Here is a 179,469-nt window from a genome sequence, read left to right as displayed (position 1 = left end):
CCTAATACTCATTTTTCTGATTTCGTAGAAATCGGAAATCTGACTATTAGTTGAATGCTGTAACAGAAATCAAAAAGCCCAGATAAATGTAATTATCTGGGCTAAGGATTGCGGGAAGAATTACACTTCTTCCCTGTATTTGTCACCAGTGACCTGTGTCTAGAGTCGAGATATTAGCTTTGGTGATAAGTGGCTAGCGTATTCATGGTTGCAAAAGTCGCAACCGCACATTTGACCGCCACATTGACAAAACTCATCTTCGTTATGGAGCTCTGCGGTAAACGGGACAATCATTCCGCAGTCACCACAGACACAAAATCGCTTCTCTTGCTCTTCCATATGTTCACCTTATTTCTGATATGTCGTAAATGTAATCCGGCAGACCTTCCAGTCTTGAATTGAAATTAATGTATGACCTAACCGTGTCTTGGGGTATTTCCATCTTGTCGGAAATCTCTGGAGGCGTGAGTCCAGCATCGGAAAGTTGGCGACAAAGTTCAACGTCATCATCACTGTATTTTATGGGGCGAATTTGGCGATAGCGGCCAACAAGACCAAGGCGACGAACCCTGCACTTAACAGACTCTAGAGAGCGACCCAAATGGTTAGCAATATCTGACAAAGTGATGTTCCCTACACTCTTACGAATAAAGTCGTCGTCTGATGTTGAATAGGCTTTGCGTGGGTTTTTCCGGAAGGAAAAACCCCTGACTAAAGCAGCTTGTTTTACTGACTTTAACGAGCGACCAAGAGCTTGGGCGCATTCAATAGAGGTATGTGTTTTGCTCAGTTGAGCTAAATGATTGACCTCTTCATCCGTCCAATATCGATACGAAGCTGATTCTCTACGATTGCTCATGGTCAATACTCATAAAAGAACGCGCAGCTCGATAAAGTGAATCAGCGGAAATGCGAAGAAATGGAACGTCAGAAAAATCATTCATAAAAACAAGCAAATGTATGGTGTCTCCCTGACGAACAAATTTGCACTTAGTGGTTGGCCTTGAAAGTTGCAACAAACGCATTGGGGAAAATGTGGATAAGGAAACTGTTTGGTTTGAATCGAAAATTTGAATAGCCATTGACGCGTCCTTGTGAAAAAAGGCGCGGTGAAATTTCAAGGAGAACACCGCCCCTTTGACTTATAAGGAGCTTGGCTCAAGCCCCAAAGGACAAACGAAAGAGGAGCAAGAGCCAAGCGATTTTTATAATTCTGGTGCTTCTAAGGGTTCGATTAGTAAGCCGTAGCGTTTTAATTCAAGACCACCGAAGTTATTAACAAGGTAGCTAGAGCTATGGACTGTATAAGTTCCGGTAGCATATGGGGGTTGACCTTCTTCAAGTGACAGTTTCATTTCGACAGGGAATTTACCGCCCAGGTAAGCGTAAGCAGTTTGTTCATAAATATTGCGTGGTGGCTTACCATCCTTGCCTTGAATTACACGTGTAGAAATGCGCTCATCTTCTGGAAATACTTCAATTTTTAACATGTTAGAACCTCAATTTAGCCAAATAACGGATTGAATTATTGCTAGGCGTAACTCCATATGTGGCCCCCGCGCTGCGCGCAGAGACCACACAAAGAGTCACGCTACCGCCCTAAAGGGCAAAACGTTGGACTGGGCAACTTGAGGAAGTTGATACCAGTCAGGAACTGACAGAGGTTTTATTTCAATAACCTCTGAACGCTTAAGTGTTGGACACATGCGAGATACGTCGAATGGTCGGGAAATATCGATACCAATTTGCTTTAATCGACCCTTGTGGACGTAAAAATTAGAGTCAGATAGAACGTCTCGCAAATCTGTGCCATGTTGCCAAAGAGAGAAATAACTCATCGTGACATTGGCTTTTCTCAAGGTGTCGACTGCACCTGCATCTAGTAGTTGATGTGCGATTGATTGATGTTCGTCATGCGTTGCGTGTAGTGTGTTCATGGCGTTCTCGATATCTTTTAAATGTGCGTGAAAGTCTTGTTCAGTAACCAAGCCATAAAATTGTAAGTTGTGACGTTTTAGTAATTTCTGTCTTAAGCTGTGCTCTTCTCGCACTACGCCCTGCTCTTCACAGTATGTAATTAACTTATTGATATAATTGAGTTGTTCTTCGGTTGCACCGTTCTTTTTGCGTTTGCTTTTCTTTAGGTGTTTATTGAGTTCAAATGCTTTGCAGTAAAGTTTTGTCATCATCCATTCTGAAGCTTCACCCCAGTTACAAGTCATACCGTTAGGGTAAAGTTTGGGCTCTCGACCGCGACCAATTTGCATCGAGGACATACCGCGAATGAAAGAAGCTTCATGTCCCTTCCCGACCATGTGATTACGAGTCCAATCGATGAGGGTAATCTCTGCGCCATTACCGATAAGAGATGATGATTTACCATCAGGCGTTTGGCGGTGTTTGAGTTTGGTGTTTTTAGTGAATGGCGGTAAATCGTACTTGGCAAGAACGTGATTATAAACATCGACGCATTCGTCAATCGTATTCAAGCCAAAAAGATTATCCATACGCTGCCAACGTGAAGGGTTGCCCTCGACTCTGACTCGATTTCCGTTACAACGTATGGTCAATTTGGTGCTGTATGATCCTTCAAGTATTTTCTGATTCACGTTAGGAGGTAGCTTTTCCCCTGTTTCCATATCGACGCGCTCAATAACATGCGTCCCAACGAATGGAAGCCCACCGTCGGGATAGTCTTGTTGCATGAAAAGTTGGTCAATAAAGAAAGTCACAAAAAACCTGTCAATAGTGCTATAGAATGTTTTTTACTAATCCTCTAGGATTAGTTTTAAGTTCAAGGACTAATATAGGGGGTTATAATTCATGTTGCAACATGATTTTGAGGAAAATATTGTGGCTCTAGGCGATAATTTGAAGCGCTTGAGAAGAGATAAAAACTTAACTCAAGGTGAATTGGCAGATTTGAGTAATATTCGAGTCGGTCAAATATCAAAAATAGAAAGGAATGAAGTAGATCCTAAATTGAGTACAATTTATGGATTGATAAACGCATTAGGTTGCACGCCAAACTCTTTACTTAATGACGTTTCAGAGACAAATTTAGATGGTCTTATGGAGATGGTTCTGGAAAGAACCCTATCGTTATCAGATAAAGAAAAGACAACGTTAATCGATGTGATCGACAAATATTGCATGGCTGTAAGCATGCAGAAATTGATCGATAGAGAAGATAATAAAATATTAGGGATGACACCAATAAAAGGAAAGAACGAGGAGATGGTGTAATACTCCTAAATTCAGGAGTTAGTTCGGGTGTAACAGGAACCCGAACCTCTTCGAGGTCAAAATCTAAACAGTGGTGTGACCGTGGCATGGTTTAGGATTGGGAGAAATTCCGCTTCCTCGGTCTCGAACGCTTCGCTTACTCGACACTGTGGCGAGCGGTTGGACTGTAGGAGAATGCGTATTAGGCACATTATGTTACGGGCTTTCACCTTAAAAATGATTCTCGCTCCTAGCATGTACGAAGCGAGCTTCGACAATGAGCAAGGCACTCGCCCACATTTTTCTACGGCTCAGTTCGTCAGTGCTAGCGCAATGATACTGACGAAAAACCACTCAACATAATGATACTTCCTAATACTCATTTTTCTGATTTCGTAGAAATCGGAAATCTGACTATTAGTTGAATGCTGTAACAGAAATCAAAAAGCCCAGATAAATGTAATTATCTGGGCTAAGGATTGCGGGAAGAATTACACTTCTTCCCTGTATTTGTCACCAGTGACCTGTGTCTAGAGTCGAGATATTAGCTTTGGTGATAAGTGGCTAGCGTATTCATGGTTGCAAAAGTCGCAACCGCACATTTGACCGCCACATTGACAAAACTCATCTTCGTTATGGAGCTCTGCGGTAAACGGGACAATCATTCCGCAGTCACCACAGACACAAAATCGCTTCTCTTGCTCTTCCATATGTTCACCTTATTTCTGATATGTCGTAAATGTAATCCGGCAGACCTTCCAGTCTTGAATTGAAATTAATGTATGACCTAACCGTGTCTTGGGGTATTTCCATCTTGTCGGAAATCTCTGGAGGCGTGAGTCCAGCATCGGAAAGTTGGCGACAAAGTTCAACGTCATCATCACTGTATTTTATGGGGCGAATTTGGCGATAGCGGCCAACAAGACCAAGGCGACGAACCCCCTAATACTCATTTTTCTGATTTCGTAGAAATCGGAAATCTGACTATTAGTTGAATGCTGTAACAGAAATCAAAAAGCCCAGATAAATGTAATTATCTGGGCTAAGGATTGCGGGAAGAATTACACTTCTTCCCTGTATTTGTCACCAGTGACCTGTGTCTAGAGTCGAGATATTAGCTTTGGTGATAAGTGGCTAGCGTATTCATGGTTGCAAAAGTCGCAACCGCACATTTGACCGCCACATTGACAAAACTCATCTTCGTTATGGAGCTCTGCGGTAAACGGGACAATCATTCCGCAGTCACCACAGACACAAAATCGCTTCTCTTGCTCTTCCATATGTTCACCTTATTTCTGATATGTCGTAAATGTAATCCGGCAGACCTTCCAGTCTTGAATTGAAATTAATGTATGACCTAACCGTGTCTTGGGGTATTTCCATCTTGTCGGAAATCTCTGGAGGCGTGAGTCCAGCATCGGAAAGTTGGCGACAAAGTTCAACGTCATCATCACTGTATTTTATGGGGCGAATTTGGCGATAGCGGCCAACAAGACCAAGGCGACGAACCCTGCACTTAACAGACTCTAGAGAGCGACCCAAATGGTTAGCAATATCTGACAAAGTGATGTTCCCTACACTCTTACGAATAAAGTCGTCGTCTGATGTTGAATAGGCTTTGCGTGGGTTTTTCCGGAAGGAAAAACCCCTGACTAAAGCAGCTTGTTTTACTGACTTTAACGAGCGACCAAGAGCTTGGGCGCATTCAATAGAGGTATGTGTTTTGCTCAGTTGAGCTAAATGATTGACCTCTTCATCCGTCCAATATCGATACGAAGCTGATTCTCTACGATTGCTCATGGTCAATACTCATAAAAGAACGCGCAGCTCGATAAAGTGAATCAGCGGAAATGCGAAGAAATGGAACGTCAGAAAAATCATTCATAAAAACAAGCAAATGTATGGTGTCTCCCTGACGAACAAATTTGCACTTAGTGGTTGGCCTTGAAAGTTGCAACAAACGCATTGGGGAAAATGTGGATAAGGAAACTGTTTGGTTTGAATCGAAAATTTGAATAGCCATTGACGCGTCCTTGTGAAAAAAGGCGCGGTGAAATTTCAAGGAGAACACCGCCCCTTTGACTTATAAGGAGCTTGGCTCAAGCCCCAAAGGACAAACGAAAGAGGAGCAAGAGCCAAGCGATTTTTATAATTCTGGTGCTTCTAAGGGTTCGATTAGTAAGCCGTAGCGTTTTAATTCAAGACCACCGAAGTTATTAACAAGGTAGCTAGAGCTATGGACTGTATAAGTTCCGGTAGCATATGGGGGTTGACCTTCTTCAAGTGACAGTTTCATTTCGACAGGGAATTTACCGCCCAGGTAAGCGTAAGCAGTTTGTTCATAAATATTGCGTGGTGGCTTACCATCCTTGCCTTGAATTACACGTGTAGAAATGCGCTCATCTTCTGGAAATACTTCAATTTTTAACATGTTAGAACCTCAATTTAGCCAAATAACGGATTGAATTATTGCTAGGCGTAACTCCATATGTGGCCCCCGCGCTGCGCGCAGAGACCACACAAAGAGTCACGCTACCGCCCTAAAGGGCAAAACGTTGGACTGGGCAACTTGAGGAAGTTGATACCAGTCAGGAACTGACAGAGGTTTTATTTCAATAACCTCTGAACGCTTAAGTGTTGGACACATGCGAGATACGTCGAATGGTCGGGAAATATCGATACCAATTTGCTTTAATCGACCCTTGTGGACGTAAAAATTAGAGTCAGATAGAACGTCTCGCAAATCTGTGCCATGTTGCCAAAGAGAGAAATAACTCATCGTGACATTGGCTTTTCTCAAGGTGTCGACTGCACCTGCATCTAGTAGTTGATGTGCGATTGATTGATGTTCGTCATGCGTTGCGTGTAGTGTGTTCATGGCGTTCTCGATATCTTTTAAATGTGCGTGAAAGTCTTGTTCAGTAACCAAGCCATAAAATTGTAAGTTGTGACGTTTTAGTAATTTCTGTCTTAAGCTGTGCTCTTCTCGCACTACGCCCTGCTCTTCACAGTATGTAATTAACTTATTGATATAATTGAGTTGTTCTTCGGTTGCACCGTTCTTTTTGCGTTTGCTTTTCTTTAGGTGTTTATTGAGTTCAAATGCTTTGCAGTAAAGTTTTGTCATCATCCATTCTGAAGCTTCACCCCAGTTACAAGTCATACCGTTAGGGTAAAGTTTGGGCTCTCGACCGCGACCAATTTGCATCGAGGACATACCGCGAATGAAAGAAGCTTCATGTCCCTTCCCGACCATGTGATTACGAGTCCAATCGATGAGGGTAATCTCTGCGCCATTACCGATAAGAGATGATGATTTACCATCAGGCGTTTGGCGGTGTTTGAGTTTGGTGTTTTTAGTGAATGGCGGTAAATCGTACTTGGCAAGAACGTGATTATAAACATCGACGCATTCGTCAATCGTATTCAAGCCAAAAAGATTATCCATACGCTGCCAACGTGAAGGGTTGCCCTCGACTCTGACTCGATTTCCGTTACAACGTATGGTCAATTTGGTGCTGTATGATCCTTCAAGTATTTTCTGATTCACGTTAGGAGGTAGCTTTTCCCCTGTTTCCATATCGACGCGCTCAATAACATGCGTCCCAACGAATGGAAGCCCACCGTCGGGATAGTCTTGTTGCATGAAAAGTTGGTCAATAAAGAAAGTCACAAAAAACCTGTCAATAGTGCTATAGAATGTTTTTTACTAATCCTCTAGGATTAGTTTTAAGTTCAAGGACTAATATAGGGGGTTATAATTCATGTTGCAACATGATTTTGAGGAAAATATTGTGGCTCTAGGCGATAATTTGAAGCGCTTGAGAAGAGATAAAAACTTAACTCAAGGTGAATTGGCAGATTTGAGTAATATTCGAGTCGGTCAAATATCAAAAATAGAAAGGAATGAAGTAGATCCTAAATTGAGTACAATTTATGGATTGATAAACGCATTAGGTTGCACGCCAAACTCTTTACTTAATGACGTTTCAGAGACAAATTTAGATGGTCTTATGGAGATGGTTCTGGAAAGAACCCTATCGTTATCAGATAAAGAAAAGACAACGTTAATCGATGTGATCGACAAATATTGCATGGCTGTAAGCATGCAGAAATTGATCGATAGAGAAGATAATAAAATATTAGGGATGACACCAATAAAAGGAAAGAACGAGGAGATGGTGTAATACTCCTAAATTCAGGAGTTAGTTCGGGTGTAACAGGAACCCGAACCTCTTCGAGGTCAAAATCTAAACAGTGGTGTGACCGTGGCATGGTTTAGGATTGGGAGAAATTCCGCTTCCTCGGTCTCGAACGCTTCGCTTACTCGACACTGTGGCGAGCGGTTGGACTGTAGGAGAATGCGTATTAGGCACATTATGTTACGGGCTTTCACCTTAAAAATGATTCTCGCTCCTAGCATGTACGAAGCGAGCTTCGACAATGAGCAAGGCACTCGCCCACATTTTTCTACGGCTCAGTTCGTCAGTGCTAGCGCAATGATACTGACGAAAAACCACTCAACATAATGATACTTCCTAATAATCAGTATTTATAATCTTACGATTCTAATACTGATTATTAGCGACTGAGTCCTACGTGAAATGTTCACGTTTCTCTAAGTTAAGTTAGTATTTCTTGTTTTAGAGGTAACATTTCACTTGAGTTGGAATATTACTGACATTACCTTCTTATTCTTGCATTTAATCAATCAATTAGCAGTTCGCCATTCCAGTTTTCGCTATGTTTCAAATGACGAGGCTATTAGAGGCGAAGATGACGATGGTGTTGTGCCATCGCCTGATTAAATTTAACTCTTTGGTTATAAATTGACTGACAGCGTCACTAGATCCATATGTTTGGTAATCTATTGATTAGATTTTAAATTTAACACCTGTTAGGTTTATTTGTTCTAAATCCGACAGTTCGATTTCGAACGTAGAGTCGCCATTTGGATAAATTTCCCATGAGTCGTCCTTTTCGAGAATAGTTGCGTTACTACTCTTGGGTTGTATCACCCAATTATTTGATGGTTTTACTAACACTATCTTATTTTTTACTTTTTGCGCATAGAATTGAGTACTTTTAACAGTAAAAGTACAATTTGGTTTCAACTGACACTCTACAGATTTGGACTCATCAAATGTGATCGTACGCCAAATAAACACGCCTATAAGTAGGGTTAACATGATGATTATTTGAACAAAACGCCCTCGTGTAAGTTTTTCGGCAGCCATTCTGCGGTGTTCTCCGTGTAACAAACTTCAAAGTTTTAAAATAAAAGGCCAAAACCAGACCGACTGTAAGGTTACTACTCTGTCATTGAATTGTTAAATGCAGTATAGTTGGCGGCTGAAAATGCCACTTTTTATTAAAATCGGCAAGAATAATTAACTGACTGTTTCAGTTTATCTTTCTTTATGGTTTGGGTGGCATTACGACATGTGTCGTGTTGGAAGTAAAGTGTAGTTAATTAGAAATTGGAAGCATGCAAATGAGCCAAGAAAAGCAGCTTGAACAAAACTACAACTATACCGTCGTTCGTCAGTTTACCTTAGTGACCATTCTCTGGGGTATTGTCGGTATGGCTGTTGGTGTTTTGATTGCCGCTCAATTAGTTTGGCCACAGCTAAACTTTGATACGCCGTGGTTGACGTATAGTCGCTTACGTCCTCTGCATACTAATGCGGTTATTTTCGCGTTCGGTACAAGTGCCCTATTCGCAACGTCTTATTACGTTGTTCAGCGTACCTGTCAGCAACGTTTATTTGGTGGCCCTCTTGTCGCCTTTACCTTCTGGGGTTGGCAAGCCATTATCCTAGCCGCCGCAATCACCCTACCACTTGGTTTTACCTCGGGTAAGGAATACGCGGAACTAGAGTGGCCAATCGACATTGCCATCGCAGTTGTCTGGGTTTCTTACGCGATTGTGTTCTTTGGAACATTGATCACTCGTAGAACCTCACACATCTATGTAGCAAACTGGTTCTTCGGTGCCTTTATTATCACTGTTGCGGTATTACACATCGTAAACAGCATGGCGATCCCTGTATCTATGGGTAAATCATACTCGATTTATTCTGGTGCAGTAGACGCAATGGTTCAGTGGTGGTACGGACACAATGCGGTAGGTTTCCTACTGACAGCTGGTTTCCTAGGTATGATGTACTACTTTGTCCCTAAGCAAGCTGAACGTCCCGTTTATTCATACCGTTTGTCTATCGTTCACTTCTGGGCACTTATCTCTCTATACATTTGGGCTGGCCCACACCACCTACACTACACTGCTCTTCCAGATTGGACGCAGTCACTAGGTATGGTTATGTCACTGGTACTATTTGCTCCTTCTTGGGGGGGGATGATTAACGGTATCATGACGTTATCAGGTGCTTGGCACAAACTACGTTATGACCCAATTCTTCGTTTCCTAATCGTGTCTTTATCGTTCTACGGTATGTCCACTTTCGAAGGTCCTATGATGTCTATTAAGACAGTTAACGCACTGTCTCACTACACTGACTGGACAATCGGTCACGTTCACTCTGGCGCTTTAGGTTGGGTTGCAATGGTATCAATCGGTTCGGTATACCACCTTGTTCCTAAGCTATTTGGCCAAGAGCGTATGTACTCTGTAAGCATGGTTAACACGCACTTCTGGCTAGCAACTATCGGTACAGTTCTGTACATCGTTGCTATGTGGATCTCTGGTGTTATGCAGGGCCTAATGTGGCGTGCAGTTAACTCTGACGGTACATTGACTTACAGTTTCGTTGAATCTGTACAAGCGTCTTACCCATTCTACTTCGTACGTTTCATAGGTGGTTTCATCTTCCTAGCAGGTATGTTCCTAATGGCATACAACACGTACAAGACAGTAAGTGCGCCAAAAGATAGCCTAAAAGCTATCCCACAACCGGCATAAGGAGATTTAAGAATGAGTTCAAATTCTAACAATCGCCACGAAATTGTTGAACGCAATGTCGGTTTACTAGCGATTCTTATCGTTTTTGCAATCAGTTTGGGGGCTCTTGTAGAGATCACTCCTCTGATTTTCCAAAAACAAACAACAGAGCCTGTTGAGAACTTACGTCCTTATACAGCCCTCGAAATGGAAGGTCGTGACGTATACATCCGTGAAGGTTGTAATGTATGTCACAGCCAGATGATTCGTCCATTCCGTTCTGAAACAGAGCGTTACGGTCACTACTCTGTTGCTGGTGAAAGTGTATATGAGCACCCATTCCTTTGGGGCTCTAAGCGTACAGGTCCTGACCTAGCACGCGTTGGTGGTCGTTACTCTGATGAGTGGCACCGCGTTCACCTAATTGACCCACGTGAGTTGGTTCCTGAGTCAAACATGCCAGGTTTCCCATGGCTTGAAGAGAACGTTCTTGATGGTAAGGATACTCAGAAGAAGCTAACTATCTTCCGTGATCAGTTTGGTGTTCCATACACTGATGAGCAAATTGCAAACGCGTCTAAAGATGTAGAAGGTAAAACTGAGATGGATGCCATCATCGCTTACCTTCAGTCTCTTGGTCACGCAATGAAATAATAAGGGGTGATTATGGATATCGGTACTATTCACAGTATTTGGACCATAGTGCTTTTCGTAAGCTTTATAGGCGTTGTTTGGTGGGCTTATGGTAAGAACCGTAAGTCTCGTTTCGACGAAGCCGCAAACCTTGTATTCGCTGATGAAGAGCAAGCACCTTCAAAAGAACAAGGAGTGACTAAGCAATGACTACATTTTGGAGTCTTTGGATAATCATCATTACAGTCGGTACGTTAGTTGGCTGTGCTGTGATCCTTTATTGGTGCCTTAAGGATAAGATGGGCGTCGAGGAAGGTGCAGACATGGGCCACGAATACGATGGTATTCGTGAGCTTAACAACCCGCTACCGAAATGGTGGACTTACCTATTTGTTGGTACGTTTATCTTCGCTGCGATTTACCTAACGCTTTACCCAGGCCTAGGTAACTTTAAGGGCGTTCTAGGTTGGCAGAGTTCTGACCAAACCGTTCGTTCGATTGAAGAATCAAAAGCGTCAATTGCGGCCTCTCAACAAAACAAGCAGCTGGTTCAATACGCTAAAGAGCTTGACGATGCAGACACCTACTTTGGTGAAGCATTCAAAAAGCTTGCATACGTAGATGGCTCAACTGAACTGCGCCCTATCCCTGAAATTGCTGCGGATAACGAAGCAGTAAAAGTTGGTCAACGTTTGTTCCTACAGAACTGTTCTCAGTGTCACGGTTCTGATGCTCGTGGTTTGAAAGGCTTCCCTAACCTGACTGATGACGCTTGGCTATACGGCGGTGAACCAGAAGCTATCGTTACAACGGTAATGCAGGGCCGAATCGGTCAAATGCCAGCCTGGAAAGATGCACTAGGTGAGCAAGGAGTGAAAGAAGTTGTGAGCTACACGCTAAGCCTATCTGGTCGTTCTGTTAACGCTAAAGAAGCTGAGGCTGGTAAAGCTCGTTTCGTTGTGTGTGCAGCGTGTCACGGTACAGATGGTAAAGGTAACCCAGCAGTGGGTGCACCTGACCTAACTGACCAAGACTGGCTATTTGGTGGTTCACGTGCTGATGTAACTGAAACAGTAATGAACGGTCGTTCAGGCGTAATGCCAGCTTGGAAAGATATTCTAGGTGAAGACAAAGTTCAGCTTGTTTCTGCTTATGTTTGGAGCCTAAGCAACTCGGAACAATAAGTTACATTTCAATAACAGCCCCTTACTCTCTATAGATGGTAATGGGGCTGTCTTTCCTTTACAGTTAAAGCCCTAATTTATTTCAAATTTTTATCGAGAACTATGATGGAAAAGCCTTGGTATAAGCAGTTTTGGCCGTGGTTTATACTCTCCCTAACGGTCGGGGTCTCTATATTAACTTTGGTTCGAGTCGCGATACTTACAAGCCACTCAGTTTATCTGGTGACTGAGGATTACTATAAAAAAGGTAAAGGGATCAACGTCGACATATCGAGAATCAACGTTGCTAAAGAACTAGGTCTTGATGCTAGTATTCGCGCTGAAGGCGACACTGTAGTGATTCAATTTAATAGAGGCCAGCTAGATCACTATCCTGCGATCACCGCTATGTTTGCTCACCGTACTCTCCCTGATCATGACTTCTCTAGACTCATTACATCTGATGCTCGCGGTACTTACCGATTCAAGCTTGATAACGAGCTTCAGGGTCCATGGTTTATTGAACTGACTCCACATGACGAAAAATGGTTAATCCAAGGTCGCGTTGAGTTCCCAACTTCTTCAGCAGTACAACTATCCAATTAAGAAACGTCTATGTGTAAATCCTGTTATCACTGTGGTGAAGATGTACCAGCCAACACGGATTTCAAAGTGGAAATTTTGGGCGACATTAGAGATATGTGTTGCCCAGGCTGTGAGACGGTAGCTCAGACTATCGTTGACAGCGGTTTGGTCTCTTACTATCAATATCGAACTGCCCCGGCTGAAAAAGCCGATCTTGTCCCCGAGCAACTACAAGCCCTAATTCATTATGACAATGATGATGTCCAAGCTGAGTTTGTACGGAATAGCGAAAACCGCTCCGAAGTGACACTGTCACTTGAGGGGGTCTCATGTGCCGCTTGTGCATGGTTGATTGAAAAACAAGTCGCAGCTAATAAGGGCGTGTTGTCTATACGCGTCAATACGACCACCAATCGTGCCCTTCTCGCATGGGACAAAACCGAGACTCGCTTAAGTGAGCTGCTCGCTTCGATTCATCGTCTCGGCTATAAGGCCGCGCCATTTGAAGCTGATAAACAAGAAGCCGCCTACCACGAGCAAATGAAGCAATATCTATATCGATTGGGTATTGCGGGTCTTGCAACCATGCAAGTTATGATGCTTGCGGTTGCGCTTTACCTTGAGGTGTTTGGCGACCTCGAGCCTGAATTTAAAAACTATTTCCGCTGGGTAAGCTTGATTTTCGCCACCCCGGTTATGCTTTACTCTGCTCTGCCTTTTTATATCAACGCATGGCGTAGTCTCCGCAGTCGAACATTGGGTATGGATGTGCCCGTGTCTATTGCAATGATCTTCGCTTATTTTGCAAGCCTAGTGGCGACAGTGACTGAGCAAGGTGAAGTATTCTTTGAATCGATCTCGATGTTCGCTTTCTTCTTGCTAGTTGGTCGTTTCTTAGAAATGCGTGCGCGTCGTAAAGCCGCTGCCGCGAGTGGCAATTTGTTGAAGCTTATTCCTGCTATAGCTAACAAGCTAAACGGTGATCAGGTACCGGTTAAGACGCTGAAAGTTGGTGACCAAATCCGCGTTCTACCGGGTGAGCATATTCCCGCTGACGGCAAGATTCTGTCAGGCCGCGTTCATGTTGACGAATCGATGCTTACGGGCGAATCTTTACCGGTAGTAAAACAAGTCGATGATTACGTTTTTGCTGGTACTCTTAATGGTGAAGATTCATTCGAACTAGAGGTAACCTCTTCAAAAGCAGACTCAATGATCTCAAACATTGTCCGCTTGCAAGATGAAGCGCAGCTTTCTAAACCAAAAATCGCAGAAATCGCTGATGTTGTCGCTCGATACTTCGTCGCCGTGATACTTATTGTTGCTGCTGCTACCTGGTTCTTCTGGCATTCAAGTCGCCCAGACGATGCGTTTTGGATTATGTTGTCTGTACTGGTCGCGACGTGTCCTTGTGCCCTTTCATTGGCGACACCAACGGCGCTGACATGTGCTACCTCTCGAATGGGGAACCTAGGTATTCTTCTGCGTAAGAGTCATGTTTTCGAAACCCTGTGTAAGGTTAATCACCTTATCGTTGATAAGACAGGGACTCTGACTCATGGCGATATTGAAATTGATCAAGTTCAACTGTTTGGTGATTTTTCTGAGCAACAGGTTTTGGCCATTGCTGCATCACTAGAATCTCACGCAAACCACCCTATTGCCCGTGCTTTTAAGCCTTACTTAGATCGCACAGTAAAAGTCGATGATGTAGAGAATGTTATCGGTTCCGGTATCGTCGGTTCACTAGATTCAAAGCAAGTTAAAATCGGTAGCGCAAGTTATGTATTAGGCGATAACCAATCTGCTCAAGCGAATACTGTTTACTTATCTGTAGACGGCGTTCACGTCGCTAACTTTGTTTACCGAGACCCTATCCGATCTGAAACGAAAGAGTTTATTGAAAAGTTCCAGCAATCAGGTGTCAAGGTGACGCTTCTTACAGGTGATACCAAAGAAAACGCCGAAATCGTCGCTTCACAAATTGGCATAGAACATGTTGTTGCTGGAGCTAAACCACAAGACAAATTGGCTTACCTTAAGGGTACTGATAAAGGCGATATTACCATGATGATTGGTGACGGAATCAATGATGCGCCGACGCTTGCGGGTGCACACCTTTCTGTCGCAATGGGTGGTGGTGCCGACGTCGCTAAAGCTTCAGCTGATATGGTTCTTTTAGGCGATCGACTTGATAGAATTCTTGAAGCGAGAGAGCTTGCTCAGCAAACGCGTCGAATCATTAAAGAGAACTTGGCGTGGTCACTTGGCTACAACTTGCTAATACTTCCTTTGGCCGTTGCGGGTTTTGTTGCACCATATTTTGCGGTAGTCGGTATGTCTGCCAGCTCAATTATTGTAATATCTAACTCTCTTCGTTTGCTTAAAGAAAAAGGTAGATAGATGGAAAGCCTTTATATACTGATCCCTATTGCTATAGTGTTGGTTTGTGTTGCTGTAGCAATCTTCTTGTGGGCCGTAAAAAGCGAACAATTTGAAGACCTTGAACGTCAAGGGCACAATATCTTATTCGATGAAGACGAGCGCAAAGAGAATCTCCCTAAATGAGCCCTGATTGGATTGGCGCTTTCTTAATCGGTTTAATTGGTGCTGGCCATTGTATGGGAATGTGTGGAGGTATTGCCTCCATGCTAACCATCGGCCAATCACAACCATCTAAAACGATTCCACTTTTTTACAATTCCGGCCGCCTACTCAGTTACGCTTTTATTGGTGCTATTGTTGGTGGCACCGTCGCTTCAATCAGCGAAGTTAGTTCCCTCAACAATGCACTAACGTGGTTAAGGCTTGCAGCAGCAGTGTTTATGGTGTTGTTGGCGTGCTATATAGGTCGATGGTGGCAAGGGTTACTAGTGGTTGAGAAACTGGGTCAGACACTATGGCGCTTTATCGCGCCTGCAGGGAAATCTCTTCTGCCATTAAAATCCTCTATTCACGCGATACCTTTCGGTTTCGTATGGGGTTGGCTGCCTTGTGGTTTGGTTTACTCTACATTAACGTGGTCGGCCGTGTCCGGTAGTGCATTGAACGGAGCGCTAATTATGCTCTCATTTGGCCTAGGCACACTACCTGCGATGTTACTGATGGGCTTCGGAGCTACATATTTACATAAACTGCAACAATCTCAAATTTTCCGTAACCTTGGCGCTCTAATTTTATTAACTTATGGCCTATACACAGGCTATGGCGCAATAATTTTATTATCAATAAGTTGATAGATTGCTGTTTTTCCCCACCTTTTTTCACTACCCTTTGTAGATAATGAATGCTAAAATATTGATGTATATCAAATAGTGAAAGGTTGTTATGATTTCTGAAAAGCCTGCAACAAAGCGCATTCAGTCTGGTGGTTGTGCGATTCATTGCCAAGATTGTAGTATTAGCCAACTTTGTATTCCATTTACGTTAAATGAATCAGAGCTCGATCAGCTTGACCAAATCATTGAACGCAAAAAGCCAATTCAAAAAGGTCAAGAGCTGTTCAAAGCGGGAGACGAACTAAAGTCTCTTTACGCAATTCGTTCAGGCACGATCAAAAGCTATACGATTACTGAGCAAGGTGATGAGCAAATCACAGCCTTCCACTTAGCAGGTGATCTTGTAGGTTTTGATGCAATCACTGGCGACCTTCACCCTAGTTTCGCTCAAGCGCTAGAGACATCAATGGTGTGTGAAATTCCATACGAAACCCTTGATGACTTGTCTGGTAAGATGCCTAAGCTGCGTCAGCAAATCATGCGCCTGATGAGTAACGAAATTAAAGGTGACCAAGAAATGATTCTATTGCTTTCTAAAAAGAATGCCGAAGAGCGTTTAGCGGCATTCCTTTACAACCTTTCAACGCGTTTCTCGCAACGCGGATTTAGCCCTCGTGAATTCCGTTTAACCATGACTCGTGGTGATATTGGTAACTACCTAGGACTAACCGTTGAAACGATTTCTCGCCTACTTGGCCGCTTCCAAAAGTCAGAAATCTTAAGCGTTAAAGGTAAATACATCACTATCTTAGATCACGACGCTCTGATGGAACTCGCTGGCGTTTCAACAGAATCATAATACCTTTCAATAATGTAGCTCACTATTCATTACGATAATGAGCTACATCATAATTCTTTCAAATTCCTCAATATTTTTCTAAAACTCTCCTTCGAACTAAGCTACATTAATCATATACCCCTCCTCGCCCTTAAGGAGTTTAATATGAGCATCTACAATAAAATTCTAGTTGTTGCAGATATCAACAAAGATGAGCAGCCTGCGTTGGCTCGTGCTATGCAACTTGCTTCTAAAAGCCGTTCTCCTAGTCGAGTGACATTCTTTCTCTCTATCTACGACTTCTCTTACGATATGACATCTATGCTATCGACTGACGAAAGAGATGCCATGCGTCGAGGTGTTATTCACCAACGTGAACAATGGATGCAAAAAATCGCCAAAGATTACGTTCTAGAGGGTGTTGAATTTGAAGTACGAGTTGTCTGGCACAACAGACCTTATGAAGCGATTATCGCTGAGGTTTTTTCTGGCAGTCACGATATTGTTATCAAAGGAACGCGTAAGCACGACGTTTTAGAGTCAGTTATTTTCACCCCTACCGATTGGCACTTGCTACGCAAATGTCCTTGCCCTGTATTACTGATCAAAAATGCAGAATGGCCAGAAAACTCAAGTATTCTCGCATCAGTGCATGTGGGTTCTGAAAACGATACCCACCTAGGTCTTAATGATTCTATGGTAGAGCAGCTAAACAGCTTGACTGAACGTCTTAATGCCAAGCCTTATTTAGTCAACGCCTACCCAGTTACTCCAGCAAATATCACGATTGAACTGCCTGAGTTTGATCCTACTACCTATACTGATGCGGTACGCGGCCATCACTTAACAGCGATGAAAGCACTACGCCAGAAACATGGTTACGATGAAGAGCAGACAATTGTAGAGCAAGGTTTACCTGAAGATGTCATTCCTGAAGCTGCCGAAAAACTAAATGCAGCGATGGTAATCGTCGGTACAACCGGCCGAACAGGACTATCTGCAGTCTTTATCGGTAATACTGCAGAGCATGTTATCGATAAGATTAATTGTGATGTCTTGGCGCTTAAACCGGATGGTTATATCAGCCCTCTCGACCCTAAGACCGCTATCTAACGCGCTTTAGATAAATAAAAAGGAAGATAGTCACTATTTTCCTTTTTTATATCTGTAGCCATTGCTTAGATGTTAGTTACATCGATAAACATGGACTCATCAATGTTGGTTGAAGAGACAATCGCTTCGCTAAACTCGTACTCTTCGCGGCTACCTTCACGATCAAGCGGAAGGTTTTCAAAATCGAATAGATTTTTATCTGCAAGCTGGCTTGGACTCACGTTTTGGATTGACTTGAAGATTGCTTCCACACGACCTGGTGTCTTCTTATCCCAATCAATAAGCATTGCTTTGATTGATTGGCGCTGAAGGTTTTCCTGCGAGCCACATAGGTTACATGGAATGATCGGGAACTCTTTATGTTCAGCGTACTTAATAAGATCTTTCTCACGACAGTATGTTAATGGACGAATAACCACGTTACGGCCATCATCTGAACGTAGCTTTGGTGGCATTGCCTTTAAGCGTGAACCGTGGAACATGTTTAGGAACATTGTTTCTACGATGTCATCTAGGTGGTGTCCAAGAGCCAGTTTTGTTGCACCAATTTTCTCAGCGAATGAGTAAAGCGTACCACGACGCAGACGAGAACATAGGCCACACGTTGTCTTACCTTCCGGCACTTTCTCTTTAACAACCGAGTATGTGTCTTTGTCGACAATGTAGTAAGGAATGTTCAGCGTTTCGAAGTAATCTGGCAGGATGTGCTCAGGAAAGCCAGGTTGCTTCTGATCTAAGTTAACAGCCACAACTTCAAACTTAATTGGTGCTGCTTTTTGTAGATTCAATAGGATATCCAGCATCGCAAATGAATCTTTACCACCACTAATACACGCCATAACCACATCACCTTCTTCGATCATGTTGTAGTCAGTAATGGCATTTCCAACGTTTCTTCTCAGACGCTTCTGAAGTTTGTTGAATTCTAGGGTTTCTTTTCTTGTGTCTTTTTCGTTCATTGCGAGCTCTCATATTGCCGAAAAATCGACAGTAGGACTTCCTAACGTGTTTTCTTGGGGCGTGGATTATACGAGCTTTTTACTGAGGATTAAATGCCTGTGTCGTTATAGGCAGACAAAAGTGGACGAATACTGATACAAGTTAACTTTGTCATGCGCTAATAACAATAAAGGCCGCTTGTGCGACCTTTATTTGGTTTCTAGTTTGCTTTTGGCAAGTAAGGTAAGACTCTTGCTGTCTCAGCGGGTAGCGTCATTGTGCCTCCCTTACCGATTTCTGAGAGTGCAACTTGCGCTTTTCCATTAACGATCTCTTTCGTTGAGCCATTAGAAAACTTGATTGTAGAGTTTAGGTTATTTGGAAACTCTAGAGTCACGCCCTCTACATCAGGAGTAAAGTAACTCGCGAACATTCCACCTAGTTGCTCAAGAATAACCTGCATCTGTGGTAACAAGGCTTCTACTTGGTCGTAGCTAATCTCACCAGACATCGGCTCTTTCGTCATGACTACCATAGAAAAGTCACAGCGTGTATCCATTGGTGTATGTACGAATACCAGTGGGTTTGCTGAACGCAGATTATTGTCTAATGGCACTAACACTTCGTTATAAGGAGAAATGGTTAGCTCTTCATAATGTTCTTCTTTTTCCATCCACGCTTTTTCAATGTTACACAGCTTTTTGGTGTCAGCATTAAGGAAGAAGAACCCAACCTTCACATCATCATGCCCCTCTTTCGCATTCTGCTTCATATGAGAGTAGAGTTTAGAGTAGGTAAACATGTATTCTTGAGCTTGAGTAGGTAAAGCAACAGCGCTGCTTAACGCGGCTGCTAAAATCGCTAACGATACTTTTTTCATTGTTTGTTTTCTTTTAGAGTTGGCGGTTTAGTTTGCTGGAGATTCCCAGAAATGCTCATTATGCCTAATCATAGCTTGTAGATCGCTGACATATGCTTCACCACGTTCAGAGTATTTTATTAAGCCATTACTCAAAGAAATCGCCGCTTTAGTGTCAGTCAAGTCCTGACCAGAAAGGTGGCGTTGATAGCGTATTTCTCTCAGTGCTTCGTAAGCTTTATTGCGATTTACATTCATGAAATAGCCATGAATAGATTGTTGTACTGAGCTAAACTTGGCGACTTCATGGGTCATCCCATCTGTTCGATGCTGAGGGACTAAACCACAACCTTTGCTATAACACCACTGACCAAAATAATTATTTGCATGGATAGCGAAACGTGACGTTCCCCAAGCTGATTCGTTAGCACCTTGGACCAAAACGAGTGCCTCTGGTATAACATCAACACGATGAAGCATCGTGTTTAACCATTCTTTAGTAACTCCACCCTCAGGTACTTCTACGTCATAACGCTTACCTAGGTCAATTGCATAACTTTGGTCTTCTTGCTCAAGTGATTGCTCATCAAAATGCTCTTTAAGTTGCTCTAAACGTGATCTTTCTTCAACAATACGTTGGTTTTCTAAAGCAATACCGGGTCTTAAATAATCGAAGAACGCTTGCTTTTTCTGCTTCACATCACTGAACTTTGAGAAATCTGGAGCATTGCCAACTGCTTGCGCAGTTACTGCGGTGTTACTTTGTGACTGTTGAGGTTGAGATTGCTTATAACCATAAAAACTACACCCAGCAATAATGCCGGCTACGGAGATTGCAATAAATTTTTTCTTATGCATTGAAAACTTCTGGGTTGTCATCGTTGTCATCTTTATTTTTTGGTCGGTCGGAGGCAATTATTTTCAATTTAATGCCAAACATGTTGCGGTAGATAATGCCTTTTATGTGGAAGAAAAAAGGTAAGACGAAAATTAGCCCTAGCCCGTAGAACATCATTCCTAGAACAAACATGATGGTAACTAGTGAGTAGATCCCTGCTAATACAATAATCTTTTTATTCACCGCTCGTAGAGACAGTAACAAAGATTGCATAGGCGGGATCTGCTTCTCACAGATTAACAGAATTGCATTGCTGAACGCTAGAGACAGGTATAGAGAAAGGAATGGGAAGATCATTCCAGCAATACCTTGAAGCAATAGGCTAAACAACGTCGCCAGAATGACCGGCATTGTATATTGCAAGCCCTTCCCAATATGGCGCGGTTTAGTCGCTAGTCCTGCAGCGTGACTCATCGCCATCAAGCTGATTCCGGCGTAAATGGGCGCGCTGATGACTTCATAGCTGAAGTTTGCAACCATAATGGCATTGAAGATACTCGGGTCAAACGCTTCAGGATTAGTGAAAGCCTCAAGAATGATCCCCGGGTTACCAAGCTGCAGTTTTAACGCGATATAAAAAATCGCTAACTGCAAAGCGATTAAGATAATAATAGACGGAGAGAAAGATAAAAAGTTCTTAACGGTGTGTTGCCACGCTTCCTTTATTACCTCACCAGCTTTAAGTTCGTAGTCACCTGACAGAGCACGTTCTACGCTACCGCCTAAGTTGAAGTCTTTTTCAATGTCGTTATTCATTCTTGAGCCTAGTGCTTAGTTTACGAAAACCAAGCTAACTTGTTGATAGAAAATTGCATTCATTATACTGCAAGCGAGCAAAGTCTAAAATCAGTTCTCAGCTTGTGACTTGCTTTCTTGACTATTTGGTTGATAATTAACCACCAAACGCATCACTTCAATGCCTTAATCGTGAGCGACACTACGGAAATTATCTTCTTCATACGCTGTTTAATAGGCGTATGGAGAGTATGGTAAGGAATGTTTACTTTTACCTGCAAAATTTTTTCTGTTTCAAGATAAGAAAATGCTTTGATTTCACACTTTTGGTGATTATGATGCGCGCCTCTAATTTGTGTAACGACAGGTCATTTTCTTAAATGATTTACAAATGACCAAGGTGGGAGAAAAACAGACGTTGAACGCTAAACAAAAAGCAGAGCAACCAGTTATTCGTTTGACTGGTATCAGTAAAAGTTTTGATGGTAAAGAAATCATCGGTAATCTTAGTCTAGATGTTAACCACGGTGAGTTTCTTACGATACTTGGTCCATCTGGATGCGGTAAAACAACCGTTTTAAGGATGATTGCCGGTTTCGAAACCGCTGATAATGGTGAGATCATTCTAGATAGTCAGAATGTTACATCAGTTCCTGCTGAACAAAGGCACGTCAACACTGTATTCCAAAGTTACGCACTTTTCCCTCATATGACGGTATTTGAGAACGTAGCCTTTGGCCTACGCATGCAGAAAGTACCATCAGCAGACATTGAACCACGCGTTATGGAAGCATTACGTATGGTACGCCTAGAGAAAATGGCTCAACGTAAACCACATCAGCTTTCTGGTGGTCAGCAGCAGCGCATCGCTATTGCTCGCGCAGTAGTAAATAAGCCAAAAGTACTGCTACTTGATGAGTCGCTATCCGCACTTGACTACAAACTGCGTAAACAGATGCAGATCGAGCTGAAACAGCTTCAGCGTCAACTAGGCATTACATTTATCTTCGTAACACACGATCAAGAAGAAGCATTGTCGATGTCTGACCGCATTATCGTTATGCGTGATGGTGTCATTGAACAAGATGGGTCTCCTCGTGAAATTTACGAAGAACCGAAGAACCTATTTGTTGCTCGCTTTATCGGCGAAATCAACGTGTTCAACGCAACCATGATTGAGCGTATCGATGATAAATGCATCCGCGCAGCGATCGAAGGCGTAGAATCAGTGGTTTACTATGATAAAGACGCAGCCGCTGGCGACAACCTACAAGTCCTGCTTCGCCCAGAAGACTTACGTATCGAAGAGATCAAAGAGTCAGAGCAAAAAGGCATCGTCGGCCACGTTACTGAGCGTACTTATAAAGGTATGACTTTAGACTCTGTAGTCGAACTTGAGTCTGGTATGCGTGTAATGGTAAGTGAGTTCTTCAACGAAGATGATCCTGACGTTGACCACTCTCTTGGTCAAAAGGTTGCTATCACTTGGGTAGAGAGCTGGGAGGTGGTGTTAAATGATAAGCAAGAAGCTTAATCTTCAAAACGCGATCATCACGCTTATCGTAGGTTGGCTAACGCTTTTCGTTTTGGTGCCAAACTTAATGATTATTGGTACCAGCTTCCTGACTCGTGATGAAGCAAACTTGATTGAGATGACCTTCACGCTAGATAACTATCTACGCTTGATGGATCCCCTATACGCCAAGGTACTACTCCACTCTTTCTACATGGCAATTGTTGCGACACTGCTGTGTTTGGTGATTGGTTACCCATTCGCGTATATCGTGGCTAAGATGCCAGAGAAATGGCGTCCAATTATGTTGTTCTTGGTGATTGTTCCATTTTGGACTAACTCACTAATTCGCACTTACGGTCTGAAAATCGTATTGGGTACGCAAGGTATCTTGAATAAATCTCTGATGGCGATGGAGATTATCGATAAGCCAATGAGACTGATGTACACAGAAACAGCAGTAATGATCGGTTTAGTGTATATCTTGTTACCGTTTATGATTCTTCCGCTCTATTCTGCTATCGAAAAACTTGACGATACTTATGTAGAAGCAGCCAAAGACTTAGGCGCGAACAAGTTCCAGATCTTCACCAAGGTGACTTTACCTCTGACGATGCCTGGCATTATCGGTGGCTGTTTACTTGTTCTACTGCCTGCTCTTGGAATGTTCTACATTTCAGATCTTCTAGGCGGCGCGAAGAATCTACTGATTGGTAATGTGATTAAGAGCCAAGTTCTTAATGCACGTGACTGGCCATTTGGTGCAGCAACCAGTATTGCTCTAACCATTGCGATGGCTGTGATGCTATATGCCTACTACAGAGCGGGTAAGCTATTGAATAAGAAAGTGGAGCTAGACTGATGGGACGTGCAGTTAGATTTAGCTTTATGACATTGGTGTATGCATTTCTGTATTTGCCAATCATTGTACTAATCGCCAACTCATTCAATGCCAACAAATTTGGTATGAAATGGGGAGGCTTCACCACTAAGTGGTACGAAACCTTAGTTAATAACGACAGCTTGATGCAAGCCGCATGGCACTCATTGAATATCGCCGTATTCTCTGCAACTGTAGCGACCATCATTGGTAGTTTAACGGCGGTTGCCCTATTCCGTTACTCTTTTAAAGGTAAAGGAATCGTCAATGGGATGCTTTTTGTCGTGATGATGTCGCCTGACATCGTAATGGCAATATCACTGCTGGCGCTGTTCTTAGTAATGGGTGCTCAACTTGGTTTCTTAACCTTATTGATCGCGCACATTACGTTCTGCCTACCGTTTGTTGTTGTAACGGTGTACAGCCGATTGAATGGTTTTGATGTCAAGATGCTGGAAGCAGCAAAAGATCTTGGCGCAAATGAATGGGTTATTTTGAAACAGATTATTTTGCCGCTTGCTAAACCAGCGGTTGCTGCGGGTTGGTTATTGAGCTTCACCCTGTCATTGGACGACGTGATCATCAGTTCATTTGTGACAGGCCCAACGTATGAAATATTACCATTGAAGATTTATTCGATGGTGAAAGTCGGCATTTCACCAGAAGTGAATGCCTTAGCAACAGTCATGCTGATTGTTTCTTTAATTCTTGTGGTAACTTCTCAGTTGCTAGCAAGGGAGAAAGTGAAGTAGAATCGCTTTCACTTTAACGAAACAGAATGGCATTTTGTCATTCTGTTTTTCTATCTACTGCCTTAAAAACATCAACTTACGATGTGGCAACGTTTGGTTTGGAGCTAACGTAAATGAAAAAATGGGCTACTCTATTAGCTGGTAGTGCATGTGCGCTTTCCCTGTTCTCAGGTTCAGTTGCAGCGGACGAAAATAAAGAACTCGTATTTATGAACTGGGGTCCTTACATCAACAGTAATATCCTAGAACAATTTACTGAAGAAACAGGTATCAAGGTTATCTATTCGACTTATGAGTCAAACGAAACCTTGTATGCAAAGCTAAAAACCCATAACCAAGGTTATGACCTAGTTGTACCTTCGACTTACTTCGTGGCTAAAATGCGCGATGAAGGCATGCTACAAAAGATTGATAAGTCAAAGCTAAGCAACTTCTCTAATCTAGATAAGAACTACTTAGATAAGCCTTACGATCCAAACAACGACTACTCTATTCCACACGTTGTTGCTATTACAGGTCTTGCTGTGAATGCAGACATGTACGATCCAAATGACTTCACTAGCTGGGCGGATCTATGGAACCCTGAACTTGAAGGTCAGCTAATGATGATGGATGACACTCGTGAGGTGTTCCACATTGCTCTGCGTAAGCTTGGCTACTCAGGTAACTCTAAAGATCCTAAACAAATTGATGAAGCGTATGCAGAACTGCAGAAGCTGATGCCAAACGTTCTTGTATTTAACTCTGACAACCCTGGTGCACCTTACATGTCAGGTGAAGTTGGCGTTGGTATGCTTTGGAATGGTAGTGCGGCAGCAGCGCAAAACGAAGGCATGAACCTTAAACTGATATTCCCGAAAGAAGGTGGTATTGGCTGGGTTGATAACTTTGCAATTTCTTCAGGTGCAAAAAACGTAGAAGCTGCACATAAGATGATCGACTTCCTTCTACGCCCTGAAATTGCGGAGCAAATTTCTCGTGATACTGGTTATTTAACAGCAGTTGAAGCATCTAACGCTAAGTTTAAAGATGTTGCGCCTCTGTTCCCATCACAGGAAGATCTCGACCGCGTTGAATGGCAAGACGCTGTTGGCGATATGACAGTGAAGTATGAAGAGTACTTCTTAAAACTAAAAGCTGGTCAGTAATAACTAGCGGTTTTGTAAAAATAGGCAGCCTCGGCTGCCTATTTTCGTTTTCACTGATATACTTACGCCCTGCTAAACTTGTCATGAAGATAAGTAAGTTTGATACGACGGTTTTATCAACGCAGATATCTGTGAAGATCGCCGCCTATAAGACAAAATAAAACGGAAAAAGAATGAAAAGTAAATTCTACGCAAGCGCACTTTGTGCAGCGACTCTAATCGCTTCGCCAGCAATGGCTGCTGACCAAGAACTTTATTTCTACAACTGGTCTGAATACATTCCAAGTGAAGTTCTTGAAGACTTTACAAAAGAGACAGGTATTAAGGTCATTTACTCGACTTACGAGTCAAACGAAAGCATGTATGCAAAGCTCAAGACGCAAGGTTCAGGATACGATTTAGTAGTACCGTCTACATATTTCGTTTCTAAGATGCGTAAAGAAGGCATGCTTCAGAAGCTCGATAAGAGCAAACTGTCTCACTTTGCTGACTTGGACACTAATTTCCTAAACAAACCCTTTGATCCAAGCAACAATTACTCAATCCCTTACATCTGGGGAGCTACGGGGATCGGTATTAACTCTGACATGCTAGATGCATCATCTGTTACTAAGTGGGATGACTTCTGGGATAGCAAGTGGGAAGGCCAACTCATGCTAATGGATGACTCTCGCGAAGTTTTCCATATCGCACTGACAAAACTTGGTTACTCTCCAAACACTACCAACCCAGATGAAATTAAAGCAGCCTACGAAGAGCTGAAGAAGCTAATGCCAAATGTATTGCTATTTAATTCTGATAATCCCGCTGTCCCTTACCTTGGAGGTGAAGTCTCTTTAGGTATGCTTTGGAATGGTTCTGCTTATGCGGCTCGCCAAGAAGGCGCATCAATCAACATTATTTGGCCGGAAAAAGGGACGATTTTCTGGATGGATAGTTTAGCGATTCCTTCCGGGGCTAAAAATGTCGATGCCGCGCATAAGATGATTGATTTCTTACTTCGACCAGAAAACGCCGCCAAAATTGCGCAAGAAATTGGCTACCCTACACCGGTAAAGACTGCATATAAACTATTGCCTGAGTCTTTTATTAACGATACTAATATTTTCCCTCCTCAAGAAGTAATGGATAGTGGAACATGGCAAGATGAAGTCGGTGAAGCGAGCGTGCTTTATGATGAGTACTTCCAAAAACTAAAAGTTGATAATTAACTACTTATGTACCAACTAAGATAAGTAGATGTTCAAATTACGCAGGAAAAAGCGCTCATAGCAAGACCTAGGTTTCAGCTAGCTAGTTGTTCTACCAAAAAATCTATAACGTAGCTATTAGCGATTGTAACCAGTAAGAATGAACAGATATTTTTCTGATTGGTATTTAAATCAGTTATATACTTAAAGAGCGGCATGATGCCGCTCTCTTTGTATACAAATACGAGCTAAGGATGAGCGATGAAAAGAAGGTATAAAATAATCCTGTTAATATTATGCCTACTGTTCGCTATTTCTACGCTGATCGCGTTTTTGACCCATAGTGATTACATCGACTCGCGGAACGATGTATGGTTTGAGAGTAATACTCTTTTTGTACTCATTTTTATATTCGTCATCTCCAAAAATACCATTCTAGACAATCGCTATATCAAGTACGGCTTCCTCCTACTAATCTTTAATCAATCGTATGATGTCATCACTGAAATTACCTATCTTGACGCTATTTCTGATAAGTACGATCTTATCGATACAATGATTGAAGATGGCACCTTGCAGATAGCCTACCTTCTAATCGCGTTCGGTTTCACTAAACTGATCAAGCAAATCAATGATGAAGCCTGTGTCGATGAACTAACAGGTTTATACAATCGAAAAAAACTTCCAGAAATCAGAATGCGATTTTTCGACTTAATTTATTTGGATCTAGATGGTCTTAAAAAAGTTAACGACACTAAGGGACACGCTGTTGGAGATTTAACGATTATCCGTTTTGCGCAAGCAATTAATCAGATTATTGATCGACACGAACAAGCATTCAGAATCGGTGGAGACGAGTTTGTGATCGTTGCTAAACCTTCGGAAGGACGAAAGTTTGTCGTCAAATTGAAGCAAGAACTAACCGGAGAAAACATCAGCTTCAGTTACGGTATAGAAGCTACAAACATCAAAGAGTTGGGAAAGGCACTCGAAAAAACCGATCAGGCTATGTACAAAATGAAAAACTCTCAGCGAGATGGCTGAGAGTTTCAAACTAACGGGTTAGGCGTGTTTAACGTCGAGCTCTTGTAAGCTGAGGATCTCTTTGACTAGCCTCGGAACTTCAATACTCGCTTTACCATAGCGCTTTTCTTCAAACTCACTTTCAACCGCACTTGGCTCTAGGTTAATTTCAATCGTATGAGCGCCGTGCATTTTCGCATCATGGACAAATCCAGCAGCTGGATATACCACGCCAGATGTCCCGATGGAAACGAAAAGGTCCGCTTGTTCTAACGAGGAATAAATATCGCCCATTCTCAATGGCATCTCACCAAACCAGACCACATGAGGACGCATTTGTGATGGTATTTGACAACAATGGCAAAGATCGCCAGTTTTAATCTTGCCTTTCTCTTCAATTACTTGGTTAGACTCGCTACAACGCGCTTTTAGTAGTTCGCCATGCATATGAATCACGTTTTTGCTCCCACCACGTTCGTGCAGGTTGTCGATGTTTTGCGTGATGATGGTCACGCTACCATCCAAATGCTTTTCAAGTTCACCTAACGCGATATGCGCTGCATTGGGTTCAATCGATGGGTTTTGCAGCCCAAGTCTACGTTGATTATAAAAGTCTTGAACAAGATCAGGGTTACGTTCAAATCCTTCAGGTGTTGCGACGTCTTCAATTCGGTGATTTTCCCAAAGACCATCCTGAGCTCGAAATGTTTGAATCCCCGACTCCGCTGAGATTCCTGCACCCGTCAATACAACGACATTACGATATGGGAAGTTCATACTGCATCCTTATTAGTGTTCGTGAGGTTAGCTTAGCATCGTATGTATATCTTCCCTAGTATTCGAAGTTAGACCATAGTCGAACTCATTATTTTTAACCTAGTTTTTGTGAGGTTAAACAAAAGACAGCCATCACAGCTGCCTAAATTATTTGATTTGGTAAATGTTTAATCTTCACTCGTCGAGGATATCTTATGAATTGCTAGGTCAGCACCATTGAACTCATCCTCTTCCGAAAGACGCAGACCTGATAGCTTGTTGATAATGCCGTAAACAATGAGCGCACCAATGACAGCTACCGCAATACCAGTACCAGTTCCTAGCACCTGAACAGTCAAACTCACCCCTCCTAGCCCGCCTAAAGCCGTTTGACCAAAGATACCTGCGGCCACACCGCCCCATGCACCACAGACACCGTGTAATGGCCACACACCTAGTACATCGTCAATCTTGGTTCTGTTTTGTAAATAGGTAAACAGATAAACAAACAAAGCTCCTGCAATAGACCCAGTAATTAGAGCGCCAATTGGGTGCATTAAGTCCGATCCCGCACAGATTGCGACTAAGCCCGCTAATGGACCATTGTGAATAAAACCAGGGTCATTTTTGCCGGCGATTAGCGCTGCTACAATACCACCAACCATAGCCATCAATGAGTTCATCGCAACTAAGCCGCTAATGCCATTGAGCGTTTGCGCTGACATCACGTTGAAACCAAACCAACCTACGCAAAGGATCCATGCACCTAATGCTAAAAATGGAATGTTAGAAGGCGCGAAGTTGGTATGTTTACCTGCGCGAATACGGCCTTTACGCATACCTAAAAAGATAACGGCAACTAAGGCAATCCAACCACCGACACCATGAACAACAACTGACCCTGCAAAATCATGAAAACCGTAACCGAACTGGGACTCAAACCAAGCCTGTAAACCAAAGTTACCGTTCCAGATCATACCCTCAAATACTGGATAAACTAAGCCTACGGTAAAGAAGGTTGCAATCAGTACAGGATAAAAACGGGCACGTTCAGCTATGCCTCCGGATACTATCGCTGGAATTGCTGCTGCAAAAGTAAGTAGGAAAAAGAACTTAACCAGTTCATAGCCATTTCCTTCCGATAACGTTTGAGCATCAGCAAAGAAGTTAGCGCCGTAGGCCACCCAATATCCGATAAAGAAATACGCGAGTGCTGAGATACCGAAGTCAGCAAGAATCTTTACCAACGCATTGACCTGGTTCTTATGTCGTACCGTCCCGACTTCAAGGAAAGCAAAGCCGGCATGCATTAAGAACACCATGATCGCTCCGAGTAAAAGAAATAGTGTATCTGAACTTTGAGTCAGAGTTTGAACCGCTCCGTGAACCTGACTGGCCGTGACGCTCATCCTTATATGTCTCCATTCTGTTGTTGCGCACTTTATCTGTGCATCAAATAATCGAGCTCACCATTGTGGTGAGCTCGCTAAAAGAACGGATGTCGCAAGTTGCATGCCATTAACTGATGATTGTATAAAGTAAAACTAACCGGTTGAATTCAAACATTTTTATAATATTTCAACTAACAACCACTATGACATAGGTGCAATTCAAAGATTGAAACGCACAGATTTGGTGAATGCGCACCAGAATAATGCGATTGCTTGTAGTGCAAAATGAAAAGCCCTGACAATGTCAGGGCTTGAGTCTAAAACTTTACGTATCATATCTTCTTAAAGGTTAGGTCCTTTAGAAAAACTGAATGGCTCATTGGCTTGTAGCTTTTTCATACCTCTGACCATTCGCAATAACCAGAACACGATCGCGACTATACCAAACACCATTCCAGTGTATGGGATATAATAAGCAACCTTATCGATGATGTGGCTCTTATACCAATAATCGTTAAGCCCTATCAACACACCATTTGATGTAGCGACGGTAATGATTAGTACGACAAAGTAAGTTAGGTTCAAGAAGAATGAACGAATTAGACCGTAATAGTGTGAGTCGATAATTTCGCCATCTTCACCTTTATCCAATCGATACCCAGCGTAGATAATTGCAACCACACCAGAGATCAAACAAGTGAATGGTGTAAAGAAGCTAAGAATATACGCGACCCAAATACCTTTATTAGGCTTACTCATTTGTTTGCGCTCCTTTCACTTCTTTGACAGCAACAATACCCTGCTCTTCACGCTCTTTGTCCATCACTTCTTGGTACCATAAATCATGGTGCTCTTTCGCCCAAGTCTCATCAACCTCACCGGTAACCATACCTTCAAGTGCGCCTTCCATACCAAACAAACCGATATAGATATGGAACACAAAGCCACAGATTAGGATCAGAGCTGCAAGCATGTGAACAAGGTTAGAAAACTCCATATGACGGCGAGTTTGACCGAAAATAGGGAAATCTAACACTAATCCGCTGAGTGCTACTACGGTACCAACGACGATGAGTAGCCAAAATAGCGCTTTTTCACCTGCGTTAGAGAACTCAGCCGACGGGTGTGACCCCTTGTGTTTACCCACCATGCCGCCAAGTTTCATGAACCAAGCGATATCAACCTTCTTAAAGGTCGACTTACGCCACCACTTTACAAGCACGCATAGGAGCAACACGTAGAAAATTGGACCAATGTAGTTATGGTACTGCTTCGCCAACATGATGATGAATCCCCATAACTCAGACGGGATGTAAGGCTTTAGGAAATGCTTACCATAAACCAACATCAAGCCACTAAACGCTAATGTTAAGAAGGTAAACGCCATGCTCCAGTGGAGTGCTCGATCAAGTCGAGACCAACGTTTGATCTTCTTACCCGTTCTAGGGGCACTAAGCATTAGTGGACCAATGACGATATACATTAACGTCACAAAGGCAATACTGCCAAAAATTGCCACAGCTCCCGCTGGAGACATCCATTTTTCTTTCAGAATGTACCAGGTTTGCCCCGGGGTACTAATCAGCATTCCATGCTCTGGGGACTGAGATGTTGTGTAGCCTACTTCACCACCACGAACTTGACGCCAAAAATCGGCACCAGCCAATTGAGTCATTTCACGTTGTGCAACTTCAGACTCTTTTTGCTCAGCATGCGCAGGCAACGACAAAGCAAACAGTAATGCTGCCATCATAGACAGCATCACAAGAGATGCACGTTTAAACATTGAAAACATGTACCTCTCCAGTCTTAGCTTTTCGTTGCGTCGTAAGACAGATCGTTACCGTCTGTCCAACCCGCGCCTTTCGCACCGCGCTCAACAACACGCTGACGGAAGATATCGGATACTTTCTCTGCATCACCCGCTAGAAGTGCTTTTGTCGAACATAATGAAGCACACATTGGTAGTTTGCCTTCAGCAATACGGTTCGCACCGTACTTCTGACGCTCTTCTACTGAACCTGGCACCGTTTCAGGGCCACCTGCACAGAAGGTACACTTATCCATCTTGCCACGCTCACCGAACGCTTCTTGTTTAGGGAACTGAGGAGCGCCAAACGGACAAGCAAACAGACAGTAACCACAACCAATACAAAGATCTTTATTGTGAAGTACGATGCCATCTTCTGTATGTTCAAAACAATCAGCAGGACAAACAGCCATACATGGCGCGTCCGTACAGTGCATACAAGCAACAGAAATCGAGTTTTCACCAGGCTCACCGTCGTTCAGGGTTACCACACGGCGACGTTGAATCCCCCACTCTAGGGCATCATCGTTTTCATTCTTACATGCAGTGACACAGCCGTTACATTCGATGCAGCGCTTAGTGTCACAAAGGAATTTCATTCTAGCCATCTGTTGACTCCTTAAGCTTTACGAATGTTACATAGGGTGACTTTGGTTTCCTGCATTTGTGTGACAGGGTCATAACCGTAAGTCGTGGCAATGTTGGCAGATTCACCAATCACGTATGGGTCTGTCCCTTCTGGGTACTTGCCGCGAAGGTCTTCGCCTTGGAACTTGCCGCCAAAGTGGAACGGAATAAACGCTAGCCCTGGTTTCACGCGGCGTGTCACCATCGCTTTAACGTGAATACGGCCTTTCTCTGCACCTTCAACCCAAACCATATCGCCGTCTTTGAAACCAAGATCGTTGGCATCTTTAGGGTTTACTTCAACGAACATCTCTTGTTGAAGCTCCGCTAGCCAAGGGTTAGAACGTGTCTCTTCACCACCACCTTCGTACTCAACTAAACGACCAGACGTTAAGATAATTGGGTATTCTGCCGACACATCTTTATCTTGGATTGACTTATACATGGTTGGTAGACGGTAGATAGACTCACTGTCATCCCACGTTGGGTAATCCGCTACAAGATCTCGACGAGGCGTGTAAAGCGGTTCACGGTGAAGTGGCACTCGGTCTGGGAATGTCCATACGACAGCACGTGCTTTCGCATTACCGAAAGGAATACAACCATGTTTGATTGCGACGCGTTGGATACCGCCAGACAGGTCAGTTTTCCAGTTCTTACCTTCAGCCGCGGCTTTCTCTTCCGCCGTGAGATCATCCCACCAACCTAGAGATTTCAGCAGTTTATCACTGAATTCTGGGTAGCCATCTTCAATCTCACAACCCTTCGAATAGCTGTCTTCAGCCAGTATGCTTTCGCCTTCAAATTCCACACCGAAACGTGCACGGAAGTTACCACCACCTAGCGCTACAGGCTTAGATGTATCGTAAAGGATATGCGTACCAGGGTGCTTCATCTCAGGCGTCCCCCAACATGGCCAAGGCAGACCGTAAGTCTCACCATGCGCAACACCGCCTTCTGCCTCTAGCGACGTTTTGTGGAACGTATGCCAGTTTTGTTGGTGAGCTTTTAGACGCTCTGGGCTTTGACCTGTGTAACCGATCGTCCACATACCTTTGTTGAATTCGCGAGTAATGTCTTCGATTAGTGGTTGGTTGTTCTCAACTTTAACGTTTTTGAATAGCTGATCTGCAAAGCCAAGTTTCTTGGTTAGAAGGTACATGATTTCATGGTCAGGCTTAGACTCAAACAGTGGCTCAACAACTTTGTCACGCCACTGAATTGAGCGGTTTGACGCAGTTACACTACCGTAAGTTTCAAATTGAGTTGTTGCTGGTAGAAGGTAAACGCCGTCAGTACGATCATTCATTACCGCTGCAACAGTTGGGTATGGGTCAACAATAACCATCATATCCAGCTTATGCATCGCCTTCTTCATCTCAACACCACGAGTCTGCGAGTTCACCGCGTGACCCCAGTAGAACATAGCGCGGATGTTGTCGTTCTGTTCGATGTTGTCTTTGTTTTCTAATACGCCATCAATCCAACGAGAAACAGGGATACCCATGTTGTTCATTGGTTTCTTACCGCGGTATTCGTTTTGATCAAAGCGATTCTGAACCCACGCGTGGTCAAGATCCCAAACTTTTGACCAGTGCTTCCACGCACCGTCTGAAAGACCGTAGTAACCAGGAAGTGTATGAGACAGTACGCCAAGGTCAGTTGCGCCTTGAACGTTATCGTGGCCACGGAAAATGTTAGCACCACCGCCTGATTTACCCATGTTACCTAGCGCTAGCTCAAGTACACAGTATGCACGGGTGTTGTTGTTACCTGTGGTGTGTTGAGTACCACCCATACACCAAACAACACAGCCTGGACGATTTTCAGAAAGAAGCTTCGCTGTTTGGTACACTTCTGCTTCAGTCACACCTGTTACGCGTTCAACTTCTGCTGGGTTCCACTTAGCGACTTCTTCACGAATTTCATCCATGCCGAATACGCGTTGGCGAATGAATTCTTTGTCTTCCCACTGGTTAGCAAAGACATGCCATAGAATACCCCAGATGAAAGCAACGTCTGAACCCGGGCGAAGTGATACATAGTGATCCGATTTCGCAGCAGTACGAGTACGGCGAGGATCGGCAACCACGATCTTACAGTTGTTCTTCTCTTTCGCGATTAGGATGTGCTGCATCGCCACTGGGTGCGCTTCAGCAGGGTTTGAACCAATGAACAGCATCGACTTACAGTTGTGCATGTCATTGAACGAGTTCGTCATCGCACCGTAGCCCCAAGTGTTTGCGACACCTGCAACCGTAGTTGAGTGACAGATACGCGCTTGGTGGTCAACGTTATTGGTACCCCATAGTGACGCCATTTTGCGGAACATGTACGCTTGTTCGTTATTGTGCTTTGCACTGCCCAACCAGTAGATTGAGTCTGGGCCAGACTCTTTACGAATCTCTAGCGTTTTGTCACCAATCTCTTCGATCGCTTGAGCCCAAGAGAGTTTCTTCCACTTACCGTTTTCAAGCTTCATTGGGTATTTTAGGCGGCGTTCTCCATGACCGTGCTCACGCAGTGCTGCGCCTTTCGCACAGTGGCCACCAGCATTGAATGGGTGGTCGAATGCAGGTTCCTGACCAGTCCAAACACCGTTTTGTACTTCTGCATAAATACCACAGCCCACTGAGCAGTGAGAACAGATTGTACGTTTAATCTCGGTTTTCGCGCTTGGATCAATAGATTTAGCTTCCGCTTTTTTGATCATCCCCGGTGCGAAAAGACTGGCCCCAACCACAGCGCCACCAGCAGCAAGCGAGCTGTTTTTCATGAATGCGCGGCGTGAAACACCTAATTGATTTTGTTCTTTGCTCACGTTATCGGAGCGTTTGACTAATTTCATCGGTTAGCTCCTATAGCGTTTCGTAGTAATCACGAATATGTTGTGTTTCGTGGTAACCCGTTTTCTTTTCGTCTTGTTTCGGTGCTACACACTCTGACGCGCTAGCCACTTTTGTTGTTCCAGCGACTACGGCTCCAGCCGCTGCAGCGGTCGCCAAGCCTTTGAGAAGATCCCTGCGGCTTTGATTTAACTCTTTATTATCTTTCATTATTGCTTCCTTACCCTTTTTAGTAGGTATTGCTATCGACGTGAGACGTTATTGCAGAGGCTGCTCATACTCAGTGACATTTTTCACATCAATTTTTAATTTGCTTTTACTGCTTGCATTATTAGCACTGAAACGTACTTGCTCTAGTGTCATAAATGCTTGCGCCAGTTCAGCGACTGAGCGGTAGAAGTTTGCATTTCCTGCATTTTTCACTTGCTTAGTAAAAGATTCGAACCAAGTGCCAAGGTGTTTATTGAAGAAGACCTGCTGTAGCTCCTCTTCTTCTCCTGTTAGAATCGACATCACTTCACATAGCGCCGAAAAATGATCTTCTGGTTCTTTAACTTGCTCTTCACGTTCTAAACCAAGTAGCGCAAGGTCATGACGGATAGATGCAAGAGGCTTCTCCATTAACGAACCAGTTAAGTGCCACGAGGCAAATGGCACTGCTTCTCCACGGCCAATGCCGATAAAGAGCTCTTGATATTCATCTGCAAGTGGTTCTGGCTGGCTGTCAATAGCTGCTTGCTTAAGCTGATTCCAAGCTTGCTGCATTACACTTTCACCCTGTTCAGTTTCTAGTTCAGATAGAAACGCGATCAACTCATTGGTTGGCTGCTGACGAAACAGTGTCGAAAGCAGCAAGTAAATGTCAGCGCGAATGGTTTGTTGTTGATTGTCCATTGATAGTTCGCCTTAGTAATTCAATTGTTTCGTTGGGTCTTCAGCCATTGACTCAAACATGTCAACAACGCGGCAGTCTTCACACATGGCGATACGATTTAACGCCGATTCATCAGTGAAATGAGAGTGACCGCGTAACTTATCTTGCAGCATATTGATCATAGACTGTGGAGCGAATGGCTTATGACAACGAACGCACTCTGCCGCTTTTTCTTGGTGTATAACCTGTGCTTGTTGGCGGCTGGCTTTGTCCCAGTTCATGCGTGGTGTCATGCTAAGAACTTGTTCCGGACAAGCCTTAGTACACAGGCCACATTGAATACAGTCTTGCTCGATAAACTGAAGTGAAGGAGAAGTCCCGTCGGTATGCAGAGCACGTGTCGGACAGACCGCCACACAACTCATACATAACGTACAATCTTTGCTTTCACAGTTAATCGTTCCGTATGGCGCATTGGTCGGAAGCTCTACAATGTTTTCGACTGGAATACGTGACTGAGCCAGAGCATCAAGCGACGTGAACAGACGTTGACGCTTATTACCTTCTAAATCGCCAAGCGCTAAATCAAACGACTCAGTACATAGCGTAGGCACACCTTCACGAAGCGATTCTAGGTATAAAATATCGATGGTTTCTTTTGCGATACCCAATTGAGTCAACAATTCCTGAGCAACTGCGACCTCACCATTGAGTACACGTAAGATGGTTTGAGGCATAAATCGGCTTGCTGCAAAGAGAACTTGCGTAGCACCATTCGCTAATGCAGCAAACCAAGAGTCAATCCCAACCGAAGGAAGTTCTTCTACTACAAGTGGAATGACGTTATCAGGCAAAGCTTTAAGTGCCATAACATTGTATTGCTCATGGCGTGAGCTACAGATCAGCACGATAGGATTCACGCCGCCTTCTGCTTCGTAATTCGCTAGCGTACGCTCGATAAACTTTTGCGTATCTTGTGGATTTGGGAGTGCGTAATGAATCGCTTCAGTAGGACAAGCCGTTGCACAGGTACCAACGCCTTGACATAGATAAGGATTGATCTCGATTCTATGTCCTGTTTTAGCGTTGCCTTCACTTGATAGTGCGCCGGCCGGACACGCATCAACACAACGATCACAACCTTTCACACCGCGTGAGCTATGCGCACATAAGTCGGCATCAAGGCGGAAGAATTTTGGTTTATCAAACGTGCCCATTAAGGTCGGAATTTCTTCAAGGGCTTCTGCTAGTTTTGGGTATCCACGGCCCACTGGGTAGTAACCAGGAACAGGCACTTCTTCGTTCATGCAGCTGTTAAGACATAAGTCTAAAACAATATCGAAGCAGTCATGATTCAGGGCAACCTTCGCTAGATTGCTCTCTACACCATTGTTCTCAGTCATCACGGTGAATGCACCTAGAAACCCAGATACCTGAACCGAGCTCGCGTAGTACAAATTGCTATGCTCGCCCTTCTCTCCATCCGTAGACAGCAGCGTGATGCTTTTCATTTGATCTAATTGATGCGCTGCACTTTCAATAATTGAAGTAGGCCCAACAATTAACGTATTACCACCACTTTCGTAGCTTACGGTTGGAGGGATGAGGTTGGTCAGCTCAACGGTATTCTCAAATGCGTAAAGACGAGCTTTACCATTTACAGAATCAGATTGTTGTAATAATTGTTTTAGCATTGCTCAGTTCCAGTTAGAAACGGAATATTCACTTAGGCGAATAATAGCAAATGCTGTACCAACTTTTTATGCTTATAAAATCAGTATGTTAGTAGGAATTTTGAAAGTTCTATGCGACAAAACAACGGAGTGAGACAAATTGTCCCACCCCGCTAGTTGATTGATTAGTCAAAATGTACCTATTCTTTGTGTGGTATATTTTGTCCCACTTGGTCATCTTGATCATTACTAGCATCATCGCTAGTAATCGGTGCCTGTTCGATTTCAGCTACAACGTCCCCCTCATTCTCAGCCAAGGACTCTTCAATTAGCTGCTCTTCTTGCTCTTCTTGCTCTTCTTCGTCAGCATTCATCCAGTCACGCAGCTTACTCGCCACTTCAGTAGATAAACTCTTAACGGCTTTGTAGTCATGATCATAGTCATTGAGGCCATCAACCGCGCTAAATTCACCAGAGAGAAACAATTTTCGTAACGCCGTCTTCTTAACCGCTGACTCTGCTTGTGACGCGAGTAATGCTGCAACACTGCCTTCAGGCTCCTGTGTCTCAAGGCTTTCAGTTGCAGCCTTATCTTCTGTTGGAGAGTCTTCAATGCTTTCTACAACTTCATTAGTAGACGCAGTGGGCTCGACGCTTTCACTTGTTTGTTCAGCTTCATCGCCTTCAAGCTTTCTTTTCGACCAACGACTTAAAAAACTAGTTGCCACTTGCGCGCCCCGCACCTTTTCTCTTTTTACGTCTCTGTTCTAGTAGCTCTCCGTGGCGACCAATAAAGGCTTCCATCCAAGCTTGAATAGCCAAAGGCATTTCGTTAGAAAGCACTAGGTAATCACCATCCATATACTGACCAGCAACACTTTGTGATGCAGTCAGCGTTACTATGTTTGGTTGTTCATCACTGTCAACATTGTCTAGAACTAAGAATAATTTAGGCTGAGCAGAGCTAAGGTTGAAACGATAGTCAGTTCGCTCATCTCGATGTAATTGCAGTAGCGCGACCGATTCATTTTGCTCTAAAGGCTGTAATTCAAAGCCCGTCAATTGCCATTGAGTTGTAGTCCATAACCCTGTCGCAATCTCATGAGAGACTAATTGACAATCAATGGACCAAAGTTCTTCAGATTTATGTAGTTTTAGGCTCACAGTTTCTTGTTTCGACATGGTTCACCAGCTTGAAATTTGATATTAAGTTGTTTTGGCTTATCGAGTTCTCGCAAATAGTTCACATCACAAAGCAATATTTGTACCCAAACACTAAGCCTTTCCTAATTTCAACTTAGTGCATGTTCGTCAACTTTGTGGCAAGAGATAGTTAAACTTAGAGCTTTCCCATATTAGGAACGTTCCTTGCAAGAAACGTGTAGCAAAAATAATACTGATAGATCGAATAGGATACGTCGTGGTTAAACCAAACATAATCAAAACCAGTGAAAACCCTCTACAGACACTCGAAGTGGTTGTCTTCGACGAATATGGAGAAAAGCTGACCAAACAGATCGCTTGTGAACGCCCTTTAACCGTGATGCTTAACTGGAAAGAAGTGGTGACCTTGATGACTTTAGGCTCTCGTCCTGAGTCACTGGTTTTAGGTTATTTGAAGAACCAAAGCTTTATCTCAGATCCTGATTGTTTAGAGTCGGTCATTATCGACTGGGAAACTCATTCAGCCGCCGTTATTACCAAAGAAGACACTCAACAAGTTGAATCTGCGCTTAAGAAGAAAACGGTCACTTCTGGCTGTGGACAAGGCACCATGTACGGCAACGTGATGAAACAGTTGGAAAACTACCAAGTGCCGCAAATCCAGATCAAACAATCTGAGATCTATTCCGCTCTTGAAGCGCTAACCCACTATAACGAAACCTATAAAAAAGCCGGTGCGGTTCATGGCTGCGCAGTATGCCGTGATAATGAAGTACTTTCGTTTGTCGAAGATGTCGGCCGCCACAACGCGGTTGATACTCTGGCCGGTGAAATGTGGCTAAACCAACAAAATGGAGACGACAAGATTTTCTATACCACGGGTCGCTTAACTTCTGAGATGGTGATCAAAGTGGCGCAAATGGGTATTCCTGTGCTTCTGTCTCGTTCTGGGGTGACTCAAATGGGCTTAGAGCTCGCTGAGAAATTCGGTATTACTACCATTGCACGCGCCAAAGGCCTACGCTTTCAAGTATTTACCGGCGCCGAAAAAATCGAATTCGATGTTAAGGGGAATCAATAGCCCCCTCCCAATGCCTCATTCCAAACGCACCACTCTCGGTGCGTTTTTTTATTCAACTGCTTGCAATGCTTAATTCACCTGCTATTAGTTTTATATGTGTCACCAAACATTCATACAAATGACACACTCATCAACTACGACGTTGACATTGGCTTCTAGGGAGGTGTTCATGGATGCAAATCCAAGCACTACAAAAACGCATGGCTTTACTTTATCGATAAGGACTAAGCTGGTTCTCATTAATCTTGCATTGCTACTTTTTGTTGGTGCTTACGGGTACTACGAACATCTCAGTCTGCAACGACTACAGTCATTGGAAAAAGCGTCGTCAGATAACCTATCCAGCGGTATCGACCTATTAATGCTTAGACGGCACGAAAAAGACTTTCTTGCTCGCAAAGATGACAAATACCCTCAGCGTTTTGATAAAACATTTGATGAGTTGGAAAACAGGCTCAACACCCTTTCGACTCAACTCGCCAAACATGAGCTAGAGTTCGCTCAATCGACTAACGATATTGCCGAGACATTGCTGCAATACAAGCAACAGTTCCATGCTCTTGTCGCGCAAACTAAGCGTATTGAAGGCAATAGCGACAGTTATGTATCTTTATTAGCCGCTGCTCGCGGTGAATTAAAGGCCAAAACAATCGAGTTACAAAACTTGCCACTGAAAGTCACTTTATTTGAGTTGATGGAAGCTGACTATCGCTACTTAAGTGAACCAACGACTGACAACCAAGAAACTTTTAAAAATGCTTTGGTGAACTTCTCCCTGCACTTGATAGAGCACCCTACGATTAGTCATTATTTCCAAGCCTACCGCCAACAAGCAGAGGCGCTAAAACAAGCCAACCTTGTACTTGGCCTATCCCCAAACGAAGGAATGCGCGGGAAGTTACGTAATAATGTCCATAAGACAGAGGAGTCAATCGCTACCCTACAAGGTGAGATAGTTCGTGAAGTGGCAAACGCTACTGACAGCGTTAAACAACAGCTACAAATCATTGGCCTTACTATGGTCACTCTGCTCTCGTTACTACTGTTTTTAATTGGTAGAAGCATTCTTAAGCGTATTAAGGCAATCAACATATTAATGCGTGATATCGCCTCTGGCGATGGTGACTTAACCGTGCGCATGAATGCCAAAGGCAGTGACGAACTAGCTCAGCTTGCGAACTCCTTCGACAGTTTCATTAGTCAATTACACGTGCACATCAAAGACCTCGCTCAAGTGATGAACGTACTAAGCGAAAGCTCTTGCAGTTCTGAGCAAGCAGCGACGAAGAGTATGAGTAATGCCGAACAACAGAAGGCAGAGTCGGAATCTGTTGCCACCGCGGTGAATGAGTTGGTTATGACTAGTAACGAGATTACCGCCAGCATTGAATCTGCGGCGCAAAACGCTGAGCGAATGAAAAATGAGGCAAATAACGCTTTAGATGTTACCCATTCTACGAGAGATGAAATTTCCGCTCTATCCATGTCGATAGAGAAGTCACAGAGTCAAATTGAGCGTCTTGAAGTTCAAAGCAGAGAGATCCACAACGTAGTAGCGACCATTCAAGGAATCGCCGAGCAAACCAACCTACTCGCTCTTAATGCCGCGATAGAGGCAGCGCGTGCAGGCGAGAGTGGGCGTGGATTTGCTGTGGTAGCCGATGAAGTTAGACAGCTCTCTCAAATGACCAATACTTCAACGCATCAAATTGAGTCAACCGTCACGGCGTTAACTAACGGTGTAAACGAAGCAGTAACAATGATGTCTACCAGTTTAGCGCAAGCGCAAGGGACGAATGCTCATACCAAGAATGTTGTTACAGCAATAGAAAGCATCAGTACTCAAATTAGTGAGATGTTTGATATGAATACTCAAATTGCAACTGCGTCTGAAGAGCAATCGATGGTGTCAGCCGAGATTGACCGAAACATCACCCAAATCGCTCACCTTGCTGGTGACACCTATAACGTTGTATCTGGCTCTGTAAGATGTAGCGAACAAGTCTCTGGCGTCAGCCATAAACTGGCCAATATTGTTTCCCAGTTTAAATACTAAACAAGCTTAAAATAAGAGCCTCATAACGAGGCTCTTTTAATATCAAATGATTGCAGTGTATTCAACTGCGATCCTGCGCGCTTTATATCCCACGCGCTTTTAGGAACTCTGCATAAGTGCCGCGGAAGTCGTGAATCTGGCCATCTTTGATTTCTAGAATACGTGTTGCTAGAGAGTCTACAAATACACGGTCATGAGAAACGAAGAACAGTGTACCTTTGTATTGCTCAAGTGCGTTATTGAGTGACTCAATCGATTCCATATCCATGTGGTTGGTTGGCTCATCCATTAGCAGCATGTTTGGCTTGTGCATTTGGATCTTACCAAGGAGCATACGGCCTTGCTCACCACCAGACAGTACTTTCACTGACTTCTTGATGTCATCTTGCGAGAACAGCATACGACCTAGGAAGCTGCGTAGTACTTGCTCGTCGTCACCCTCTTGGCGCCATTGACCCATCCAATCCATTAGGTTCATGTCTTCTTCAAAATCATGTGCATGGTCTTGAGCGTAGTAGCCAATATTTGAGTTTTCTGACCACTTGTATTCACCTGTGCGCGGCTCTAGGACGCCTGCAAGAGTGTTTAGTAATGTCGTCTTACCCACACCGTTCTCACCGATGATTGCAACACGCTCACCAACTTCGAAGATAGCATCGAAGTTGCTAAATAGATCGCCTTCAAAACCTTGGCTTAGGTTTTCGACCACAAGAGCATTACGGAACAGTTCTTTAGATTGTTCAAAACGGATGAATGGGTTTTGACGGCTTGACGCTTTAACTTCATCAAGCTGGATTTTATCAATCTGTTTGGCACGAGACGTTGCTTGTTTCGCTTTAGATGCGTTTGCAGAGAAACGCGCCACGAACGTTTGCAGTTCAGCGATTTGTGCTTTCTTCTTAGCGTTGTCAGATAGTAGACGTTCACGCGCTTGTGACGCTGCTGTCATGTACTCATCGTAGTTGCCGTGGTACACGCGTAGCTCACCGTAGTCTAAGTCAGCCATGTGTGTACATACTGAGTTAAGAAAGTGACGGTCGTGCGAGATGATGATCATCGTACAATTGCGTTGGTTCAACGTTTCTTCCAACCAGCGGATAGTATCCATATCCAAGTTGTTGGTTGGTTCGTCAAGCAGCATAATGTGTGGGTCAGCAAATAGTACTTGTGCAAGTAGAACACGCAGTTTCCAACCAGGTGCAACTTCGCTCATTAGACCGTAGTGCTGCTCTTCTGGGATACCAACAGCAAGAAGAAGTTCTCCTGCTTTAGCATCAGCCATGTAACCGTCCATTTCTGCAAACTGAACTTCGAGATCAGCAACTAACATTCCCTCTTCTTCACTCATTTCAGGCAGTGAGTAGATTCGGTCACGCTCTTGCTTAACTTTCCATAGCTCTTTGTAGCCCATGATAACCGTATCGATTACCGTGAACTCTTCGTAAGCGAACTGATCCTGATTTAGCTTAGCGACACGTTCATTAGGATCGTAACTTACGTTACCACCCGTTGGCTCTAGCTCACCGCTTAGAATTTTCATGAACGTAGATTTACCACAGCCGTTCGCACCGATCAGGCCGTAACGGTTACCTTCACCAAACTTAACTGAAATGTTTTCAAACAGTGGCTTAGCACCAAATTGTTGTGTGATGTTGTTAGTGGAAATCAATGTCGTTACCTATTTAATATGAAAAACCGCGCCACACTACTGTTTACCGAGCCTAACTTCAAGCATTGTTTTCCGATAGATTCATGACACTACACTGACGATTCTTATGTGTAAGACTATTAGGCTGTGCGCTTATATATTGCCAGCGATCGTTCGCTTTTCGTATGAAAGTCGCTAAACTAACTCTAACCTCATAAGATTTAAGAGATTTCTATGCGTTCCATAACACGCTTATGTGTAATTTTTTCTCTACTCATCTCTAGTTTTTCTTATGCCAGCTGGGATTATGACTTCCAGCCAGTGCCAGAAGCTAAATCTGTCGCCAGTGACATTGCAGATGAAGTAAGCCAGATTCCTGATCCTTTATTTATGACATCAAAGGATAACCGTAAGGTTTCACTGTTGTTAAACGCAGTTTTGCAAGAGCAAGACAAACAACGCGTTTCGTTTGGTGAATATTTAGCCTCTTACCGTAAATCCGGCGACGATAAAACTTGGTTTGAAATGGAGTCAAGTTATCTGACATTAAATAGCTTGGCCCAAAGTAAGCAGCGCCTACTTGAGCTAGCCGACAATGCGATACGCGAAAAACTAACGGGCTTTGGTCCGTATGGTGTGACTCAATTTAAGCGCGAACTACAGCTAACTAAGCTAAATGGCGAATACCTGTTCCATTTCCAGCTTCGTAGCTTTAAGTCTTTGATTAACGACCTTCTGATTTCGCCTGTGCCCGTTATCTGGGCGGCGTTGAAAGTCTTGTTCATCTATTTTGTCTTGGCTTGGTGGTTAGCTAACAATCGTCGCCTAATCGCGCTATTTAAATCGTCATTTGTTGAAAACACCAATAAGCCGCGCTTCTGGGTCCGTATCGTTTGGTACATTAGTAGTGCCAACCGTGCTATTGCTTGGCTAATCGGCATTACGCTTTCATTGCGCGTGCTGTCAGGTATCCCAAGTCTTCAACATTTGATATTCCTAGAGATCTTTACCTGGTGGATTCTCGGGGGGTCGATTGCAGTAAGTTTTATTCTTGAGCTGACCTATCGCCACAGCCGCACTACCAGCCCTGAAGTCGTTGCTTTGCGACTTTCAACCATCCGTCGTTACGTATGGAGCATTATTGTCGCAGGCGTTATCTTGCAAATCTCAATGCGTACCCTTGGCAAAGGCACCATCTATTACTGGATATACAGCGCTCTGTTCTTTTGGTTTATATTGGTTACTGTTTCAGTACTGCGTCTTTGGCGTACAAAAGTGTTTGAAACCGCTGCGCATATACCTGAGCGCCCTGTTTGGGTTCAATGGTCAATCAGCCGTAAAGATACATTCCTTTTAAATATCGTTGCTACGGCTATCACTATCGCCTGGCTGACGATACATGTTCTGAAGCATAAAATCGTCGCAGCGCTTTCTAGCTTTAGCTTCTTTAGCCAAGCGCTAGCGTACCTGTTTAGAATTGAAGTTGCCAAACAGACCAATAGCCACAACAATCAAGAAAAGCTGGTTCGAGTCCGCGGTGATGCGACATTTAAGTATATTCTTCCTGGCAATACAGACAGTGAACTGATTGATTACGCCACCGATGAGATCAAACAACTATCTCAATACCTGCTAACAGACAGCCCAGCAGTTTGTGTTCTTTCTGGTGAACGTGGCGCTGGCACAACAACGGCCCTACGTTCTTTGCTTAACCGAGTGAAGAATGCTGAGCCAATTTATTTGAACTGTCCTTATGCAGGTTATAAAGAGCTATTGGTTCACCTTGCGGTAAGTATCGGTCTAGAAGAAGATGCCACTGAAATCCAAATCTTGGCTCATTTGCGTAAAAGTGACACCACTTACCTCATCGCGATTGATAATGCTCAGCGACTGGTTAAGCCGATGGTCGGTGGATTGGCCGAGCTTATCCGTATTACCAACTTACTGCGCCGCTCACGGAAGAATCATCGCGTTGTGTTTGGTATTGAGAAAGCGAGCTGGCGTTTTGTCGATCGTGCTCGTGGTGAACGCCTATTGTTTGATTTAGTTAGCTTCTTACCTCGCTGGACTGAAAAACAAGTTGGCCAACTGCTCGACACACGCATCAATCAAACAGACGACTATCGCATCTCGTTTGAGGGCTTAATGGTACCGAAGCAATGGGACCAAGAAGAGTGCACCGAAGAAGAGCGTGCAAAACAAGGCTTCTGCCGTATTCTTTGGCATTACTCTGATGGTAACCCTACCGTTGCGTTACGCTTTTTCCGTTTCTCACTCAATAAAGATAAGGAAACTGAACAAGTTTACGTGCGTTTGTTTAAAGCACCTGAGTCACAAGAACTTGAAAAAATGCCCAAACCAATGCTAGCGGTTTTACGCTCGATTGTTCAGTTGGAGATTGCTTCACCGGAAGTACTATCAGAATGTACTCAGCTCACCATAGCGGAAATTACTGGAACGTTAAGATACTTCCAAAGCCGGGGTTATATCGAGTGGTCTGAAGATAAAGCTCGTATCTCTGACCATTGGTTCCGCCACATTACTAATGTACTCGACCGTCAACACTTACTGGTGAAATAATATGATTCGTTTGCTACTCGTAATTTTGTCATCATTTATTGCCCTTCCTGCCCTTGCCACGGAAGAGATAGCCAATGTCGATAACATTACTCAAATCGCTAGTTTGATTCGTTGGAGCGGCGTGTTTTTCTCCTTCTTGGTGATCGCGGCGACTTGGCTGCTGCTCAAGTTTATCAACTCTCTGGTTGAGAGCATTGGTAGTCAGTTCGCTCAGTATCGAATGCTACTGCAAAAGCTGCAATCGTTTATGCAGTTCTTCATCTACATGAGTGCCGGTATTCTGGTATTTATGATGAGTTTCCGCATCAACGATCAAATATTAGCTTTGATTGGCGGTACGCTTGCCGTATCAGTAGGTTTCGCTTTAAAAGACCTAGCGGCATCCTTCATCGCTGGTATGACTGTAATGGTTGATCGACCGTTCCAGGTTGGTGACCGCGTCACGTTTGAAGGTAACTACGGTGACATTATCACTATCGGCTTGCGCTCAGTTCGTATGCGTACGTTGAACGATGACATCATCACTATTCCGAACAACAAGTTCTTAAGTGAAGTTACAGTCAGTGGTAACTATGGTGCGCTTGATATGCAGGTCGTTATACCGTTTTACGTAGGAATGGATGAAGACATCACCCTTGCACGTGACTTAATCCAAGAGGCAGCGTCATCGAGTCGCTATATTCACTTACCTAAGCCTGTAACTGTGTTGGTTAAACAGACTATTACTGATAACTACCTGGCAATTCAGTTAATGTGTAAGGCTTATGTGGTTGACACAGCCTATGAGAAGTTGTTTGAAACGGACATTACACTAAGGGTTATGAAAGAGTTTAAGAAACATAATATTAGCCCGCCTAAGATCGCGCTACACACCCACTAAAATGTCAAAAACAAAAAGCGGCCATTTCTGTGGCCGCTTTTTTGTTTTCCTATTCTTAGCTTAAAGGTTCATTACCTTAAGAGCTTTCTCAGTGCGCTCCGGCAGATAAATGCTAAATACACTTCCTTTACCCCACTGTGAGGAGACCTTCAGTTCTCCTCCTGATTGACTCAAGATACTTTGCGAAACAGAGAGTCCAAGCCCGGTACCTTCTCGCTTAGTGGTATAAAACGGAGAGAAGATACGCTTAAGGTTTTCTTCTTTAATCCCGCACCCTTCATCTTGAACATGGATGATCGCACCTTGGGTCTTACCTTCTTCAATCCAATCTTCGCTTGAAATAAGCAATCGACCTTTACCTTGCATTGCATGGATACCATTCATTTGCAGATTAACGAGTATCTGCAACAATTGGTGGCGATTGACCTCAACACTAGTATGTGCGTTTAACTGGGTTTCAAAGCTTATGTCACGCTTCTTCATGCCGGTTTTCACTAACGTCACGCTTTCCTCAATAATTGGATTAACGTGTTGCCAAGTGATCTCATCTTGTACGCCGCCTTGACGACTGTATTGGAGTAAGCTTCGGGTGATGTTTCGAATACGGTCAATCTGAGCATGAATCGTTTCAATTTCTTCTGCCACTCTTTTTGAATCATCGCCCAGCTCAAATTGAATCAACTCTACGTTACCAAGGATCACCGCTGTAGGGTTGTTGATCTCATGTGCAATGCCCGCGGTTAATTCACCTAGCGCCGCGAGCTTTTCACTGATAACCAGTTTATCTCTGGTCTGATTTAATAATTGGATATGCAGCTCAAGTTCTTCGGTTTTCTCTTTTAAGCTCGCGGTTCGGTCTTGAACCTTGCATTCAAGACCCTCAGCTGCTTTCTGTAGCTCATTTTTACGCTGTTTAAGTAGGTCAAGCATGTTATCGAACTGCTTTGCCAACATCGCAAGTTCGTGATTCTCATCTAACCCTAGAGGACCAATTCGCGTCTCTTTACCTAGTTGAATCATCTTCACCACGCGGTGGATATGTTCGATAGGTGCGAATAGATCGCGAGAGCCACGATAAACCAACAAACTCGATATCAACAGTAAGAAAAGCGTGGTTATCGACACCTCAGCGATATTGGTCATATAGGAGGTAACAAAAGGCCATAAAAGGTAGCCGGTATAAAGCATACCAATGGCGTTATTATACTGATCGTAAAGCGGCTTATACGCGGTGATGTACCAAGCGTCATAGACGAATGCTAGGTTTACCCACTCTTGCCCTTCAACCAAAACCGTTTGCTTAACTTCTTGCGAAACACGTGTACCAATAGCGCGGCCCTGTCTGACTTCACTATTAAGTGGAACGTTAGTACTCACTCGAAGATCATCTAAGAACACTGTTAGTGTGCCCACTGGACGCAAGCGGTCTCCTTTTGATGGGTAGATCAAGTCACGAATGGTATCAACCAGTACTGTGCTGTTATTGAGTAATAAACCACCGTCTAAAAAGCCAATCAGATCATTGGTTTGATTGTAGATGGGGATTACGGTACGACTGACTAAACCTCGTCCTTCAACTTTATTACCATCTAGAATTGGGGTTTGGGCACGAATCGTTAAATCTTGGTTTAACTCCTGAAGCTCATCGTCGGTAAGTACATCAAAGAAAGACTCTTTGCGCGTCAAATCTAAGAAGCGGAACTTATTTTCTATCGTATCTACGCGGTGAAAGCGTAAGAAGTCTAGCTTATAACGATGTCTCTTCTCGGCAACCCATTGTTGCAACTCTGCTTCGTCTGCTTTCGTGTCCCTGATATGGGTGATGAATTCATAGGAATCAGCAAATGCTTTAACATGATTTGCCTGCTTTTCTTGAATTAACTCAATGCTGTTTTCTGCAACACCGAGACGCTCTGAAACATCCAATAATGCACTTTGCCATGTGTAATGAATCGACCAGTAAACAGTAATACCAATTAACGCAATAAGGGTGAGAAAAATCGGCGCAGACGTTAGGAACATAAGTCGGTAACGAACCATGGTCTTAAATCGATATCGCCATTTCCCCCACAACGTCGTACTAGTCGGCATAGCTTGTTCCTTCACTGTCCCACTCTTTGTATTTGCGCTCTAATGTTTTTCGCGCAACGCCTAAATCTCTGGCCGCGGCCGATTTATTGCCATCATGAAAATCGACTAATTGTTCGATGTGCGCCCTTTCGACCTCTTTCAATGCCCAAGTGTTTGGGTAGCCAGACCAGGTTACGCCATCCTTTATTTCAATAAGTTCAGCGCCACTCGATACTGTCATGGTGACCGAAGGCTTAAGGTGCTCGCCATTTACTTCACGCCAGTAATGAGCTGGTGGTTTGCCCAGTAAAATACAACGCTCAATGAGGTTTTTAAGTTCACGAATATTACCCGGCCAGTCATAGTCGTTCATTGCATGAATATCTTCATGAGCCCACTTAGGATCCGGCATGCCAAGCTCTGCAATCAGCATTTGGGTAAAGAATGGAACCAACTCAATAAGGTCGGCCTTACGCTCTTTAAGTGGGGCAACATCAATCTTCAACACGTTTAATCGGTAATAGAGATCCGACCTAAAGGTACCCTTATTTACTTCTTCTTGAAGATTGCGGTTGGTTGCCGCGACGACACGCACATCGACCGTGACTTCTTTCTCGCTGCCGACAGGTCTAATTGTACGCTGCTCCAATACTCGTAGTAGTGCGGACTGCATGGTTAAGGGCATTTCACCAACCTCATCGAGGAACAAGGTGCCGCCACTCGCAACTCTGAACAGCCCTTCGCGACTTTTCTTCGCGCCGGTAAATGCGCCTGCCGTGTGGCCAAACAACTCGCTTTCTAAAAGCTCTGGTGCAATGGCCCCACAGTTAATTGGAACAAATGGACCACTTCTTCCGCTTGCTTCATGCACACCGCGAGCAACCAACTCTTTACCTGTCCCCGACTCACCTTCAACTAACACAGACGCTCTAGAAGGTGCAAATTGAGTGATTAACTGCTTGAGCTGCTTTGTTTTTTCAGACCCACCGACAATTTCCGTTTTGATATGACGTTTAAATTCATGCTTAAGTGCAAGCTGATGTCTTTGCTCCAAGCGCTTATCCATACAGCGTTGTACCGCTTGTAACATCTGGTCTAGATTGAACGGTTTTAGAATGAAGTCAGAAGCACCCAACTTTAAGGCAGAAATGGCCGTTTCAAGATCGGCGTAGCCAGTCATGAAAATCACATCAGCTTTCTTATCCTGATCGTTGAACACTTCCTCCCACTCAATCCCAGAACGACCAGGAAGGTTAATATCTAAAACGATCAGGTCATAGTGGTTGGTAAGACGAAGCGCTTCAGCTGCTTCTATACTCCCTGCACAATCGACTTTCGCAAACCATTTGCTCAATGCTTTGTTCAAAATGGTCTGCATACCGATTTCATCGTCTACAACAAGAACAGAGAAAGCTTGGTATTGAGATGCTTTAAGTGGGTCAAGTGACACAGGCATAGTTTTATACTTATTCATGAGGTTATTGGGACAGAGTGTACCAAGTTTATTCGGCAACAACTGTTTGAATGTGAGACATTTTGTCCCGGATCAAATTTTAGCATGCTAAGTCATTGAAATTAAGCTTGAAAATGGTCACAAAGTTTTGGCATTAAGATTGCTTTATATGCGTTCCAGTTTATAACGAAAACTGCGGAATTGGTTTTACACATTTCAGATTAAAAACCGAAATCAATTAAAAACGGATAAAAACAACATGAAAGCAATCACTTTTACTCTCGCGACAGCGTCTTTGGCCTTAGTTAGTTATTCCGCATCAGCAGCAGGCGACAATACTCACGTCCGACTCGCGACTACAACCAGTACTTACCACTCAGGCCTTCTGGACTATCTTCTACCTAAATTTGAAAAAGACACGGGCTATAAGGTGGATGTTATCGCCGCTGGTACAGGCAAATCCCTTAAGATGGGACAAAATGGCGATGTGGATCTTGTGATGACACACGCGCCAAAAGCAGAAGCTAACTTTGTTGAAAAAGGCTACGGCGTTCTGCCAAGAAAACTGATGTATAACGACTTTGTGATCGTTGGGCCACATGATGATCCAGCGAAAGTCAGTGCTCAGAAAGACGTTACTCATGTATTTAAGAGTATCGCAAACAGTAATGTAACTTTTGTGTCTCGTGGCGATGATTCTGGAACACATAAGAAAGAAAAAGGCATTTGGGAACAAACCAAAATTGAACCTAACTTCGGTGGATACCGCAGCGTAGGTCAAGGTATGGGGCCTACGCTAAACATGGCGAACGAAATGCAAGGCTACACCCTGACTGACCGTGGTACATGGCTAGCATACAAGAACAAGCTTGATCTAGAGATCTTGTTCCAAGGTGACAAGCAGTTGTTTAACCCATACCAAGTTATCCTAGTGAACCCTGAGCGTTACCCAAGCATCAACTACCAAGGTGCAAAAGAGTTCAGCGATTGGTTGGTTAATCCTCGCGGTCAAGACCTGATCAATAAGTTCAAGTTGCAGGGCAAACAGTTGTTTGTCGCAAATGCTAACGAGAAATAACTCTCTATGAGCCTATGGCAAACCACCTTAGATGCGCTCACTCTACTAGTGAGTTTTGATACTGAGCTATGGGAGATCGTTGCGGTCTCCTTTAGCGTGTCACTATCTGCAATATCGATTGTTTTGTTTCCAGCGATTCTGTTGTCGTTTGTGCTCGCATACACCAACTTTACAGGTAAATGGTTACTTCTATCACTTGTGAACACTTTGCAAGCGATACCAACAGTCGTTATCGGCCTTCTCCTGTACATGATGCTGTCACGCTCTGGCCCACTTGGAGACTGGCAGATGCTGTTTACGCAAAAGGCAATGATCGTAGGTCAAATGCTCATAGGCTTCCCCGTTTTAGTTTCGATGATGCATGGCGCATTGCAATCGAGCGATCGCCGTGCTGTTGAGACATCAATAACACTTGGAGCATCTATTCCACGCATTGTAGCGACCATGATTTGGGAAACTCGCTTCCCTCTTCTCGCTGCTGCTATTGCCGCGTTTTCTCGTATTGTTACTGAAGTTGGTTGTTCAACTATGGTAGGCGGTAACATCATGGGGATTACTCGTAACATTCCAACTGCAATCGCAATGGAGAGCCATAAAGGGGCATTTGCACAAGGTGTTGCGCTCGGCATTGTGTTACTTGCTCTTGCGCTGGTTTTGAATTTCATTCTGACCAGTATGCGTGGTAAAGGTTACTTAAGGAGCTAGGCCCTGTATGACAATAAAAATAACGGCACAGCAACTCTCTATGCGTTTCAAAGAACGCGTGCTATTCCATATACCTTCACTTTCCATCGGGCCAAATGATGCTATCTATCTAAAAGGGGATAATGGTGTCGGTAAAACAACTCTGCTTAAGATTTTATCAGGGTTGATCAAACCCACAACGGGCAATGTCGTCGCACCAAACGACATTTGGCTACATCGTCTATTTCCGTGCAGTGGTCGAAAAGACGTTATTTATCTGCATCAATCACCTTATTTATTCGATGGTACGGTTTACGAGAACGTTGTTTACGGCATTCGCTATCAAAAGCAAGAGACAAAAGATAGACGATCTCGAGTGATCAAAGCATTACGCATGGTGGGTTTGGAAACGTTAGCGGATGAACATATTTCCGTTCTGTCCGGGGGAGAAAAGCAAAGGGTCGCTATGGCTCGAGCATGGATTCTTAAACCCTCAATTTTACTGATGGATGAACCCAGCGCTTCATTAGACCAGGAATCCATTGAACGCTTGATTGTGATGGCCAAAGATTTGTTAGCGCACGGTTCTAGCCTTGTGATCACAAGTCACCAGCAAAACGCACTGACTAAGCTATGCAATAAACAGTGGTTAATACACGAATGTACACTCAAAGAGTTATCAAATATGGAACCAATTGAAAACAACGTTGTTAGTCTTAAAGATTCTTCGTTGGATATAAAATTCCGTCACAATTAGGGAGTTATTGTCTAACCCCCTAACTAGGATGGCGCTCATCTAAAATTTATAGGATGCGCCAACTGATACGGAGCTGAATGCCAGAGTGCCATCGTCTTCGCTAACATTGTTTTGGTTAGGAGTATTGTCCAGGGCAACACCATCAGCCTGAGAAATGGCTCTTAGAGTCAAGTTTGGAACAGGCGAATATTCTACGCCGACACCAAAGTGGAAACCGCCGCCAGTATCGTCCGTTAGAAGCGCGTTCTCGTTCGCATTGAGGTCAACACGACTTAAACCAACCAATGCAAATGGGCGAATTGAGTTATCAAATGTGTAACCAAGATTGGCAGACACTGAAGTCGTCGTAGGATTCATGGCCTTTTTGCCTTTGGCTTTCATATTGCCATAATCGTTATAGTTTACTTCAACACCAACGATACGGTTAAAATAGTAACCACCATAAACGTTATACCCTAGGCCATCTGCATCGAGATCTTGGTAATTGTCCGTTGTTGCTGACTGTACGATCCCAACCCCTGCCCCCAAATAAGGGCCGCTAATAGAACTCGCAGCTGAAGCGTTAACAGCAAGTAATAACAAAGGCAGTGTTACAAGCACTTGTTTCTTCATGACAGAATTATCCTATTTTTACGATTTCATTTGATGTTATGCGATTCGATTAACTTTTTAAATGAATATATATGAAACCTAACTTACCAACTCATTGTTCATGCTGGTGCGATAATCACAGTTAACAGCTTGTTTGAAACACTAGATTTGTTAAAGTTCAGTATTAATATCACTCGGGTCACAGACTTCTAAAATGATTTATTCACATCAAACCTGCTGGGTTGTTCTCGCGGGTGGCCAGGCTAGCCGAATGGGGGGACAGGATAAAGGATTAATCCTTTTGAACGACAAACCCTTAATCCAGCATGTTATCGATCGCCTTAGCAAGCAAACGGATCAGATTCTGATTAATGCCAATAGAAATCAATCAATATACCAACAATATGGAAAGGTGTTTGCTGACCAATTTAAAAATTACCCAGGCCCTATGGGAGGCATTCACGCCGGCTTACAGTATGCTGAAAATGAGTGGGTTGGCTTTGTGCCATGCGATAGTCCACAAATAAATCACGATCTTGTCGCGCGCTTTTGTAATGCGGTAACAAGCGATACAGAAATTCTAGTTGCTCATGATGGTAATCATCAGCAACCAGTTTTCACCCTTTACCACAAATCTGTGCTAGATAGATTAACGGCATTCCTAGAGCGAGGCGATCGTAAGATCATCTTACTGTACAACGAATGTAATACTAAATATGTCGATTTTAGCGACTCTCCTCAATGCTTTGTCAACTTGAACACGCCAGAAGAGTTGGCACAATTTGGTACGATTAATTAATGAATTTTCAACTGCCTATCCCAATTTTAGGTTTTGCCGCGTATTCAGGTACCGGGAAAACAACCCTTTTAGAAGCATTACTACCAAAGCTTACCGAAGCTGGCCTGCGCATTGGTATGCTCAAGCATGCTCACCATAATTTTGATGTCGATAAAGAAGGCAAAGATAGCTACCGTCTAAGAAAAGCTGGCGCTTCACAAATGCTGATTTCATCTCGCAATCGCTTTGCTTTGATGACAGAAACGCCAGAGGCAGAATCGGAATTTGAATACCTGCTAACAAGATTTGATACAGACAAGCTCGATGTCATTCTGGTTGAAGGTTGTAAAAATATTGCCTTTCCCAAAATTGAATTGCATAGAGAAGTCGTTGGCAAGCCTTGGCTCTACCCTAGCGACGACAACATCATTGCTCTTGCAGCCGATAGCGAAGTGACAGATTCAGCGCTACCGCAAATGAACATCAATGATCTTGATGCAATCAGTGCCTTCGTTGTGGATTATGTCGCTCGCCAAACAAACCCAGTTGAGACTAAATCTGAAGGCGCTTGCTGCGATACCTTATCTCCGGCATTTCTGTCGGTAACGCAAGGTCAGGAAAAGATCCTTTCGATGGTAAACCGTGTCGAAGGTACAGAAACGTGTACGATGGTCGAAGCGTCAGGACGTGTGTTATCAGATGATATCACCTCTCCTGTTAACGTTCCTCAGTATACCAACTCCGCTATGGATGGGTACGCTATCCGCGGCGAAGATATCGGTCTTGCTGAGTATCAAGTCGTGGGTGAAGTGATGGCGGGTTACGCACACAATGCGCCGCTACTTCCAGGGCAAGCGGTGAAGATCATGACAGGTGCTCCTACTCCCCTAGGCGCTGATACCGTCATCATGCGTGAACAATCAACGAACAGAGGTGACACCGTCACATTTAGTGCCGATATCAAAGTGGGACAAAATGTCCGCCAAGCAGGTGAAGACTTAGCGATAGGAGCTGCTGTCTTTAACCAAGGTCAACGTCTTTCTGCTCCAGAAATGGGCATGTTAGCGTCACTGGGTTTTGGTGAGTGCACGGTTTTCCGTAAATTGAAAGTCGCGGTTTTTTCTACTGGCGATGAAGTTCAGGCGCCGGGCACCGAGCAAAAAGAAAATTCCATCTACGATTCAAACCGCTTTGCCATCATGGGTATGTTACAAGCACTTGGCTGTGAGATTCTCGACTACGGCATTATCGAAGATAACGAAGAACTGATGATTCAAGCGCTCGAAGAAGCCTCGCAAAATGCTGATGTAGTGATGACTTCAGGGGGTGTTTCAGTCGGTGATGCGGACTACATTAAACTTGCACTAGGTAAGCTAGGGCAGATCGATTTTTGGCGTATTAACATGCGTCCAGGCCGCCCACTCGCTTTTGGCCAAATCAGTAATAAACCGTTTTTCGGTCTGCCGGGTAACCCCGTCGCTGTAATGGTTTCCTTCATCAACTTCGTTGAGCCAGCATTACGTAAGATGCAAGGAGAAGTCGATTGGCAGCCACTTAAAGTTCATGCTGTTGCGACAGAGAACTTACGCTCTCGCCAGGGGCGTACTGAATTCAGTCGTGGTGTATACGAACTTGACTCTCGTGGTCAACTCACCGTTAGAACTACAGGTAAACAAGGCTCGGGAATTCTTCGCTCTGTGAGTGAAGCAAACTGCCTAATTGAAATTTCTCCTGCTGTCGATACAGTTAAGGTTGGAGAAAGCGTGACAATTATCCCACTTCAAGGCAGAATCTAACCTTCAAAGTATAAGGCCAGTCATCTGGCCTTTTGTTTTACTTACTCGGAATCATTTATGGCTCGTACAATTCTTTATACCTACAAGAACGAAGATAAAACGCTTACGTTTTCTTACCAACAACACCGCAATATCCATGAAGCGGTGGCTGAAGCGGAAGGTATTGATATTTCAGAATATCTAAAGATGGAGCAGCAAATTGAAGCGATATCGGATACCAAATCCATGCGTAATTATCGCGATAATCACTTCAGAAAATTAGGATTCGGTAAGATTACCCTCGCTCAGAAAGAAAACTTGGGCGTCGGAAAGAAAAACAAATAGAGTCATATGGGCCAGTATCATCAACTGGCCTATTTTATTTGTTCGTTAGTAATCCGTAACATTCCTTTGTGCCAATTATTTCATTATTGTTATCGAGATCGTCGCACGTTAAATATCAAACTGATATCCTATCAACAAAGATTCATAATCTTTACTTATAATGTTTAAACAATAGGAAATTAGCTTTCGATGGACTCCCTCATCAAGGGTGTTATCTTCTCCCACAATGAAGAAGAGCTTTACGCCAACTGTCTTAAAGAAGTTTATTCTCGTTACCAACCAACGCACTGTCTTATAGCCGAATACGATTTACACTCTAAGTTGGCCAACACACTTCATTATTTAGTCAAAGGTGAAATGGCTTCCAACATCTCGTACAGCTTAGTCGGAAGCCCCTGTGAACAAGTACTGAATGATAAACGTATCTGTACATATCCTTCTCAGATTCAACAGCGTTTTCCTGAAGACATTGCACTGCAGCACTTAAATGCTGAAAGTTACGTTGGAATCCCACTTCAATCCACGGATGGAACAATCGTGGGCGTACTGGCTCTGCTATTTGATGATACTCTCACAGTGGAATCTCTCGATGAAGATTGGCTGCTTACCATCGGTTTTTTGGTCGGAAAGGCGATTCTTCAGCACAGTTTGACTCGGCAAAAAAATACACTACTGCGCCAGTTACAACGTTCGGAACAGATCACTCAATCTTGCTCTTGGCGCTGGGATGTAGAGAAAGACAAATTCAAATACTCTTCCAACTTAAATACGATGTTTAGCTTATCCATCGATACAAAATTATCGTTTTACGAGTTTTTCAATCACTACATATTTAAATCATGTGAGCAATACAACAAGCTTTTGGCAAACGATTGTGAACATGAGCAAGTGACAACCACGATTATTCATAGTGAAGATTCCAAGTCTAACCTTGATTTGGAGATCACCTACAGCAAGCTTTATCACCCTAATGGTTCATTGAACCGTATTGAAGGGAACATTCGAAATATTTCGGATATATCTGAGCTTGTAAATGACCACCTCATCGCCAAGCGTGTTATCGAGTTGTCCAGCAGCGGCGTTATTCTGACCGACGCGAATAACCTCATCATAAACATGAACTCGAAAGCTGAAGAGATCACTGGCTACACTCTCCAAGAAATGTATAACCAGCCTCCTTCGACGTTCAGCTCTGATATACATGACCGCAAATTCTATAAGACGATGTGGCAGTCGATTGAATCGAGCGACCGTTGGTCTGGTGAAGTGTGGAACAAAACCAAATCAGGCGCTATTTACCCTGAGCAACTCTCTATTCATGTGGTTAGAGGACGCAAGGGAGATATTCAAAATTACATCGCCATTTTTGATGACCTAAGTTATAAAAAATCGATTGAGAACGAGCTACTCAAATACCGGAACAAGCAAGACTTCACCGGGTTGATGACTCGCACCAAGTTTATTCAGATGCTAGAGGACTACCCTGACCTTGTGGTGCTACTGGTCGACATTAGTCGTTTCTCTGAGATAAATAACCTCTATGGCGAAGAGTTTGGTAACAAGGTGCTTAGCTACGTCGGTCAGATTCTGTATACCAATTACAATGCAGAAAAGGTGAATATCTGTCGCTATGGCGCCGATCAGTTTGCACTCGCATGGAATTTAGCCAACGTGTCCGATATCGATCAGCTTATTTCAACCATCCGGTCAACGATCGAAGAAGAGTTTACTATTGATGGCAAGAGCATGAACTTAGCCGTTAATATTGGTTATTCCATTCCAGTTGAATCCACCAGCAATACGCATCCATTAACTAAAGCGTACTACGCGCTTGAAGAAGCAAAATCCCAACTGCCCCCTAGTACAGTGAGATACTCAGACTACTTAGAGCAATATGTTGAGCGCAAGCATCAGCTCGGCATATTGCTTAAACAGGCCTTGGATGAAGAGCGCTTGCATGTTGAATATCAACCTATCTATGACTTACAAACTCGAACTATTGTTAAGTTTGAGGCTCTTGCTCGCTGGGTCGAAGGTGATCAAAACATTTTCCCATTTGAGTTTATCCCAATTGCGGAAGAGCTTGGCTATATCTCCCAATTAGGTAACTTGATCCTCAAAAAAGTGTGTAACGATATTCTATCGATGAAAGCATTAGGGTTTGAGTCGATCGCAATATCAGTCAACCGCTCGATTGAAGAATTACTCAATGAGAATATCGATGCCTGCTCTATCATCAACCAATTGGATCAATCGGGGTTAACTACCCAAGATGTCATTATCGAAATCACAGAGTCGATCCCGCTTGAAGATAAACCTCAAGTACAAGAATTATTGGCGAGTTTAAGAAAGCGTGGGCTTAAATTGGCACTGGATGACTTCGGTACTGGCTTTGCGTCATTCTCTAATTTAATGAAAAATACCGTCGATCTATTAAAAATTGATCGTTCGTTTATTCGTGATATTGAAAGTGATAAAAACAATGCCGTGCTAGTGGAATCGGTCAATCTGCTCGCGAGTCAGTTAGGGCTTGATGTCATTGCGGAAGGCGTTGAAACTAAACAACAACTTGAGTTGCTTGAGTCAATGGGTTGTCGTTATATCCAAGGCTACTATATTAGTAAGCCGGTTCCTTTCGATAAGGCCATGACATTGCTTGAAAAATACAACGAGCACAGTTACTAATCTTTACTTTATCAACCACAAAAAAGAGCTTGCCGTAGCAAGCTCTTTTTTAGTTCTATTACTTGATATTCAAGAATGCCGCGCCACGAACACCGCCTGAATCACCGTGCTTCGCTTTGACGATCTTAGGGCATTTAGCAACTGACAGAAGATACTTAGGCACACGCTTTGGCATCTCTTCGTAAATAAGTTCGAAGTTTGATAAGCCACCGCCAAGTGCAACCACATGTGGGTCATTCGCAGTAAAGATATTAGCAAAGCAAATCGCCAACAGCTCCATGAAACGCTCAACATGTTCAAGTGCTTTCGATTCACCTTCTTGGTATGCGTTGATGATCTCAATTGCTTTCTTCTCTTCACCAAAGTAGTGAGAGTAAATCAGCTCAAAACCACGGCCAGAAAGGTAGCTATCTAGGCAGCCTTTCTTACCACAACCACAACCTAATAAAGGTGCGTTGTCACCTAAATGGAACCAAGCATCTAGCGGTAAACGCGTATGGCCAATCTCACCGGCAACGTGGTTACGTCCAGAGAAAACAGCGCCATCATAAATTAAACCGCCACCGAAACCAGTACCAAGGATAAGACCCATAACTGAAGGTTGATCTTTTAATTCGTCATCCCACGCTTCAGATAAGGCGAAACAGTTAGCGTCGTTTTCAATTTTAACACTACGACCAATTTTCGCTTCAAGGTCTGCGCGTAACGACTTACCTTTTGCAGCGGGAACATTAACCGTCAGAACAGTACCATCATCGGCATCTTCCATACCTGGTAGACCTAAGCCAATTTTACCTTCGCAACCAAACTCTTGGTCATACTTATTAACTAAACCAGCGATGGTTTCGACTAATTGCTCATAGTCTTCGGTTGGTGTTGGAGTGCGCTCTGTCGCCACTCTTTCCAACTTATCGTTAAACGCACCAAACTCAATCTTAGTGCCACCAACGTCAAAGCCGTAGTACATTTCATCTCTCCCAGACAATATTCATAAAATTTCTAATTTTTTCATTATCCATATTGCTACGCCTACAAACTGTGATTTAGAACCAGTTTAGCTGTGAGATAGAGTTAAGTGCGCACTCTCTATCCAACCAAAGCGCAAATATTAGAGTGATTTCTCGTTTCCGAATTGTGCTAAGAATTGTTTCAGGGCCGGTCGAGATTCATCAGGTTTGTGGCGTGTTTTACTGTTCATGTATGACTCTCTAAAAACATTAAACCAAGCAGATAATGTTTCAGAGACTTTCAACTGCCCTAACTCTTTAAATACTAAAATCGCAACTTCTGCTGTTGCGAGATGTTGCTCGTTCTCAGAACGCCTCATCATGTATTGAGACACTTCTGTAGGGCTGATTGACAGTACAGGTAAAGAATCTAAATAAGGTGACTTCTTGAAGATACGCCTTGCTTCACGCCAACTCCCATCCAAGAAAATAAGTAGCGGCTTTTTATCTGACTCTGGCGGTGTCTGATCGCTAAATAGTAACCGACTCTTGTCTTCAACATATTCGGCGGGGAAGACAACAATCGGTTGATAGTCTGGATTTTCTAGTAGATCCAACATCTCTTGCTCAGGTTCTGTGCGACTCCATTGAAATGCATACCCTTCTTTGACCGTATCGAGAATCAATCGACCCGTATTACTAGGCTTAAACACTTCATTTTCCGACATCAGCAACATCACAGCTAAGTCACTCTCAATATCAGGCTGATACTGACAAAGGCAGTCTTTTTGTGAGACTTGGCAGTATTGACAACGAGAGACTTTACTCCCACGTGCGTTAAACGGCTTAGTTGAACGCTCTAGGCGTTGCTGATACAAGTGATGAAAGGCGTGGATTCTCATGGCGTATCGTAGATAATAAACAGGGGGAGCAAGTGTACCCTCCCATTTTTCAGTTGCAAGGATTAGTAAGAATGCAGAACCCAGAATTGATTCGTTTAAGCTTTTTCGTCAGCGTACTGTTCTTATGCGCGTTCTGGGAGTGGGCAGTGCCAAGAAAAACACTTACGCAAAGTAAGATCTATCGATGGTTGAACAACCTAGGCTTAGTGGCATTCAATTCCGTCTGTTTAGCCTTATTTATGCCAATCTTAGCCTATGAGACTGCTGTTTATGCACAGCAACAACAACTTGGGCTATTTCACTCTATCGACTTTATTCCTTATCCTGCACTCATTGCTCTTTCTGTTTTGCTGATGGATTTCGCTATTTACCTTCAACATATGGTGTTTCATCGTGTTCCCCTGCTATGGCGCTTACATCGTATGCACCATGCCGATCAAGATATTGATGTTACGACCGGGAGCCGTTTCCATCCCATCGAAATTATCCTATCGATGTGGATTAAGGTCGGTTTGATCCTTGTACTAGGTGTTCCCCCGCTCGCGGTCATCATCTTCGAAATCGTGCTAAACGCCAGCGCAATGTTCAACCACAGCAATGCTTACCTGCCACTCAAGCTCGACCGTATATTAAGAAAAATCGTCGTTACACCAGACATGCACCGTGTTCATCACTCAGTGCTCGCCAAAGAAACCCATTCTAACTTTGGTTTCTTTTTGTCAGTGTGGGACAGATGGTTTGGGACCTATCGCGCCCAACCGATGGCGGGACACGATAAGGTATTGATTGGCATACCACAATTCCAACGTCCTAAGGAGCAGCGAATTGACAGGATGCTTACTCAACCATTTCGTAATGATTAGATCACGTACTTATGCAGCATCGCTTGTGGTTTTTGTCGCTAACGAAATTTAGTTAGTATCATTTGAACTTACGATATCATTACCGTGTAGCAGAAAGTTCTAATACGAATATTTTATTGAAGGAATACTATGACCCGTTTGCTAAACTTCAGTTGTACAGAACTAGGCATTAAGGAAAAACTGCGGTTTGTGATCACCAGTAAATTGCTGCTGGCCACTTCCCTCTTGCTTGGCTGTTCAAGCAGACCAGACTTTGAAAACGCGCTGGTAGAAGCTAAGCCTATCACTGTTGAACAAGCAAATATTAAGAACTCTTTCTTGGATGTTTATAAGATATGGCAAGGTGCCCCTTATCGCTTGGGAGGCACGTCGCTAAATGGTGTGGACTGCTCGGCGTTCGTACAAACAGCATATGAAAAAGCGCTGGGGCTTAAGATTCCGCGCACAACACTTGCGCAAGTTAAGGTCGGAGAGGAAATAGAATATGAAGATGCAGAGATTGGGGATCTCGTCTTTTTCAAAACGACCCCCAAAACCCGTCATGTGGGTGTTTATCTAGGCAATAAACAATTTATGCATGCCTCAACCTCAAAAGGTGTGATTATTTCAAGGTTAGACAACCCTTACTGGGCTTCGAAGTATTGGCACATTCGACGAGTTGCTTATTCACCACAAACAAACTAGGTCGAAAGCGAAATCAATCGTACTTAGCGACAGCAGAATCAAATAAGTTTTTTAACAGGGCGATGTACTCATCGAGAAACCCTATTTGCTCATTAGTTGCAGGCCTTGTCCAAACACCAGCCAATACTTCTCCTAAATCTTCTACAACTGAGTCTGCTTCTTTGAGTAACTGGAAACGGACACTCGAATGGAGTTCTGGATTTTGTTCGAATATGGCCATAATATTACTCGCGACCATGTCGGTTACAACATCTTCTACACTTTCTGAGCCCGTATCTCCGTCATCGGAAGCAAATACGTCTAGATTAAAAGCTAAGTGCTCAATAAGAGCCAAGTAACCATCGGTTTCTACAACCACTGTTTATCTCCAAAATTGCGAACTCGGCGAGTTCCACCCTAATAATAGTAAGACATATCAATAAGAATACACAACTCACACCGAATCAGTTGCTGATAATTTATTCATCCGATTCAATATAGCGGATGTCACTTCAAATAGTAAATTGAGGATGATAACAACACAAACCTGTCAGGCAACAATAAATAACGAGACAAGTTTATGTCCTGACATAAATCACACTTTCACCAATGCGCTGTACAAATTCAGTAAATGGTTGAATTTTTTGCACTATGAATCAGAATTCACCATCAGCATATTCTACACTGTAAATATATCGAACCGGACGCAGGATATGTTATGTGGCAAGCCATCTCTAAACAGTTATCTGAGGTTTTATTATTTTCTTATGAAATTAAAGAAAAAACGAAGGTCCATGGGGGAGATATTAATGATTGCTATATGATTTCGGATGGTGAGCAGCGCTATTTCGTTAAGGTAAATAGACGTGACTTCTTAACCAAGTTCGAAGTTGAAGCAGAAAATATCCGTCTATTGCACGATAGCCGGACGGTGTTTGTTCCTGAGCTTGTTCTCACCGGAACATCGAAAGATCACTCATTCATAGTACTAAACTACCTACCGACTAAACCACTCGATGATAGTAAGAATAGTTTTTCCTTTGGTCAGCAACTCGCTCGCCTTCATCAATGGGGTGAGCAAAAAGAGTACGGGCTTGATCAAGATAACTATATTGGCGCTACCTTACAGCCGAATAAATGGGACCGAAAGTGGGCACGATTTTTTGCTGAGCAGCGCATCGGATGGCAGCTTCAACTATTGCGAGAGAAAGGCATTGATCTTGTTGATATTGGTGAGTTTACCCAACTGGTGCAAAACCGCTTAGCCAATCACCATCCCAAACCCGCCCTACTCCACGGCGATTTATGGCACGGAAATGTCGCAAACTCCGTATTCGGTGCTATTTGTTATGATCCAGCCTGTTACTGGGGTGACCGTGAGTGTGATATTGCCATGACCGAGCTGTTCGAAGGATTCCAAGCTGAATTCTATCAAGGCTATGAAAGTGTCGCTCCACTCGATTTAGGTTACAGTGAGCGTAAAGACATCTACAACCTGTACCATCTGCTTAACCACTACAATCAGTTTGGTGGACACTACCTAGATCAATCACAGAAACTAATAAAACAGATTTTATTATATTAATTGTAAATATTTCTTACCTTACAATGAGTTAGATATTTAGAATCTTGTAATTGTCAAACTGGAGCCTGTTCTTTGGTGACCTTAATAAGGGCCAAATTAATATTTCTTTAGCTCTATCAACTTTTGCACTTAATTCAGGTCTAACACTAACTTCTGAGCATATTATTACTATGTCTACAGGGAGTTTCTCAAAAACTGGTTTCTCTAGAGATGGTATAAAGATGTAAGGAATAGAGTTATGCGTAATTACACTGAAAAAATGGTTTCCTGCCCTCATTGCGGACACACTATAGGTATCACGTTAGATGCATCCAATGGCAATCAAAATTTCTATGATGATTGTCCAGCATGTTGCCACGCCATTCACTTAACGATGACAGTCAATGAACAAATGGATCAGATCGACCTTCTCATTGATGCCGATGACGAACAAATTTTCTAGTTAGCCAACTTCACATCCGTCAATTACGCACAATTAACGTGTTCTTATCCACCGAAGTAATAGGTAGCTGCCATAAACAGCTACCTATTTTTATTTTGAGTACTAAGCTAGGTTTTTATTCGCTAACACGCGCTCGACAGTATCAACTATCGCTTGAGTTTGAGGATCAAACTCAACATTAATCTTATCGCCGACTTTACGCACACCGAAAAGAGTGCGTTCTAGCGTTTCAGGGATAAGATGAACAGAAAAACGATTTTGTTCGACCTCACCAATCGTGAGAGAACAACCATCTAAGCCGATATAGCCTTTCGCTAACACATACTTAATTTTATCTTCTGGAATCTCAAACCAGATCGTGCGGTTGTTTGGTGAATCAATCACTTCAACAACTTCACCGACTAAACTAATATGCCCAGACATAGAGTGACCGCCAATTTCGTCACCAAACTTCGCCGCTCTCTCTATATTGACAGAATCGCCTTCTGTTAGAGATCCAAGGTTGGTCAATGCCAGCGTTGCTTGCATTAAATCGAAGTCGATTAAATCATCTTCTATGCGGGTAACCGTTAAACAGCAACCATTATGAGCAACGGAAGCGCCAATGGCTAAGCCATGACTCAACTCATCCGTTAGCTTTACTGTATGGGTTTGAAATTTATCTTTCTTCTTGATGGCAACAACTTCTGCCATTCCTTGCACAATTCCAGTAAACATTGTCCGTTTCCGTTAGTTTTTATTAGCGCTTAGTGTGACATTTCTTTATCATCGCACACAAACATTTTCTCTTTGATGAGAGTAAGGCTTTCCATCTCTTTCCCCTAGCCTTATTCTCGATTACCTAGTTTGGAGTTCTCCTTTGCATCGTTATAAAACTGAAGCAAATACCTTGATTAAACTCGCGACTCCTGTGCTTATTGCATCTGTCGCGCAAACAGGCATGGGCTTTGTCGATACGGTTATGGCAGGTGGCGTAAGTGCAACCGATATGGCCGCAGTGTCGATTGCAGCAAGCATTTGGCTGCCTTCTATTTTGTTTGGCGTTGGTTTGTTAATGGCGCTAGTTCCAGTCGTCGCACAGCTTAATGGCTCTGGTCGTCAGAAGAAAATCTCTTTCGAGATCCAACAAGGCATTGTAATGGCACTGCTTATTTCTGTGCCAATCTGTTTAGTTTTGCTACAAACAAAATTCATTTTGGGATTGATGGATGTAGAACAACTGATGGCGGATAAAACCATCGGCTACATGCATGCGGTGATTTATGCAGTTCCTGCCTTCTTATTGTTCCAAGCTTTACGCAGTTTGACTGATGGGATGTCATTAACAAAACCTGCAATGGTGATTGGCTTTATCGGCTTACTGATCAATATCCCTCTTAACTGGATATTCGTTTACGGTAAATTCGGTGCACCAGCGTTAGGCGGCGTTGGTTGTGGTGTGGCGACTGCGATTGTTTACTGGATAATGTTTGCTTTGTTATTGCTGTATGTACTAACGTCTGATCGCTTAGCGAAAGTCGAAGTATTTAAGACCTTCCACAAACCTGATACTGGCGCTTTACTCCGTCTATTAAAGCTAGGCTTCCCTGTTGCAGCCGCTATGTTTTTTGAAGTAACGCTGTTTGCCGTAGTGGCATTGCTTGTTGCACCGTTAGGCTCGCTCGTTGTGGCTGCTCACCAAGTTGCTATTAACTTCTCTTCATTGGTATTCATGTTACCCATGAGTATCGGTGCCGCGACAAGTATTCGTGTTGGTCATCGCCTTGGTGAAGAAAACGTTGAAGGTGCACGAATTGCGTCACACGTTGGTCTAATCGTTTCCGTCGCTTTAGCCTCAATGACAGCATTACTAACCATTACTTTTAGAGAGCAAATTGCCTTGCTGTATACGGACAACCGCGCGGTTATTAAAATGGCATTGCATCTACTGTTGTTTGCCGCAATCTACCAAATCACAGATGCTATTCAGGTCGTTGCTGCGGGTGCACTGCGTGGCTATAAAGATATGGCTGCAATCTTCAATCGTACGTTTATCGCTTATTGGGTTCTGGGCCTTCCAATTGGCTATATTCTCGCAATGACCGACTGGATCGTCGAACCAATGGGTGCTCAAGGCTTCTGGCTTGGCTTTATTATCGGCCTATCCTCTGCCGCCATCATGTTAGGTTTACGCCTACATTGGATGCATAAGCTTAGCGACAACGAACAGTTACAGCTGGCTTCGAAGTAAATAAAAAGGGTCGATTTATTCGACCCTTTTTTATTTCATCATTGCTCGACACGTTCGCGAACATAGCGGGCGAACTTGGGCACCCCATTACTGGTATAGCCATTGTATCTATAGGTCACCTTAGTGCCTATCACGGGTGGGTTTCTGCGTAATTCATCAGAAAAGCCACTGCCAATATAAAACTGAAGGCCACTGTCTAGTTGCACTAACAAAGCCCCCATCATACCTTTGTACTTACCACTACCAACCTTATAGCCAACAACAATCGCTTCTGCATCTTGGTGCTTTTTCAATTTGAGTAAATCACTACTCCTTCCTGCTTGGTATCGACTGGTGATTTTACGCAGCATCAGACCTTCGCCTTTAGCACTATCGACACTATCTAGATAACTAAACAGCTCAACTTGAGAAGAAATTGGCGTATGTTCAACATATTTAAGGTGATCGATTTGCAGTGTGTAGACGAGGTGAACTAGCCCAAAATAGCGTTTTTGATAATCTCCAGCAGAGTGTGGGATATCAAATAGCATGTATTCGATCTGTTTCCATGCTTTCTCGTTTGGTGTTTTATCAAGTACGGTTTGCTGAACAAGTGGAAAGTTTCCTCTACCTGCCCACAGTTCTCCTTCTAAAGCGTATTTGGGTAGAGGATCTGTAAACCAACGCGGTGCATGAATCAGGTGACCATTGCGAGTTTTCAATTGTTTTCCATCCCAAACCGCTCGGATACCATCCAACTTTTCACTCTTCCAATACTCTTCAATCACGATATCACTGTGGTAGCTCGTAGCCAGCATCAAAGGAACCATTGCTTCCGTCGACTGCATCGTGCTGGCATCAGCTAAAGTAGAAACGAGTAGCCCTATCGCTACTGCTGAAAGGCGTAATTCCATTTACTGTCCCCGTACAAATTTGATGAGGCTATTTTCATTCCGAAGTTACGCACCGTTCAAGGCTCGATGCAGAATCATCCGATACATATCTTGAATAGTATTTAGTGATAGAACTATGAGTTACATAAGCCGTAGCGCGATCAATCTAGTTAGAAAGTTTGATTGTCAAATTGAGAAAACACCTTTCTCATTTTGACAACCCTAGCAATCAGCAAAATAAGTCACTGAATTTAATAACATTAAACCTTGGCATGCTATCTGCTCTAGTTACTACAACTCAACACGGAGATAGCATTATGGAACTACGTAAAATCGACGCAAACGACACGATCACGACATTAATCATCAATGGCAACCTAGACGCAGATGGCAGCCGTTTCGCACAACCTCACATTGATGAAATCATCGCAGACGATGCAAAGCGTGATATCGAAATCGACTTCAGCCAAGTTCAGTTTCTCGATTCGTCAGGTGTTGGCGCAATTGTTTATCTGTACAAACGTCTTGTAGAGCGTCAACGCAATATGCGTATTGAAAACGTGTCAGGTCAACCTCTTGAGATTATGAACCTTTTACGCATTGACCAAGCAATCCCTGTTAACTCACACACTCATTAAAACAATAAAGCTTTGGCACACGAAAGCACTAACAAAGGACGTTGGCATGAATACATTGACACACTGCATAGTCTTAGCTGCGACCACTCTAAGCCTAATTGGGTGCAGTAGCTATCCGGAAGAAGGACGAGGAGGCATCGCTGAAAACTATATTCAGTCCTCCTTCACTCCGGTGATGCCTGATGAGCCATTAGGGCCAGAACACGGTCTACGCTTTGACTGGCAACTCGCGAAACTACAACTTGATACATTAATTCGTGAAGGCGCACGTTGGTGTTTTCCTGCAGCCGTTGTTCAAGCACTAGAGAAGCAAACCCGTATCGCACGTGAACTTGAAGGCGGATTACTGCTAGATGCAGCCAATGACCTAGTTATTCAAAGAAACAGGCTGAATGAGTTAGAGCTACAACTGGATTACGTCACATCACAATCAAAATGTTTACCGCCAACGAACGAGCGCTCATTCCAACGACGCTTAGCGACCATCGACGAGTTATACAACTTGCTCAACGTCGACAATCAGTTCGCTTTCAACTCGACTGAAATAAACCCGAAATACATGGGTCACCTTGCGCAGGCATCGAACATTCTTAAAGAACATCCGAAGTTTCACATATCAGTAACAGGCCATGCTGACTCCGTTGGTGATGTCAGTTACAACCAAGAGCTTGCCATGGGCCGAGCACAACAAGTGAAACGCTACCTCAGCATATTTGGCCTTTCTCCGAGTCGAATCCAAACCAAATCTGTCGGTGACACACTTCCTTTGTATGAAGGTGACTCTGACGGAGTTCGCTTAACAAATCGAAGAGTCAGTATTGAGGTCATAGACACCCAAGAGAAAACAGCGACGCGTATGCAAGGAGGCTACCATGAAATGGACTAACTATATCGTCGCGGCATTACTATCCGTTACACTTACTTGTGCTTACGCGAATGAAGAACGCGTGCAAATCGGTGACTTAATCCAAGTTAACTTACCTGGTGAATCAACGTTAAACAAAGGCTTCCAGGTTGATAAACGTGGTCGAATTACTCTACCAGAAGTGGGGGCTCTTTATGTTGCGGGTTACAGCGAACAGCAACTGGATGTCGCTGTAAAAGAAGCACTAGAGAAAGTATACCGCGACCTTTCATCAGCGACTGTTTATATCGCAGAACAGCAGATTCTTGTCTCGGTACAAGGTTATGTAAACTCTCCCGGTGAATATACGCTAGCCAAAAGCGCCGATATTCAAATGGCACTTCATGCTGCAGGCGGACTTCGTGCTGGTGCGCAGCTTAATAATCTGTTCATTAAACGTGGCTCAGAAAAGGTGACGTTTAACTACAAATCGTTCCTAGATACTGGTAACGAAACTCTACTCCCTTCCCTTAAGTCGTTAGATACCATCTTCGTCCCTGCTTCACCATTAGTGGGGAATATTGAACAAGAGTTTGATGCGAATAAGCTCGCTAATGCCGGTGATAGTGCTGACGGACGAACCGCGATTAAAGTTTTTGGTGAGGTGAATGCACCCGGTTCGTTCAGCTACAAAGACAATACCGACCTCGTTGATGTGATTATGCGTGCGGGTGGCGTTACTCGCTATGCGTCAGTTGAACAGATTCGCGTTATCTCAAACAACGCACCTGTGCTGTTTAACCTAAAAGCTTATTTAGATAGCGGAGATGTTTCACTACTCCCGACACTAACACCGGGTACGACTATCTTTGTTCCAAAGCAAGAGGATGAAATCAAAGCTGGTGCTAACGTAGTTTACATCATGGGTGAAGTCGCACATCCAGGCGCTTATGAAGGTAAGAACAATGCATCATTCATGGACATACTCGCTAATGCGGGCGGTCCTACACGGTATGCAGAATCACGCCAAATTCGCGTCATTAAGGCTAATGGCCGTGTAGTTAAGTTCGATTTAACCGCATTCACTGAAGGCTTAACCCGCAGCAATCCGCCTTCGATTGGCCCTGGTGATGCTATTTTCGTCCCTGAAAAAACTGACATGAATGAAAAGTCTTGGCTAAAAATTGCATCTAACCGTGCGGTGAGTGTGATTGGCGAAGTGGTTCGTCCGGGCCGAATTGAGTGGTCAGACGAAATGGATCTTATGGACCTTCTCGCTCATGTCGGCGGTCCAACACTCAGAGCCGACACATCAAAAATCGAGGTGGTTACCCAAGGTAATCAGCTACATATCTTTGATTTAGATGCCTTCATTATTGACGGTGCTCCAAGTAGCGAACTGCCAAACATCAGCGCAGGCTCAATTATTCGTGTCCACGATCTTCCCCAAGATCCTTCGGATAATAAATCGCAATGGGTACGCCAAAGTTCAGATGCATCGATTTATGTCTTTGGCCAAGTGAATGCGCCAGGTCGCTACCGATTTACTAAAGACATGCACTTCTTAGATATCTTGTCGGCGGCTGACGGCCCAACCAAAGATGCCGACATCCACAACATTCGTATCACTCATCGTGACAAAAGCTATTCGAAAGTCAGCAAGCTCAATCTATCGCTCTACTTCGAAACCGGTGATGAAAGCTTACTGCCTAACGTGACCATGGGTGACACCATCTATATTCCTGAGAAAGATAAAATCTGGTTAGACCGTTCTAAAGAGTCCACTGTCCGCGTATTAGGCGCAGTTAATACCCCGGGTCGCTATGTATTCGATGACAATATGACCGTACTTGATTTACTTGCAGAAGCAGGCGGTCCTTCAGAGCGTGCGTATCTTGAGAAGATATCGATCGTCAACATGTCTTGCTGTCAAGGCCAAGCCCGAGTATTCGACCTGGTTGATTTCAGTAAAACAGCCAATATCTACAAACTGCCCGTGTTAAGAGCTGGTGACACCATTTATGTGCCAGACCGAAGTGAAAGTTTCTTAGAGAAAGCGCGTGTAGGTTTAGAAGACATTCTTCGCCTCACCACCACGATAGTCCTAATAGGAGCGCTGTAATGATTATTCCTGCAACCCACTCAGAAATCGAACAGATTTATCTCGCGGCTGAAATGCGCGGATGTCGTTCACTGTGTGTGACCGCTTGTCAATCAGGTGACGGCGTCACATCTATCGTAACCGCATTGGCGGAACGCTACTTGTTTGCTGGCCTCAAGACGCTGGTCGTTGACCTTAATACCTACCACCCAGCATTTGAAGGTGTCGAGTTTTCTCAGACACTTTCTCAGCAACAAATCGGCTCTCTCATTTCTCATTCAGATACGCATCAGTTGTTCACGGGCTTGACGATACCTACAACGCAAGCGGCATTACTTGAGTATAAGGACCCATCTTGCCTAACAAGAACGGTCGACAAATGGCTACAGCATTTCGATCGTGTGGTATTCGATACCTCACCACTACTCCATGTCAATCGCGGCAACATTCCTGCTCAAGTCGTCGCCAGTGCGTGCGACCAAACTGCCTTAGTGGTTTTGGGTGGAAAAACCTCCTCGACCCAACTGAGAAAAGCAACGTCATTACTCGATAGTGATTCAGTTGAACTATTAGGCACTGTGCTGAACCTGCGAGATCAACCAACACTAGGGCAAGAAATTGTTAGAGAAATCGACCGCTTTAAATTCCTTCCACAAAAGTGGCGGGCTTATTTAGCGCAAAAGGTGCTTAACAACGAGTTTTTGGCTCAATCTGCATAGGTAATCATTATGAAAAAGTTCACTCTACTCCTAATTACTTGTGCATCATGTACTTCTTTTGCCGCCGATACCTTAACCTTTGGTGTTGTTCCCCAGCAATCGGCAAGCCGCTTAGCTGCGCAATGGGACCCGGTGATGGACTACTTATCAGAGCAAACTGGTCAAAAAATCGAATTCCGTACCGCTGCAGATATTCCGACCTTCGAAGAACGCTTAGCCAATGGTGAGTACGATATCGCTTACATGAACCCTTATCACTACACGGTGTTTAGCGCTAAGCCCGGATATAAGGCCATGGCAAAAGCAAAAGATAAACGTATTAAAGGAATTATAGTGGTACGTAAGGATCAAAGTATCGAGTCACTACAGCAGCTTGATAGTCAAAGATTGGCATTTCCTTCACCTGCGGCTTTCGCTGCCACTATCTTAACGCAGAGCGATTTAAACCACGCTGGGGTTAAATTCGAACCCGACTACGTCTCATCACATGACTCGGTTTATCTGTCTGTTGCGAGGGGCTTCTATTCCGCAGGTGGTGGTGTGATGAGAACCTTTAACTCACTTCCTGATGACTTACGCGCTCAGTTAAAGCCTTTATGGGTAACTAAGCCTTATACGCCCCACGCTATCGCCTATCATCCGCGTTTATCGGCTTCTCAAGCCAGTGTAATTCGTCGGGCACTACAAAATTTCGAACACCATGCATCGGGAAAAATGCAACTTAAAAAACTCAATATCAAAGGCTTCGTCGAAGCTAATGACAGCGACTGGGATGACGTCAGAGCGCTCGATATTACCTTACTTGACTAAAGGATCTAGCCATGACCTTACGTTCAAAAACCGTATTAGGTATAGCACTCATCGAGATCACCGTGTTAATGATTCTAGTATTTAGTGCTATGAGTTTCTTGTCCGATTCGAATGAGAAACAATTAATTCAACGTGCTAACTCAAGTGCGACCATGTTCGCACATGCAGCAAAAGACGCTGTCCTTTCAACCGACCTTGCCACTTTAGATGACCTCGTCAACCAGTTTATGACACTCGAAGATGTCGCTTACGTTCGCGTATTACGTAACGAAAAAGACATGGCGTGCGCTGGCGATAAAGACCTCCTCGCTCGTGAAATGTCTAGTGACGATTCTCTGATTGGCGTAGACGATGGAATTTTCGATCTGCGAACACCGATCGAAAATGGTGGTATACCCTTTGCCTATGTCGATATTGGTTTCGAAACTGGCGCGATTAATGCCATGCTCGCTCAGGCGCAAAATGCGATTGTAGGTATTGCGACCGTAGAAGTCATACTTGTTGCTTTTGTCTCTTTCGTATTGGGTACCTACCTGACTCGTGGGCTTACTCGTTTAACTAGCGCAGTAAACACCGTTGGGCAACGTGGCCCTGGCTTTCAACTCCAAGAGCATTCTAAAGATGAGCTCGGTGAAGTAACCAAAGCTTTCGATGACATGTCTGCCAAACTCGAAAAAGATTACCAAACGTTGACGGCAGCTCGTGAAGGTGCCGAACAAGCGTGTGACTCAAAAAGCCGTTTTCTTGCCTCTATGTCCCATGAAATACGTACACCTATGAATGGGGTTCTGGGTATTCTAAATATTCTCGAAGAGACCAATCTGACCACTGAACAGAAAAAACTGGTTAACACCGCCACCGAATCCGGTCATTTCCTATTATCAGTGATCAATGACATTCTAGATTTCACTCGTATGGAATCGAATACTCTAATTTTGGAGCATAAGCCATTTGATTTCCGTCATTGTGTCGAAAGTGTGGTCGACTCGTTTTCACCAGCAGCGACGAACCAAAACCTCATCTTGCATTGTTACATTGAAAGTAGCGTGCCAAGCAAAGTCAACGGCGATGAAAATCGAGTAAAACAGGTCTTACTCAACCTGATTGGAAATGCGATTAAGTTCACTCATGAAGGCAGTGTCACCATTAAAGTCGGAGCAACCACACTCAAAGAAAACAAAGCCAAGATTACATTTGAAATACAAGATACTGGTATCGGCATCAGCCAAAGCGCCATCGACTATCTATTTGACGAATTTACCATGGTCGATCAAACCTATTCTCGAAGCAAAGAAGGCTCTGGTTTAGGCCTCGCGATTTGTCGACGTCTATGTAACTTAATGGATGGTGAAGTGAGTGTTTCCAGTGAGCCAGATATTGGCAGTACCTTCATCTTCGATATTAGTTTAGAAGTCGCCGATGAACTTATCGCTTCAGCAGTGACAAACACTCGACGAGAATTAATCAACAAAGACGCGCGTATTCTTGTTGCCGAAGACAATCGAGCCAATCAGCTTGTCATTCGTGAAATGTTTAAACGAGTCGGTAGCCAAATTGATATCGCCGAAAATGGTCTAGAAGCACTTGAAATGGTTAAGCAATATCAATACGACCTAGTGTTTATGGATATTTCGATGCCACAAATGGACGGTATGACCGCTTGTCGCGCAATTCGTGACCTTGATGATGATACAACTGCCAATATCCCAATCATTGCCCTTACCGCTCATTCCCTTGCCGGAGATAAAGAGAAGTTCTTGGCATCAGGAATGGATGATTATCTGTCGAAACCGCTAAGACTTTCACAACTAGTTGATAAAATTAATCTATTCTTAGATAAGGCCCCTGATGTAGAAGTCGATCAAGAACCACAAATTTCACCATTAAATAAGCAGGAAGTCACATATAAAACTAAAGTTATACCTGTAGATAGACAGTATGAGGATGCAACGCAATTGGAACTCGTAGATGAACAAGTGATAAAGCAAATGATCGAAGATACTTCTGCGGAGGTAATTCCAATACTCATCGATCATTACATTGAGGAGTCACAGGATAGACTGCGCAAAATCTATCAAGCGATTGATGAGTCTGATAAGGAAGTCTTGGAATTTGAAGCGCACACGTTGGGCAGTTCAGCACTCGCTCTGGGTAACCGAACCCTATCTAATTTAGCGAGAAAGATTGAGCATCTGTGCCTTGATAATAAGCAAAGTGATGCCTTTGAATTGAAAGATGAATTAAAACATGTCGCTAAAAGCTCACTTGAGGCACTAGAGGCGCGTAAACAACAAGGATTTAGTGAGTCAACAGAGTTATAAGGCTTAATAGATAGGACATCGCGAATGAAAGCAAAAGTATTATTAATAGAAGATTCCACTTCTTTGGCGATTTTGTATAAACAGTATGTAAAAGATGAACCCTACGATCTTTTCCATGTTGAAACGGGCAAGGAAGCCATTGCCTTCATCGAACGCAATATTCCACAGCTGGTGATTCTTGATCTCAAGCTACCAGATATGCACGGGGAAGAAATACTCGACTGGATCAATGAGCGCCAAATTCCGACCTCCGTTGTCGTTGCGACCGCCCATGGTTCTGTTGATTTGGCTGTCAATTTGGTTCAAAAAGGAGCGAAAGACTTCTTAGAGAAACCGATCAACGCTGATCGCCTCAAAACATCGATAGCCCTACACTTACAACAAGTGAAGCTTGCCAGCCTAGTCGAGGATATCGAGAACAAGTTTGACCGTAATCGCTTCCACGGATTTATCGGCTCAAGCTTACCTATGCAAGGGGTCTACAAGATAATTGATTCCGTTGCGCCCACCAGCGCAAGCGTATTCGTAATTGGCGAAAGTGGCACGGGTAAAGAAGTTTGCGCAGAAGCTATTCACCAAGAAAGCAAACGCAAAGATAACGCTTTCATCGCAATAAACTGCGGTGCGATACCCAAAGATTTGATGGAAAGCGAAGTTTTCGGTCATGTAAAAGGGGCATTCACTGGCGCGACAGCTGACCGAAAAGGTGCGGCGTCAATGGCCAACGGAGGTACACTTTTCTTAGATGAGCTGTGTGAAATGGAATTGGAAATGCAGAAAAAACTGCTGCGTTTCCTGCAAACCGGTACTTTCACGCCACTTGGTGCGACAAAAGAAATGAAGGTTGATGTACGGATCATCTGTGCAACTAACCGCGATCCGTTGCTAGAAGTTGAAGAAGGTCGCTTCAGAGAAGACCTTTATTATCGTGTTCATGTGGTTCCTGTCGATATGCCCCCGCTAAGAGAGCGTGGTAATGATATCCTCACACTGGCAACGCACTTTTTGAAAATGTACGCCAAAGAAGATGGCAAAAAGTTCGCTGCCATTCATCGTGATGCTGAGTCCACCTTAAGACGCTATAACTGGCCAGGGAATGTCCGACAGCTACAAAATATTATTCGTAATATTGTGGTCCTCAATGATGACACTCACCTACGTTTGTCTCATTTACCAGAACAAATTACCCGAAACCAAAAAGCAAAAACGGCTGTGGCTCAACCTGTTGTCTCCGCTCCTATGCCTCCAGAACCGACTTATTCCAATGTGGTCCCGGCTGCTGAGCCTTCCTCTACAGACGTCCCTGAACGTCCAGTCACCATTCGCCCTATGTGGCAAATAGAGCGTGAAACCATCCAACAGGCTATCGATTATTGTGATGGTAACGTCTTGAATGCAGCAGTATTGTTGGAACTGAGCCCTTCAACAGTTTACCGTAAGAAACAGGCTTGGGAAGCTGAGGATGAACACCAAACCGTCTAACCAAGTATGGCTCATTATCGATAGCTTCACTTTTGGTGGTATCGAAACACATTTGCTTGAGCTCGCTAATGGGCTCAAGCAACATCAAGTACGAGTCAAAGTCTGGCTGATTCGACGCTATGAGTCAGAATCTCTGCTAGCGATTAAACTGCGTAATGTGGGCATTGAGGTGGAGTATCTTGACCAAACGAATCGTCATTACCTTCCCTATTTGCTCAAACAGATTAAATCTGAGCGCCCTGCACTGCTCCACGCTCATGGATACAAAGCCAGTATTGTCAGTAAGCTTGCGCGCGTAGTCACCGGCGTTCGCCAAATATCGACCTATCACGCAGGTGAAACTCCGCATGGAATGATTTGGCTTTATGATTTAATCGATCGGTTTAGCGCCTTTGTCTCATGTCACTCTATCGCGGTTAGCGAGAAAATTTCTGCCAAATTGCCAGTTAAAACACTCGCTTTTAATAACTTTATCGATGACCGCTATCTCATACCAAGTAGAGGTAAATCTATTGCGTTTGTTGGCCGTTTAAGTGAAGAGAAAGGCCCAGACCGAATCGTTGACCTAGCGCGGCTTAATAGGACATTAAATTTTGAAATTTATGGTTGCGGGCCAATGGAAGAGTCGCTTAAAGAAATCGCTCCAGATAATGTCACTTTTCATGGGCATCAATCTGATATGAGTTCAGTATGGTGCAATATTGGATTACTCATCATATGTTCTCGCTATGAAGGTTTGCCAATGACCGCATTAGAAGCGATGGGTCGTGGCATCCCAGTACTGGCTCTTAATGTGGGGAATCTCGCTCACCTAATCGTTCATAACGACAACGGCTTTCTCGCCGACTCAATGACTGAGCTTAATGATGCTTTAGCTGAGTTTCTTACTTTTGACGATACGAAGTTACCAGCAATGCAGACCTCTGCAATTAACACTATAAAACAGGCTTATTCTGCCCAAGCCGTCATCCCACAACTGCTCCGCCTTTATTTTCCATCTAGCTATCAATCTGACTTTCAAATTGAGAAATAGTACTTTCACATTACAGTCATTAATTTTAGCTATTTAAAATCAGCAACTTAGACCCTTGAATTTATTGGCACTCCCTTTGCCTTATCAATAGTAGTCGACACCAGTATCGATACAATTTTGAATTAAAGGAACGGGTTATGGCTAAGAAAATCTTGTTTGTACATTACGGTGATAATTGGATTCGTGGTAGCGAGAAGTGCTTACTCGATCTGATTCATTATTTAGATAATCGTCAGTACCGCCCTTATGTTTGGACTAACAATGAAGCGCTGTTAGCCGAATTAGATAACGACTTCGTCTCGGGTGAAGCTTGTGATTTCCCGCTTTTATTAGGATGGAAATCGCCTAGATATGACGTAAGTGAGTGGTATCGCCTGTTCAAAAAAGCGTGCGATATCATCGAACAACGAGAAATCGATCTGATCCATGTTAACAGTGCTGCACCTTGTCAATGGATGCTCGCTGCCGCCCGCGCTAAGAAAACCCCACTCGTTACCCAATTGCATAGTGCTTACCCTGCACGTGAGCGCCTAACAACTGGATTACATTTATCTCCACACGTCATTGCCGTTAGTCGTTATGTCGCGAAATCTTTACTACAAGACGGTTACCCTGAAGATAAGCTCTCAATTATTCATAATGGCATTGATATAAAAAGCCTTGAATCTCAGCCAATAGTAGACGTTAAAACCAAACTATTGCTTCCTGAAGATAGCTTTGTTTTTGCAACGGTCGGCTCGCTAATCAAGCGTAAAGGGGTTGATCGTATTCTGACAGCTCTGCGACACGTTACCTTGGAGTATCCGCATGTACACCTTATTGTGATTGGTGATGGCCCATTACGTAATGAACTGGAGTCACAAGCGGACTATCTTCACCTTGCTGCCAATATTCACTTTGTCGGTGAGCAAAGCAATGTTTTCGGCTGGCTTAAACGCTGTGATGCATTTGTCAGTGGCGCAAGAAGTGAAGCGTTTGGTCTGGTTGTCGCAGAAGCGGCCCTTGCCAAGCTGCCAATTGTTGCCCCATTCGAAGGTGGTATCCCTGAATTTATCCATCATGGTAAGACCGGTATTCTTTACCCTAACTACAGGATTGCCCCACTCGCCAAAGCGATGCGAATTGCCGTCGCCAATCCAAACTTATGTAAAAAACTCGGTAAGCAAGCGCACCAATACATTTCTCTCCATCACTCTCTTGATAACTCATGTCGCCGAGTTGAAGCACTATATCGTCAACTGTTGTCTCAACCTCAAGAGCAAACTCGTTCAATCTTGCATACGTTCTCGCCACTTAAAACATTTGTCGCTAACCGCTTAGCATTAGGGGGTGAACATGGATAGTCGAAATCAAACCTTAGTCTTCGATCCTATCCCTTTTAAAGGAGGGTCGAAGATAGCAACCAGTGACGCCTTGAACTTATGCGACCGTAAAAACTGCGAATTTATCATTCTTACTGTCGACCCTGCATATTGGCAATCAACGGAGCTATGTTCTCATAACGATGTTAGAGTCACTAAGCTGTGGCATGTTGCTTGGCTGATGAAACATCACTACGGTTATCTCTATTGGCTGAATCAAGGTTTACTGCTGATACAACTCCTGTTCACACTATTACGATTTAGCAATATCCATCAAGTCGTTGGTGCCTCTGGGCCCGGTATTGATATGCCGATCTATTTGGCACGACGCCTATTCACTTACCGTGTCACCCAACTTATTCACGGAAATGTCGGGCGCTCGCGCTCAATTGGATATTGCCTTGCGCAAGCGGAAGCGGTGTTTTATTTACCGTCGACAGAGCCAAGCTTACTGGCAGCGCTTGAGTGCTATTTAGCTCACGCAACGGGAGTGTCTGACAGCCGCGTTCTTGCTAAATTTTATCTCAACTCTTCCAGTTACCAATCTTTTATCAACGGACTGCCACACGCTCGCTGGCCTACCCAAGCACAGCAAGACCTGCCAATCTGCTTTTGGGCGGCGTCGTTACTTAAGTGGAAAGGACTGGATCTTTTCGTTAAAGCACTCAAGGAATGCTCCCGCTTTAAGCCTGTATCGGCAAACATTTGTTTTATCCGCCCCAAAGATACTTGCTTACCCCTTTCTGAAGCGCCAATTAATATTCGCCATATCAAATGGTATGACGACCCTGTCGATTTAGATGCGATCAGAGCTCAATCCAATATATTCATTTCAACTAGCCAAAAAGAACCGTTTGGGCTATCGATCCTTGAAGCGCTTGCCGCCGGTATGTGTGTGATCATTCCTCAAGATGGTGCGTTCTGGGATAACGAACTCACGCATGACCACAACTGCATCAAATATCAACCCGATGACGTTCACTCTCTGGTCAACGCCGTGCTCTATGCAACCAATGATGCAAATGTGTTGAATCGATGCCAGACCAACGCATTGCTAACGGCTGAACAGTACAAAGCAGAATACCGTTACTTAAGACTTGCACAGCATATAAATAGTGACACCGTCACACCAGTTATTCATATTTGTGAATAGCGGAGTATAGGAGAAGCCAGATGAGTCAAAAACAACTTAAAAGCATCAGCCTATACGCATGTAGCGTGATATTAATGAAAGGTATATCTCTGATCACGCTGCCCTTAATGGCTTACTATTTATCACCGGCTCAGCTTGGTCAACTGGAGCTCATTGGCGTCACCACTATGTTTTTTAGCCTCGTCATTGGCCTTGCGATGCATGAAAACCTCTATCGATTTGTTGGTGTTGTGCAAGATGATGACGAACAAAAACAGAAAGCTGGCCAACTTTACAGTGCGACACTATGTCTCTCTTTCTGCTTATGCGTCATCGTACTCTTGGCTTATTGGATGTTTGCTGTTGACATAGACTCGATGCCGAACAACATCATCGGCCTTATTGCATTGGTGTTATGTTATGAAGCACCCTTAGCGATTTGTTTAGCGTGGTTAAGATTGAAGAGTCAAGCCTCGCTGTTTTTCAAAGTGTGCATCGCTACCGTGACAATTCAAGTCAGCTTACTTATCATTGCACTCAACGCTATTCCGAGCGTAACCGTAATCTTTGCGCTTAATGTGCTATGTACATTTGGTCAATTCCTCTTCCTGCACAATAAGCTTGGATTCAAATTTTCTCTTCCTCGTTACTCGGAGTTCAAAGGGTATGTTGGTTATTCTGCCCCGTTAATGCTTTCTGGTGTTGTCGCTTTTGGATTAAGTGGTGCCGAACGTTGGATTATTGCCGGCACGACCGATCTAGAAACACTTGGTATGTATGCCATTGCAGCTAAATTCGCGCTTGGTGTGGGAATTTTAGTTCAGCCATTTCATATGTGGTGGATGCCTAAACGATTCTCAGCGATGGAACATTTTGGCGCTCAATACACTGCACAAACGACTCAACAAGGCATCATGTTGCTATGTGTGGTCGCTGTGGTTGTTTCGTGGCTAAGCCAGGTGTTTATTTCCGTTGCGTTACCTGATACATACACACTGGCCGCTTCATATGTGAGCCTAACCATTTGTATGATGCTGTTTAAAGAGTTGGTTGAGTTTACTAATTTTGGCGTTCTATATCGCAAGAAAACAACTCAGCTTCTGATGATCAATATCGGCGCAACCGTGACCGCTTTTCTTATATGCTTAGCCACAATTGGTGCTGGCATTGATGCGATTCTATTGGCGTTAATCATTGGGCAACTGTGTCGTTTTTTAGCGACCTATTGGCGCAGTCAGATACTGGCTCCAATTCAATACCAAACTGCAGCACTTTGCGGCTTAATCATTCTCACGACTCTGTTTTTAGTTACCAGTCGTTATCAACAACACGTCGAGCTTTCTTTGTTGATGCTGTTCTTGCAACCTCTTGCCTTGCTTGCTTATGCGCTTAGAACAAAACTTATCGATATTGCCTCCTTTAAGTCTGCGTACAGTGCGCTGCAAACCTACCTTGGTAAAGCGCAATGACCGATCTAGAAAAAACCAAAGCCACAATTGTAATGACTGCCGTATGCATGCTGCTCGCGGCAGTATGGTCAATTGCACCTAACCCATTGTTAATCATTGCATTATGCTTTGCGCCATTGGGGGCTCTTTTTGTACTCAATCAAACCTTTTGGTTCGTCAGTCTATTTGTACTCTTTTCTTTCTTCCGTATTCATGAATCTATTCCCGCCCTCTACTCACTTAAAATCCCCCTTTTACTTTCTATGGGGGCGCTGTCAGCTCTGTTATGGCACAGCTTGATCAGCCGTAAACTTGAGACCTATTGGCACCCGAGCTTTACCTGGCTAGCGATATTCTGGTTGCTGGTCGTTATTGGGGCTGTTTTGTCGTCCAATCCCGGTCTGGCGATTACCTATTTCAAAAACATTTATTGGAAAATCATCATCATGACATTGGCAATCGCTTGGTTGGTCAACAGCGAAGAGTCCGTTAAGAAAATTTCAACCTTAATCATTCTCGCCGGTCTACTCACCGCTTGCGTAGCGCTATATAACTCAATCAATGGAATCGGTATTGTTGAAGGATCGCGCGTGACGATTGGGCGAAATTTAGGTTCTATGCTAGGCGATCCCAATGACTTATCACTAGTGCTTATGTTCCCGCTCGCTTTTGCTATCAGCTTCGCGGTAACCAAAGGGATTGGTTTCTCGCGTTTTCTCGGCGTTATGTGCCTTGTACTCGCCATGGCGGCGGTCGTTGCAACCCAAAGTCGCGGTGGCCTGCTAGGTTCTATCGCTGTTTTTGGTATCTTCGGTCTGCGCCTAATCAAATCCAAAGCACTTCTGATTATGATTGCAACCATTGGCCTGTTTGCACTTTTCGCGATGGCTGGTATTTCTGATAGGCAATCAGGAGGGGCCGCGGAAGAAGGAATTGATGCCTCCGCAATGGGGCGTCTATACGCATGGGAAGCCGCCTTTAAAATGGCGTTGGATAACCCACTCACAGGGGTTGGACTGAATAACTTTTATGCCAACTATTTTTTCTACAGCTCCCATTGGGATGGCTTGAACCATGCTGTTCACAGCACTTGGTTTGGTGTATTGGCTGAGACAGGCTTCCTTGGCTTAATCATATTTATCGCGATTATTGTCTCGCTCATCAAAACCAGTAAAGAGACACTGGCTGTATTAGATAAACAAGGATCATCAGTCTCTCCATACCTACCTGCTACAGCACTAGCTGTATACGCCGGCGTTATTGGCACCATTGTTTCCGGCACCTTCCTAACTCAAGGCTTTACTTGGCCAATCTACATCCTTGCAGCACTTTGCATCTCCCTGTCACGTATTACTCAAAAGTATTCTCAAATTGAGAAAACTCAATAGCACAGAAATATCGGCATCATAAACCATTGTTTCTTAAGTGTTATTATTTTGGCATGCAACATGATACAGCTCCTATTCAAATAGATAAAAAGGAGTACGTTATGTTGGTACAACAAGCCCACGGTCTTAAAGACTGGCTCAAAAATCACGACAATCCCTCTTTTCGTCGCGTCTTTCATGCTTTAAAAGCAATTCGTGCCTGCGATTTACCTACGCCTAAACTGTTCAACCGCCTTATCGCCTTATTGTATGGATGCGTAAAAAACGTCCTTAATGGTGCGGCGCGTATCTTTATCAATACTCCCGCGTTTAAAGGCAAACTTCATCGCTATGGGCGTGGGCTCTATTTATTCGGCGGCGTTCCACTCGTCTCTGGCCCTCTTCGCATCTCCCTAGGTAATGATTGCCGTATCTCCGGGCAAACGACTTTTAGTGCACGCCCGCTAAGTAAGCAGCCACAACTGATTGTTGGTAGTAACGTTGACATTGGTTGGCAGAGCACGATTGCTGTCGGGAACAAAGTCACCATCGGAGACAACGTTCGAATCGCTGGGAGAGCATTCATATTCGGCTACTCTGGCCACTCAATGAACCCAGAACTTCGTGCACAAGGACAAGGTGACCTTGATCGTGATGTCGGTAATATCACATTAGAGAAAGATGTCTGGTTAGGGACCAATGTGACAATTTGTCCCAATGTTACGGTCGGTGAAGGAACCGTCATCGGAACCGGTAGCGTCGTTACCAAAAGTCTGCCGCCTTTTGTTGTCGCAGCAGGAAACCCTGCCAAAATCGTCAAACGCCTTAAAGAGGAAGGAGGCCATCATGCGTGATTTAATTGTATTCGGTGAAGACTTTGGTGGCCTCCCTTCTAGCACACAGCACCTAGTGACTCGGTTAGCAGCGCAGCGAAAAGTGCTCTGGGTTAACTCAATCGGTTTACGTCAGCCAAAGCTCACCACCCACGACATTAAGCGGGTTATTTTCAAGCTCATGGGTAAAGGGAAAAGCGGTTATAGAAGTAACCTAGAAACACCTAACAACATCACCGTTGTAAATCTGCGTACTATCCCCGCCCCTCATTCAGTCTTTGCTCGCTATGTGGCGAAAGCCCTTATCTGTGCGCAGTTACGTCCAATCGTAAAGCGTTTAGGTTTGAACAATCCTATACTATGGAGCTCTTTGCCTACGGCTGCTGACCTTTGTGGAAGCTTAGGTGAGTCTTCCGTGGTCTATTATTGTGGTGATGACTTTTCATCACTGGCTGGCGTTGATCATAACGTTGTTGCTAAACATGAACTTAAACTGGTCGATCACGCTGACCTCATTTTCGCCGCCAGTGCCAAATTGCTTGCTAAGTTTCCTCAGAATAAAACACGTTATGTACCCCACGGGGTTGATACCGAGTTGTTTCGTCATCCCGCACCACGAGCGAAAGACCTACCTTGTGCAACGAAAAAGATCGCTGGTTTTTATGGCAGTCTGTCAAACTGGTTAGACTATCAATTAATTCATCAAGTCTGCTTTGATAACCCGAACTGGGCGTTCGTTTTTATTGGCCCGATCGAGCTCAACTACAATCCACTTCCGAAATTGAGTAACGTTCATTACCTAGGCCCAAAAGCTCATCATGAGTTACCTAGCTATAGCCAACACTGGGACGTTAGCCTGCTACCATTTGTTGCTAATGATCAAATTGCCTCATGTAGCCCACTTAAACTTCTTGAGTACTTGGCAGCGAGAAGTCGCGTTATCAGCACTCCTTTTCCAGCACTGACGCCCTATGTTGATTACGTTGATGTCGCTGTCGACGCCAACGCATTTTCTAGCGCTCTGCAGTCGCTTGAGCAAACGCGCCCAACTGCCACCTTAACTGATATCGACGAAAACAGTTGGAATGCGCGAAGTCAGTTAGTTCATCAGATGTTGGAGTCACTATGAACGAGCTTATAACACGATTAATCATCATCCTTAACGGTGCATGGCGTCAACGCTATATCATCGTCACACCGATACTTATCTTGCCATTTGTTGGTTATTTTGTCGGTAAAATGGCACCAACTAATTATGTTTCTCATACTTCAATGTTGATTCAAGAGACAGCTAAAATGAATCCGTTTCTCGAAGACATTGCCGTTTCTACCATGCTCAAAGAACGTCTTAATGCATTGAGTACCTTATTGAAAAGCCGACATGTACTCACTGCTGTCGCCATCGAGCATGGGTTGATCAATGACCAGATGAAACCGGCCGAAAAAGATTATGTCATCAGTGTTCTATCAAATAGCTTGTCAGTCACCCAACCGGGCAAAGACTTCTTGAAGATCTCATTAACAGCACCTTCTCCTGCCCAGATGAAAGAGATGTTAGAGTCGGTCAGTGAGCATTTCATCGAACAGCTTCTTGCTCCAGAGCGATCGTCTATCAAGGATTCTTCAGAATTCTTAGCCATTCATATCGAAAAACGACGCGTTGCCTTAGAGCAAGCAGAAAACGAACTTGCTGACTTTAATAACCGCTACGCTTCGGTCACACCTGAGATGCAAAGCCAAGCCCTAGGACGACTCGCATCGCTTAAACAAAGTTACGCTGAGAAAAAAGCTGAGCTAGCTGGTGTTGAGAGAAGCTTAGGTTCGCTTGATCAGCAACTTTCCAAAACCAACCCGGTTGTCGGCAAAATTGAAGATCAAATCATCGATATAAGAAGCCAATTGACGCTTCTCAAAGCCAAATACACCGACAGCCATAGTGCCGTTCAGGGCAAAGAACGAGAATTACGCCGTCTTGAAAACGAACGCAAACTCTTAATCACCACAGAGCAGCCTTCTATTAGTAGTGAGCAACTATGGGACATCGCCAGCAGCGCAAAAGTACGCGAACTGGGTGAGGTACAACCTCTTCTTGTGACTCAATTGCACAATTTGCAGCTAGTAAGAGGCCGATACGAGTCTCTCACTGAAGAGACTAAAAGTTTAGAAACCATGATCACAGAGCTAGAGCAAGAAGCTAATCGATTCGGTGATAATGCAAAAGCAATGAATCGATTAGCGCGTAACGTAGAGGTTAAACGCCAACTGTACGAGGAACTAATTCAACGATATGAGATGGCCCAGCTCACAGGCTCACTGGGTATCTTCGAGCAAAACAAACGGGTTAAGATTATCGATTTACCCTATACGCCTAGCCGCCCAGCCAATCTACCTATCATCGTCTTCGTCATCGCAGGCATTGTCGCAGGTATCGGTTTAGGCTGTGGGATTGCCGTTTTGCTCGAGTTATTTGATTCATCAGTGCGCCGTAAAGAAGAAATCGAGCAAATTACAAATGCACCGTTGTTAACACAGATTCCAAAAATCAAACCTTATCATTCATAACGCAATTCAAATTGAAACGCTCAATATCAAAACAGGAGAAGCAGACCTAAATCATTGATAAATGACACCAATACAATTGGTACGGATAATGCAAACCCTCTTAGTAACACTTGCTTTTGATGATGATTGATTTACTTCCACCATCACTAGCCGCTCTCTACAGGACAGTTACGAGGAGTCATTATGAACAGAGGTTCGACAACCATCCACGTCGTTCAGCACCTCGCCCCGGGAGGACTTGAGGCACTGGCGCTAAACATGCTCTGCTACTCTCCTAATCGAGATAACGTTTTAATTATTAGCTTAGAGGGAACAAGAGAAGAATCGATCGCCACTTGGCCACGCTTAGCCCAATTCCAAGAGCAATTGCTTTTCTTGAACAAGCCCAAAGGCTATAGCGTTAGAACACTCTATCAGCTGTATAAGCTATTTCGAACCTTCGAGCCAAGTGTTGTGCATACCCATCATATTGGTCCTATCTTGTATGGTTCGATAGCAGCTCGATTAGCCAATGTTAAAATTAGAATTCACACTGAACACGATGCATGGCACCTTTCTAGCCGCAAACATCGCTCTCTACAAAGTCTCGCAATTCGAATCGCCAAGCCAAAACTGGTCGCAGATGCTGCGCTGGTTCGTGATCAAGTACAAAAGCAGCTTAACCTTGATAGCGTCACTGTGATTAAAAACGGTATTGACTGTGCGACGTTCAAGCCCGGCTCTAAACTCTTAGCGAGACAAGCGCTTTCTCTTCCTGTTGATACCCTATTAGTCGGGAGTGCTGGGCGTTTAGAGCAAGTTAAGGGCCATGACGTACTCATACATGCAATATGCTCTCTGCCTAAGAATGTCCATTTAGCGATTGCAGGCGATGGTAGTGAGCGCGGTAACCTCGAAGCTTTAGTCAGTGAACTTGGGCTATGCGATAGAGTGACGTTTATGGGGCTAGTTAATGACATGCCACGCTTCTACCAAAGCTTGGACCTATTTTGTCTTCCTTCTAGAAGTGAAGGTTTCCCACTTTCAACACTTGAAGCACAATCATGTGGCATTCCCAGCGTAGCGACTAAGGTTGGCGCGACAGAAGAAACACTATGTCCCGTTACTAGCTCATCTGTCCCTAGTGAAAACCCCTTAGCACTTGCTACTAGCATTCTACGTAACATCAATGGTAAATCCGATGTATCTCCACGAACATTCGTCCTAAAGCATAACGATATCAAAATGATGATAAAGGCATATCATTCACTCGCAGAGGAGAAGACCGCATGATGGACTTGGTGCTTTCAATCTTATTTGCAGTATGCAGCCTTTTAGTGGTCTATCACCATGTTGGCTACCCTATTTTCTTAAACTGGTACTCCCGCCATCACCCGTTAAAGTCAATAAATCATAAGGTTCGCGGCTATCGCGAAATGAAAAGCGACCGCCGTTGTCTTGCCGTTACGATATTGATTCCGGCTTTCAATGAAGAACAGTGGATCGCAGACAAGATCCGTAATGTTGCTTCGCTTGATTACCCAAGAAATAAACTCAAAGTCATCATTGCTTGTGATGGTTGCAGTGACAATACCGTTACGATTGCCGAACAAACCATTCAAGAAGCGATCTGCGCAGACACGCACTTTGAAATACGTGCATTTACCCAAAATCAAGGCAAAGTGACATTGGTCAATCAGCAGCTCAAAACCATCTCAAGTGACATTATCGCTTTGAGTGACGTTTCAGCATTGATTTCTATCGACGCACTTTGGATTGCAAACAAACACTTTCAAAACTCGCATGTTGGCGTCGTCAACGGCCATTACCAACTGTTTAACAGTCATAACGAAGGTGAAAACCGTTACTGGCAATATCAAAGTAAAGTAAAAATGAACGAAGCGACGTTGGGCTCAACGCTGGGCGCTCACGGGGCTTTCTACTTATTTAGAACCCACCTGTTTGAAGAAATGGAAGCGAATACCATCAATGATGATTTTATGATCCCTATGATGATTGTCAGAAAAGGTTATTCGGCGATTTATGAACCGAACATGGTCGCGCTCGAACTAGAGCCAACTAACCAAGAAAATGACTTTCGCCGAAGACTTCGAATCTCAGCAGGCAATATGCAACAAGCGATTCGATTAGCCGATATGTTTTTACCAAAGTATCGGGGTATTGCCTTCGCCTTTATGTCTGGTAAAGGCTTACGATTGTTGACTCCATACTTGTTGATTATCTGTTTTATCTCATCAGTTTGGTTGATCGACAATCCGCTATTTTCAGCAGCAGTTGTTGCCCAAGTAGCACTCTATTCTATCGCCTTGCTGAGTTACTACTTGCCGTACATTTTCTGCCACAAGACTTGCAAAGTGATCCTTTATGTCGTCGCGGGGCACTATGCCAACTTCATTGGTGGCTTACGTTATTTATTCGGACTTGAATCAGGAAAGTGGTCTCGTGTAGACCAATAAGGAGTTTATTATGAGTAATGTTTCAAATCATATGTCTATCTGGCTAGCGAAACGACTTTTTGACCTATTCGGTGCCCTATTTGGACTACTGTTGTTGTCACCTTTTATTCCTTTCATCGCTTTAGCCATAAAAGTCAGCTCACCAGGTCCTGTGTTTTACAAGCAGTTAAGAGTAGGCAAATCGACCCCAGAAAAAATGGTGTTCTTTGAAATCATTAAGTTTCGTACCATGTATCAAGATGCAGAGCAGAGAACGGGCGCGGTCTGGGCAACAGAGAACGATCCTCGCATCACTCCTGTAGGCCGATTCTTGCGTAAAACCCGCCTTGATGAAATCCCTCAGCTTTTCAATGTCGTACTTGGCGATATGTCACTAATTGGCCCTCGCCCAGAACGCCCAAGCTTTTATCAAAAACTGGAAGATGCAATTCCTTACTTTGCCGATCGTACCTACGGTGTGATGCCTGGCATTACCGGACTTGCTCAAGTCAACCAAGGTTACGACACTTGTATCGATGATGTGCGCCGTAAAGTGGGTTATGACCATAGTTACGCTCTATCTCTATGTTCGATGAAATCGTGGCTTAGCATGGACTTGTCGATTATTACTCGTACTATCGTGGTAATGTTTGACGGACGTGGACAATAAACAGCCCCTACTATGTGCGTGATTTAACGCACATTTTCTCAATCGAGACGGATAAAACAGCAACAATTCGATTAGTTATAAAGCAAACGGCTTCAAATCATTAAAAATGCCCTTGCAGGATTGAATAACTCTCGGTAACATCCATCTCGTTCTTAAGGAATGGGTCCGTAGCTCAGTTGGTTAGAGTACTACCTTGACATGGTAGGGGTCGGCGATTCGAGTTCGCCCGGACCCACCACTCCTTAAAGCCATACTAAAACCAAAGTATGCCGAACATTAAATTTGGGTCCGTAGCTCAGTTGGTTAGAGTACTACCTTGACATGGTAGGGGTCGGCGATTCGAGTTCGCCCGGACCCACCAAATTTAGTTCCTTGTGAACAAACAACAAAGCCCGCTTTTTAGCGGGCTTTGTTGTTTCTGGCGCATACGTTTTAGAACCACTCCCTACCGTAACCATAGGCTTAGAAAACTTCTATTGATTCCACCCTACTATGCGTTTAAAGTTGCTCTGTTTACAATCGATATAAGAAGTTCGCTATGTTCAAGTACCCCCTCTTTTTACTCCCTCTTCTCTCATTAGCGTCAGTACAAGCCATCGCCGATAGCAATATCGTCTATGAAATGTCCCATATTGGTTTTGGCTACAAACACGCCAGCCTTGATGCAGGTGCCGCAGAACCATACTTAAACGGCAAATACAGTAACGATGTCGAAAAAACTTATGGCGGTTTGTACGTAGACCTTGGACTGAGCATGACTGAAGCGCTGTTTTTAGAAGGCAATGCAAGCTTTGTTACGCGCTTTAGCTCTGAGATCGATACTTGGCAAGCTGGCGGTGGATTCAATGTTCCTGTCTCGCCGTTAGTCGCTCTGCCTTTGTCATGCGGCATCATCAACTATCGTGCAGACAGTGACTACTCTCCCTCATACTCGGAAAACAACATGTACTGCAAAGGTGGCGCAAGAGCACAGATTGCTAAACATTGGCTCATCGACGCTTCTTATCAACACGCTTTTCTCGATGTCGCTAAAGATACCTATCGCTTGAACAACGTGTTCCAATTTGGGTCTGTGTTTGGCTTTACCGCTGGACTGGAATACGCGAAAAGAAAGAAAGCAGAAACGGCATTTACTGTCGGGTTGCAATTTACGCTTTAACAGAGCATATCGCTGTTTCAAAGAATAAAACCTAAGCGAAGAAACTCCGGTAAATACCGGAGTTTCTTTGTTTCAGGGTTTCGTTACTCTCATCGGATATTCGTGCTTTGTGAACATTTTTTTGATAGGATCGGCGGCCAAATTTAGCACCGAGCAATACCATGAACCGCAAAAAGAAGATCAATAGTATCTTAAAAGCTAAGAAGAAAAAGATGAACGCTAAGCTTCATAAAAGTAATAAGCCTCGCTATATCTCTAAAGCAGAGCGAGCAAAACTTGAAGCAGAAGAGGCAAACGCTAATAATGAGGAATCTCAAGCTATTCAAGAGCCAGAGACTATCGAGCAAGAAAGCCTAAGCTAACTGCCAGTTTCGAAAAAGCCAGTCAAGTTACCCTGACTGGCTTTTTTAATTCTTGTACTTTGAATTAGAGTTGTCGTTGGTCGTACTGACCTTCAAAATTGACCAATTTAATCTCTAACTGAGCACCAAAATAGCGTAACGCTAACTTTGGATCTTGGTTGTCAGATATCATCTTACCCAGCGTTTCCAACAAGTCCGCCATAAAATCTTTTACGGGTTGATCAGCTTCTGCCAAGTGTTGTTCAAGTGTGTGATTATTCATGATTTCATAGCCATAACGTTATCAATCAATCGTTTATAGTTTACTCCTTATTCAACCAGAGGCATTACTATGGAAACTATAAAAACGATCTTAAATGGCAATCACTACCGCTATTCTTTTCATCACTGTGAAGGTTCTGATCAGTTCGCTATTTTTTTATTGGGTGCGTTACAGGACATTGAAAGTGTCCATAGCTTCTCTACCCATTTTGCGAATAAATTGAACTGTATAACTATTGAAGTTCCTGGAACCGGTCATACAGAAAACCTTGAATCGACAGTAAGTATTCGTTCTCAAGCGATTATGTTGCGCGATTTTATTGAATATTTAGGTGTAAGAAATGCCCATATTATTGGCTTCTCTTATGCTACTGCTGTCGCCGTCGAGTTATGTGACATTTGGCCGCATATTCTGTCAATGTCCATCTGTGGTGGAGTACCTGGTATCCCCGCTTCTGGACGTCTTGCAACCAAGAAAATGATTGCAGCAGCTATGGACAATCCGAGTAGCTTCGCCAAATCATTTACCGAGTCGCTGACAGTCAACAACAGCGATATTCCAAGAAACAAAGCCATCATCAAAGCAACGGTACGTAACATCACTAACATGTCACAAGAACGCATCGACGTGTTTTTTGAAAACTCGGTCAGATTGTTGGTTCATACACCATCTAACATCGCCAATATCTCAGTGCCTTGTACTGTCTGTGTTGGCGAGTTTGATCCTTATGTCACTACGGAAACGGCTCAAGCTTTTGCAAGTCAACTTAAAAATGGACGTCTAGTAGTGATAAAAAATGCCGACCATTTAGTGCATTTACAGTATCCCGATAAGGTAGCCGCCATCATGCTAGCTCAAGCCAATGCAGCGATGACGCTTAACGAAACCCTGTTAGCGCTAACCTAAATAAACGATTAATATTGTTATTTTTTAGTGAGATATAATCAACTCAAGGCTATGTGTATATTGAGTTGATTATTTCCACTCAACGAATTCAGATCACATTTTTTATGTAGATCTTTGATAGTGTGGTCAGTATTTCTACTGCTCGCTTCTTACATTCGCCATTGAGGTTACGTAACGCTTCAACAATCAGTCCATCTCTAAGATGCTGGATTTGACGTAGTTGGTGGAATTGAGGAAACAAGCGCATTTCACTGGTGAAGTTTACATGGGAGTTAAGCTCAAAACCCAGCTTAACCCTGAAACCAATGGCCACTGAAAAGTCTCTTACTTTGTTAACGTCTTCAAGCTGAAGATATTGATATTCTGAAAGTCCCAATACACGCGCAATTACATCAATGGGAATCTGATGCTCTAAACGGAAACGCTTAACTGTAATCGCAACTGAGCGGTAGTAGTCAATCGCAAATGCATTGATATCAAGTACGGGAGGCGGAAGCAATTCATTGTAAACAATCTCAGGATCGATCTGTGATTCGATTTCAGTGCGAAAAGCACGGAAGTGAGCTTTGCCCTCTTCACTCATCATATTGCTTACAAGATCGAGGTAAAGTTCAAATTGCTCACTAGGTAGCCGGCCAATACAATATAACGCCTCTATCGCCTTATCATCCATTCCACGATAGTGCTCTTTCATTTTGAGCGCGAAGTAGAAGCTGGTCATAGGCACCATCATTACCCATGACATTGCAGCCACCATATGGATTGGCCTAATCGAGTGATAGCTTTGCTGCATATAACGTTTTAAAGTTGAGCCATTGATCCCTGTCGTACGTTGTTCCAAATCATGAAACGACATACCTTGAGCTCGTCGCACAAATGACATTGATACCGCCATATCTGTATCAATGGTTTTTAGTAATGTATCCAACGTTTCGATTGTTTGTTCTGAAACACGGATTTGTACCTGATCAGCACGATTTAACATACAGCAAAACCTAACTAAAACAACGAATAAGCTATCTTCCCTAACGTGAGGACTCTACCATAGCCAGTACAGTTTTCGAACAGTTAATAGAGCTAAGTATCTAACGGTTTGGGACAAGTAAGCATTTTGAGCGAAATTACTTACGATAATGTCAGTTTCGTGTGATGAGTAGGTTATCGTCGATTGGGATAAAATTGTTCGCAGCATCAATAAGGGACTGAGCTGTCAGGCCAGGAACACCGTACACATCCACTTTGGTATTAAATCGTTGCTGTATACGATCGACTAAGACTTCAAAGTCGCCATCTCCTGATAATAAGATAACGCGATCAACATTCGCTGCCGCTTCGTAAACGTCTAACGCAATGCCGACGTCCCAATCCCCTTTCGCACTGCCATCCATACGTTGGATAAACGGCTTTAGCTTCACATTAAATCCGATGCCACGAAGAATATGATGGAACTGACGCTGCTTTGGATCGTGTGAAGCAATAGCATAAGCGTTAGCTTCTACGACGTTTTTTCCCTCAGTTGCGACATACCAGAATTGGTTGTAATCAAAATTGCTTCGGTATTTTTCTCGCGTGGTGTAGTAGATGTTTTGTACGTCAACAAATATCGCAACAGTTTCCATGATCAACTCGGCTTATAAACAAAGTGCAACACTCTATCAGAACTGCCCCGCAAACACATTACTATTGCTCCACAATAGTGCAGCGGATAAAGATAAAGTCGCAATAGCAGGAACGGCCGCCGCTAAAGTATCAAATCTTAAATGGAAGAAAATCGCTCCTATTGAGGTCAGTGCAATCAGCGCTGAACCAAATACCATTGCGACAGGTATCGAAAGCGTCAAGGCAACCACCAGTAAAACCGCAGCAGACAACTCAACAACACCAATCAAGAACATGACTTGACGATTTAAGCCGTAGCTTTTGAAAAATGCCAATTGAGTGTTGAACACAGCTTTGTGCCAGCCGACCAGTTTAATTGAGCTCGCAAGTGTAAAAAACACAATCAATAGCAATGTAATTATCAACATGAATCACCTCATTTCTTGTCTGTTATTTCGTTAAGGTGATTATATTCATTCCAAGTCAGTTACATAAATGCTAACTTTTGACTTATTACTATTCCAAACAGGAATGCCAAGTTGGATAAATTGAACTGTATTCGCTTGTTTAGCCAAGCAGCAAGGTTGGGAAGTTTCACACTCGTGGCCAATGAAATGAACATCACTCAAAGTGCCGTAAGTAAGAAGATATCTTGGTTAGAAAATGATTTAGGCTTTAGTTTGTTTCACCGTAACCCTCGTCAAATAGTACTCACGCATCAAGGTAAGGAATATCTCGCCAATACCACCAAGCTTCTCGAAGAACTCGAACTTGTAGAATCTCGGATCAAAGGTGAACTTACCACGGTTTCAGGGCACATTGCTGTTTCTTCCCCATCCGCTTTTGCCACTCAACGGCTAGCAGCACCAATCCATCAGTTTATGAATCAGCACCCCGATGTAACCTTTGATGTGTCTGTTAACGACAAGATGATCAATCTGATTGAAGACAACACCGACATTGCGATCAGAGCCAGCGTGCTCAAAGACTCTGGATTGCGAGCAAAAAAACTGCTTGATCACGAGGTGTGTTACTTTGCGGCAAACACCTATTTGGAAAAGCACCCAGCCCCAAACAACGCTCATGATTTGGCTCAACATCAATGCGTGACTTACTCTTTGGCATCACCTTCTAACGTTTGGAAAATTGATGGAGAGAAGGTAAAAGTTCAGGAAGTGTTTTCCAGTGATAGCCCAGACATGATTGTTGAGATGGCTAAACGAGCTCGTGGTATCGCAGCCATACCAAGGTGGATGGTCGAAGATGACTTAAACAATGGAAATTTAGTCGAGATCCTCTCTCACGTAGAGAAACCAAGCTTACCCATGTACGCAGTGTACAAAAATGATGATCACCTACCCTTTAGAGTTCGAGCCTTCATCGACTTTCTCGCCGATTACTTCCAATAAGCAAAAGGCCTAATGTTTTCAAGGCCTTTGATACTTCGCTTAATTAAACCACTTCAACTTGTAGTGTAACGAAGTCACACTCCCGACCACAATGAGAGCTGGGCTGACCGCCTCTTTCGCCATACTCGACAGCTCAGTCAAACTGCCCGTGAATACGCGTTGCTCTCGGCGAGTACCGTTTTCGATAATGGCACAAGACATGTCTGCATCTATACCATTTTCAAGTAGCTTGGTCGCAATGTACTCACACTGCTTAAGACCCATATAAAAAACCAGTGTATTGTTTGATTGTGCTAGAGAGTGCCACTCAATTTCTCGGCCATCTTTTTGCACATGCCCAGTAATAAACTGAACGCTCTGCGCATGATCACGGTGGGTCAATGGAATCCCTGCATAGGCAGTTGCGCCTGCCGCTGCGGTAATCCCTGGTACCACTTCAAATCTAACGCCGTGCTGCGCTAACTCTTCCAGCTCTTCTCCACCGCGGCCAAAAATGAACGAGTCACCGCCTTTTAAACGGATAACACGTTTGCCTTTTTTCGCTTTGTCGACCAATAGCTGATTGATCTGGTCTTGCGGCACACAGTGGTAATCCAGTTTTTTACCGACATAAATCATTTCTGCTGACTCATCCGCTAACGCTAGAATCTCAGGTGAAACCAGTCGGTCATACACCACGACTTCTGCTTGCTGGATTACGCGGTAGCCTTTTACTGTCAATAAATCTGGGTCACCCGGGCCTGCGCCCACTAGAGATACAAAGCCGTAGTTTGAAGATGGATTAACAGTAGTCATATAAACGCCTATCGAAAAATTTAGATATAAAAAGAGGCTCTATATTAAAAAACTCTGTTTATAGCCAAATCACTATTTCATAAATGGGAAAAAGATTCCCTGCGCTATCATTCCCTATCGGGGCAAGAGAGCATAGTCGGGAACCTCTTATTTAATATCGTAGAAAGTCCCGACTTATTCACTATCAAAATCTGGCAGTGAAACTTAACTTATTTCGCTAATACTGGCTTTGCTTCTACAGCGTCTTCATCAGATAGAGAAGGTGCTGTTTTAGCGTGAGTTAGGTATAGCGGGATACAAGTCATGATTAGACCACCAACAATGTTGCCTAAGATTGTTGGGATTAGGTTGAAGTTCAACCAAGTCGCGATACCAAAGTCAGCCCCTAAGAGCATGCCAAGTGGGAATAAGAACATGTTTACCACTGTATGCTCAAATACTAGTGCGAAGAAGATAAAGATTGGGAACCACATCATCGCTACACGGCCAGCCACAGTGCGTGCTGTCATGTTACCAATAACGCCAAGGCAAACCATTAAGTTACAGAAGATGCCGCGTACGAAACACGTAATCCATCCGTCCATACCCATGTTTTCAAAGCCTAAGCTACGTGCAGTAGAAACCGCAATGAACTTCTTAGCAACCGCGTTTAGTTCTAGAGAGAAGTTACCCGTTAACGATACTGCTACTAGATAAGCAACAATCAAAGAACCGATAAGGTTTCCAAGGCCAACAAGCCCCCAACAACGGAAGATGCGATTCCAAGTAATACCTGGACGACCGTCAAATTTTGCTAGTGGCGCAAGACCGAATACACCTGTTACTAGGTCATAACCCATAACACTTAGAACCACAAAACCCACTGGGAAGACAAGTGCACCTACAATGCCTATGCCTGTCTGAACGATTGTCGTAATCGCGACGACTACCGCTAGAGATAAGATAATACCTGCCATGGTGCCGCGCAAAAGCAAGTCACGGGAACTTGTTTTTGTCTTAGCTTCGCCAACGTTAATCATTGTTTGTACGAATTCAGCGGGTTTAAAGTCTGTAGACATGAATGTGTCCTTATTCAAAAATTTGAAGGTTAAAAAGTTAAAATTGAATAGTGAAAGGCTCGCGAATTTCTATGTTTTCGCCAAGAAATAACGAGCCTTTGAGCTATTAAATCTCGTTTAACGGGTTATTAAGCCGAAATTTCTACTGACCCTTTGGTCACTCGCGCTTTGTAAGCTTTTACGTTGAACTGCTCATCTTCCATACATGCACCTGTTGCTAGGTTAAAGCGTTGCTTCTTAAGTGGGCTTGCCACCCATAGCTGCTCATCATGCTCAACAATCAAGCCGCGAGATAGCACGTTAGATTTGAAGAAAGGGTCCATGTTGTTAATCGCAAACACTTCTTCTGTCGCACGTGGGCGGAAAATTGCGACTTGCTCGCCGTCGACCAAAGCCACAACACCTGTTCCTGGGATGATGTCTTCAATGTTACAAACTTTTGTAAATGCCATAATCTCTTCTCCCCTTACACGATTTCTACGTGAAGGATGTCGCCTTTCGCTTCAGGATTTTTTTCAGTAAATGTCGCCGGACGGTGTTGCTCACGTCCATCAGTAACAAACATGACATTGTCATCACGCTCGTCAGAGTTAACGAAATGTGCAAAACGCTTAAGCTGAGTCTCATCGTTAATCGTGTCAGTCCACTCACAGCGATACTCTTCAACTAGCTTCGCAACGTCAGCTTCTAGCTGCTCATTGATGCCAAGCTTATCTTCAATAATCACCTCACGTAGGTAGTCGATGCCACCTTCAAGATTCTCAAACCATACAGAAGTACGTTGGAGTGGTGCTGCTGTGCGGATGTAGAACATCATGAAACGGTCGATGTACTTGATCAGTGTTTCTTGGTCTAGGTCACCGGCCAGTAGTGTTGCGTGGCGAGGCTTCATACCGCCGTTACCACACACGTACATGTTCCAGCCCGCGTCTGTCGCGATGATACCAAGGTCTTTACCCTGCGCTTCTGCACACTCACGAGTACAGCCTGACACACCAAACTTCATCTTATGAGGAGTACGAATACCTTTGTAGCGGTTCTCGATCATAACGCCTAAGCCGACAGAGTCTTGAACGCCGTAGCGACACCAAGTCGAACCCACACAAGTCTTGGCCATACGTAGTGCTTTTGCATACGCTTGGCCAGTTTCGTAACCTACCGCAATTAACTTCTTCCAAATTGCTGGAAGATCGTCTTTTTGAGCACCAAATAGACCGATACGCTGTGCACCAGTGATCTTAGTGTAAAGGTTGTATTCAGCCGCAACTTCAGCAAGAACTGATAGTGCTTGAGGCGTTACTTCACCACCCGCCATACGAGGGATAACTGAGTAAGTACCATCTTTTTGCATGTTTCCTAAGAAGTTATCATTTGTGTCATGCAGCTTAACCAGTGACGGTTTAAGGATGTGGTCACCCCAGCATGAAGCAAGAATAGAGCCTGCTAACGGCTTACATACTTCACAGCCGTAGCCAGTGCCGTGTTTCTCTAGTAGCTCTTCGAACGACTTGATTTCACCGATACGTACTAGGTGGAATAACTCTTGACGAGAGTAAGCAAAGTGCTCACATACGTCGTTCTTCACTTCAACACCTGCTTTTTCAAGCTCAGCGTTAAGAACAGAAGTCACAAGAGGGATACAACCACCACAACCGGTGCCGGCACCCGTCGCGGCTTTGATATCACCAATTGTGTGATGACCTTGTGCAACCGCTTCTGCAATTTTGCCTTTAGTCACATCAAAACATGAACAGATAACCGCAGAGTCAGGCAGAGAGTCTGCGCCTAGCGTTGGTTTTTCGCCACCAGCGTGGGCAGGTAAGATCAGCGCATCAGGGTGCTCCGGTAGGTCAATTTCGTTCAGCATAAGCTGTAGAAGGTCACCATAATCAGAAGTATCACCCACCATTACAGCACCAAGAAGCTTCTTGTTGTCTTCAGAAACGATTAGGCGTTTGTAAACTTCTTGTTCGTCGTTTTGGTAAACGTAGCTCTTACAACCCGGAGTGCGACCGTTAGCATCACCAATAGAACCAACTTTTACGCCAAGAAGCTTAAGTTTTGCTGACATATCAGCACCTTCAAACTTGCTGTCGTTACCAACGATGTGGTCTACAGCCACTGTCGCCATTTTGTAACCCGGTGCCACTAGGCCGTAGAAGGTTTCATTCCACGATGCACACTCACCAATCGCGTAAATGTTTTCATCTGAAGTCTGACAGAAATCGTTTATTGCGATACCACCGCGTGGTGCGACGTCCAAGTTCATGTCACGAGCAAGTTTGTCTTGAGGTCGAATACCCGCAGAGAAAACGATAAAGTCAGTTTCTAACTCTGTACCATCAGCAAAACGCATAACGTTACGTGCATCTTTACCCTCAGGAGCGATTTCTAGCGTGTTTTTGCTAGTATGAACTTTTACGCCCATACTCTCGATTTTTTGACGAAGTTGGTTACCACCCGCTTGATCTAACTGCTCAGCCATTAGTTTTGGTGCAAACTCAATCACGTGCGTTTCAACACCTAACGCTTTCAGTGCACCAGCCGCTTCTAAGCCAAGTAGACCACCACCAATTACCACGCCTACTTTGCTCTTTTTCGCACAAGCTTCGATTGCTTTTAGATCTTCAATAGTACGGTAGACAAAGCAATCTTTGCTCTCGCGCCCTTTTATTGGAGGAACGAATGGGAAAGACCCCGTCGCCATGATCAGTTTGTCATATTTGATTTCGCGACCAGAACTTGAGTAAACAATGTGTTTGTCACGGTTAACGTTAATTGCACGTTCACCGATTAGCATGTTGATGCCGTGTTTCTCGTAGAAGCCTTCTTTGACTAAAGAAAGTTCATCAGCTGTGTGATGAGAAAAGTAAGACGAAAGGTGGACTCGATCATAAGCGACACGAGGTTCTTCACAGAAAACAGTGATCTCATATTGAGACGTGTCCGTCTTCTCAACTAGGTCTTCAATGTAACGGTGACCTACCATACCGTTACCGATAACAACTAGCTTCAACTTGCTCATAGTACTTCCTAAGGGTTAGGTTTTTTATTTGAGCCAATTGTTAATTATGAAAGAAAATCAATACATGATGTAAATCAATTACAGAATTAAACTACCCTAAAGGGGTATGAGCACAAAATAACCTCCCTTTTCCTGTAACTTGATTACACCTCAATAAGTCCAACAACACGTTAACGTTTCGTTTCTGACAACCGGTTACAGTTTTCAGTTACGTATACTTCAGGTAGTAATTATGTGATCTTGGTCCAGATATTGCCTTGATTCTAAAACTGAACATAATACTATAGTCCGATATTCACATTAAGGCATATGGTTGCAAAGGTCACGTCATGGAGCTAGACATATTCACCCCTACTCGGCAACTGCGCAGAGCTGTGTTGTTTTGGCTTAGCATCGCATTAGCATTTTTGGCCTTCGTGATCTCTTACCTAAACATTTTCCATGGCGAGTATGAGTTACTCGCAGCAATCCAAGTTGCCGCTGGTCTATTTTCTATATACGTTGCTTATACCAGTTACAAAGGTGACACTTCACTTCCTATTGCTAATAGCTTTGTCTATACCCTTATAGGGGTCGTTTCTCTTGCGACTTTTATCCATCCGATTGAACATGGCAGCTTTATTTGGAGCCTACTGTTTCCAGTATTGTTCTACCTCATATTGGGGCGTCGATATGGCTTTATATCTTCTGGCGTGGGTATCACGATTGTCGCCATACTGGTTATGCATAAAACATACAGTGACGGCACGCTAAACTTTGCTGAGTTATCAGTTAATTTCTCACTCGCTTACCTGTGCATTTGGCTTGCTTCACATATATTGGAAGTGAAAAGAAAAACATCAGAGACTTCATTGGGCCAGTTGGCCTCTCGAGATGCACTGACAGGTGTCTATAACAGGCATGCATTGATCCATAACTTTGAACGTTACCGCAGTGAAAGTGCCAAGGTTCCGCTGTCTCTACTAATTTTGGATTTGGATTATTTCAAAAGCGTCAACGATAAACACGGTCACGACGCTGGCGATCGAGTCTTGGTACAAACAGCAGCACTCATCGACAGTTTTTGCGATGAACACTTGGTGTATCGAATTGGAGGTGAAGAGTTTTGTATTGCGTTACATAACACTGAAGTAAAACAAGCTATGTATAAGGCAGAGACAATCAGGATTGGAATCGAGCAATACACCTTCAATGATAAAGACAATCCAATCAAGCTCACTGCAAGCATTGGTATCTATCAATGTGATCATTATAAATGTTTAGAAGATGTGTTGCGTGAAGCAGATAAAGAGCTCTATAAAGCGAAGAGTAATGGTCGAAATCAAGTCATGGTGTGCAATCAAGATGAATGTTCAGCGTATATATGATGCTCAGCTCTCTCCTGCAATAGCAAAAGAGGGCATTTAGCCCTCTTCGTCAAATACGACATTATAGTTTTCTGTATAAGTACAGTGTGGCTGTCGACTACAGGTAAAGAAACGACGCCCTTTATGCTCACCCTGGCTCGCCACTTTAATCGTCATCGGACTACCACAGCGCTTACAAAAGCGCACCTCTTTGTCTGACTCAATCAAATCGATATGTGCCGCAAGTAACCTACGTAGTCGGCTCACTTGATAGCTGTGCTTAATGTTGGTGCCAATTAAAGGGATACCTGCTGACTTACAAACATGAATAAGCAACTTTTGACGATCAACCTTGCCTTTGCTCAGCTCTTTACCATTGTCGAGTTCGATAGCCACTCGAACTTCTAATGTTCTTGGATCGCAAACAACATAATCAAAGTAGCTTTTAGCAATGCGGTTGTTAGCAATAAACCACTGCTTTTTATCCGTTGCCAAAGGAGTAAGTACACTGGTCAAGTTAACCTTAGTCATGACAACGCCATGCTGGCCAACCGCCGCCGTTAGTGCATTATAGAACGCCGATTCTTGAGCATTGAGTAACGGCCCTTTCTTTTTATAACTGCTATCTTTCAGCTCATCTTGTTTCAAGTAGCGCTTTTGTACGATGACAAAGAACACCACTAAAATCACTACGACAATAAAAACACTTTCCATCTGTGTAAAATCAACCCTTTAGCAAGCTCATATACTGATTATTAGAGTTTATACGCGAAGAGCAACATAATGTTAGTGTTTTTGAGATTCTTGATTCGGTAACGCCAATTTTATTACAACACGCTCAGTGGGATTTAGGGTTTCGTAACTGGCACCCCAATACTTATCAACAAGGTGATCAATCAGACCATCCTTTTTAGCTTGTATTAATGCAGATTCAATAATCGTTTTGTATTGAGCCATGCTTGGCGACAAATAGAACTTAAAGTCTTTTTCATAAACCAATAGTAAACGTTGTTCTATTGCTAAGTGACGATTCAATTTTGCTTCTGCGCTAATCTCATTCATACCTCTTGGGAAATAATTTACCTCACCGTCAACACTCAGCTTATTGTACAAACTTCTCCATTCACCATCTTCTAGGTATACACTGAGCTGATTATTATTCCATACATCGACATCGAACCAATTTACGCCCATACCAGCAACCAATTTAGAATCCCTTAATTCGTCAATGGTATCAATTTCATCAAATTTCGCTTGCAGTTCTGGCGGGATCAGCAACACCCTTTTACCAATTAATCCATTGGTTAATGGGACATCAACGGAAACATAGCGGTCATCCCTTGCTGGCGTGCTTAATAGCCAAGTCATGCTTAACTTGTCCCCTTGTACCATCTTAATGACCCGCTTTTGAGGAATATGCTCACTGGGTATCTCAATGCGTACCTGGTGCCCTGATTTAGTCAAGGCTTCATACAACAACTCGTGATAAAACTGATGCCCACCGTCAATTTGAGAAGCCAAAGTTAACGTTAATGATTCCTTGGCGACACACTGCGAAGATAGCGACAAAACAACAGCGATGTATATCCATAATTTCATACTCATGCCTTAACGGTATTCGTTGAGAATCTGATGATAGTGGCTGATTCCACTTTCAGGAACACGCTTCAAGTCGTTCAGGGCATTCTGAAAGTGAAGTATTAGTGTACTGTCGACTTCCAGGTTGAAGGCAAAATAGAGCTCACCTTCGCGTAGAACATAAACCACTTCATATTCTTCGGTATCGTAGCCCGCTTTTTTAATCCACCATTTGGCGACATTTTCCTCGTAAGCCCACAGATCGATGCGCTCTTTAGTCAGTTGGTCTGCCAGGGCATCGGGTACAGAGCTTTCGACCATCGAGTCACGGGGAACGCCGAGCTCTAGCAATAATTGTTCACCGACATCATCCCGAATAACACCAATTCGATACTGTGCAAGGGCCATCACATGGTTAATCTCTATATTCCTTGAGCGTTTTGCTAACACAACAATTCTTGTTGGGCTGATTGGTCCCGCCCAATGGAAGATATGCTCACGTAACGGCGTTCGTGTGGTTGAAAATAGGACAGTGTTAGGCTTAATCAGTGTCGTTCGATAGGCCCTAGGCCATGGCTGTAACTGAATGTGTGCGAGTGTGATAGGGCTTTGTGATTGCTCGCCCACTGCCTGCAATAGGTCTACGGCAATCCCTTGTAGAGCACCGTTTTGCTCAAAGTTATAAGGCGGGTATTGCTCTGTCAGATAAGTAAGCTCATTTATTTGCGTGCCGCGCACTGGGCTTACCATGACGAAAATACTAAATATAGTGTAGATAACGAGTCGCATACACGACCTCTATGAAATCTCTTATGATCCTAATTATAATGTAGAGGTCGTTTTCATTTACGTCTAGAAACTAGCACTAAAGCATTACGTTTTAATGTGCCTTTTGATAGGTGCGCTCAGGTCTGCCAACTGTCCCGTAGTTCAGGTCGGCTTCTAGCTCTCCCGTACTAATTAAGTACTCTAGATAACGGCGTGCTGTTGTGCGGCTCGCGCCAATTAATTCTCCAGCCTCATCTGCCGTCATCATTACCGACTCATCAAATAACGCTTTTATCTTATCTAAAGTTACTGCGTCGATTCCTTTTGGCAACCTATTCTTTGGCGTCTCGTTGAGCGTTGAAGCCTGAAGCATTTTGTCGACGATATTTTGATCTAATCCATCAGCATGATTAAGTTGCTGTTTTTGTAGCACATATTTTTTCAACGCTGCTTCTAAGCGAGGAAATACCACCGGTTTTAATAGGTAATCAACCACACCACCACGCATGGCCTGTTGTAAGGTTTCCACATCCCGTGCTGCAGTAATCAAAATAACATCACAGCTCAGGTGGTCTGTACGAAGGTCATGCAGGATTTCAATGCCGGTACCATCGGGCAAATACACATCTAAAAGCAATAAGTCAGGATCAAGTACTTCTAGTTGAAGTTTTGCTTCTAACTTAGTCGTGGCAATACCTATAACTTCATAGCCACCCACTTGCTCTAGATAGCGCTGATGCAGCTGAGCAATGGCGAGATCGTCCTCAATTATCATCACCCGAGTCACGGTACTCATCTTAGCTCTTCCTTAGGTAGGTATACTGTCATCCTTGCTCCATGTTCCTTGTTATTTACCATTTCCAACTCACCATGATAACGAATCGCGAGTTCATTAATTAAATATAGCCCGACACCTCTTGTGTCCGAGTCTTTACTGGATACTCCTCGTCTTACCAGAGATTCAACACTCATATCATCTGGTAACCCACAACCTTGGTCTATCACTTCCAAGATCACTTCATTACCAAAATCACTGATTGAAACTTCTATCGTTCGGCGATGGGGCGCTAATAGTGATTCCTTAGTCAAAGCATCGCGTGTTGCATCAAACGCATTGTCGATTAAGTTACCCAAAATTGTCACTAAGTCTTCTGGGTTAAGTCGACTCGGTAAAGGCTCTAATCTCGATCCCTCTTCCACGACCAAACTTAAACCAAGTTCGCGTGCACGCTCAGTTTTACCTAGCAGCATGCCCGCAATAAGTGGCTCTTTGATCGTTTCGCGTAAAAACTCTATCAGCGCTTGGTAGTGAGCGGTTTCCTGACCTATCAAATATTGCACGGCTTCAAGTTCGCCCATTTGCACCATACCGCTAATGGTATTGAGCTTGTTTCGATGCTCATGGGTTTGTGAGCGCAGCATCTCTGCATACTCTTTGGTTTTCGCCAACTGCTCGGTCAGTTCTGTCAGATCATCTCTAAGACGGAAACTCGATACCGCACCGACAACTTTGCCTTCAACAATAATCGGGCTTCGGTTGGCGATCAGACGCTTTTGATTCAAATAGAGGTTGATGTCATGGTCCGTACGAGCGGTTTGTAGCACTGATTGCAAATCGCTATCGGGTAGTATTTCACTCAGAGGTTTATCAATACTATCGGCCTTCACTAAACCCAAAATCTGGCAAGCACTCTTATTAATTGAACGTAACTTGCCTTTATCATCAATAGAAATGATCCCCTCTTTGAGGGTTTCCAAGGTTACGTCGAGCTCAACATATAGTCGGCCAATTTCTTCTGGTTCAAAACCTAAGATAGCGCGTTGAAATTTCCGTGAAGCGTAGCTAGAGACAAGCGCATTAGCAGCAACCACTAGCAATGCCATCACAATTAAATACGTTAAAAACGGTTCGATTCTATCCTGGAGCCGATCAATTAAGTAACCGACCGAGACCACACCAATGATCTCGCCTTGGTCATTGAATACCGCCGACTTTCCTCGTACAGAATAGCCTAAAGAGCCCTTGGCAATAGATATATAGGCCTCACCGTCGACTAATGCACGATTATTGTCACCGCCTTTCATCGGCTTACCGATACGCTCATCAAGTGGGTGAACTAGCCGGATTCCTTCGTGGTCACCGATTACGATGAATGCCGCACCAATCAATGTTGTCAGGTTACGATAGCGCTGTTGGCTCTCTTCTGTGACACCATACTCAATCATCTCGATAACATAAGGAGACTTGGCCAGAAAGGAAGCAACGCCAAGTGCTTTATGACCCATTTCATCTTCTTGGGCATACTTGATATAGACGAATCCCGCTGCGACTAATAGTAGAAGTTCTATTAGGCCAGACAGTGTCATGATAATCAGCATTCGTTTACGAAAGCTGATACGACTCCATTTCATAACAACTCCTTGATAGGCCAACAAGATAACATCTGGCTAACACTTCTATGAATTATCATGGTTCAAACTGTGATGACGACAAAAATAAATCATTCTCAGTATCAATATTCGATTGCTTGCGTCTCACCGCGTACATTAATTTTGATTGATAGAGAAAGCTCGATATAAAACCAATAGAATAGTTGATTTAGATCACATGAATTTTAGGTTATTTCTTGCACGATCCCGTCGTTTGTTTTGTATAATTATTAAGCACATTAAGCAGATCGTTTTACGGAAAAACTGGCGTTAGCATTTACACAATAATGACTATATAAGTGCTCGCCAATATTGAAAGGGAAAGGCGATGAAACGGGACGTATTTGGCATTTGCTTATCTAAGTCTATGCTATCCAACAATTTATCTAGCACATTTACACACGTCAGGGCTTATCAAAAACAGGCTGAAAGTGAAGAAGTCACGGTACTGCACGCTTTTCCTCAAATGTCGGGGCAAGAGCTACTTACAAACATGAAGTCTTCGCAAAAGCTGTTATGGCGGGCTGAATATATATGCTGTGATTTAAAGTGATAACAGTGCTATACAAAGAGGGAAGCTAAATGCTTCCCTCTTTTCGTTAACCCGTCACTGCTTGAGCTTGACGGCGTTGGGTTAGGTAAGTAATCCAACTCTCGGCTTGACTTGAAGGCTCTGTACTGTTGGCTTTTTTCGCCTCAATCAGTGCCTGCTCTAACTGATTCAATTTATAGAACGCACGCGTTTTTGCCAAAGCAACATCCGCCTCTTTACCTTTCACTTTATCCAGTACACGCAAGGACTCTTTATAGTAACCTTGCTGGAGCATAAGTTGAGCGACATTCCAGTGGTACTTGGCATTCATTTGCGCAGCAAGTTTCCAGACGCTGATCGCTTTATCCCACTCTTTTGCTACTTGCCAGTATGATGCTTGTTCAGATAGCAACTTCACATCCGTGGTTGCGTTATCTAATTGAGCGATTTGAACTGCAGCCCGCTCTGGTATCCCCCGCTTGGCATATAACTGCGCCAATAAGTGAAGATCTTTTTGACTGAGTTCAAGCCCATTCAATTTGGCCAAAGATAACGTATCAAGCGCTGCTTTACTGTTACCTACTCTAAGCTGCAAACCGACAAGCTGACGCCACCAGTTAAGCTTATCTGGCTGTAATACGATAAGTTGCTCTAAGGTAGGAATCGCTTGTGTCCATCGCTCTAATTGCAGTTGAGAACCCAGTTTTAAAGACAAGGGCTGTAAACGTTCTTTAGGGCTGGTTTTAAGATAACGATTCGTCGCAGTAATCACATTACTCCATTGCTCAATCTGGTAATGAGATTGGGCGATGCGCAGCCACAAATCATCCGCTTTTTGCGTCTCTGGAACCGACTTGACCAATGTATAGTAGTGGCTAAGTGCAAGTTTAAACTGCTGATCGTTTAGATAAAGATCCGCCAGCATACGTTCGGTTATCCACGCCTGATCGTCTTGCAATAAGCCGCTTGATACCGCTATTTTTAACTGGTTGATGGCGGGTTTTATTTGACCCTCTTGCCAATAGAATACCCCTAGCATACGCGCAACAAAAGCGCTATCGTACTTACGGTCTGTCTCTATCTCTTTCAATGAAGCGATAGCCTGTTTCACTTTGTCATCCTGTGCTAGCTCATGAGCCTTTTGAACTCGCACTGCCGTATACTCACTTAGCTCTTGACCTAATGAAGAAACAGAAACAAATAAGCAGGCTAATGTAGTTACTCTCTTAATCATTGGGCTAACTTAAACTCCAATTTTACCGTTTGGCCAACTTGAGCGATTGCCGCACCATCAATGACTTTCGGCTGATATTTCCATTTTTTGAGTGCCCGAATCGCTTCTCGCTCAAACATGTGTTTTGGCTTTGCATCAACCACTTCAATATTCGTCGGTCTACCCGTTGGGTCGATAGTAAAACTCATGATCACATACCCTTCTGCGCCGCGTTTTAATGCCTTAGCAGGATAACGAGGCTCGGCACGATAAAGAGGTATGGCTTGTTGATTAACACCAAAATCACCAAACGTCGGTGCGCTAATAGCCAAGCCGTCAATTGCCGTATTTAGCCCAAGAGATGACTGAGACATTGGCGACACTTCTGTGAGTTTTATCTCTGCCTGTGAAGTTGGCATTTGCTCAGGAACTTCAGGTACTTTTGGCTGCTTTGGCACTGTACGCTGGCGTCTTTGAACATCCTGATCATTTTCAACCATCACCATATTAAAACTCAGTGATTCCGTTGCTTGCGGCGCTCGCTGATGACCACCATCAACCATCCAAGCCATAAAGGTAAAGATCGACACCGCACAGACAAATGCTAAGGGGAGTACAATTAGCAGTCTCTTCACTAAATCTTCTCCGCAGCTAGGGCAATATTCTTCACCCCAGCTCCCTTCGCCGCATCCATAACTTTAACCACAGTACCACTGTACGCGTGCTCATCAGCTTGAATCACTAATGACGCATCCGGCTTATCAAGTAACAAATGCTCTAAGGTTGCCTGAACGCGTTCTACATCCACCATGCGCTTATCGATGTAAATATCGTTGGCTGATGTCACCGCAACAAAGATACCCGCTTCTTTTTGGCTGACGACATTAGACGCAGTAGGTCGATTGACTTCAACACCAGACTCTCGAACAAATGAGCTGGTGACGATAAAGAAAATCAGCATAATAAAGACGATATCAAGCATTGAAGTCAGGTCAATTTGCGCTTCTTCTTGTTTTGGTTGGCTGCGACCGAGTCTCATCGTTGACTCCTTAATGATTTTTCTAGTTTAATTTCTTGTCTGTGACACACCTTGACTAATCGCGCATGGAAAAACATGCCGGTTAGCGCCGCAACCATACCTGCCATTGTTGGTAAGGTCGCCAAAGAGATGCCTGATGCCATAAGTTTTGGATTGCTACTACCTTGACTCGCCATCACATCAAACACAGAGATCATCCCTGTTACCGTGCCTAATAGGCCTAGCATTGGGCAAATCGCCACCAATACCTTGATGATGTTAAGGTTATGAGTTAACGATAAATGCGCTTGAGATAGCCAACCTTCTCTGATCGAGCGAGCGTGCCATGAATGATGGTCTGAGCGGCTAAGCCATGCACCCACCCACTGCTTACGCTGCTTGGGAAACTGAACCCATAGATATACGACTCGTTCAAGGATGAGTACCCAGCAGACACAAACAACCAGTAGTAACCACCAAAGCACCTGCCCACCCTGCTGCATAAAAGCTTGAAGAGACAACACCCAAGGCATCGACGCTATCACTTCGGGAAGCCGTGTGAATATTGCTTCCATTACGCCGCATTCCCTAGAGTTGTCACTTTGGCATCCATCTCTTTTTCAGCTTGTTCTGCAACCAGTCCAATTCCTTGCTTTTCAAGAATATGACGAATTGATTCCGCCTGAGAGCTTAGGATGTTATGAGCTAAAAGCAGCGGCATCGCGGCAATAAGACCAAGAACGGTTGTTACCAAGGCCATAGAAATACCACCAGCCATCACTTTAGGGTCACCATTACCAAACTGAGTGATAACCTGGAAGGTTTCAATCATACCCGTCACGGTACCGAGTAGGCCCAGCATTGGCGCAAGAGCGGCGAGAAGTTTGAGCATTGATAAACCTTTCTCAAGACCCGTTTGCTCATCAACCACGGCCTCAAGTAATCTTAACTCCAACGCTTCAACACTTTGCTTCTTCTCTTTGCTGTATACCGCTAACACGCGACCAAGTGGATTGTCCCCAGGCTTAGCTGGTGTCTTAAGTTGACGACGGATCTTTTGACGAGCGATTGATAAGCTCACACCGCGCACAACCGCAATGATGAGGCCAATCAACAATAATACGAGGATAATTTTGCCGACAACACCACCAGCTTGGAGCCTATCCATTAACGTTGGTGACAGCGCCAGTTGAGCAAGCATCACTCCGCGTGAAGGATCAACAACAAGGTTTTGAATTGAGCCAGAACGTAACTCATCAAGTCCCGTTACTACTGGGCCTTGCTCTGGTTGCTTTTGATAAGCCGTGGCAGTCTGCTTCGTACCGTTCCAGTTCAAGTAGCCCTGCTCACCAATTAATCCAAATGAGCCAAGTCTTGCCACTGATTGTGCGCGTTGCTTGCCATCGCCATCAACCAGTTGGATTTGTGTCTGCGCCAATTCACCAGACGCTTTAATTTGCTCTTCAAGTGCTTTCCATAAACCGGTTAGTTGAGGCATCGATGGCAGCTTAGTTGCCGCCGCAATCTCTTCGACAACGTGCGTATACGTTTGGTCGCCAGCACCAGTCACTGAATATTTAAGTTCTGACTCTAATTCTTTAGCATTTTGACGTACAACACCAAACACTTCACCTAAGCTGCCCGTTTCTAATCGAAGGCTTTCTTCTAAGCGCGCAAGCTCATCTTCGTTGGTGCTAAACTGTGCCGCTAATTTGTCATTGGCAGTTTGAAGCGCTTGGCGTTGTTTCACTAGCTCTGCTTTAAGGATCGCTAGCTGCTTTTCCATCTGCTTAAAACCAGACTCGCGTATTTGGTTATGCTGCGCCTGAGCTTTTGAGTCAGCTTGAGCATTCACAGTCATTTCATTAGCAGAAACATTAAAGGATGTCACCGCTAGTACGATAAGTGAGGCCATAAATGTGCGTTTCATTATTTCGCCTCCGCAACAGTGAGTGATACAGGTAAGGTAATCAGACTTGGCGCTGCTTGTTTCGCAGCAATACTGAATGCTTTGTCGAGCTCAGACTGCATCGATGGATCAACACTCACCCACTGGTTTTGCGTTTTGTCCCAAGACCAAAATGTTGAACCATTTAAACTGCGCGCAACTAAAGATAAGCGACCTAAATACAAGATATCTGTTTCTAGCGTTTCACCAGCGACGTCAATTTGGCCTTGGTATAAACCTAGTTTGGTGCCGTAATCCAACTCGATCTGGTAGGCTTCTAGAATGCGACGATATTTTTCTGCATCACTAATATCAGCACGAACCATCATCTTATCCAGTTTTGCAATTCGTTCTTGACGTTGAATGAGGCGAATTGGCGCATCTTCAGCGACAATCGCTTTCAGGCCATCAATCATTTGATACATCAGAGGTACAACACCCTGACGTGTTTGTTTGATCTCTTCAATCTGACCACGAAAACTCGTCATTTCTTGCTCTTGGCTCATCACTAAAGCAGACAAATGGTTCTTATAGACTTCAAGATTCTTCACTTCTTCTTGAAGTTGCTCAATCTCAGCTTTAAGCGTAAGTGAAGTTTCAGCACTACTGTCGATACGTTGCTGACTTGAGGCAGAAGCCGAGTTGGTTTTACTTTGAATGCTTTGCGCTGTATCTAAGCTTGTTGCTAGTACTCCTGAAGAGTATGTAGCCACAAGCAATGCTATGCTGGATTTTAATATATTCATATTGGGTATTATTTACTTACTAAATACAAGTGAGAACCAATCTCATTTATGATCGAACAATATAAGCTGATTGCGATAAATTGCAATCATACTTGCAAATTATACAAAAAAAGAGAAAGACTAAGTCTTTCCCTTTTTTGTTTCTAGAACACTAACACGCTCTTTAGTATTTGATTTGAAGTGTCGCCATGTAGTTACGACCCTCACCAATCACTACATCTTCTGCGTATTGGTGCTTGTTCGACGTAGAGCCACCGCCTGCTAGATAATCTGTATCGAACAGATTCTCTACTGTTAGGCGCGCAACCATGTCTAGATCTGCATCATATTTGTATGTGTACGCCAGACCCATATCGACACGTGTATATGCGTCTTTCTTGAAGGTATTCGCTTCGTCTCCGTAACGTGAACCTTCGTAGATTACACCAAGGTTAACATCCATTTCGTTTGTCGCCGCATAAGTAGACCAAACGCTTGCTGCAAATTCCGGAACATCCACAGGTCGATTACCTGCGTATGTTTCATGGTTTTTGATTTCCGCATCAAGATACATAGCAGAACCAGATAATGAGAATTTCTCTGTCACAAAACCTTGTGCCGACAATTCTGCACCACGGTGCTCTTGCTGACCACCTTGTGTCACAACATAATCGCCTGACGCAGCATCTTCTACATCTAGTTCAATGTTCTCTTGCGTAATGTCGAATAATGCACCTGAAACAAATAGGCGGTTATTTAGCAGCTCCCATTTTGTTCCTACCTCGTATGCTTTACCAATAGCAGCATCAAGTAGCTCACCTTCATTAATGTAAGTGCGGCTACCACTGGTTACTTGGCCCTGCGGCTCGAAGCTTTCAGAGTAAGTAACGTAAACACTGCCATTATCCGCAGGGTGATAAATTACACCTAGTTTTGGAGCAAGGTTTTCTTCAGCAACACCGTCTTGAACTTTACGGTCGAAACGCAAGCCAGTTAGCAATTGCCACTGTTCATTAATCGTCACTAGATCTTGTGCATAAAAACCCCAAGTATCGTAACGCCCATTCGGTGCTAAGCTAGTTGCTCCTGGAATTTGCACTGGTACAGTTTCATTTGGCACATATTCACCTTTATTGAAACTATCCATACCACGCTCGTAGCTGTAACCCAACCAGTTACCACCTAGTAAGATCTTATGATTCATTCCAGCAAAGCTAGTGTCTGCAGCTAAGTCCAAATAACCCGTTCTAAAGCGCCATTTGTCATGACGATAATTTCCACCTTGCGTAACCGTGCCTGTCCCATCAGGATTTAGATTGGCAAAACTTGGGTAGCTCTCTATATCAATACGCTCGAAGTCTTGGTAATTAAAGCCTGTATTTAGAGACCAAACGTCCGTTAGCTGAGCGTTTACATTAAAACCAACGTTCTCTACGTCATTCTCAATTTCAGACCACTGAGCATCCCAGATATGATCTTTGTTACCTACTAATTGGCCATCGAGTGTATAAACGGCACCAGAATCTACGCTGCCTTTGTCATTAGTTTTATCATAATGAACCGATACCGTTACATCATCAGAAACATCGTAATCAACGAACAGACCACCAACAAGTCGCTCAGTTTGAGGCTTAGAACCGTCACCGTATGTTCTCCAAGAGCTGTAGCTCTCTTTAGAAATAATCGTGCGAGCACGTAACGTTTCATCATCGTTTAGCACGCCACTCACATCAACCATGGTACGTGAGTGATCGTTTGAACCCACATCTTGGCTAACGTTGACTTGAGTTTCGTAAGTTGGCTTTTTAGTGACCATATTAATAAGGCCACCTGGCGCTGACACACCGTAAAGCAGACCTGATGGCCCCTTCACAACTTCTACACGTTCTAGAAGCTCTACCGGCTGACGGTAGTGAGACCAGTGTTGATGCCCGTCACGTAGGAAACCTGATGAGCTTTGTACTTCAAAGCCACGTAGTGAGAAACGTTCACGGTTACGGCTTGTACCACCAGCACTCACACTCGCATCATTTTTTAACACGTCACCAAGAGTACTTGCGCGCTGCTCATCAATGATTTGCTCATCGATAACTGCAATTTGTCCCGGGGTTTCCAGCTGAGTCGCTTCCATTCGCATAGCAGTGGCATTGGTATCGGCTTTATAACCGTAATCGCGCCCTTCTACGACCATGTGCTCATCTGTTTTAACCGTTTCCGCAACCACTGCAGGAGTCGCTAATACAACACCAATCACGAGTGCTAACTGACTCTTAGTGAACATAAATCTCTCCGTTTCTTTATATACAAAGCGAATGTGCTTTGCTTAGTTATTTATAACGAAGTGAAATATAAGTGATAACCAATATCATTTGCATTAAATTTACAAAATTTACTTTGATATGAATTTAGTTAGTAAAAAGGTGGGGTAAAAAGAAGAGTTAGCAGTCGGTATCAGTGTCGTTGGGTACTTGGCCTAGACTCTCACTTGGGATAGTGGTTTCAAAGCTCGGCATTGGTAGAACGCCACTCTCACCGATAAATGAAAGTAACGCGACAAAACGATAGTTCAAATCGGTAGCTCTCGCTCTGACAAATCGAACATCTTCAACAACAGGCGTCGTTAGCACATTGCTCTCTTCGTCGAGATACTCGATAGTAATGTTGGCCTCTCCTACAGATGAAATATAACTTGTGCTGGCAATAAAGGTTTTTATACCCGTATCGTTTATTTCACAAACTGCCGCCATTCTAGCCGCTGCACGCACCGACTCACTCACCGCCTGCATTGAAAACATAAAATAGCCAATGGAAGCGATCGCCAACATGATCATCATAAGAAATGATGACATGACAGTGAATTCAATGATGGTAATGCCTTTTACTTTTTTCATTGATCCAACCTCGCCACTGTTGCTGCGTTCATAGGCACAGCTAGTGAAAATTCTGTATTGGGAATTGTCGCTGAGAAAAGAGGCTCAAATGTATAGTTTGCAGATACAGTGACAAATTGATTATTTTCACAACTCACCGTGACGTTAGTGGTAGTCAAGTTATCAATCAAAGCCGAGGCACCTGTTTTCAATGTTCCATAGACAACAAATTGTTTTACATCATTTTGCGCGTTAATTATTGGTCCACAGCCCGACATTTGACTCAAGGTAGAAGCATACCTCGCCCCTACCCTAACGGCCTTGTTCAGCGTATTCATCTCAACAAATACTCGTGCTACTTCCACGACAGCGACAAGCAGTAGCAACAATATAGGCAAACCAATGATCAGTTCTACCGCCGCCAGACCCTTTTGTTTACGCAACATCATGAACCTCCTCCAACAGAGGAAGGATCTTTGTAAAGAACTATTCGCGTTACACCAGTATCTGTGTCGGAAACCCCTCCTTCAATAACAGAGCATTGTTCAATAAATTCACCAAAAATACTTTGCTGGCCTTTCTTACCAGATTCCTGCGAAGAATCATAACGTTGCAGCATAAAGAAGCAGCCAATGCTGGTTACGGTAAACTCTATTTTACCTCCAGACTTAGATGCCGAATCACAGTCTAATATTGGCACTGGTAAAACACGTCTCCAAGCAGCACCACCCGCTGATTTACAATCGGAATCGTCTAAACACGCTTTGGTCTGTTCTACATACTCGTTATAAGTCCATTTATCAGGCGCAGTAGAGTCGTTGTAGTCTGCAATATTATCGGTAGTGATTGCGGTATCAGGCTCTGTGATTACCAGATCTGATGGGTAATAGACACCATCGAGCGTCGCACCCTCAAAGCGGCTATCAATATCTTCCGTTGCACCAACGGCGTTACCAGTTTCAGAGTCAATGGTATCTTCTACTGTGACCACTACGGTATTTTTACCAACCAGAGCGTCACTGACCGAAGACTTACCGCTACCAATATCAAGTAAGTGATAATTACCCGCCCCAAGACCATCTGGATCATCTGATTGGCTGCCGGACTTAATCTCGTAAGCTTTGGCGACTTCGTAGCCTGAAGGACCAGTTTCACTGCCTTCACACATACCAATCGGCAAAATATTAGAGGTTCCATCCACGTAAACAGGGCCAGCAACTGCGCTTGCTGATACTTTTTTTTCCATGCCCAAAAGATCGAGTAAAAATTCATTGAGGCCAACCTCTGAAACTTCAACTCGTACATAAACCATATCAGGAGAGGCTGGGAAAGTAGTCGAAAAACCACTATTTGGAGAATCCGAATATTCGATAGAGAGGAGATTGAGGCCATTGCCATCATCAGTGCCTGTTAATTCAATTTCATCATTGCCGGGGGATTCAATTACTTTCTTGTAGGATTCGATAATCGCGGTATCGGTATCACTTTTCTCATTGGTTCGATTAGCAACCGTAGCCCCGGCCAAAGCGATGGTATCGACGGCATTTTGCAGGCGCGTTTTATTAACCACAAAGTGAGAAACATCTATAGAGAGCGCAGCTATCGTTATAAACATAACCATGCTCATCGTCATAACCACCAAGGTCAAACCTCGTTGATTATGAATTCGGTTTGGGTACTGACGCATGTCCATAGCCCCCTTGGCCGATGCTTCAGCCAATATCACTAGTCCCTAAAGTGTCCTTCACCAGAAACTACGAGTGAGTCCACTCGCAATCATCAGTTCCAACGAATAAGCCACTAACACTAGATAAACTATAGTTCAATCTACCGGTACTGACTAAATTGATAACTAGATCTTGGTTCTGTTTTTTTCAAGCCTTGTCACATGGAAATTGCAGCTCAATTCTTAACCCACCGTGAGTACAATTGGACGCCTTCACATCACCGCCAACTAACTTCATGGATTCTTTGACAATTGCGAGACCAAGCCCATATCCCCCACGTTGTTTGTCACGTGCAGACTCTAGACGCGTGAATGGCCTGAAAATCTCACTTAATTGGTTAAGGGCAATACCCGGACCATTATCGACAACTTCAATCACTACCTTTTGCTCAAGCTCGATCGGTAAAACATAAAGGGAGACTTCAATGATTGCTTGAGGCCCTGCATACTTGATTGCATTGGAGATTAAGTTAGTTAAGCAACGCATGACTAAACGCTCATCAGTAATGACTATAGGCACACCATCACCCATGTTAACGACGATGTTCTGCGCGACGCCTAACTGTAGCTTACTTTGCTCAACTTGATTACTCACAACGCCTTCAAGGCATGTCGGACGCAAATTCGATTCATAGCGCGCATTTTCAATACGGCTAAATTCGAGTATTTCTCCGACCAATCCATCCATTTCATCCACTTCTTTCTCTAACCGTTCAACTAATGGCAAACTGATATCAGATGCCTTAGTACGCAGCAAATGAAGCGCTAAATTCTGTCTGGCCAGAGGCGTTCTCAACTCATGGGAAACATCCCGAATCAGCTGTTTTTGTCTCTCTGCTAACGCGTGAATCTCTTGGGTCATATTGTCAAAGTCACGCGCGAGATCATTAAACTCGGTGGTCTTAGAATTCAGCTCCGAGACGACATTTACGGAAAAATCCCCCGACGCTAGACGGCGACTCGCCTCACGCAGACGGTTTAATGGCTTTTGCAGCTTTCGGGCGAGTATCAGCGAAAACAGCGCCAACATCGCAATCACAATAACCACTTTGCTTATCGCAAAATAGACGATAAAACGATGAGCTGGATGCAGCTCACTAGGAAGTTGAACAACGAGAGTATTACCTTGCACCAACCTGACACCAATTAAAGGCTTACTAACTCGATCATTTAATGGACCGTTAAGCTCTCGTAGAAAGCGCAGCTTAAACTCAAAATGTGGATGCATTTGTCGGTGGGACAGCGGTTGGTTTTGCGTATCAAGCACAAATAAGTAGTATGGCTGTGCATTGCCCCAGTCCGCAAGCTCATCCATATCTCCCTCTTCGATCAACACATTGGCTTGCTCGGCAAGCGCTTCTATTTTCTGCTTAACTTGCGGTGGTACTTTTAGTACCGCCGAAACCAAAGCTTGCTCTGCAAGTGCCTGCAAAAGCACGATGCAAACGATAACCGCTGACATGTAACTAAACAGTTGAAAGAAAAGAGAGTCTTTCCTCTTCACTATCGCAGAGGGATAAAGCGACTTGAACATGGTTTAGTGCCCTGCACTACCGACAAAGCTATAACCTTTGCCGCGAACTGTTTTGATGTGCTGCTTTGATAATCCGGCTTCAATAAACTTACGACGTAAATTGCTAATGTGCATATCGAGATTACGATCGAAAGGACTCAACTCTTTCTTTAGCACTTCGATTTGTAGCTCAGCTTTTGAGATCACCATATTTTCTCGGCTTACCAAATAGCTAAGTAGGTCTGATTCTGTCCCAGTAAGAGGTAAGCTTGGTATTTGAGAGGCAATACCATCTTTATCCAGCTGATAGGAATGTCTTTGCTTTTCCAGACCGACGCGACGAAAAATCGCCTTAATTCGGGTCAACAACTCGGGCACTTTAAACGGCTTAGCGATGTATTGATCAGCGCCCGATTGGTAACCATCTAATATTGAAGCTTCATCATTGAGTGCAGTTAGCATAAGGATTGGTGTCGCAAAGCGTTGGCAAATTTTACGCGCAACTTGCATACCATTCAGTTTAGGTAGCATCACATCAAGCAACACTAAGTCTACTGAGATCTTTTCTATAAACTGAAGTGCACTTTCGCCACAATGGACACTATCTACCTGATAGCCTTCGGCTTGCAACACATCTGTAAGAAGTTCACACAATTCAATATCGTCATCGACAACTAGCACTCTGGACATGAGAATAACAGTACAATTGAAAAAGGTTCGCATTCTAATCTTGAAGCACAGTAAACACAATCAAGAAACGATAGAATCTCCAGCCTAACTGACCGTTATTTGTTTTTGATCATTAGCTTTCGCCACATTACTGCTCCTAGCAGACTGCGTAGTTTAACTTTTGTTGCTCTCCAATGAGTGCTTGGCGTGCGTGGTGCTGTACTGAGTAAATGCTGAAACACCTCGCTGGTAAACTGCACTTTTCCACCATGAGCCACTAACAATACATCAGGTTCAAGGTTATATACGCGCTTAATGGATGCTTTGTATTGATTAGGATGAAAGACAGGAAATGGTGAAACAAGCTGCTTTTTTACCTCAACCATCAGATCTGCGACGTAAAGGATGCTCTGCTTTTCATGATGAAGTGATAAGTCACGGTCGGTGTGCCCCGGCGTTTCTATTACTTTCCAGTCTTCGAAATCAGGGATGCATTGACCGTCCGACAACTGAATATCCGGGCGTAACTTACGTGAATACCACAAATTTCGCTTTGGCTTTCTTTTTCTGTTAGCAACCCAACAAGCGAGGGCTATATCAGTTAAGTGCATGACAAAACCGTCAACTCCTCCATACCAGTGAGAATCTCGCTTCGCTGAGACAATCTTGCAGCCAGTTAGACTTCTAAGCTTATGAGCAGCGCCTGCGTGGTCCGGGTGCATATGAGTAACAACCACTACTGACAAATCCGAAAACGGCCGCTGCAACTCATGGGTGATGAATTGTTCGATGTATGAAATGTCTGCTCGGGAAGCTCCATCAAGAAGCATTAACTTGTCGGAGTACTCCGCTAGATAGATGGTTTGGATATATCCGTCAATGGCATGAAGTTTCACAGCTCACCCTGTTAACATTTAATTTACAAAAACGATAACAAGGTGATACTGCTTTAGAAAGAGTAATCACTCTAATATGTGAACAAGGTTTATTGTGGTTCTGGTCGTTTGACGAATTTCAGTAGCTTACCGTCAGTGCGGTAAAAAATAAGCGCCAACAAGATCAAGCTACAACCAATCAATTTATTTCTGGAAAGCTGCTCCCCATACCAAAGGATGCTTAAAATGACGGTCCAAATAGGTTCAAGCAGCATGATAAGAGCAGCATTGCCTGGGTTACACCCCTTCTGCCCTAGCGTTTGCATCACATACCTTAAACTGGTTGCGAGCAAAGCACTCAGTGCAAACCACCCCCATATAGATGCTTCAACGTGTGTTGGTATCGTTTCAAATATTGCTGAAGTTATTAAGGCAATAACGCCGGTAACACATAGCTGAATCGCCGTCAGCAAGAGCACCGGGATCTTTTGGGCCAGTTTACTGTTCACATTAAAATGAAGCGCAAGTAGACAAGCATTGGCTAAAAACCATATCTGGCCTGCTGAACTGTTCCAGCCATCGGTTAAAGACAACATCGCCAAGCCACAGACTGCGATAGGCATTGAAATCCAAAACGCGCGTTTAGGTCTTTCTTTATAGAGTAACCAAGCAATGATTGGCACGAAAATCATGGATAAGCTGACGATGAACGCCCCCTCACCCAAGGTTTTACTGATCGAAATCGCATGTACCCAGCTAAGCAACGCAAATGCAAGGATCATCCCTCCTCCGACGACCTGCGATAGTCGTTGAAGCGTCAGTAGACGAACTTGCTTAAAACAGAAGGGGAATAAGCAGATTGAGGCAACTAAAAAGCGCAACCCGACAAAACCAAAAGGCGGTAACCCTTGAATGGTTTCTTTTGAGAAAATCCACCCAAGTCCTGCCAATGCAGTCGTTGCAACGAGTATCCAAGCCGCTTTATTTTCAGCGTTCAAAGTCGAGTCTCTTTATTGTAATTATTTTATAATTTATGAGCCGATAGTGTCAGATTCATCAGCGAATAGCTACGACTTATCTACTCAAAATTCTCATTTAGGGGTACTCTATGTAGCACGACTATTCTATCGAATTTCACTATGATTATTGTTGGGCACCGAGGCGTAGCAGGACGCTTTCCCGAAAACACGTTAACCAGTATTCAAGAAGCTGTAACACTTGGCCTAGATTGGGTTGAAGTCGACGTTCAACCGACATTAGACAACCATTTGGTGGTTTGTCACGACCACACTATCGACCGTTGCTCTAATGGCAACGGAAGAGTAGATGAGCTTACCCTAGAGCAACTCAAGCAGCTGAATTTTGCTGCCCGCTTTAAGCACGGCATCGAACACCAGACACTCTTAACCCTCGACGAGCTTTTGCAGTTTGCCATAGGCAATCAATTAAAATTAAACATCGAGATTAAAGTCGATAAGCATTGTGCTAAATCTGTGTGTCAATTGCTGAAGCAAACTTTAGAGTCATCCCCGATTCGCGAAGATCAATTTGTACTATCTAGTTTTAGTCATCGCGTCATCAGACATCTACATAAGATGCTACCTTCAGTTCGTTTGGGGGTGCTCTGTGAACGCTTAAAACCTGCAAATAAAAAACTATTGGCTGAGGTCTCTGCATTTAGCTGTAACCTGAACTATCAGTGGGTAACCACCAAACAGATCTCACAGCTTAAACAGCAAGGCTATCAGGTATGGTGTTATACTGTGAATAACCCTAATTCTCTGCAACATATACAAGGGTTAGACGCCATCTTTAGCGATTACCCAGAGCGTTTCTTTTAAGTACCCTACTCATCCTCTCCATACAGTGTTGTACAGGACAACTGTATAACACTGTATAAAATCACGTGCGCCTTATCACATTTCTTGTTTTTCTCGCAATTTCCCACGCCAGAACCAAGACGTAAATTTACATTACAAATCATTAACTTACAAACAAATCCATCCCCGCACACATAAGTTTTCGATGAAAAAACATCCAAAAAACACTTGATCATAAATGCAAAAATAACTACTGTATAGACATACAGCATGTACAAAGGAACAGTTATTATGATTCAGGCACAACACACAGCTCGCGCATTCTCTAAGTTTAATGTTCTTGCTCAACCGACTCAGCCAATGAACATTGACCATTCTACGTTACATCGTCTCGCTGGACTGTCAGGTCAGAGCCAGTGGATTTTATTCACCTCTGAGTGCCCTCGCCCTAATTACGACCAGTTTGCAGCGTCGCATATTAGCTGCCAAAAAATCATTCAGATGAAACCTTCTCATACACAGAGTGAGTTTGAGATTGTCAAAAAAGCGATTCAATCAGGTAATGCGAGTGCTGTAGTCGCATCAACCAATATCGCGGCTGTTGAACAAAGTTTGCTACGCAGTTTAGCCGCACAATTTCAGTGTGAAGTCTTCTTCGTTGAGGGCAGAGTTAACCAGTACCACTAACAAGCTCAACGATAGTCACTGCCTTTTACCCCCTCCCTGCGAGGGGGTTTTCTTTTTTGGCTGATCATCAAGCGAACTTTAAGCGATAAGCAAAAAAATAAGCAAACGTTTGCTTTTTCTCTGGTAGCCACAAATAGTTCTGGTATCATGCGACTCAAATCCATTATCTCTAATGATAATTTCCACGTTGCTTTAAGATAGGAATGTCTAGATGAGTCTCGCTGACCAAGTTCTTGCCGTAAATGATGATCTTCCAATTCGTACTGATAAACCCGTTCACAGTGGCAAAGTTCGCTCTGTTTACTGGCTAACAGAAGAAGACAGCAAACGCCTAATTAAAGAAAAAGGCTACGACGTAGCACCGGACGCCCCGCTTGCTATCATGGTGATCAGTGATCGTATCTCTGCATTTGATTGTATTTGGCATGCTGAAGGTGGCCTTAAAGGCGTACCGGGTAAAGGTGCTGCACTCAACGCTATCTCTAACCACTGGTTTAAGCTATTTAAAGATAGTGGTCTTGCTGATAGCCACATTCTAGACATCCCTCACCCGTTCGTTTGGATTGTTCAAAAAGCCAAACCAATCATGATCGAAGCAATTTGTCGTCAATACATTACCGGTTCGATGTGGCGCGCATACGAGAAAGGCGAACGTGAATTTTGTGGTATTCAGTTACCTGAAGGATTAGAAAAAGACAAAGCACTTCCAGAACTATTGATGACTCCTTCTACCAAGGGCATTTTGAAAAATATCCCTGGTGTACCTGAAGCGGATGATGTCAACATTACTCGTCAAAACATCGAAGATAACTTTGCTTCATTTAACTTTTCTAAAGCCGAAGACATCGCATTGTACGAGAAGCTGCTTCGTGAAGGCTTCGTAGTGATTAGTGATGCGCTTGCGCAAGTTGATCAAATCTTTGTAGATACCAAGTTTGAGTTTGGCTACGTGCATGACGCAGCTGGTAACGAAAAACTCATCTATATGGATGAAGTCGGTACGCCAGACTCATCGCGTATTTGGGATGAGAAAGAGTATGAAGCAGGCAAAATTGTTGAAAACTCAAAAGAAGGCTTCCGTCAGTTCTTGCTTAACCACTTCCCTGACCCAGATATCTTGCTCAACAAGGAACGTATGGATGAACGGGAAGCACTAGCACGAGACAATGCGTTGCCTCTGGAAGCACTTCAAGATATCTCACGCACCTACATCGGTATTGCAGAGAAAATCACAGGCCAACCAATCAAGTTGAGTGATAATCCAAAGCAAGAAATTGTAGATATTCTAAGTAAAGAATACGGACTGATTGATTAATCTGCTATTATAAAACCAACGCGCTCCTATCAAATAGAGCGCGTTTTTTGTTACTTAGCCTATTTGTCTTTGCCACCTTTATTGCTTCCGCCGCTGTTCCCTCCGCCACGATTGCCACTGTTTCCTTTATTACCGCTATTCCCTTTGTTTCCACTATTCCCTTTACTGCTACTTTGGTTGCTTGAGCTACTACTTTCGGTACGACTTGCTGCTTTCGCTTCGCGTGCTTCTTGCTTACTGGTTTTTAACTCACCGGTACCGTTACCAGGATTAGAGTACTTCGCATGCGCCGCGAGCTCTTCTTCGGTAACAAAACCATCTTTATCCTTATCAAAGGATGCAAATGCACTTAAACCGCTGTCATTTTCCGTCTCTGTTTCTCCCTCTTCACTGTCTTCATCCACCCCACCTTCTACGCCAAGGCGGAACACAGCGAACTCTTCAGCAGAGATGAGCCCATCACCATCTGTATCCATTTCCTCAATGCTCGGTGTCGTTTTGGTTCGATTATTGTCTTCGTCAACTTCTTCTTCCGCGTAGCTATGCACTGTAATCATCGCTAAGCCTGCCATTAGAAGTGTCATTAATCTGTTCATTGCAGCTCCTCCTCGTCCGTACTAATAGTGTAGCTCACTGAATTCACCACATTGACATTGATAAATTCCTACCATTCCACGCACGATAAGGTTATAAATAGCGAGTTACTCCTAACTCCGTGACTTGTATGGATTACCTTGCCCTTTCACGTATCAGTTTGAAGCATTTAACTGCATTCCACGTTCTACTCAGCACTCATAGTGTTACAACGACAGCCAGCATATTGTGTGTCACTCCATCGAGTATCAGCAAGACGCTCGGGCAGTTACGTGAACAGATGAATGATGCACTTTTTTATCGAGATGGCGGGCAGTTAGTTCCTACTGCGTTTGCACTTAGCATCGGCGCCGAGGTACATAAGATTCTATCAAGTATGAATGGCATTCTTCATCAGGGGGAGTTCCAACCGGGTCATTACACTGGCGAGATTTCTCTGTCGATGCGAGAAAGTACTTTTGAACTGTTTACAGATAAAATTGCCGTAATATCTCAGCAACTTAGCGCGTCACGTGGAATTAAGGTTTACGCCAAAGAGCAAGCCAGCTTTGACGCACTGATCAGAGGTCAAATCGACTTTATGATATTACCTCACGATATCAGTCAGCCTCCTACTCGTAGTAGAGATTTGATGTGGAGGCAGATTATATCCGATGAGATGATCTGTTTAATGTCCAAAGATCATCCCCTCGCTGATAGCCAACTCTCCATTGAGGACTATCTCGCCTATCAGCATATTGGTATCTTAGATAAAGACTTATCTGAGCCTTATTTCGAACAGAATCTGACTCAACAACACGGTCCGCGTAACGTGGTTATTTCTCTCGCCGACTTTGGTGCTGCTGCCATAATGTGTCATCAAAGTGACTACCTGCTGACTTGCTCTAAAAAATGGGCAGAGCAATCAAGACAAGCAAAGGGATTGGTGAGTAAACCACTGCCTTTTGAATATGGCAAAGTTGGCTATAGCTTAGTGTGGAATCAAGCCAGCTTGAACGATCCTGCACTGCAGTGGCTGTATCAACAGTGGGCAGATTAAGTATAAACCGTCGGCAGTTGAATCTTGTGCTCTACACCTTCTGACAATAGAGCATAGAATCGATTCATCTCTTGTTCTGAGCACTTGTCCCATCCGAGTGCTTCGCCCACAACCCCATGATGTTGAAATGCATTCAAACGAATCACAACCTCTTTAGGTAGCGACCGTATCAGTTTAATGATGCTGACTGCTTCACTGTCGAGATCGCTTTTCCCTGGAATGTGCAGTAAACGCAGCTCGTGTAGTTTACCTAGGTTAGCGAGATGTTTTACCGATTCGATGACTCTATGATTGTCTTTACCCACCAGCCATTGATGAGTCTCGCGCTGCCAAGATTTCAGGTCGATCATTGCACCATCAAGCACATGGCTCACGCGCTCCCAACCTGTAGCAGATAAGTCACCATTGCTATCAATAAAGCAAGTCAGGTGTTTAAGGCTTATATCCGACTTTATTGCTTCAAATAGTTGAATAATAAATGGTAATTGTAATGTTGCCTCACCGCCGGAAACCGTTATGCCGCTGATAAACATGCGGTGACGCTTTATCACCTCCATCATTTTAGACACCGTATAGTGGCTTATCTTAGGGCTCGATTTATTACCGCATATCTCGATGCATTTATCGCAGTTTGTACAGGCAAATGAATCCCAAATTACCTTCCCCTTTTCATTAATACTTAATGCATTACTTGGGCATGATTCGACACAATCTCCGCAGTGATTACAGTGATTGATCGTATGAGGATTGTGGCAATTCAGGCAGTTAAAATTGCACCCTTGGAGAAAGATGACCAGACGATTGCCTGGTCCATCTACACAGGAAAAGTTGAGAATTCGGCTCACTTTAGCCTGTTTTTCTTGCTCCATGGTCATCTGTTTCTATTCGTAAACCGGTGAGGATTCCATACTCACAACACGCGGTGCTCGATCTAAAATCCCAGTGTTTTTTGCAGCTTCAGCACCTAGGAAGGTCGTGTTCTTGCGCGAGCCCTCTTGTTCAAACTTATTGATATCAGAGAGTTTAATCATATAACCCGTTACACGGACTAAGTCGTTCGATGCCACGTTCGCCGTAAACTCACGATAACCTTGATTGATCGCGCCTTTGCACAAGTTAAACATCGCTTCTGGGTTTGATTTCACCGTCTCATCGATGGTCAGAATATCGCTGATTCCCGAGGTGTAGTATTTATGCTGCTGAGCAGTTGCTTGTACGTAGGTCACTGGATCAGGCTCTGTTCCATAAGGTATACGCACACCAGGTGTCACGTCTTCGTCTAGGCTGATCCCACCTTGTGCATGAAGCAGCGCTTTACCATCTAAGCCGTATTTCACTGGCGTTGTATCAACTAAGTGAGCAAGCTTTTCCGAAATGGCTAGCGCCAGTCGATTCGCTTCTTCACTGTGCCCGTACTTACCTTGTTTACCCTCTTTTTCTAGTAGAGTATTGACCGCTTCTGCCATGCCATAGATACCAAACATAGGCGCAAAGCGGCTCTCTTCAATCAATCCTTCTGTGGTTAAGAAGCCTTTAAAGAAGTTAGACTCTTCGTGCAAATGCGTACTACGCGCGTCCATCAAGTCCGCCATTAACTGACTGTAATGAGGTAAAACATGGTCAAGGAAATGATTGCCATCTTTGGCGTGAGCAGCGACCTTTTTAAGGTTCATACGCACAAGCGTATTTGAGCCACCCGCTAAAGGTAGTGAGTTATAACAGCTCACAATACCAAACTGTTTATCACCATACGCCATCGCGTGCATCGGGTAGTTAGCAATATGAGGCTTACTACATTCACAAATATTACTCGTCGCTTGTCTTAACAAATCATCAGGCGTGACTTCAGGGTCGTACATAAAGGTGAGGTTTGGCGCGATCTGTTTAAGCTCGGCATCAACGCGCAAGATAGTTCGGCAAATAACGTTGTCAGTTGGACCAATATTCACGTGCATGAACGCATCAGGCAAGGTGCGATCCAGCATGATCCAAAATCGCTTCAACTTGGTATAGATTTGCTGTTCATCGAGGTCACCGACATAGGGCAACAGCACATCATCCAGTTGTCCCAAGTAAACAGGAATATTGGTCACTGAAGGCACATGGTGGTAGATGATAGTTAATAGGTTTAGCGCATCGTCAAAATCTGTTGCCGCCTCAAGCTCAAGGTACGCCGAACCTTGCATAAGAAATTTAGAGTAATCAGGCAAAACATAGCGAGGCTTAAATGGAGCATGTCCTTCAAACATGTCACATAACACCCCCTCTTCCATCGCCTCGGCGACATCTTTCGATACCTGCATGTAAGGCAAGCTCGCTTCTGCCTCTAACGCTAGAAATTGGTTTTTCTGTTTAGGAGATAAGGTCGCATCGGTAACAATTTTTGATACGCGCTGTTGAAAAGCAGTGTGGCTGTCAGACATGTGGTTTTCCTTCTTGTTTTTAAGGATTTTAGCTAATGCCACCCATGTCCACGATTGAAATTATGTTCAGTTGTAATTTCCATTTTGGAAATATCCGAATAAGAAAAAGCCTCGATAAATCGAGGCTTTTTATTCATTTAAGTTAATACCAATTTATAGCTTAAAGCGTTGAATCTCTTGCTCTAGTTCATGAGAAAGCTCTGACAGCTTAGCTGCTTGATCTGCGGCATCATGCGCTTCATCAGCCAACTCATTTGAAACATCACGAATGCCCACGGTATTACGAGTGATTTCAGATGTTACCGATGCTTGTTCTTCTGCAGCAGATGCAATCTGAGTTGCCATGTCGCTGATACGCTCAACAGCCGTTTGAATTTGCGTTAGGCTCACAGCAGCTGAATCCGCGTCAGTGACACTGGTATCTGCGAGCTGACGGCTATCGCCCATGATGCTTACCGCCTTACCCGTAGTACCCTGCAAAGTTTCAATCATCTGTTGAATCTCTTGCGTAGAGGCATGAGTACGCTGACTTAATACACGAACTTCATCTGCAACTACAGCAAAGCCACGCCCTTGCTCACCAGCACGCGCCGCTTCGATTGCTGCGTTAAGGGCAAGCAAGTTCGTTTGCTCTGCGATGTCTTGGATCGTAGAAAGAATTGTGTTGATGCTATTTCCGTGAACTTCCAGCTCTTGAATGACTTCAGTCGCCACTTGTACTTCCGTCGCTAAGTTTTGAATAGAGCTTTGAGTTTGCACCACTTGCTCACCGCCATGCACACACGCTGTCACAGCTTCAGAAGAGTTCTGAGCGGTGTTATCTGCGTTGCCTGCGATTTCTTGAGTCGCCGCTGCCATCTCGTTGATTGCAGTTGCCACCATATTGATTTCGTCTTGCTGTAAACGAATACGCGTACTGCGCTCTTCAGCTTGTTGAGCCGTTCGTTTTGACTGCTCAGATAAAGAGGCAGAAACCATACTGAGTTTCGATACCATCTCGTGCATATTACCCACGAAGGTATTGAAGTTTGTCGCCAACTGACCCACTTCATCATCACTACGCGGTTCTAGTCGTTGGGTTAGATCGCCTTCACCTGATGCAATTTCTTCTAGAGCGTCAGACACCCTTACTAAGTCACGGAACAGGAAGTTAACCAACCAAGAAACAACCGCTATAACGATTAAAGTAATTACGATAGCAGTAATGATAAGGCTTTGTAGAAGCTCAGTATGAGCCGCTTCTTCTGTCGCACGATCCATTTCGATACCGAAAATCCAGTCAGTACCCTCAATTTTACTAAAGAAATACAGCTTTTCTTTACCAGCCTGTTCGATGGTTTCTATCGAACCAGTATTCGCCGCATTTTGAATCGCACTTAGATTCAACTTTTTAGATAAAGTATTAACAGGCTTTAGTAAAAGAGCCGAATCATGGTGAGCTAAGAACGTACCATCTTGTGTATCAATCAGCATTGCGTGGGCGTTATCACCTACATCGAGATTGATTACATCGTTGATAAGCTGGTCAATCAATACATCTGCACCTACGACACCAACGAGCTTACCATTGTGGCGAATTGGTTCAGCAATTGTCACTAGCACCGCATTTGTGATCGCATCTTTATATGCTGGCGTTACAATTTGCTTACCCGCTTTATTCGCGTTTATGTACCAAGGGCGTGTACGAGGATCATAATCGGCACGATTGCGTTCAGGATGAGAGCGATACATCCCCCCTTCTGGCGTACCTAAAAAAATATCATCGAAACCACCAGCTTTACGTGCTTGTTGAAGGAATGGAACGACATCCGTCTCTTCACTGTAGTCATTAAATGCTGCTGCGATATCTTTACGGATATCAATCCAGTCAGAAATGCCCTCAGATGCCGCATTTGCTAAACTCTCTGCACGAGCGTAAACACCATTGCGTGTTTGTTGGAAAAGTTGGTCAGCCGCTAGCCAAGTTAACGCGCTTGCCATTAGCACCACCGCAAGTAAGCTTGCGCCGATCAGTTTCTGTTTTAATGAAAGTTTCATAGTGTCGATTAAAGGTTGAGGAACAGTTAGGAAGCGGTGAGTTTACAAGTAAGAAAACACTTACGCACGAAAAATCGACTGTTTTTTGAAAAATTGATAGGTGCTTGTATTTGTGGCATTTTTATGGCGTCAAGAGCCTGACAACTGCCAATGAATCCCGCGTATACACAGTGAAATAATAACGATAAATTATAGATAGTTATCGATTAAAAAAATCGTTCGAAATCTGAAGGTAAAACCGGTTTAGAAAAAAGGTAGCCTTGATATTGGTGACAATTTTCACGGTTTAACAGCTCTAATTGCTCACTATATTCCACCCCTTCAGCAATAACTGTTTTACCAAGGTTGTGTGCCATTTGGATGATGGTTCTGACGATCATATGATCAGTAACTTCTGACACACAGTCATCAATAAATAACTTATCAATCTTAATCGTATCGACAGGTAACTGCTTTAGGTAGCTTAATGATGAGTACTCAACGCCAAAGTCGTCTATTGCAATTGACACTCCTATGTCTTGTAACTTTTTACAAGTATCAGCTACATGTGAATACTTATCCATCATTGCTGTTTCTGTAATTTCAATTTGCAAACACTTAGAGGGAAGTTGAAAACGATTCAGTGTTTCAGCAATAAACGGATAGATATCATCATGGGCAAACTGGACACTTGAGACATTAACGGAAATACATATCTCATAGCCCTGTTGAAGCCACTCACTCGATTGCTTTATCGCTTGTTCGATAACCCAGCGGCCAATTGGAATAATCTGAGCTGTTTTTTCTGCGATACCAATGAAGTCACAAGGTGGTACCAAACCTAAGTCTGGGTGCTCCCACCGAAGCAATGCTTCCGCACCTACTATCTTCTGAGTGTTAATATCCACTTTAGGTTGATAAACCAAAAACATCTGTTGACTATCAAGCGCACCTTTTAGCTCAGTTTCTACCTGGTGATCATGAATGGTCTCGTTCATCAACACATCGTCATACCACTGGATGACGCCATCGCCTTTGCGTTTACTCTTAGCCAACGCGACATCGACGTTCTTCCCCCATACCTCGATATTATTGTGCGCATCACTCAGCATAGCAATGCCCGCATGATATCTAAGTCGGTGAGAGGTATTGTGGATTTTACATACACTATCGTAATTAACCCGTAAGCCTTCAATTAATTCATTGAGTTCGTTTTGGTTGCCATCAGTACATCTGATTAAAGCAATTAAGTCATCTCCCCCCAAACGATATAGCTGATTACTCTCTCCCAATAATCGTTTCATTTGGCGCGAGAAACCAAGCAACAGCTCATCTCCATAACCATAGCCAAGGTCATCATTGACCTTTTTTAGGTTATCGAGGCCGATTTGCAAAGCGGCATAGTCAACACTGTCGCACGCTTTTAGCTCATTAACTGCATTGAAAAAGGCTTTTCGGTTTGGGAGCTTAGTAAGGTAGTCGGTTAGACTTGCTTCTTTATATAGGTTAGATTGTTTTTCAGACTTTTGTTGGAAGTACGTCATGATGGTTGCGAACACGGTAATGAATGCAACCTCAATTGCGTCCTCTATAAACTCATCAAACTCTTCGACAGGTAACTCGACCCAATAACTCACGATTAACGCAGCACAAATCGCAATTGGCCACAATGAACCGGGAAAAAGGATAATGTAACATAGCGGTAGCCCGATAAAGGCTTCTTCAATAGCATCAAGTTCTAGTGGTTCAACAATCCCTCCCCCAAACAAGACAATCAAAGAAAGAATTGATGCACTGAGCTTTACGCGCGAATTGCTAGAGAAGTAAGCGACAAGCATCGAGATAGGAAATAGCAGGTAGAACCAACTGACTATATGATGTTCAGTTATCAGTGTATAGGAAATAAGATAGACAGCGACTAAGTAGCCCCCGGTCAATATATACACGATGACTTGGTTATTGGCCACTTGCGCCACGCTACCCTTTCTATTTTGCATAGAACTTCCTGTTTCCTGCACTTATTCGCTCAATCAATAATAATACGAAAGCTCTCATTACAGAATATCGTTTTCAAGATAATGGTCTCATTTATTTAGTTGTGCACATGCAAACTGAAATGCGTTGGTCCAAAAGTGCTCCATTAAATTTAGCTAAAAAAAATGCCGAACATAAAGTTCGGCATAAATTAATTAGAGAGACGTATTATTCTTGAGAGCCTTTATCACTTTGCTCTGGAGTTTCAGACTCTTCAGAAGTACTCACGACTTCTTCCGACTCTTCACCTTCAACTAGCTCAGCTTCTTCAACTTCATCAATGCGTTGTAGACCAACAACATTCTCATCTTCAGCAGTACGGATTAGCGTAACACCTTGAGTATTACGGCCAACTTGGCTTACTTCCGCTACACGTGTGCGAACTAGAGTACCAGCATCGGTGATCATCATCATCTCGTCGCCTTCTTCTACTTGTACCGCGCCAACAACAGGACCGTTACGATCAGATACCTTGATAGAGACAACGCCCTGTGTCGCACGACCTTTAGTCGGGTACTCTGCAAGCTCAGTACGCTTACCGTAACCATTTTGCGTCACTGTCAGGATGTCACCTTCGTTTGAAGGAACGATTAGAGACACAACTTGGTCATCATCCGCTAGCTTCATACCGCGAACACCTGCCGCAGTACGACCCATAGGACGAACTTTATCTTCTGCAAAGCGAACTACTTTACCCGCTTTAGAGAACAACATGATGTCGCTGTCGCCGTTAGTAATATCAACGCCGATTAGAGAATCGTCATCACGCAGGTTAACTGCAATCAGACCATTTGAACGAACGTTCGCAAACTGGTCTAGAGAGGTCTTCTTAACTGTGCCATCACCTGTTGCCATGAAGATAAACTTCTCTGGTGAGAACTCATCAACTGGTAGGATCGCAGTAATGCGCTCGCCTTCTTCTAGTGGAAGAATATTAACGATTGGCTTACCACGTGCAGTACGACTCGCTAATGGTAATTGATACACTTTCAGACGGTAAGTCTTACCACGTGTAGAGAAACATAAGATGTTGTCGTGAGTATTCGCAACAAGCAAGCGCTCGATGTAATCCTCTTCTTTCATCTTAGTTGCACTCTTACCTTTACCACCACGACGCTGTGCTTCGTAGTCGCTTAGGATTTGGTACTTAACGTAACCTTCGTGTGACAGCGTCACTACAACATCTTCACGAGCGATAAGCTCTTCCATGTCGATATCGTGGCTTGCTGCAGTGATTTCAGTGCGGCGAACGTCACCAAATGCATCACGAACTGTTTCTAGCTCTTCGCGAATCACTTCCATCAGACGCTCAGTGCTTGCAAGAATATGCATTAGCTCTTTGATTTCGTCCAATAGGGCTTTGTATTCGTCTAGGATCTTCTCGTGCTCTAGGCCTGTTAGTTTGTGTAGGCGTAGATCAAGAATTGCTTGCGCTTGAGTTTCAGTTAGGAAGTATTGACCGTCACGGATGCCGTATTGAGGCTCTAGCCAATCAGGGCGAGCTGCATCAGTACCTGCGCTTTCAAGCATTGCAGCAACGTTACCAAGATCCCAGCCACGAGCCACTAAGCCAGCTTTTGCTTCAGCCGGTGTTGCTGCATTACGAATCAGTTCGATGATTTCATCAATGTTCGCAAGTGCAAGTGCAAGTGCTTCAAGGATATGAGCGCGATCACGTGCTTTCTTAAGTTCGAAGATAGTACGACGTGTTACAACTTCACGGCGGTGATCAACGAAACACTTCAACATATCTTTTAGGTTGAATAGCTGAGGCTGACCATTGTTCAGTGCAACCATGTTGATGCCGAAAGTCGTTTGCAGTTGGGTTTGTGCGTATAGGTTGTTTAGAACCACTTCGCCCACTGCATCACGCTTACATTCAATAACAATACGCATGCCGTCTTTATCAGACTCATCGCGCAGTGCACTGATGCCTTCAACTTTCTTATCTTTAACAAGCTCAGCAATCTTTTCGATCAGGCGTGCTTTGTTAACTTGGTAAGGAATCTCAGTAACAATAATGGTTTCTTTACCATTCTTGTCTGCTTCTACTTCCGCTTTAGAGCGCATGTAGATTTTGCCGCGGCCAGTTTTGTACGCGTCTACGATGCCTTTACGACCGCTGATTAGCGCTGCCGTCGGGAAGTCAGGACCAGGAATATAGTCCATTAGCTCATCAATAGTGATTTCTTCATTATTGATGTATGCAAGGCAGCCATCGATCACTTCGCCAAGGTTATGTGGCGGGATGTTGGTTGCCATACCTACCGCGATACCAGAAGCACCGTTCACCAATAGGTTAGGAATTTTTGTAGGAAGAACTGCTGGGATCTGCTCTGTACCATCGTAGTTAGGTACGTAGTCAACAGTTTCTTTATCTAAGTCAGCCAGAAGCTCGTGGGCAATTTTAGCCATGCGAACTTCGGTGTAACGCATTGCCGCCGCTGAGTCACCATCGATCGAACCGAAGTTACCTTGACCGTCGACCAGCATGTAGCGTAACGAGAAAGGCTGAGCCATACGTACAATAGTATCGTATACAGCGCTATCACCGTGTGGGTGATATTTACCAATTACGTCGCCAACAACACGGGCAGATTTTTTATATGGTTTATTCCAATCATTACCTAGTACATTCATCGCGAACAAAACGCGGCGGTGTACAGGCTTTAGGCCATCACGCACATCTGGAAGAGCACGACCAACGATTACTGACATCGCATAGTCTAGGTATGAACCTCGAAGCTCATCTTCAATGTTTACGGGCGTGATCTCTTTCGCTAGATCGCTCATAGAGCCATTATCCCTCTATTTATAGATCGTATGTACAATACGCTTAAGGTGCAAAAATATAACATACAATTCAGTAGTTCGGCATCACTTTCCCTCTCCTTTTATAAGGTTGTGAGCTTGGTTGTGAATCAAGTGCCGAGAATTTGCACACTCTAATTTTATCTCGCTGAAAAATGGCTATATTTTGCCCGTTCCTAGAGAAAAGTGATCCTCTCTATGGAGTGTTATGCTTGAACGGGTATAATGCGTTCAATTCAAGGAAGCAGGTTAATAAATAGAGTTGTTATGACCCAATCACAAAATGTCGACCCTAACGAAATTAAAAAGTTTGAAGATATGGCTTCCCGCTGGTGGGATCTTGAAGGTGAATTTAAGCCTCTTCACCAAATTAACCCTCTTCGTCTCAACTACGTTTTAGACAATGCTGAAGGGCTATTTGGTAAGACGGTTCTTGATGTGGGCTGTGGTGGTGGAATCTTAGCGGAAAGCATGGCGAAAGAAGGCGCTACGGTTACCGGCCTAGACATGGGCAAAGAACCGCTTGAAGTAGCTCGCCTACACGCACTAGAAACCGGAACTAAACTCACCTATATCCAAAGCACGATTGAAGATCATGCAATTGAAAACGCTGGTAAATACGACGTGGTGACATGCATGGAAATGCTAGAGCATGTTCCTGACCCACTTTCAGTGATTAAGTCATGTGCGGCGCTCGTTAAGCCCGGAGGTCACGTTTTCTTTTCTACGCTGAACCGCAACCTAAAATCTTATTTGTTCGCGATTGTTGGGGCAGAGAAACTGCTGAAGATCGTTCCTGAAGGCACACACGATCATGATAAATTCATTCGCCCTGCGGAACTTATCAAAATGATTGATCACACTGATTTAACAGAGACGGGGATTACAGGTCTCCATTACAACCCGCTGACAGACACCTACAAGCTTGGTAGCAATGTCGATGTAAACTACATCGTCCATACTGAAAGATTTTAACAACTTTCACATACCATATATTGCGTTTATTTCTCAGGCGATGGCGTATTGCCATCGCCTTTTTCAATCATTTTTTCATCAAATTTTGCGTGTTTGATTCCAATTTAATCGGCTCCTTTTTCGCTCCGAAATTTGTTCAAAGATCAAGGGATTTTTTTTTGTTTGTGGTTACTTATAAACCACACTGGAGATGGTAATTTTATCCATTATTGCCAGCCCTAACCCCATCAGTTAGTAGCCACTAACTGTTTTTTTTGATTTTGTCAGTTATCCACAAGTCATCCAAGATCTGCACCTTGAAATATACGATTGATAGCACTATCTTGTAACCCGCAAACAGATACACCCCTATATGTTGTGTTTGCTACTACAATATATAGATAGATTTTGATCACAAAGCCGGCACAAGTTTTACAAGAATTACACAAAAATGTGGCTTTTATCAGTTTTGTTAGGGAAATGAAGCAGAATGAACCAACAACTTACCGTTACTAAACGTAACGGCCGTAAAGAAAGCATTGATCTAGAGAAGATCCATCGCGTTATCACTTGGGCTGCAGAAGGCCTAGATAACGTTTCAGTATCGCAAGTAGAACTACGCGCTCACATCCAGTTCTACGATGGCATCACAACCTCTGATATTCATGAAACAATCATCAAGTCTGCAGCAGACCTGATCTCTGAAGAGACGCCAGATTACCAATACCTAGCGGCTCGCCTAGCAGTATTCCACCTACGTAAGAAAGCGTATGGCCAGTACGAGCCACCAACGCTGCACAATCACGTTGCACGTATGGTTGATATGGGTAAATACGATCAGCACATTCTTGAAGATTACACCAAAGCTGAACTAGATGAGCTAGACGCATACCTTGACCACAAGCGCGATCTAAACTTTTCATATGCCGCTGTAAAACAGCTTGAAGGTAAGTACTTCGTTCAAAACCGTGTATCTGGTGAAATTTACGAAAGTGCTCAGTTCCTATACATTCTGGTTTCTGCTTGCCTATTTGCTAAATATCCGAAAGAGACACGTCTTGACTACATCAAGCGTTTCTATGACGCGACATCGACATTCAAGATTTCACTACCTACACCGATCATGTCTGGTGTACGTACCCCTACTCGTCAGTTCAGCTCATGTGTATTGATCGAGTGTGGTGACAGCCTTGATTCAATCAATGCAACAGCAAGCTCTATTGTACGTTACGTCTCTCAACGTGCTGGTATTGGTATCAACGCTGGTCGTATCCGCGCTCTAGGCTCTGAAATCCGTGGTGGTGAAGCATTCCACACCGGTTGTATCCCGTTCTACAAATACTTCCAGACAGCAGTAAAATGTTGTTCTCAAGGTGGCGTTCGTGGCGGTGCAGCAACCGTCTTCTACCCACTATGGCACGGTGAATCTCAAGCACTGATGGTTCTTAAGAACAACCGTGGTGTTGAAGAAAACCGTGTACGTCACATGGATTACGGCGTTCAGTTAAACCGCCTTATGTACCAACGCTTGGTTGAGGGTGGCAACATTACGCTATTCTCTCCTTCTGACGTACCAGGCCTATACGATGCGTTCTTCGAGAACCAAGACGAGTTCGAACGCCTATACGTGAAATACGAGAACGATCCTTCTGTTAAGAAAGAAACTGTCAAAGCGATTGAGATGTTCTCTATCTTGATGCAAGAGCGTGCGTCTACAGGTCGTATCTACATTCAAAACGTTGACCACTGTAACACTCACAGTCCATTTGACTCAGAAGTTGCTCCTGTACGTCAATCTAACCTATGTCTAGAGATCGCACTGCCGACGAAACCTCTGACAAATGTAGAAGATGATTCAGGTGAGATTGCACTATGTACGCTTTCTGCGTTTAACCTTGGTGCGATTAAATCACTCGACGATTTCGAAGAGCTGTCTGAGCTAGTCGTACGTGCACTAGATGCATTACTTGATTACCAAGACTACCCTCTTCCAGCAGCGTACAAATCAACAATGAACCGCCGTACTCTAGGTGTTGGTGTTATTAACTACGCTTACTACCTAGCGAAAAATGGCGTTAAGTACTCTGATGGTAGTGCAAACGGTCTAACTCACCGTACATTTGAAGCAATTCAGTACTACCTACTTAAAGCGTCAGTTGCACTAGCGAAAGAACAAGGCAAGTGTCCATCTTTCCACGAAACAAACTACGCGAAAGGTCTACTGCCAATCGATACCTATAAGAAAGATATCGATTTAGTATGTGATGAGCAGTTGCATTACGACTGGGATGGTTTACGTGAAGAGATCGTTACTCACGGTCTACGTAACTCAACGTTAACAGCACTAATGCCTTCTGAGACATCATCGCAAATCTCTAACGCGACAAATGGTATTGAACCACCACGTGGTTACGTATCAGTTAAGGCTTCTAAAGATGGTATCTTGAAGCAGGTTGTACCAGAATTCACTGAGTACAAAGATAACTATGAATTGCTATGGAACATCGGCTCTAATGACGGTTATCTACACCTAGTTGGTATCATGCAAAAGTTCGTTGACCAAGCTATTTCAGCGAATACGAACTATGACCCAACTCGTTTCGAAAGCGGTAAAGTACCGATGAAGAAACTGCTGCAAGATCTTCTAACAGCGTACAAATATGGTGTTAAAACGCTTTACTACCATAACACTCGTGATGGTGCGAGCGATGACCAGAAAGACGCTGTACAACCACAAGACGACGATTGCGCGGGTGGCGGTTGTAAGATTTAACCCATAATCCCCTCTATTGGGATTATTAGGCTTAACAAAACTATTGGCCCCTCAGCTTGAGGGGCATAAAAGGAATTGAGGCATCATGGCTTACAGTACTTTTAACCGAACTAAGAACGACCAACTGAAAGAACCAATCTTCTTGGGTCAATCGGTAAACGTTGCACGTTACGATCAACAAAAATTTGAAATTTTCGAAAAATTAATCGAGAAGCAACTGTCTTTCTTCTGGCGTCCAGAAGAAGTGGATGTATCGAGTGATCGTATCGACTACAACAAGCTACCAGATCACGAAAAACACATTTTCATCTCAAACCTAAAGTACCAAACACTACTGGATTCTATTCAGGGTCGTAGCCCTAACGTTGCGCTACTTCCATTGGTTTCTCTACCAGAAGTAGAAACATGGATTGAGACTTGGTCTTTCTCTGAGACTATCCACTCGCGCTCTTACACTCACATCATCCGTAACATCGTTAATGATCCGGGCCTTGTGTTTGATGATATCGTTGAAAATGAACACATTCTAAAGCGTGCTAAAGATATTTCACGCTACTACGATGACTTGATCCAACTGACTAACGACTACCACCGTTACGGTGAAGGCAAACATACAATCAACGGCGAAGAAGTGACTATCACTCTTCATGACCTGAAGAAAAAACTTTATGTGTGCCTAATGTCAGTGAACGCACTAGAAGCGATTCGTTTTTACGTAAGTTTCGCATGTTCATTTGCATTTGCTGAACGTGAGTTGATGGAAGGTAATGCAAAAATCATCAAACTAATTGCTCGTGATGAAGCGCTACACCTAACGGGTACACAGCACATGATTAACCTGCTTCGTAACGGTCAAGATGACTTCTCATTCATGCAGATCGCAGAAGAATGTAAGCAAGAGTGTTTCGACCTATTCAAAGAAGCGGCTGAGCAAGAAAAAGAATGGGCAGAATATCTATTTAAAGATGGCTCAATGATTGGTCTGAACAAAGACATTCTTTGTCAATATGTTGAGTACATTACCAATATCCGTATGCAAGCTGTTGGCCTTGGCGCAGCTTACCCAGAAGCGACATCGAACCCAATTCCATGGATCAACGCTTGGTTATCTTCTGATAACGTTCAGGTTGCTCCTCAGGAAGCAGAGATTTCATCTTACCTAGTTGGTCAGATTGATAGTGATGTTCGTGCGGATGACTTTAAGGACTTCGAACTGTAATGCCAACAATCAAAATCAACGGAATGACACCTATTCAATCTCACCCCTCGAATACCATTCTAGAAACAATGGAAAACGCAGGAGTAGAGCCAGAATACAATTGCCGTGACGGACACTGCGGCGCTTGTCGCTGTAAGTTGATCTCAGGTGAAGTGGAATACGTTGGTTTTGCTATGGCTTATACCGAAGAGCGCGAAATTTTACCGTGCATCTGTAAAGCAAAGTCTGATATCGAGATTGAAGGTGTTCAGTATGCGCTAAAAGAAAAACGCGCATAGTACATTTTTAGTCATCAAAAAAGCCCTTTAGTTCACCACTAAAGGGCTTTTTGTCTATGAAGAATAAGGTGTATAAGCTAGTCACGCGAGTTCCAGCAGATATAGTAAAGTGAATAACTATACAACTATTAAAAGAGTAAGGCTTGCGCTTGCTTTTATGCGTTTAATTTAGCAGGCGCACGCGACAAAAATGCATCAGCGGTCAGCATAGACACGGCTTTATCACCGATCTCTCTTCCATCGTCATCAAAAAGCGAAAGGTGGTAGCCTAAGCTATCCCCTACGATTTTTTCTTTCGGAGCTTGTCGCCACAAAGAGATCATATCTTGACGCTCATCCTTAAGTGCCTCACCCAAAATAACTTTTTGACTAGCAACTTGGTACCATACAAGGATTTTGGACTGACTAAACATACTAACCCCTCCGTGAAAATAGCGATTCGAGTAGTCAGTTTATCCTCTTCACCAGCAAAAATAAGTACCAAAAGTGAGACATTTTTGGCTTCTATTTAAAATCATTGAGTTAAGCTATATATGAATGCGCTATAAAAAAATATTTAACTGATTAAAATGAAATATCAAGTGCATTCATTTGCTTATTACAGAATGCCAACCCAAGCCGAATTGACAAATATAAATAGTCAGCTCACTGAATTATTATGCGCCAATTGCACTTCGTGGAATAAACATCTCTTTTTCACGAGTCAATGAGCTGTAACTTGCAAACATAGGTTTAGCGCTTAAGTAACGACGAAGCATATCCGCTGCAATAGTAGTGATAACAAGCGTACGCTCTTTGCGCGAGTAATCTCTATTAAATGTTAGAGTTTGTCCCCACTCACCTTCCGGCGTCGCCAAAGCAACTGAAAACGTCTTGTTGACCACCTTCCCTGTCACTATGGCAATATCAGTCGCGCATTTCTCTTTAGTCGCACCAACAAGTGCTAATACCGAAGCTAACACGTCATCACTACCTTCAGCTAATGCCACTTTTTCGCCTAACACCCAGCCGTGACCACAATACTCTGCCGCACCTTCATGAGATTGAACCCATTGAGATAACGCACCATAAGTTGATTGTTCTGCAGTAGAGATTGACTGCTTCTTATCTAAGATCAAATGGGCGACGTGATCTTGCATAGACTCATCAATGCTCACAACATTGGCTTCCACCAAGCTAAAAATCATCTGTAGCAGCTTTACACGTCTATCTAGATCTTCTTTTGGCCCAAACAACTTAACCTCAATATACGGAAGGTATGAGCGATAGCCTAAGCTATACCCTTCAGGAAGCTGCATCTTATCGAGCTTATCGGAAAGCGCCGATTCCGAAGTACCAAATGTATACAGCTTGCTACACTCTTGACCACTGATGTCTGGGTAACAACGCTTAATATCAGGCAGAACTTGCTGATCTACCATTAACTTAAATTCACTCGGCACACCTGGCGTAAAATAGAAATCACAGTCGTTAAAGGTGACCTTGAAGCCACAAGCCGTACCTATTGGGTTATCAAGTAATTGCGACCCTTTCGGCAGCATCGCTTGCTTAATATTACTTTCTGGCATTGTGACCCCCCTTGCAGCAAAAAATTGCTCCAAACGAGTCTGCCATTCAGGGAAAAGAGTCAGTTCTGTTTCTGCCGCAACAGCCGCCGCCTCAGAACTCAGATCGTCAGCTGTTGGCCCTAAGCCACCATTGACCACAACGACATCACAATTAAAGCTCAGCATCATCAGCTCTTCGATCAAAGAAGACATTTCATCGCCTACCGTCGAACGTTTAGTCACGCTGTAACCATGCTCAAAGAAACGTTGAGACAACCAAGCGGCATTCGTATCAACAATATCTCCGTGGAGGACCTCTTCCCCAGTGCTTAGCATTGCAATTTTTAACATCGTTTATCCTTAGTGGGAAATGTCACACATTTGATGAGTTTACCGTTAATTCCTATCGCAATCCGGTAAAAAACGTCTAAGTTTCTAATTTAGAACAAATACTGGTTCCCATTACTCTGACTTTAATAGATAATTGTGAACCCGATCATTAAAAAATAATAACTGTGGAGTTTTCCGTGTTTAAAAAGAGCATCGCCGCTTTATTGATGTCAGCATCTGCATGTGCCAACGCCAATATCTACGACTCAAGTCAGCATATTGAATTTTCATACACTGTAGACCAAGCTGAGTTCGACACGCTCTCTTACAACTCTTATCAGTACACCTCTCAAGACCCATATTCATTAAGCCTTACTGAAGACAACTTAAAGCTAGAAGATCCAGGTTTACCAAAATACCTTACAGCTTCAAGTGAAAAAGATTGGGATTACTTAATGGGCCAAACTTACACCATTCTTGGCTTAAGTGTTGCGACCGTTGGTCTAATGACTCTACTACCTGAGTCAATCACTAAATGGGATGAGGAAAATCGTAATCTAAGCGGCTTAGGCTCAAAATGGAAGGACAACGTCACTTCAGGTCCAGTTTGGGACCGTGATGAACACTTCTTAAACTACATCATGCACCCATACTTCGGTGGTGTTTACTATACCGCAGCCCGCCATGCTGGCTTTAATGAGTTTGAGTCTTTCCTTTACTCTGCCACTATGTCGACATTCTTCTGGGAATACGGTGTAGAAGCTTTTGCTGAAGTTCCATCATGGCAAGATATCTTCATCACTCCATTCTTCGGTGCTGTTGTTGGTGAAATGATGTTTGAAACGGAGCAAGGCATCGTCGCATCAGGCGGGGAAGTTATGGGTTCAGAAACCATAGGTGACGTCACGCTATTCTTCTTAAACCCTGTTGGTCACATTCACGGCTGGGTAAGTGATGCATGGGGTGGTAGCGCAGAATTCCAATACAGCAGTACTCCATGGTTTGGTAACCAAGATGCCGCGCAGTTCGCGATGGATGCGGGTGCAAGCTATGACAACGCATTCTACGGCGTGGAAATGAAGATCAGCTTCTAACACGATCCACGATCACGCAATTTGAAAAAGCGACGTTCATACGTCGTTTTTTTGTGCTCTCGTTAAAATAACCGTAATACCAACAATAGATTAGGGCCAAAAATTGACCTAGCTCAAACCTAAATCCCCTGTACTTCCTAAACTGACGTTAGGCACCGATTCGTCTTTCATCGCTGTAGAGATTGAATAGTCATGCCTTACTCAGCGCTAGGAGGCCTAATATGAACAGCACATTCATTGTAAATTTTGTCGGTAAAGCAACCCCAGCAACCATTAAACAACTTGCTGCCATCACACATGAAAACGATGGCAAATGGCTTATTAGCAAAGTTAATTTCATCGAAAATCAGGTTGCAGCAGTTATTAAAGTCGAATTACCTTCAGATAACGCTCAATTGGTAAAAGATGCTTTTTCTTCTCACCCAGATTTGCTGGTGCAAATTACCGATTCTGATCTGAATAGCCACAGTGCAGATACCATTTACCAGTTACGACTCGACTCCAATGACCGCGCGGGTATCGTAAATGAAATTACTCACGTACTGGATGGTCAAGGTATTAGCATCTTAGATATGGACTGCCAACGGGTGTTTATTGCTGGTGGTGGCGGTGTTAGCTCTAGCTTATTTACTGCTAATATCGCAATGCGTCTCCCGACCGAAGTGTTGATCGACGATGTCGCCAAAGAGCTAGAAGCATTAAGTGAAGATACACGCGTTATGGTTGAAGCCTAACCGAAAAACAGCCATCAATATCTCTATTGATGGCTGTTCACGCTTATCTGTTCAATTACGGCTTAACAGTTGCTACCCTTAGCTAGCCAATCAACCTTTACAAGGTATCCGAATTGAACGCAACAAAAACACTTACTTTTGCCACCGCTAACTTGTTTAATTTCCTTAAGCCACCCGACGCTTTTTATGAGTTTTCTAATATCTATGATCAACAAGAGTGGCAAGCTAAGTGCCAGTGGACAAAATCGCAAATTACTCATCTAAACGCTGATATCATCGGCCTGCAGGAAGTCTTTAGTATAGAAGCCGCCCAACAGCTTCTCGCTGAATGTGACTTCCCCTATTTTGTCACCGTAGATACACCAAAATCCGAAAGTGATTATATTTATTCTCGCCCCGTCGTTGCCTTGGCGTCGAAGTATCCTATTACTCACGCAGAGGCCGTCCAACCTTTAAACGAGTGGGCTAAAGCCTATCAGGTTGAGTTACCCCAATTTAGTCGCAAACCCATCCATGCTGTTATCAAAGTGCCAACTATTGGCGATGTTTCAGTGTATGTTTGTCATTTGAAGTCTCAACGTGCCACTGACCCAGCGATGCAAGGCGAGACAAGTCAGCTCCTTGGCCAGTGGCTATCAAGTCAATTACGAGGCTGGGAAGCGGTGATGCTTAAACTGTATATGGACAAACACTATCAGAAATCACCAATGCCTACTGCTCTGCTCGGGGACATGAACCAACCTTTGACCAGCGACATCACACGGCTACTAACTCTACAAACAGATGATGAAGGTGAAGCTTTGGTTTTAACCGATAGCTGGCAGGCTTATACAGATACGGACGCGTCCCCTACCCGCGCTGCGACTCATTATCATTTTTCACAAGGAAACGTGCTCGATTACGTTATCCTCTCTCAAGAGTTTCAGCCTGACTCCCAACGCTCTATTGCAGAAGTTACTAGCTATCTTGTCCAAGATCAGCACCTGATTAACCCAATCTATCAACAAGATAAGCAAGCAAGCGATCACGCCTTTGTAGCCGTGGGCACCCAGTTCTTGGTTTAACGATAAGTATTGAAGGGTGATATCTGGTAATTGCCATCGCAACATCAAAAAAGCAGAAAAAACCTCTCACTGGGCGATGTACTTATTCATTATTTATAACTTACTCAACTGACCACTGAGATAACGAACGTTTAAAATCTGAATAATCGAATTCGTTCAGCTTTTGGATATTACCACTTGAGCGCTTACAATAGACCGAAGGCATGCGTAATCCGTTAAACCAATTGAGCTTAACCATGGTGTAACCAGCACTATCAAGAACGTGCAGACGCTGGCCAATTTTCAGAGGCGCTTCAAACTTCGCTTCGCAGAACTGATCACCCGCAAGGCAAGAACAAGAACCAATTACATACTCATGCTCACCGGTTTCTGATGCTTCAAGAACAGAAGCTGGCTCGTCGTAGATAAGCGTATCGAGTCGGTGCGCTTCTGTTGCTGAATCAACAATCGCTGTTTTCTTCACGTTTTCAACAATATCAACCACTGTCACTACAAGGTCGGTTGTCTTTGTGATGATCGCTTCGCCCGGCTCCAAGTACATTTGAACACCATGCTTCTCAGAGAATGCTTTAAGCGCAAGACCAAGCTTATCGATATCATAGCCCGGCCATGTAAAGAACACACCACCGCCCATACTCACCCAATCTAGCTTATCGAGATATTCACCAAACTGCTCTGAGATTGAATCTAGCAAGCCGATAAACGCATCCACATCTTTGTTTTCACAGTTCATGTGGAACATCACGCCATCGATATCTTCAAATACTTCTGGTTTGATATGATCTGCTTGAACACCTAAGCGAGAGAACTGACGCGCCGGGTTTGCCAAGTCTTGACCTGCATAGCTTACACCTGGATTTAATCGCAGGCCGATTGAAGCTTTGCCTTCGATAATATGACGGTACGCCGCAAGCTGAGACTGCGAGTTGAAGATCATCTTGTCACAGATATCTGCCACTTCACGAACATCATCTTCACTGTAGCCAACACTGTACGCGTGAGTTTCACCACCAAAGGTCTCATAGCCAAGTTTTACTTCAAAAGGACCAGAACTTGTCGTGCCATCTAAATAAGGCTTGATGATGTCAAATACACCCCAAGTCGAGAAACACTTCAGCGCAAGCACCAGCTTAACGCCAGAGATCTCTTTTAGCTGTTTTGCTTTCTCTAGGTTCTCAATCAACTTATCTTCGTTGATCATAAAGTATGGGGTTTTAAGTTCTTCTTTCTTAAATGTCATTTTCTATACGCACTCAAGCAGCATCTAAAGATGGAAAGGAAAATTAAAAGGTTGGTGTGATTTAGTTTGATTTGTCCTGTCCGAACGCAGTGAGTTACAAAATCAAACTAAATAATACCAACACCTTAAGGCAATCATCGCTAAAAAGGGAACAATCCGTGTCCCCTTTAATAAGTAATCAGACCAAATGGTCAGTTCTTATTTTTCCAATTCATGGATCAGTGGTAGACCTTGACCTGCTTCAAGCTCTTGCACATGCCAATCTAGACCAATGCTAGGCATCGTTTCTAGGAATGGATCTGGGTTTAGCTGCTCCATGTTGAACACGCCTTTATCTGCCCACTCGCCACGGAAGAACTGAAGCGCAGCAGTGATCGCTGGTACACCCGTTGTGTATGAGATCGCTTGGTGCTCAACATCTTCGTACGCTACTTCGTGGTCAGCGTTGTTGTAGATGAATACGCTACGCTCTTTACCATCTTTCTTACCTTGAACCCAAGTACCGATACACGTTAGCCCCGTGTAACCTGGTGCTAGAGATGTTGGGTCAGGTAGCAGTGCTTTCAGTACATGAAGAGGCTGAACCACAGTACCATCATGCAGTGTTAGCGGATCTGGGCTAAGCAAACCGATATCACGCATACAGTTGAAGTAGTTTAGGTACTTATCACCAAAACCCATCCAGAACTCGATACGCTTAGCAGGAATGAACTCTTTCATTGAGCGAACTTCGTCGTGCGCCATAGAGTAAACTTTGTGTGTACCACAGTTCGGGAAATCAAATTCAAGCATACGAGAATGACAAGAAACCTGTTTCCACTCTTCGTTTTCCCAGTAGAAAGAGTCGCCTTGGATCTCAAGCATGTTTGTTTCAGGATCAAAGTTAGTCGCGAACTTCTTACCGTGGTCGCCTGCGTTAACATCCATAACGTCAATCGTATCGATCTCATCAAACAGATGCTTAACAGCGTAAGCAGCGAATACTGACACAACGCCCGGATCGAAGCCAGCACCAAGAATACCTGTGATACCCGCTTCAACGAACTTCTCGCGGTAACCCCACTGCCAATCATAAGCTTGTGGTACTTGCTGACCTTCAGAACATAGGTCAACCGCTACTGATGTATCTAAGTAAGAGACTTTCGCTTGGTAACATGCTTCCATAATCGTCATGTTTACCCACGGAGGACCTGCGTTAATCACTAGATCCGGCTGAACTTCTTTAATAAGCGCAACAAGTGCATCAACGTCGTCAGCGTTCACTGCACGAGCTTCTAGTTTCTTAGATGCATCTTTCAGATTATTTTTCTTCTGAATAGATTCGATGATCTTTTCACATTTGCTCACTGTACGTGACGCGATTGTGATATCACCTAGTACGTCGTTATTTTGTGCTGCTTTATGTGCTATAACCCAGCCAACGCCGCCTGCACCAATCTGTAGAATTGCCATTGTTTTCGTTACCTCTATTTCGCTAGCTCAGCCGCTAGAGTATGGATTTTTGTTAGTAAAGATTCGAAGTCCGCAATCTTTAAACATGGGTTCAAAATCGTAAATTTCAGTGCGGACTTTCCGCCCACGACTGTTTCTCCAAGAACAGCAACGCCGCGAGTGAGCGCCTCTAGTCTTAGAGCTTTATTGAGTTCATCTAAATCCGTGGCACTATTCCCTAACTGTTCAGGGAGTACTGCGCGGAACAACACCGTCGACAGTGATGGTTGCGCAAGAAGTTCAAAACCTTCATGGTCTTGCACTAGAGAAGCGACCTGCTGAGTCTGCTCAAGCAAGTGATCGTACATTTCACCTAACATATTTGGCCCAACGCTTTGCATCGTCATAAAAACTTTCAATGCGTCGAAACGTTTGGTTGTCGCAATAGACTTATCAACCAGGTTAGGCAGTTCATCATGTTCACGATTAAGGTAATCAGCATGATGCAGCAGATACTTAAAGTTAGCCTTGTCTTTCAGCAGTACGGCGCCGCAACTGATCGTTTGATAGAACAGTTTATGAAAATCAACACTGACAGAATCCGCACGCTCAATACCTTTTAAACGATCTTTATGACTACTTAGAATTAGCGCGCCACCGTAGGCACTGTCTACGTGGAACCAAAGTTCATTGTTAGCCGCTAGATCAGCAATCGCCTCTAAATCGTCAATCGCGCCGTGGTCAGTCGTCCCAGCAGTACCCACGACCGCAAATGGAATTAAACCTTCGGACTTTAACGTGTCGATTTCAGCGTTAAGTGCATCAACTTTAATCGTACCGTTATCATTAACGTCAACACAACATACGGCATTTTCACCCAATCCTAACAACGATGCTGACTTTTGCACAGTGAAGTGAGACTTTTTAGAGCATAGAATACGGAGCTTGTTGGCGTATTCAGGTAAGCCCAGTTTTTGAATCGAATGATTGTCGAATTTTTCCGCGATCCAATCACGCGCCAGCAGTAAGCCCATCAAGTTGCTTTGTGTGCCACCACTGGTGAAAATGCCATCCGCTTGAGTGCCAAGGTCATACTTGTCACACATCCAGTCAACAACTCTCTGCTCGACATACGTTGCAGCAGAGGCTTGGTCCCATGAGTCCATAGATTGGTTTAGAGCAGCAATCATCGCTTCAGCGACAACTGAAGACATCAACGGCGGTGTATGCAGATGCGCAATACAGTCAGGGTGCTGAACAATGATGGAATTCTTCGCGACAAGCTCTGCTGTGTCACCAATCACATCCACTAGCGAGGCGTTTTTGTTGTCTAGGTCAACAGCATTGATCGCTTGTTCGAGTCGCTTAGGCTCTAAGCCAGAGTATGGCGCATCAACTTGCTCAAATACTGACTTCATCGCCGCAGCTGTATGATTCATCACTTTCGCGAACTCATCACTGCCCGCTTTACCGGCATGAATAAAGTGCTTCTTCCAAAATTCGTTTGACTCTTCTTGGGTTACTCGCTGGCCACCTGCCGCAAGTATCGCTTCTTCAAGCACACGCAACGCAAAGTCAATTTGTTCGAATGAGATAATTAAAGGGGGTAAGAAACGAATCACAGAACCGTCACGACCACCTTTCTCTACCATCAAACCACGCTCTAACGCAGCGCGCTGAATTTTAAGCGTTAGCTCACCATCCGCGAGTGGCTCTCCGAACTTATTCAGTTCCGTGCCCGGTTTGCGGATCTCAACGCCTAGCATCAAACCCTTGCCACGTACATCTGCAATGCAGTTAACGCGCTTTTGAATCGCTTCTAAGCCATGGCGTAAATACTGACCTGCAACATTCGCATGACCCACTAAGTCGTCACGCTCAATGATCTCTAGCGCTTTTGCACCTGAAATCATTGCTAATTGGTTTCCGCGGAAAGTTCCTGTGTGCTCACCCGGCTTCCACGTATCGTGTTCTTTGTTGATAACCAACAGAGACATCGGCAAGCCACCACCAATCGCTTTCGACAGACACAAAATATCAGGAACAATACCCGCTTCTTCAAACGCAAAGTTGTAACCTGATTTACCAACGCCGCACTGAATTTCATCAAAGATAAGAAGAATATCGTGCTCATCACAAATACGGCGCAATTCACGCAGCCAAAATGCCGGCGCTGGTACAACGCCTCCCTCACCTTGTACTGGTTCAACGATCATCGCGGCAGGTTTCATAATGCCTGCCTCGTCATCATTGAGTAGACGCTCGATATAGCGGATACCCGCTTTAGCACCTTCATCACCACCAAGACCAAAAGGACAACGCAAATCGTAAGGGAAAGGCATGAAATGGACATCAGACATCAGTCCGGTACGGCGCGCTTTGGTGCCTAAGTTACCCATCATGCCCATGGTACCGTTGGTCATGCCATGATATGCACCACGGAAGGCAAACATGGTATTGCGACCCGTTGTTTGCTTCGCAAGCTTAATCGCCGCTTCAACTGCATCAGCACCAGAAGGGCCACAAAATTGAATAACGCTATTTGCAGCAAGCTCTTGCGGTAAAAAGTTCTTCACTGACTTGATAAACGTTGTTTTTGCTTCGGTTGGTATATCAAGTGTTTGGTACGGAAGACCTGAGTCCAATTGCGACTTTAACGCTTGATTGATCTCTGGGTGGTTATAACCCAAAGCAAGCGTGCCCGCCCCGGCAAGACAATCTAAGAAAAGCTGACCACGTGTATCTTCAACCAATGCGCCATAAGCTTGTTTAATGGCAATAGGTAGTCGACGTGGGTATGAACGAACCTCAGATTCGTGCATTTCTTGATCGAGTAAAATTTGATCCGGTGTTAGGTCGTATAGACCCTCAATCACTGGAATCTGAGTTGAAAATGGAGTTGCGATCTCCGCATTGATTACTGCGTTATCGACTTCAAAGGCTGTGCTCATGATTTAATCCCTTGAAATGTAATACTTCCCTCTTTCGCCAAATTACGAATATGAAGGTGTAACAAGCCATTCCGCGTTATTTCTAAATAGCGCGTACAGCAAATCGATCCATCAAACTGATGGACTACATGTCAGGAGTTAGATCAAGGTTCAGTAATGCAACTGTCTTGTAAAACAGGGCATTGAGGAAGAACTAAGCTGATTAATGTGTGTTTGTTAAGTGAGTTCATGTTGGGTTTCCCATTTACATGCCACCAAGTGACATTAGTATCCCGTCTATCAACAACAAGAGGTTGCTGATACCTACCCTACGCAAAAATACTCAGCTCGAATATTAACTACGCGTATCCCCCAGAATATCGACTTTTCGACTCTCCTCCGAGATTGCGGCGAAAATTATCACAATTTGAAATCATCTGGCAATATTTTTTCATCAAAGACACGCAAATAATGACTTAACTATCAAAAAGGCCAACCGTTTGGCTGGCCTAATATTCTACTTGTTGACATTACGCGGCATCTGTTTTGAGTACTTGAGTTAGCATCTCCAATTCACTGGTAATTGTGTTATTAGTAATAAAACCTGCTTCTTCAAACGCATCAGTCACACCTTCTAGGATAATGGTCTGCTCGCGTCCATCATCCGTTACTGTCATCACAACGTTTTCACCATCAACTTCCGCAGATATTGAGTCAATCAAATCACCAACCAGCACGTTATCATCCTCTTCTAAGATGCCTCTTAGGTCGAGAAGGTCTGAACCTAACTCAAAATTATCAACAACATCAGTGCCGTTATCTAGCGTAGAATCCAACCATGTGAAGATATTGGCGTTTTCATCACCCAGCATCATTTGGTTACCCAGATCGGCATCAAGTGAATCACCGAGCCCTGCTGAAAGGACTTCATACTCAGGTGAGTCTTCGACATCAATGGTGACCGTTGACTCATTACTGATTGCCAGCTCTGAATCGACCGCAACGTAATCGAAAGTCACATCTTCGGTAATCTCTTCCGTACCAGATAGGTAACGTAGCTCCCAGTTACCGCCTGTACCGCTGAGCTCCATAGAGACAATTGGATTATCTGGAGAAGAGTAGCTGAACTCATACAATAGTTGTTCATTACCGACATCGCCTTCATCTTTCTGGTATTGCTCTACGTGGGTAGTACCATCCACGAAGGTATACGTGACCTCAACATAAACATTACTATTGGCTGTAAACGCCCCTCCCATACCATCTAATCCAAACGTCACCACTCCAAGAGGGTTATTGCTTAGGTCGATGATTAAGGTTTCTTGCTTGTTCATACCGTTACCATCAGTATCACCAATACCCCAGCCTACATGGTTAGGGCCGCCAGTGTATTGTTTCAGAGCTTTGTCATTGTTATCAGTAATGCTGACCCCAATGGTATTTCCGTTTTCTAAAGTAATAACTCTTTCAGTATCACTGACATACTCGCCCCAGTTGTAGAAGCCATCTTCACCAAGAACAATATCCGCGGGATCACCGCTATGCCCCATTTCAAACGGGTCACCAACGCCCGGTACATAAGTAAAGTTGTCAGGATCAAACAACTTACTTGGGTCAATCTCTTCACCTAAAACATGTAAGTCAGCTTCAGTAACTACACGGGTATCACCAAAGTCATCGGTATAGAGCAAGGTGCCATACTGAGGTAAAGACGTGATCATGATATTGAGTTGGATGCCGTTAAAGTCATCATCTTCGTCTGAAATATGATCTAAAGATTCGTCATCAGAGTCGAAGATAATTGGAACAATAATCGCGTCACCCGCATCGACGTTAAAGTCTTCGGTCACAGGCAGCTCATTCACATCCAGTTCTGATAGGTCCACGTCCACATAGGTTGTTAGTTCACCATCTGTAGCTGCAACCGTAATGACATGCTCATTAGGAAGTGACTCGAAATTGTTGGTAAACGCCTCAACACCTGCTGCTGTCAGTGAAATTTCACCGCTTTCACTATTTATTTCAAACAAATCTTGGTCGTTGAATTGGAGGTTTGCACTGATGCTATACGTAACGACATCGCCGGCGTCTTCGTCTGTCGCGCTCACGCTACCGATGACATAGTCGTCGGTCGAGTTTTCGTTGTAGCTAAACTCATAGCCCCCTTCAGGCTCATCAAACACTGGCGCTTCATTGATATCCAACTCTGACAAATCGACTTCAACGAAGGTCGTTAGCTCACCGTCCGATGCGGCCACTGTGATGGTGTGCTCATTGGAGAGTGATTCAAAATCATTGGTAAACGCCTCAACACCTGCTGCTGTCAGTGAAATTTCACCGCTTTCACTGTCTATTTCAAACAGATCTTGGTCGTTGAATTGGAGGTTTGCACTGATGCTATACGTAACGACATCGCCGGCGTCTTCGTCTGTCGCGCTCACGCTACCGATGACATAGTCGTCGGTCGAGTTTTCGTTGTAGCTGAACTCATAGCCCCCTTCAGGCTCATCAAACACTGGCGCTTCATTGATATCCAACTCTGATAAGTCAACTTCAACGAAGGTCGTTAGCTCACCGTCCGATGCGGCCACTGTGATGGTGTGCTCATTGGAAAGTGATTCAAAATCATTGGTAAACGCCTCAACACCTGCTGCTGTCAGTGAGATCTCCCCCGTTTCACTGTCTATCTCAAACAGGTCTTGTTCGTTGAATTGAACATTTTCGCTGATGCTGTACGTGACCACGTCACCATCATCTTCATCTGTCGTGCTCACGGTACCGATAACATATTCATCGGTCGAGTTTTCGTTGTAGCTGAACTCGTATCCACCTTCAGGCTCATCAAACACTGGGGCTTCATTGACTCCGATTTCAGTCAACACCACATCAACATCAACTGACTGCGGTTCACCTATACCATCACCCTCTGTAACGGTGACAACGAGATTGTGTACATTACTTAATGTTTCAAAATCATTGGCAAATGATTCTGAACCTGCGGCAGTCAACGAGATCTCACCAGAATCAGGGTCAATTGAGAAGAGAGCTTCCCCACCCTCATTTTCGACATTGGTTGAGATAGAAAAAATAAGTACTTGATTATCTGGGTCCGTTGCTTCGACTTGTCCGACTATTGTGCCTGCTTCACTATTTTCTTCAAAATCAAAACTATACACACCGTCTTCAAAGGCAAAACTAGATAGTTCCCCCTCGCCACCGCCCGGCGCAAAATCATCTGTCGCCACAAACTGAGGCAAATCATTGGTACCATTGATTGTGACCGTTACGCTGCCTAGCGTTCCATCACTCGATTCAATGGAAAATACATCAACAAGTGAATCCCCAATATTAAGTTCGTCAAATGCGCTGTTTGCAACGTATGTCCAATTGCCTTCCGCATCTATAGAGAAAACACCATTCTCACCGGCGACATTTTCCTGAACAACAAAAGTAGGGAAATCAGTTTCCGTCGCTTCAACAGTGCCAGTCACCGCCCATGGCACATCCGTTTCGAACACCGTTACAGCATCATCACCGACAAAGATTGTTTGAGCTACCACTTCAAGGAGCGCTAAACTTTGTGTTTCCGAAAGCCCTTGTGACTCAAGGCCACTCGTATCAAATTCAGTTTCAGCTATAGTTTCAGCGCCAGTCCGCTCTATATCACCTGAACCAGTTAAACTTGAACCATCTTGTCCACCAGCAGCGGTTGCAAAATCTTCATTTTGAGTTGGGTCGACACCTTCTTCAATTTGCTCGATAATCGACGCAATTTCGTTGTCTAGCTCAAGAGAAAAATTATCTCCTCCTTCTCCTACTAGCTGCGCTTCGAGACCAAAGTTATTCGGTGCATCTTCAGTCGCTGCTGTAGCACCTTGCCCAACAATCACGATGACTTCACCCGGTCCAGGAACTTCACCTGGAAGCAGTTGCCTGATCTCCCCATTAATGTCGATGACTACGGTGGTATTGTTTAGCATTAACGGCGCTAGACTCTTAGCATTCATAAGCGGATCTCCCCTTTAGCGGTGCACAGTCCCCCGCCCCCAATTAATAGGAACCAATACACCGCACGCACTGCATTACCTAAAATCTAGTCGCTGCACTATTTATAAACCAGTCAATAGCAAAAAAGTGCTAACGAAAGTCTAAAGATCATTACACGCGAAGATCTTTTTAAATCGGAGTGTCTCATTTTTAGTAATCGTCTACTAAGCTAACTGATAATTACACCTGCAATCTAACAGGTGATAACTACCCGGTTCATCTAAGCCTTAATTGTGTATTAATTGAGGAGGTTACCTTGAATTTGAAGAAGTCATTTATGGCGATTTGCGCAGTAGTATTTAGTTTCGCAACTCAAAGCCAAACATTGGAACAAGCCGTAGCAATCACCATCGCTACTAATCCAGAAATTAAAAGTTCTTACAATGAATACCAGAGTGCTGTTAAGCAAAATGATGCCTCTGTGGGTGCATATCTACCCAGCTTGGACCTCGATGCAGGCATTGGTTACGAAGGAATCGACCCAGCTGAATCGACAGGTAGGCCAGATACTGACCTGACCAGAAAGGAAGCAACTTTAAGCGTTACTCAGCTCATATGGGATGGCAACGCAACACTCAATGATATCGACCGTACCTCGGCCGAAGCTGAATCCCTCCGATGGCAATTGCTAGCAAACGCTTCAGACCTCGCGTTACAGGTTACTCAAATTTACTTAGATGCAGTAAAAGCGACCGAAGTACTCGCACTTTCTGAGAGCAACTTAGCCGTTCATAAAAAAATCTACCGTGATATTCAAAGACGAGCTGATTCTGGCATTGGGTCAACGGCCGATGTTTCTCAGGTTGAAGCTCGTATAGCAAAAGCCCATGGTAATTTACTCGCTGCACAAAACAATCTTGTTGATACACATACCCAGTTTCGCCGTGTAGTCGGACAAGAGCCTCTCGGTTTGATCTACCCTAGAGCTGATGAAACCAAGCTCCCACTGTCGTTAACCGACGCCCTCGTTCAAGCCTTTGACGTACACCCTGTAATTAAGGTATCCATAGTCGACGTCGATTCAGCTCGCTTTCAATATAAACAGTCAAAGGGAAACTATTACCCAACGCTATCGATTGAAGCCAGTCAAACATGGCGAGATGATGCGGGTGGTGATGAAGGACGCAGCGATGAAACTCTAGCGATGCTTCGTATGCGATATAACCTATACAACGGCGGCTCAGATAGTGATCTGTCTGAACGTGCAGCATATCAACTCAATCAAGCGAAGGATCTTAGGGATAATGCTTATCGTCAAGTAGAGGAAGGGTTACGACTTTCTTGGAGTGCGCTCGATCTAACACTCCAACAAAAGAATTTCCTTGCAGACCACGTAGACTCTGCTTCAGAAACCGTGATCGCCTATGAGAAACAATACCGAATAGGCCAACGAACCTTACTCGACCTCCTCAATACCGAAAATGAACTGTTTGAGGCTCGAAAAGATTATTTAGACGCTCACTATGCAGAACAATACGCAAAATACCGCGTCATGAACGCAACGGGGAATCTGTTAGATGCACTGCTGGTTGATACCCCTCAAGAATGGACTGAGCGTGTGGAGTACTAATATGAATATTAGAATTTTAATCCCAGTCTTCGCCGTAGTAGCCATACACATGACTAGTGTTATGGCGGAGGATGAATATGAATACGTCGAGCCACCTGTTGCCGACCAAGTTTCAGATTTGACGGACGATGACAAAGATGGAGTGGTCAATGCTCGTGACATTTGTCCCGGAACTCCAATTGGTGCACAAGTTGACAATGATGGTTGTGGAGCTGCAGTTGTTGAAGAAGAAGAACGCCAACTTCGTATCTTGTTTGCCAACGACTCTTATGAAATCAACCCTATCTTCTCTGACCAGATCCAAACCATGGCTCAATTCTTAGAAAAATATCAAAGTGCTTCGATTCAGATTCAAGGCTACGCGAGTAAAGTTGGGGATCCAGAATACAATCTAGAGCTGTCAAAAAAACGAGCTCATGCAGTTGAAGATGAGCTGCTCTATTATGAGGTTGATCCTAAGCGAGTGACGATTGTAGGTTACGGTGAGTCTCGACTAGAAGCTGATGGTGATGATGAAACTTCCCACGCTCTCAACCGTCGTGTAACCGCTACCGTTGTAGGATTAACTGAGAAAGTTATCGATGAATGGACCATCTTTACTATCATTGAGAAATAAATCGATATCAACCATACATAAAAAAGGCCTTGCTCAATCGCAAGGCCTTTAAATTGGACTAAGTTCTAATCCTCAATAACATTTAGATTAGTGATGAGAGTTTAGTTCTTCGTTACTCTCTACTGCTGCATTCTTTGGCAGTGATATGTGAAGTAGGAAGTAACCTAGCAGAGCCGCTGTGGTAGAGCCCATTAAAATACCTAAACGAGCATAAGTATCAAACTCTACATTCACCGTTCCAAACGCCAATGACGAGATAAAGATTGACATCGTAAAACCAATGCCACACAGCACGGACACAGCAAATATATGCATAAAGTTAACGCCTTTAGGCAGTTTAGCAACACCCGACTTCACCGCGACCCAACTGAATGTAAATATTCCTAGAGGTTTCCCTATTAGTAGACCAAGCGCAATACCCAAAGGTAATGCAGAGCCTAAGCTAGATAATGAAACCCCTTCTAATGAAATACCTGCGTTTGCAAAAGCAAAGAGAGGAAGAATAGCAAATGCTACATATGGATGTAATGCATGCTCCATATGTTTAAGTGGAGAATGCTCACCTTTCTTGCCTTTAAGCGGGATAGCAAAACCAATTACAACACCTGCTAGCGTTGCGTGGACACCTGACTTAAGTACGGCGAACCACAAAATGGCACCAACGATCATATACGGCGTCAGTTTGGTTACCTTCTTGGCGTTCAACACAAACAGAGCCGCTGTCATCGCGAACCCAACCGCTAACGCTGTCGTTGATAGGTCACCTGTGTAGAACAGTGCAATAATAACAACAACACCTAGATCATCAATGATTGCTAGAGCAAGTAGGAACACCTTTAAGCTCACTGGCACACGCTTACCCAGTAGCGCCATGATACCTAAGGCAAATGCGATGTCTGTTGCTGCCGGAATTGCCCAACCTTGAATTGCTTGAGCATCGCCAGCGTTGAATGCGACATAAACTAGTGCAGGAGCCAACATCCCCCCGACAGCTGCGATAGCTGGGAAAATAGCCGTTTCTTTAGATTTCAGTGCTCCTTCGAGCAGCTCGCGTTTAACTTCTAAACCAATAAGTAGGAAGAAAACTGCCATTAGGCCATCGTTGATCCAGTGAGAAACTGACATACCTAATATATATGTATGAAGAAAGCCTTGGTATGCGTCGTTTAGATCTGTATTAGCGATTGTCATTGCGATTGCAGCTGCAATCACTAGCAAAATGCCGCCCGCAGACTCCATTTTGAAAAAATCGCGAATAATATCACTCATGAAATTGCCCTTATTTTTATTATGTTAATAAGCGATTAACAAAGAATACAAACGAGTTTATAGAGTTCAATACCTTAGGAATAATCGCTTGTTTAGTGTTTTTATTTCGATTTTTCCGAATAAAACCATCAAATTGCCATTTATTTTCCTTAATTAATTATAGGCAATATCCGCAGATTTCCATACAAACTCCAAAAAGCTGCTTCTCATCACTTGAGAAGGGGCCTAGATAACAGAGCTTATGGTTCTAGTAACCCGTCAACTGCATAAAGCCAACAGCTCGGTGGGTGCCTGTTGTTTTAATCGGCCCTTCACCATAAGGGATGTTGAACGGAAGCCAAATATCACTATTTAGTGCTTGAGCTGTCACATCAATACCATGTTTAGGCACCTTAATAGACCACTTTAAGGGAACGCGTTTGCCATTTTTCAACAAGGTCTCGTTTAGAGGCTCAATGGATATCTCGCTGTCATCCAAGCGTTCTACTTTGCCATCGTTCGATGACAATGTGCCAAACGAGTAAGAAAGCTGCTTATCGTGGCGCGAACGACTTAGCGATATGGTCGTATCGTTATCTAAATGGACAACGAACCAATCCCAACCTCTCTGGCTTTCAGCGAGTAGGCCACTTCCCCACTCTTTACTCATCCATCCTTGGCCAGAAACAGACACCACTTTATTATTATCAAGCTTCAACTCGCCTCTCACCTCAAGGAAAGGAGAAGTAAAGTTATGAGAAGCAATTGGTAATAAATCATGCTTAGGAACATAACCACGTTCACCAGGTATTACAAACGGGCCTTTGGTGAGTGTTTTAAGATTGATTGAAAAATCGTCAGTCTTGACGTCAAGTAATCCTGGAAATGGCGTTTTTCCCAAAGAGCGCCAGTACCAGTTATCAATCCAAAGTTTGAACGGCTGAACTGTCATGCCCGCTTGGCCAATACCACCACGAGCAACACGCTGCTCTCGCCAAACTTGGTCTTTACTAGAGATGACTATATGAGAAATAAATAGCTGAGGGCTCAGCCAGCCGGACATACCACTATCGTTACTAGCAACTCGGAAGTAACTCCACTGGACACCGTATTCGTTGCCCTTTCGGTCTTTCACATTGGCGAAGAAATGCCACCAACCATGTTGGAATTTGTTCTGAAAAGCAAAGTCTCTAGGCAGAATGACTGGGCTATCAGGAAGTACCGGTTCAAAGACTTGATCTCTTGGCGTACGCAAAGCATATGAGAGTTCATCCTCGTGCTCCGCTGCCTCGGATTGATATGAACGATTGAGATAAAGAGTAACGAACGTAACGGCCATCATTACGACAACAAGGAAAATCTTGGTGGTTCTCTTTATCTTAACCTTCATTTACAAAGAATCCCTTAATGCCTTCATTGGCGTACTTTTAATAATCCTAATTACAGGTATTGCCCCGGCGATCATCAGCGAAAGCATCGCCAACGTAGCAGTCTGCATGTATTCACTCGGGATGAACTGCAGCTCTAGTGTCCAACCAAATGATTGTTTAATAATGATATCAACAACTAAGTGGGCTAGTGCAAGACCTAGAGGCATTGCAATCAGTAAAGAGATGGCCCCAAACACGAATAGCTGCAAACTTCCCATTAAGACAAGCTCTCTACCTGACATCCCTAGACAACGGAGCAATGCAATATGTTTTTGCCGCGAGACTTCACCGCCAACAGTAGAGAAGAAGATTCCGAATATCGCAATCACCAAGGTGATATTACCAAGCGTGTCTGCAATAGAGAATGTTCGGTCAAAAACCTTCATCGCTTGATTGTGAATATGACTGTTATCAAACACACGTTCAGAATCGATTCTAAATACGGCTTCGAGTCGACGTTTTAATCCTACCCGATTGACGCCCTCTTTTAGTACTGTGCCTAGGGCGACACTGCCACTTCCAGCATAGGCATACAGCCAATTTCGATGGGAAAGTATCACTTGGTTATACGGATTACCATAATCATAGTAAACCCCCACCACTTGCCAGCCTTGCCCTAACTTACCTGATAAGTCGAGATAATCACCTGGTCTGATGCCAAGTTTAAGAGCCATCGACTCACTGACCATGACACCCTTAGAATGGTGCAACTGATACCAATAGTTTGGTACGCCTAATTTAACCGTGAGCGCATCTAACTCACCTTCTGAAGGACCCGTACTCACAACTTGTAGAGCACCTTTCGCTGTAGAGATTTCTTTCTCCCAACGCCACCAGACAGATTCCACTTCAGGTTGCTTAGATAACCAAGTGCTCATTCGCGCCGCTGAGCTGTTATTTGGGTAGATATATAAATCGGCGGCCAAACGTTGGCTTAACCACTTATCCGTTGTATCACGGAAACTACCAACCATGGTTTCAACACCAATATTGGCTGACATAGCCAACATAAATGCCATGGTTGCGACGCCACGATAACTCATACTTGCAGCGGCATCAGCAAAGAACCAACGTACCTTTACCCAACGCAGCGTATAAGAAAAGCTTTCGAACACTTTCCACACGATATAAGGCGTAAACAGTGCGACACTCAATAACATCAGAGCAATGATAACAAAGCCTGACTCTTGAGTTTGCGGTGCTTGATAAATAGCGACAGCAGCCACACATAGAGCACAAGCGAGCAATGCTTGAACAGTAAACTCAGTGCCAGTGAAACGTACTAGAGATAAGCGAGTCGTCAAACGAACGGGCTGAGAGCGAAGCAAACGAACCAATGGCCATGCACAGGCGATAATCGCACCGAAAGCAGACAGATATAAACTATATAAACTAGTTTGCCACGTCCACTCTATCGCAAGACCGACATTAGCGTTATACAGATCGCCGAGGCTCACAGATACCGTCGGGATTAATTGATTGGCCAATAACATCCCAAACGCATTGCCAAACACCCAGCTGATGACGACTAGCGCAACTAACTCAAGCAGTAACGCTTGGGCCAACTGCCAACCAGACACCCCTGTTTGACGAAGCATTCCGACTAAACGCTGACGTTGCGTCAATGAAAGTGACATCGCTTGATAGAAAATAAACAGACCAACCAAGAAAGCGAGCATACCCATCGCACTCAAGTTCATGTGAAACGCTTGAGTTAATGATTCAAGTTCGGCTCTTGAGCTACGCTTAAGTTCCATTCCGTTGGGCAACATGGATTTAAGCTTGGCCAGTTTTTCTGGTGGCATTTCGCTACAAGCGATCGTTGAAATGCCCGCACTTCGCTCTAGCATGCGAAGTAGTGACATATCAGCAATAATTCGAGTCCCGTTGAGCTGGCCTTTGTCTTCAATAATGACAGGGCCTAACGTGCTGCCATCCGCCAATTCAATTGAGTCTCCATTAGACCACTTCATATGCTTCGCTAGATCAGCACTAACTAAAATTGGGTATGGTGGCTGCATCAGCGCTAAAGAAGAGATATTTTGAAGCAATGTTCCCGATTGAAAATGAATCAGTGCAGCTGGGTCAATGCCGACCAGCATCAAGTCTGCACCGTCAGCGGTATCTACTCGTAAGTTTTCAAATGGTGCACATTGATTAAATCCATCTCTACGCAACTGGACGTAAAAACCTTGAGGGATTTTATTCGTGACATGTTTTGGTCGAATGCGGTATGGAAGTGGATTTGAGAATAGCTTTTCACCATGTTCGTAGCTTTGACGAGCATGTGTGTTGATGGAAGTAACACCAACAAGAAGAGAAACACCTAAGGTAAGACCAAGCCAGACTAAGATTATTTGAAAAGGGTAACGTCTGTAGTGGCCAAGTAGCGCTTTAACTACGGGCCATAACATGAAGTTGTCCTCCTTGAAGTCTCACCTTCCCTTCCATGTGGTCGGCTACTCGCTCACTGTGCGTCACCAATAATAAGGTGCATTCGAGTTGCTTGGTCAACGTCGTCAAAAGACGCATCACCGCTTCTGCGTTTCTTTCGTCGAGACTACCTGTTGGTTCGTCTGCCAAAAGAATTTTCGGCTCCATATATAACGCGCGTGCAATCGCGGCACGTTGCTGCTGGCCACCAGAAACTTCTTCAGGATAACGTCCCAACAAAGGCATAAGATCCAGTGCAGAAAGGATTTGACGCCATAGGCCCTGATCTTCAGGCAGCCCTTTTAGTTGGCGACAAAATCGAATATTGTCAGCGACATTTAGAGTTGGTAGAAGGTTAAACTGTTGAAAGATAAGACCGATGTTGTTGCGACGGTAAGCAGTACGTTTAGTTTCAGAGACGTCGTGCATTGAAAAACTTGGAAACAACACTTCGCCAGAATCAACGGTATCAAGGCCAGCGATAAGGTTTAATAAGGTACTCTTACCTGAACCACTTTCACCCATAAGAGCAACTTGCTCGCCCTGCTTCAATGTTAGCTCAGCACCTTGTAAAACTGGGTGAAACTCACCCCCATCTACGTAGCCTTTACATAGGTCTGTCAGCTGTAACATCGATTCTCTCGTTAACCTTCAAAATAGGAGTGTGAATCTACACTAAATCGCGCTTTCAAGGAAGCAATTTGGATTCTAGATCACAAGATATGCATCAAAACACACTACTTAGACGGTCAATGTCTAATTTTCGATCAAATTTCTAATCCACTTACGTGTATTCATTCGATAGAGAGAACCAAACCATTTAATAAACTCTTCCGTTAAAAAGAGTAAATAGATCCATTCAGGCGACCAGCCTAAGCCAATAGCAGCAAATGCCGCCAGCGGAATACCTATCAGCCATTGCGCGACCAAATCTTGGTATAAACAGAACTTCACATCCCCACCCGCTCGCAATACTCCGACTATCGTCATCATAGGAATGGAACGCAGGATAATCCCGACACTCAAGACGACCATGAATTTCTCTGCGAGTAATCGAGTTTCATTGGTTAATGCGCTAAAGGCATCTAAGACCAATCCTTGAACTAAATAGAGTAAGCCTGCGACCACAATACCAACAAGTAAACTCAGCAGAACCACTCCAATGGCCTGATAGTAAACGGCATCATAGTTTTTGGCACCAATTTGGTTACCCACTAGTACAGCGGCCGCATTGGACATACCGATCAAAAGCGCGAGTGCAATCGACTCTACTGGCGTCATGACCGAAAGCGCTGCCAAGCCTTGCACTCCTGATTGACCCATAATGGCGTGATAGGCAAATAACCCCCCAGCCCATGCAAGAAAGTTAAATGTTGTCGGTAAAGACAAACGAAGAAACTTAGCCACACGTTGCCAGACAATCACTTGGCGAATATCTTCAACGCCAAAGGCTAGCAGGTGTTTGCGGGCATAGAGGTAACCAAACAGAGTCGCTACTTCAATCGCACCACTGAGCACTGTCGCGATCGCCGCGCCTTTGATGCCCATTGGTGGCACACCAAATTTACCAAAAATTAGCACCCAGTTAAGGAAGATGTTCGATAATATCCCGATGCCACTAAAGAATGTACTCAAGCCCGGTTTATGCATTGCGCGTAAGCCAACAGACATACTCGCCACACAAGAGACTGCAAACATAGTAACCGAGGTAATAACCAGATATTCACTACCCAGTTGATTAACCTCTGGATCGCTTGTCGCAAGCCCCATGATCTGACTTGGAAACAATATAAACAACAATGCAGTTAACGCGGCAAAAGCTGTACACACTAGCCATGTTAGAGCTGTACTTTCGCGTACCCCATTGCGGTTATTCGCTCCCCAATATCGTGCAGTAAGTAACGAACCGCCAGTTGTCACACCCACCAGCATAATCGTGGTAACAAAGGTGGCTCTCGCTGCAACACCGACGGCGGCGATTTCCGCCTCCCCTAACTGACCTAGCATAAGGACATCGACTAGGCTTCGGCTTGAGAACATAATGCTCTGAAGCGTAATGGGCATCGCAATTGCGATCAGGCGACGGATGAAATCACCTCGAGTATGGAATAAAACTTGAGAAAGCATGGAGACGAAGCACCTCTGACCGCAACAATATGATATAAGAGCAAAAATAGATTGTGTATTATATGATCAGTCGGAATATGAAACCATAAAAACCATAGGGGTTCAGGATGAAAAAGGTTCTGGTTTTAGGGGCATCAGGGTACGTAGGTTCACAACTTCTTCATAAGCTGTGCGAACAAGGCTATCAAGTCACTGCTGTGTCAAGACACCTCGACTATTTGTCCGCCAGAGTAGAGCCTCACCCGAACCTGACCATGTGTTATCTCGACTTAGCTGATAAACAAGCGACGTTAGACCTGGTCCCTCAATTCGAACTCATCTATTTTCTTGTGCATGGAATGGCTCATGGACATGACTTCCTTGAATATGAAGTCTCTCTGGCTGAACACTTTAAGCAAGCGTTAACCGGTAGCTCGGTCAAACATGTTATTTATTTGAGTGCGATACAACCTCAAACTGGTGATTCTAACCACTTAAAAGCGCGTCGCATGACCGGTGATATTATTAGAAAGTCAGGTATTCCGATTACAGAGCTTCGCGCTGGCGTCATTATCGGCCCTGGCTCTGCCGCTTTTGAGATCATGCGCGACTTTGTCTACAACATGCCAGTTCTAATCACACCAAAGTGGATAGACTCAAAAGCTAACCCTATCGCTCTCGAAAACCTTAATTATTATTTACTCTCCCTTGCGAAAGAGTCCCCTACTCACCACGATATATTTGAGGTTGGAGGCCCTGAAACTCTTACCTATCGCGATCAATTTCATGTCATTGCTCGCGCGGTAAACAAGCCGATAAAGATTTTCCCGACCTGCTTGCTAACGCCGAAAATGGCTTCGCAGTGGCTGGGGGTTGTCACCTCTGTTCCTTCAAGCATTGGCAGTGCGCTACTTTCAGGGCTAGAGCATGATTTTATCGCTGATTCTGAGCGAGTTAAACAGAAGTATCCCCAAGCCATGATCTCTTTTGTTCAGATGGTGACAGAAAGTATTGAGCGTGAAGGTACTTTCGTTCGCAGTAACGTGTGGGGCTTTGACCCAGCGGCACTTTCTCGCTGGCAACCGGGCTATGGTTATTATCCGAAGCAAACAGGCGCATCTATTACGACAACACTTGAAGCCAACCAACTTTGGAAGCTAGTGCGAAAAATTGGTAGTCGTGAAGAAGGCTACTTTTATGCCAATAGCTTATGGCGCACTCGTGAATGGCTCGACATATTCTTTGGTGGCGGCAAACCCATCCGTCGTTCACCAGCAGGGCCAGAATTGCAGGTCGGTGATTATATTGATTCCTGGAAAGTGATTCGCTGTGAAGAGCAGCGTTTTATCTCACTACTATTTGGTATGAAAGGCCCCGGGCTTGGCCGTTTAGAATTTGCCATTGAAGATTTGGGTCAAGAGAGGCGCTTAACGGTTACAGCTTGGTGGCACCCGCAAGGCTTTAGAGGGTTGCTTTACTGGTTCGCAATGATGCCTGCGCATTTGTTTATATTCAAAGGAATGGTCAAAGCCATTGTCCGAAAAGCAAAAGAGCTTCCGTAGTGGAAGCCCTTTTAACGCGTAGTTAAACAGTCAAACTGAGTGGTATTTCAGCCAACTGATTACCTCGGTTTGCTGGGAATACAATGTATTCACCGTGGTACTTCACGTTCGACTTATAATCCGTTACTTTGTGAACCATGAATCCAGCCTCTGCCGCTTTTTCTACGAAGTCAGCATGGTGACCGCGCACAAACCAGCTCATTGGCTTGATCATATCTTCACCATCAAAACAGCTTTCACATTGCTCAGTACACATAGCCAATGAGTTTGGTCCTTCAGTAAAGATCTGTACCTTACCGCAATCAACCAGTTCCTCTGACGTTGTCACTTCCCAATTGTTCTCTTCCATCATATCGATAAAAGCATTAATCTCATGATCTTTGATAGTACGCTCTGGTGCGCCTTCAGGGAAAAACTGACCATAGAACTTAGAAATGCGTTGGAATGTCTGCATTAGACCTGCATTGTTACCTTTAGAACGCCCTGTTTTCTGCCAGCGAATTAAATCATCCGCAACAATACGTGGAAACTGCTGAGACTTAATCGCCTTGGTGATCCAGCGAACAAGGTACAGGTTGTTGGCCGTTGGACCATTAGTTACCTTACCTGATGCATGCTGTACAGCAATTTCGTCTAACGCTTTATTAACCAGTTTTTGTATTTCTATCGTGTATTCAGACATTACGCCTTTCTTCCAAATATCCAATAACATGCTGCCGAAACAATCGAACACATGCTCATAACTGAAATCATCGGCCATGTTACGCCATTAGGCATGAATGCTACAACAGCACCGACAACCGAACCCGTACCAAAACGGAGGGTGCCTGCTAATGAGGAAGCGGTGCCTGCCATTCTCGGGTAGCTGCTGAGCAATAGGCCCATGGTGTTACTACCTATAGTCGATAATGTACCGATAAACATGACTACGAAGATAACGGTTCCCCATAGTCCTGCATCCAATAGCCAAGTAACAAATAAACCAATGCCAGCAATAAGCTGAACCGTTAAGCCAAAGCGTAACATAGTATGCGAGCCTACTTTCTTCACCAAGCGACCATTAATGCTAGTCATAATGATCATTGCGACGATGTTTAAGGCAAATAAGTAACCAAATTGGTCGGGTCTTACCCCATAAATATCAATATAGACAAATGAACCTGCTGTTAAGAAGGCAAACATTCCTGCGAACGAGAAAGCCCCTGAAAAAATCAGCCCCATTGCCACAGGGTTCTTAAACAAGCCCTTGTAGTTGCGTAATGTAGTTCTAATCCGCAAAGGTTGCTTATTCTCATCACTGAGTGTCTCAGGAATTTTCCACATCACAAGTGCAATCACGACTAACGCAAATACGGCTAGAATCCAGAAAATTGCACGCCAGCCAAACCAGACTGCTACGTATCCGCCAATCATTGGCGCAATCAACGGTGCAATGGTTATCACCAGGGTGACAAATGACATCGCACGGGCGAAATCTTCACGATCAAACATATCGCGCACAACAGCTTGAATAATCACTGCAGCGGCCGCGCCAGCAAAACCCTGAGCAGTTCGAACCCAAGTTAAGGCTTCGATCCCTGTCGTCGTCGCACTGACAACTGAGGCTAAACCAAAAAACAACACGCCCAAGATCAACACAGGGCGTCGACCATAACTATCCGCTAGTGGACCATGAATCAACTGACCAATGGCAAACCCTGCGGTATATGCGGTTAATGTTATTTGAACAGCACCTTCATTCACGCCTAAATCTTTGGCGATAGTTGGCATGGCTGGCAAATACATATCAATGGCTAGCGGCGTTAAAGCACCGATTGCCCCCAAGACTAAAAATAATAGAAAACTGATTTGGGGGGCGTTGGTCGTCTCTACCGTTCTTTCAGACATAACTCTCCTACTCGGTTGCGTATCAGATGCAGCCTCCGTGCTGCAACCAAACAGAAAATAACAACACCAATTCTAGGTGTTAGTGAACCGATCTATTTTCAATCAAATCTGTCTAAAAGACTAGTTCCTAATTGGAAATAAACTAATTCCAAAGAGAGGTATTATTTCCAAACAGAAGCGACTTCTTCTTCAGTTAGGTAGCGGTATTCACCTGGTTCTAATGACTCACAAAGCTCGATAGCACCAATGCGTTCACGGTGAAGGTGTTCAACCTTATTACCCAATGCGGCAAACATACGCTTAACTTGGTGATACTTACCTTCAGTAATCGTAAGCAGCACTTCATTTTCTTCTTCGTCGACAATCTCAAGTTGGGCTGGAAGCGTCAAACCCTTCTCATTGCGCAGTTGAATACCTTCTGCAAACTTCGCTGCATAGTCAGCTTGAACTGGGTCAGCAAGCCACACTCGGTAAGTTTTCTCACATTTATGCTTTGGAGAAGTAATACGATGAGACCACTGGCCATCATCAGTAATGAGAACTAGCCCTGTCGTGTCCACATCCAAGCGGCCAGCAAAATGCAGCTCTTCCATCTTCACTTCATCAAGCAGCATAAATGCCGTTTGATTAAAGCCATCTTCATGCGAGCAAACAAAGCCATCAGGCTTAAACAGCATGATATAGCGAGGGCCTGGCTTTTGAATCTCACGCCCTTGCCACTCAACAGTGCAGTCATCCGTCACTTTTACTGAACCACTTTTCTGCACAACATCATTAACTGTTACATCACCACTTTTGATGATTCTTGTTGCCTCTTTACGTGTCGCACCTAGTGCATCACACAAATATTTATCTAAACGCATGAATACCTCATCTTTGTTAGGTGAGGTATTATAGTGCCACTAGACTAAATAGTTGAGCTATTTCACACATTTTATGTATACACTGCGTCCTTATCAGGCTGACTCCGTCAAAGCTGTTATCCATTACTTTCGTAAACACTCTACCCCAGCCGTACTTGTGCTGCCGACTGGTGCAGGGAAAAGCCTTGTCATTGCAGAGCTTGCGCGCCTTGCTAAAGGTCGAGTATTAGTGATGGCCCACGTTAAAGAACTGGTTGAGCAAAACCACGAAAAGTATGAAGGATATGGGCTGAAAGGCTCGATATTTTCAGCAGGTCTTGGCCGCAAAGAGACAGACCAACAAGTGGTGTTTGCGTCAGTCCAGTCCGTAGTACGAAATCTTGACCAATTTAAAAATCAATTTTCGCTGCTCGTCATTGATGAATGCCACCGCGTGCCAGATAACAAAGATACTAGTTATCAAAAAGTCATCAGCCACCTACGTGAACAAAATCCGGGTATTAAAGTACTTGGGTTAACGGCGACGCCTTATCGTTTAGGTATGGGTTGGATTTATCAGTATCACACCCGTGGTCTGGTCAGAAGTGAAGAGCCGCGTTTTTTCAGAGACTGTATCTTCGAGTTACCCATTCGCTACTTGCTTGATGAGAACTTTCTAACACCCGCTCGAATGATGGACGCCCCGGTTTTAAGTTACGACTTTTCTCAGCTAAAACCCGCTAATACTGGGCGATATAAAGAAGCAGAACTCGATATGGTTATCGATAAGGCCAAGCGCGCAACACCACAAATTGTTGAGCAAATTATCCAGCTGGCGAAAGATAAGCAAGGCATCATGATCTTCGCTGCAACGGTTCGCCACGCCCAAGAAATCTATGGTCTACTGCCGCAAGATGAGGTTGCTATCGTGATTGGTGATACGCCAACGCCTGAGCGTGATGCCATCATCCAGAACTTTAAAGATCGAAAAATCAAATTCCTCGTCAACGTGTCTGTATTAACTACGGGCTTCGATGCCCCTCACGTTGACCTTATTGCGATTCTTCGCCCTACAGAGTCGATTAGCCTTTATCAACAAATCGTCGGACGTGGACTACGTTTAGCTCCCGGAAAAGACGAGTGTTTGGTGCTGGATTATGCAGGTAATAGTTATGATCTCTATCAACCAGAAGTAGGTGATACTAAGCCAGATTCAGACAGTGAAATCATCACAATTCCTTGCCCTGCTTGCGGTTTTAACAACAACTTTTGGGGCAAGTTAGATAGCAATGGCTATTTAGTTGAGCACTTCGGTCGCAAATGCCAAGGTTTCTTCGAAGATGATGAAACGGGTGAACGCGAGCACTGCAACTATCGATTCCGTGCTAAATACTGTGGAGAATGCGGAGCTGACAATGATATCGCTGCACGTATCTGCCATGAATGTGATGCAACATTGGTTGACCCAGATAAAAAGCTTAAGGAGGCGTTAAACCTGAAAGATGCATTGGTGTTTGAATGCATAGAGATGGATCTTAGCGTTCATAAAGACGATAAAGGTAAAAGCAGTCTTAAGGTTTGTTATATCGGAGAAAACCAAGCTCAAGTTAGTGAGTTTTGGTCTCTTACCACCAAAAATCAAAAACAACGATTTAAAGACCAGTTTGTTAGATCGCACCTAGCCGATAAGCATCGCCCGTTTGAAGATGCGTCACCGACCAAAGTGGTGAATAGCCAACACCGTTTTCGTCCGCCTCAGTTCGTTATTGCCCGAAAGTCCGGGCGTTTTTGGAAGATGCGCGACAAAATATTTGAAGATGAGCTATCGAATAAATAGCCATTCACTTGGTGTTCATTTTTGCCCATGTATACTGCTATACAGAAATTCGTAAAAGGTAAGATTATGTTCAAGCGACCACTGTTAAGTAGCGCCACAATACTAACTTGTCTGCTGCTCGCCTTCCCTAGCATGGCGAAGAAACACGATCATGACGATCAAGATGGTCACGCACTGGTGCAAGATGTTCATAAACCAGGTGCTAGAATTGAGTTTCAAGAAGACCAAGATGAGGTCTATGAAGCAGTAAAGAAAGGTTATATCAAGCCATTCTCTGAGATGTATGCTGCTGTAGAACGCGATTTACATGGTCGAATTATTCACGTCGAACTCGAAGAAGATGATGATATTTGGATCTACGAACTCAAGATTAATCACGATAACAACATCATCAAAGTTGAATACAACGCAGAAACGCTCGAAATGCTGCAAATCAAAGGTCGAAACCTTAAACAAGCACTAAAAAAATAGAAGATAAAAGCTTATGAAAATTCTTGTAGTGGAAGATGACCCACGCCTAGGCGAACAAATTGTCGAAACTTTGGAGCAAACTGGCTGGGTACCAGAGCTCTCTCAAGATGGCATCGATGCATTGTACCGAGCGACATCTGAAGAGTGGGATGCCATCGTCCTTGATTTAGGCCTTCCTAAACTTGACGGTTTAACGGTTTTGAAAGGTATCCGAGACGAAAACATTAACACACCAGTTGTGATCCTAAGTGCACGAGACACGCTAACTCAACGCGTTGAAGGCTTAAATGCCGGTGCTGACGACTACTTAACCAAACCGTTTGAGATGGTTGAGCTAACCGCCCGCATACGTGCTCAATTGCGCCGCGCTTCGGGGAATGCATCCCCTGTTATGCAAATTGGCAATTTGAGTTTAGACACTCGAACATCCAAGGTGATGTGGCAAGGCTCAGCGATTAGCCTTACAGCTCTAGAGTACAAAGTCGTCGCTTACTTCATGCATAACCCCGAGAAAGTGATTTCACGTACTGAGTTGGTTGAGCATATCTACAAGCAAGACTTTGATCGCGACTCCAACACCATCGAAGTTTTCATTGGTCGTATCCGCAAGAAAATCGCTCCTAAGGTGATCAAAACCGTTCGTGGTCTAGGATATCAGCTTAATGCCGAATAATAAGCGTAACTTGCTTAAGCGCCTGAGTTTAAAAAGCCGCCTAGTACTCGCGGCTATCGTTTGGTTAACTGCAATGGTCATTGCGGCGGGTGTCAGCGTCCCAACCCAAGTATTTAATTACATGGTAGACGACACCAAATCTCAGCTTTCTATTTACATGGATGAGATTTCAGCCTCTCTCGAAGCCGATGAAAAAGGGGCACTGACCCTTACCACCAACCTTTCTGATCCTCGCTTTAACCGTCCATACAGCGGCCTTTATTGGTCAGCACGAACCGATGCGGATTTGCTTCGTTCTCGCTCTCTGTGGGATCAAAAAATAGAAGCAAAAAAAGGCCTTAAGAAAGAGTACTTAGGGGCAAGAAATGAAAAACTCATCTACCTCAAAACAACCCTCTACTACCCAGACTACGATGGCCCAATTGAAGTACTGGTTGGCATTGAAGAACAACCGATTGAAGATACAGTGCGTGATTTGATGAGCCAGCTTTGGATCATCCTAGCCCTGCTCTACTTTGGCGTACTCGCGGTCATCATGCTGCAAGTCCAGTGGTCGTTGCATCCATTAACCAAAATGCACAAAGAGCTCTCACAGCTTCGCTCTGGTGATAAAAAACAGCTCGAAGAAGATTACCCGAAAGAAGTCGCTCCGGTAGTGTCCGACTTGAACGCTTTGGTGTTTCATTATCAAGAACTACTAGAGCGAGCTAGACATCATGCCGGTAACCTCTCTCACGCGTTAAAGACTCCGTTGTCGGTACTTAAGAATGAGATTCATAACTTAGACAGCGAAACACAGAAGCTATTGCACCCGCCTGTTGATCAAATTCAAAGCCAAATCGATTACCACTTAGGCCGAGCTCGTATGGCGGGTTCTAAAAACATCTTGGCAGTTCGTGCTAACCCTTCTGAATGTGTCGACGCGATTTCTATGGCGTTCGATAAGGTCTACGCATCGCGACAAATCGCGCTCATTAATGAACTTGATTCTGATATCGAAGTCGCTGTAGATAAAACTGACCTCGATGAAATGGTGGGTAACTTAGTTGAAAATGCCTATAAATGGTCGTCGAGCATCATTCGGGTTCATTCGCAACGAAGCAACGACGGCGATATTGACATCATCATTGAAGATGACGGTCCGGGTATCCCTGATGACAAAATACAGCAAGCCGTTAAACGTGGCGTTCGTCTTGATGAAACCACACCCGGCACAGGTTTAGGCCTAAATATCGTTAGTGAAATGTCTCATAGCTATCGCGGCAAACTGACTTTATCCTCTAGCTCAATGGGCGGATTGAAAGCAGTACTTTCATTTAAGTCTTCAAACTAGTTTTAGCTAAAACTATAAAGGCGATGCACCTACATCGCCTTTTATTTATTTGGATTGATTAATCCCGGCCAGCTTAATTGATATCTGAGTATACTTTATTAACCTTTTCCCATGGGATTGGGTCTAAAGTCGCGCCTGCTTCTTTTGCTCTTTTCTGAATTTGTGTAAGGTACGAACGTTTTTTATAATCTTCCGCACTAAAGCCCTGCGCGTCTTTATCCATTACTTTTTCTGGTTTTAGCTCTGCGAGATAAATTAACTCTCCGCAACCTTTTAAAAAGACTTTTGCTTGACCGTTTGGCAAGAGGCCAAAGACAAACTCTGTGCGATAACATGAATCAACAATGAAGCCATCCTTTCTCTTATAGCTTACCATCTCAGAACTCAACTTCTTTACATCATCCGTTAACCTATATTTGGTTTGATAAAACTTGTTATTTATCAAGGATGTCCAGTATAGATTAATATCATCAGGGAGCTCATTTACTGCAGAAATCTGACGATTTCTCATCATAGTGAAGTTGCTCAAAGGTAATCCATATCCGTCATATGATGGTAACCAGTCCTGAGCATCCTCTAAGTCACTTGATGAGAAAAACTGAGTATAGTTGTGGATTGGAGAAACCCACTCACTATCTTTGTTAGTGCCATATGCCTGTGTAACAAAAACAGGGTAAAAAGAAGGCATTGATACACTCACTCGCCACTTTGAATCTGGGGCGTATGACGCCTGCGCTGTACAAGCACTCACAAGTGTCGATACTGTTACTAACAACGTTAATTTTATTGACACTTTACTTTCCTTCTTCGCAGTCATAACTTGCTCGCATATAGCGTTCTTGCTTATCATCATAAAGAGGCTTAAACACCATGCTATCATCAGACGAGTGGTGAACTAAATTGAGATCTAAAAATTCCTGCCGTCTCTCTTGGTTTGAAAGCATCTCTACTAACTCATCATAATTACCTAGTTTTGCGCACTCCAATACTTTTTCATTCAGTTCTTTAAATTCTGAACTATTGTCGCTAATTACATAGTGAGGGTTAGTCGTCCACGTCGAGTCCTCATCATTTACAAACGGTACTTTATGAAATAGGCACAAACCGTACATAAGTCGAAGATATAAGCGTGATAATTCTCCCTCAACAGCCCGCTTAATATACAAGCTTCCACTAACTATTTGTCTATCGTCTCCCGTTCGCCTAAAAGAAAGCTGAGGCTCTGAGTAATGGTCACTACCCCAGCCTGTTTTCTGATCTAATAAGCGGTATTCATCCAACTTATCGCATACGTATTTTATCGCACGCTTTTTTTCTGAGCTATTGGAGAATGATCGGCTAACTCTCTTAATTCTTTTCTTTTCTAACAAAGGTAATAAATAATCTTTGTTGCTGTAACTCATCCTACATTGATACCCGCCACCAATATCAGAGTGTGCTCCTGGTAACTCTAACTCCTTAAAATGAGTTGCTTTATTTAACCTATTCAAACTGAAGTTATACCTACATTCAAGTGTAGGATCAGCCGTCAAATGTACAGCGTTCCTCACACGCTCTGGGTCTAACCACAAACGAACTTTCCCATTATCTGAGTGAGTACTAAAATCGACGTTGAGTAAGGTTTCAGAGTCTAAAGAAAATAGATGAACAACTGATGCAACTGTGTCAAACAGACCTGCGAACGTTATTTCACAGCTAGAGCTCTCCACAGAGGATTCCCCCCAATTGAAACTAGAGCTCAAAATCAGGTTATTCCTTTTACACGCCTTATTAAAGGCTTGAACAAACTCTCCATCTTCACCGTCGAGTACAACATTAATAAAATGCCGTGCAGCAGCAGCTCCTCGACTAAAACCAAAAACATCAAATTGAAGTTTATTGATGCCGTCATAGGTATCAGATATATCTCCTGAGAAATCAGCAATACTCTCCTCTAGCTGCTCAACACCAGTTGTTACTTTAGCAGTGACGCCATATTTGCCAATACCTGTCCCTTGGCCAAGTAGCGATTCATCAGCTGGTTCAATCGCCTTGCTATTGCCAGTCCCAATCCCCGTTATATACTCTGAATGTAAGTACGTAAGTTTGTCCTTATCAAACTTTCCGCTCAAATATAGATCATATAACTTCTGTATATTGGTCAGCTCATTTGTAGCACTACCCTCAACGGTTTCTGTATCCTCATCATCACCAGTAAACAACTTCTGAAAGAAGCCTTTTTCTTGTGGATAAGCAAAGCAATCATCTGACAATTCTGTTATTGGGATATCATCTTTGGGCAATCCAGTCCGCTTCGAAATCAACTCGCATTCCGCCTCATACTTCGGTCGCCACTTGTAGTAATACTTATTTAACTCTTTCTTACCCCACTCGGCGCTGTAGGTATTGTTGCCCGTGCCATCAAAGAACATCCCGACACGCAGGGTAATAAAGTTGAAGCCTCTTACCTGTAACACGTAGCTCTTGTCAGTAATGAGTTTCAGAGAGTCAGCTTTGCCTTTTTCATGGCGGCTTGGTAGTGATTGCCCCTCGGCGAGTTCGGTTAAGTCTCCGGCTGTGATTTCTAAGAACTCCGGTTTCACACCTTCTTTATTCACGTACTCAGTGGCGAAATCAGCCGTAGGTTTCAAGTCTGCATTAGGCTTATGCTCATCTTTTTGAGATTCCAATAACCACTGTTCACTGTCTAAGTTAAGCAATACAGGACCGGAGGCTAATCCTTCAAGGTAGATGGGCTCTTCGCCTAACGTAACGCTGAACTCATTACCTGCAGAATCAGTCAGCGTTCCAGAGACACCAATAAAAGGCTGATTAAACTCATCCCTTACAAATATTTCGATCCAGCGATTACACTGCTCACATGGCAAAAAGTAAGCGCTACTGCCTGTTTCAATACTCATGTCCAAACCTCTTTCAGGGTTTCTAGTTCTTTAAGCTCTTCAAGGTTTAAATGAAAAGGCCGCGACAATTCACTTAGGTGTGTTTGAGTCTGACAAGTCACCTCAACCAAAACGCAGGCCTCCATTTGCTCTTGTGGATAGCCTCTTTCCTTTGCTTTCTTCAATGCATTCAAAATCACATCATTCGGATCAGCGAGCCGCTCCATCATTTTAGGGAACAGATTCCACCATCTTCGTTCAATGGACTTGGCGTGAGTATTTTCGTTATAAAGTGCCGTCAGGTGATACGTTTGAACCTTCCACCATGTATCTTCGTTTAGCGTAAATTCAACCTTAGATTGGTTGATATAACAGGCCAGAGACTCATTTACGATGGCAAGCTGGTCGATGTTGCCCAGCAAGCTGTTTACTTCACTCTCTTCCATTGCAAGCAGCATGGGGCCAATCACTTGCGTGTCGTAAAAGCGAAACATCACTTCCTCACCTTCATAAGAAACAAGTAGTAAACTTCGTAAATGCTCGATAAGCTGATCAAATTCAGCTGCGCTTTGTATCCCTATGCCGAGATCGAGTACGTCACTTTTCACACTGAGCAACTGCTCTGAGGCGGGTACTATCCATGGTGATAGCGTTTTCGCTGACTCGAACATAGGGCCTGAGAAAAGAGGCATTGAATCGTCAAACCCAAAACCAGACGCTTTAACCGCTTGCTGATGAGCATTAGCGTCGGCCAGCCAATAGTAGTTGCCTTCACTCAATTGAAACCATTCAGATAGCATTATTTCGCCCCTTCCTGTGGACAAGGTTTAACAAGAGGAATACGACTTTCTTCAGCTAACAACAAGGATTGATGGCGTACTGCTTTTGCGACATCTGGTGTAGCGGGCGCTTCTACCCCGTCTGGCAGAGTAGCGATTTGCCCACTGTAAGCACTCCCTTGACCCGCGCTACCACCAGCATTCAAGTTAATTGCAGGGCCACTTAAACTAACACCACTGCCATCAACTGTGACAAAGCTTCCTCCCGCTTTTAAGGTAATAGTTGCCTAGGAAGTATATCCACTACAAGCTCACCACTATAGGTTAGTAACCTTGTTAGAACCGGAATAGACTTTATTGACCTTATCCCAAGGGATTGGGTCTAAAGTCGCGCCTGCTTCTTTTGCTCTTTCATTGATTCGCGCGCTATAGTTAGCTTTGTAAATTTCGGCATTGTTACCACGCGAGTCTGCTTCAAGCTCAGCATCTGGCATTAGTTCTGTTACGTATTTATACTCGCCGCAACCATCTAGCCACACCTTAGTGTTTCCATTAGGTAAAAATCCAAAAACAATATCACTTTGATAGCAATCTAGGACAGCCCCATCCCATGTCGTCATTTGCCTTTTTGTAACCATCAGTGATTTGACTTCTTTAGTTAAGTCAAATTTAGTCACAAAGAATCTTGTATTGCTTATCGATGCCCAATATACAAATACGCTATCTGGCAATGTTTTCGTACCACCAACTTGTCTTTTCATAGTTACTGGAGTTCCTAAAACGAGACTAAAGCCGTCGTAATCAGGTGACTTTTTCTTCAATTTACTGAGATCGGTTCTTGTCAGAAAGTGCATATCGTTATGAACAAATGAAGTCCAATCTTGCTCTTCATTCACCCCGTAAGCTTCGGTAATTTTCGCAGGATACAATGAAGACATCGCATAACCAATTCGCCATTTGGGCATATCTTCAGGGACACTAGGTACTTTTGCGAATGCATTGGACACTACCGGAACGACCAGTAGTAATGCAGCCATTAATTGCTTCATCTTAGCTTTCCTTTTTGCATTCAAATATTTCTCGAACAAATGTATCGCCATGCTCATGTGGTTTGTTTGCGATAGAACAATCTGAAGAGTGGTGAATTAAGTTCGCTTTCATAAGACTAACCATGATAGAGCTATCTTTCACATCTTCAATATTACTAACATCAAGCTCTCCTAAAAGCTCACCACTTTTGGCAGCAGATAACGCTTTTTTGCAAAACTCTCCAAAGTCATAATTACCAACGACTTTCGGCACAGAGTAATAGCTATCCCCTTCTTCATTCCAAACCTCGCCTTGTTCATCATTTAGGGGGACTTTCGCATGTTCAGCAAGCCCAAACATAACGCGAAGATACAATCGTGATAAATCGCCTTCTACTATTCGCTTCTTCTGAAGGGTACCTTGCAAATAAGCTTGCTCATCCCGTCCATGACTTACTGTCTCGTAAGCAATGATATAGTCGTCTTTATTCCACCCTAAAGACACTTCATGGTCGATAACTTCTTTGAACTTTTCATCTAGTGACACCTTCACCTTATCGTAATTCCAACGTCCAACATCTCGCCTTAATCTTTTAACTGGTTTTACTTCTAGGAGGGGTAACAAATATCGATCCTGTGTCTGACCTCCGACAGTGTCATAAGCTATCGTAGACTGGTAGCCGCCTCCAAGATCAGAGTGCGCTCCGGGGACGACATATTCTTTGAACTTACCATTTGGATTTACTTTGTTCAGACAAAAGTTATACCTATATTCGGTCTTCTTATGAGCCGTAAGGTGAACAACGTTTTCAATACGATCTGGCTCTAGCCACAGCCTTACGTCACCGTTATCATCGTTATGAGGAGTAAAGTCGCCGCTAAATGGGTCAAAAATTGCAGCAACCGTGTCAAAAACACCAACAAACTTTATACAGCACGATTCGTTGCTAGACCAATCATAACCAGACTTCAAAGCAATTGAACTGGACTTACATACCTCGGTAAACTTGGTTGCAAATAGGCCTTTTTCACCATCCACGATAACATTTGTAAAGTGCCTTGCCGCTGCTGCACCTCGACTAAATCCAAAAACATCGAGCTCCAATTTAGATATACCATCAACCATACCGTCCACATAAGCACGAGATTGACGAATCTGCTTGAGGTTATCACACAGCGTATTTATTCCAGCCTCAACTTTGGCCACTACACCATAGTCACCTGTTCCAAATGCCTGCCCTGGCACTACGGACTCATCAGCTGGTTTAGTGTTATCTTTCTCGTTACCAGTACCTATACCTGTAATATACTCCGGATGTAGAAATACGTTTTTCTCTTCATCAAACACATCATCCGGATACAAATCATGTAGTTTCTGGATATTCGTCAGTTCATTTGCTGCACTTCCATCAACAGCAAAGTCCTCTTCCCAAAAGAAATGAAACTTTTCATCCTTTGGATATTTGAACATATCCTCAGACCATTGAGTCACAGGTTTATTTTTATTCACCTCATACTTCGGTCGCCACTTGTAGTAATACTTATCTAACTCTTTCTTACCCCATTCTGCGCTGTAGGTATTGTTGCCAGTGCCATCAAAGAACATCCCAACACGTAGGGTGATAAAGTTGAAGCCTCTTACTTGTAACACGTAGCTCTTGTCGGTAATGAGTTTCAGTGAGTCAGCTTTACCTTTCTCATGGCGAGTCGGTAATGATTGCCCCTCGGCGAGTTCGGTTAAGTCTCCGGCAGTGATTTCTAAGAGCTCAGGCTTAGCACCCTCTGCATTCACGTACTCGCTAGCGAAATCAGCCGTAGGTTTCGAGTCTACATTCGGCTTATGCTCATCTTTTTGTGATTCTAATAACCACTGTTCACTGTCTAAGTTCAGGAGTACAGGGCCGGAGGCTAATCCTTCAAGATAGATGGGCGCTTCGCCTAACGTAACGCTGAACTCATTACCTGCAGAATCAGTCAGCGTTCCAGAGACACCAATAAAAGGCTGATTAAACTCATCCCTTACAAATATTTCGATCCAGCGATTACACTGTTCGCACGGCAAAAAGTAAGCGCTACTGCCTGTTTCAATACTCATGTCCAAACCTCTTTCAGGCTTTCTAATTCTTTAAGTTCTTCAAGATTTAAATGAAAAGGCTGCGACAATTCACTTAGGTGTGTTTGAGTCTGACAAGTCACCTCAACCAAAACGCAGGCCTCCATTTGCTCTTGTGGATAGCCTCTTTCCTTTGCTTTCTTCAATGCATTCAGAATCACATCATTCGGATCAGCGAGCCGCTCCATCATTTTAGGGAACAGATTCCACCATCTTCGTTCGATGGATTTGGCGTGAGTATTTTCGTTATAAAGTGCCGTCAGGTGATACGGTTGAACCTTCCACCATGTATCTGTGTTTAGCGTAAACTCAACCTTAGATTGGTTGATGTAACAGGCAAGAGACTCGTTTGCGATGGCAAGTTGGTCGATATTACCTAGCAAACTGTTTACTTCACTCTCTTCCATTGCAAGCAGCATTGGCCCAATCACTTGCTTGTCGTAAAAGCGAAACATCACTTCCTCACCTTCATAAGAAGCAAGTAGTAAACTTCGTAAGTGCTCGATGAGCTGTTCAAATTCAGCTGCGCTTTGAATCCCTATACCGAGATCGAGTACGTCACTTTTCACACTGAGCAACTGCTCTGAGGCGGGTACTATCCATGGTGATAGCGTTTTCGCTGACTCGAACATAGGGCCTGAGAAAAGAGGCATTGAATCGTCAAACCCAAAACCAGACGCTTTAACCGCTTGCTGATGAGCATTAGCGTCGGCCAGCCAATAGTAGTTGCCTTCACTCAATTGAAACCATTCAGATAGCATTATTTCGCCCCTTCCTGTGGACAAGGCCTAACAAGAGGTATGCGACTTTCTTCAGCTAACAACAAGGATTGATGGCGTACTGCTTTTGCGACATCTGGTGTAGCGGGCGCTTCTACCCCGTCTGGCAGAGTAGCGATTTGCCCACTGTAAGCACTCCCTTGACCCGCGCTACCACCAGCATTCAAGTTAATTGCAGGGCCACTTAAACTAACACCACTGCCATCAACTGTGACAAAGCTTCCTCCCGCTTTTAAGGTAAT

General features: G+C 43.8%; 165 protein-coding genes, 2 tRNA genes and 2 pseudogenes. 78 read left to right on the top strand and 91 right to left on the bottom strand.

All coding sequences use genetic code 11. The features are described from left to right. Positions 1 to 159 precede the first annotated feature (159 nt). The 5 genes from ACU01J_RS11530 to ACU01J_RS11510 all read right to left on the bottom strand — a co-directional run bounded on the left by ACU01J_RS11530 (position 160) and on the right by ACU01J_RS11510 (position 2,705). A complete protein-coding gene (locus tag ACU01J_RS11530; RefSeq protein ID WP_481085839.1) occupies positions 160 to 339 on the bottom strand; it encodes a hypothetical protein in 180 nt (59 codons plus the stop codon). 4 nt (positions 340 to 343) lie between these two features. Beyond that, positions 344 to 859 (bottom strand): hypothetical protein, encoded by a 516-nt coding sequence (locus ACU01J_RS11525; RefSeq protein WP_481085838.1) that lies wholly within the window; start codon positions 857 to 859, stop codon positions 344 to 346. Then, positions 846 to 1,082: a hypothetical protein gene (locus ACU01J_RS11520; protein ID WP_481085837.1), complete on the bottom strand. Its 237-nt coding sequence runs from the start codon at positions 1,080 to 1,082 to the stop codon at positions 846 to 848. The genes ACU01J_RS11525 and ACU01J_RS11520 overlap by 14 nt, the downstream gene beginning before the upstream one ends. A gap of 123 nt (positions 1,083 to 1,205) precedes the next feature. Then, complete coding sequence (locus tag ACU01J_RS11515; protein ID WP_481085836.1) at positions 1,206 to 1,490, bottom strand: single-stranded DNA-binding protein; 285 nt, start codon at positions 1,488 to 1,490, stop codon at positions 1,206 to 1,208. A 96-nt stretch (positions 1,491 to 1,586) separates the two neighbouring features. Further along, positions 1,587 to 2,705 carry a phage/plasmid replication protein, II/X family gene (locus tag ACU01J_RS11510; RefSeq protein ID WP_481085835.1) on the bottom strand — a complete coding sequence of 373 codons (1,119 nt, stop codon included), beginning with the start codon at positions 2,703 to 2,705 and terminating at the stop codon, positions 1,587 to 1,589. 118 nt (positions 2,706 to 2,823) lie between these two features. Between ACU01J_RS11510 and ACU01J_RS11505 the strand changes: the two genes are divergently transcribed. Further along, positions 2,824 to 3,246, top strand: a complete 423-nt coding sequence (locus ACU01J_RS11505) for a helix-turn-helix domain-containing protein (protein ID WP_481085834.1) — start codon at positions 2,824 to 2,826, stop codon at positions 3,244 to 3,246. Between the two features lie 509 nt (positions 3,247 to 3,755). On the opposite strand, the gene ACU01J_RS11500 is transcribed toward ACU01J_RS11505, so the two are convergent. The 6 genes from ACU01J_RS11500 to ACU01J_RS11475 form a co-directional block, all read right to left on the bottom strand. Continuing rightward, a complete protein-coding gene (locus ACU01J_RS11500) occupies positions 3,756 to 3,935 on the bottom strand; it encodes a hypothetical protein (RefSeq protein ID WP_481085839.1) in 180 nt (59 codons plus the stop codon). Positions 3,936 to 4,325: 390 nt separating this feature from the next. Beyond that, positions 4,326 to 4,505 (bottom strand): hypothetical protein, encoded by a 180-nt coding sequence (locus ACU01J_RS11495; protein WP_481085839.1) that lies wholly within the window; start codon positions 4,503 to 4,505, stop codon positions 4,326 to 4,328. Positions 4,506 to 4,509: 4 nt separating this feature from the next. Then, positions 4,510 to 5,025, bottom strand: coding sequence for a hypothetical protein (locus ACU01J_RS11490; RefSeq protein ID WP_481085838.1), 516 nt, complete (start codon positions 5,023 to 5,025; stop codon positions 4,510 to 4,512). Continuing rightward, positions 5,012 to 5,248: a hypothetical protein gene (locus ACU01J_RS11485; protein ID WP_481085837.1), complete on the bottom strand. Its 237-nt coding sequence runs from the start codon at positions 5,246 to 5,248 to the stop codon at positions 5,012 to 5,014. Before ACU01J_RS11485 ends, ACU01J_RS11490 begins: the two co-directional genes overlap by 14 nt. 123 nt (positions 5,249 to 5,371) lie before the next feature. Then, complete coding sequence (locus ACU01J_RS11480) at positions 5,372 to 5,656, bottom strand: single-stranded DNA-binding protein (RefSeq protein ID WP_481085836.1); 285 nt, start codon at positions 5,654 to 5,656, stop codon at positions 5,372 to 5,374. 96 nt (positions 5,657 to 5,752) lie between these two features. Then, positions 5,753 to 6,871: a phage/plasmid replication protein, II/X family gene (locus ACU01J_RS11475; RefSeq protein WP_481085835.1), complete on the bottom strand. Its 1,119-nt coding sequence runs from the start codon at positions 6,869 to 6,871 to the stop codon at positions 5,753 to 5,755. Positions 6,872 to 6,989: 118 nt separating this feature from the next. Between ACU01J_RS11475 and ACU01J_RS11470 the strand changes: the two genes are divergently transcribed. Next, on the top strand, positions 6,990 to 7,412 hold the full coding sequence (locus tag ACU01J_RS11470; RefSeq protein ID WP_481085834.1) for a helix-turn-helix domain-containing protein: 423 nt from the start codon (positions 6,990 to 6,992) through the stop codon (positions 7,410 to 7,412). A 687-nt stretch (positions 7,413 to 8,099) separates the two neighbouring features. Here the strand turns inward: ACU01J_RS11470 and ACU01J_RS11465 are convergent. Further along, positions 8,100 to 8,462 carry a hypothetical protein gene (locus ACU01J_RS11465; protein WP_481085833.1) on the bottom strand — a complete coding sequence of 121 codons (363 nt, stop codon included), beginning with the start codon at positions 8,460 to 8,462 and terminating at the stop codon, positions 8,100 to 8,102. Positions 8,463 to 8,719: 257 nt separating this feature from the next. Between ACU01J_RS11465 and ccoN the strand changes: the two genes are divergently transcribed. From ccoN to uspE, 10 genes are all read left to right on the top strand, one after another. Beyond that, positions 8,720 to 10,147, top strand: coding sequence for a cytochrome-c oxidase, cbb3-type subunit I (ccoN, locus tag ACU01J_RS11460; RefSeq protein WP_481085832.1), 1,428 nt, complete (start codon positions 8,720 to 8,722; stop codon positions 10,145 to 10,147). Between the two features lie 12 nt (positions 10,148 to 10,159). Next, a complete protein-coding gene (gene ccoO / locus ACU01J_RS11455) occupies positions 10,160 to 10,780 on the top strand; it encodes a cytochrome-c oxidase, cbb3-type subunit II (protein WP_006878897.1) in 621 nt (206 codons plus the stop codon). Positions 10,781 to 10,792: 12 nt separating this feature from the next. Beyond that, positions 10,793 to 10,969 carry a cbb3-type cytochrome oxidase subunit 3 gene (locus ACU01J_RS11450; RefSeq protein ID WP_481085831.1) on the top strand — a complete coding sequence of 59 codons (177 nt, stop codon included), beginning with the start codon at positions 10,793 to 10,795 and terminating at the stop codon, positions 10,967 to 10,969. Further along, the gene (gene ccoP / locus ACU01J_RS11445; RefSeq protein ID WP_481085830.1) at positions 10,966 to 11,943 is read left to right on the top strand and encodes a cytochrome-c oxidase, cbb3-type subunit III; all 978 of its coding nucleotides are present in this window, start codon (positions 10,966 to 10,968) and stop codon (positions 11,941 to 11,943) included. Before ACU01J_RS11450 ends, ccoP begins: the two co-directional genes overlap by 4 nt. A 105-nt stretch (positions 11,944 to 12,048) precedes the next feature. Then, positions 12,049 to 12,528: a FixH family protein gene (locus ACU01J_RS11440; RefSeq protein ID WP_481085846.1), complete on the top strand. Its 480-nt coding sequence runs from the start codon at positions 12,049 to 12,051 to the stop codon at positions 12,526 to 12,528. A gap of 9 nt (positions 12,529 to 12,537) precedes the next feature. Continuing rightward, positions 12,538 to 14,910 carry a heavy metal translocating P-type ATPase gene (locus ACU01J_RS11435; protein ID WP_481085829.1) on the top strand — a complete coding sequence of 791 codons (2,373 nt, stop codon included), beginning with the start codon at positions 12,538 to 12,540 and terminating at the stop codon, positions 14,908 to 14,910. Continuing rightward, positions 14,911 to 15,075 (top strand): cbb3-type cytochrome oxidase assembly protein CcoS, encoded by a 165-nt coding sequence (gene ccoS, locus ACU01J_RS11430; protein ID WP_481085828.1) that lies wholly within the window; start codon positions 14,911 to 14,913, stop codon positions 15,073 to 15,075. It abuts the gene before it with no gap. Continuing rightward, positions 15,072 to 15,743, top strand: a complete 672-nt coding sequence (locus tag ACU01J_RS11425) for a sulfite exporter TauE/SafE family protein (protein ID WP_481085827.1) — start codon at positions 15,072 to 15,074, stop codon at positions 15,741 to 15,743. Before ccoS ends, ACU01J_RS11425 begins: the two co-directional genes overlap by 4 nt. Before the next feature lie 91 nt (positions 15,744 to 15,834). Further along, complete coding sequence (locus ACU01J_RS11420; RefSeq protein WP_049844079.1) at positions 15,835 to 16,584, top strand: FNR family transcription factor; 750 nt, start codon at positions 15,835 to 15,837, stop codon at positions 16,582 to 16,584. 144 nt (positions 16,585 to 16,728) lie between these two features. Next, entirely contained in the window at positions 16,729 to 17,676 is a 948-nt protein-coding gene (uspE, locus tag ACU01J_RS11415; protein WP_481085826.1) for a universal stress protein UspE, read from the top strand. Positions 17,677 to 17,741: 65 nt separating this feature from the next. Here uspE and ttcA read toward each other — a convergent pair whose 3' ends face one another. The 4 genes from ttcA to ACU01J_RS11395 form a co-directional block, all read right to left on the bottom strand. Further along, positions 17,742 to 18,635, bottom strand: coding sequence for a tRNA 2-thiocytidine(32) synthetase TtcA (ttcA, locus tag ACU01J_RS11410; protein ID WP_004414053.1), 894 nt, complete (start codon positions 18,633 to 18,635; stop codon positions 17,742 to 17,744). A gap of 200 nt (positions 18,636 to 18,835) precedes the next feature. After that, positions 18,836 to 19,495 (bottom strand): DUF2987 domain-containing protein, encoded by a 660-nt coding sequence (locus tag ACU01J_RS11405; protein WP_481085825.1) that lies wholly within the window; start codon positions 19,493 to 19,495, stop codon positions 18,836 to 18,838. Between the two features lie 27 nt (positions 19,496 to 19,522). Next, positions 19,523 to 20,332 carry a glucosaminidase domain-containing protein gene (locus ACU01J_RS11400; RefSeq protein WP_481085824.1) on the bottom strand — a complete coding sequence of 270 codons (810 nt, stop codon included), beginning with the start codon at positions 20,330 to 20,332 and terminating at the stop codon, positions 19,523 to 19,525. Next, a complete protein-coding gene (locus tag ACU01J_RS11395) occupies positions 20,325 to 21,128 on the bottom strand; it encodes a hypothetical protein (protein ID WP_481085823.1) in 804 nt (267 codons plus the stop codon). Before ACU01J_RS11395 ends, ACU01J_RS11400 begins: the two co-directional genes overlap by 8 nt. Positions 21,129 to 21,507: 379 nt before the next feature. Between ACU01J_RS11395 and potA the strand changes: the two genes are divergently transcribed. The 6 genes from potA to ACU01J_RS11365 all read left to right on the top strand — a co-directional run bounded on the left by potA (position 21,508) and on the right by ACU01J_RS11365 (position 27,634). Then, positions 21,508 to 22,641 carry a spermidine/putrescine ABC transporter ATP-binding protein PotA gene (gene potA, locus ACU01J_RS11390; protein ID WP_481085845.1) on the top strand — a complete coding sequence of 378 codons (1,134 nt, stop codon included), beginning with the start codon at positions 21,508 to 21,510 and terminating at the stop codon, positions 22,639 to 22,641. Then, entirely contained in the window at positions 22,622 to 23,482 is an 861-nt protein-coding gene (potB, locus tag ACU01J_RS11385) for a spermidine/putrescine ABC transporter permease PotB (protein WP_004416913.1), read from the top strand. The genes potA and potB overlap by 20 nt, the downstream gene beginning before the upstream one ends. Further along, positions 23,482 to 24,252 (top strand): spermidine/putrescine ABC transporter permease PotC, encoded by a 771-nt coding sequence (gene potC, locus ACU01J_RS11380; protein WP_481085822.1) that lies wholly within the window; start codon positions 23,482 to 23,484, stop codon positions 24,250 to 24,252. Before potB ends, potC begins: the two co-directional genes overlap by 1 nt. 113 nt (positions 24,253 to 24,365) lie before the next feature. Then, positions 24,366 to 25,400, top strand: a complete 1,035-nt coding sequence (locus tag ACU01J_RS11375; protein ID WP_481085821.1) for an extracellular solute-binding protein — start codon at positions 24,366 to 24,368, stop codon at positions 25,398 to 25,400. Positions 25,401 to 25,573: 173 nt separating this feature from the next. Then, positions 25,574 to 26,611, top strand: a complete 1,038-nt coding sequence (locus ACU01J_RS11370) for an extracellular solute-binding protein (RefSeq protein WP_481085820.1) — start codon at positions 25,574 to 25,576, stop codon at positions 26,609 to 26,611. Between the two features lie 240 nt (positions 26,612 to 26,851). Then, positions 26,852 to 27,634 (top strand): GGDEF domain-containing protein, encoded by a 783-nt coding sequence (locus tag ACU01J_RS11365; RefSeq protein WP_481085819.1) that lies wholly within the window; start codon positions 26,852 to 26,854, stop codon positions 27,632 to 27,634. A gap of 18 nt (positions 27,635 to 27,652) precedes the next feature. Here ACU01J_RS11365 and cobB read toward each other — a convergent pair whose 3' ends face one another. The 11 genes from cobB to ACU01J_RS11310 form a co-directional block, all read right to left on the bottom strand. Then, the gene (gene cobB / locus ACU01J_RS11360; RefSeq protein WP_481085818.1) at positions 27,653 to 28,390 is read right to left on the bottom strand and encodes a Sir2 family NAD+-dependent deacetylase; all 738 of its coding nucleotides are present in this window, start codon (positions 28,388 to 28,390) and stop codon (positions 27,653 to 27,655) included. A gap of 167 nt (positions 28,391 to 28,557) precedes the next feature. Continuing rightward, positions 28,558 to 29,778: an ammonium transporter gene (locus tag ACU01J_RS11355; protein ID WP_481085817.1), complete on the bottom strand. Its 1,221-nt coding sequence runs from the start codon at positions 29,776 to 29,778 to the stop codon at positions 28,558 to 28,560. A 324-nt stretch (positions 29,779 to 30,102) separates the two neighbouring features. Then, a complete protein-coding gene (locus tag ACU01J_RS11350; RefSeq protein WP_481085816.1) occupies positions 30,103 to 30,519 on the bottom strand; it encodes a hypothetical protein in 417 nt (138 codons plus the stop codon). Next, a complete protein-coding gene (locus tag ACU01J_RS11345) occupies positions 30,512 to 31,555 on the bottom strand; it encodes a formate dehydrogenase subunit gamma (protein WP_481085815.1) in 1,044 nt (347 codons plus the stop codon). The genes ACU01J_RS11350 and ACU01J_RS11345 overlap by 8 nt, the downstream gene beginning before the upstream one ends. A gap of 14 nt (positions 31,556 to 31,569) precedes the next feature. Continuing rightward, positions 31,570 to 32,178 carry a formate dehydrogenase FDH3 subunit beta gene (gene fdh3B / locus ACU01J_RS11340; RefSeq protein ID WP_481085814.1) on the bottom strand — a complete coding sequence of 203 codons (609 nt, stop codon included), beginning with the start codon at positions 32,176 to 32,178 and terminating at the stop codon, positions 31,570 to 31,572. Between the two features lie 11 nt (positions 32,179 to 32,189). Further along, positions 32,190 to 35,045, bottom strand: coding sequence for a formate dehydrogenase subunit alpha (locus tag ACU01J_RS11335; protein WP_481085813.1), 2,856 nt, complete (start codon positions 35,043 to 35,045; stop codon positions 32,190 to 32,192). Positions 35,046 to 35,055: 10 nt separating this feature from the next. Continuing rightward, complete coding sequence (locus tag ACU01J_RS11330; protein WP_481085812.1) at positions 35,056 to 35,253, bottom strand: twin-arginine translocation signal domain-containing protein; 198 nt, start codon at positions 35,251 to 35,253, stop codon at positions 35,056 to 35,058. Positions 35,254 to 35,301: 48 nt separating this feature from the next. Beyond that, complete coding sequence (locus ACU01J_RS11325) at positions 35,302 to 35,937, bottom strand: TorD/DmsD family molecular chaperone (protein ID WP_481085811.1); 636 nt, start codon at positions 35,935 to 35,937, stop codon at positions 35,302 to 35,304. Positions 35,938 to 35,949: 12 nt separating this feature from the next. After that, positions 35,950 to 37,611, bottom strand: coding sequence for a 4Fe-4S binding protein (locus ACU01J_RS11320; RefSeq protein ID WP_481085810.1), 1,662 nt, complete (start codon positions 37,609 to 37,611; stop codon positions 35,950 to 35,952). 179 nt (positions 37,612 to 37,790) lie between these two features. Continuing rightward, positions 37,791 to 38,318, bottom strand: coding sequence for a DUF3306 domain-containing protein (locus ACU01J_RS11315; RefSeq protein WP_481085809.1), 528 nt, complete (start codon positions 38,316 to 38,318; stop codon positions 37,791 to 37,793). Continuing rightward, on the bottom strand, positions 38,308 to 38,772 hold the full coding sequence (locus ACU01J_RS11310) for a DUF3305 domain-containing protein (protein ID WP_481085808.1): 465 nt from the start codon (positions 38,770 to 38,772) through the stop codon (positions 38,308 to 38,310). Before ACU01J_RS11310 ends, ACU01J_RS11315 begins: the two co-directional genes overlap by 11 nt. Positions 38,773 to 39,010: 238 nt before the next feature. Here ACU01J_RS11310 and fdhD point away from each other — a divergent pair, with 238 nt between their 5' ends. Next, positions 39,011 to 39,835, top strand: a complete 825-nt coding sequence (gene fdhD / locus ACU01J_RS11305; protein ID WP_481085807.1) for a formate dehydrogenase accessory sulfurtransferase FdhD — start codon at positions 39,011 to 39,013, stop codon at positions 39,833 to 39,835. A gap of 169 nt (positions 39,836 to 40,004) precedes the next feature. Next, the gene (locus tag ACU01J_RS11300; RefSeq protein ID WP_481085806.1) at positions 40,005 to 41,891 is read left to right on the top strand and encodes a methyl-accepting chemotaxis protein; all 1,887 of its coding nucleotides are present in this window, start codon (positions 40,005 to 40,007) and stop codon (positions 41,889 to 41,891) included. An 82-nt stretch (positions 41,892 to 41,973) separates the two neighbouring features. Here ACU01J_RS11300 and ACU01J_RS11295 read toward each other — a convergent pair whose 3' ends face one another. Further along, positions 41,974 to 43,560, bottom strand: coding sequence for an ABC-F family ATPase (locus tag ACU01J_RS11295; RefSeq protein WP_481085805.1), 1,587 nt, complete (start codon positions 43,558 to 43,560; stop codon positions 41,974 to 41,976). Positions 43,561 to 43,773: 213 nt separating this feature from the next. On the opposite strand from ACU01J_RS11295, the gene ACU01J_RS11290 reads away from it, so the two are divergent. Then, complete coding sequence (locus ACU01J_RS11290; protein ID WP_481085804.1) at positions 43,774 to 46,119, top strand: ATP-binding protein; 2,346 nt, start codon at positions 43,774 to 43,776, stop codon at positions 46,117 to 46,119. A gap of 1 nt (position 46,120) precedes the next feature. Continuing rightward, the gene (locus ACU01J_RS11285) at positions 46,121 to 46,999 is read left to right on the top strand and encodes a mechanosensitive ion channel family protein (protein WP_481085803.1); all 879 of its coding nucleotides are present in this window, start codon (positions 46,121 to 46,123) and stop codon (positions 46,997 to 46,999) included. A 60-nt stretch (positions 47,000 to 47,059) separates the two neighbouring features. On the opposite strand, the gene ACU01J_RS11280 is transcribed toward ACU01J_RS11285, so the two are convergent. Together ACU01J_RS11280 and ACU01J_RS11275 are read right to left on the bottom strand one after the other, a co-directional pair. Then, entirely contained in the window at positions 47,060 to 49,090 is a 2,031-nt protein-coding gene (locus tag ACU01J_RS11280) for a sensor histidine kinase (RefSeq protein ID WP_481085802.1), read from the bottom strand. Next, positions 49,080 to 50,525: a sigma-54-dependent transcriptional regulator gene (locus tag ACU01J_RS11275; protein ID WP_481085844.1), complete on the bottom strand. Its 1,446-nt coding sequence runs from the start codon at positions 50,523 to 50,525 to the stop codon at positions 49,080 to 49,082. Before ACU01J_RS11275 ends, ACU01J_RS11280 begins: the two co-directional genes overlap by 11 nt. 256 nt (positions 50,526 to 50,781) lie before the next feature. Here ACU01J_RS11275 and ACU01J_RS11270 point away from each other — a divergent pair, with 256 nt between their 5' ends. From ACU01J_RS11270 to ACU01J_RS11260, 3 genes and pseudogenes are all read left to right on the top strand, one after another. Continuing rightward, complete coding sequence (locus ACU01J_RS11270) at positions 50,782 to 51,600, top strand: ABC transporter substrate-binding protein (RefSeq protein WP_481085801.1); 819 nt, start codon at positions 50,782 to 50,784, stop codon at positions 51,598 to 51,600. A 6-nt stretch (positions 51,601 to 51,606) separates the two neighbouring features. Further along, the gene (locus tag ACU01J_RS11265) at positions 51,607 to 52,305 is read left to right on the top strand and encodes an ABC transporter permease (RefSeq protein ID WP_481085800.1); all 699 of its coding nucleotides are present in this window, start codon (positions 51,607 to 51,609) and stop codon (positions 52,303 to 52,305) included. Between the two features lie 7 nt (positions 52,306 to 52,312). Next, positions 52,313 to 52,960: pseudogene (locus ACU01J_RS11260) on the top strand (energy-coupling factor ABC transporter ATP-binding protein); the annotation flags it as partial. Positions 52,961 to 53,080: 120 nt separating this feature from the next. Here ACU01J_RS11260 and ACU01J_RS11255 read toward each other — a convergent pair. Next, positions 53,081 to 53,653 carry a porin family protein gene (locus ACU01J_RS11255; RefSeq protein ID WP_481085799.1) on the bottom strand — a complete coding sequence of 191 codons (573 nt, stop codon included), beginning with the start codon at positions 53,651 to 53,653 and terminating at the stop codon, positions 53,081 to 53,083. Positions 53,654 to 53,846: 193 nt separating this feature from the next. On the opposite strand from ACU01J_RS11255, the gene mobA reads away from it, so the two are divergent. From mobA to ACU01J_RS11235, 4 genes are all read left to right on the top strand, one after another. After that, on the top strand, positions 53,847 to 54,431 hold the full coding sequence (mobA, locus tag ACU01J_RS11250) for a molybdenum cofactor guanylyltransferase MobA (RefSeq protein ID WP_481085798.1): 585 nt from the start codon (positions 53,847 to 53,849) through the stop codon (positions 54,429 to 54,431). Next, entirely contained in the window at positions 54,431 to 56,206 is a 1,776-nt protein-coding gene (locus tag ACU01J_RS11245; protein ID WP_481085797.1) for a bifunctional molybdopterin-guanine dinucleotide biosynthesis adaptor protein MobB/molybdopterin molybdotransferase MoeA, read from the top strand. The genes mobA and ACU01J_RS11245 overlap by 1 nt, the downstream gene beginning before the upstream one ends. Positions 56,207 to 56,263: 57 nt before the next feature. After that, entirely contained in the window at positions 56,264 to 56,530 is a 267-nt protein-coding gene (locus ACU01J_RS11240; RefSeq protein WP_053441289.1) for a DUF2960 domain-containing protein, read from the top strand. A gap of 189 nt (positions 56,531 to 56,719) precedes the next feature. Continuing rightward, the gene (locus ACU01J_RS11235; RefSeq protein WP_481085796.1) at positions 56,720 to 59,215 is read left to right on the top strand and encodes a sensor domain-containing phosphodiesterase; all 2,496 of its coding nucleotides are present in this window, start codon (positions 56,720 to 56,722) and stop codon (positions 59,213 to 59,215) included. 58 nt (positions 59,216 to 59,273) lie between these two features. On the opposite strand, the gene nagK is transcribed toward ACU01J_RS11235, so the two are convergent. Beyond that, positions 59,274 to 60,182, bottom strand: a complete 909-nt coding sequence (gene nagK, locus ACU01J_RS11230; protein ID WP_481085795.1) for an N-acetylglucosamine kinase — start codon at positions 60,180 to 60,182, stop codon at positions 59,274 to 59,276. A gap of 141 nt (positions 60,183 to 60,323) precedes the next feature. After that, positions 60,324 to 61,064, bottom strand: coding sequence for a tRNA-uridine aminocarboxypropyltransferase (locus tag ACU01J_RS11225; RefSeq protein ID WP_481085794.1), 741 nt, complete (start codon positions 61,062 to 61,064; stop codon positions 60,324 to 60,326). A 71-nt stretch (positions 61,065 to 61,135) separates the two neighbouring features. Between ACU01J_RS11225 and ACU01J_RS11220 the strand changes: the two genes are divergently transcribed. Then, entirely contained in the window at positions 61,136 to 61,927 is a 792-nt protein-coding gene (locus ACU01J_RS11220) for a sterol desaturase family protein (RefSeq protein ID WP_481085793.1), read from the top strand. 129 nt (positions 61,928 to 62,056) lie between these two features. Further along, a complete protein-coding gene (locus ACU01J_RS11215) occupies positions 62,057 to 62,611 on the top strand; it encodes a C40 family peptidase (RefSeq protein ID WP_481085792.1) in 555 nt (184 codons plus the stop codon). Positions 62,612 to 62,624: 13 nt separating this feature from the next. On the opposite strand, the gene ACU01J_RS11210 is transcribed toward ACU01J_RS11215, so the two are convergent. Then, positions 62,625 to 62,969: a DUF3802 family protein gene (locus ACU01J_RS11210; protein WP_481085791.1), complete on the bottom strand. Its 345-nt coding sequence runs from the start codon at positions 62,967 to 62,969 to the stop codon at positions 62,625 to 62,627. A gap of 339 nt (positions 62,970 to 63,308) precedes the next feature. Between ACU01J_RS11210 and ACU01J_RS11205 the strand changes: the two genes are divergently transcribed. Further along, positions 63,309 to 64,175, top strand: a complete 867-nt coding sequence (locus tag ACU01J_RS11205) for a fructosamine kinase family protein (protein ID WP_481085790.1) — start codon at positions 63,309 to 63,311, stop codon at positions 64,173 to 64,175. 238 nt (positions 64,176 to 64,413) lie between these two features. Beyond that, positions 64,414 to 64,617, top strand: a complete 204-nt coding sequence (locus ACU01J_RS11200; RefSeq protein ID WP_394125521.1) for a CPXCG motif-containing cysteine-rich protein — start codon at positions 64,414 to 64,416, stop codon at positions 64,615 to 64,617. Between the two features lie 102 nt (positions 64,618 to 64,719). On the opposite strand, the gene ACU01J_RS11195 is transcribed toward ACU01J_RS11200, so the two are convergent. Beyond that, positions 64,720 to 65,334, bottom strand: a complete 615-nt coding sequence (locus ACU01J_RS11195) for a riboflavin synthase subunit alpha (RefSeq protein WP_481085789.1) — start codon at positions 65,332 to 65,334, stop codon at positions 64,720 to 64,722. A gap of 142 nt (positions 65,335 to 65,476) precedes the next feature. On the opposite strand from ACU01J_RS11195, the gene ACU01J_RS11190 reads away from it, so the two are divergent. Further along, a complete protein-coding gene (locus ACU01J_RS11190; RefSeq protein ID WP_481085788.1) occupies positions 65,477 to 66,847 on the top strand; it encodes an MATE family efflux transporter in 1,371 nt (456 codons plus the stop codon). A gap of 38 nt (positions 66,848 to 66,885) precedes the next feature. Here the strand turns inward: ACU01J_RS11190 and ACU01J_RS11185 are convergent, their stop codons facing one another. Beyond that, entirely contained in the window at positions 66,886 to 67,740 is an 855-nt protein-coding gene (locus ACU01J_RS11185) for a DNA ligase (RefSeq protein WP_481085787.1), read from the bottom strand. A gap of 296 nt (positions 67,741 to 68,036) precedes the next feature. On the opposite strand from ACU01J_RS11185, the gene ACU01J_RS11180 reads away from it, so the two are divergent. From ACU01J_RS11180 to ACU01J_RS11075, 22 genes are all read left to right on the top strand, one after another. After that, a complete protein-coding gene (locus ACU01J_RS11180; RefSeq protein WP_481085786.1) occupies positions 68,037 to 68,357 on the top strand; it encodes an STAS domain-containing protein in 321 nt (106 codons plus the stop codon). A 46-nt stretch (positions 68,358 to 68,403) separates the two neighbouring features. Beyond that, positions 68,404 to 69,243: an OmpA family protein gene (locus tag ACU01J_RS11175; protein ID WP_481085785.1), complete on the top strand. Its 840-nt coding sequence runs from the start codon at positions 68,404 to 68,406 to the stop codon at positions 69,241 to 69,243. After that, the gene (locus ACU01J_RS11170; RefSeq protein ID WP_481085784.1) at positions 69,230 to 71,323 is read left to right on the top strand and encodes an SLBB domain-containing protein; all 2,094 of its coding nucleotides are present in this window, start codon (positions 69,230 to 69,232) and stop codon (positions 71,321 to 71,323) included. The genes ACU01J_RS11175 and ACU01J_RS11170 overlap by 14 nt, the downstream gene beginning before the upstream one ends. Then, a complete protein-coding gene (locus ACU01J_RS11165; protein ID WP_481085783.1) occupies positions 71,323 to 72,021 on the top strand; it encodes a P-loop NTPase family protein in 699 nt (232 codons plus the stop codon). Before ACU01J_RS11170 ends, ACU01J_RS11165 begins: the two co-directional genes overlap by 1 nt. A gap of 9 nt (positions 72,022 to 72,030) precedes the next feature. Next, positions 72,031 to 72,831, top strand: coding sequence for a PhnD/SsuA/transferrin family substrate-binding protein (locus tag ACU01J_RS11160; RefSeq protein WP_481085782.1), 801 nt, complete (start codon positions 72,031 to 72,033; stop codon positions 72,829 to 72,831). 11 nt (positions 72,832 to 72,842) lie between these two features. Continuing rightward, the gene (locus tag ACU01J_RS11155; RefSeq protein ID WP_481085781.1) at positions 72,843 to 75,152 is read left to right on the top strand and encodes an ATP-binding protein; all 2,310 of its coding nucleotides are present in this window, start codon (positions 72,843 to 72,845) and stop codon (positions 75,150 to 75,152) included. A 24-nt stretch (positions 75,153 to 75,176) separates the two neighbouring features. Continuing rightward, a complete protein-coding gene (locus tag ACU01J_RS11150) occupies positions 75,177 to 76,634 on the top strand; it encodes a sigma-54-dependent transcriptional regulator (protein WP_481085780.1) in 1,458 nt (485 codons plus the stop codon). After that, the gene (locus ACU01J_RS11145; RefSeq protein WP_481085779.1) at positions 76,615 to 77,667 is read left to right on the top strand and encodes a glycosyltransferase family 4 protein; all 1,053 of its coding nucleotides are present in this window, start codon (positions 76,615 to 76,617) and stop codon (positions 77,665 to 77,667) included. Before ACU01J_RS11150 ends, ACU01J_RS11145 begins: the two co-directional genes overlap by 20 nt. A gap of 137 nt (positions 77,668 to 77,804) precedes the next feature. Further along, positions 77,805 to 79,010, top strand: a complete 1,206-nt coding sequence (locus ACU01J_RS11140; protein ID WP_481085778.1) for a glycosyltransferase — start codon at positions 77,805 to 77,807, stop codon at positions 79,008 to 79,010. Continuing rightward, positions 79,003 to 80,181 (top strand): glycosyltransferase family 4 protein, encoded by a 1,179-nt coding sequence (locus ACU01J_RS11135; RefSeq protein ID WP_481085777.1) that lies wholly within the window; start codon positions 79,003 to 79,005, stop codon positions 80,179 to 80,181. The genes ACU01J_RS11140 and ACU01J_RS11135 overlap by 8 nt, the downstream gene beginning before the upstream one ends. 20 nt (positions 80,182 to 80,201) lie before the next feature. After that, positions 80,202 to 81,629, top strand: coding sequence for a lipopolysaccharide biosynthesis protein (locus ACU01J_RS11130; RefSeq protein WP_481085776.1), 1,428 nt, complete (start codon positions 80,202 to 80,204; stop codon positions 81,627 to 81,629). Then, positions 81,626 to 82,996 carry an O-antigen ligase family protein gene (locus ACU01J_RS11125; protein ID WP_481085775.1) on the top strand — a complete coding sequence of 457 codons (1,371 nt, stop codon included), beginning with the start codon at positions 81,626 to 81,628 and terminating at the stop codon, positions 82,994 to 82,996. The genes ACU01J_RS11130 and ACU01J_RS11125 overlap by 4 nt, the downstream gene beginning before the upstream one ends. Before the next feature lie 101 nt (positions 82,997 to 83,097). Further along, positions 83,098 to 83,829 (top strand): acyltransferase, encoded by a 732-nt coding sequence (locus tag ACU01J_RS11120; RefSeq protein ID WP_481085774.1) that lies wholly within the window; start codon positions 83,098 to 83,100, stop codon positions 83,827 to 83,829. Next, the gene (locus tag ACU01J_RS11115) at positions 83,822 to 84,937 is read left to right on the top strand and encodes a glycosyltransferase family protein (RefSeq protein WP_481085773.1); all 1,116 of its coding nucleotides are present in this window, start codon (positions 83,822 to 83,824) and stop codon (positions 84,935 to 84,937) included. Before ACU01J_RS11120 ends, ACU01J_RS11115 begins: the two co-directional genes overlap by 8 nt. Then, entirely contained in the window at positions 84,934 to 86,370 is a 1,437-nt protein-coding gene (locus ACU01J_RS11110) for a GumC family protein (protein ID WP_481085772.1), read from the top strand. The genes ACU01J_RS11115 and ACU01J_RS11110 overlap by 4 nt, the downstream gene beginning before the upstream one ends. Positions 86,371 to 86,553: 183 nt before the next feature. Next, a complete protein-coding gene (locus ACU01J_RS11105; protein WP_481085771.1) occupies positions 86,554 to 87,642 on the top strand; it encodes a glycosyltransferase in 1,089 nt (362 codons plus the stop codon). Then, positions 87,639 to 88,826, top strand: a complete 1,188-nt coding sequence (locus tag ACU01J_RS11100; RefSeq protein ID WP_481085770.1) for a glycosyltransferase family 2 protein — start codon at positions 87,639 to 87,641, stop codon at positions 88,824 to 88,826. The genes ACU01J_RS11105 and ACU01J_RS11100 overlap by 4 nt, the downstream gene beginning before the upstream one ends. A 10-nt stretch (positions 88,827 to 88,836) precedes the next feature. Beyond that, positions 88,837 to 89,475, top strand: coding sequence for a sugar transferase (locus ACU01J_RS11095; protein ID WP_481085769.1), 639 nt, complete (start codon positions 88,837 to 88,839; stop codon positions 89,473 to 89,475). A 161-nt stretch (positions 89,476 to 89,636) separates the two neighbouring features. Further along, positions 89,637 to 89,713: transfer RNA gene (locus tag ACU01J_RS11090), tRNA-Val, on the top strand. A gap of 46 nt (positions 89,714 to 89,759) precedes the next feature. Beyond that, positions 89,760 to 89,836, top strand: a tRNA-Val gene (locus ACU01J_RS11085). A gap of 177 nt (positions 89,837 to 90,013) precedes the next feature. Beyond that, positions 90,014 to 90,634 (top strand): outer membrane beta-barrel protein, encoded by a 621-nt coding sequence (locus tag ACU01J_RS11080; protein ID WP_481085768.1) that lies wholly within the window; start codon positions 90,014 to 90,016, stop codon positions 90,632 to 90,634. A 161-nt stretch (positions 90,635 to 90,795) separates the two neighbouring features. Continuing rightward, the gene (locus tag ACU01J_RS11075; RefSeq protein WP_481085767.1) at positions 90,796 to 90,996 is read left to right on the top strand and encodes a DUF2986 domain-containing protein; all 201 of its coding nucleotides are present in this window, start codon (positions 90,796 to 90,798) and stop codon (positions 90,994 to 90,996) included. Positions 90,997 to 91,060: 64 nt separating this feature from the next. Here ACU01J_RS11075 and ACU01J_RS11070 read toward each other — a convergent pair whose 3' ends face one another. Then, entirely contained in the window at positions 91,061 to 91,258 is a 198-nt protein-coding gene (locus ACU01J_RS11070; RefSeq protein WP_481085766.1) for a hypothetical protein, read from the bottom strand. A gap of 69 nt (positions 91,259 to 91,327) precedes the next feature. On the opposite strand from ACU01J_RS11070, the gene ACU01J_RS11065 reads away from it, so the two are divergent. Then, the gene (locus ACU01J_RS11065) at positions 91,328 to 92,164 is read left to right on the top strand and encodes an alpha/beta fold hydrolase (protein ID WP_481085765.1); all 837 of its coding nucleotides are present in this window, start codon (positions 91,328 to 91,330) and stop codon (positions 92,162 to 92,164) included. An 88-nt stretch (positions 92,165 to 92,252) separates the two neighbouring features. Here the strand turns inward: ACU01J_RS11065 and ACU01J_RS11060 are convergent, their stop codons facing one another. From ACU01J_RS11060 to ACU01J_RS11050, 3 genes are all read right to left on the bottom strand, one after another. Next, positions 92,253 to 93,149 (bottom strand): hypothetical protein, encoded by an 897-nt coding sequence (locus ACU01J_RS11060; RefSeq protein WP_481085764.1) that lies wholly within the window; start codon positions 93,147 to 93,149, stop codon positions 92,253 to 92,255. Positions 93,150 to 93,300: 151 nt separating this feature from the next. Next, positions 93,301 to 93,783: a LabA-like NYN domain-containing protein gene (locus ACU01J_RS11055; protein ID WP_394125545.1), complete on the bottom strand. Its 483-nt coding sequence runs from the start codon at positions 93,781 to 93,783 to the stop codon at positions 93,301 to 93,303. Between the two features lie 36 nt (positions 93,784 to 93,819). Continuing rightward, positions 93,820 to 94,191: a DoxX family protein gene (locus ACU01J_RS11050; protein ID WP_481085763.1), complete on the bottom strand. Its 372-nt coding sequence runs from the start codon at positions 94,189 to 94,191 to the stop codon at positions 93,820 to 93,822. 111 nt (positions 94,192 to 94,302) lie between these two features. On the opposite strand from ACU01J_RS11050, the gene ACU01J_RS11045 reads away from it, so the two are divergent. Continuing rightward, positions 94,303 to 95,172 carry a LysR family transcriptional regulator gene (locus tag ACU01J_RS11045; RefSeq protein ID WP_481085762.1) on the top strand — a complete coding sequence of 290 codons (870 nt, stop codon included), beginning with the start codon at positions 94,303 to 94,305 and terminating at the stop codon, positions 95,170 to 95,172. 39 nt (positions 95,173 to 95,211) lie between these two features. Here ACU01J_RS11045 and cobA read toward each other — a convergent pair whose 3' ends face one another. The 4 genes from cobA to nirB form a co-directional block, all read right to left on the bottom strand. After that, positions 95,212 to 95,967: a uroporphyrinogen-III C-methyltransferase gene (gene cobA / locus ACU01J_RS11040; RefSeq protein ID WP_481085761.1), complete on the bottom strand. Its 756-nt coding sequence runs from the start codon at positions 95,965 to 95,967 to the stop codon at positions 95,212 to 95,214. Between the two features lie 209 nt (positions 95,968 to 96,176). After that, positions 96,177 to 97,025 carry a formate/nitrite transporter family protein gene (locus tag ACU01J_RS11035; RefSeq protein ID WP_481085760.1) on the bottom strand — a complete coding sequence of 283 codons (849 nt, stop codon included), beginning with the start codon at positions 97,023 to 97,025 and terminating at the stop codon, positions 96,177 to 96,179. Positions 97,026 to 97,153: 128 nt separating this feature from the next. After that, complete coding sequence (gene nirD, locus ACU01J_RS11030; RefSeq protein ID WP_481085759.1) at positions 97,154 to 97,477, bottom strand: nitrite reductase small subunit NirD; 324 nt, start codon at positions 97,475 to 97,477, stop codon at positions 97,154 to 97,156. 14 nt (positions 97,478 to 97,491) lie between these two features. Further along, a complete protein-coding gene (gene nirB / locus ACU01J_RS11025) occupies positions 97,492 to 100,050 on the bottom strand; it encodes a nitrite reductase large subunit NirB (RefSeq protein ID WP_481085758.1) in 2,559 nt (852 codons plus the stop codon). 329 nt (positions 100,051 to 100,379) lie between these two features. Between nirB and ACU01J_RS11020 the strand changes: the two genes are divergently transcribed. Next, a complete protein-coding gene (locus tag ACU01J_RS11020) occupies positions 100,380 to 101,417 on the top strand; it encodes a GGDEF domain-containing protein (RefSeq protein ID WP_481085757.1) in 1,038 nt (345 codons plus the stop codon). 36 nt (positions 101,418 to 101,453) lie between these two features. On the opposite strand, the gene ACU01J_RS11015 is transcribed toward ACU01J_RS11020, so the two are convergent. From ACU01J_RS11015 to ACU01J_RS10995, 5 genes are all read right to left on the bottom strand, one after another. Beyond that, on the bottom strand, positions 101,454 to 102,110 hold the full coding sequence (locus ACU01J_RS11015) for a DUF2726 domain-containing protein (protein WP_481085756.1): 657 nt from the start codon (positions 102,108 to 102,110) through the stop codon (positions 101,454 to 101,456). A 72-nt stretch (positions 102,111 to 102,182) separates the two neighbouring features. After that, positions 102,183 to 102,995: a hypothetical protein gene (locus ACU01J_RS11010; RefSeq protein ID WP_481085755.1), complete on the bottom strand. Its 813-nt coding sequence runs from the start codon at positions 102,993 to 102,995 to the stop codon at positions 102,183 to 102,185. A gap of 9 nt (positions 102,996 to 103,004) precedes the next feature. Next, on the bottom strand, positions 103,005 to 103,763 hold the full coding sequence (locus ACU01J_RS11005; RefSeq protein ID WP_481085754.1) for a substrate-binding periplasmic protein: 759 nt from the start codon (positions 103,761 to 103,763) through the stop codon (positions 103,005 to 103,007). 91 nt (positions 103,764 to 103,854) lie between these two features. Beyond that, positions 103,855 to 104,538 carry a response regulator gene (locus ACU01J_RS11000; RefSeq protein WP_481085753.1) on the bottom strand — a complete coding sequence of 228 codons (684 nt, stop codon included), beginning with the start codon at positions 104,536 to 104,538 and terminating at the stop codon, positions 103,855 to 103,857. Next, entirely contained in the window at positions 104,535 to 106,154 is a 1,620-nt protein-coding gene (locus ACU01J_RS10995; RefSeq protein ID WP_481085752.1) for an ATP-binding protein, read from the bottom strand. Before ACU01J_RS10995 ends, ACU01J_RS11000 begins: the two co-directional genes overlap by 4 nt. Before the next feature lie 346 nt (positions 106,155 to 106,500). Here ACU01J_RS10995 and ACU01J_RS10990 point away from each other — a divergent pair, with 346 nt between their 5' ends. Beyond that, positions 106,501 to 106,725, top strand: coding sequence for a hypothetical protein (locus ACU01J_RS10990; protein ID WP_481085751.1), 225 nt, complete (start codon positions 106,501 to 106,503; stop codon positions 106,723 to 106,725). A gap of 46 nt (positions 106,726 to 106,771) precedes the next feature. Here ACU01J_RS10990 and ACU01J_RS10985 read toward each other — a convergent pair whose 3' ends face one another. From ACU01J_RS10985 to ACU01J_RS10920, 14 genes are all read right to left on the bottom strand, one after another. Beyond that, positions 106,772 to 107,938: a tetratricopeptide repeat protein gene (locus ACU01J_RS10985; protein ID WP_481085750.1), complete on the bottom strand. Its 1,167-nt coding sequence runs from the start codon at positions 107,936 to 107,938 to the stop codon at positions 106,772 to 106,774. Continuing rightward, positions 107,935 to 108,552 (bottom strand): energy transducer TonB, encoded by a 618-nt coding sequence (locus ACU01J_RS10980; RefSeq protein ID WP_481085749.1) that lies wholly within the window; start codon positions 108,550 to 108,552, stop codon positions 107,935 to 107,937. The genes ACU01J_RS10985 and ACU01J_RS10980 overlap by 4 nt, the downstream gene beginning before the upstream one ends. Next, a complete protein-coding gene (locus tag ACU01J_RS10975) occupies positions 108,552 to 108,956 on the bottom strand; it encodes an ExbD/TolR family protein (protein ID WP_481085748.1) in 405 nt (134 codons plus the stop codon). Before ACU01J_RS10975 ends, ACU01J_RS10980 begins: the two co-directional genes overlap by 1 nt. Then, positions 108,953 to 109,510, bottom strand: a complete 558-nt coding sequence (locus ACU01J_RS10970; RefSeq protein WP_481085747.1) for a MotA/TolQ/ExbB proton channel family protein — start codon at positions 109,508 to 109,510, stop codon at positions 108,953 to 108,955. Before ACU01J_RS10970 ends, ACU01J_RS10975 begins: the two co-directional genes overlap by 4 nt. Continuing rightward, a complete protein-coding gene (locus tag ACU01J_RS10965; protein WP_481085746.1) occupies positions 109,510 to 110,865 on the bottom strand; it encodes a MotA/TolQ/ExbB proton channel family protein in 1,356 nt (451 codons plus the stop codon). The genes ACU01J_RS10970 and ACU01J_RS10965 overlap by 1 nt, the downstream gene beginning before the upstream one ends. Further along, positions 110,865 to 111,629 (bottom strand): DUF3450 domain-containing protein, encoded by a 765-nt coding sequence (locus tag ACU01J_RS10960; protein ID WP_481085745.1) that lies wholly within the window; start codon positions 111,627 to 111,629, stop codon positions 110,865 to 110,867. Before ACU01J_RS10960 ends, ACU01J_RS10965 begins: the two co-directional genes overlap by 1 nt. Before the next feature lie 163 nt (positions 111,630 to 111,792). Then, a complete protein-coding gene (locus tag ACU01J_RS10955) occupies positions 111,793 to 113,889 on the bottom strand; it encodes a TonB-dependent siderophore receptor (RefSeq protein WP_481085744.1) in 2,097 nt (698 codons plus the stop codon). Positions 113,890 to 114,046: 157 nt separating this feature from the next. Beyond that, positions 114,047 to 114,499 (bottom strand): TadE/TadG family type IV pilus assembly protein, encoded by a 453-nt coding sequence (locus ACU01J_RS10950; protein WP_481085743.1) that lies wholly within the window; start codon positions 114,497 to 114,499, stop codon positions 114,047 to 114,049. Further along, positions 114,496 to 114,927 carry a TadE/TadG family type IV pilus assembly protein gene (locus ACU01J_RS10945; RefSeq protein ID WP_481085742.1) on the bottom strand — a complete coding sequence of 144 codons (432 nt, stop codon included), beginning with the start codon at positions 114,925 to 114,927 and terminating at the stop codon, positions 114,496 to 114,498. Before ACU01J_RS10945 ends, ACU01J_RS10950 begins: the two co-directional genes overlap by 4 nt. Beyond that, on the bottom strand, positions 114,924 to 116,165 hold the full coding sequence (locus tag ACU01J_RS10940; RefSeq protein ID WP_481085741.1) for a TadE/TadG family type IV pilus assembly protein: 1,242 nt from the start codon (positions 116,163 to 116,165) through the stop codon (positions 114,924 to 114,926). Before ACU01J_RS10940 ends, ACU01J_RS10945 begins: the two co-directional genes overlap by 4 nt. Positions 116,166 to 116,352: 187 nt before the next feature. Further along, complete coding sequence (locus ACU01J_RS10935; RefSeq protein ID WP_481085740.1) at positions 116,353 to 117,738, bottom strand: histidine kinase sensor domain-containing protein; 1,386 nt, start codon at positions 117,736 to 117,738, stop codon at positions 116,353 to 116,355. A 3-nt stretch (positions 117,739 to 117,741) separates the two neighbouring features. After that, positions 117,742 to 118,407: a response regulator transcription factor gene (locus tag ACU01J_RS10930; RefSeq protein ID WP_481085739.1), complete on the bottom strand. Its 666-nt coding sequence runs from the start codon at positions 118,405 to 118,407 to the stop codon at positions 117,742 to 117,744. 95 nt (positions 118,408 to 118,502) lie between these two features. Then, positions 118,503 to 119,282, bottom strand: a complete 780-nt coding sequence (locus tag ACU01J_RS10925) for an MBL fold metallo-hydrolase (RefSeq protein WP_481085738.1) — start codon at positions 119,280 to 119,282, stop codon at positions 118,503 to 118,505. Positions 119,283 to 119,371: 89 nt separating this feature from the next. Continuing rightward, entirely contained in the window at positions 119,372 to 120,259 is an 888-nt protein-coding gene (locus ACU01J_RS10920) for a DMT family transporter (protein ID WP_481085737.1), read from the bottom strand. 141 nt (positions 120,260 to 120,400) lie between these two features. On the opposite strand from ACU01J_RS10920, the gene ACU01J_RS10915 reads away from it, so the two are divergent. The 3 genes from ACU01J_RS10915 to ACU01J_RS10905 all read left to right on the top strand — a co-directional run bounded on the left by ACU01J_RS10915 (position 120,401) and on the right by ACU01J_RS10905 (position 123,083). Beyond that, positions 120,401 to 121,102 carry a glycerophosphodiester phosphodiesterase gene (locus ACU01J_RS10915; RefSeq protein WP_481085736.1) on the top strand — a complete coding sequence of 234 codons (702 nt, stop codon included), beginning with the start codon at positions 120,401 to 120,403 and terminating at the stop codon, positions 121,100 to 121,102. Between the two features lie 270 nt (positions 121,103 to 121,372). Then, complete coding sequence (locus tag ACU01J_RS10910) at positions 121,373 to 121,768, top strand: SulA-like leucine-rich domain-containing protein (protein ID WP_481085735.1); 396 nt, start codon at positions 121,373 to 121,375, stop codon at positions 121,766 to 121,768. A 211-nt stretch (positions 121,769 to 121,979) separates the two neighbouring features. Beyond that, positions 121,980 to 123,083, top strand: a complete 1,104-nt coding sequence (locus ACU01J_RS10905) for a phosphoribosylaminoimidazolesuccinocarboxamide synthase (protein ID WP_481085734.1) — start codon at positions 121,980 to 121,982, stop codon at positions 123,081 to 123,083. A 59-nt stretch (positions 123,084 to 123,142) separates the two neighbouring features. On the opposite strand, the gene ACU01J_RS10900 is transcribed toward ACU01J_RS10905, so the two are convergent. After that, positions 123,143 to 123,679, bottom strand: a complete 537-nt coding sequence (locus ACU01J_RS10900; protein WP_481085733.1) for an EF-hand domain-containing protein — start codon at positions 123,677 to 123,679, stop codon at positions 123,143 to 123,145. 128 nt (positions 123,680 to 123,807) lie between these two features. Here ACU01J_RS10900 and ACU01J_RS10895 point away from each other — a divergent pair, with 128 nt between their 5' ends. Next, positions 123,808 to 124,716: a LysR family transcriptional regulator gene (locus ACU01J_RS10895; RefSeq protein WP_481085732.1), complete on the top strand. Its 909-nt coding sequence runs from the start codon at positions 123,808 to 123,810 to the stop codon at positions 124,714 to 124,716. Here the strand turns inward: ACU01J_RS10895 and ACU01J_RS10890 are convergent. The 5 genes from ACU01J_RS10890 to gyrA form a co-directional block, all read right to left on the bottom strand. Then, positions 124,713 to 125,591 carry a YjjW family glycine radical enzyme activase gene (locus ACU01J_RS10890; protein ID WP_481085731.1) on the bottom strand — a complete coding sequence of 293 codons (879 nt, stop codon included), beginning with the start codon at positions 125,589 to 125,591 and terminating at the stop codon, positions 124,713 to 124,715. The genes ACU01J_RS10895 and ACU01J_RS10890 overlap by 4 nt on opposite strands. Before the next feature lie 6 nt (positions 125,592 to 125,597). Continuing rightward, complete coding sequence (locus ACU01J_RS10885; protein ID WP_481085730.1) at positions 125,598 to 127,139, bottom strand: YjjI family glycine radical enzyme; 1,542 nt, start codon at positions 127,137 to 127,139, stop codon at positions 125,598 to 125,600. Positions 127,140 to 127,292: 153 nt separating this feature from the next. Further along, on the bottom strand, positions 127,293 to 129,176 hold the full coding sequence (locus ACU01J_RS10880; protein ID WP_481085729.1) for a methyl-accepting chemotaxis protein: 1,884 nt from the start codon (positions 129,174 to 129,176) through the stop codon (positions 127,293 to 127,295). 206 nt (positions 129,177 to 129,382) lie between these two features. Further along, complete coding sequence (locus ACU01J_RS10875; protein WP_481085728.1) at positions 129,383 to 131,152, bottom strand: putative bifunctional diguanylate cyclase/phosphodiesterase; 1,770 nt, start codon at positions 131,150 to 131,152, stop codon at positions 129,383 to 129,385. Between the two features lie 205 nt (positions 131,153 to 131,357). After that, on the bottom strand, positions 131,358 to 133,982 hold the full coding sequence (gene gyrA, locus ACU01J_RS10870) for a DNA topoisomerase (ATP-hydrolyzing) subunit A (protein ID WP_481085727.1): 2,625 nt from the start codon (positions 133,980 to 133,982) through the stop codon (positions 131,358 to 131,360). A gap of 285 nt (positions 133,983 to 134,267) precedes the next feature. Between gyrA and ubiG the strand changes: the two genes are divergently transcribed. From ubiG to yfaE, 4 genes are all read left to right on the top strand, one after another. Beyond that, positions 134,268 to 134,975, top strand: a complete 708-nt coding sequence (ubiG, locus tag ACU01J_RS10865; protein WP_481085726.1) for a bifunctional 2-polyprenyl-6-hydroxyphenol methylase/3-demethylubiquinol 3-O-methyltransferase UbiG — start codon at positions 134,268 to 134,270, stop codon at positions 134,973 to 134,975. A gap of 469 nt (positions 134,976 to 135,444) precedes the next feature. Then, a complete protein-coding gene (nrdA, locus tag ACU01J_RS10860) occupies positions 135,445 to 137,727 on the top strand; it encodes a class 1a ribonucleoside-diphosphate reductase subunit alpha (RefSeq protein WP_481085725.1) in 2,283 nt (760 codons plus the stop codon). Between the two features lie 85 nt (positions 137,728 to 137,812). After that, positions 137,813 to 138,946 (top strand): class Ia ribonucleoside-diphosphate reductase subunit beta, encoded by a 1,134-nt coding sequence (gene nrdB, locus ACU01J_RS10855; RefSeq protein ID WP_481085724.1) that lies wholly within the window; start codon positions 137,813 to 137,815, stop codon positions 138,944 to 138,946. After that, positions 138,946 to 139,224 (top strand): class I ribonucleotide reductase maintenance protein YfaE, encoded by a 279-nt coding sequence (gene yfaE, locus ACU01J_RS10850; RefSeq protein ID WP_481085723.1) that lies wholly within the window; start codon positions 138,946 to 138,948, stop codon positions 139,222 to 139,224. Before nrdB ends, yfaE begins: the two co-directional genes overlap by 1 nt. A gap of 155 nt (positions 139,225 to 139,379) precedes the next feature. Here yfaE and ACU01J_RS10845 read toward each other — a convergent pair whose 3' ends face one another. Further along, positions 139,380 to 139,637 (bottom strand): hypothetical protein, encoded by a 258-nt coding sequence (locus ACU01J_RS10845; RefSeq protein ID WP_481085722.1) that lies wholly within the window; start codon positions 139,635 to 139,637, stop codon positions 139,380 to 139,382. Positions 139,638 to 139,880: 243 nt separating this feature from the next. After that, complete coding sequence (locus ACU01J_RS10840) at positions 139,881 to 141,122, bottom strand: CinA family nicotinamide mononucleotide deamidase-related protein (protein WP_481085721.1); 1,242 nt, start codon at positions 141,120 to 141,122, stop codon at positions 139,881 to 139,883. Positions 141,123 to 141,298: 176 nt separating this feature from the next. Here ACU01J_RS10840 and ACU01J_RS10835 point away from each other — a divergent pair, with 176 nt between their 5' ends. The 3 genes from ACU01J_RS10835 to ACU01J_RS10825 all read left to right on the top strand — a co-directional run bounded on the left by ACU01J_RS10835 (position 141,299) and on the right by ACU01J_RS10825 (position 143,993). Further along, entirely contained in the window at positions 141,299 to 142,195 is an 897-nt protein-coding gene (locus tag ACU01J_RS10835) for a DUF3943 domain-containing protein (protein ID WP_481085720.1), read from the top strand. 221 nt (positions 142,196 to 142,416) lie between these two features. Next, positions 142,417 to 142,929 carry a glycine cleavage system transcriptional repressor gene (locus ACU01J_RS10830; RefSeq protein ID WP_481085719.1) on the top strand — a complete coding sequence of 171 codons (513 nt, stop codon included), beginning with the start codon at positions 142,417 to 142,419 and terminating at the stop codon, positions 142,927 to 142,929. 113 nt (positions 142,930 to 143,042) lie between these two features. Then, the gene (locus tag ACU01J_RS10825; protein WP_481085718.1) at positions 143,043 to 143,993 is read left to right on the top strand and encodes an endonuclease/exonuclease/phosphatase family protein; all 951 of its coding nucleotides are present in this window, start codon (positions 143,043 to 143,045) and stop codon (positions 143,991 to 143,993) included. Between the two features lie 100 nt (positions 143,994 to 144,093). Here ACU01J_RS10825 and nspC read toward each other — a convergent pair whose 3' ends face one another. The 4 genes from nspC to ACU01J_RS10805 all read right to left on the bottom strand — a co-directional run bounded on the left by nspC (position 144,094) and on the right by ACU01J_RS10805 (position 153,601). Continuing rightward, on the bottom strand, positions 144,094 to 145,233 hold the full coding sequence (gene nspC / locus ACU01J_RS10820) for a carboxynorspermidine decarboxylase (protein WP_481085717.1): 1,140 nt from the start codon (positions 145,231 to 145,233) through the stop codon (positions 144,094 to 144,096). Between the two features lie 198 nt (positions 145,234 to 145,431). Beyond that, on the bottom strand, positions 145,432 to 146,685 hold the full coding sequence (locus ACU01J_RS10815) for a carboxynorspermidine synthase (protein ID WP_481085716.1): 1,254 nt from the start codon (positions 146,683 to 146,685) through the stop codon (positions 145,432 to 145,434). Positions 146,686 to 146,699: 14 nt separating this feature from the next. Further along, positions 146,700 to 149,615, bottom strand: coding sequence for a diaminobutyrate--2-oxoglutarate transaminase family protein (locus tag ACU01J_RS10810; RefSeq protein WP_481085715.1), 2,916 nt, complete (start codon positions 149,613 to 149,615; stop codon positions 146,700 to 146,702). A 509-nt stretch (positions 149,616 to 150,124) separates the two neighbouring features. Then, complete coding sequence (locus ACU01J_RS10805; protein ID WP_481085714.1) at positions 150,125 to 153,601, bottom strand: cadherin domain-containing protein; 3,477 nt, start codon at positions 153,599 to 153,601, stop codon at positions 150,125 to 150,127. A 317-nt stretch (positions 153,602 to 153,918) separates the two neighbouring features. Here ACU01J_RS10805 and ACU01J_RS10800 point away from each other — a divergent pair, with 317 nt between their 5' ends. Both ACU01J_RS10800 and ACU01J_RS10795 read left to right on the top strand, forming a co-directional pair. Next, positions 153,919 to 155,211, top strand: a complete 1,293-nt coding sequence (locus ACU01J_RS10800; protein WP_481085843.1) for a TolC family outer membrane protein — start codon at positions 153,919 to 153,921, stop codon at positions 155,209 to 155,211. A gap of 49 nt (positions 155,212 to 155,260) precedes the next feature. Beyond that, entirely contained in the window at positions 155,261 to 155,827 is a 567-nt protein-coding gene (locus ACU01J_RS10795; RefSeq protein ID WP_481085842.1) for an OmpA family protein, read from the top strand. A gap of 87 nt (positions 155,828 to 155,914) precedes the next feature. On the opposite strand, the gene nhaA is transcribed toward ACU01J_RS10795, so the two are convergent. From nhaA to ACU01J_RS10770, 5 genes are all read right to left on the bottom strand, one after another. Continuing rightward, positions 155,915 to 157,096, bottom strand: coding sequence for a Na+/H+ antiporter NhaA (gene nhaA, locus ACU01J_RS10790; protein ID WP_481085713.1), 1,182 nt, complete (start codon positions 157,094 to 157,096; stop codon positions 155,915 to 155,917). A 247-nt stretch (positions 157,097 to 157,343) separates the two neighbouring features. Beyond that, entirely contained in the window at positions 157,344 to 158,465 is a 1,122-nt protein-coding gene (locus ACU01J_RS10785; RefSeq protein ID WP_481085712.1) for a lipocalin-like domain-containing protein, read from the bottom strand. Continuing rightward, the gene (locus tag ACU01J_RS10780) at positions 158,466 to 160,919 is read right to left on the bottom strand and encodes an ABC transporter permease (RefSeq protein WP_481085711.1); all 2,454 of its coding nucleotides are present in this window, start codon (positions 160,917 to 160,919) and stop codon (positions 158,466 to 158,468) included. Then, positions 160,900 to 161,571: an ABC transporter ATP-binding protein gene (locus ACU01J_RS10775; RefSeq protein WP_481085710.1), complete on the bottom strand. Its 672-nt coding sequence runs from the start codon at positions 161,569 to 161,571 to the stop codon at positions 160,900 to 160,902. Before ACU01J_RS10775 ends, ACU01J_RS10780 begins: the two co-directional genes overlap by 20 nt. 123 nt (positions 161,572 to 161,694) lie before the next feature. Continuing rightward, complete coding sequence (locus tag ACU01J_RS10770; RefSeq protein WP_481085709.1) at positions 161,695 to 163,065, bottom strand: MATE family efflux transporter; 1,371 nt, start codon at positions 163,063 to 163,065, stop codon at positions 161,695 to 161,697. 107 nt (positions 163,066 to 163,172) lie between these two features. Here ACU01J_RS10770 and ACU01J_RS10765 point away from each other — a divergent pair, with 107 nt between their 5' ends. Beyond that, positions 163,173 to 164,606, top strand: coding sequence for a DUF2867 domain-containing protein (locus ACU01J_RS10765; protein WP_481085708.1), 1,434 nt, complete (start codon positions 163,173 to 163,175; stop codon positions 164,604 to 164,606). A gap of 22 nt (positions 164,607 to 164,628) precedes the next feature. Here the strand turns inward: ACU01J_RS10765 and ACU01J_RS10760 are convergent, their stop codons facing one another. From ACU01J_RS10760 to rsuA, 3 genes are all read right to left on the bottom strand, one after another. Further along, on the bottom strand, positions 164,629 to 165,288 hold the full coding sequence (locus ACU01J_RS10760) for a DUF2913 family protein (protein WP_481085707.1): 660 nt from the start codon (positions 165,286 to 165,288) through the stop codon (positions 164,629 to 164,631). Further along, the gene (locus ACU01J_RS10755) at positions 165,288 to 166,493 is read right to left on the bottom strand and encodes a Bcr/CflA family multidrug efflux MFS transporter (RefSeq protein ID WP_481085706.1); all 1,206 of its coding nucleotides are present in this window, start codon (positions 166,491 to 166,493) and stop codon (positions 165,288 to 165,290) included. Before ACU01J_RS10755 ends, ACU01J_RS10760 begins: the two co-directional genes overlap by 1 nt. A 161-nt stretch (positions 166,494 to 166,654) precedes the next feature. After that, entirely contained in the window at positions 166,655 to 167,356 is a 702-nt protein-coding gene (gene rsuA / locus ACU01J_RS10750; RefSeq protein ID WP_481085705.1) for a 16S rRNA pseudouridine(516) synthase RsuA, read from the bottom strand. A 73-nt stretch (positions 167,357 to 167,429) separates the two neighbouring features. On the opposite strand from rsuA, the gene radD reads away from it, so the two are divergent. The 4 genes from radD to ACU01J_RS10730 all read left to right on the top strand — a co-directional run bounded on the left by radD (position 167,430) and on the right by ACU01J_RS10730 (position 171,649). Next, the gene (gene radD / locus ACU01J_RS10745; protein WP_481085704.1) at positions 167,430 to 169,172 is read left to right on the top strand and encodes a DNA repair helicase RadD; all 1,743 of its coding nucleotides are present in this window, start codon (positions 167,430 to 167,432) and stop codon (positions 169,170 to 169,172) included. A gap of 132 nt (positions 169,173 to 169,304) precedes the next feature. Next, the gene (locus ACU01J_RS10740) at positions 169,305 to 169,643 is read left to right on the top strand and encodes a PepSY domain-containing protein (RefSeq protein WP_481085841.1); all 339 of its coding nucleotides are present in this window, start codon (positions 169,305 to 169,307) and stop codon (positions 169,641 to 169,643) included. A gap of 13 nt (positions 169,644 to 169,656) precedes the next feature. Further along, the gene (locus ACU01J_RS10735) at positions 169,657 to 170,316 is read left to right on the top strand and encodes a response regulator transcription factor (protein WP_481085703.1); all 660 of its coding nucleotides are present in this window, start codon (positions 169,657 to 169,659) and stop codon (positions 170,314 to 170,316) included. Further along, positions 170,306 to 171,649, top strand: a complete 1,344-nt coding sequence (locus ACU01J_RS10730; RefSeq protein WP_481085702.1) for an ATP-binding protein — start codon at positions 170,306 to 170,308, stop codon at positions 171,647 to 171,649. Before ACU01J_RS10735 ends, ACU01J_RS10730 begins: the two co-directional genes overlap by 11 nt. Positions 171,650 to 171,722: 73 nt before the next feature. On the opposite strand, the gene ACU01J_RS10725 is transcribed toward ACU01J_RS10730, so the two are convergent. The 8 genes and pseudogenes from ACU01J_RS10725 to ACU01J_RS10690 all read right to left on the bottom strand — a co-directional run. Next, complete coding sequence (locus ACU01J_RS10725) at positions 171,723 to 172,442, bottom strand: DUF2931 family protein (RefSeq protein WP_481085840.1); 720 nt, start codon at positions 172,440 to 172,442, stop codon at positions 171,723 to 171,725. 1 nt (position 172,443) lies between these two features. Then, a complete protein-coding gene (locus ACU01J_RS10720) occupies positions 172,444 to 174,549 on the bottom strand; it encodes a T6SS phospholipase effector Tle1-like catalytic domain-containing protein (protein ID WP_481085701.1) in 2,106 nt (701 codons plus the stop codon). Then, positions 174,546 to 175,328: a DUF4123 domain-containing protein gene (locus ACU01J_RS10715; RefSeq protein WP_481085700.1), complete on the bottom strand. Its 783-nt coding sequence runs from the start codon at positions 175,326 to 175,328 to the stop codon at positions 174,546 to 174,548. The genes ACU01J_RS10720 and ACU01J_RS10715 overlap by 4 nt, the downstream gene beginning before the upstream one ends. Continuing rightward, positions 175,328 to 175,513: a hypothetical protein gene (locus ACU01J_RS10710; RefSeq protein WP_481085699.1), complete on the bottom strand. Its 186-nt coding sequence runs from the start codon at positions 175,511 to 175,513 to the stop codon at positions 175,328 to 175,330. Before ACU01J_RS10710 ends, ACU01J_RS10715 begins: the two co-directional genes overlap by 1 nt. A 111-nt stretch (positions 175,514 to 175,624) precedes the next feature. After that, a complete protein-coding gene (locus ACU01J_RS10705) occupies positions 175,625 to 176,356 on the bottom strand; it encodes a DUF2931 family protein (RefSeq protein WP_481085698.1) in 732 nt (243 codons plus the stop codon). A 1-nt stretch (position 176,357) separates the two neighbouring features. Beyond that, the gene (locus ACU01J_RS10700; RefSeq protein WP_481085697.1) at positions 176,358 to 178,430 is read right to left on the bottom strand and encodes a T6SS phospholipase effector Tle1-like catalytic domain-containing protein; all 2,073 of its coding nucleotides are present in this window, start codon (positions 178,428 to 178,430) and stop codon (positions 176,358 to 176,360) included. Continuing rightward, positions 178,427 to 179,209 carry a DUF4123 domain-containing protein gene (locus tag ACU01J_RS10695; protein WP_481085696.1) on the bottom strand — a complete coding sequence of 261 codons (783 nt, stop codon included), beginning with the start codon at positions 179,207 to 179,209 and terminating at the stop codon, positions 178,427 to 178,429. Before ACU01J_RS10695 ends, ACU01J_RS10700 begins: the two co-directional genes overlap by 4 nt. Then, positions 179,209 to 179,469 (bottom strand): annotated as a pseudogene (locus ACU01J_RS10690) (type VI secretion system tip protein VgrG); the annotation flags it as partial. The gene ACU01J_RS10695 and the pseudogene ACU01J_RS10690, both read right to left, overlap by 1 nt.

The sequence above is a fragment of the Vibrio sp. 2433-A1 genome, assembly GCF_056726085.1.
The sequence above is the reverse complement of the archived record's forward strand: the minus strand, read 5'-3'. Positions and strand labels throughout refer to the sequence as shown.

Bases quoted from the DNA above. Each gene is read 5' to 3' on its own strand.
- ACU01J_RS11530 (WP_481085839.1), bottom strand. From the start codon at position 339: ATGGAAGAGCAAGAGAAGCGATTTTGTGTCTGTGGTGACTGCGGAATG.
- ACU01J_RS11525 (WP_481085838.1), bottom strand. From the start codon at position 859: ATGAGCAATCGTAGAGAATCAGCTTCGTATCGATATTGGACGGATGAA.
- ACU01J_RS11520 (WP_481085837.1), bottom strand. From the start codon at position 1,082: ATGGCTATTCAAATTTTCGATTCAAACCAAACAGTTTCCTTATCCACA.
- ACU01J_RS11515 (WP_481085836.1), bottom strand. From the start codon at position 1,490: ATGTTAAAAATTGAAGTATTTCCAGAAGATGAGCGCATTTCTACACGT.
- ACU01J_RS11510 (WP_481085835.1), bottom strand. From the start codon at position 2,705: ATGCAACAAGACTATCCCGACGGTGGGCTTCCATTCGTTGGGACGCAT.
- ACU01J_RS11505 (WP_481085834.1), top strand. From the start codon at position 2,824: ATGTTGCAACATGATTTTGAGGAAAATATTGTGGCTCTAGGCGATAAT.
- ACU01J_RS11500 (WP_481085839.1), bottom strand. From the start codon at position 3,935: ATGGAAGAGCAAGAGAAGCGATTTTGTGTCTGTGGTGACTGCGGAATG.
- ACU01J_RS11495 (WP_481085839.1), bottom strand. From the start codon at position 4,505: ATGGAAGAGCAAGAGAAGCGATTTTGTGTCTGTGGTGACTGCGGAATG.
- ACU01J_RS11490 (WP_481085838.1), bottom strand. From the start codon at position 5,025: ATGAGCAATCGTAGAGAATCAGCTTCGTATCGATATTGGACGGATGAA.
- ACU01J_RS11485 (WP_481085837.1), bottom strand. From the start codon at position 5,248: ATGGCTATTCAAATTTTCGATTCAAACCAAACAGTTTCCTTATCCACA.
- ACU01J_RS11480 (WP_481085836.1), bottom strand. From the start codon at position 5,656: ATGTTAAAAATTGAAGTATTTCCAGAAGATGAGCGCATTTCTACACGT.
- ACU01J_RS11475 (WP_481085835.1), bottom strand. From the start codon at position 6,871: ATGCAACAAGACTATCCCGACGGTGGGCTTCCATTCGTTGGGACGCAT.
- ACU01J_RS11470 (WP_481085834.1), top strand. From the start codon at position 6,990: ATGTTGCAACATGATTTTGAGGAAAATATTGTGGCTCTAGGCGATAAT.
- ACU01J_RS11465 (WP_481085833.1), bottom strand. From the start codon at position 8,462: ATGGCTGCCGAAAAACTTACACGAGGGCGTTTTGTTCAAATAATCATC.
- ccoN (WP_481085832.1), top strand. From the start codon at position 8,720: ATGAGCCAAGAAAAGCAGCTTGAACAAAACTACAACTATACCGTCGTT.
- ccoO (WP_006878897.1), top strand. From the start codon at position 10,160: ATGAGTTCAAATTCTAACAATCGCCACGAAATTGTTGAACGCAATGTC.
- ACU01J_RS11450 (WP_481085831.1), top strand. From the start codon at position 10,793: ATGGATATCGGTACTATTCACAGTATTTGGACCATAGTGCTTTTCGTA.
- ccoP (WP_481085830.1), top strand. From the start codon at position 10,966: ATGACTACATTTTGGAGTCTTTGGATAATCATCATTACAGTCGGTACG.
- ACU01J_RS11440 (WP_481085846.1), top strand. From the start codon at position 12,049: ATGGAAAAGCCTTGGTATAAGCAGTTTTGGCCGTGGTTTATACTCTCC.
- ACU01J_RS11435 (WP_481085829.1), top strand. From the start codon at position 12,538: ATGTGTAAATCCTGTTATCACTGTGGTGAAGATGTACCAGCCAACACG.
- ccoS (WP_481085828.1), top strand. From the start codon at position 14,911: ATGGAAAGCCTTTATATACTGATCCCTATTGCTATAGTGTTGGTTTGT.
- ACU01J_RS11425 (WP_481085827.1), top strand. From the start codon at position 15,072: ATGAGCCCTGATTGGATTGGCGCTTTCTTAATCGGTTTAATTGGTGCT.
- ACU01J_RS11420 (WP_049844079.1), top strand. From the start codon at position 15,835: ATGATTTCTGAAAAGCCTGCAACAAAGCGCATTCAGTCTGGTGGTTGT.
- uspE (WP_481085826.1), top strand. From the start codon at position 16,729: ATGAGCATCTACAATAAAATTCTAGTTGTTGCAGATATCAACAAAGAT.
- ttcA (WP_004414053.1), bottom strand. From the start codon at position 18,635: ATGAACGAAAAAGACACAAGAAAAGAAACCCTAGAATTCAACAAACTT.
- ACU01J_RS11405 (WP_481085825.1), bottom strand. From the start codon at position 19,495: ATGAAAAAAGTATCGTTAGCGATTTTAGCAGCCGCGTTAAGCAGCGCT.
- ACU01J_RS11400 (WP_481085824.1), bottom strand. From the start codon at position 20,332: ATGCATAAGAAAAAATTTATTGCAATCTCCGTAGCCGGCATTATTGCT.
- ACU01J_RS11395 (WP_481085823.1), bottom strand. From the start codon at position 21,128: ATGAATAACGACATTGAAAAAGACTTCAACTTAGGCGGTAGCGTAGAA.
- potB (WP_004416913.1), top strand. From the start codon at position 22,622: ATGATAAGCAAGAAGCTTAATCTTCAAAACGCGATCATCACGCTTATC.
- potC (WP_481085822.1), top strand. From the start codon at position 23,482: ATGGGACGTGCAGTTAGATTTAGCTTTATGACATTGGTGTATGCATTT.
- ACU01J_RS11375 (WP_481085821.1), top strand. From the start codon at position 24,366: ATGAAAAAATGGGCTACTCTATTAGCTGGTAGTGCATGTGCGCTTTCC.
- ACU01J_RS11370 (WP_481085820.1), top strand. From the start codon at position 25,574: ATGAAAAGTAAATTCTACGCAAGCGCACTTTGTGCAGCGACTCTAATC.
- ACU01J_RS11365 (WP_481085819.1), top strand. From the start codon at position 26,852: ATGAAAAGAAGGTATAAAATAATCCTGTTAATATTATGCCTACTGTTC.
- cobB (WP_481085818.1), bottom strand. From the start codon at position 28,390: ATGAACTTCCCATATCGTAATGTCGTTGTATTGACGGGTGCAGGAATC.
- ACU01J_RS11355 (WP_481085817.1), bottom strand. From the start codon at position 29,778: ATGAGCGTCACGGCCAGTCAGGTTCACGGAGCGGTTCAAACTCTGACT.
- ACU01J_RS11350 (WP_481085816.1), bottom strand. From the start codon at position 30,519: ATGAGTAAGCCTAATAAAGGTATTTGGGTCGCGTATATTCTTAGCTTC.
- ACU01J_RS11345 (WP_481085815.1), bottom strand. From the start codon at position 31,555: ATGTTTTCAATGTTTAAACGTGCATCTCTTGTGATGCTGTCTATGATG.
- fdh3B (WP_481085814.1), bottom strand. From the start codon at position 32,178: ATGGCTAGAATGAAATTCCTTTGTGACACTAAGCGCTGCATCGAATGT.
- ACU01J_RS11335 (WP_481085813.1), bottom strand. From the start codon at position 35,045: ATGAAATTAGTCAAACGCTCCGATAACGTGAGCAAAGAACAAAATCAA.
- ACU01J_RS11330 (WP_481085812.1), bottom strand. From the start codon at position 35,253: ATGAAAGATAATAAAGAGTTAAATCAAAGCCGCAGGGATCTTCTCAAA.
- ACU01J_RS11325 (WP_481085811.1), bottom strand. From the start codon at position 35,937: ATGGACAATCAACAACAAACCATTCGCGCTGACATTTACTTGCTGCTT.
- ACU01J_RS11320 (WP_481085810.1), bottom strand. From the start codon at position 37,611: ATGCTAAAACAATTATTACAACAATCTGATTCTGTAAATGGTAAAGCT.
- ACU01J_RS11310 (WP_481085808.1), bottom strand. From the start codon at position 38,772: ATGTCGAAACAAGAAACTGTGAGCCTAAAACTACATAAATCTGAAGAA.
- ACU01J_RS11300 (WP_481085806.1), top strand. From the start codon at position 40,005: ATGGATGCAAATCCAAGCACTACAAAAACGCATGGCTTTACTTTATCG.
- ACU01J_RS11290 (WP_481085804.1), top strand. From the start codon at position 43,774: ATGCGTTCCATAACACGCTTATGTGTAATTTTTTCTCTACTCATCTCT.
- ACU01J_RS11285 (WP_481085803.1), top strand. From the start codon at position 46,121: ATGATTCGTTTGCTACTCGTAATTTTGTCATCATTTATTGCCCTTCCT.
- ACU01J_RS11280 (WP_481085802.1), bottom strand. From the start codon at position 49,090: ATGCCGACTAGTACGACGTTGTGGGGGAAATGGCGATATCGATTTAAG.
- ACU01J_RS11275 (WP_481085844.1), bottom strand. From the start codon at position 50,525: ATGCCTGTGTCACTTGACCCACTTAAAGCATCTCAATACCAAGCTTTC.
- ACU01J_RS11270 (WP_481085801.1), top strand. From the start codon at position 50,782: ATGAAAGCAATCACTTTTACTCTCGCGACAGCGTCTTTGGCCTTAGTT.
- ACU01J_RS11265 (WP_481085800.1), top strand. From the start codon at position 51,607: ATGAGCCTATGGCAAACCACCTTAGATGCGCTCACTCTACTAGTGAGT.
- ACU01J_RS11255 (WP_481085799.1), bottom strand. From the start codon at position 53,653: ATGAAGAAACAAGTGCTTGTAACACTGCCTTTGTTATTACTTGCTGTT.
- mobA (WP_481085798.1), top strand. From the start codon at position 53,847: ATGATTTATTCACATCAAACCTGCTGGGTTGTTCTCGCGGGTGGCCAG.
- ACU01J_RS11245 (WP_481085797.1), top strand. From the start codon at position 54,431: ATGAATTTTCAACTGCCTATCCCAATTTTAGGTTTTGCCGCGTATTCA.
- ACU01J_RS11240 (WP_053441289.1), top strand. From the start codon at position 56,264: ATGGCTCGTACAATTCTTTATACCTACAAGAACGAAGATAAAACGCTT.
- ACU01J_RS11235 (WP_481085796.1), top strand. From the start codon at position 56,720: ATGGACTCCCTCATCAAGGGTGTTATCTTCTCCCACAATGAAGAAGAG.
- nagK (WP_481085795.1), bottom strand. From the start codon at position 60,182: ATGTACTACGGCTTTGACGTTGGTGGCACTAAGATTGAGTTTGGTGCG.
- ACU01J_RS11225 (WP_481085794.1), bottom strand. From the start codon at position 61,064: ATGAGAATCCACGCCTTTCATCACTTGTATCAGCAACGCCTAGAGCGT.
- ACU01J_RS11220 (WP_481085793.1), top strand. From the start codon at position 61,136: ATGCAGAACCCAGAATTGATTCGTTTAAGCTTTTTCGTCAGCGTACTG.
- ACU01J_RS11215 (WP_481085792.1), top strand. From the start codon at position 62,057: ATGACCCGTTTGCTAAACTTCAGTTGTACAGAACTAGGCATTAAGGAA.
- ACU01J_RS11205 (WP_481085790.1), top strand. From the start codon at position 63,309: ATGTGGCAAGCCATCTCTAAACAGTTATCTGAGGTTTTATTATTTTCT.
- ACU01J_RS11200 (WP_394125521.1), top strand. From the start codon at position 64,414: ATGCGTAATTACACTGAAAAAATGGTTTCCTGCCCTCATTGCGGACAC.
- ACU01J_RS11195 (WP_481085789.1), bottom strand. From the start codon at position 65,334: ATGTTTACTGGAATTGTGCAAGGAATGGCAGAAGTTGTTGCCATCAAG.
- ACU01J_RS11185 (WP_481085787.1), bottom strand. From the start codon at position 67,740: ATGGAATTACGCCTTTCAGCAGTAGCGATAGGGCTACTCGTTTCTACT.
- ACU01J_RS11180 (WP_481085786.1), top strand. From the start codon at position 68,037: ATGGAACTACGTAAAATCGACGCAAACGACACGATCACGACATTAATC.
- ACU01J_RS11175 (WP_481085785.1), top strand. From the start codon at position 68,404: ATGAATACATTGACACACTGCATAGTCTTAGCTGCGACCACTCTAAGC.
- ACU01J_RS11170 (WP_481085784.1), top strand. From the start codon at position 69,230: ATGAAATGGACTAACTATATCGTCGCGGCATTACTATCCGTTACACTT.
- ACU01J_RS11165 (WP_481085783.1), top strand. From the start codon at position 71,323: ATGATTATTCCTGCAACCCACTCAGAAATCGAACAGATTTATCTCGCG.
- ACU01J_RS11160 (WP_481085782.1), top strand. From the start codon at position 72,031: ATGAAAAAGTTCACTCTACTCCTAATTACTTGTGCATCATGTACTTCT.
- ACU01J_RS11155 (WP_481085781.1), top strand. From the start codon at position 72,843: ATGACCTTACGTTCAAAAACCGTATTAGGTATAGCACTCATCGAGATC.
- ACU01J_RS11150 (WP_481085780.1), top strand. From the start codon at position 75,177: ATGAAAGCAAAAGTATTATTAATAGAAGATTCCACTTCTTTGGCGATT.
- ACU01J_RS11145 (WP_481085779.1), top strand. From the start codon at position 76,615: ATGAACACCAAACCGTCTAACCAAGTATGGCTCATTATCGATAGCTTC.
- ACU01J_RS11140 (WP_481085778.1), top strand. From the start codon at position 77,805: ATGGCTAAGAAAATCTTGTTTGTACATTACGGTGATAATTGGATTCGT.
- ACU01J_RS11135 (WP_481085777.1), top strand. From the start codon at position 79,003: ATGGATAGTCGAAATCAAACCTTAGTCTTCGATCCTATCCCTTTTAAA.
- ACU01J_RS11130 (WP_481085776.1), top strand. From the start codon at position 80,202: ATGAGTCAAAAACAACTTAAAAGCATCAGCCTATACGCATGTAGCGTG.
- ACU01J_RS11125 (WP_481085775.1), top strand. From the start codon at position 81,626: ATGACCGATCTAGAAAAAACCAAAGCCACAATTGTAATGACTGCCGTA.
- ACU01J_RS11120 (WP_481085774.1), top strand. From the start codon at position 83,098: ATGTTGGTACAACAAGCCCACGGTCTTAAAGACTGGCTCAAAAATCAC.
- ACU01J_RS11115 (WP_481085773.1), top strand. From the start codon at position 83,822: ATGCGTGATTTAATTGTATTCGGTGAAGACTTTGGTGGCCTCCCTTCT.
- ACU01J_RS11110 (WP_481085772.1), top strand. From the start codon at position 84,934: ATGAACGAGCTTATAACACGATTAATCATCATCCTTAACGGTGCATGG.
- ACU01J_RS11105 (WP_481085771.1), top strand. From the start codon at position 86,554: ATGAACAGAGGTTCGACAACCATCCACGTCGTTCAGCACCTCGCCCCG.
- ACU01J_RS11100 (WP_481085770.1), top strand. From the start codon at position 87,639: ATGATGGACTTGGTGCTTTCAATCTTATTTGCAGTATGCAGCCTTTTA.
- ACU01J_RS11095 (WP_481085769.1), top strand. From the start codon at position 88,837: ATGAGTAATGTTTCAAATCATATGTCTATCTGGCTAGCGAAACGACTT.
- ACU01J_RS11080 (WP_481085768.1), top strand. From the start codon at position 90,014: ATGTTCAAGTACCCCCTCTTTTTACTCCCTCTTCTCTCATTAGCGTCA.
- ACU01J_RS11075 (WP_481085767.1), top strand. From the start codon at position 90,796: ATGAACCGCAAAAAGAAGATCAATAGTATCTTAAAAGCTAAGAAGAAA.
- ACU01J_RS11070 (WP_481085766.1), bottom strand. From the start codon at position 91,258: ATGAATAATCACACACTTGAACAACACTTGGCAGAAGCTGATCAACCC.
- ACU01J_RS11065 (WP_481085765.1), top strand. From the start codon at position 91,328: ATGGAAACTATAAAAACGATCTTAAATGGCAATCACTACCGCTATTCT.
- ACU01J_RS11060 (WP_481085764.1), bottom strand. From the start codon at position 93,149: ATGTTAAATCGTGCTGATCAGGTACAAATCCGTGTTTCAGAACAAACA.
- ACU01J_RS11055 (WP_394125545.1), bottom strand. From the start codon at position 93,783: ATGGAAACTGTTGCGATATTTGTTGACGTACAAAACATCTACTACACC.
- ACU01J_RS11050 (WP_481085763.1), bottom strand. From the start codon at position 94,191: ATGTTGATAATTACATTGCTATTGATTGTGTTTTTTACACTTGCGAGC.
- cobA (WP_481085761.1), bottom strand. From the start codon at position 95,967: ATGACTACTGTTAATCCATCTTCAAACTACGGCTTTGTATCTCTAGTG.
- ACU01J_RS11035 (WP_481085760.1), bottom strand. From the start codon at position 97,025: ATGTCTACAGACTTTAAACCCGCTGAATTCGTACAAACAATGATTAAC.
- nirD (WP_481085759.1), bottom strand. From the start codon at position 97,477: ATGGCATTTACAAAAGTTTGTAACATTGAAGACATCATCCCAGGAACA.
- nirB (WP_481085758.1), bottom strand. From the start codon at position 100,050: ATGAGCAAGTTGAAGCTAGTTGTTATCGGTAACGGTATGGTAGGTCAC.
- ACU01J_RS11020 (WP_481085757.1), top strand. From the start codon at position 100,380: ATGGAGCTAGACATATTCACCCCTACTCGGCAACTGCGCAGAGCTGTG.
- ACU01J_RS11015 (WP_481085756.1), bottom strand. From the start codon at position 102,110: ATGGAAAGTGTTTTTATTGTCGTAGTGATTTTAGTGGTGTTCTTTGTC.
- ACU01J_RS11010 (WP_481085755.1), bottom strand. From the start codon at position 102,995: ATGAAATTATGGATATACATCGCTGTTGTTTTGTCGCTATCTTCGCAG.
- ACU01J_RS11005 (WP_481085754.1), bottom strand. From the start codon at position 103,763: ATGCGACTCGTTATCTACACTATATTTAGTATTTTCGTCATGGTAAGC.
- ACU01J_RS11000 (WP_481085753.1), bottom strand. From the start codon at position 104,538: ATGAGTACCGTGACTCGGGTGATGATAATTGAGGACGATCTCGCCATT.
- ACU01J_RS10995 (WP_481085752.1), bottom strand. From the start codon at position 106,154: ATGAAATGGAGTCGTATCAGCTTTCGTAAACGAATGCTGATTATCATG.
- ACU01J_RS10990 (WP_481085751.1), top strand. From the start codon at position 106,501: ATGAAACGGGACGTATTTGGCATTTGCTTATCTAAGTCTATGCTATCC.
- ACU01J_RS10985 (WP_481085750.1), bottom strand. From the start codon at position 107,938: ATGATTAAGAGAGTAACTACATTAGCCTGCTTATTTGTTTCTGTTTCT.
- ACU01J_RS10975 (WP_481085748.1), bottom strand. From the start codon at position 108,956: ATGAGACTCGGTCGCAGCCAACCAAAACAAGAAGAAGCGCAAATTGAC.
- ACU01J_RS10970 (WP_481085747.1), bottom strand. From the start codon at position 109,510: ATGGAAGCAATATTCACACGGCTTCCCGAAGTGATAGCGTCGATGCCT.
- ACU01J_RS10965 (WP_481085746.1), bottom strand. From the start codon at position 110,865: ATGAAACGCACATTTATGGCCTCACTTATCGTACTAGCGGTGACATCC.
- ACU01J_RS10960 (WP_481085745.1), bottom strand. From the start codon at position 111,629: ATGAATATATTAAAATCCAGCATAGCATTGCTTGTGGCTACATACTCT.
- ACU01J_RS10955 (WP_481085744.1), bottom strand. From the start codon at position 113,889: ATGTTCACTAAGAGTCAGTTAGCACTCGTGATTGGTGTTGTATTAGCG.
- ACU01J_RS10950 (WP_481085743.1), bottom strand. From the start codon at position 114,499: ATGAAAAAAGTAAAAGGCATTACCATCATTGAATTCACTGTCATGTCA.
- ACU01J_RS10945 (WP_481085742.1), bottom strand. From the start codon at position 114,927: ATGATGTTGCGTAAACAAAAGGGTCTGGCGGCGGTAGAACTGATCATT.
- ACU01J_RS10940 (WP_481085741.1), bottom strand. From the start codon at position 116,165: ATGCGTCAGTACCCAAACCGAATTCATAATCAACGAGGTTTGACCTTG.
- ACU01J_RS10935 (WP_481085740.1), bottom strand. From the start codon at position 117,738: ATGTTCAAGTCGCTTTATCCCTCTGCGATAGTGAAGAGGAAAGACTCT.
- ACU01J_RS10930 (WP_481085739.1), bottom strand. From the start codon at position 118,407: ATGTCCAGAGTGCTAGTTGTCGATGACGATATTGAATTGTGTGAACTT.
- ACU01J_RS10915 (WP_481085736.1), top strand. From the start codon at position 120,401: ATGATTATTGTTGGGCACCGAGGCGTAGCAGGACGCTTTCCCGAAAAC.
- ACU01J_RS10910 (WP_481085735.1), top strand. From the start codon at position 121,373: ATGATTCAGGCACAACACACAGCTCGCGCATTCTCTAAGTTTAATGTT.
- ACU01J_RS10905 (WP_481085734.1), top strand. From the start codon at position 121,980: ATGAGTCTCGCTGACCAAGTTCTTGCCGTAAATGATGATCTTCCAATT.
- ACU01J_RS10900 (WP_481085733.1), bottom strand. From the start codon at position 123,679: ATGAACAGATTAATGACACTTCTAATGGCAGGCTTAGCGATGATTACA.
- ACU01J_RS10895 (WP_481085732.1), top strand. From the start codon at position 123,808: ATGGATTACCTTGCCCTTTCACGTATCAGTTTGAAGCATTTAACTGCA.
- ACU01J_RS10890 (WP_481085731.1), bottom strand. From the start codon at position 125,591: ATGACCATGGAGCAAGAAAAACAGGCTAAAGTGAGCCGAATTCTCAAC.
- ACU01J_RS10885 (WP_481085730.1), bottom strand. From the start codon at position 127,139: ATGTCTGACAGCCACACTGCTTTTCAACAGCGCGTATCAAAAATTGTT.
- ACU01J_RS10880 (WP_481085729.1), bottom strand. From the start codon at position 129,176: ATGAAACTTTCATTAAAACAGAAACTGATCGGCGCAAGCTTACTTGCG.
- ACU01J_RS10875 (WP_481085728.1), bottom strand. From the start codon at position 131,152: ATGCAAAATAGAAAGGGTAGCGTGGCGCAAGTGGCCAATAACCAAGTC.
- gyrA (WP_481085727.1), bottom strand. From the start codon at position 133,982: ATGAGCGATCTAGCGAAAGAGATCACGCCCGTAAACATTGAAGATGAG.
- ubiG (WP_481085726.1), top strand. From the start codon at position 134,268: ATGACCCAATCACAAAATGTCGACCCTAACGAAATTAAAAAGTTTGAA.
- nrdA (WP_481085725.1), top strand. From the start codon at position 135,445: ATGAACCAACAACTTACCGTTACTAAACGTAACGGCCGTAAAGAAAGC.
- nrdB (WP_481085724.1), top strand. From the start codon at position 137,813: ATGGCTTACAGTACTTTTAACCGAACTAAGAACGACCAACTGAAAGAA.
- yfaE (WP_481085723.1), top strand. From the start codon at position 138,946: ATGCCAACAATCAAAATCAACGGAATGACACCTATTCAATCTCACCCC.
- ACU01J_RS10845 (WP_481085722.1), bottom strand. From the start codon at position 139,637: ATGTTTAGTCAGTCCAAAATCCTTGTATGGTACCAAGTTGCTAGTCAA.
- ACU01J_RS10840 (WP_481085721.1), bottom strand. From the start codon at position 141,122: ATGTTAAAAATTGCAATGCTAAGCACTGGGGAAGAGGTCCTCCACGGA.
- ACU01J_RS10830 (WP_481085719.1), top strand. From the start codon at position 142,417: ATGAACAGCACATTCATTGTAAATTTTGTCGGTAAAGCAACCCCAGCA.
- nspC (WP_481085717.1), bottom strand. From the start codon at position 145,233: ATGACATTTAAGAAAGAAGAACTTAAAACCCCATACTTTATGATCAAC.
- ACU01J_RS10815 (WP_481085716.1), bottom strand. From the start codon at position 146,685: ATGGCAATTCTACAGATTGGTGCAGGCGGCGTTGGCTGGGTTATAGCA.
- ACU01J_RS10810 (WP_481085715.1), bottom strand. From the start codon at position 149,615: ATGAGCACAGCCTTTGAAGTCGATAACGCAGTAATCAATGCGGAGATC.
- ACU01J_RS10805 (WP_481085714.1), bottom strand. From the start codon at position 153,601: ATGAATGCTAAGAGTCTAGCGCCGTTAATGCTAAACAATACCACCGTA.
- ACU01J_RS10800 (WP_481085843.1), top strand. From the start codon at position 153,919: ATGGCGATTTGCGCAGTAGTATTTAGTTTCGCAACTCAAAGCCAAACA.
- ACU01J_RS10795 (WP_481085842.1), top strand. From the start codon at position 155,261: ATGACTAGTGTTATGGCGGAGGATGAATATGAATACGTCGAGCCACCT.
- nhaA (WP_481085713.1), bottom strand. From the start codon at position 157,096: ATGAGTGATATTATTCGCGATTTTTTCAAAATGGAGTCTGCGGGCGGC.
- ACU01J_RS10785 (WP_481085712.1), bottom strand. From the start codon at position 158,465: ATGAAGGTTAAGATAAAGAGAACCACCAAGATTTTCCTTGTTGTCGTA.
- ACU01J_RS10780 (WP_481085711.1), bottom strand. From the start codon at position 160,919: ATGTTATGGCCCGTAGTTAAAGCGCTACTTGGCCACTACAGACGTTAC.
- ACU01J_RS10775 (WP_481085710.1), bottom strand. From the start codon at position 161,571: ATGTTACAGCTGACAGACCTATGTAAAGGCTACGTAGATGGGGGTGAG.
- ACU01J_RS10770 (WP_481085709.1), bottom strand. From the start codon at position 163,065: ATGCTTTCTCAAGTTTTATTCCATACTCGAGGTGATTTCATCCGTCGC.
- ACU01J_RS10765 (WP_481085708.1), top strand. From the start codon at position 163,173: ATGAAAAAGGTTCTGGTTTTAGGGGCATCAGGGTACGTAGGTTCACAA.
- ACU01J_RS10760 (WP_481085707.1), bottom strand. From the start codon at position 165,288: ATGTCTGAATACACGATAGAAATACAAAAACTGGTTAATAAAGCGTTA.
- ACU01J_RS10755 (WP_481085706.1), bottom strand. From the start codon at position 166,493: ATGTCTGAAAGAACGGTAGAGACGACCAACGCCCCCCAAATCAGTTTT.
- rsuA (WP_481085705.1), bottom strand. From the start codon at position 167,356: ATGCGTTTAGATAAATATTTGTGTGATGCACTAGGTGCGACACGTAAA.
- radD (WP_481085704.1), top strand. From the start codon at position 167,430: ATGTATACACTGCGTCCTTATCAGGCTGACTCCGTCAAAGCTGTTATC.
- ACU01J_RS10740 (WP_481085841.1), top strand. From the start codon at position 169,305: ATGGCGAAGAAACACGATCATGACGATCAAGATGGTCACGCACTGGTG.
- ACU01J_RS10735 (WP_481085703.1), top strand. From the start codon at position 169,657: ATGAAAATTCTTGTAGTGGAAGATGACCCACGCCTAGGCGAACAAATT.
- ACU01J_RS10730 (WP_481085702.1), top strand. From the start codon at position 170,306: ATGCCGAATAATAAGCGTAACTTGCTTAAGCGCCTGAGTTTAAAAAGC.
- ACU01J_RS10720 (WP_481085701.1), bottom strand. From the start codon at position 174,549: ATGAGTATTGAAACAGGCAGTAGCGCTTACTTTTTGCCATGTGAGCAG.
- ACU01J_RS10715 (WP_481085700.1), bottom strand. From the start codon at position 175,328: ATGCTATCTGAATGGTTTCAATTGAGTGAAGGCAACTACTATTGGCTG.
- ACU01J_RS10705 (WP_481085698.1), bottom strand. From the start codon at position 176,356: ATGAAGCAATTAATGGCTGCATTACTACTGGTCGTTCCGGTAGTGTCC.
- ACU01J_RS10700 (WP_481085697.1), bottom strand. From the start codon at position 178,430: ATGAGTATTGAAACAGGCAGTAGCGCTTACTTTTTGCCGTGCGAACAG.
- ACU01J_RS10695 (WP_481085696.1), bottom strand. From the start codon at position 179,209: ATGCTATCTGAATGGTTTCAATTGAGTGAAGGCAACTACTATTGGCTG.